Origin of the sequence: Nocardia sp. NBC_01327 (genome assembly GCF_035958815.1) — a bacterium.
In the GTDB taxonomy this organism is placed as follows: domain Bacteria; phylum Actinomycetota; class Actinomycetes; order Mycobacteriales; family Mycobacteriaceae; genus Nocardia.
The window spans coordinates 1785804-2016489 of the sequence record NZ_CP108383.1; the positions used below are offsets into that span (position 1 = coordinate 1785804).

Here is a 230686-nt window from a genome sequence, read left to right on the forward strand (position 1 = left end):
GAGTTCGGTATTGCGCCAGATGGTTTCGGCATCGTGCTCGACCCAGCCCGGCTGCGGGAAGATCTGCTCGTGCTCACGCTGCGCGACCCCGGCGATGAGGCCGTGGTGATCGAAGACGATGCACCGGCTGGAGGTCGTACCGGAATCGATGGCAGCCACATATCGACGCATTCGAGCAGGCTACTCGCCGCGAATGCGCGCATGCCGCCATGACGCGCGCTGCCACGCACACCACACGGCGGGGTCGCACGGTGAGCCATTAGTGTGGACTACGGTTGCTCCCGAGTAGCTGAGCTTCGACCAGAGCGTCATCGATACGAGCGCCGCATCGTCGATACCGCGGCGGGCCGGAGGAGTCGAGCATGACGAAGAACCCGCGATCGCAGTTTCTGGGCCCCGAGCAGCGCGAGGAGGCCTGGGCGCGGCTGGGCAAGGACACCTTCGATGTGGTGGTGATCGGCGGTGGTGTGGTCGGCGCCGGCATTGCGCTCGATGCCGCCACCCGCGGCCTGGAGGTCGCACTCGTCGAGGCCCGTGACCTGGCCTCCGGCACCTCCAGCCGCTCGTCGAAGATGTTCCACGGCGGTCTGCGCTATCTGGAGATGATGGAGTTCGGGCTGGTGCGCGAGGCGCTGCACGAGCGGGAACTGTCGCTGTCCAAGCTGGCGCCGCATCTGGTGAAGCCGCTCAAGTTCCTGTACCCGCTCACCCATTACGGCTGGGAGCGCCCGTACGTGGCCGCCGGGCTGACCCTGTACGACACCATGGGCGGGTCGAAATCCGTTCCGGGACAGCATCATCTGACCAAGGCCGGGGCGCTGCGCCTGGCTCCCGGACTCAAGAGCTCGGCGCTGACCGGCGGTCTCACCTATTACGACACGGTGGTCGACGATGCGCGGCACACCATGACGCTGGCCCGCACCGCCGCCCACTACGGCGCGGTCATTCGCACGTCCACGCAGGTGGTCGGCTTCCTGCGGGAGGCGGATCGGGTGGTGGGCGTGAAGGTGCACGACAGTGAGGACGGCCGGCGGACCGAGGTGCGCGCCAGCGTCGTCATCAATGCGACCGGTGTGTGGACCGATGAACTGCAGTCTCTGGCGCATCAGCGCGGACGATTCCATGTGCGCGCGTCCAAGGGTGTGCATATTGTGGTCCCGCGCGACCGCATTGCCAGCGACACCTCGATCATTCTGCGCACCCCGACCTCGGTGCTGTTCGTCATTATGTGGGGCACCGATCACTGGCTGATCGGCACCACCGACACCGACTGGAATCTGGATCTCGCGCATCCGGCCGCCACCAAGAACGACATCGACTATCTGCTCGAACACGTCAATTCGGTGCTGGTCACGCCGCTCACGCACGCCGATATCACCGGCGTCTACGCGGGCCTGCGGCCGCTGCTGGCGGGGGAGAGCGATCAGACCTCCAAGCTGTCGCGCGAGCATGCCGTGGCCCGCATCGCGCCGGGCCTGGTCGCCATCGCGGGCGGTAAGTACACCACCTACCGCGTCATGGCCTACGACGCCGTCGATGAAGCGGCACAGGACATTCCGCGCCAGGTGCCGCCCACCATCACCGACAAGGTGCCGCTGCTCGGCGCGGACGGTTATCACGCGCTGCTGAATCAGACCCCGCACCTGGCCGAGAAGTACGGCGTCCACCCGTACCGAATCCAGCACCTGCTCAACAGGTACGGCTCGCTCATCGACGAGGTGCTCGGCCTCGCCGACGGCAAACCCGATCTGCTGCAACCGATCGAGGCGTCCCCCGGCTATCTGCAGGTCGAGGTGGTCTACGCGGCCGCCGCGGAAGCCGCCCTGCACCTGGAGGACATCCTCGCCCGCCGCACCCGCATCTCCATCGAGTACGCGCACCGCGGCGTCGACTGCGCCGACCAGGTGGCCCGTCTCGTCGCCCCGGTGCTCGGCTGGGACGAGGCCGAAACCGCCCGCGAGATAGCCACTTACGTCGCCCGCGTCACCGCCGAAATCGAATCTCAGACCCAACCCGACGACGCCTCGGCCGACGCCCTCCGCATTGCCGCCCCGGAACCGCGCCCGCAGATCCTGGAGCCGGTCCCGGTCGAAAACTAGCGCTCACCAAGACAACTGCGCGCCCTGCGATGAACTCGCCGGGCGCGCAGTTGTATTCGAGCCGAGACCTGCCGTACGCGGCGGCGCCGGCCGCGATTCCGCTAGCGGACCACCTTGTAGTTGTAGGCCATCGTGCCGAGCGGGGCCATCAGGCGAACCCAGAGGGGGAGCAGCATTTCCGTGGCGCGGGCGTTGGTGATGTCGCCGAGGTCGATGATGTCGCGCCAGCCGAATTCGCGGAGCAGTTGCAGGACGGTGGATTTGGCCTCGTCGCTATTACCGGAGACGAACATGGTGTGATCGCCGTCCGCCAGCTTCTCGGGGTATGCCATGACGTCGGCATTGACGGTATTGAGGGTCTTGACCACGTGGGCGTCCGGGAAGGCGCGCTGGATCTGCTCACCGAGCGAATCGGTATTGCAGACAGCCAGGGTGGGCGGGAAGCCGTCGGAGAAGTCGAGGGGATTGGCGATATCGATGAGCACCTTGCCCGCCAGATTCTCCGCGCCCGCACCCTGCAGCGCACTCACACTGACCTGACCGCCGGTGGCATTGATGACAACCTCCGCATGTGCGGCCGCCTCGGCCGAGGTACGCAGCGGCGCGGGGAACGGCTCCTCCGCCTTCGCCTCGGTGGCGGCCACATCGCGGGTGCCGATGACCACATCGTGTCCCAACTCCACCAGCCGCGCCGCGAGGGTGCGTCCCACCGATCCGGTGCCGACGATTCCGATCTTCATGCGGACAGAATAGGGCCGAATTCCGCAGCCCCATAGCCGGTTCCGCTACCGACGAACGGCGGAATACGGGGGTGGTGGGGCGTGGTTGGCCGCGCCCCACAGGCCTGTTCGGCCGTGCAGGTCGGATGGTGCGCGCAGGCCCGGAGCGAGGGTGTTGTGGGTCGGCCGGCGAATCCGGGAGCTGTGGTGCGGTAGGAATCAGTGGACGTCGGCGGTGGCGTCCTGCGCCGCCTGGCAGTCCGGGCACAATCCGTGCAGGGTCAGCCCCGCGTGCTCGGACAGGGCGAAGGAGCTGCCGAGGCTCGCCTGGGCCAGCGCGGTGCTCAAGCGGTCGGCGGGGACTTCGATCATGGTGGTGCACCGGGTGCAGATGGCGTGGTGGTGCGGATGGTCGGCCAAACCGTAGGTCGTGACGTGCTCGTCGAGCGTCAGCGCATGCAGCACGCCGACCTCGACCAGCGTCGATACCGTCCGGTACACCGTGGTCACGTCGACCTCGCGGCCCTGCTCGGTGAGGCGGCGATGGATCTGTCCCGCACTGAGATGCCCGATGGGCGGATCGGTATCCAGGACGCCCAGCACCGCCAATCGCGGTGTTGTACAACGTAATCCGCGCTCGCGCAGCATGGTGCGCACCCGGTCTTCGGAATGGCCGGGGGCGATGGTCCCGGATTCCGCTGCGCCGATTCGGTGGCCTGCTCCTGTCATGAGACCAGTGTTGCGCCCGATGCCGTTCACCGCCAACCGCTTGTTGCCATCGAGTTGCAACAAGAATCGGCCGAAGTTACCGTTGATTCGTTCGATTCCATCGGTTCCTGTGGGAGGGCGCACCATGACAACCACGGAGACCGGGCGGAAGCCTTCACGGCTCGAGGTCATTCGCACCGCACTGACCCGAGGGGAATGGGCGCGGGTCGCCGCCATGGTCGGGCTGATCGTCGCGCTGCATGTGATCGGCTGGGTCACCCTGGTGGCCATCGTCGCGCCGCACCATTTCAGCCTCGGCGACAAGACACTCGGCATCGGCGTCGGCCTGACCGCGTACACCCTCGGCCTGCGGCATGCCTTCGACGCCGACCACATCTCCGCGATCGACAACACCACCCGCAAACTCATGAACGACGGGCAGCGTCCGCTCTCGGTGGGATTCTTCTTCTCGCTCGGCCACTCCACCGTCGTCTTCGTGCTCGCGCTGCTGCTGTCGGTGGGGGTGAAGGCGGTGGTCGGACCGGTCCAGGACGATTCGTCCGCGCTGCACCACTACACCGGACTGATCGGCACGACCGTGTCGGGCACCTTCCTCTACATCATCGCGATCATCAATATCGTTGTCCTGGTGGGGATCCTGCGCGTCTTCCGGAATATGCGATCCGGCCGATACGACGAGGCCGAACTCGAGAAGCAGCTCGACAATCGCGGCTTCATGAACCGCTTCTTCGGCGGAGCCATGAAGTCGATCACCAAGCCCTGGCAGATGTACCCCGTAGGCATCCTTTTCGGCCTCGGCTTCGATACCGCCACCGAGGTGGCCCTGCTCGTCCTGGCCGGCACCAGCGCCGCCGCCGGCCTGCCCTGGTACGCAATCCTCTGTCTGCCGGTCCTTTTCGCCGCCGGTATGAGCCTGCTCGATACCATCGACGGCTCGTTCATGAACTTCGCCTACGGCTGGGCCTTCTCCAAACCGGTCCGCAAGGTCTACTACAACATCACCATCACCGGCCTGTCCGTCGCCGTGGCCCTCATCATCGGCACCGTCGAACTGCTGGGCCTGCTCGCCGATCAACTCGGCTGGTCCGGCGGCATCTGGGACTGGATAGGCGGCCTGAACCTCAATGTCCTCGGCTTCGTCATCGTCGGCCTGTTCGTCCTGACCTGGGTTGCCGCGCTGCTCATTTGGCGTTTCGGCCGTATCGAGGAGAAGTGGTCCGTCGCACTGGCGGATCGGGAGGCGCTGTGACGCCGACATATATGCCATTCCTGGAGGAATGTCTATATCCGCCACGGTAGTTTTTTTCACTCCTGTGGACAGAGGTCCAGTCCTATCGGCGGGGCTTCGGCACGCCTGTGGCAGGTCGTCGGAGTGTCGGTCGGACGGGTGGCGGCGATCGTGGTACCTCCAGATGCGCTGGACAAGCGACTATCTCGCGATATCGGCTGCTCACGCGCCTGTCTCGGTGACCGAGTGGCGGTCGGGTAAAGGCTCGTTCAGGGTGTCAAAAAATCTGCACTCTCGGGTATAGACAACTGACGTTCTCCGTTGTACTGTCTCTCTTGTTCGACAAACAGCAAGTAGCAAGTCAAGGGCCCGGGAGAGGTATTCCCGGAGAAGTTGGTTCGGCCGTCCCCTGCCGGTGGGAGAAGTATTCGATCGTGGCAGGACCGCAGGAGGGGACGAAGAACGCCGCGAAGAGCGCCGGGAGTCCCTCGGGATTCTCGAAGCGGGACCGTGCCGGGAATTCGGGTGCGGGGGTGCGCAATCTGCGAGCCGGGAGGTGGTCCACGAGCACATACGTACGCAATACGCGTCCCTGTCAACACGTTCGGACGCGGTGTCAATCGCCGGCCTCACCGGCCGGTAACCGAAATTGAGTCAACCCCTTCGTAAGTCAAGCCCTTCGTAAGAACCTCGGGCCCCGGCGCACTGCGCCGGGGCCCGAAGGCATTGGGATGGCGATGGAAATCCGGCGTGGACTATGTGCTGGGCGGTGCGGGCTGGCAGCGCGGGCAGAAGTAGATGCCGCGGTCGGCGCGGGGTAGAGCCGGATCATCGGCGAGCAGATGGACGAGCATGGTGGTGCCGCAGCGGCGGCAGGGGCGGCGTTGGCGGCCGTAAGCCAGTGCGCGCCAGGGTGGTTGGTGTGCGGCCTGGGTGAGTACCCGATGGGCTTCGTCGACCAGGGCGGGCAGGTCGGCGAGGTCGCCGACCGGTGTCGCGGGATGGACGCGGCCCAGGAAGCAGATTTCGCTGCGGTAGATATTGCCGATTCCCGCGAGATTTCGCTGGTCCAGCAAAGCCGAACCGATGGGCTGCTCCGGCTTTCCGGACAGTCGGCGGACTGCTTCAGCGGTATCCCAGTTCGGGCCCAGGAGATCCGGGCCGAGATGGTCGACGGCGGTGTGCTCGTCGGCGCGGCGCAGCACTTCGACCAGGCCGAGGGCGAAACCTACGGCTTCCGAGTCCGCGGTGGCGAGGATCAGGCGGGCGGTGAAACCCGGTTTGGTCCAGCGCTGTCCGGGGGTGTAGACCCGCCATACGCCCTCCATCTTCAGATGGGTGTGAATGCTGAGTCCGGGAGTGCGCACGAACAGGTGCTTGCCGTAGCTGCCCACGCTCTCCACCGGCTCGCCGCGCAGGTCGAGGGTGGCGTACTTCGGCACGCGGAAGTCGCTGCGGGTCAGTGTCTTTCCGTCCAGGGCGCGGCGCAGGCGCGCTGCCGCCAGGAAGACGGTATCGCCCTCAGGCATGGCGAAGTCGCCGGTTCACGGGCGGCTCCGCAGCCGGAAACCCTTGGGGGTGGCGGCGAAACCGGCCTGGGTGAGGAAGCCTGCGAAGGTATTGCCGTGCACGGACTCACCGTTCACCCGGTCGATGACCAGCGAATCGACACGCCGATCGTGCACCAGCCCCGCCAGGGCCGTGGCCGCCGCCGTCCGGGCCGCGGGATCCTCGGTGAAGGTCAGCAGCGTTTTGCCCCCGCGCTCCAGATACAGCGCGAGCTCGCCGTCCACCAGCACCACCAGCGCACCCGCCTTGCGGCCCGGCCGATGCCCCGCACCCTCGACCGCCGACTTCGGCCAAGGTAGCGCCGCCCCATACGAATTCGCCGGATCACAGGCCGCCAGCACCAGCGACTTCCCGGCGGAGTGGCTCCCGCCCTGGCCGGGCCGGCTCTCGCCGGGGCGAGCGTCGCCCTCGTCGGCGCTGTGCGGCCGATCGCTGTCGAACGACCGCAGCCGGTCCACCACATCCGTCGTCGAAAACTGCGCCCCACCCAGCGAATCCACGAAATACCCGCGCCGGCACCGCCCCCGGTCCTCGAACTCGGTGAGCACCCGATACATCAGCGCGAACCCGCCCCGCACACCCTCGCTCTGCACCGACCCCTTGGTCAGCACCCCGTACCGCTCCAGCAGCACATCCGCCGTGGCATGCGCCCGCACCGTATTGTCGGCCACCCGTTCCGGCAGCAGCGCCCACCGCCCCGCCACACTGGGCGGACTCGTCCGCGCCGGAATCCCCGTGCGCGGCAGATACATCCGCCCCCGCGGAGCCCGCCGCGGGGTCCGATGCGCCGTCGAAGTCCGCGCCGTCCCCGCCAGCAGCGCCCGCACCGGCGCGAACGTATCCCCGCCGATGTACCCCGCCCAGGCCAACTCCCACAGCGCGGTGACCACCGCACCCTCGTCCTCCACCCCACTGGCATCAACCAGCTGCCGGAAGAAGTACGCGCCACCCCCGGCCATATCCACCACCTGGAACCCGGACCCCGTTGCGAGCGACCCGGCCTTCCGCCGACCGGGTGCGACTCCGTCGGCATCCTGCCCTGCCTGTGGCGTAGTCGCGGAGGCGTCGGCCGGGCCGGTGATCACGGCGGGATCGGCTGCCTCGGGAGATGGGGTGCCACCGATTACGGTGGCGCCCAAGGCCATCAGGAGGCTGATGTGGATTTCGGTGAGGTCGAGGTCGTCGGGTGGGGGGAGGGTGACGGCGGCCTGGTCGGCGGGGTGCAGGGCGATCCAGCCGTCTTTGGCGGTGATCGAGCCGTGACCGGACCACAGCACCTCGCCGGTGGCCATGAGTTCGTCGAGCATGGCGGGGGAGTAGTCGCGGATGCGGGCGGGGAGAATGAGCGATTCCCAGGCCGAGGCCGGGATCGGCACGCCCGCAAGCTGTTCCACGACGGCGGCGACGCCGTCTACTCCGCGCAGTTCGCCGGTGCCGATGTGCTGCCAGGCCGGGAGGAAGCGCGCCAGGGCTGCGGTGGCGACCGGTTCCACCTCCTTGCGGGCCGCGGCCAGGGACCGGCGGCGCAGGCGGCGCAGCACCTCGCTGTCGCACCATTCGGACCCGGCGGAACCCGGCGTGAATTCGCCTTCCACCACACGCTTTTCGAGAGCCAGTCGATGCAGGCCGGTGGCGACCACCGCGGTGCCCAGCCCGAATCGGTGCGCGGCCGCGGTCAGCGTGAACGGACCGTGGGTCCGGGCATACCGGCCGATCAGATCGCCGAGCGGATCGGCGACCGGCTCGATGAAGGCGGCCGGAACACCGATGGGCAGTGGCACACCCAGTGCATCCCGCAGCCGGGCCGCATCCTCGACCGCCACCCACCACCGCGAGCCCGCGAAGGAAACCTCCAGGGCCCGATGGGCTTTCACCAGTTCGGCGAACCACGGTCGCGGATCGTCGGTGCAGCGCTCAGCGGCTTCCTCGGCGGTGAGCGGCCCGAGCAGCCGCAACAGATCGGCCAGCCCCTCCATATCCCGCGCATGCCGCTCCGGCGTCAGCCGCTGCAATTCCCGCTCGGTCTGCTCCAGGACCGCGGCATCGAGCAGTTCCCGCAGCTCCACCCGCCCCAGCAGCTCCGCCAGCAGGCTGGAGTCCAGTGACAGCGCCGCCGCCCGCCGCTCCGCGAGCGGACTGTCGCCCTCGTACATGAACTGCCCGATGTAATCGAACAGCAGCGAGTTCGCGAACGGCGACGGCGTGGCCGTCTCGACCTCCACCAGGCGCACCTGCCGGCGCGCCACCCGGCTCAGCAGATCGCGCAGCGAGGGCAGGTCGTACACATCCTGCAGGCACTCCCGCACCGTCTCCAGCAGGATCGGGAACTCCGGGAATTTCCTTGCCACATCCAGCAATTGCGCGGCCCGCTGCCGCTGCTGCCACAGCGGCGCCCGCTTGCCGGGATCCCGGCGCGGCAGCAGCAGCGCCCGCGCCGCGCACTCCCGGAATCGCGAGGCGAACAGCGCCGACCCGCCCACCTGCTCGGTCACCACATCGTCGATCTCATCGGGCTCGAACACGAACAACTCCGCCCCCGGCGGATCGTCCGTGGTGTCCGGCAGTCGCACCACGATCCCGTCATCCGAAGCCGTGGGCGCCGCATCCACCCCGAACCGCTCCCGCAGCCGCGCCCCCACCGCCAGCGCCCACGGCGCATGCACCGGCAACCCGTACGGCGAATGCAACACCACCCGCCAATCCCCGAGCTCATCGCGGAACCGCTCCACCAGCAGCGTCCGATCCGTCGGCAACTGCCCCGTGGCCACCCGCTGCTCCTGCAGCAGCGCAACCAGATTCGCCGTCGCATTCGAATCCAGCCCCGCCGCGGCAGTGACCCGCTCCAACTCGGTCTCCGGTCGAGCCACCTTCGCGTGACCTGTCGACTTGCTGCCGCCCTGCCCATTTCGCTTGCTGCGGGAGTCCTTCGTTTCTGCGCCGTGGGGGAGTTCCTGCAGAGCCGTGCCTAGTTGAACGGGATCCGCACTATTGGCCCGCACGGTGGTCGAGCGCACTGCTCCCGTGCCGTGCTGCTCCACCGCCTTACCGGCCGTGCGGACGAATTCGCCTAGGGCCGCGCCCAATTCGGCGGGGCGGCCGAGGGAGTCGCCGTGCCAGAAGGGGAGGCGGCCGGGGAGGCCGAAGGCGGGGGTGACGAGGACCCGGTCGAAGGTGATCTCCTCTATGCGCCAGCTGGTGGCGCCGAGGGCGAAGACGTCGCCTACGCGGGACTCGTAGACCATCTCCTCGTCGAGTTCGCCTACCCGGGAGGCTTTTTCGCCGACCATGAAGACCGGGAAGAGACCGCGATCGGGAATGGCGCCGCCGGAGGTGACGGCCAGGCGCTGGGCGCCGGGGCGGCCGGTGAGGGTGCCCGCGTCGCGGTCCCACACGATTCGGGGCCGGAGCTCGGCGAATTCGTCGGAGGGGTAGCGACCGGCGAGGAGATCGAGCACCGAATCGTAGGCCGAACGGGGGAGGGCGCCATAGCTTCCCGTGCTGCGCACCGTCTCGAACCAGCTCTCGGCGTCGATGGCCTCCAGTGCGCACGCCGCGACGGTTTGCTGGGCGAGGATATCGAGCGGATGCAGCGGAATCTTCAATTCCTCGATCTGCCCGGCGGTCATCCGCTGCGAGGCCACCGCGCAGTGGATGACATCGGTGCGATGCTTCGGGAAGATCACTCCGCGCGAGATCTCACCGACCTGATGCCCGGCCCGGCCCACCCGCTGCAGGCCGCTGGCAACCGAGGGCGGCGCCTCCACCTGCACCACCAATTCGACCGCGCCCATATCGATTCCGAGCTCCAGGCTGCTGGTCGCGACCACACAGCGCAGCCGCCCGCTCTTGAGATCATCCTCGATGAGCGCCCGCTGCTCCTTGCTCACCGAACCGTGATGCGCGCGCGCCAGCAGCGGCGGCGCACCGTGAATCACCTCGGTGGACGCACCCAATTGCGCGGGCGGCGCATGCTCGGTGTCCACCTCCGCGCCGATGCGCCCGGCGTACTCCTCGTTCAACCGCGCGGTCAGCCGCTCCGCCAGCCGCCGCGAATTCGCGAACACGATGGAGGATCGATACTTGAGCACCAGATCGACGATAGCCTCGTCCACATGCGGCCAGATGGAGCCCGGCTGATCCGAATCCTCCGCGCCCGCATCGGGTTCGGTCATATCCGCGACCGGCACCCGCACCGACAGATCGAAGGTCTTGGGCGCGGGCGGATTCACAATGGTGATCGGCGCGCTACCGACCAGGAACCGCCCCACCTCCGCCGGTGGCCGCACCGTCGCCGACAGCCCGATCCGCTGCGCGGGACGTTCGAACCCGGGCGAGGCGGCCCGCAGCGCATCCAGCCGGGCCAGCGAAAGCGCCAGGTGCGCACCGCGTTTGGACCCGGCGATGGCGTGCACCTCGTCCACGATCACGGTGTGCACCTCGCTCAGCGTCTCCCGCGCCGCAGAGGTGAGCATGAGGAACAGTGATTCCGGCGTGGTGATCAGAATGTCCGGCGGCGTGCGCAGCAACCCGCGCCGATCGGCCGGACTGGTATCACCGGACCGCACCCCCACGCTGATCTCCGGGGCGGGCAATTCCAGCCGTTTGGCCGTTTGCGTGATCCCCACGAGCGGCGCCCGCAGATTGCGCTCCACATCCACGGCGAGGGCCTTCAGCGGCGAGATGTACAACACCGAGGTCTTGCGCTTCTCGCCCTTGGCTTTGGGCGGCGCCGGCTCCCGGGTGGCCAGCCGGTCGATGGCCCACAGGAATGCCGACAGCGTCTTACCGGACCCGGTGGGCGCGACGACCAGGGTGTGCTCGCCCGCCGCAATGGCCTGCCAGGCCCCCAGCTGGGCGGCCGTCGGCGCCGGGAAGGCGCCGTCGAACCACTGCCGGGTGGCGGGAGAGAACCGATCCATCGCCCCAGTCTGCACCCGCCCACCGACAGTCCCGGGGATCGGCCCGTCAGGACCGGGTTCGGGCTGTCAAGGGGGCCGGATAGGCCCGCGACCGGGAGATGAGCGAAGGACGGGCAATCGAACTACGGGCGCTTTCGCCGCGCGTAAGGTTCGAACGGTGCAGAAGGTGCTCCGACTCGATCTGGTCAGTCACGGGATGACCGAGGCGATGCGCAAAGCACGATTTCCGGTCGACGAACCGCTCACCGAAGCCGGTCGCCGCGCGGTCGCCGCCTGCGGTCGCCTGCATGCCGCGAGGGTGCTCACCGCCCCCGAGCGCCGGGCGGTCGAGACGGCCACCGTCATGGGCCTGACGGGCGCGGAGGATTCGCGACTACGCGATCTGGATGCGGGCGCCTGGCGCGGCGGCGAACTCATGTCGGTCCCCAAGGAGGACCTCTACCTCTGGCTCACCGATCCGGGCTATCGCGGCCACGGCGGTGAATCGGTGGCGGATGTGGTCGAGCGAACCGGCGAATGGATGGCCGATATCGCCGTCGAGGGCGAACCCACCATTGCCATCACCCATCCCGCGATCATTCGCGCCGCCCTGCTCGTCACCCTCGACGCGCCCGCAAAATCGTTCTGGCGCATAGACGTTCCCCCGGTCAGCGTGACGCGGCTGCACTATCGCGGCGAATGGACCCTGCACTTCCGGCCGTGATCAGGCGGTGAGCGAGCTGCGCACCATGGCCCGCACCGCATCGGTGATCAGTCGCGCGGACAGGCTCGGATCGATGGCCCGCTGAATGCCGAGGCCCAGGCCCAGGCTCAAAACCGCGGTGGCCGCGTCCTCGGCGGGCAGCGGCAGCGTCAGCCCCGTGGAATCCGCGAGCACCTGCAGTTGCGCCGCGACGGTGCCGCGCACCAATCCCAGACTGGAAACCAGGGCCGCCTGCAACGCCGGATCATCGCGCGCCACAATGGCGAATTCGAATTCGAGCATCGTCCACCCGACATCGCCGAGCGTGCGCTCGGCCCAGCTCTGAAAGCGCTCCAACCGCGCCTCGAGGCTGTCGTCGCCCTCGATCAGTTCGGTGACCTCGCCGAACTTGGTCTCGTGAATGAGCCCCAGCACTTCCAGGCACAGTGCCGATTTGGTCTTGAAGTTCGAGTACACCGCGCCCTTGGAGTACCCGGCCTCCTCGGCGACCCGTTCCAGGCTGGTCTTGGCGTACCCCTCGGTGAGGAACAGATCGCGTGCTGTCACCAGCAGGTCCGTGCGGGTGCGGGCCTGGCTTTCGGACCGGGTCAGTCGTGCCATGGCGATGATTCTATGTTCCGAGAGATTCGGGATACCACCGGTATCTGAAATCTGTTAGTGTTCGAAACCATGAGTAACAGGAACGGGTCACATCGACGTGGCCTGGCCATCGGCTGCGGCGGCACCCTCGGCGCGGCGTGGATCGTGGCCGCGCTGGCCGCCGCCCGCGATGTGCTGAACTGGGATCCACGCGACGCCGACGTCATGATCGGCACCTCCGCCGGCGCCGAAATGCTGACCATGCTCGGCAGCGGCGTCGGCGTCGACGAGTTGGTCGCCATGCAGGACGGCACCTCCGCGAACCCGATCCTGACCGCGCATATGCGCTGTGAGCCCGGGCGTTTCCCGCCACTGCCCCGTGCGCGCCTCGGTGCGCCCGCCCGCGCGGTGCGCGAACTGCTCGCCCGGCCCAGCGGCCACGCGCTGCTGACCGCCGGCAGCGGCCTGCTCCCGCAGGGCAGCGGTGACGCCGCCTGGCTGCAGCGCCTCGCGGACCGGCTCAATCCGGATCGCAGCTGGGTACCGCATCCCGCCACCTGGCTGGTGTCCATGGACGCCGCCACCGGTGAACGCGTGGCCTTCGGTTCACCCTCCGCACCGGACGCGAGTCTCGGTGCGGCACTGCGGGCTTCGTGGGGCGTCCCCGGCTGGTTCCCCGCGGTGCCCATCGACGACCGCCGTTTCATCGACGGCGGCGCGGCCTCCACCGCCTCGGTGGATCTGCTGCTCCCGGCGCAGCTCGACGAGGTGGTGGTGCTCGCACCCATGGCCTCCACCGGACGACTGCCCGCCACCAGCGCGGGGCATTTCCTGGAGCGCCAGATGCGAAATCGCATGAGCGAGAAGCTCGATGCCGAGATCGCCCTGCTGCGCGCCGGCGGCACCAAGGTGCTGCGCCTGGACGCCACCGCCGAGGACCTCGCGGTCATGGGCCCCAATTTCATGGACGGCCGCCGCCGCCTCGCCACGTTCGAACACAGCCTGGTCAGCACCCGCAAGGCCATGGAACAAGGAGTCTTCGCATGAGCATCCTCGGAAAGAACTACCCCACAATCGATCTCGACGGCGCGCGGGTGCTGATCACCGGCGCGGGCCGCGGCATCGGCCAGTGCACCGCCGAGCTGTTCATCAGCAAGGGCGCCGAGGTGGCCATCGCGGATGTTGACACCACCGCCGCCCAGGCCACCGCAGCGGCCCTGGGCGCGAAGGCCTTCGAGCTGGATGTGCGCAATCGCGAGCAGTGGGACAGGGTCGTCGCCGACTTCGGCCGCATCGACATCCTGGTCAACAATGCCGGTGTCATGCCCGCCGGGGCCTTCCTCGACGAATCGGATGCGGTGGGCCACACCACCATCGACGTCAATGTCTGGGGTCTCATCCACGGTATGCGCGCCGTCGCGCCCGCCATGGTCGAGCGCGGTCAGGGTCATATCGTGAATGTCGCCTCGCTCGCCGGCAAGATCCCGATCGCGGGCCTGGCCGTCTACAACGCCAGCAAGTTCGCGGCCGTGGGCCTGTCCGCCGCAACCCGTTTGGAGTTCGCGCCGTACGGCGTCAGCGTCAGCACCATCATGCCGTCGGCCGTGCGCACCCGCCTGTCCTCCGGCCTCGCTCTCGGTGCCGGCATGCCCACCGTCGAGCCCGAGGATGTGGCCGCCGCCGTCGTCCAGACCGTGCGCACCCGCAAGGCCGAGGTCGCCGTGCCGAACTACCTCGGCCCCATCGACGCCCTCTTCGCCGCGACACCGGAACCCGCCATCCGCCTGGTCCGCCGCCTCATCAACGGCGACCGCGCCCTGCACCCCTCCGACGAGACCACCCGCGCGCAGTACGAAGCCCAGATCCGCGCCATCGCCACCGACGACCGCGACTGATCGCAAACGCAGACGGCCCGAACCGCACGGGGGGTTCGGGCCGTTGCTGTCCGTGGGCCGCCGCATTCGCTGCCGCGATCGGACCGCCTTGCGCTCAGGCACAACCGCCGGATCAGGGGTTGCAACCTGGGCCGCTACGCCGCCTACTCGAACCGAATGCCCTGTGCCAGAGGCAATTCGGTGGAGTAGTTGACCGTATTGGTGGCGCGCCGCATATAGGACTTCCAGGAGTCCGAACCGGATTCACGCCCGCCGCCGGTCTGCTTCTCGCCGCCGAACGCGCCGCCGATCTCCGCGCCCGAGGTGCCGATATTGACATTGGCGATGCCGCAGTCGGAGCCGTCCGGGGCCAGGAAGCGCTCGGCCTCCCGCTGGTTCTGCGTGAAGATCGCCGACGAAAGACCCTGCGGGACACCATTGTGCAGGTCGATGGCGGCCTCGAGATCGCGGTAGGTGAGAACGTAGAGGATCGGCGCGAAGGTCTCCTCGCGGACCACCTCGGTCTGCGCCGGCATGCGGACGATGGCGGGGCGGACGTAGTACGCCTCGTCGCCGAAGCCCTCGACTCGTTCACCGCCGCAGATCAACTCACCGCCGTCCTCCTGCGCGCGCCGCAGCGCCGCCTGCATGCCCGCATACGCCCGCCCATTGATCAGCGGCCCCACCAGCACACCGTCCTCGAGCGGATTGCCCACGTGCAGTTGGCGATACGCGGAGGCGATGCGATCCAGCAGCGGCCCGACCACATCCACGTGCACGATGAGCCGCCGCAGCGAGGTGCACCGCTGGCCCGCGGTGCCCGCCGCCGAGAACACGATGCCCCGTGCGGCCAGATCCAGATCCGCCGAAGGCGTCACCACCGCAGCGTTATTGCCGCCCAGCTCCAACAGGCAGCGGCCGAAGCGCGCGGCCACGCGCGGCGCGACGGTCCGGCCCATCCGCACCGATCCGGTCGCGCTGACCAGCGCCACGCGCGGATCGTCGACAAGCTGCTCGCCGACCTCGGCCGCGCCCTGAATGAGCTGGTGCACTTCGGGATTCGCGCCCACGTCCACCGCCGCCCGCCGCAGCAGCGTATGGCAGGCCAGCGCGGTCAGCGGTGTGGTCTCCGACGGTTTCCACACCACGGCGTCCCCGCACACCAGCGCCAGCGCGGTATTCCACGCCCACACCGCGACCGGGAAATTGAAGGCCGAGATCACGCCGACCACGCCCAGCGGATGCCAGGTCTCCATGAGCCGGTGCCCGGGCCGCTCCGACGGCATGGTCTGCCCGTACAGCTGCCGCGACAAGCCGAGGGCGAACTCGCAGATATCGATCATTTCCTGGACTTCGCCGCGCGCCTCCGCACCGATCTTCCCGGCTTCGAGAGTGACCAGTTCGCCCAGCTCAGCCTGGTGTTCGGTGAGCAATTGCGCCAGCCGTCGCACCACGGCCGCGCGCTGCGGCGCGGGCACGGTGCGCCAGCCTTCGAACGCGGCGGCGGCCCGGCCGATGGCGGCGTCCACCTCATCGGCGGTACTCGGTCGCAGGCTGGTCAGTTCGCCGCCGGTGAGAGGCGTACGAGCCGAGAGTGCGCCCGGTTCGGGTGATTCCACGCCGAGGCCGCCTAGTAGCGCCTCGGTGCGGGTGCGCAGTTCACGTGTGATGTCTACGGTCGGTGCGGGTGTCATCGACTGCTCCCTGGTCGATAGCGGCATGCGCCGGGTGATGGGTTCCGGCCACGAGTTCGGTTCGCTGCGTTAGCCTTCGCTGATGGCGGATACACCGGCGAAACCACAACTCGACGACATAGATCGTCTGCTGATTCGCGAGCTGATTGCCGATGGCCGCGCCACATTGTCGAATCTGGCCGAGAAGGCCAATCTGTCGGTGTCCGCGGTGCAGTCGCGGGTGCGGCGGCTGGAGGCTCGAGGCGTGATCCGTGGCTACACAGCCAATGTCGATCCGGAAGCCCTGGGGCAGATGCTGTCGGCATTCGTAGCCATCACTCCTCTCGACCCGTCGCAGCCCGATGACGCGCCCGCGCTGCTGCAGCACATCCCAGGTATCGAAGCCTGCCACTCGGTGGCCGGTGACGAGAGCTACATGCTGCTGGTGCGTGTCGCCTCCCCCCGGCATCTGGAGCAGCTGCTGCAGGAGATTCGCGCGACGGCCAACGTTCGGACTCGAAGCACCATCATTCTGCAGACATTCTATGACAAGTAGTTGTCTTTCGTAATTACATCGAAATTTACGGACAAAACCGTAAAGATTCCCTTACCCTGGGGGAGTGACCCTCGAATTCGATCGGCTCGGGGCGGTTGCCGAAACGCAGTTGGTCACCCCCGCCCGGGTGCATGAGATCCTGTCCGCGAGCATTCTCGCGGACGGCTTCGATATGGTTCTGGACCTGCGAAAATCACAAGGCCGCAGACTGATCGACGCCCGCGACGACACGGCATATCTGGACATGTTCGGCTTCTTCGCCTCCTCGGCGCTGGGCATGAACCATCCGGCGCTGGTCGAAGACCGTTACTTCCTGGCGAACCTCACCGCCGCGGCCCTCAACAAGCCGAGCAACTCCGACGTCTACACCGTCGAAATGGCGCGCTTCGTGGACACTTTCGCGCGTGTCCTCGGCGATCCGCGGCTACCGCACCTGTTCTTCATCGACGGCGGTGCGCTCGCGGTCGAGAACGCCCTCAAGGCCGCCTTCGACTGGAAGTCCCGGCACAATGAAATGCACGGGCGCGCACCGGAACTCGGCGCCAAGGTGCTGCATCTGACCGGAGCGTTCCACGGCCGCACCGGGTACACGCTGTCGCTGACCAATACCGATCCGGTCAAGACCGACAGGTTCCCGAAGTTCGGCTGGCCGCGCATCGACACCCCGTACGTGGGCGCCGATCATCCGGATATCGAGGCCGCCGAGCGGAACGCGCTCGACCAGGCCATCCTCGCCTTCGCCGAAAACCCGCACGACATAGCGTGTTTCATTGCCGAGCCCATTCAGGGCGAGGGCGGCGACCGGCATCTGCGCCCGCAATTCCTGCGGGTGATGCAGCAGCTCTGCCGCGACAACGACGCCCTGTTCATCCTCGACGAGGTGCAGACCGGCGTCGGCATGACCGGCAGCGTGTGGGCCTATCAGCAGCTGGGCCTGGAACCCGACATCGTGGCCTTCGGCAAGAAGACCCAGGTGTGCGGGATCATGGCCGGCGGCCGCATCGACGAGGTGCCCGGCAATGTCTTCCACGTCAGCTCGCGGCTCAACTCCACCTGGGGCGGCAGTCTCACCGATATGGTCCGTTCCCGCCGCATTCTCGAGGTGATCGAGCACGAGGGCCTCGTGGCGCGTGCCGGGCGGCTCGGGGCGCATCTGCTGGGGCGGCTGACCGAATTGGCGGATGCCCGCCTCGAGGTCACCGAGCCGCGCGGACGCGGTCTCATGTGCGCCATCACACTCGAAACGGCGCAATTGCGCGACTCGGTGGTGACCGCGCTGCGCGAGGAGGAGCACGTCCTGATCCTCGGCACGGGGGAGCGCGGTATTCGTTTCCGGCCGCCGCTCACCGTCACGGTCGCGGAGCTGGACGAGGCCGTCGACGCCCTGGACCGCGTATTGCCTTGAGCCGCACGGCAACCTACTCGAACCGCCCGGAACATTCCGGGCGGTTCGTGTTCGCTCAGACCGGACCGGGCGCCGAAATTTTTCGATGTCACCGCAGGCCCGCGAACCGCGTAATCGGGTATCTACCTGCGGATATTAACTGGCGGGTAGTCAATAACCGTACTCGCGAGTAGCCCTGCCGGGATTACCAGAGGGCACTGGCACTGGTTACACTCCGGGCATGACGAGTGTCCAGCAGCAGCCTTCGCCGGGGTCGGCGGGCGCCCCCGATATCCACACCACCGCCGGCAAGCTTGCTGACCTGCGTAACAGGCTGGAAGAGGCCAAGCACCCGATGGGTGAGGCCGCGGTCGACAAGGTCCACGCCAAGGGCAAGATGACCGCGCGCGAGCGCATCCTCGCCCTGCTGGACGAGGGCTCGTTCGTGGAACTCGACGCGCTCGCCCGGCACCGCAGTGTGAATTTCGGCCTGGAGAACCAGCGTCCGCTCGGCGACGGCGTGGTGACCGGTTACGGCACCATCGACGGCCGCGATATCTGCATCTTCTCCCAGGACGTCACCGTCTTCGGCGGCTCGCTCGGCGAGGTCTACGGCGAGAAGATCGTCAAGGTCATGGATCTGGCGCTGAAGACCGGCCGCCCGCTGGTCGGCATCAACGAGGGCGCCGGCGCACGCATCCAGGAAGGCGTTGTCTCCCTGGGTCTTTACGGTGAGATCTTCCACCGCAATATCCAGGCCTCCGGCGTGATCCCGCAGATCTCGCTGATCATGGGCCCGGCCGCCGGTGGGCACGTGTACTCCCCGGCGCTGACCGACTTCGTCGTCATGGTCGACCAGACCAGCCAGATGTTCGTCACCGGTCCCGACGTGATCAAGACCGTCACCGGTGAGGAAGTCACCATGGAGGAGCTGGGCGGCGCCCACACCCACATGGTGAAGTCCGGTGTCGCGCACTACGTCGCCTCCGGCGAGCAGGACGCCCTGGACTACGTCAAGGATCTGCTCAACTACCTGCCGAGCAACAACCGCGCCGAGGCCCCGCGCTTCCCGGCCACCGATCCGATCGTCGGCGCCATCGAGGACTCGCTCACCGCCGAGGACCTCGAGCTCGACAGCATCGTCCCGGATTCGCCGAACCAGCCGTACGACATGCACGAGGTCATCAAGCGCCTGGTGGATGACGACGAGTTCCTGGAGGTGCAGGCCGAGCGCGCGATGAACATCATCATCGGCTTCGCCCGCATCGACGGCCGCAGCGTCGGCTTCGTGGCCAACCAGCCCTCGCAGTTCGCGGGCTGCCTGGACATCGACGCCTCGGAGAAGGCCGCGCGCTTCGTGCGCACCTGCGACGCGTTCAATATCCCGATCATCACCCTGGTCGACGTTCCCGGCTTCCTGCCCGGCACCGGCCAGGAGTTCAACGGCATCATCCGCCGCGGCGCCAAGCTGCTCTATGCCTACGGTGAGGCCACTGTGGGTAAGATCACAATTATCACCCGCAAGGCATACGGCGGCGCCTATGACGTCATGGGTTCCAAGCACATGGGCGCCGATGTGAACCTCGCGTGGCCGACCGCTCAGATCGCGGTCATGGGCGCCTCGGGCGCGGTCGGATTCGTCTACCGCAAGCAGCTCAAGGATGCGGCGGCCGAAGGCGCCGATGTGGACGCGCTGCGCCTCGAGCTGCAGAACGAGTACGAGGACACCCTGGTCAACCCGTACGTGGCGGCCGAGCGCGGCTACGTCGACGCGGTCATCCCGCCCTCGCACACCCGCGGCCAGATCGTATCGGCGCTGCGTCTGCTGGAACGCAAGATGGTGACCATGCCGCCGAAGAAGCACGGCAACATTCCGCTCTGATTCGACGATAAGCGCGGTGTGAGGCGCACACTGGGGCTAGGGTCCGGCATGCTTCGTGCCGGTTTCCCGTACCGCGCAGGAACGCCTCATCCGAGTAAAGATGGTAGAGACCGGCCCTCGACGTAGAGGGTCGAAACTATTACCGTTTGCGGACTTGAACCACTATCCGTGAACAGCCGCCCCACCCGGGCGGCAATTGGACAGGAGGACTGGCGCTGTGACGACCATGGCTGACGAAGAAGTACTGAGCGCCGCCGAACTGGATCTGGCCGTCGATGGATTGACGGAAGCGGTCGAAACGGCTGTAGCCGAGACTGAACCGTCGAACATCGGCCCGGTCATCCAGGTTCTGAAGGGCAATCCGAGCGATGTCGAACTGGCCGCCCTGGTGGCTGTCTTCGCCGCCGCCTCGAGCGTCCCCGGTGGATCCGCCGACAACGGTCCCGCCGATATGTGGGGCCGCCCCACACTGCTGCACCGCGGCTCGTCGCCGTTCTCGCCGTACGCATTTCCCGCACTGTCGCACCGCGGCTGATCGAGCGGGTTCCGTCAGGGCCAGGGGGCGCCCGCGCCGCCTCCCCGCCGCTGACGTGCGTTCCCCTGTAGTACCTTCGCGCAGTGCCCGTGCCTCCGATACGTCGAAATGAGACAGCGCCTGTGACGACTTTCGTATTGGCGTCCCAATCTCCGGCCCGGCTCGGGGTACTCCGCAATGCGGGTGTCGAACCGGTGGTCCGGGTGTCGAAGGTGGACGAGGACGCCGTGGCCGCCGCGCTGCCCGCGGGCACCGCCCCCGATCGCGTGGTGATCGAGCTGGCTCGCGCCAAGGCGCGCGATGTTGCCCCCACGCTGACCGGAGAATTCCCCGATTCCATTGTGGTGGGCTGTGATTCGATGCTGCTCGTCGATGGCGTGCTGCAGGGCAAACCACTCACCGCCGAGGTCGCGCGGGCGCGCTGGTCCGATATGGCCGGGCGCAGCGCCGATCTGCTCACCGGGCACTGCGTACTGCGGCTGCGCGACGGTGAGATCGTCGCCGAGGCCGCCGATTGCAGTTCCACCACAGTGCATTTCGCCGAGCCCGGCGCCGATGAGCTGGACGCCTACATCGCCACGGGCGAGCCGCTGCAGGTGGCCGGGGCCTTCACGCTGGACGGCCGCGGCGCCTGGTTCGTCGATCGCATCGAGGGTGATCCCTCCAGCGTGATCGGTATCGGTCTACCGCTGGTTCGTCGACTGCTTGCCGAGGTGGGCGTCGGGGCTACGCAATTGTGGAGCGACGCGGCTCGTTGAGGTCGCGAGCCGGGGTTCCTCGGCATCGCCGTTCACACCGGGCACACCCTCGGCCGTGCGGGCCGTGAGCAGTTCCAGTCGCGCCACGCACAATTCGGGCTCCACGAACGGATGCAGGCGGACGGAAACGGTATCGCGGGCGCCGTTGTGATCCAGCACTTCTCGCATGAGTCCGAGATGGACGCCGCACACCACTTCGGAATGCGTGCGCGCGAGTTCGCGCAGCGGGCATGCGGTGAGCCGGATCAGCGACTGCTCATCGGTTTCGCCGGCGTGATCGCGTTCGGGCGCGAAGCCGAGTTCGGAGGCGACCGTAATGGTGAGATCGCGGGCATCGTCGAGCGTTTCGACCGGCTGGTCCACCGCTTCGAGTTTCGAACCCCAGACGCGTCCGGCCGATATGGCGGCGTCGGACCGGCGGCGCGGATCGCTACCGAGCTGGTCAGCGAGTACCTGCGCCAATTCCTGATAACCGACGGATCGCTGCACGGCGGTATAGCCGATGCGCGGGCGGCCGCGACCCCGTGGGGGCTGCTGAAATTGCCGTACCAGCGATTCGCGGGTGAGGACATCCAAATGGAAACGCACCGTAGTCACATGCTGACCGGTGACACGGGCCAGTTCCTGCGCATCGAGAGGCTCGCTTGCGCCACGTAGGATCGCGAGCAGTCGTCGTCGCGGCCAAGAATCGGACATAGCTCACCCCTCCTCTCGGGAGACTTTATCGGATGAAGCTGCGCTTAATTCGCTCAATCACCCGATTCGTGATCTGGAACGAGTTTCGTTGCCGCTACTTGCCTACGATCGGTGCTGAGATTCGAATCGCCAACACCCAACCCACCACGCGTGAAGGACCACACTGTGCCCGTTGCCCCGGATCCGCATCCCTCGTTCGGTTCCTTCGCACATCCTCACCGACTAGTAACCACAGAATGGCTGTCGGCAAACATCGGCGCGCCGGGACTCAAGATCATCGAGTCCAACGAAGACATATTGCTCTACGACATCGGGCATGTCCCGGGCGCCATCAAGATCGATTGGCGAACCGAGTTGATGGACCCGCGCAAGCGCGATGTCGTCGACGGTGAAACCTTCGCCGCGCTGATGCGTGCCAAAGGTATCGGACGCGACGACACCGTGGTCATCTACGGCGATCGGGCCAATGGCACCGCGGCCGCCGCCCTGTGGGTGTTCGACCTCTTCGGACACGAGGATGTGCGCCTGCTGGACGGTGGCCGGGATGCTTGGATCTCCGAGGCCCGCGACACCACCTTCGAGGTGCCGTATCCGGTCCACGGCGAATACCCGGTGGCCGAGCGCGACGACAAGACCGCGCGGGCGTTCCGCGCCGATGTGGTGGCGCAGCTGGGCGGCCCGCTGATCGACGCCCGCGAATTCGACGAGTACACCGGCGAACTGGTGGTGCTGGACCGTCCGGAGGAGCAGGCCCTGCGCGCCGGCCACATTCCGACGGCCGTCAGCATTCCGTGGAGTGCGTCGGTCGGTGCGGATTCTCGATTTCGCCCCCGTGCGGAGCTGGATGTCATCTACGGTGGGGTGTCCGACGGGGTGCCGCCGCTGGTGTACTCCCGTATCGGTCGCTGGGCCGCACTCACCTGGTTCGTCCTGACCTACCTCGTCGGTGTGCAGGGCGTCCGCAACTACGACGGCTCCTGGACCGAATGGGCAAATGCCGTAGGCGCACCCATAGTGGTCGGAGCCGACCCCGGCGAGTAATTTCGGGCCTACCGATCGGTAGCCCTATCCCGGTTCGGGAGTTGTTGGCACACTGCCTACACTGCCCAAGACGAAGTTATCTCCAGCACAGGAGGCTCAGTGCCCAACCATGCCAACGCGCAGATCACGAAGGTCCTCGTAGCCAACCGAGGCGAGATCGCCGTGCGCGTGATCCGGGCTGCCAAGGACGCCGGTATCGCCAGCGTCGCGGTGTATGCGGAACCGGACGCCGATGCGCCGTTCGTGAAACTTGCCGACGAGGCGTTCGCACTCGGTGGCCAGACTTCCGCCGAGTCGTACCTGGTGTTCGCCAAGATTCTCGACGCTGCCGCCAAGGCCGGCGCCGATGCCATCCACCCCGGTTACGGCTTCCTTTCGGAGAACGCCGAATTCGCGCAGGCCGTGATCGACGCCGGTCTGATCTGGATCGGCCCCTCGCCGCAGTCCATTCGCGATCTGGGTGACAAGGTCACCGCGCGCCACATCGCGCAGCGTGCGAACGCTCCGATGGCCGCGGGCACCAAGGATCCGGTGAAGAACGCCGACGAGGTCGTCGCGTTCGCCAAGGAGTACGGCGTTCCGGTGGCCATCAAGGCCGCCTTCGGTGGTGGTGGCCGCGGCATGAAGGTCGCGCAGACCATCGAGGAGATCCCGGAGCTGTTCGAGTCCGCCACCCGTGAGGCCATTGCCGCCTTCGGTCGCGGTGAATGCTTCGTGGAGCAGTACCTGGACAAGGCCCGCCACGTCGAGGCGCAGGTGCTCGCCGACAAGCACGGCAACGTGATCGTCGTCGGTACCCGTGACTGCTCGCTGCAGCGCCGTTTCCAGAAGCTGGTCGAGGAGGCCCCCGCGCCGTTCCTCTCCGACGAGGTGCGCGGCAAGATCCATGCGTCGGCCAAGGCCATCTGCAAGGAGGCCGAGTACTACGGCGCCGGCACGGTGGAGTACCTGGTGCAGGGCGAGACGGTGTCCTTCCTCGAGGTGAACACCCGCCTGCAGGTCGAGCACCCGGTCACCGAGGAGACCGCCGGCATCGATCTTGTGCGCCAGCAGTTCCGCATTGCCGAGGGCCACGAGCTCTCGCTGAAGGAGGACCCGACTCCGCGCGGGCACTCGTTCGAATTCCGCATCAACGGTGAGGACGCGGGCCGCGGCTTCATGCCCGCCCCCGGCCCGGTCGTCGTGTACAAGGAGCCCGCGGGCCCCGGTGTGCGCGTCGATTCCGGTGTGGTCGAGGGCAGCGTCATCGGCGGCCAGTTCGACTCCATGCTGGCCAAGCTGATCGTCACCGGCGAGAACCGCGAGCAGGCGCTGCAGCGTGCCGCCCGTGCGCTGGCCGAGTACCAGATCGAGGGCCTGGCAACGGTTCTGCCGTTCCACCGCCACATTGTCGAGAACCCCGCGTTCGTCGGCGACGGCACCAAGTTCGACGTCTACACCAAGTGGATCGAGAACGACTGGGAGAACACCATCGAGCCGTACACCGGTGGTGTGCCGATCGATGAGGACGAAGAGGGCCCCCGCCAGAAGGTGGTCGTCGAGGTCGGCGGCCGTCGCCTCGAGGTCTCCCTGCCCGGCCAGTTCTCGGTCGGCGCTGCCGCCGCCCCCGCCGGAAACGGTGCGGGCGTCATCCGCAAGAAGCCGAAGCCGCGCAAGCGTGGTGGCGCGGCCGGCGCCGGTGCGTCCGGTGATTCGGTGACCGCGCCCATGCAGGGCACGGTCGTCAAGGTCGCCGTCGAAGAGGGCCAGAGTGTCGAGATCGGCGATCTGGTCGTCGTGCTCGAGGCCATGAAGATGGAAAACCCCGTCACCGCGCACAAGGCCGGTGTCATCACCGGTCTGTCGGTGGAGGCGGGCGCCGCCATCACCCAGGGCACCGTCCTGGCCGAGATCAAGTGATCTCCCGCCGGATCTGACCGTCCGGCAACAGCTTTCCCGTCTGGGCCGCTCACACTGTGAGCGGCCCAGACGCATTCGCGAGGCGATTCCCCTGTCGGCGGGCGCGGGGCTCGACCGGGCGCGATAAGGTCGGTATATGGCTGAACCACCGGACATTCGCATCGGCACCGCGGAGCGGGAAGAGGCCATGAAGCGGCTATCGGACAACTTCGCCGCCGGACGGCTCAGCGTGGCCGAATTCGATGAGCGCAGTGGGGTTGTCGCGGCGGCGATGACGCGCGGTGATCTCGAGACGGTGTTCACGGATCTGCCCGCGGTGGAGAGCGACAGCGCCGCGCCCGCGAAGCGTGAGCCGCGCTTCGGGTCGAACTGGCCGGAGCGGATCATGCCGATCGTTCCGATCGTGGCGGTGATTCTGTTCTTCATCACCAGCCAGTGGTGGGTGTTCCTGTTGATTCCGGTGGCCGGTGCGCTGCTGTTCGGTGAGGGCAATCGGGAGCGGAAGAACCGGCAGCGGGAATTGCGCCGGGACCACCGCGATCGCAGGCGTGGGCGCTGATGGAACCCATGGAGATCAATGCGGGCAATTGGTATCTGCGCGCCATGCGTGCGGACGAGCGGATCGACGATCGTCCCGCCCTGGCGGACGGCGGCATCACCGATCCGGAGTATGTGGCGCGGCGAACTGCGGAATGGGCCGACGAGACCCACTTCTCATGGGCGGTCTGCGTTCCGACCACCGCCGAAATGGTCGCCGAGATCGGCGTGACACCCGGCACCGACGGCACCGCCGAGGTGACCGGCTGGGTCCGTGACGGCTATCAGACAGCACTCGACGACGGCCTGGAAGCGGTACACCGCTTCACTTCCGGATTCCTCGGATTGCAACCGCGCGCGACTCTCTGATTCACGGAGACGGCGCGTCCGGTGGTGACGGCGGGCGCGCCGGGGCGGACTTCGGTGGCGATATGTCCGGTGCTGCGCGTGGAGTAGCCTGCGGGCATGAACAGGCCAGCCTTGGATATCGCCCGGTTGCGCAGCACTCTCGCCGAGTCGCCGGAGCGGGCGTTCTTCACCGAGATCGATCTGGTGGAGTCGACCGGGTCGACGAATGCGGATCTGGTTGCCCGTGCGGCCGATTCGCATACCGATCACCTGGTATTGCTCGCCGAGGCGCAGGAGCGGGGGCGCGGGCGGCACGAGCGGACCTGGGTGAGCCCGCCGCGCGCGCAGATCGCCATGTCACTGCTGGTGCGGGCGCGCGGTATCGATCCGGCGGTGCTGGGGTGGCTGCCACTGCTGACCGGCGTGGCGGTGGTCGACGCGGTGCGCGCGGCGACCGGGGTGAAGGCAATCCTGAAGTGGCCCAATGACATTCTGGTCGACGGGCGCAAGCTGGCGGGCATTCTCGCCGAGATCGCGGCCGCGGGCAGCGATCCCGCGGTGGTGGTCGGCATCGGCCTGAACGTCAGCCTGACCGAGGCGGAACTGCCTGTCCCGCATGCCACTTCGCTGGTGCTGTCGGGAAACCCGGACCCGGATCGTACCGCCCTGGCGGCCGCCATCCTGCGCGAGTTCGCCCGCCGCTTCACCACCTGGGAAGCCACCGGCTGGGATATCGCCGATCTGTCAGCGGACTACCGCGACCGCTGCTCCACCATCGGCGCACAGGTCCGCGCTGAACTCCCCGGCGGTGAGGTGCTCACCGGAATCGCCACGGGCGTAGACGAACACGGCCGCCTGCTGATCGGCGACCGCGCCGTCGCCGCCGGCGATGTCACCCACCTGCGCGCCGAATACTGACAGCGGTGAACCCCGCCATCGTGTGATGGCGGGGACTCTTCGAATCGGTCTCAGACGCTCAGCAATTCCGCGCGTGCGGCCTCGCGGGCGAGCAGCCGGTCGCGCTGCTCCTCGAACTTCAGCACATCGCCCTCGAGCTTCTCGACATAGGCGGCGAGGGTGTCGCGATCGGCTTCGCCCTGTGCGGTGAAGTCGTTGCGCTCGAAGATGTTCCAGTTCTTGAGCACCGGCTTGATCACCTCTTCGAGGTGCTGGCGCAGATCGTAGATGCCGTGCTTGGCCATCATGGCGCCATTGCGCCGGAAGTTCGGCATGCCGTAGCCGGGCATGACGAAGTTGGTGAGCACCTTGGTGATCGCCGCCATGGCCTGATCGGGGACCAGGTCCAGCCCCGCGCCGCAGAGGGTGCGGTAGAAGATCATGTGCAGGTTCTCGTCGGTGGCGATGCGCTGCAGCATGCGGTCGGCCAGCGGGTCGTCGCAGACCCGGCCGGTATTGCGGTGCGAGACACGGGTGGCGAGCTCCTGGAAGGTCACGTAGGCCACGTTCTCCAGGAAGCCGCCCCAGTCGTCGGGGGACTGCGCGCCATTGGTCATGTGGATCATGCGCGCCTCTTCGAGCGCGACCGGATCGACGCCGCGGGTCACCACGAGGTAGTCGCGAATGACGATGCCGTGCCGGTTCTCCTCGGCCGTCCAGCGGCCGACCCAGGTGCCCCACGCGCCGTCCTGGGAGAAGTTCTCGGCGATCTCCCGGTGGTAGGACGGCAGATTGTCCTCGGTGAGCAGGTTGGTCACCATGGCGATCTTGGCGACCTCGGTGAGCGTGGACTGGGACGGATCCCAATCCTGTCCGCCCATGGCGGCGAAATTGCGGCCCTGGTCCCACGGCACGTAGTCGTGCGGGTTCCAGTCCTTCGCAATGGCCAGGTGGCGGTTCAGATTCTGTTCGGCCACGGGCTCGAGTTCCTGCAGGATCTGCAGCTGGGTCAACGATCGGGTCACACACGCCTCCTGTGTCATGCGCCGGGAATCGAAAAGATACGGCGGGGCCGGAATGGTGTTGCGCGGGACAGCTCGACGAAAGGCAGATCTGTGGTCGCCGATGCTACGCGGATGCCGCTAGATTGTGCGCCAGAGTGCTGCTCGGCGTGAGGCATTCTGACATCTCCGCGCGGTACGGTGCTCATATGGGTTATCCGGAGGAGGCACTTGCGCCGGAGGAGCAGCTGGTGCTGCATCGCCATCCGCATTGGAAGATGTTGTTCTGGCCCGCTGTAACTTTCATCCTTATCACCGCATTGGCCGGTTTCGGTGCGGGAGTCGCCTCGCGCAATACCGAGGGCTCCCTGCAGTCCGGTCTGCTGATCGCCATTCTGGTGGTGTGGCTGGCGATCGTGTTGTGGCGCAGCGTCACCCCGCTGCTGCGGTGGAAGTCGACGCATTTCATCATTACCGACCGGCGGGTTCTGATCCGGCAGGGTGTACTCACGCACACCGGTATCGACATTCCGATGAATCGCATCTCGAATGTGCAGTTCCGGCACCGGTTGTTCGATCGAATGCTGGGGACGGGCACGCTGATCATCGGGTCGGCGTCGGAGGATCCGCTGGAGTACGACGACATTCCGCATGTGCAGCAGGTGCACGCGCTGCTCTACCACCAGGTCTTCGATGTGGTGCAAAACGATCAGCGCGGCGGTGGCTATCACGGTTCGCCGCCCGCCTACCCGTAGGCTTGCCCCGTGACCGCTGTTCTCCTGGCCGAAGACGACGAGGCCATTGCCGCGCCGCTCTCGCGTGCGCTGGGACGTGAAGGCTATTCGGTGACCGTCGAGAGTTACGGTCCCGCCGTATTGGAACGTGCCCTCGAGGGCGGCCATGACCTGCTGATTCTCGATCTCGGGCTACCGGGCATGGACGGCCTCGAGGTGTGCCGTCAGGTGCGGGCGCGCGGGGCCGATCTGGCCGTGCTGATGCTCACCGCGCGCACCGACGAGGTGGATTTCGTGGTGGGCCTGGACGCCGGCGCGGACGACTATGTGGGTAAGCCGTTCCGCCTGGCCGAGCTGCTGGCCCGGGTGCGAGCGCTGTTGCGGCGCAGCGGAATCGGCGACGAGACGGTGGAGGTCGGCGGTATCCGGCTGGAGCCCGCCGCGCGCCGGGTGCTGGTGAACGGCCTCGAGGTGAATCTGGCCAACAAGGAGTACGAGCTGCTCAAGGTGCTCATCGACCGTGCGGGTCAGGTGGTTTCGCGCGAGACCATCCTGCGCGAGGTGTGGGGTGACGCCGATCTGCGCGGTTCGAAGACCCTGGATATGCATATGTCCTGGTTGCGCCGCAAGATCGGTGACGAGGGGCCGGTGGCGGAGCGCCGGATCGTGACGGTGCGCGGCGTAGGCTTCCGCTTCAACACCGACTAGCGGCCTGTGCATTCTGAGAACGACCCCGCGCCGTGGCGCGCCCGTATCGCAAGCCGAGCGAAGCGAGGCATATCTACGATGAGACGCCGGATCCTGCTGTCGATGGTGGCCGCGCTCACCCTCACCACGCTGATCCTCGGTGTGCCGCTGTCGTTCACGGCGTGGCAGTGGGTCGAGGACATCACCCGCAACGAACTGCGCAATCGGCTCGATCGGATCGCGGTGGAGGTGGTGGCGCAGGAGAAGGACGACGGTCTGGTGCACGGGGAACTCGACCTGCGCTCGGTGCGGCCGCTGATTCCGGAGGACGGGCAGCTGACGATCGTCTATCCGACGCCGCAGGACAATGCCTCCCGTGTCGACGTCGGCGCCACTGCGGTGTCGGATCCGCTGGCGGAGTCCCTCGCCATGGGCACCTCGGGTTCGCTGCGGCTGGAAACGCCTGCCGCGCCGATGCATTCGATGCAGCGGCAGGCGCTGGGCGCGGTGGCGGCGCTGGTGCTCATCTCGCTGGGCGCGGGTATCGCGGTGGCGGTGGTGACCGCGCGCCGGGTGGCCGATCCGCTGCGTGATGTGGCGGCGCGGGCGGCGCGGCTGGCCATGGGTGATTTCCGCGCCGATTCGCGCAGGCACGGGATCACCGAGCTGGATCGCGTCTCGGACGTATTGGATTCGGCGACAGTCGAAATCGCGGGTCGTCTGCAACGCGAGCACGCGCTGGTCGCGGATGTGTCGCATCAGCTGCGCAGCCGGCTGACCGCGGTGCGCCTGCGCCTGGACGAACTCTCCACGCACAGTGATCCGGCGGTGGTGCACGAGGCGGAAGAGGCTATGGCACAGGTGGATCGGCTCACCGGCGCCATCGACGAACTCGTGCGGGCTTCTCGCGACGAGGGTGCGGCCGATCGCGATCCGGTGCCGGTGGTGGCGGAATTGCGTGGCGTGGTGGCGGAATGGCGGCATCCCTTCGCCGAGGCGGGCCGCAAACTGGTGCTGCTGGGCGATCCGACCCTGCGCGCGCCGGTGACCGGTTCCCGATTGCGCGAGGCGCTCGCGGTGCTGGTCGACAATGCCCTCATGCACGGCGGCGGCACCTGCACGGTATCGGTGCGCACGGTCACCGGTGGCATCGCCGATCGCGAACCGCTGGTCTGCGTCGAGGTCGCCGACGAAGGTGACGGTGTGCGTGACGAACTCGCACCCCACATCTTCGACCGCGGTTTCTCCGCCGCCGGATCCACGGGCGTCGGACTGGCCTTGGCCCGCGCCCTCATCGAAGCCGACGGCGGCCGCATGGAACTGCAGCGCCGCCGCCCGGCCCTGTTCGCGGTCTTCCTCGGCTCCACCGGCGGCTCGGCAGCCAGCGCGGCCCGCGCCGCCACCGGCCCCATCACCGAACCGCGCTGAGTTCCGGGATTGTTTTCTATCGGTTCTCTAACCATTCGTTAGCGGGGGCTGAGAAGTCGCTGCATACCTTCGGATTCGTCAGGACAGGCAGGCGAGACGAAGGAGAAGCTATGCAGAAGTCGACAGTGCGGCGCGGAGCGATGGCCGGTGGGTTCGCGGGAGTCGCGTTGGTTGCCGCGTTGATCGTCCCCGCGGCGGCGAATGCGGCTGCGCCGGAGGCGACCTCGGGAGCCGCCCAGGCGGTGGATGCGCCCCGCGTCGTGCAGCCGGGAAACAGCATCGAGGTGGGGCCGGACCGGTACGCGCCCGGCGATCCGTCGCAAACGGTGATCGTGACCCAGGACCGCGACGGCAATGTCAGCGTGCTGCCGGGTCAGCCCGGCCAACTGCCGCCCGGAGCGGTCCTCGCCACCCCGATGCCGGGCGATCAGCCCCGCGTGACCCTGGTCCCGCGCGACGGCATTCCGGCGCTGCCGACCGCCCCGGCGCTGACCGCACCGTCCTCGGGCAGCGCGGGCTGAGTCATCCCACGGGTCGGCCCGAGCTATCGCGCGGCAGGCTGCGTCCAGGGGATCGCGACTCGAGTCATCGGCGGCGCCGGATGTCTCACCCGGGCGCGCGAGTTGACCGGTCATGCGGACCGGGTTATCAGCGATGGGGGTGGATCGATCCGTCCGGCGGGCCGGGTCATCAGGGACGCCGGCGGGTCGATCGGTCGTGCGGACGGAATCACCGGTCGCACGGTGCGATCGGTTCGCTGACGGTTGGCTCACGGGTGGCGTCCGTATCGTCGGTGCCGTGAACAGTCCGCTGATCCTGGTTGTGGATGACGATGCACGGGTGCTGGCGTCGGTGGCGCGGGGGCTGCGACTGTCCGGTTTCGAGGTCGAGACCGCGACGGACGGAGCCACCGCGCTGCAGCGCATCACCGCCGGCGCACCGCAGGCCATGGTGCTGGATCTGAATATGCCGCTGCTGGACGGGGTGCAGGTGGTGACGGCCCTGCGCTCGTTCGGCAATGACATTCCGATCTGTGTGCTCAGCGCCCGCGCGGAGGTGACCGACCGGATCGGCGCGCTCGAGGCCGGAGCCGACGACTATCTGACCAAGCCCTTCGATCTGGGTGAACTGGTGGCGCGCCTGCGCGCCATGCTGCGCCGCGCACCCGCTCCCGCGCACACCTCGGATCGAATCGTGGTGGGCCCGCTCACCATTCACCCCAGTGCCCGCCGCGCCTACGCCAACGATGTGCTGCTGGATCTGACCAAACGCGAATTCGACCTGCTGGCAGCGCTTTCCGCCGCGCCCGGCCAGGTCTTCACCCGCGCCCAGCTGCTGGATCGGGTGTGGGGCTACGACTTCGAAACCCAGACGAAAGTGGTCGACGTGTTCGTCTCCTACCTGCGCCGCAAGATCGAGTCCACCGGCTGCCCGCGCCTGGTGCACACCGTGCGCGGCGTCGGTTTCGTCCTGAGGGCGGACGCATGAGTCGCGTGTGTACCGGGCCTGTTCATCTCCCTACATCCCCCGCCACAGCTTCGTCCCGCGGACCCGTGCACGGAATCCGTTTCAGCTGGGGAGTTTCGACGTGAAGCGGCAGTTGTCCCTGCGCACGCGCGTCGCGCTGGCGAGCGCGGCCACCGCGGCGGTTGTGGTGGCGGTGATGAGCGTTGTCCTGTTCGCGGTGGCGAGCAGTGACGCACGGTCGCAGGTGGGTTCGGTGGTGGACGCCATTGCCATCAACCCGGCGCAGACCATCGTCACCACCGAAGGGCCGAATGGTTCGGGTGCTGGAACGGGAGTCCCGGCGTTGCCTACTTCGCCCGGACAGTGGCAGGAGAGCCAACAGCGTCCGCAGACGTCCGCACCGAGCCCGGCAACAACCGCACCAGGACCGGCAGCGTCCGCGCCGAGCCCGTCGGTGCCCGCGCCGGGACCGGTGGTACTCGCGCCGGGTTCGGAGTACGCGCGCACGCTGCCTGTGGACGGGCAGACCGTGGTGCTGGCTGTACCCCGCACGGTGGCAACGGATTCGGCGGCCAAGCAGCGCACCCGGATCATCGGTATCGGCCTGGCCGGGACCGCACTGGCTGCCCTGCTCGGCTGGTTCTTCGCCTCCCGCGCCGTAGCCCCGCTGCGCCGCCTGACCGCCGAGACGGCCGGGCTCGGCGACCGGCTCACGCTCGATCCGCCGCAGCATCCGGTCGCAAGCGAGACAACGGAATTGGCCGAAGCCATGAATGTCATGCTCGGCCGGATCTCCGCCGAACGCCGCCACACCAGCGAAGCCCTGGTCACCGCAAGGGATTTCGCCGCCACCGCCGCACACGAATTGCGCACACCGCTGACAGCCATGCGCACCGATCTGCAGGTGCTGCGGTCCATGCCGCTGTCGGAAGCCGAGCGCACGGAGATCCTGGACGAGGTGCTCGCCGGGCAGCAAGCAGTCGAGTCAGCGCTGTACGCCTTGGAGCGCCTGGCCGTAGGCGATCTGACCACCGAATCCGATTGGGAGGATGTCGATCTGGGCCAGCTCGTCGACCAGGTCGTGGAGGACGCCCGCCGCTCGAACCCCGGGGTGACTATCACCGCCGACGGCGTCGAGCCCATCCGCCTGCGCGGACTGGCCGCCGGCCTGCGCTCGGTGATCGAGAACGCCGTCACCAACGCCATCCGACACGGCAACGCCACCCGAATCGAAATCGCCGCCCGCCCAAGCGATGACACCATCTACCTCACCATCGACGACAACGGCTCCGGCATCCCCGAACCCGACCGCACCCGAGTCTTCGACCGCTTCCACCGCGCCAGCCCCACCCCCGGCAGCGGCTTGGGCCTAGCCCTCGTCGCCCAACAGGCCCGCCTCCACGGCGGCACAGCCACAATCACCGACAGCCCCCTGGGCGGCGCGAGCCTCACTGTCACGCTGGCACTCCGGCCCCCGAGTCCCAATGCGCCGGTGCCCGGGGAACAGAGCGAGAAATGACAAAGACAAAAGATGCCCGGACGAGAAACGAAAACGAGAAACGACATAACGGGGAGCGGCGAAAGGTAAAAGTCAGATGGTCTGAATAGCCTTATATCACAACGGAATTCGCCTTCCCGAGTCTGTTTTCCGGGAGTAGAATAAAGGCATGGAATCAGGGGGAGAATCCGCAATCGCGACCGGTGCAGCCGCACTGGCCGCCGCGGTCGAATCCCTCACCACTCTGCCGTTGATTCCTTTGCCGGACACCGACATTGTCGCGTTGATGCAGCAGATCGAGACCAGCACCCGCCGGTTGGCATCGGTACAACGGGATCTGATCGTGCAAGCCTGCGCGCGTTCCTTGCCCGCCCTCAACGGGTCCGGTAGTCCGGCGTTGTATCTGCAATCGGTGCTGCACATTTCGCACGGGGACGCGATCAACCGGTGGCGCACCGCTGAGGATCTCGCGGTGTGGCATCGGGTCGGTGACGAAGTCGACCCGGCCCCGGTCCTGCCGAACGCCGCCCAAGCCCTCGACGAGGGGGCGATCTCCCTCGATCATGTGCGGGTGATCCGGCAGGTGATGAACCGGTTGCCCGGCAAGGTCCCTGCCGAGGCTCGCGCGTATGCCGAGCAGGAGTTGGCTCGGCAGGCGCGCGCCCTGGATCCGACGCACCTGCCGAGGATCGGGGAGATGATCCTGGGCTACCTCGACCCGGACGGCAAACTCACCGAGGACGCCGACCGGCAGAACCAGCGCAGCGCGGTCCTGAGCCCGCAACGCTACGACCTGATGTCCACCCTCACTGTCGAGCTCACCCCGGATGCCCGTGCGGCTTTCGATGCCGTCATGGCGAAGCTCGCGCGCCCGGGCATGTGCAACCCTGCGGACAAGGAAAGCCCGTGGGCTGAGGATGAGGACAACCCGGTGCCCCGGGACGTGCTGGAAGCTTGCGCCGCCCGTGACGAGCGCAGCAAGGCCCAACGCCAGCATGATGCGTTGCTGGCGGTGTTGCACCCGGATTTCAACCCCGCCAAGCTCGGCTCTCATCGCGGCCTGCCGGTGTCGACGATCATGACCATCGACATCGAAGATGTCGAACGCGCCTCGGGGGTAGCGACCCTGGCCACCGGTGGGCACATCCCGGTCGAGAACGCCCTTGCGTTGATGGCCCGCGACTCCAAGACGTTCGTCCTCGTGAAGAACAAGAACGGGATGCCCCTGCATATCGGGGAAATCCGGTTGGCGAACCCGGCACAACGGTTGGCGTTGATCGCCACCGAACGCGGGTGCACCCGCCCGGGGTGCTCGGCCCCGGCGAGTATGGCTGCGGCCCATCATGTGACCGAGTTCAGCAAGGGCGGCCCCACCGATATCGAGAACCTGACCTTGGCGTGCGATCACTGCCACGCTCTGGTGAAGGATGGCCCACGCGGGTGGAAGACGATCAAGCTGGGTGAGGATTCGGACTTTCCGGGTCGTACGGCGTGGATCGCTCCGGCGCATGTGGATCCGTCCCGGACTCCGCGGGTCAATCACTTGCATCATCCGGCCGAGTTGTTGACCGAGGCTCCGCCCTCGCTGCGGCCTCGCAGGGTGTGTCATGCCTCGGGGCTGTCACCTGTTCGGTACCGGGTGCTCCGCCGGGCCATCACACCCCCACCGCGACAATAGATTTCCCGCCTCGTGTCACCGACAGGATCATCCTGTCGGTGCTAGAGGTCGTTGCCGAACATGGGTTTTCGGGTTCTTGTTCTTCGATCCCTTGTTTCGGGGCGTCCTTGTTCTTGAATCTTTGGTCTTTTCGTCTTTGTCTGTGAAACCGGACCACAGCCGGTCGACCCCGCTGGTACCGCAGGTATCTCCTTGGCCCGGAAGGTCAACCGGGTACCCCTCCCGAGGTCACCAGCACGGCCATCTCGGGCCCTGCCCGCACCCGGTGACCCAGTACCGCCTTTCGGCGCAAGCAACCCAGGTGCACCGACGGCTTCTATACCGAAACCGTCGGTGCACCTGGGTTGCTTGCCTCCCGGGCAGGGTTGATCAGCACGGGGTGCGGGCAAAGCCCGAGATGGCCGTGCTGGGCACGCTGGGAGGGGTACCCGGTTTACCTCCCGCGGTCGGGGAGCCACCTGCGGTACCAGCTCGGTCGACCGGCTGTGGTCCCGTTCTCGAGAACAAGACCAAGGACAAGAACGGGTGGGGGTCTAGCTGTGGCCGAGTTGTTCTTCGTTGATGAGGTCTTCGAACTCTTCGGTGAGTTCCTTCATTTCGTCGGGGAAGACCCAGCGGCGCATGGCGTAGAAGCGGAATGCCATCTGCAGGAGGTTGCCGATGATGAAGGCGCTGAAGAAGTCTGCGACGTTCTCTACGGTGAAACTCACATTCGGCTGGCGCAGGTCGAAGACGTAGCTGGAGATATAGAGCGGGAGGCTGGCCAGGAGTACGCCGATACCGCTCACTGCGAAGAACAGCAGTGCCTCGTGATGCTTCTCGCGGCCGCCGCGCTTGTCGAAGGTCCATTCGCGATTGAGGATGTAGGACACGATGACGGCGATGGTGCCGGACAGGATGCGGGCGATCGTCGGCTTGGTGTCCAGTACGGTCCACTTCAGCAGGTAGAAAATGCCGATATCGATAACGAAGGTCGTCGCACCGACAATGGCGAACTTGAGCAGTTCGGAATGCCGGTCTGCGAGGTCCCGCAACGGTGTGGGCAGGACGTTTATGACCTTGTCGACAAATGACACCAGACGAGTCTACGTCGCTCATCGATGCTGAGACCAACCCGCGGGGGGTGGGGGGTGGGTGCCATGACAACATTTACGAACGTGAGCGCACGTTCCTTCGATAGTTCCGCGATGCCCACCGTCACCATGATCGGTGGCGGCCAGCTCGCGCGCATGACCCATCAGGCGGCCATTGCGCTGGGCCAGCGGCTGCGAGTGCTGGCCGAGCGGCCCGACGACCCGGCCGCGCAGGTGACCCCGGATGTCGTCTACGGCAGCCACAACGATCTGGCGGCGCTGCGCAAAGCGGCCGTCGGCTCGTATGCGCTGACCTTCGACCACGAGGGCGTGCCGACCGAGCATCTCGAGGCGCTCATCGCGGAGGGCGTGAATGTGCAGCCGCCGCCGAGCGCGCTCATCTTCGCCCAGGACAAGCTGATCATGCGCCGCAAGCTGGCCGAGCTGGGTGTGCCGAGTCCGGCGTTCGCCGAGGTCTCCTCGGTCGCCGATGCGGTGGCGTTCGCCGATGCGCACGGCTGGCCGTTCGTGCTGAAGGCCGTGCGCGGCGGTTATGACGGCCGCGGCGTGTGGATGCCCGCAGATGCCGCCGAGACCGAGCGCATTGTCACCGATCAGCTGGCGCACGGTGTTTCGCTGCTCGCCGAGACCAAGGTGGATTTGAAGCGCGAGCTGTCTGCCATGGTGGCCCGGTCCCCGTTCGGTCAGGCCGCCGCCTGGCCGGTGGTGGAGACCGTGCAGCGCAATGGTCAGTGCGCGGTGGTCATCGCGCCCGCGCCCGGCCTGTCCGAGCGCAAGGCGACCGAGGCCGAGGCCCTGGCGCTGCGCCTGGCGGCCGAACTCGGCGTCACCGGAGCCATGGCCGTCGAGCTCTTCGAAACCCACTCCGGTGAGCTGCTGGTGAACGAGCTGGCCATGCGCCCACACAATTCCGGCCACTGGGGCATGGACGGCGCCTGCACCGGTCAGTTCGAGCAGCATCTGCGGGCGGTCCTGGACTATCCGCTCGGCTCGACCGCCGCGCTGGCTCCGGTCACCGTGATGTCGAACATTCTCGGCGCTGCCGAGGCCCCGGAGATGTCCATGGACGAGCGCCTGCACCACCTGGCGGCCCGCCTGCCGGAGGCGAAGGTGCACCTCTACGGCAAGGGCGAGCGCCCCGATCGCAAGATCGGCCACATCAATATTCTCGGCGACGACCTCGACAGCACTCGCGAGAAGGCGGAGCGCGCGGCGTACTGGATGTCGCACGCGATTTGGACCGACGGATGGGATCCGCATCATGACTGACACCGCGCAGGTAGGCCTGATCATGGGCAGCGACTCCGACTGGCCCACCATGGTGGCCGCGGCAGAAGCCTTGGCCGAGTTCGGAATTCGCTTCGAGGTCGGTGTCGTCTCGGCGCACCGCACCCCCCAGCGCATGCTCGACTACGCCAAAGAGGCTGCGGGCCGCGGCATTCAGGTCATCATCGCCGGCGCGGGCGGTGCCGCCCACCTCCCCGGCATGGTCGCCTCCGCCACCCCGCTCCCCGTCATCGGCGTCCCCGTCCCCCTCAAGCACCTCGACGGTATGGACTCCCTCCTGTCCATCGTCCAGATGCCCGGCGGCGTCCCGGTGGCCACCGTCTCCATCGGCGGCGCGCGCAACGCGGGCCTGCTCGCCGTCCGCATCCTCGGCGCCACCGACCCCGAATTGCGTTCCCGCATGGCCCAGTTCCAGGCCGACCTGGAAAAGATGGTCATCGAAAAAGACGCCGCCCTCCGCGCCCAGCTGCTGGGTTAGCCCGCGAAGGTCCAGCGCGCCCTGGGCCCGTACGGAGCGGTCAGCATGGCCTCGAGCTGTGCGGGCGTGACCGTGCGCCGGGCATCACTGTTCTCGACCATGAAGGTCAAGGTCGAGAACAGCGCGTTCGCGTCTTGATTCCAGGCCTTCGGCCGCAGGGTGTAGCGGCGGTCGCTCGCCTTGGAATAGGTGCTCGGGTCGTGGATGCGAAAACTGATGTAGGGCTGCTGATTTCGGTCCGCCGTTGTCCGGCCCCGCAGCACGACGACCTGCTCCCACGGAATTCGCCAGCGGTCACCCAGTGCGAGGTAGTCGGTGGTGAGCACCAGCGGCCGCTGCCTGGCGAAGCCCAGGACGCCGATCACGACGCAGACGGTGACGAGCACGGCCCCGACGACGGTCAGAGCGGGGAGGTGAGCGTCGATGCCCACCAGCGTAATTCCGGTCATCATGGCGATCACGACCGGAAGCACCACGATGCTGAAGTCGTTCCGCATCCGATATCGCAGCAGCACGCCCTGGTCGATCTGTTCGATCACGGCACTCGGCTTGCCGAATATCAGTGTGAGCGGAATGAACAGGGCGATCGGGTCGAAGAAGACCGCGAAGCCGGCCGGTATGTGCCCGGCCCAGGCGCCGAAAGTGATTTTGGCGGCTACCGCCCACAGGCACAGCACGATGAAGAAGCCGATTGTCTTCGTGCTATCGCCGGCCTCGGCGGGGGCTTCCCAGCGCAATATCCACTGATACGCGGGCGGCGTCGACGCATTGCCGGGAATCGCGGGGTATTGCGTGCTCATCGTCGCCGAGCGTAGCGGCGCGCCGGCATCCCGCAACCGGGGCGACGGCGTGCCGTGGTGGCGCTGGTGCCTGACGACCCGTCGGGCTCGCTACCGTTGACCGATGCCCACCGACCTGCCCGCCCGTGCCCGCATCGACGCGGAGTCGACTGCTCGTCGTCTGACCGTGGTGGATCAGGCGCTGCGGTTGTTCGCCGAGAAGGGTTATGAGGCAACAACTGTGGAGGAGATCGCGGAGGCGGCGGGGATTTCGCGGCGGACGTTCTTTCGGCAGTTCCGGTCCAAGGAGGATGTGGTCTTCGCCGACCACGAGTCGCAGTTGGCGCAGGCGCGGGAGTTTCTCGATGCCGCGCAGGGTGATCCGTGGGATGCGGTGATCGAGGCGGTCGTGGCGGTGTTCGAGCGGTTCACGCAGTGGCGGGAGCTGGCGGCGCGGCGGTACGGCGTGGTGCGGCAGGTGCCGACGCTGCGCGAGCGGGAGATCGTCACCGTGTTCCGCTACGAGCGGCTGTTCACCGATTATCTGCGCGGCCGGCTGCGGGGCGAATCGGATCTGCTGCTGGTGCAGTTCACGGCCGCGGTGACGGCAACGCACAACTATCTGCTGCGGCGCATGGTGCGCGGTGAGTCCGATGCGAGTCCGGCCGACCTGCGTGCGGCGCTGGCGGCGATTCCGCGTGCCGCGACCGGGCCGGATCCCGCGCTCGGTCCGGCGGGCGTCCCCGATTCCGCTGATCAGATGGTGGTGGCCGTCTTTCCGAGGGATATGCCGTCGCGGCAGGTCGCCGATCTTCTGGCCCGGCGGCTCGATACGCTGTGAGGTGTCCGGAGTGGCACAAATGACACTGCGTGCCACGCTTGTGTGACGAGATAAGCGCACGTTGCCGTGATCCAACGGCGTATGCTTGGCTTTGATTGGCACTGAGTGCCGAGTTGGTGGCGAGGCTGGGAAACCAGCGGCGATCCGATCCGAACGACGCAGGAGACGAACCCATGGCGGGCAACCCCGATTTCGATCTGTTCAAGCTCGAGGATTTCCACGACGAGCTCCGCGAGGCCATTCGCGGACTGTCCGAGAAGGAGATCGCCCCGTACGCGAAGGACGTCGACGGCAACTCCCGCTTCCCGCAGGAGGCGCTGACCGCCCTCAATGCCGCCGGCTTCAATGCCGTGCACGTGCCGGAGGCCTACGGCGGCCAGGGCGCCGACTCGGTCGCCACCTGCATCGTGATCGAAGAGGTCGCCCGCGTCTGCGGTTCCTCCTCGCTCATCCCCGCGGTCAACAAGCTCGGCACCATGGGCCTGATCCTGCAGGGCTCCGAGGAGCTCAAGCAGAAGGTGCTGGCGGATATCGTCGCCGGCGGTATGGCCTCCTACGCGCTGTCCGAGCGTGAAGCCGGTTCCGACGCCGCGAGCATGCGCACCCGGGCCCGCCAGGACGGCGAGGACTGGATCATCAACGGCTCCAAGTGCTGGATCACCAATGGCGGCAAGTCCGATTGGTACACCGTCATGGCCGTGACCGACGCCGACAAGGGCGCCAACGGCATTTCCGCGTTCATGGTCCACAAGGACGATGAGGGCTTCGTCGTCGGCCCGCTGGAGCACAAGCTGGGCATCAAGGGTTCCCCGACCGCCGAGCTGTACTTCGAGAACTGCAAGGTTCCGGGCGACCGCATCATCGGCGAGCCGGGCACCGGTTTCAAGACCGCCCTGCAGACCCTGGACCACACCCGCCCGACCATCGGCGCGCAGGCCGTCGGCCTGGCGCAGGGCGCCCTGGACGCGGCCATCGCGTACACCAAGGACCGCAAGCAGTTCGGCAAGGCCATCGCCGACTTCCAGAACACCCAGTTCATGCTGGCCGATATGGCCATGAAGGTCGAAGCGGCCCGCCTGATGGTCTACACCTCCGCGGCCCGTGCCGAGCGTGGCGAGAAGAACCTCGGTTTCATCTCCGCCGCCGCCAAGTGCTTCGCCTCGGATGTGGCCATGGAGGTCACCACCAATGCCGTGCAGCTCTTCGGCGGCGCGGGCTACACCACCGACTTCCCGGTGGAGCGCATGATGCGCGATGCCAAGATCACCCAGATCTACGAGGGCACCAACCAGATCCAGCGTCTGGTCATGTCGCGTCAGATCCTGCGCTGATTCGCGCGGGTCACGGATCGGCGTAGCCGATCGCGCAGATCCCCGGAGGCGGTTCCGAGTTCATCTCGGGACCGCCTCCGGCGCGTTATGAATCGGTGCAGTTCAGGCGGGTTCGCGGGGGAAGGTTGCGGCTCGGTTGCGATAGCTCATTGTTCGCTTAAGTAACGCTCACGGATCCCACAGCGACATCCCCTGTGACACATGGCCCGTCGGGGGGCCTGTACTTCCGCTTGTTCTTGTTCGAATGGGGATATGGGCCATGGATTTTCGTGAATTCTTCGTGCGGCAACGCGCGTTCTTCGGCAAGCACAAGATCGCCTCGGCTGCCGCGGTGCCGGCTGTCCTGGGTATAGCGACTGTGGTCGCCGTCTCATTCGCGCTGCCGTCCACCAACACTCGCAATGCCGATCCGCGCCTCACCTCCTCGGTCACGGAATGCCATGACATGGTGACGATTTCGGTGGCGGGCCGCAATGACTCGCCCAATGAGGCGACCACGAAGATGCTGGTCGACGCGAACGGCAACGCACTGCCCGCCGCGCTGTCCGGCGACTACAGCAGCGAGTGGCTCGATCCGGTGGTCAACGCCCCCAATGCCGATCCGAACTCGAACAATGCCGCGGTCTACATCGCGTACCCGGCCAACCTGAACACCGAGGCGGACGCGGTCAACACCGGCGTCGCCAATACCGAACAGGTCATGCGGGAGATCTCGGCCGCATGCCCGAACACCAAGTTCTCGATCGTCGGGTACAGCGAGGGATCCGTCGTGGTCCGTCAGGTCGCCCAGCAGGTCGGGCATCAGACCGCCGATCAGAACGGCAAGTACGGCATCGTCGATCCGAACAATGTGCTGGGTGTCGTCATTCTCGCCGACGCGGGCCGCTCGGCGGGCGAGGGTCCGTTCATCGGCGCGACGGACCCGAACCATCCGGACGGCTACGACGCGAACTTCGGCGGCAAGACCGCGGGCGGTCAGGGCGCACTGCCGGACACCGCGGGTGACTTCGGTTCGCTGAACGGCAAGATCGCCTCGTTCTGCTCCGACGGCGACGACACTTGCTCTGCGCCACAGAACATTTCGCTGCTGCAGCTGGCCATCAACGTCGGCAGGCACATCAATGTGGATGATCTGCAGAACAACGGCCTCACCCCGGCGACCGGGCAGGATGTCGCGGTCAATCTCGCCGGTATCGCCCTCGCCGCCTTCCAGGACATCGCGTCCACGCCGCACTGGCTGCAGAGCAACGAGACCTTCCTGCAGGTGCTGCTGAAGGTGTCGACCCCGGGCTACAAGCCGGGAACCCAGACGGCGGCTCCGGTCGCGGCGAGCTCGATCGCGACCAATCAGATGTCGGATCTGGCGTACCTGCCGCAGAAGGTGTTCAACGAGATCGTCGGCCTGATCGTGACGAATACGAACACCATCCCGGTCATCCTGAGCGATCCGTACAACCAGACCCTCGGCCCGGATCGCACCGGCCACCACTTCGACTACTGGCATGACGCGGATCCGGCCAATGGCAAGCCGCTGACCTCCGCCGAATACGCGGCCGCCTGGCTCACCCATCTGGCGCAGCAGGCGCAGAACGGTCAGAAGGTCGATACCACCGCCAAGCCGGAACCGGCCGATCTCGCCGCCGCGTACAAGGCCGCGCAGCCGTCGACCACCACCGCGCCGACCACCACGACCGATCCGTCGAAGACCACCACGACGACGCCGAAGTCGAGCACGACCACGGTCACGACCACACCGAACGGCGATCCGAAGGCCGTGGCGTCGACGTCTCTCGCGCCGACCACCGCGCCGACCACAACGGTCGCGCCGACCACCACCGCACCGACCACGACCACCGATGCGATGGTTCCGGCGGCGGTGCAGCCGACCACGACCGCGCCGACCACGACCGCACCCACTACTACGACAACGGATTCCGCCGCCCCGACCACCACACCGCACGCGAACTGAGGACCGCGAGTCCTCCGGCGCGCGGTGCTCCCACGCCGAATCCTGTTCAGTAGCTAGATAATTGCTCCGGCAGCCGTCCGTTGCACGTGGTGCGACGGCACGGTTCGCCGGAGCTCTGCTTTTCGTGTTCCACAGGTAAAGGCCGAGTTTCGGGATTGTTGGGTCGGCTGCGGTAGGAGCACTATGGAGCAATGGCCGGAGTCGAAATCAACGACACCTTCGTCCGGCGCACGCTGGCCAATGGGCGAGTCGAAGAGGTCGCGTGGACGGAACTGGCGGAGGTGCGCCTCATTACGACGGCGGACGGACCGTTCGCCGAAGATGTCTTCTTCGTGCTGATCGGCGCCACCGGTAAGGGCTGTGTGGTGCCGCATTCGGCGGCGGACACCGCGTTCCTGGCGCGCCTGCAGGCGCTGCCGGGCTTCGACAACGACAAGGTGGTCGAGGCGATGCTCAGCACCGCCGACCGGCAGTTCCTGGTGTGGCGGCGGGCGCAGTCGCCCGACAGCCGGAGCGGCTACCGCGCCAACTAGCCCTGCCGATCAGCCGACGAGGTCGGCGTACTCCGGGTGCTCGCCGATGTACTTCTCGACATACCAGCAGGTGGGGATGATCGAGAAGCCTTCCGCGCGTGCATTGTTCAGCGCGTACTCGACCACCTGCGCGGCCACGCCGCGGCCCCGGAACTCGGGAAAGGTGAGGGTGTGCTGGATATCGCGGACCTTCTTGTCGCCCTGGGTACGCTCCGCGTAGTCGGCGTAGCCCGCGAGCGTCTCGTCGAGATAGATCTCGTAGCGGGTGGCGTCGACATTGTGTTCCAGCCTGGTACTCATGGTCTGTGTGAACTCCCTTGTGCGGTGGATTGTTCCGATGCGACCCGTCACAGGACCGCGCCGGGATTCAGTATTCCGTGCGGATCCAGGGCCTCTTTGATACGACGGGTGAGCGCCATCACATCGGGTCCGACCTGATCAGGGAGCCAGGCCTTCTTCAACCGGCCCACCCCGTGCTCGCCGGTGATGGTGCCGCCCAGGCCGATCGCGAGCTGCATGATCTCACCGAAGGCCAGGTGCGCGCGCTCGGATTCGTCGGGGTCGTTCGGATCGTGCACGATGAGCGGGTGGGTATTGCCGTCACCCGCGTGCGCGATGACCGAGATGACCACATTGCGCTGCCGCGCGATCTCGGCGATGCCGTCGACCAGATCGCCGAGCCGGGGCAGCGGTACGCCGACATCCTCGAGCAGTAGCGGCCCTTTGCGTTCCACGGCCGGAATGGCGAATCGGCGTGCGGCGCAGAAGGCTTCACCCTCATCGGGATCATCGGTCCGGAAAGCCTCTGTGGCCCCGGCCTTTTCGCAGGCCGCCAGCATGATGTCCGCCTCGTATCCGGCGTGCTCGCCGGGTGTGTCCGAGCGTGCCACCAGCAGCCCGGCCGCCGTGCGATCCAGCCCCATGCGCAGCTCGTCCTCGACGGCATTGATGGCGATCGAGTCCATGAATTCCAGCATGGACGGCCGCAGCGTGCCGGTGATGGCGAGAATCGCCGCGGTGGCGGCACTCAGCGTGGGGAAGGTCGCGACCACGGTGGACTGCGGCGGTTGCGCCGGCAGCAGCCGCAGCGTGAGTTCGGTGATGATGCCGAGCGTGCCCTCGCTGCCCACGAAGAGTTTGGTGAGCGAGAGTCCCGCCGAATCCTTGAGCCGCGGCCCGCCGAGGCGCACCACGGTCCCGTCGGCCAGCACCACCTCCATGCCGAGCACGTAATCGGTGGTGACGCCGTATTTCACACAGCACAGCCCACCGGCATTGGTGGCCGCATTGCCGCCGATGGAGCAGATCTCGAACGATGAGGGATCCGGCGGGTACCACAGCCCGTATTCGGCGACGGCCCGCTTGACCTCGGCATTGAGCAGTCCCGGCTGCACCACGGCGGTCCGGGTGACCTGGTCCACGGTGATGTCCCGCATGCGCTCGGTGCTCAGCAGCAGGGCCCCGTTCTGTGCGGTGGCCCCGCCGGACAGTCCGGTCCCGGTGCCGCGCGGCACCACCGGAATCCGGTGTTCGGCGGCCCATTTCAGCACCGCCGCCACCTGATCGGTGCGGGTCGGCCGGATCAGTGCCAGCGCCGTGCCGGCGTCCGGATCGAAGGCCCGGTCCTGCCGATAGCCATCGAGTATGTCCCGATCCGTCACCAGCATGCCGTCGGGCAGCAGGGCGCGGAGCGAGCCGAGATCGGGAGAACTGTGCGGGTCCACAGTTGTGAAACTACGGGATCAGCGGCCGGTGGTGGGTGCCCGATTCGTCGCAACCCTTCGCATTGTTAACCGATTGTTCTCCGTGTCGCCGGCCCTGGGTGATTGCCGCGTCTTCATATTTGGGACAGCATCCGAACCCATGCTGTCCGAACGCCTGAATCCCGCCGGTGACGTTCCCGATACCGGCATTCCCGAGCGGCTCGCCGCCACCATGACCATGACCGAGCAGTACGAGTGGCATCGCTCCTATCTGCGCCGCCATCCGGTCTCGCGCCGGAATTTCTTCCGCGGCTCCGCGGCCGCCGCGGCGGTGGCGGCGGTCGGCGTCTCGCCGTTCGGTGCGCGCGCGTACGCCGACGGGGCCACATTGGGCGTGGGCGGGCAGCATGTCGGCTTCGGCACGGATGCGTCCGGGCAACTGCGCTTTTCGGCGCAGCTGTCCCGGAATCCCGGCGGCGCCAAGGTCTTTCTCGAGCACGGGCCGACGCCGGTGCTCGGCGGCAGCGTCGAGGCCGAGGTGCGCAATCTGGTCACTCAGATCCCCAGCTCCGACGGGGGAGTGCTGGCGGCGGAACAGTTCTACGTGCACGCACCGGTCGACGGACTGCCGGGTCGGCTGCCGCACTTCTACCGCTGGCGCACCTCCGACGGCTTCGTGAGTGATGTTCGCTCGGTCGCCACCGCCATGCCGACGGCGCGCGCGGCCGTGGTGCCGTTCCGGTTCACCATGATGGGCGATCAGGGCACCGACGATGTGCCGGCCCAGCCCGGCGGTCTGAAGCCCGGAGACTACGACGATCTGTACTACGCGGCCGATAACGATCCCGCGGTGCCGCATACGAAGAACGTGCTGAACCAGATCGTCGCCGCGCGCCCGGATTTCCATGTGCTGGCCGGTGATATCGCCTACGCGGATCCGTCGGGCGCGGGTAAGAAGCCGCAGTACGTCGGCTCCGGCGGCAAGGTCCCGGACGGTTTCGACAAGTTCAACCCGTACGTCTGGGACGTGTACTTCGGCGCCATCGAGGCCAGCGCCTCGACCACCCCGTGGATGTTCGCCACCGGCAACCACGATATGGAGGCCGCCTACGGCACCCACGGTTACGGCGGACACCTTGCGCGCCTGGACTTTCCGGGCAACGGCCCCGCCGGTTGCCCCTCGGTGTACTCCTTCACCTACGGCAATGTCGCGGTGCTGTCCCTGGACGCCAATGACATCTCCTACGAGATCGGCGCGAACACCGGGTATTCCGGCGGCGCCCAGAACAGCTGGGTGGAAACAACTCTCGCCGGTTACCGCGCGAACCCGGATATCGACTTCATCGTCTGCTTCTTCCACCACTGCGCCTACTCCACCACCGACTCGCACGCCAGCGACGGCGGCGTGCGCGATGCCTGGTGCGCACTCTTCGACCGCTATCAGGTGGATCTGGTGCTGCAGGGCCACAATCACGTCTTCGAGCGCACCGACCCGATTCGCGGTGGCGCACAGTCGAAGGCGGCGGGCGACAATTCGATCGTCTACCCCGAGACCGACGGCACCGTCTACTACACCGTGGGCGGCGGTGGCCGTCCGCGCTACGGCTTCCAGCCCGGCTCCCAGGAAAGCTACCGCGGGCACGAGGTCGCGGAGACGGACGTGCCGAACAGCTATGTCTGGACGCCGGGTGGAACCAAGAATCCGGAGGATGCGCCCTGGTCCCGGGTGCGGTTCCGCAACTACTCGTTCATCCGGGTCGATGTGCGCCCAGGCTTCTTCTCCAGCGAAATGGATGTGACCGCGGTCGACGAGTACGGCCGCGAATTCGACAAGGTCACCTACCGCCGCCAGGTCCGCGGATAGGGCGCAGAAACACCCATTACGACCCAAACGGACACGCGACTGTTGTCGCGTCATGTTGATCTAGATTTGGCGCGTGCTTCCGGGGACGAACGACCTGACTGCTGCGGTGCTCGTCCTGGGGCAGGCCCCGCGGGCCTGGTACTGGCCAATATCCTGCAGGCCGCGGGTGTGGAATCGATCGTCCTCGAGCGCCGCGGCCGCGTGCAGGTCGAGCAGCGCGCGCGGGCGGGATTCCTGGCCCCGGACAGTGTCGCGATCCTGCGTGAGCACGGTCTGGCCGCCGGGCTCGATGCCCGCGGCCACACCCACGACCGCTGCGAATTCCGCAGTGCGGCAGGACGAATCGACCTGCGGTACAGCGAACTCGGCGGCGGCCGGATCCATACGGTGTACCCGCAGCAGGCGCTGGTCACCGATCTGATCGCGGAGTACCTGAGCCGGGGCGGCACGGTGCATTTCGATACCGCGGTCGAGCGAATCGAGGGCGTTCACGGCGACCGGCCCGCCGTCGTGGCCCGCGACGGTGAGGGCCGTGAGCTCCGGTTCACCGGCGACTATCTGGCCGGATGCGATGGCGCCCGCGGGATCTCGCGGACCGTGGTACCGGCCCGGGTCGCGAGCTGCGACCACGGCATCACCTGGCTGGCGCTGCTGGCGCAGGCGCCGCCGGCCGCCGAATCCGTCATCTACGGCGTGCACGCCCGCGGTTTCGCCGGGCATATGCCGCGGACTGCCGAGGTGACCCGCTACTACCTGCAGTGCGATCCGTCGACGGACCCGGAACAGTGGAGCGAGCAGCAGATCTGGTCCGAGTTGGCGCGGCGGCTGGACGCACCCGGAACCCCGGCGCTGATCACCGGCCCGATCATCGAACGGGGGCTGGTGCGACTGCGCTCGCAGATTCTGGACCCGATCCAAGCCGGGCGGCTGTTCCTGGTGGGGGATGCCGTCACCTCCATCAGCCCCTCGGCCGCCAAGGGCGCCAATCTGGCGATCACCGGGGCGGAGCTGCTCGCGCACGGTCTCATCGATGCCGTGCGCCGCGGCGATGAGACTGCGCTGCAACGCTATTCGAGGCAGCATCTGCCGCGAATCCGGCGCGCCCAGGAATTCTCGCACTGGATGATCGACCTGCTGCATCCACCGGTGGGCACGGGGCCCGACAACGCCTACCGGAGTGAACTGCAACAGGCGCGGCTGCACAATCTGGCCGTCTCGACGGCCCATCAGGATGTTTTCGCAGACAACTATGTCGGAATCTGAATCCCTCAGGAGTGCGCGTGACCACCGCAGTGACCGTCTCCACCTCCCCGTCCGGATTGACCCAGGCAGACCTGCGGCAGCGGGATGCCGTTGTGGCATTTCTGCGCAATCACGACACCCGCAGCACCTTGACGGCGATGCTGCCCGAGTTGACTGCTGGAGAGCGGGACGCGATCGCCGCCAGATGCGGACTATCGCATGCCGCGCTGCTGCTGTCCCCGCGTGATCTCACCGAATTGTCGGAGGTCCTCGCCGCGCGCGGACTCACCGCCGGTCCGGCCGCGCCCAGCACGGTGGTGAGAGGGCGGCTGGCGGCCCGCTACGGGCGCCCCGCAGCCCGCCTGGATGTGCGGATCGTGCACGCCCCGCTGGTTGCCGCCGATGATTCCCCTTGCACCGTAGAGGTTTTCGTCCTACTGCCGGTCGCTGACAGCCCACTCGGCGAGATCATCGCCGCCGAGCGCGACGCCGGCCACGAACAGCATGTCGCGCTGGCCACCGACACCTCCGACGATGTGGTGCTCACCGGGTTGCGGGCCCTGCTCACCGGTGCGGGCAACCTGCACAGTGACGGCGGCGGCTACAACGAGCACGAGAATGTGACCGTGCTCTATTTCCGCAGCATGTCCCAGGTCTCCGGCGAGCGCCCGTTCCGCCGGCTGGAGCTGCGATGTACGGGTGTGCACCCCCAGTTGCTGGCCACCCATCTGGCTGAATCACAGGACGCCCCAACCAAATTGCTGCGTTTGCTGACCGGTGCGTGGGCCACCCAGGCCCTGGCGGTCACCGCCACCCTCGGCCTGGCGGATCTGCTGGCCGCGCGACCGGGTTATCCGGTCGCCGAGCTGGCACGTGACAGCGGCGCCGAACCCGATGCCCTGCACCGATTGCTGCGGTATCTGCGCGAGCTCGGCATCGTGGCGCCCTCGCCCGGCGGGGACGGATATGTGCTCACCGAGCTCGGGGCGCTGCTGCCGAAAGCCGCGAGCCGGTCACTGCATCCGCTGGCCCGGCTCTACGGCGGCCACTTCTACGAGTCGTTCGGCCGGCTGGAGCAATCGGTGCGCACCGGGCAGCCCGCCTTCGACACCCATTTCGGGCAGCATCATTTCGAGTACTTCGCGGCGGTGCCCGAACGCGCGGAACTCTTCGACGAGGCCATGGCGGCCAGCGCCTCGATCTTCGGCCGGATCGACGAATTGATCGACCTCACCGCGGCCCACACCATGATCGATGTGGCCGGCGGCAACGGCGCCCTGCTGGCCGGACTGCTGCGGGCCGCGCCACATGCGCGCGGGGTGCTGTTCGAGCGGGAGTGCACACTGCAGACGGCGCGACCGGCGCTGGACCGCGCCGGTTGCCTCCCGCGCACCACCCTGATTCCCGGCGATTTCACCCAGGAGATTCCCGGCGGCGGCGACCTCTACTTCCTGTCCCGTGTACTGCACGACTGGGAAGACCCCGACTGCCGAACCATCCTGCTCCGCTGTGCCGAGGCCATGCCCGCCCACGCCAGCCTCTACATCATCGAACGCCTACTCCCGGAGGACGATTCACCCTCCCTGGCCCCCGCCTGGGATGTCCACATGCTCTGCAACGTAGGCGGCCGCGAACGCACCCTCACCGACTTCCGCACCTTGCTCGCCACCGCAGACCTCGTCCTCCGCGATTCCCAACCCCTGGCCATGGACTTCACCCTGCTGCGCGCCACCCACTGAGAGCAGCCCTGCCGAGGCGAAAAGCGCGGCATCCCAATGGATGCCGCGCCTGCCTGTCTACGGTCGACAACCGGATTCACCATCGCCGGGTAGGGCTCGGCAATGAATGAGGTGGTCAGGAACCCGAGTTGCCGCTGCCGGTCGAGGTGCAGCTGACAGTGGATGGAGCTGGCTGTGGCGGTGGGGGCGGCGTCGTGCCGTCGGTGCGCGGGAGCACGGTGACGATGATCGTTTCGATGGTCTTCCTTACGTCCTCGGTGGCTGTGAGGGTGTGCTGGCCGGCCGTGGTCGGAGTCCAGATGTGATTGCCGCCGCCTTCGCCAATGTTGGATGGAATCTCGATCCTGCCGACGCAGCTGCCGTTGTCGGTGAATGTAATGATGGGCAAGGGGCGCCTGATCGAGCCGCCGTCGACCAGTAGATCGGTCACGAATGGGATGGTCTGGCTCCTGGCGTCCGTCACTAGTTGCAGGTCATAGGTGTCGCCGACGTAGAGGGCGCTGGGGGTGTCTGTTCCGCTGATATTCCATATGGAGAAGGAGTCGGGAGTGCTCGCCGACGCCGCCGACGCGGTCATCATGACCGTCGCTGCAATTGCTGCCAAACCTGATGCGCTCCAACCGATTCGCCGCGTCAGGGTAGTTCTTCCGGTCACTGTCCACTCCACTCGTCGTTCCGGTTGCCCGGATCGGCCGACATTAACGCGAGCGGTTGTGAAGGGTGGTTATTTCACAACTTTGGCGGTGGGACAAACTGTCCCACCGCCTGCTGTTCCGAGGGTCAGCGAGTGGTGGCCCGGGGGAGGGTGAGGGCTGCGGCGAAGACGACTGCCACGATTCCCAGGGCGGCCAGGCCCGCGATTTCCATGGCGTGTACGAAATCGCCTACACCGTGGGCGCTTCCGAGGGCGGTGAAGAAGATGGTGCCCAGAACGGTTGCGCCGACGGCGTTTCCGAACTGCTGGGCGGTGGTGAGGACGCCCGCCGCCATACCGGCCTGGTGTGCGGGGATGCCGGAGGAGAGCACCGCGCCGATGGCCGACGGGATGGTCATGCCGTTGCCGGTGCCGACCAGGATCATGCCGGGGATGAGCGCCACCGCCGAGATGGAGGAGCCGTACCAGGCCAGCACGCCGACGGTGATGAGCAGGCCGGTGAGGCTGATGCTGGTGCCCAGCACCATGACTCGATTGCCGATGCGCTCGGCGACCTTGCGGGAGAGCAGTGAGCTGGTGGCGAAGGCGACGCCCAGCGGTGCGAAGGTGAGTCCGGCGGCCAGGGGTGACATGCCGAGCCCGTTCTGCAGGAGCAGGGTCAGGCAGAGCATGAATCCGGCGAAGAAGGCCAGGTAGCCGCCGGAGATCACCATGCCCGCCGCGAACACCCGCTCGCGCACCAGTTCGGTGTCGAGCACGGGCTGCCCGCCGCGGCGGGCCAGCCGGTCCTCGTAGCGCAGGGTGAGCAGCAGCACCGGGAGCGCGGCGGCCATGGACACCCAGGTCCACACCGGCCAGCCTTCGGGGCGGCCCAGTGTCACCGGAATCAGCACCAGCGCCAGTGCGGCCGAGATGCCCAGCGCGCCAATCGGATCCAGCCGGGGCCGGTGGGTCTGCTCATGCTGCGGAAGCCAGCGGGCGGCGAGGAATGCCGCGACCAGTCCGATGGGCACATTGATGAAGAAGATTGTCCGCCAACCCCATCCGAAGAGGTCGAGGTCGAGCAGTACGCCGCCGAGCACCTGCCCGGAGACCGCGCCGAGTCCGATGGTGGCGCCGAAGGCGGACATGGCCTTGGCGCGTTCGGCCGGCGGGAACATGGTGTTGATGAGCGCCAGCATCTGCGGCACCATGGCCGCCGCGGTGGCGCCCTGCAGTACCCGGAATCCGACCAGCGCCCAGGCATTCCAGGCCAGCCCGCACAGCATTGAGGCGACGGCGAAGGCGAGCATGCCGATCACGAACATGCGCCGGTGGCCGAACAGGTCGCCGAGCCGTCCGCCGGTGATGAGGCCGCTGGCATAGGCGAATCCGTAACCGCCGATGACCAATTCGAGGGCGGCCTCACCGGCGTGCAGGTCGGTTTGCAGTGAGGAGGCCGCGACATTGATGACGAAGTAATCGAACATCGCCATGAACATGGCGGTGAGGACGACCGGCAGCACTCGCCACCGGGCGGCGTATTCGCCCGGACCTGCCACTGGGTTCGTGGAAACCACTGCGCTGGCGCGGTTGTGAAGAATAGTCACGTCGTTCTCCCGAACGGTGGAGCAGGGACTCTGGGGGACGTGCGGCGCGCCGTTGCGCCTTGTCAGCTGCATAACCAACTGGTTAGTTGAAAGTATTCCACCGTCTTCGGCCTGTCAACTACTTAGTTGGTTATGATGGCTGGCATGGCAGTCAGGGACCCCGAGGCGACGAAGGCGCGGATCTTCGCCGCCGCCACCGCCGAATTCGCCGCGCACGGCATCGCCGGCGCCCGGGTGGACCGCATCGCGCGCAATGCCCAGGCCAACAAGCAGCTCATCTACGCCTATTTCGGCGATAAAGAGGCGCTGTTCCGGCAGGTCCTGGACAAGACCATGCTCACCGTCGCCGAATCGGTCACCACCGATATCGAAGACCTCGAGGCCTGGATCGACCAGCACATCGACTACCACCGCGAGCACCCCGAGCTGCTGCGCCTGCTCATGTGGGAGGCGCTGGAGCTCGGGGCCGAGAACGCGCAGGCGGGTGAGCTGCGCTGCGGCCGCTATCTGGAGAAGCGCACCAAGGTGGAGGTCGCGCAGGGCAAAGGCCTGATGCGCACCGATATGCCGTCCGGCAATATCCTCATGCTGCTGATGAGCATGATCAACTATCCGCTCGCGGTACCGCAGGTCGCCGCGTTCACCCTCGGCCCCGACTCCGATCCGGAGAGCGCCCGTGCCTGGACCAAGGACGCTATCCGCCGCATCGTCGCTCCACCCGAAACGAGCGACTGAGCGATTGCCCGAACGGCAACGCTCCACACGGCTCAGATCGTCTTGACGGTTCCGCCATCGATGACGAAGTCCGCGCCGACGATATTGCCTGCGCGCTCGGAGGCCAGGAAGGCCACCAGCGCGGCCACCTCGTCCGCTTCGGAGATGCGGCCGGAGGCGATGCCGAACTGGGTCGGCAGGGCTTCCAGGAACTGTTCCTGCGCAACGCCGTTGGCGGCCGCGAGCTTGGCCCCGATACTGCTCGCGCCCCGCCAGAGCGAGGTGCCGACCACGCCCGGGGAGACGGTGTTCACCCGTACCCCCTGCGGTCCGAACTCCTCACTGAGCCGCTTGCTGAACGAGGTGAGCGCGGCTTTGGCCTCGCTGTAGCCGACCGGACCGGCCGCCGGGAGCTTGGCGTTGATCGAGGAGATGGTGATGATCGCGCCCCGGCGCTCGACAATGCTCGGCAGCGCCGCCCGCGTCGTGGTGATGACGCCGAACAGGTTGAGGTCGAAGGACTTTCGCACCTGCTCATCGGAGATATCGAGAACGCCGCCGAGCGTGAGCCCCTCGGCATCTCCGCCGCCGACATTATTGATCAGGATATCGATCCCGCCGAGCTCCGCGACTGCTGCCTCCACTGCGGCGAGCGCACCCGCACTGGTACTCAGATCGGCGGAAACTGCCGCTGCCGCCGCTTTTTCGAGTTCGGGTGTGATGGTGCGGGCGACGCCGACCACGCGCACACCCTCCTCGGCCAGTAATTCGGTGACGGCCAGGCCGATGCCCCGGCTGGCGCCGGTGACGAGTGCGGTCTTACCGCTGAGTCCGAGATCCATGAGAGATACCTTTCTTGAACTACAGGTCAAAAATTAGGGCAGAACAGAACGCCGCCTCCAGTGCCGAGGCGGTGTGATCGAGTGGGTTCAGAGGGTGGTCAGTGCGGTATCGATAATGCGGTGCAGGGTCGCGGCATCGGCCGTCCTGGCGGTGACGCGCAGCCCATTGATGGTGTTCACAATGAATTCGGCATAGGCCCGGGGGTCGATGCCGGTGGGGACATCGCCGTCCCGGCGTCCGCGGTCGACGCGGGCCGCCAGTGTCTCGATCATGTGGTCCTGCGCGATGCAGACGGCGCGATTGGCCTCCGCGTCGTGCCCGGCCAACTCCAGGGCGGTATTGGCGACCATGCAACCACGCCGAACCGGTTGCGCGAGATCGGAATCCACCGCGAACCGCATCCAGGCTCGCAACCGCTCCCGGGTGGTTCCCGGTTCGGCGAGGATTCCCGCGGCCAGCTCGGTGCCCGCGCGATCGTAGTACGCCAGCGCCTGGTCGAACAGCGCGCGCTTACTTCCGAAAGCGTTGTACAGACTGCCTTTTCCGATGCCGGTGGCCTCGGCGAGCTGGGCAGGTGAGGTGTTCGCGTACCCGTGGGTCCAGAACGTCTCCATCGCACGCTCCAGGACGGTGTCCGTCTCGAAGTCGCGTGGCCTGCCCATGGGTTCGACCGTAGCCGTTCTGTACCTCTAGGTCAATAACCCGTCCGAAAGCAATGGCCCGTGTCCAGGACACGGGCCATTGCTCGGCTTGTCAGCCGCGCCGGACTACAGCGCCTTCAGTTCCTCGGTGACCGCACTGACGGACTTCTTGGCATCGCCGAACAGCATGGAGGTGGTGTCGGCGTAGAACAGGGGGTTGTCGATACCGGCGAAGCCGGAGTTCATCGAGCGCTTGAGCACGATGACCGACTTGGCCTGATCTACGTTCAGCACCGGCATGCCGTAGATCGGCGAGGAGGCGTCCTCGCGCGCGGCCGGGTTGGTGACGTCATTGGCGCCGATGACGAGGGCGACATCGGTACGGCTGAATTCGCCGTTGATATCGTCCATTTCCTTCATGGCGTCATAGGAGACCTCGGCCTCGGCCAGCAGCACGTTCATATGGCCCGGCATACGACCGGCAACCGGATGGATCGCGTACTTGACCTCGACGCCCTTGGCCTCGAGCAATGCCGCCATCTCCTTGACCGCGTGCTGCGCCTGGGCGACGGCCATACCGTAGCCGGGCACCACGATGACCTGGTTGGCGTAGGCCATCTGAATGGCGGCATCCGCGGCGGAGGTGGCCTTGGCCTGCTTCTGCTCGCCGTCGCCGGACGCGCTGGGAGCCGTTCCGCCACCACCGAATCCGCCCGCCACAATGGCCGGGATGGACCGGTTCATGGCCTTGGCCATGAGGTTGGTCAGGATGGTGCCGGACGCGCCGACGATCATGCCCGCCACGATCATGGCGGTGTTGTTCAGCGCCAAACCGGCTGCGGCAGCCGACAATCCGGTGAGCGCGTTGAGCAGCGAGATGACGACCGGCATATCCGCGCCGCCGATGGGCAGCACCGTCATCAGGCCCAGAATGCCCGCGAGCACGAGCAGTCCGATCATCCACCACTGCGACACACCGGTTTTGGTGGCGCCGAGGCCGATGACCACCGCGGCGGCAATCGCACCGGCGAACAGCAGCAGATTCAGCGGCTGCTGCAACTTGCCGACGCTGATCGGCTTACCCGACAGCAGCTCCTGCAGCTTGGCGAACGCAATGCACGAGCCCCAGAAGGAGATCGAGCCGATGATGGCCGCGAACAACGAGGCGATCGCGATGTGCGCGGTCGGCTGCTCCCCGGACGGGAAGTTCGAGAAGCCCTTGGTATCAAGGAATTCCGCCCAGGCGATGAGCGCCACGGTGCCACCGCCGACGCCGTTGAACGCGGCGACGAGCTGCGGCATGGCGGTCATCTTGGTGAACCGCGCGGGCGGCACACCCAGCGCGATGCCGACCACCAGACCGGCGACGATAATGATCCAGCTACTGGTGTGGCGGATGGAGATCAGGGTCGCGACGACCGCGATCAGCATGCCGACGGCGGCGATCTGATTGCCGCGCACCGCGGTCTTCGGCCCCGTCAGGCCCATCAGGCCGTAGATGAAGAGCGCGAACGCGACGATGTAGAGAATATTGACCAGATTGTCCATGACTCAGCGGTCCGCCTTTTCGGTGTTACCAGGGCGCTCCGCGCCCGAAGCAGCGGGCTTCTTGGCCTTGAACATCCCGAGCATGCGGTCGGTCACCACGAACCCGCCGATGACGTTCAGCGTGCCGAATACGACCGCGACGAACAGGATGATCTGCATGAGCACCGACGGGTGCTCGATCTTGCCGAACACCACCAGCGCGCCGAGCACCACAATGCCGTGAATGGCATTGGTGCCGGACATCAGTGGGGTGTGCAGGGTATTGGGCACCTTGGAGATGACGGCGAAGCCCACGAACCCGGACAGCACCAGGATCGCGATATTCGCGAGAAGTTCTGTGTACATCAGGCTTCCACCTTCGGAGAGCTCGGCTCGCTTCGCTCGCGTGTCACGCAGGAGTCGGCGAGCACCTGATCGGAGAAGTCGGGTGCCAGCGCACCGTCCTTCAGCATCAGTTCCAGCAGCGCCGAGATGTTCTTGGAGTACAGCTCGGAGGCGTGCTCGGGCATGGTGGCCGGGAGGTTGAGCGGCGAGGCGATCGTGACCCCGTGCCGCACAACGGTTTTACCCGGCTCGGTCAACTCGCAGTTACCACCGGTCTCGCCGGCCATGTCCACGATCACGCTGCCGGGCTTCATGCCCGCTACCGCCTCGGCATTCACCAGGCGCGGCGCAGGGCGGCCCGGGACGAGTGCGGTCGTGATGACCACGTCGAAACCCTTGATCGCATCTTCCAAAGCCTGCTGCTGCTTGGCCTTTTCGTCCTCGGTGAGTTCACGGGCGTACCCGCCCTCACCGGCGGCGTCGATGCCCAGGTCGAGCCACTGCGCACCGACCGACCGCACCTGGTCGGCAACCTCAGGGCGAACGTCGTAACCGGTGGTCCGGCCGCCGAGGCGCTTGGCCGTGGCCAGTGCCTGCAGGCCCGCGACTCCGACGCCGAGCACCAGCACGGTCGCGGGCTTCACGGTGCCCGCGGCGGTGGTGAGCATGGGGAAGAATCTGGTGGATTCCGAGGCCGCCAGCAGCACGGCCTTATAACCGGCGACATTGGCCTGCGAGGAGAGGGCATCCAAAACCTGCGCGCGGGAAATACGCGGAATCGCTTCCACCGCAAAGGCTTGGACGCCGGCCTCCTTCAGCGCGCCGATCTTGGTATCGGCATTGCGCGGTGCGAGGAAGCCGATCAGGGTCTGCCCGCTCGAAAGCTTGGCGATCTCGGCGTCATTGGGCGGCGCCACCTTGACAACGACATCCGTGTCCCAGGGGTCACCGATGGTCGCGCCGGCTGCGGTGTAGGCCTCGTCGGGAATGAGTGCGCCCAGACCGGCTCCGGCCTCGACGATCACCTCCACGCCCTGCTTGAGCAGGGATGGAATGATCTTCGGCACCAATGCGACACGTCGTTCGTCGGGGTTCGTCTCCCGAACCACGCCGACACGTGCACCGCGGGGCGCAGCCGTCTGTGCGCTCTGCGTTGTGTCCACTTGTCAAACTTCCTTCTCGTGGTGAGCCCAGGCCACCTGAGTACTTCATGATGGGCCGTGTCACCGGTCCAACGGTGGGCCGAACTTACTTTTGGGTAAGTTCGTGAGAATTCTCGCAACTGTACCCGGTCGCCGGTGAGCGTAGCGGAGATGGGCGTCACACGGGGTGGCGACAAAATCGGACAACCCAATGTTGAGAGGGGTGTCGCGGGTCACCTTTACGCCGTAATGTCTGCAAGGTGAGCGGCTGCATCTTCTGCCGGATCGTAGGGGGCGACGCACCCGCGACCAAGATCTTCGAGGACGACACTCTGATGGCGTTCCTCGATATCCGGCCCATCACCCGGGGGCACACGCTGGTGATTCCGAAATCGCACGCGACCGATCTGGACGAGCTGAACCCCGCGCTGGGCGCGCAGCTCTTCACCTTCGGCCACCGCCTGGCAAAGGCCGTGCGGCGCAGCGACCTCGGCGCGGACGGGGCGAACCTGGTGCTCAACGACGGCAAGGCCGCATTCCAGACCGTGCATCACGTTCATCTGCACGTGGTCCCGCGTTGGAAAGGCGACACCCTAACTTTCGCGAAGGGTTTCGTCCTGCGGCGGCCGCACGATCCGGAGCGCACCGCCGCTGCGATCCGAGCCGGCCTGGTCCGGCTCGCCGACGAGGAAAAGGAAACCACCGCATGACCGACACGGTGCCGGACCGGACCGTCATCACGGCAACCCTGTCCGACCAGTGGGACACCCTCACCCGACTAGTGGACGGACTGGACGAGAGCGGCTGGCGCACCCCGTCGGCGCTCCCGGGCTGGACGGTCTTCGATGTGCTCGCGCACGTGATCGGCACCGAATCGCTGCTGGCGGGGGAGCCGGTGCCGGAGGTCGAGGTGGCGGGGGAGCACATTCACAATGAGATCGGCGCGCTCAACGAGAAGTGGATCCAGTCGCTGCGGCCGCTCCCCGGCGCTCAGCTGCTGGCGCATTTCCACGAGGTGACCACGCGGCGGTTGAAGCAGCTCGCCGAACTGAGCTCCGAGCAGTGGGCCGAGAATGTGCCGTCCCCGGTCGGTATGACGCCCTACGGCCGGTTCATGCGGATTCGCCTGTTCGACTGCTGGATGCACGGGCTCGATATCGCCGACGGTCTCGGCGTACAGCTCGACGAGGGCGGCCTGCGGGCCGAAACCGCCTTCACCGAACTGGTTTTCGGCCTCGGCCGCGCGGTGGTCAAGGGCGGTGGGGCGCAGGACGGCGCCCGCATCACCTTCGAGATCACCGGACCGGTGGTGCGAACCCTGCACATCGCGGTGGCAGGCAAGCGCGCCGAACCGGTCGAAAACCTCGACGGCCCCGCCGATGTCGTGCTCACCCTCAGCTCCGGGCTGTTCGCTCGGTTGCGCGGCGGCCGCACGACAGCCGATGCGCACCTCGGGGAATTCACCCTCGCCGGTGATATCGAGCTGGGCAATCGCCTGGTTCGCGGCCTCGCCTTCACCATCTGAGACCCCGTGCGACTGTTCCTGTCCAGCTATCGTTTCGGCGCGCACACCGACCGGCTGCTCGGCCTGGTGGGCGAGCCGGGCCGGGTCGCGGTCATCGCCAATGCCTGCGATGCCTGGCCGTCGGCATGGCAGAGTGCGGTCACCAGTGATCTTTTTCCGCTGCGCCGCTTGGGCTTCCAGCCGGAGGTGGTCGATCTGCGGGATTACATCGGCCGGACCGCAGAACTGGAGCGGACCCTGGCCGAGTATCCGATGGTGTGGGTGCGCGGCGGCAATACCTTCGTACTGCGCGCCCAATTCGCGCGCAGCGGTGCGGATGTCGTACTGACCCGGCTGCTCGCGGCAGACGCGCTGGTCTATGCCGGATACAGTGCGGGCGCCTGCGTCATGACTCCTGACCTGCACGGTTTGGAATCCACGGATGATCCGGCCGAGGTGCGCACCGCCTGCGGTATCGAACCGCGCTGGGACGGACTGGGGTTGGTGAATCGCCGCATCGTCCCGCATCTGGATTCGCCGACCGATCCGGAAGGGCACTCCCGGAAGCTGGTGCGCGACTACCTCGCCGCGGGCGTTCCGCACTGGGCGCTGACCGACGATCACGTGGTGGTCGTCGACGGCGACCGCACCGAGGTGCTGACATAGAAAGAGCCGGTCGATGGGCATCGACCGGCTCGTTTCCCATTCGAGTGTGCTCGAATTCGATTGTGCTACGGGGCTACTCGCCCCCGTGCCGCAGACCGTGCAGCACCGCGACAACCGCGGCCAGCAGGGCGGCGATGCCGAGAATGGTGAAGCTCAGCACGTACGCGTGCAGGGTCGGCACATGCGTGTGCGCGATGACCTGCGAGGTGAGGATCGAGCCGGTGACCGCACCGGCGACACTGCCGCCGGCGGTACGCACCAGCGAGTTGATCCCGGAGGCGATACCGCTCTCGCTCATCGGCACGTGCATGACGGCCAGGGTGCCGAGCGCGGCGTAGCCGATGCCGAAGCCGGTGCCCTGCAGAATATTCGTGACCACCATCTGCCAGCCGTGCTCGTGGAATCCGGCGGTCCACAGCATGGACGCGGCGGCGAACGCCGAACCGATGGCGAGGGTGTAGGCCGCGCCGATGCGGGCGGCGATCTTGCCGGTGCGGAAGGAGAACAGCGTCATCAGCAGCGCGCTGGGGATGCCGTAGAGGCCGACGGCCATCACCGAACCGGACAGGCCGTAGCCGACCTTGTCGGCCGGGGTCTGCACGAAATTGGAGACCAGCGTGAAGGATCCGAAGAGCGCGGCGCCGAGCAGCAGCGAAATCAGGTTGGCGGTCAGCGATTTCGGGCCGACCAGCAATTGCAGGCGCACCAGCGGCTGAGTCACCTTGAGCTCCACGAACACCCAGATGACGGTCAGTACGATGGCCGCGCCGAACAGGCCCAGCACGCTGGGGGAGGTCCAGTGCCAGCGCGCGCCCTCGCTGATGGCCAGCAGCAGGGTGATCAGCAGTCCGGCCAGCAGGGCCGCGCCCAGATAGTCGGGGGAGCCGCCGTGCCGCACGCCGGTGTCCTTGGCGGTGAACTGGATCAGCACCGCCGCGATCACACCGAGCGCCGCGGTGACCCAGAAGACCGGGTGCGGGTTGGTGGTGTGGTCGGCGATGACACCGGTCATGAGCATGCCGATGGTGCCGCCGACGCCCATGGTGCCGGAGACCACGCCGATGGCGGTGACCATCTTCTCCGGCGGAAAGGTATCGCGCAGAATGCCGATGGCCAGCGGGATCATGGCCGAGGCGGTGCCCTGCAGCGCGCGGCCGATGATGTAGACGCCCAGCGAGGTGGCGAACGCGCAGACCACCGAGCCGAGAATGAGCAGCCCCATGGCGATCAGCACCATGCGCTTCTTGCCGTACATATCGCCGAAGCGGGAGAGCAACGGGGTGGCGACCGCGCCGCTGAGCAGGGCGGCGGTGAACAGCCACTGGATGCCCGCGGCATCGGTGCCCAGCTGCACCATCATGTGCGGCAGCAGCGGAATGACCACGGTCTGCTGCAGTGATACGACAAGCCCGGCGGCGCTGAGCGCGAGCAGGGTGAGGGCCAGATGAGTCTTCGAATGGCCGTCGGTGGGGGTTCCGGTGACCGGATCGACAGCGGTCGTCGTCATGTTCGGCAATCCTTCAGATTACTTACCAAAATTAAGTAAATGTGTCTCGTAAGATAACCACATGCCGCCGCCGGAATCCACCTCCGTCCCCCGAGTCGACTCCGCTCATATAGTCGAACTCGAAGGCGCGCTCGCCCGCGTCGCCTACCTGCTCACCCGGGTGCGTCGCCACGATCGCGCCATGATCAAATGCGGCGTTTCCATGGATCGCGCCAGCGTGCCGCTACTGCGCGTGCTCTGCGACGACGGGGAGCCGATGCGTCTCGGGGAGCTCGCCGTGCGCCTCGATGTGGAAGCGCCACACGTGAGCAGGCAGATTCAGCGCCTCGAAAAAGCCGGGTACATCGAGCGTGTCGCCGATCCGGACGACGGCCGCGCGCAGCTCGTCCGCCCGACCGCCACCGGCCGGCAGGCCGTGGATGTCATTCGCGAGGTGCAGCGGGACTGGATGCAGGAGGCGCTGGCCGACTGGAGCACCGAGGATCTGAAGGCCCTGGCCGTGCTCAATCACCGTATGGTCGACGACTTCCTGGACCACGCCGAGACCATCGGCGACTTCGGTGCGGCCGCACGCGAACGCCGCCTAGTGCGTGGCGACAACACGAGCGCCCCAGGCGCATAGCAGCAGCGCGACCAGCGGCACCACCATGGCGGTCGTGAGCGGCACCACCGTGGTCAGCCACCCGATGATCGCCGGCCCGGCCAGCAGCCCCACATATCCGAGTCCGAACACCCGCGACATATCCGTCGCCGAATTCGCCGACCCCAGATTGCCTGCGGCCGTGAACACCTGCGGCACCGCGCCGGAGAGCCCGATCCCGCACAGCGCCCATCCCGCCAGCGTCAGCGGCAGCCACCCCGACACCGCGATCACCCCGAACCCGGCCGCCCCCAGCACCGTCCCCCACCGCACCACCGCCACCCGCCCGAACCGCCCACTCACCCGATCCGCCACCAACCGCCCCGCCGTCATGGTCGTGGAAAACGCCCCATAGGCCAGCGCCGCAGTCCCCACCTGCACCCCCAGCCGATCCCGCAGCTGCAACGCACTCCAATCCGCCGCCACCCCCTCCGCCATCAACACCGCAAACGCAATAGCCCCCAGCACCAACACCTTCCGCGAGGTTCCGGTGACAGTGCGGACCGGCCTCGAAGTGGACTCGGTATCCGAATCCTCGGGTTCGGCTTCGGGTTCGTGGGGGAGCAGGCGGGGTGTGCACAGTGCTACGAGGGTGAGGCCGAGGGCGGCGGAGAGCAGGAGGGTGGTGTGGATGTTCCAGTGGGCGCGCTGGGCGGCGGCGCCGGCGAGGGAGCCGAGCAGGCCGCCGAGGGAGAAGCAGGCGTGGAAGGCCGACATGATGGGGCGGGGGTAGGCGCGCTCGATGTGGACGGCCTGGGCGTTCATGGAGACGTCGAGCATGCCGTTGCCGAAACCGAAGGCGGCCAGGGCGATTGCCAGTGTCGCGGGCGAGGTGGCCAGGCCGGGGCCGATGAGCGCCACGGACAGGATGGTCGCGGCCGTGGCGGTCAGGGTGCGACTGCCGAGGCGGTCGGCGAGCGGCCCGGCGGCCTGCATACCGGCAATGGCGCAGCCCGCCATGAGCAGGATGAGTATGCCCAGGGCGCTGTGCGACACCCCGGCCCGCTGCGTGACGGCCGGAATGTGCACGATCCAGAGGGCCGAGAGCATCCCGTTCAGGCCGAACACCGCGAACAGTGCGATACGGGCGGTTCGGATCGGAGGAGCGGGCGTCGCAGCGACCATCGGTACGACGCTACCGGCCGAGCCGGCAGCTCCCCTTCACCCACAGCCTTCGCGGCCCCGTCGACGCTCCCGGCTGTGATCCGAAACTTCTGTACTGCAAGCTGTTTCGTACTCCAGTGTAGGCCCGGGCACCGACAGATCAGGCCTGCGCTGTGACCGACCAGACACCGGAGGCGGCCACGTCCCGGGCATATTCGGCGAAGTCCCGCGCCGGGCGGCCCAGCGCGCGGAACACCCCGTCGGAGAGCTGCGAATTACGCCCGTCCAGCACGGTGCCGAACAGATAGTCCAGCAGGCTCACCTCATCGGCGGGCACACCGTAGGAGGTCAGGGCCGCAATGAAATCCGTGCGCGACAGCGGTACGAACGCGATCTCGCGCCCGATCGCCCGCCCGATCTCGGCGGCCGCGTCGGCGAAGGTCAGCGCCCGCGGCCCGGTGAGTTCGTACACCTGTCCGCTGTGCCCGTCGCCGGTCAGCGCCGCCACCGCCACGTCGGCGATGTCCTCGGCGTCCACGAACGGTTCGGGCACATCCCCGGAGGGCAGCGCCACCTCACCCGCCAGGATGTAGTCCGCGAACGCGCCCTCGCTGAAATTCTGCGCGAAGAAGGCGCACCGCACCACGGTCCACTCCAGGCCCGAATCCCGCACGATCGCTTCGCATTCCAGCGCCTCGGGCTCCCCGCGCCCGGACAGCAGCACCAGCCGCCGCACGCCCGCCGCGGCGGCGCGGGCGCTGAAGGCCTTGATATCGGCATCGGCCCCGGGCACCGCAAGATCCGGCTGATACGCGATATAGACGGCGTCGATTCCGGCCAGCGCCGGTCCCCAGGTCGCGCGATCGGTCCAGTCGAAGGGGATTGCCGCGGTCCGCGAACCGGATCGCACCGGGACGCCGAGGGCGGTCAGACGGGCCGCCACCCGGCTGCCGGTTTTACCGGTGGCGCCGAGGACCAGGACGGTGTTTGCGCTGTTCGCGTGCTCTGTGTTCGTCATGAGACAAGTACACCGAGAAACGCTGAGCGTAAACATGGTTGAGAAGCGCGCGGGCATTTGCCATCGTCTACGTATGGATGCTCTGGCCAGTCTGCTCGAAGGACCACGCGCGCGGGCGGCGTTCGTCATCCGTTCCTCGTTCGATCCGCCCTGGTCGCTGCGTATTCGGGACGAGGCGCCGCTGACCGTGGTGGCGGTGGTCCGCGGTGAGGGCTGGATCGTGCCGGATCCCAAGGGCGGCAAGCCGATTCCGCCGCGGCAGTTGCACGCGGGCGATATCGCCCTGTTCCGCGGCCCCGATCACTACACCCTCGCAGACGACCCGGGCACCGCGCCGCAGGCCATCGTCCATCCCGGTCAGACCACCACGACTCCCGAGGGTGACGTGCTCTGCGAGGCACTGAGCCTGGGCATCCGCAATTGGGGCACCAGCGCCGATGCGCAGACGGTGCTGATCACCGGCAGTTACGAGCAGGAGTCCGCCGCCAGCCGGCGACTGCTGCGGGCGCTCCCGCCCATCGCGGTGCTCACCCGCGGTGAAATCGATTCGCGTGTGCTGGATCTGCTCGTCGACGAATCCGCCAAGGAGCTGCCCGCCCAGAGCGCCATGCTCGACCGCCTGCTCGACCTGCTGCTGATCGCCACCCTGCGCGCCTGGTTCGCCCGCGCCGACGCGCCCGCCTGGTACCACGCCTACAGCGATCCCCTGGTCGGCAAGGCGCTGCGCCTGATCCAGCACAATCCCGCGCACCCCTGGACGGTTGCCTCGCTGGCCGCCGAGGTGGGGGTCTCCCGCGCCGCCCTCGCCCGCCGCTTCACCGAACTCGTCGGCGAACCCCCGATGTCCTTCCTGACCGACTGGCGCCTGGCGCTGGCCGCCGATCTGCTGCACGAATCCGATGCCACCCTGGAGTCCATCGCGCACCGCGTCGGCTACGGCAGCGCCTTCGCCCTCAGCACCGCCTTCAAACGTCACCACGGCATCAGCCCCCGCGACCACCGCAATACCTCCGACCAGCGCTCCGCCTGAGAGAGAAGCCGACCCCCCAGAAAGGGCGTGGCGGCCATCACCTACCGTCGGCGGGGTGACGCAGGATCAGGATTACCCGGTGCTCTGGCCGGTGCCGACGCGCTGGGCGGACAACGACCACTACGGTCACGTGAACAACGTGACGTATTACAGCTATTTCGATACCGCCGTGAACGCGTGGCTCATCCACGCGACCGGCACCGATATCCGTGACCTACCCGCCATCGGCGTGGTGGCCAAGACATCCTGCACCTTCATCGGCTCGATCAGCTTTCCGGACCAGCTGCTGGTCGGCATCCGCATCGCCCGCCTCGGCAATTCCAGCATCAGCTACGACCTCGCCATCTTCCGTGACGCCGGCGACTCTCTCCAGCTCGCCGCCACCGGCACGTTCGTCCACGTCTACGTCGACGACGAAACCCGCAAACCGGTCCCCATCCCCGACGTAATCCGCGACGCCGCAGAACTTCTCGTAGGAGCCTCCGCCGTCGAACCCCGCTGAGCTCCCGTCGACCGAACAGCCCGTGCCCCTGCCGCGCAGCCTCGATGAGGGCTGTTCGGCAGGGGCACGGGCTGTTTCACCGGTCAGACGCGGCCGAGGAGGGTGAGGGGGTCCTCCAGGAGGGCGGCGATGCTGGCGAGGAAGCGGGAGCCCTGTTCGCCGTCGATGAGGCGGTGATCGAAGCTCAGGCCCAGGGTGGTGACCCAGCGGACCGCCAGTTCGTCGCGGTGCACCCAGGGGCGTTTGCGGATGGAGCCGAGGCACAGGATCGCGGCTTCGCCCGGATTCACCAGTGGCACACCGGTATCCACGCCGAAGACGCCGACATTGGTGATGGTGAAGGTGCCGCCGGTGAGTTCGGCGGGGGTGGCCCCGCCGCCGCGCGCGAGCTGCGCGATATCGCTGATCTCCTGGGACAGGGCGCGCAGGCTGTGCGAGTGCGCGTCCTTCAGATTGGGCACCATCAGCCCGCGTTCGGTGGCGACGGCGATGCCGAGATTCACATAGTGCTTGGTGACGATCTCCTGATTCGCCTCGTCCCAGGAGGCGTTCAGGTCCGGGAATTCGCTCAGCGCAACCAGTGTCGCCTTGGCGACCAGTGCCAGCGGCGTGAGCGTCAGCCCGGCGAAGGTGGGTGTCGCCCGCAGATGATCCAGCAGTTCCATGGAACCGGTGAAATCGGTGGTCACGAAGGTGCTGGCCTGCGGAATATGCTGGGCGCTCGCCACCATGGCCGCGGCCGTGCGCTTGCGGATTCCGGCGATGGGCGTGCGGGTTTCGCGCTCGGCGGGTATCGGGCGGGCCGTGCTCGCGGCCGAGCCCACGGGTGTCACCGGCGGGGCGGTGTGGATCGGAATGACATCGGCCGCACGGGCATCCGGCCGCGCGCCGTGCAGATCGTTCAGGGTGACCGCACCCTCCGGACCGCTCCCGGCGACGGTCGTCAGATCGACGCCGATCTCGCGGGCCAGCTTGCGCGCACCGGGGGTGGCGGCGGGCCGTCCCATCGAGTCGCCCACCGGTGCACCGCTTCTCGTCCCCGCGGCCGGGGCGGCGGCCGCGCGGGCGCGCCGCGATACCGGTTCGCTGTCGGGTCCGTAGCCCACCAGCACCGCCTGCCGTTCGGCCGGCGCCTCCACCGCGGTCCCGATGCGAATGAGCGGTGCGCCCACCGGCACCGTATCGCCCGCCTGCGCGAGCAGCTCCAGCACGGTCCCGGCGAATGGGCTCGGCAGTGCCACCTGAGCTTTCGCGGTCTCGACCTCGGCGATGACCTGGTTCAATTCCACCGTATCGCCGACCTGCACCTGCCACGACACCAATTCGGCATCGGCCAATCCCTCACCGAGGTCGGGCAATCGAAATTCCATGACGTGCTGCTGCTGTTCCACCGAGCTTCCTCCGAAGGCATGTGACCGTTAGGCGGCGAGCGTGCGATCGACCGCGGCGAGAATGCGGTCGGGGTCGGGCAGGTGGTGCCGTTCGAGTTTAGCCGGGGGATAGGGGATGTCGAAGCCGCCGACGCGCAGGACCGGCGCTTCCAATTGATAGAAGCAGCGTTCGGTGATGCGGGCCGCGATCTCCGCGCCGAGTCCGCCGAATACCGGCGCCTCGTGCACAATAATCAACCGACCGGTCTTCATTACCGATGTTTCGATGGTGTCGAAATCGATCGGCGAAAGACTGCGCAGATCGATCACCTCCAGCGAATGTCCTTCGCTCGCGGCAATATCGGCGGCGGTCAATGCGGTGGCGACCGTCCCGCCGTAGGCGACCACGGTGGCATCCTCGCCGCTGGTGCAGACCCGGGCCTGGTCCAGCGCGAGCCCCCCGTCCCGGTCGAGCTGCTCGAAATCGACCTCCGCCTTGTCCCAGTACCGCCGCTTGGGCTCGAAGAAGATGACCGGATCATCCAGTGCGACCGCCTGCCGGATCATGAGATACGCATCCGCTGGATTGCTCGGCGATACCACGCGCAGCCCCGCCGTATGTGCGAAATACGCTTCCGGAGATTCGGAGTGATGCTCCACCGACCCGATCCCGCCGCCGAACGGAATGCGAATGGTGATGGGCGCGACCACTTTTCCCTTGGTGCGATAGTGAATCTTCGCCACCTGGCAGACAATCTGGTCGAACGCCGGATACACGAATCCGTCGAACTGGATTTCGCATACCGGCCGCAGTCCGCGCAGCGCCATTCCGAAAGCCGTTCCGATGATTCCGGATTCGGCCAGCGGGGTGTCCATGACACGGCGGTTGCCGAAATCCTTCTGCAGCGTATCGGTGACCCGGAAGACTCCGCCGAGCCGGCCGATGTCCTCGCCCATCAGAATGACTTTGGGATCGTCCTCCAGGGCGCGCCGCATACCGAAATTGATCGCGCCCGCGAATGTCGTCTTCATGGCCGGACTCCCTCCAGATAGGCGGCGTACTCGCGGCGCTCCTGCTCGATGAGCCGGTGCGGGGTGGCGTAGACGTGCTCGAACAGTTCCGTCGGCTCCGGATCCGGCATGGTCAGCGTGGCGCTGCGCAGCCGGGCGGCGATCTCGTCGCCGCGCTGTTTCACCTGCTGCTCGAAATCGCTGTCCCACAGCCCCTCCCGCTCGAGCAGCCGGTGCAGCCGATCGATCGGGTCCCGCCGCTGCCACAGTTCCAGTTCGGCGGCGTCGCGATAGCGGGTGGGATCGTCGGCGGTGGTGTGCGGGCCCATCCGATAGGTGATGGCCTCGATGAACGACGGCCCGCCGCCGGTGCGGGCGCGAATGAGCGCCTGCCGGGTCACGGCCAGGACCGCGAGCGCGTCATTGCCGTCGACCTGGACGCCGGGAATGCCGTAGCCGATGGCCCGGCGCGCGATCGGGGTGGCGCTCTGCACCCGTGTGGGCGCGCTGATCGCCCAGCCGTTGTTCTGGCAGAAGAACACCACCGGCGCACCCCAGGAGGAGGCGAAGCCGAGCGCCTCGGAGATATCGCCCTGACTGGTCGCGCCGTCGCCGAAGTAGGCGATGGTGGCGATCTCCGCGCCCTCGAGATGGGCGGCGTAGGCGTATCCGGTCGCGTGCAGCCCCTGCGCGCCGACCACGATCGCGGGATTGGTCATCCGGTAAGCGTCTGCGTCCCAGCAGGAATGGGCGACGCCGCGCCAGAGCCGGGTCATATCCTCCGGGGGCACACCGCGGCAGTAGGCGACAGCGGCCTCGCGGTAGGAACAGAACACATAATCGTCGGCATGCAGGGCGTGGGCCGAGCCGACCTGCGCGGCCTCCTGGCCGAGCAGCGGTGGCCACAATCCCAACTGGCCCTGCCGCTGCAGTGCGGTGGCCTCGGTGTCGATCCGGCGGGCCACGACCATATCGGTGTACATGGCGCGCAGTTCGTCGCGGCCGATATCGGCCACCAGCGGGGCGTGCACACGATCGAATACGCGATGGCCGTCGGGCTGGACCAGCTGCACCGGGTAGGTGTTCTTTTCGGGCATTTGTCTCGCCTCCTCGAAACACCGGGTACACCGTTGTCGCCGTGGGATTGTGTCCCGTGGGCAACGATGTGTGTCCTGTATCACCCAGCATCCTCCGTTAAGCGATCTGCGCAAGTATCAAGGTCGAAACTGTGCAGAATGCTCGGTCAGTGCCGCGCTCGGCGTGTCATACTGCGTTTCATGTCCAGTAATGAACCCGCTTCCGGGGCGATGGACGCCACCGATGCCCGGCTGTTGCTGGAGCTGGTGGCCAACCCCCGGGCGACCGGGGTGGAATTGGCCGCGCGGCTCGGCCTCTCCCGCAATACCGTGCAGGCCAGATTGGCCAGATGGGAGGCGAACATGGTACTGGCCAGCTTCGAGCGGCGGGTGGAACCGCGGGCTCTGGGTTATCCGCTGGCAGCCTTTGTCGCCGTGGTCGTGGATCAGCACAAATTGGATGCGGTAGTGGCCGAATTGGCGCGGATTCCGGAGGTCACGGAGGTCTGCGGCATGACCGGTCCCACCGATCTGACCGCTCGTGTCGTGGCTCAGGATGCCGATGACCTCTATCGGATCGCCGGGCACATACTCAAGATTCCCGGCGTGGAACGCACCAATATGGCCCTGATCATGCGCTCGCTGGTCGGTCCGCGCACCACCCCGCTGCTCGATCGACTCGCCGGTGGGAACGGGAACCCGGGGACGAATTCGGACCAGTAGTACGAAACTCAGTCCAGTTTCGGCAGATTGGCTGGTGACCGCGAGGCCACTGGACCGGGACCATGACCCGATGAGCACTACTACCGCCGACACTCCGGCCGTCCAGACCGCGCCCGCGGCGGGGATCGGGCAGCCGATCGGGGCCGGTATCGTCACCGCGCTGGTCGGCTTCACCAGTTCCTTCGCGGTGGTGCTCGGCGGACTGACCGCCATGGGAGCGACTGCGGCACAGGCGGCTTCGGGACTACTCGCCGTCTGCGTCACCCAGGGCGTGGGCATGCTGATCCTGAGCCGGTACTACCGGATGCCGATCACGCTGGCCTGGTCCACGCCGGGCGCGGCGCTGCTGGCCAGCACCGGGGCGGTCGCGGGCGGCTGGCCGGCGGCGGTCGGCGCCTTCGTGGTGGCGGGCCTGCTGATCGTGCTCACCGGGTTCTGGCAGCGACTCGGCTCGCTGATCGCGGCGATTCCGGTCGAGATCGCGCAGGCCATGCTGGCCGGGGTGCTGCTGCCGCTGTGCCTGGCGCCCATGCACGCGCTGACCGTCAGCCCGGCCGTGGTGGTTCCGGTGATCGTCACCTGGCTGGTGCTGCAGCGGTTCGCGGCGCGCTGGGCGGTGCTCGCGGCCTTCGCGGTGGCGGCGATCGGCGCGGGCATCGATATCGCGGTGACGCACCGCCACCTGAATGTCGCCGCCATGGCGCCGCGCATCGAATGGACTGTGCCGCACTGGAGTTGGCAGGCGCTGATCGGGGTGGCGGTGCCGCTGTACATCGTCACCATGGCGGCGCAGAACATTCCGGGCACGGCGGTCATGAGCTCGCTCGGGTACAAGGTGCCCTGGCGTGCGGCCATGGCGGTCACCGGTCTCGGGACCATCCTCGGTGCACCGGCGGGCGGACATGCCATCAACCTGGCCGCCATCAGCGCGGCCCTGTCTGCCGCACCGTCCGCGCACCCGGATCCCAAGCGTCGCTGGATCGCCGCCGCCACGGCGGGCGGCATGTACCTACTGCTGGCCCTGGCCTCCGGCGCATTGGTGACGCTGGTGGCGACCGCGCCCAAAGGTGTCCTGGAAACCGTTGCGGGACTAGCCCTTATCGCCACACTGGCCGGAGCCCTCACCTCCGCGCTGACCCGGCCGGAGCACCGCTCAGCGGCCGCGCTCACCTTCCTGGTCGCCGCCTCCGGCGTCACCCTGCTGGGCATCGGCGCCGCGTTCTGGGCCCTCGTGGCCGGGCTGGTGGTCCGCTGGCTGCTGCGCCCCCGCCCCGAACAGCCGCACCCGGCGAATCCCGCCGAGCCTGGCGCGGTGAATTCGGGCCAGTAGGGCGCTGCGTAGGGTGGGGGAGTCTGTTCCGGCGTGGGGGTTCTGCGAAGAGGAGTTGGCTTGAGCGCGGTGCTGATTTCGGCCGAGGAGTTGCGGGAGTTGCTCGCCACCGGGGATTCCCGGGTCCGGGTACTGGATGTGCGGTGGGCGCTCGGCGATCCGGATGGGCCGCAGCACTATTTGGACGGGCACATTCCCGGTGCGGTGTTCGTCGATCTCGAGACCGAGCTGGCCGATCCGCCCTCGCCCGCCAAGGGCCGGCATCCCCTGCCCGAGCTCGCGCACCTGCAGAAATGCGCGCGCAGCTGGGGTCTGCGCACCGGTGACACGGTGGTCGCCTATGACGCGACCGGCGGTATGGCCGCGGCGCGCGTGTGGTGGCTGCTGCGCTGGGCCGGGGTGCCGCAGGTGCGCATCCTCGACGGCGGAATCCCGGCCTGGGAACGCGCCGGCGGCAAGGTGATCGCCGGGGAGGAGTCCGATCCCGAAGCCGGTGACGTGGTCCTGACCCCCGGCGGCATGCCGGTGATCGATGCCGATGCGGCCGCCGGTTGGCACGGTGTCCTCCTCGATGCCCGCGCCGGTGAGCGCTATCGCGGCGAGGTCGAGCCCATCGATCCGCGCGCGGGCCACATCCCGGGCGCGATCAGTGCGCCGACGGCGGAAAACCTCACCGCCACAGGAGCTTTCAAGCCCGTCGACGAATTGCGTTCGCGCTTCACCGGATTGGGCGACGGCCCGGTCGCCGTCTACTGCGGCTCCGGTGTGACGGCCGCCCACGAGGTCGCCGCACTCGCGGTGGCCGGTATCGACGCCGCCCTCTACCCGGGCTCCTGGTCGCAGTGGTCCAACGACCCGAAGCGACCGGTCGCCACGGGTGCCGAACCGGCCTGATCGCTCGCTGGTGTGGATCCCGGCCAAAGGCATGCCGGGATGACGTGGGGTAGCAACCCCGGCTCGATGATGAGGGACGGCCATCCGGGCTGGATGACGAGGGACGGCCACCCGGGCTGGATGACGCGGGTGGCTACCGGGCTGGATAGAGAGGGGCGGCTATCGGCTAGCCGGGTATGTCTGGGCTATGGGCAGGTGCGGGAGATGCGTTGCAGGGCGGTGCGATCGGCGGCGGTCAGCGGTAGGTCGTAGTGGGTGGCGACGGTGAGGTATTTGCCGGCGTAGAAGCAGCGGTTGGCGCGGGCGGGCGGTAGCCAGTCGCCGGGGGTCTGATCGCTCTTGGCCTGGTTGGCTTTTCCGTCCACGGCGAGCAGGTTGTAGTCGAGATCGTTGGCGAAACGCATGCGGCGCTCCAGGGGCCAGCTCGACGCACCAAGATCCCAGGCGGCGGCCAGCGGGAAGACATGGTCGATCTGCACGGCGCGGGCATCGGCCTTGTCGAAGGTGATGCGCTGCCCGGTATAGGGATCGTCGAGGGTGCCGCCGACCACCACGCAGTTGCGGGTGCCGGGCCGGAAGGCGGCCGCCGAAAGTTGGCGGGCCAGTACATTATTGCGGGTATCGCAGCCGTCGTGCCCGCCCGGACCGTCGTGATCGTCACTCCACGCGGGCCCGAAGACGCAGCCCTGCCCCGATTTACAGCCGCGCTCATAGCCGCCCGGCCGGGTCCGCTTGGGCACCATGCGCGCAACGGCCAGCAGCTCCTCCAGATGCGCCCGGCTGGGACTGCCCGGCGCGGGCGGAACCGACCCCGGCAGTACCGAACACCCGGAAGCGCTGAACGCCAGGAGTACGGCCCCGGCCATCGCGAGCACCGCGCACCACACCGATCGACCGCGCCGCCGGGCGGGAAGTCGATTCGGTACCGCGGGGATTCGGTGCTGCCGCACCGTCCTAGATCTACCCGATCGAGCCGGTGACAGCCCGCATCGGCGACACTTCGCACCCGCCGCGCCGTCGAATGATCGTCGGCGAGCGGGTGCGAAGGTGACCGGCTAGGACCAGGCGTGTGCGAGGAGATCGTCCGCCGAAGCCTCGGTGAGCTGCGGTGGGAAGCGCATGGCCGCGATGGATTGTGGTCGCGCGCCGTCATGGCCGATGAGCCAGGAACCGCCGCGGTCCTCGCATTCGGCGATCTTGGCGAAAGTGGTGAGCAGGAAGGTAATGGCTTCGCGTGGTTCCATGGTGCGCGCCAGTCGCTGGGATTCTCCGGGGCGGGACAGATCGAGCCACACCCCCGATTGCCCGTCCAGGCGCATCCCCACGATTTTCGTCGTGTCCACGAACGTGAATCTTCGTCGTTCCCACGGCGTTGTCGGCGTGAAGGACTGCTCTAACACTTGGAGCAGGATCGTCATCTTCACTGCCTCCCTCGGTATCGATATTGCCACGGCTCCGGATTGAGTCGCGGTGGATTTTTCAGGGTGCGCCCCGCGCGGCTGCCAAAATGCACAGCCAAGCCCGCCGTATGCGGTGACCAGGGGTTATCTCAGTATGTGCCGGATTCGGGCAGAAATAAAGACCCGGTATGTGTCGTGATTTGCCTGGTTGCGAAGGGGTAGTCGCAAAGCCTCGCCGCGGGGGCCGATCGGGCTGTCGGACCGGACTGATTGGATAGGCGGATGCTGCACGGACTGTGGTCGCCGGGATCGGGATTGGTGCTGTGGCACGACCCTGCCGGTGCCGCGGTCGATACCGATGCCCTGCCGGACCCGCTGGGGTCGATCGTGCGGGCGGCGAAGTTCCGGCACAAGGCGAAGGTGCTGGTCGCGGGGGCGTACGGGCCAGAGGAGATCCAGGTCCGGGTGCATGCGCTGGCTCCGGAGGCGGCCGCGTCGGTACTGCTGCAGGAGCTTCCGGCGCAGGCCGTGGCGGGGGATCTGCGCTATCTCGCGCATGTGGTGCGGGGTGTGGAGCGCTGGGTGCGGGCGGGACGGATAGTCCCGGAGGTGCGCCGAGACGACGGCGAATGGTGGGTGCGGTGGCGGCTGGTCGGCGGGCAGCGGCAGCGGGCCTGGCTGGCCGAGCTCGCGGTGGCCATGCCCGCCGCGCTGCAGGTCGCGGGCCGGCCGGCGGAATTGCTCGACAACCTCACGGCCGAACTCACCGACCCCATCGCCCGGCTGCGCATCATGCCGAAACTGCCCGCACTGCTGAGCACGGTCGCGCAGGTGCCGATCGGCTACTCGTCGCGCGAGGGCACCGGCGTGGCCGACGACGGCATGCTCGATTTCGGCGCTCCGGAGACCGGGTCGGACCGCGCTCGATCGCGCTCGTTGCCGACCGATACCGCCACTTCCGATGAGCCGCAGTCGCGTTCGCATCCGCTGCTGGTCGCGCTGCTGGACGCGGAGCCGCTGGATGCGGGTTCACATCGGGTGTCGGCGGTGTTGGAGGATTGGCGTACGAGCCTGACGGCCGATGAGCCGGAACTGGTGCTGCGGCTGCTGGAGCCGGACTCCGAGGATGCGGCCGAAGCGGGTGCGCTGTGGCGGCTCGAGGTGTGCCTGCGCGTGGAAGGTGAAGCGCCGCAACCGGTATTGCTGCCCGGTGATCCGCATATGGTGCGCCTCGCGGGGGAGAAGCTGGCCGCCGCCAAGCTGGCGTATCCGCGACTGCGGGATCTGCCGGGTGATGCCCGCAGTATGGATCTGTACCTGCCCACCGAAGTGGTCATGGACCTGGTCGCGCACGGCGCCGCCGTATTGCAGTCCGCCGGTGCGCGATTGCTGCTGCCGCGCGCCTGGCGGATTGCGGCGCCGAGCCTGCGCCTGAAGGTGCAGAGTCCGGCAGCCACCGAAACCGCCGTCGGGCTGGACGGTTTGGTGTCCTTCCGCTGGGAGCTGGCGCTCGGCGAGACCACGCTGACGCCCGCCGAGATGACGCGGCTGGTGCGGTCCAAATCGGATCTGGTGCAGTTGCGCGGTGAATGGGTGCAGGCCGATCACCGCACCCTCGCCGTGGCCGCCGACTACGTCTCGGGCCGCACCGACGGCACCGAGAGCAGTGTCGGCGCCCTGTTCGCGGAGCTCGCCGCACATCCGGCCATCGGCGTCCCGCTCGAGCAGATCACCGCAACCGGCTGGGCCGCAGAACTTTTCGACGGCGAACACACCACCGCCCCCGTCTCCGAGCCGATCGGCCTGAAGGCCCAGCTCCGCCCCTACCAGCTGCGCGGCCTGGCCTGGCTCGCCACCATGAGCCGCCTCGGCTGCGGCGCCATCCTCGCCGACGATATGGGCCTCGGTAAAACGGTCCAGGTCCTGGCCCTGCTGGTCCACGAGCGCGAAACCGCTTCTGCGGCAGTCGGACCGACACTTCTGGTCTGTCCCATGTCCGTGGTGGGCAACTGGCAGCGGGAGACGGAGCGGTTCGCGCCGGATCTGCGGGTGCTGGTGCATCATGGGCCGGGCCGGCGGTCGGGGGCGGAATTCGATGCGGCGGTGGGGGATTCGGATCTGGTGGTGACCACCTATGCGCTGCTGGCCCGGGATGTGGAGGAGTTGAAGCGGCAGCGGTGGCAGCGGGTGGCGCTGGACGAGGCGCAGCACATCAAGAATGCGGGGACGCGGCAGGCGCGGGCCGCGCGGCTGGTGCCGGCGCGACATCGCCTGGCGCTCACCGGAACTCCGGTGGAGAACCGGCTCGAAGAGCTGCGCTCGATCATGGATTTCGTCAATCCCACACTGCTGGGCAAGGCTTCGGAGTTCCATTCGCGATTCGCGGTGCCGATCGAGCGGGAGCGCGATGAGAATGCCGTCACCCGGCTGCGCGCCATCACCTCGCCGTTTGTGCTGCGCCGGGTCAAGACCGATCCGTCGGTGATCTCCGATCTGCCGGACAAGATCGAGATCACCATGCGCGCCAACCTGACCGTGGAGCAGGCCGCGCTCTATCAGGCGGTGCTCGACGATATGTCCGCCAAGCTCAAATCCGCACAGGGTATGGAGCGCAAGGGTGCGGTGCTGGCGGCGCTGACCAGGCTCAAACAGGTGTGCAATCACCCCGCGCACTATTTGAAGGACGGTTCGGCGGTGCTGAAGCGCGGCCATCACCGCTCGGGGAAATTGGCTCTGGTGGAAGACATTCTCGAATCGGTGATCGCCGACGGCGAGCGTGCGCTGCTGTTCACCCAGTTCGCCGAATTCGGTGATCTGGTGTCCCCGTACCTGTCCGAGCGTTTCGGCACGGAGGTGCCGTTCCTGCACGGCGGGGTGAGCAAGCAGCGCCGCGATGCCATGGTCACCGGATTCCAGGAGGACGAGAACGGCCCGCCGCTCATGCTGCTGTCGCTCAAGGCCGGAGGCACCGGGCTCAATCTCACCGCCGCCAATCATGTGGTGCACCTGGATCGCTGGTGGAATCCGGCGGTGGAGAACCAGGCCACCGACCGCGCCTTCCGCATCGGCCAGCGGCGCGATGTCCAGGTGCGAAAGCTGGTGTGCGTGGACACCATCGAGGAGCGGGTGGACGACATGCTGAACGGCAAACGCCAGCTCGCCGATCTGACCGTCGGCGCGGGCGAGAAGTGGATCACCGAACTGGGTGACGAGGAATTGCGCGAGCTGTTCGCCCTGGGCGCGGAGGCCGTCGGCGAATGAACACGTACATCGACTTCAATGAGTTCGGCGAGCGCCGCCCGGTCCAGGGTGGCGTGTCCGCGCGCAGTCGCAGCGGTGCCGCCTTCGCCAAGACCTGGTGGGGCCGTTCGTTTCTCAAGGCCGTCGAGCAGGTCGCCGATGCCGGGCGCCTCACCCGCGGCCGCTCCTATGCCCGCACCGGCCAGGTGATCAGCTATCGCATGGAGCCCGGCACGGTCGCCGCCGAGGTGCAGGGCAGCCAGCCCCGCCCCTTCATCTCGGTGCTCGCGCTGCGCCAGCTGCGCGATGACCGCCTCGACGAAGTGGTGGACCTGGTCCGCGCCACCCCCGGCATGCTCGGCGAGATCGCCGCCGGCGCCCTACCGCACGCTCTCGGCCCGCTGCTGCTCCCGAACACCGCCTCCGAACTCGATTTCTCCTGCACCTGCCCCGATCCCGGCTGGCCGTGCAAGCATGTGGCGGCGGTCTGCTACATCATTGCCGAACGCCTCGACGAGCATCCCCGGGATCTGCTCACCCTGCGCGGCATCGAATTGGACGCACTCATCGGCAGCGTCCAGAATGACAGCGCCCCAGCGGATTCCGGCGACCTCTACGGCGAGGACACGGCCCTGCCGAAGCTCCCCAAGCCCGAATTCCGCCCGGCTCCGGAAGATCTCGACGCGGTCCTGCTCCGTCAGGCCCTCCGCATGACCGCCGAGGACGAGCGCACCGCCGAAATCGGCCTCCGCCAACTCCGCTCCCTCTACCGGGTCCTCGACACCGACTGACTCCCCGCCCGGCCGGTCCGTGCACGATCATCGTTGACATTCGGCCCCGTCGCGCGCCTAATTGGTGGCAGGTGCGGCCAGTTGTGGCAGATGCCCGCAATCGACCGCTCGGGTGGCAGCGATCCGGGAGTTCTCATGCGTCTCAACCCCTTCGGCGGTTCCCGCCGCACCCAGCAGGCGGATGCCGTGGTCACCGGCGCGGGCAGCGGCATCGGCCGCGCCTTCGCGGTCGAACTCGGCCGGCGCGGCGGGCGGGTGATCTGCTCCGATATCGATGCCGAGCGGGCCCGGGAAACGGTCGAATTGGTCAGCGCCGCAGGGGGGAAAGCCTTCGACACCGGCTGCGATGTGAGCAGGATCGAGCAGGTCGAGGCGCTGGCGAATACCGCCGAGCAGTGGTTCGGCAAGCCCGCCGACCTGGTGGTGAACAATGCCGGAATCGGCCGCGGCGGCGAGGTGATCGGCGATGCCCCGCTGCGCGAATGGCATCAGGTCCTCGATATCAATCTGTGGGGCGTCATCCACGGCTGCCATGTCTTCGCACCGCGACTGCGCGCGGCCGGGCACGGCAATATCGTGAATGTCGCCTCCGCTGCCGCCTTCGGCGTCGCACCGCGCATGGCCGCCTACAACGTGAGCAAGGCGGGCGTACTCGCCCTGTCGGAGACCCTGGCCGCCGAACTGTCCGGCACCGGTGTCGGCGTCACCGTGCTCTGCCCCACCGCCGTGAAAACCAATATCCTCCAGGGCGTTTCGGTCGGCAGCGAATCGATGGACGAATGGGGCGACCGCCTGCTGCGCTGGACCGGCCGCGAACCCGCCGCCATCGCCCGCACCACCCTCGATGCCGTGGACCACGGCCGGCTGTATGTGGTCCCGCAGTTCGAGGCCAAAGTGATCTGGCAGTCCAAACGACTGCTGCCCCAGCAGTACACCCGCGCCGCCGGATTACTGGAGCGGCTGGTGCGGTAAAGCACGAAGGAGTGGAACAATGGCGTTCGCATATTCCGACATGCTCACGGTCATCAAGGACCGGCAGTGGGCCCTGGTCGATATCGACTGGGACGCACCGGGAGCCGATCTGATCACCGCCGAGCAGCGGCCGAGGCTGGCGGCCTTCATGGCCGATCTGGTGTGGATCGAACACGTCGGCGCCCGCGGTTTCGCGGCGCTGACCAAGCGGGCGCCGGAGGGTCCGCTCAAGGAGATCTACCGCTACTTCCATGCCGAGGAGCAGAAGCACGCCAATGCCGAGCTGGCCCTCATGCGGCGCTGGGACATGCTCGACGGTGATGCCATGCCGGTGCCCAACAAGAACATTCGGCTCGTCATCGAACTGCTGGACCGGCTCGGCGACGATCTGACCCTGCCGGTGCTGGGCACCGTCATCCCGTCCCTGGAGTGCGCACTCGACGGCGCACTGGTGAAATTCCTGCTCGACGAGGTGCGGGACCCGATCTGCCACGAGGTGTTCCGGCATATCAACAGCGATGAATCCCGCCATCTCGCCGTGGGTTTCCAGGTGCTGGAGCAACTCGGCGCGGGGCCGATGCGCCGCATTGCCATCGAGACGGCCGGATACGCGTTGCGGCCCAGTCTCATGCTGGGCGCGCTGCTGTACACGCCACTGCTGTCCCGCATGTCCGCGAACATCATGGCGATGGGGCTGGATGAGCAGAAGCTGTGGAATGCGGTGCAGCGCTATGAGAAAGCGGGTGAACGCAGTCCGAGCATCCGGCGCATTCCGCTCTTCCACGTGGTGCGCCTGCACGGCCGTGCGACCATCAATCGCCTCGAGCCTTTCCAGACGATCAATGACGCCCTCAACAGGGCCATCGATCGATTCCCGATCCGCGTGCTGGGCAGGCCGCCGTCCTGGTCGGAGGCCCTGACCTTCGATCCGGTGGCGAAATGACCTCCCCGATCCGGCGGCGCGGAGTACGCGGCGAGGACGAGGGAGCCGGGGTTCGCGGCGCGAAAACCTATACCGGACAGCAGATTCACTGCACCCGCTGGCCCGCTGAACGGGACCTGCGCGGTCAGCACGTGGCGGTGGTCGGCGGCGGTCCCGCCGTCGCGCGGGTGCTGCCCGCTGTCGTCGCGCGGGCGCGCAGAGTCACTGTGTTCCAGCATGATCCGGTCTGGGTGCTGCCCGCTCCGCCGGTCCCGGGAATGCGGCAACTGCTGCGCAGCCTGCCCGAGGATCTCCTCGGCCTGCTGCCCGCCGATACCGCACCGCCGCTTCCCGGCAGCGCCCCGGCCGGGGACACGGCGGTGGGCGGGGAGAACGCGGTGGGCGGAGAGAGCGCACTGCGCTCGCTGACCATGCCGCTGCGCTGGCTCACCCACGAGGTACTTCGCCGGACCGCCGCCGTGAATCTCCGTGTGCAGGTGCGCGATTCCTGGCAGCGCCGGCAACTGACGCCCGATACCGCCGCCGGAGTCCGGCTGCACAACAACTACTACCGGGCGCTGCGGCAGCCGAACTGCCTGCTCATCACCTGGCCGATCGCCCGGCTGGCGCCGCTCGGCATTCGCACCGTGGACGGTGTCGAACATCGGGTGGACTGCATCATCTACGCGGAGGACATGCCTTGAACAGCACAGTGGTTGACCACGAGATCATTATCGTCGGCGCCGGATTCTCCGGTATCGGCACCGCGATCGCCCTGCGCAAGGCGGGATTCGACGATTTCCTGATCGTCGACGACGCCGACGGGGTGGGCGGCACCTGGCACTGGAATACCTATCCCGGTATCGGCGTGGACATTCCGTCGTTCAGCTACCAGTTCTCCTTCGAGCAGCAGCACAATTGGTCGCGGGTGTACGCGCCGGGCCGGGAGTTGAAGGCGTATGCCGAACACTGTGTGAGCAAGTACGGCCTGCGCCCGCGTATTCGCTTCAGCACCACCATCACTCGCGCGGACTTCGACGACACCGTGCACGTGTGGCGACTGGAGACGGCCGATGGTGATCAGCTCACCTCCCGGTTCGTCATCGGTGCGACAGGGGTGCTGACCCGGCCCAAGACGGCGGAAATCCCTGGCGTGGAACGCTTCACCGGCATCACCATGCATACGGCGCGCTGGGATCACGACCAGGATCTGCGCGGTAAGCGCGTCGCCATCATCGGCACCGGTGCGTCCGCGGTGCAGGTGATTCCGGAGATCGCGCCGGAGGTGGAGGATCTTGTCGTCTTCCAGCGCACGCCGATCTGGTGCCTGCCGCGGCCGGATGCGGCGCTGCCCCCGGCGGTGCGGCAGCTCCTGCGGCTGCCGGGCGGACAGTTGCTCACGCGCTGGCTCAGCCAGGCGTTCGTGGAGGTCACCTTCCCGCTGGCCGCGCACTATTACAAGGTGCTGCCCATGGCGAAGCTGGGGGAGCGCTCCGGCCTGGCGCATCTGAAGCAGCAGGTGAAGGATCCGGTGGTGCGCGAGAAGCTGACGCCGAAGTACGCGGTCGGCTGCAAGCGCCCCTCCTTCTCCAATGACTATCTGAAGACGTTCAATCGCGAGAACGTGCACCTCGATACCGACCCGATCACCGAGATCACCGCAACGGGTGTGCGCACCGGAAACACTCACCACGAGGTCGATGTCCTGATCATGGCGACCGGCTTCAAGGTCATGGAATCGGGCAATATGCCGACCTTCGATTTGCACGGCAGCGACGGTGTCCGGCTGGAGGACTGGTGGGATACGCGCAGGCTGCAGGCCTATGAAGGCGTCAGTGTGCCCGGCTTCCCCAATTTCTTCACGATTATCGGCCCGTACGGCTACAACGGTTCCTCGTACTTCGCGCTCATCGAAATGCAGACCCGGCACATTCTGCGCCTGCTGGAGCAGGCCCGCCGCCGGCATGCGACCCGCGTCGAGGTCACCGAGGAGGCCAATGACGCCTACTTCCAGGAAATGCTCGATCGCCGTGGCTCACAGGTCTTCTGGCAGGACAGCTGCGCGCTGGCCAACAGCTACTACTTCGACAAGAACGGCGATGTGCCGCTGCGCCCCATGACCACTCCCGAAGGTTTCTGGCGCGCAGGCCATTTCGACCTGGACCACTACCGCTTCGACACACTCGGCACGCGGCCCGCCGCCCCGGTGGCGGCTGGGGACCGAGTGCGCGACCGCTCCTGAGCGTCAGAGATTGTCGACGTGATAGATCCGCTGGGCGTTGACGCGGAAGACCTGTTCCAGGGCTTTCTCGTCAGCGCCGTGGTCGGTGAGAGCGGTGGCGACCGCCTCGGCCGCATTGCCGATGCTCGTAATCGGTTTGTCCACGGGGAAATTGGAGCCCCAGAGCAGGCGGTCCGCGCCGAACACGTCGAGTGCGTGCTGCAGCAGCGGTGAAATGCGTTCCAGCAGAACGGGAATCGGAGTCGGTGCGCCGCGCGGCGGCACGGGATGGCCGAGAATGGGCATCATCAGCCCGCTCACCTTGGCCACCACATTGGCATGGGTGGCGAGCGCGGCGAGGTCGTCGCGCCACTGGACGAACAGCTCGCGCCGCTGCCCCGGATTGTGGCCGGTGAACTTGCCGACCGGCCCGAAAATACCTGCGGGCGTGCCGAGATGGTTCAGCACAATGGTCGCGTCCGGATAGCGCTGCGCCAGCGCGGTGACCTCGGGCAGCTGCTGCGAATACACCCAGGCCTCGAAGGAGAGCCCGCGCTCGGCGAGTGCGCCGAAGCCGTCCAGGAACTGTGGTGAGGTGAGCGCGCCCGGCGACTTGTTGTGCGCCCGCACGCCAGGATCGGGATGCGATTCGACGCGGGTGCGAATGCCCCGGAAAAGCGGTGAGGCCGACCGGTGCGCATCGAGCAGTTCGGCGAACCCCGGCGCGGCCGGATCGCCCGCGCCGATGATCGCGCCCAGGGCAGGCGTATCCACCCCGAACGGCAGGCTGGCCACCCAGCGGGTCTCCTCGGCGGCCGCCAGCGGCCCGCTGCCGGACCACTCCACCTCGATGTGCACGATCGCCTCGACCGGCACGTCACCGGCATCGGTCCGATAGTCGGCGGGCAGATACGGATGCACGAACGGTTCCGGGTCGCCGACGAATTCGCGATCCCGCCGGGGAGCCAGCCGCTTGGCCCAGTCGATGGGGACCGGCACGCGCTGGAAGAGCTTCGCCAGCCCGCTGAATTCGCGCGGCGTGGTCAGCGGATCCCACTGATGGATATGCGCATCGACGACTGTCATTCCCGCAAGGTCCATCTTGTCCCTTCCGTCCGGCTCGGCCTGATGCGGATTGTTCCACGCACGGGTGCCGCACGAGCCGGATTCGGACACCGGGCACGGAAATCCGGGGTGTCCGTGCCGGCGTGTGGGGAAGGGTGCTCAGCCGAGGGTGTACTCGAACTCGATGCGGTGGGTGCCGTCGGCGTCGACGCTGATACCGCCGGTGCCGGTGATTCCGGCCAGCTCCCCGGTCCCGCTCGCGGGAACGATGAGGAAGAATTCGGCGCTCCGGTCGGTGCCGCTGGTACTGGCCGAATGCACGAAGTTGAATGCGCCGGAGCGGCCGTTCAGCGTGCCCTCGAAGGACTCCATCGCCAGATATGTTCCGGCGCCGGCGGTCTGGTCGAAGGCGGAGGTGAACAGCGTGGCCGACCGCCCGCTGATCTCGCCCTCGAACTGCTTCTCCATCAGCGAGACGCCCACCGGGAGGGCAGTGGTGATCGCCGGGTCCGGGACCACCTCGGTGGGCGCGAACGACTTGACCTGAAAAGTTCCTTTTGCCTGCACAGATCGGACTTTATCGGCCGGGCCCGACGCGTTCTTGGACAAACGCGTCAGACATTGCGGCGGTATTGCCCGCCGACGGTGAAGAAGGTGTCGGTGACCTGCTGCAGGGTGCAGACCCGCGCCGCGTCCATGAGGGCCTCGAAGACATTGGCGTCACTGCTCGCCGCCTCCGCCAGCCGGGCCAGCGCGGCGGGCGCCTCGTCGCGATGCCGCTGCGTGAAGTCGCGGACCCGCTGCAGCTGCGATTGCTTCTCGTCCTCGGTGCCACGGGCCAATTCGAGCACCCGATGCTCCTCGGCATGCGGACTGCGGAAGGTGTTCACGCCCACGATGGGCAGGCTCCCATCATGCTTGCGCCGCTCGTACAGCATGGATTCGTCCTGGATGCGCCCGCGCTGATACCCGGTCTCCATGGCCCCGAGCACACCGCCGCGCTCGCTGATGCGGTCGAATTCGCGCAGCACCGCCTCCTCCACCAGATCGGTGAGTTCATCGATGATGAAACTGCCCTGCAGCGGATTCTCGTTCATCGCCAGCCCCCACTCGCGATTGATGATGAGCTGAATCGCCAAGGCGCGCCGCACCGATTCCTCGGTGGGCGTGGTGACGGCCTCGTCGTAGGCATTGGTGTGCAGGCTGTTGCAATTGTCGTAGACGGCGATGAGCGCCTGCAGCGTGGTGCGAATGTCGTTGAAGTTCATCTCCTGTGCGTGCAGCGACCGCCCGGAGGTCTGAATGTGGTACTTGAGCTTCTGCGACCGATCGTTCGCACCGTACTTGTCGCGCATGGCGATCGCCCAGATGCGCCGCGCCACCCGGCCGATCACCGAGTATTCGGCGTCCATGCCATTGGAGAAGAAGAAGGACAGGTTCGGCGCGAAATCGTCGATGTGCATACCGCGCGCCAGATACGACTCCACATACGTGAAGCCGTTCGACAGCGTGAATGCCAGCTGACTGATCGGATTCGCACCCGCCTCGGCAATGTGATAGCCGGAGATCGAGACCGAGTAGAAGTTGCGAACGCTGTTGCGCACGAACCACTCCTGGATATCGGCCATCATGCGCAGGCTGAATTCGGTGGAGAAGATACAGGTGTTCTGCCCCTGATCCTCCTTGAGGATGTCGGCCTGCACCGTCCCGCGCACGGTGGCCAGCGTCTGGGCGCGCAGTGCGGCCGCCTCCGCCGCGGTGGCGTCCCTGCCCTCGGCCGCCGAGAACTGTTCCAGCGCTTGGTCGATCGCGGCATTGAGGTAGAACGCCAGAATGGTGGGCGCCGGACCGTTGATGGTCATGGACACCGAGGTGCTCGGCGCGTCCAGGTCGAATCCGTCGTAGAGCGCCTTCATATCGTCCAGCGTGGCGATCGAGACGCCCGAGGTGCCGACCTTGCCGTAGATATCGGGCCGCTCGGCCGGATCGTGCCCGTACAGCGTCACCGAATCGAAGGCGGTGGAAAGTCGTTTGGCCTCAGCGTGTTCCGAGAGCACCCGGAAGCGCTTATTGGTGCGGAAGGCATCGCCCTCACCGGCGAACATGCGCGCCGGATCCTCATTGTCCCGCTTGAACGGGAACACTCCCGCCGTGAACGGGAACCGGCCCGGCAGATTCTCCGACCGCAGGAACCGCAGCAGCTCACCGTGATCGGTGTAGCGGGGGAGCGCCACCCGCGGAATCGAACTGCCGGACAGCGTCTCCCGGCGCAGGCGGGTGCGCAATTCCCGATCCCGCACCCGGACCACCTGCTCATCGCCCCGGTACGACTCGGCGACGGCGGGCCACTGCGCCAGCAGTGCGGCATTGTCCGCGGTGAGGTCCGCGCGGGCCTGCTCCAAGAGTTCGGCCACCAGGGAATACGCGGTCTCGGGTGTGCTGGCGGCGGCACCTTCGCGATCCGAAGATGCCGCCGCCGACCCGGTGCCGCCGCCCGGCAGATCGGTCAGCACCTGCTCCACACGCTGTACCCGCTGCGCCGCCGCGATCTGCCGATCGGTAGCGGCGTGGTACTCCCGCACCGTCTCGGCGATCTCGGCCAGATACCGCACCCGCGCCGGCGGAATGATCTGCGCGAAACGGGTGGAGGACCGGGTGTCCACGCGGGGCAGCACCCCGGGCGCCAGCGGCAACCCCTGCTCGGCGAGCAAACCGCTCAGATGCTGATACAGCGCTGTCACACCATCATCATTGAAAGTGGCTGCGCTGGTGCCGAATACCGGCATATCCTCGGGCAGCGCGTGAAATGCCTCGCGATTGCGCACCAGCTGCCGCGACACATCCCGCAGTGCGTCCTCGGCCCCGCGCCGCTCGAACTTGTTGATGGCCACCACATCCGCGTAATCGAGCATGTCGATCTTCTCCAGCTGCGAGGCCGCGCCGAATTCCGGCGTCATCACATACAGCGAGACGTCCACATGCTCGGCGACCTCCGCATCGCCCTGTCCGATACCCGGCGTCTCCAGGATCACCAGGTCGTATCCCGCTGCCTTGCAGGCGATCACCATGGCATCGATATTCAGCGGCAGCTCCCGTTCGCCCCGCGTGGCCAGCGACCGGAAGAACACCCGCTCCCCGTCCAGGGCGTTCATGCGAATGCGGTCGCCCAGCAGGGCGCCGCCGCCGCGCCGCCGGGTCGGATCGATCGCGAGCACAGCGACGCGGAGCTTGTCCTGCTGATCGGTGCGCAGTCGGCGCACGAGTTCGTCTGTGAGAGAGGACTTCCCGGAACCGCCGGTGCCGGTGATGCCCAGTACCGGCACCGGCCGCGCGCTCGCGGCCGCGGTGAGCTCCGCCAGATCCGCGGCGGGCAGCGCATCCTGCTGCAGGCAGGTGAGCGTGCGGGCCAGCGCCGCCCGATCCCCGCTCAGCACCGCGTCCAAGGGCGCCGGCGCGCGCGCGAGATCCTCATCGCAGTCGCTGATCAGCCGATTGATCATGCCCGGCAGGCCCAGCCGCTGCCCGTCCTCCGGCGAGAAGATGGTCACCCCGGCGGCGGCCAGCCGCTCGATCTCCTCGGCGACGATCACCCCGCCGCCACCGCCGAAGATGCGCACATGCCCGGCCCCGGCCTCCTTCAGCGCCGCCGCCAGATATTCGAAGTACTCGATATGCCCGCCCTGATACGAGCTGACCGCGATGCCCTGCACGTCCTCGCTGACCGCGGCGTCCACCACCTCGCTCACCGCCCGGTTGTGCCCGAGGTGAATGACCTCGGCCCCCTGGGCCTGCAGAATCCGCCGCATGATGTTGATGGCCGCGTCGTGGCCGTCGAACAGCGCCGCCGAGGTCACGAACCGCACCGGGTTCACGGGAACGTGCAGATCGGCCATGGGATCCTCCACCTGTGCGGCCGTACCGTTGATACCCCAATAGTAGGACGTCAAATCAAATTCGGCGTGAGATCTGCCACAGCAAACACTCTGGAAATACTTGGATGTCCGACTATATGGTGGCCTAGGACCGCGCGGTCGACGCGCGGTGCCGGCATCGAGCACCTGTGATGCGACGGCGATATCGAGACAGGACTGGCATGGTTCGCGAACTCACCCACTTCATCGGCGGACAGCACGTCCCCGGAACGTCCGGCAATTTCCGCGACGTCTTCAACCCGAGCACCGGACAGGTGCAGGCGCGGGTGCCGCTGGCCAGCAAGGACGAGGTCGAAGCGGTCATCGCCGATGCCGCCGAAGCCCAGCTCGTCTGGGCCGCCTACAACCCGCAGAAGCGGGCGCGCGTGCTCATGAAGTTCCTGACGCTGGTGCAGGAGGAGATGGATTCCCTCGCCGCACTGCTGTCCTCCGAGCACGGCAAGACCATCCCGGACGCCAAGGGCGATATCCAGCGCGGTCTCGAGGTAATCGAATTCGCCGTCGGTATTCCGCACCTGCTCAAGGGCGAATACACCGAGAGCGCCGGCACCGGCATCGATGTGTACTCCATGCGGCAACCGCTCGGCGTCGTCGCGGGCATCACGCCCTTCAACTTCCCGGCCATGATTCCGCTGTGGAAGGCCGGTCCCGCGCTGGCGTGCGGAAATGCCTTCGTACTCAAGCCCTCCGAGCGTGATCCGTCGGTACCGCTGCGGCTGGCCGAGCTCTTCCTCGAGGCCGGGCTGCCCGCGGGCGTGTTCAACGTCGTCAACGGTGACAAGGTCGCCGTCGATACGCTGCTGCACGACGAGCGCGTCAAGGCCGTCGGCTTCGTCGGCTCGACCCCGATCGCGCAGTACATCTACGAGACCGCGACCGCCAATGGCAAACGCGCACAGTGCTTCGGCGGGGCCAAGAATCACGCCATCGTCATGCCGGACGCCGATCTCGACGATGTGGCCGATCAGCTCATCGGCGCCGGGTACGGCTCGGCCGGTGAACGCTGCATGGCCATCTCGGTCGCCGTACCCGTCGGTGAGGAGACCGCGGATCGGCTGCGCGACAAGCTGATCGAGCGCGTCGCCAAGCTCAATGTCGGCCTCTCCGACGATCCGGGCGCGGACTTCGGCCCGCTGGTCGGCCGCGACGGCGTGGACCGCGTCAACGACTATGTGCAGATCGGCGTGGACGAGGGTGCGGAGCTCGTCATCGACGGCCGCGGACTGGTCGTCGAGGGCGGCGAGGGCGGATTCTTCGCGGGCGCAACGCTGTTCGACCGGGCTACCCCGGATATGCGCATCTACAAGGAAGAGATCTTCGGTCCGGTGCTCACCATCGTGCGCGCCAAGGACTACGAGGAGGCGCTGCGCCTGCCGAACGAGCACGAATACGGCAATGGCGTCAGCATTTTCACCCGCGACGGTGATACCGCCCGTGACTTCGCGGCGCGGGTGCAGGTCGGCATGGTCGGCATCAATGTGCCCATCCCGGTGCCGATCGCGTACCACACCTTCGGCGGCTGGAAGCGTTCCGGCTTCGGCGATCTCAATCAGCACGGCCCGGACTCGATCCGCTTCTACACCAAGACGAAGACCGTCACCCAGCGCTGGCCGGCAGGAGGCAAGGAGACTGTGTCCTCGGGCCGCTCCGCGGCCAATGCCTTCGTGATTCCGACCATGGACTGATCATGTTCGTACTCGACGAAGACGAAAAGGCGATCACCGCGACCGCCCGCTCCTTTGCCGACGAGCTGCTCGCGCCGAACGCACTGGAATGGGATGAGCACAAACACTTCCCGATAGACGTCCTGCGCAAGGCCGGGCAGCTCGGCCTGGGCGGCATCTACGTCCGCGAGGACGTCGGCGGCTCGGAATTGCGGCGCCTGGATGCCGTGCGCATCTTCGAGCAGCTCGCCACCGGCTGCCCGACCATTGCCGCCTACATCTCCATCCACAATATGGCGTCGTGGATGATCGACAGTTACGGCGATGCGGCGCAGCGCAATCGGTGGCTGCCCGGCCTGACCTCCATGGATCTGCTGGCCAGCTACGCACTCACCGAACCCGGCGTCGGCTCCGACGCGGCGGCCCTGGGCACCAAGGCCGTTCGCGACGGCGACGACTACTTGCTCACCGGCGTCAAGCAATTCATCTCCGGCGCCGGCAGTTCCGATGTGTACGTGATCATGGCGCGCACCGGAGACACCGGCGCACGGGGGATCTCGGCCTTCATCGTGCCCGCCGATACACCGGGACTCTCGTTCGGCGCGAACGAGCGGAAGATGGGCTGGAACGCACAGCCCACCCGGCAGGTCATTCTCGACAATGCCCGGGTGCCCGCCTCGAATCTGCTCGGGGCCGAGGGCAATGGCTTCCGGATCGCCATGAACGGGCTCAATGGCGGGCGCTTGAATATCGCGGCCTGCTCACTGGGCGGCGGGCAGTCCGCGATGGACAAGACCGTCGCCTACATGGCGCAGCGCAAGGCCTTCGGGGCCAGGCTGCTCGACAACACCGCGCTGCAATTCGACCTCGCGGATATGCGCACCTCACTGGAGGCCGCCCGCACCCTGCTGTGGCGTGCGGCCGCAGCCCTGGACGCCGATGCCGAGGACAAGGTCGAGCTCTGCGCCATGGCCAAGCGGTTCGCCACCGACGCCGGATTCGATGTGGCCAACAAGGCCCTGCAACTGCACGGTGGCTACGGTTACCTGGCCGAATACGGGATCGAGAAGATCGTCCGCGATCTGCGGGTGCATCAGATTCTGGAAGGCACGAACGAGATCATGCGGGTCGTCGTCGCCCGCTCTGTGGTAGGAGCAGCATGAGCGAAGAAGTGAGTACGGCCGAGGTTGTGATCGAGAAGCGGGACGGGCTCGGGCTCATCACGCTGAATCGGCCCCGGGCCATCAATGCGCTGAATCATCCGATGGCGCTGGCCATTCTGGACGCACTGCGCGCCTGGGCGGACGACGATGACGTGCGCACCGTGGTGCTCACCGGCGCGGGGGAGCGCGGGCTGTGCGCGGGCGGCGATATCGTCGCCATTCACACCGACGCGAAGAACGCGGTGGCGCAGGGGGATACGCCCTACATCGCGGCGGACTCGCCGAGCGGGCGCTTCTGGCGGGACGAATACATCCTCAATGCCCTCATCGGCAGTTACCCCAAGCCGTATGTGGCCGTGATGGACGGCATTGTCATGGGCGGCGGCGTCGGCCTGTCCGGGCATGCGAGCCACCGCATCGTCACCGAGCGCTCCAAGGTCGGCATGCCGGAGACCGGTATCGGCTTCATCCCCGATGTGGGCGGCACCTACCTGCTCGCCCAGGCGGCCGGTGAGATCGGCACCCATATCGCGCTGACCACCGCCCGGATGACGGCCGGTGATGCCATCGCCGCCGGATTCGCCGACTATTTCGTGCCGTCCGAGCGCATTCCGGCGCTGCTGGAGGCGCTGCGCACCGCCGACGCGGCTCTCGCCATCGCCGAGTTCGCCCAGCCCGCCCCCGTATCCGAGTTCGTGGCACAGCGGGATTGGATCGATTTCTGCTACGCCGCGGACACGGTGGAGGAGATCGTGTCGCGACTGGAGTCCGACGGCCGGCCGGAAGCGGCCACCGCGGCCGCGGAGGTGCTCTCGAAATCCCCGGTGGCACTGAAGGTCACACTGCGGTCGCTGCGCAGTGCGCGCAAGGCTTCGAGCCTCGAAGAGGTGCTGAACCAGGAGTACCGGGTGTCGACCGCCGCGCTCGACACCCACGACCTGGTGGAGGGCATTCGCGCCCAGGTCATCGACAAGGACCGCACTCCGCAGTGGTCGCCCGCCACGCTGGCGGACGTCACCGAGGCCGACGTGGACGCCTACTTCGGCGCCCTCGGCGATCGCGAATTGGGTTTGGCCGCACCGAAGGACGAGCAGTGAGCATTTCAGCAAGCGTGAACAAGAAGGTCGGATTCCTGGGTCTGGGGCATATGGGCGGACCCATGGCCGCCAATCTGGTCGAGGCCGGATACGAGGTCCTCGCCTTCGATCCCGTGCCCGCCGCACAGGAGCAGGCGCGCGCGGACGGCGCCACCGTGGTCGCGACACCCGTTGCGGCGGTGGCGGAATCGGAGATCGTCCTCACCATGCTGCCCAACGGCCGCATCGTCCTGGACCTCTACGGTGAGGTGCTGGCCGCCGCCAAGCCCGGCACGCTCTTCATCGACTGCTCCACCATCGACGTCGACGATGCCAAGTCCGCCGCGGAACTCGCTGTGGCAGCGGGACATCGGGCTCTGGACGCCCCGGTCTCCGGTGGTGTGGGCGGCGCCGTCGCGGGGACGCTCACCTTCATGGTGGGCGGCGCGGACGACGACTTCGCCGCTGCCCTCCCGATTCTGGAGGTCATGGGCGGCAAGGTGGTGCACTGCGGCGGTGCGGGTGTCGGTCAGGCCGCCAAGGTCTGCAACAACATGATTCTGGGCATCTCCATGATCGGGTTGTCGGAAGCCATTGTGCTGGGCGAGAAGCTGGGCCTGACCCACGAGAAGTTCTTCGATGTGGTCTCCACGGCCTCCGGTCAGAGCTGGGCGCTCACCTCGTACTGTCCGGTCCCCGGTCCGGTGCCGACCAGCCCGGCCAATAACGACTACAAGCCGGGTTTCGCCACGGCGCTCATGAACAAAGACCTCGGGCTGGCCGCGAACGCGTTGAAGAGCAATGGCGTCGACGGACAGATCGGTTTGCTGGCCGCCGACATCTACAACCGCTTCAACCAGGACGAAGCGGGCAAGGATTTCTCGGCTATCGTCACCGATATCCGTAAGCGATCTGGAGGAGAACAGGCGTGACCGACTTCGAGACCATTCTGCTGGAGCGCAAGGGCAGGGTCGCCCTCATCACGCTGAACCGGCCGAAGGCCCTCAATGCGCTGAACTCGCAGGTTCTCATCGATATCACGGCCGCTCTCGACGAGCTCGAGAACGATCCCGAGATCGGGGCGGTCGTGCTGACCGGCTCCGAGCGGGCCTTCGCGGCCGGTGCGGATATCAAGGAGATGCAGAGCAAGTCCTATATGGACATGTTCCTGGCCGACCACTTCGCCGGCTGGGACCGCCTGGTCGCCTTCCGCAAGCCCGTTATCGCCGCGGTCGCCGGGTACGCCCTCGGCGGCGGCTGCGAACTGGCCATGATGTGCGATCTGCTGATCGCCGCCGATACCGCCAAATTCGGCCAGCCCGAAATCAAGCTCGGCGTCATCCCCGGCATGGGCGGCTCGCAGCGCCTGACCCGCGCCGTCGGCAAGGCCAAGGCCATGGATCTCATTCTGACCGGTCGCAATATGGATGCCGAAGAAGCCGAGCGTGCGGGCCTGGTCTCGCGCATCGTCCCCGCCGCGGACCTGGTGGCCACCGCGCTCGAGGTCGCCGAAACCATCGGCGGCATGTCGCTCCCGTCGGTCATGATCGCCAAGGAAGCCGTCGACCGCGCCTTCGAAACCACCCTCACCGAGGGCCTGCGCTTCGAACGCCGCGTCTTCCACTCCCTCTTCGCCACAGACGATCAGAAGGAAGGCATGGCCGCCTTCGTCGAGAAGCGCCCGGCCGACTTCACCAACAAGTAGGCGAAACCGGTTCTGCCGCAAAAGTTCTCCCATCCTGATCGGGTGGGAGAACTTTTTTTGTGCCGCTCGTGCGCTGAGATTTCAGTTGGATAGGCCACTGGACGGATCAGCTGTGTTTCGGCGGGCCGACTACCTCTACGGTCGGTGGTTTGCCGTCGGTGTGGTCGCCGTCGTGATTGAAAGCCAGTGCGCCCGCGATGGTTCCGCCGAGAGTGACGGTGACCGCGATGGCGGCGACGAGCTTGCGGCGGGAGGGGGCGTCCGACGCGCCGGCGCGCAGGGCCGGGACCGGATTGAAACGGACACTCCGGACTCGTCGGGCGGAGGGGCGTTCGGCGGCGAGCAGTACCGCGCCGCGGGTGGAGACGAATTCCGGTTCGGGATCGTAGATCAGCGGGAGATCGAGCTGCTGTTCCAGCTCGTCCCGAATGCTCTTGTTGCGGGTGCAGCCGCCCAGCAGCGCCATGGCCGTCGGGTGCACCCCGGTCTCCTCGATCATCTGCCGGACGAACGAGACCGAATGGTGAATGCCGGCGGCCACCAGATCGGCGAAATCGCTGCGGGTGATGACGGCGCGGTGCCCGGAGATCGGATCGCAGACGGCGATCACCCGGTCGCTGGCCAGGGCCTCCTTATGACGGCGGCTGGTGGCCAGATCCACGGTCACGCCGCCGCGCACCAGCAGCCAGCGCAGCAGGGCGTCATGCCCGTCGCCGCCGAGCACGGTGCTGCGTTTGCTGGCCAGAATGGCGTCGGTGCGGCAGTCGATCTGCGTCAGCGTGAGACCGGAAGCGCCCAGGTCGTACAGCAGTACCGAACCCTCGGCCGGTAGTCGCCCGGTGAAACGCAGATAGCGCAGCTGTGCGACCTGCTCGTCGATCACGGTGAGGCGATTGCGGCCCGCCGTGGTGCGCACCGCCTCGGCATGTGCGCTGCAGCGGCAGGTGACGGCGATACCGGTAATGAATTCATCACGCCGGTCCGCGGATTTACGCATCAGGCGGATGGCCTCGAAAACGCCCTCCTCCATACCGCCGCCGCTGCGGCGCGGCACTTTGCACCGGTCGATCGGGGGGAGATGGGGCTGGTCGGAATGGGTGAGCATGGCGCGCGCACCCGCCGCGCCAGCTGACACCCCGAGGACCAGCACCATGGCCTCAATGGTGAACCTATTCGCGCCCGAAACCAAGACTATGACGCAGGAAATTGGCTGCTCGGATGCTGGATGGTTACTGTCCGGACCAGCGGGTGGGCGAGCCGCCGCTGTCGAAGTCACCGGCGGTCTGCCGGAATTCCGCCAGTAATTGCAGCAGCAGGTGGAGTCTCTCCGGTGCCAGACCGGTATCAGCGAACACCTGCCGGTTCAGCTGGGTGGTGGCCGCGGCCACCGATTCCCTTCCGGCGTCGGTTATTTCGATGAGAGTTGCTCGCCGGTCACTCGGATGTGGCACCCGCTTAACCAGCTCCGCCGCCTCCAGACGGTCCACCGTGTTGGTGACACTGGTCGGATGCACCTGCAACCGGGCGCTGGCCATCGCCATCGGCAGGGCGCCCGTTTTGCTGAAACTCAGCAGCATCAGCAGTTCGTATCGGGAAAACGTGAGGCCGGAGGGTTTCAGCGCCTCGTCGACCCGCGCCATGACGATCTGCTGCGCCCGCACCAGCGAGGTGACCGCCGCCATCCCGTCGGCGACCTCGCCCCAGCCGTGCTCGGTCCACTGGCGATGCGCCTCCTCGATCGGATCGAGCGGCAGGGGACGTGGCCGAGACATGCCACCGATCATCGCACGCCCCCGACCCGACTTCCGCCGCGCCGAGCCCTTTTTCGGTGTCGTACTCTTGCCGCTATTAGGAGGCAGTACGTGACCAACCCGCTCGGCCCGAAATTCGACCCGGCCCCACCCTCGATACAGGGCCCGTACAGCGTGCCCTTCCCGGAACGTCTACCGCGCAAGCGCAATCGGATGCCGCTGTTCGCCGGCCTGATCGGCCTGGTGCTCACCGTCGGCACCGCGGCCGTACTGTGGCCGTGGAGCGCCGAGGGCGATTCCGCCGCGGCCACCGCTGCGGAATTCACCCCGACCGCGCACGACCACGACCCGTCCACCCGGATCGCGGGCGTGGTGCGCAAGGACTTCCCCGCCGGCGTGCACGTGCTGGCCACCCAGCGCGTCGCCTATACGCAGTCGCCGCCCTTCGGCGGCCCCCACGACGCGTCGTGGGCGCCCTGCACCGGCGTGGTCTACAAACAGGCGATTCGCTCCGAGAATGCGGTGCACTCGCTGGAGCACGGGGCGGTGTGGATCACCTACAACCCCAGCAGCCTCGACGCCGACAGCCAGGCCGTCCTGCGAAACGAGGTGGTGGGCAAGCCCTACATGCTCATTTCGCCGTATCCGGGCCTGGATACCCCGGTGTCGCTGCAATCATGGGGCCACCAGCTGAAATTGAGCGATCCCCGCGATCCCCGGGTCACCCAGTTCATCGTCGCGCTGCGGCAGAACCAGTACACCTACCCGGAGGTCGGCGCGAGCTGCGACAACCCGACCATCGACCCCAACAGCCCGCCGGCCTTCGACGCCAGCGCACCGGGGCCCGACGCCGTCCCCGAAACGCAGTCGCTCACAACGGCTCCCACGGTCGCGCCGGAACCGCCGCCGCCTCCCGCGCCGGAGCCCGCACCGCAGGACCCGCCGCCGCCCCCGCCGGACGCACCGCCGCCCCCGGACGCCGTCCCCTGAACCGATAGAAATCAGGCTGATTCGAACCCTGGTCACCCCCGCGCGCATCCGGCACTATGGATCTCGATGCGGGTGTGACCGAGGGGCTAGGTAGCGGTCTGCAAAGCCGTATACGCGGGTTCGACTCCCGCCGCTCGCTCCATCAGGCTGGGCCTCCGCGAATTTCGCGGGGGCCCAGCCGCTTTCATGCGGTCAGACCCGAGAAGTCGCGCAACACCACGTGATTGCGGTCCGCGGTGGCGCCGAGGGTGTACTCGGGGAGCAGGCCGAAGTATTCGCCGCGGGAGCGGGCGCTCCAGCGCCGGGCGCCCGGGGTGCGGGTCTTGTAGAAATTCAGCATGTAGCCGCCCTCGTAGACGCGCAGCAGGGTGTAGCCGCCGGGATATTCCTTGGCCGCGGCCACTTCCAGGAATTCGACGGGGAGGGCGACGTCGGGGCGGGTGCGGCGATTGCGGTGGGTATGGCCGGAATGGTGCAGGAAGACCCCGGGCGCGGAGCCGTAGAGGGACTGCAACTCCGCGGCGTCGGCGGTATTCAGGATGAAACCGGGGCCCGCGATATTGGACCAGCCGGATTCGGCGGTCACCGGATGGTGGCTGAACACCAGCGTGGGGCGATCCGGATCGGCGCGCAGCAGCTCGCGCAGCCGATCGAACTGCGGGCGGTCGATGCTGCCGCCGGAGGCGTCGAGTTCGGTGGTGTCCAGGGCGAGCAGGCGCAGCTCGCCCACCTCGTACTCCGCCAATTGCTGCCGGGGAGTGAAGGATTCGCCCCAGCAGTCGTAGTGGTCGAGAAACGGCGTACAGCCGGTGTACTCGCCGCCCAGGTGCGGGCGGTCGTGATTACCGCGGCAGGCGAACCAGTCCCGGCCCGGCGCGCCCCAGGCGGACAGATGCGAGTGGACGCCGTCGACCTGGGCGGGCGTGGCCTCGGCGGTCAGATCACCGGCGAGGATCAGATGGTCGGCGGCGCGGTCGGGCCGGTGCAGATCCTCCAGCACCGCCGTCAGCATGACCTCGGGATACGGTGGCAGACCGGGATCTTGGCGCACACCGGGCGGCAGGCCCGCGGTGATGAGCCCGCTGACCTCCTCACCGTAGTGAATGTCGTTGGACAGGGCGATGGTTCGCAGCAGGCGGCCGGGCGGCGGGACCAGCGTGCCGAATTCGCCGGTCGCCTCCGGCGTATTCGGTAGTCGCGTAGCCACATTCAGCGCCGGGGCGGCCGGGACGCCGAGCGAGCGGGCTTCGAAGCGGTAGCGCCGCCCGGGTTCCAGGCCGGTGACCTCCGCGTAGTGGTAGGCGGTCGGCTCCGGCTCGGCGAAGACCTGGCGCAGCACCGAGCCGTCCGCGGGGCCCAGCCAGACCTCGCCGTCGGTCTCGACGGGCACCGGCATGCCGTTCGAATCCGGGCCCATGGTCGTCCAGGTGAGCACCGCCGAACGATCGGTGACGGTCACGACCTCGAGATCGGTCGGCAGCACCGAACCGGGTTGCGCGCGAGCCGAACTCGGCCGCGCCAGCGGGAGCAGCGCGGCTGCCGCGAGGGCCCCGAGCGCCTGTCGGCGGGTGGGTCCGCAGCAGCTCATCGCCGGACTACTTGCCGTCGGTCGAGCAGACCTTCCATGAGCCGTCTTCCTTGCGGAGGTGTTCGGTGGCGGTGGTCGTCTTGTCCTGGGCGCCGGGCATGGTCATGGCCCCGGCCAGATTCGCGGTGGCACGATCGCCGGTGACGGCGATGTGATCCACGCTGAGAATACGAATACTGATCTTGCCCTCGTCGGAGGCGCTCTTCTGGGCGTCCGGGAGCGCGTCGTACTGCGCACGGTCCGCGGCGCAGGCCTTGGTCACCGCGACGGACGGTCCCTTGTCGGAGAGCGTGCCGTAGAAATCCCGGACGGTCGACTCGATGCGCTGGTCGTCGGTGGGAGTTGTCTTGCCGGTCAAGGAGACTGCGGCGGCGATGCCACCGCCGACCAGGACGACGGCCGCCACGATGAGCCCGATGATCAGGGATTTGCGTTTGCCAGAGGATTGCTGAACGTCCGGTGCGGGGCTGTACGGTTGTCCGCCGGGCGGGAGGGTCATCGAGATCCTGTCGATCGGGTTCACCACTGAATGTCCGCAGACTACGGCAAAACGGTTGCGATTCGGCGGGGTGCCGGATCTGTCCGCCCCCGGAACCGGTAGGTTGGTTAGCCAAACCTCATTGGTGAGGATTGGCAGGTCGAAAGGACAGTCATGGCAGCGTTTGGATGGAAAGTGGTAACCGGCGCGATCGCGGCAATCACCCTGCTCGCGGCGACCGGATGCTCGTCCTCGTCCAAGGACGACAACAACATTCTCATCTACAACGCCCAGCACGAGGACCTGACCAAGGAGTGGACGGACGCGTTCACCAAGGAGACCGGCATCAAGGTGACGGTCCGGCAGGGTGGTGACACCGACCTCGGCAATCAGATCATCGCCGAGGGCAAGAACTCGCCCGCCGACGTCTTCCTCACCGAGAACTCGCCCGCCATGGCACTGGTCGAGAACGCCGGACTGTTCTCCGACGTCGACAAGGACACTCTCGCGCTGGTGCCCGAGCAGTTCCGCCCGTCCACCGGCAAGTGGGTCGGAATCGCCGCCCGCTCAACCGTTTTCGTCTACAACACGGGCAAGCTGCCCGCCGATCAGCTGCCGCACTCGCTGCTGGACCTGCAGCAGCCGCAGTGGAAGGGCCGCTGGAGCGCGGGCGCGTCCGGCGCCGACTTCCAGGCCATCGTGGCCGCCCTGCTGGCGCAGAAGGGTGAGGACGTCACCAAGGCCTGGCTCAAGGGCATGAAGGACAATGCGATCATCTCGCAGAACAACACCGCGGTCATGAAGGGCGCGAACACCGGCCAGTTCGACGGCGGCGTGATCTACCACTACTACTGGTTCCGCGATCAGGCGCTCACCAAGGAGAACAGCAACAACACCAAGCTGCTGTTCTTCAAGAACCAGGACCCGGGCGCCTTCGTCTCCACTTCCGGTGGCGGCGTGCTGAAGTCGAGTAGCAAGCAGGAGAACGCGCAGAAGTTCCTGGCCTTCATCGCCTCGCAGAAGGGCCAGGAGGTGCTGCGCGACGGTGACTCCATGGAGTACCCGGTCGCCGCGAACGTCGCCGCCAATCCCGCACTGCCGCCGCTGGCTTCGCTGGACGCGCCCAAGATCGACCCGAGCAAGCTCGACGCCAAGAAGGTCACGCAGCTCATGACCGAGGCGGGCCTGCTCTGATCGTGGCCGTGCGGACCGCTGTCGCCGCCCGGGCCGATCGGTCCGGGCTCCTCCTCACGATCGTCGCGCTACTGCTGGTCGCCGCGACCTTCGTGCCGCTGGGCTACATCGTGTCCACCCTGCTCTCCAATGGAATCCACGACACCGCACAGCTGATCTTCCGGCCCCGGGTCGGCGAATTGCTGCGCAATACCGTGGATCTGGTGGTGCTCACCGTTCCCGTCTGCCTGGTGCTGGGCATCGGGCTGGCCTGGATCGTGGAACGCACCGATGTACCGGGCACCGGCTGGTGGGGGCCGATCTTCGTCGCCCCCCTGGCCGTGCCCGCCTTCGTCAACAGTTACGGGTGGGTGAGCGCCGTTCCGTCCCTGCACGGATTGTGGGCGGGCGTGCTCATCGCCACCGTGTCGTACTTCCCGCTGGTGTACCTGCCCGCCGCCGCCACGCTGCGGCGCCTGGATCCGGCGGTGGAGGAATCGGCGCGGGCGCTGGGCTCCGGGCCGCTGACGGTCTTCGTGCGAATTGTGCTGCCGCAGTTGCGATTGGCCATTCTCGGCGGCGGACTGCTCATCGCACTGCATCTGCTCGCCGAGTACGGCGCGTTCGCCATGGTGCGGTTCGACACCTTCACGACCGCCATTTTCGAGCAGTACCAGTCGAGCTTCGCCGGAGCGGCGGGCAATGCCCTCGCCGGTGTGCTGGTGGCGCTGTGCCTGGTGCTGCTGGCGGGGGAGGCGGCCGCGCGCGGCAATGCCCGGTACGCCCGCATCGGCAGCGGTGTACCCCGGGCCGCGACCCGGGTTCGGCTGGGCTTCAACAAGATTCCGGTATTCCTGCTGCTCGCCGCCGCACTGGCGGGCACGCTCGGGGTACCGCTGTGGTGCATCGTGCGCTGGCTGCGCATCGGTGGTTCGAAGGTGTGGGATATGGCCGATATCGGCCAATCCCTCGGGCAGACCATCGGATTGGCCGCCGTCGCCGCCGTCATCACCACGGTGTGCGCCTTCCCGGTGGCCTGGGTCGCGGTGCGCTCGACCTCGCGATTCGCGCGAATCATCGAGGGCGCCAACTACATCACCAGTTCGCTGCCCGGCATCGTCATCGCGCTGGCGCTGGTGACCGTGAGCATTCGCTGGCTCCCCGCGCTCTATCAGACGGCCGCCACCGTGCTGGCCGCCTACACGCTCATGTTCCTGCCGCGCGCCCTGGTCGGTGTGCGGGCCGGGCTGGCGCAGGTGCCCGTCGGCCTGGAGGAGATGTCGCAGGCGCTCGGAAAGTCCGGTCCCGTCACCTTCTTTCGCATCACACTGCGGCTGACCGCGCCCGCCGCGGCCTCGGCGGCGGCCATGGTGTTCGTGGCGGTGGCCACCGAACTGACCGCCACCCTGCTGCTGGCCCCCAATGGCACGCGCACCCTGGCCATGCGCTTCTGGTCGCTGTCCGGCGAACTGGACTACGCGGCGGCCGCGCCGTACGCCCTGATCATGATCATCGCCTCGGTGCCGGTCACCTATCTGCTGTTCACTCAATCCAGGAAGGCGGCCGGAGTATGAGTCGTCTTGTCGTCGACAATGTTTCGAAGACCTTCGGGCCGACCCGGGTGCTGGACGGCATCCGGCTGGAGGTGCCGGACGGCAGCTCCACGGCCGTGGTCGGCTCCTCCGGCTGCGGTAAGACCACGCTGCTGCGGGTCATCGCCGGGTTCGAGAACCCGAATGCCGGATCGGTCACCGTCGGATCGGAAGTTGTCACCCGGGAAGGGTTCTCGCTGCCCGCGCACCGGCGCAGGATCGGCTATGTGGCGCAGGACGGCGCGCTGTTCCCGCATCTCACCGTCGGGCAGAACATCGCCTACGGCCTCGACGGCGGGATGGCCGGACGCCGCCGGCGCCAGGAGCAGGTGCGTGAACTGCTCGAGATGGTCTCGCTGGATCCCTCCTACGCCGCGCGCCGCCCGCACCAGCTCTCCGGCGGTCAGCAGCAGCGTGTCGCACTGGCCCGCGCCATGGCCCGCAAACCCGATCTCATGCTGCTGGACGAGCCCTTCAGCGCCCTCGATACCGGATTGCGCGCGGCCACCCGGCAAGCCGTCGCCGATGCCCTGCGCCGCGCGGGTATGACCAGCATTCTGGTGACCCACGATCAGGAGGAGGCGCTGTCCTTCGCCGATCAGGTGGCCGTCATGTGCACCGGTCGCTTCACCCAGGTCGGCACGCCCGAACAGGTGTACGCCGCGCCCGCCGATCTCTTCACCGCCGGATTCCTCGGCGATACCGTGCTGCTCGACGCCACCCTGCGCGGCGCCTTCGCCGAGACCGCACTGGGCCGCATTCCGGTGCAGGCCGATGCCCCCGCAGGGGCCGCGACGGTCATGATGCGGCCGGAACAGCTTGTCGCACAGGTGGTCTCGCAGGGCGACCCGGGTTGCGCGACCGTGCGCGGCGTCGAATTCCGGGGCGCGGACGTCATGCTCACCCTGGACCTGGACGGCCGCGCCGAACCCATCCAGGTGCGCCGCGTCAGCGTGGCCGCACCGGCCGTCGGCGATCGGGTGGATCTCGAAGTGCTCGGGGCGGCAGTGGCATTCACCGATGCGCAGTGCGCGACGGTCGCCGAGCTCAACGGCGCCGCCGCCCGCGTGCTGCCCGCGTGGGATGCGCTCTCGGCCGTGTGAGGGACCGCCCGGGTGGCAGGAATGTGACAGCGCCCGAGTGTGCTGAGTCCGATACCGGGTGCGAGCACCTATATTGGCCCGGAGGCGAATTCGCCTCGGCTCGACCCGAAGGAGTCCCGTGCGTCGCTTGCTGTTCGTCACGTCCGTCATGGGCGCCGCCCTCGCCGTCTCCCCGCTCGCGGCCGCACAGCCGCCGGCCGGTGACTCCGCGGTGAAGGTGCAGGCCGTCTACGGTCCGGAACAGTTCGCCCTCGCCGGCGTCAAGACCGATATCACCCCCTGCGCGGGCGGTACGGCCCTGCCGAGCGTCACCACCGGCAATGACGGCACCGTCACCGCCGCCGTTCCGAGCGGCTGCTACCAGATCCAGATCGCCACCCCCACCGGTTGCGCCCTCGACGGTGACGCCTCACAGCAGGTGAACACCGTCCCCGGCCCGGCCCCGCTCGCCACCTTCCGCTTCCGCTGCGCCTGACGCTCGGCTCGAACCTCACCCGCACCGCCCGCCGCACCGGCTGAAACCGCTGGTCGGACAGGGTGGCGTAAATCACTGGCCCTGATCGGTATGCCTACTTGCTGTTAACCTCGGAAAGAGTTAGCTGCTCGTACTGCTGTAACGCGTGAGCGTCGCATCACCGGTGAAAGGGTGAGACGAGATGGGCGCGAGATTCGCGTTGGTGCCGCCGATAGGCGTGAGCTCGATGCCTGATGTCCGGCGGTTCGACCGGGTAATCCAGCCCACATCCGCCTTTCTCGGCGCGGTAGTCGCCGGATTGTTGCTGATGGCTCCCCTCGATCTCGGCTGGTCGAACGAAGGTCCCCTCGAACTCGATCTGCTGGTGCTGAATATGCCGCGCGCCGCGGCCGCCGGCGCCATGTTCGCGGTGATCGCGGCCGCGCTGGCGGTGGCGCTGGGTCGCCGCACCGCCTGGATCGTCTCCTTCGGCAGTGCCGCCGTACTGGTGGCGGACCATCTCTGGAATCTGAACAACGCGCTGACCGGAACACTGATCACGGTCAATTACATCGACTCGATCTTCGGCGGCATTCTGCTCGGCGCGCTCGCGGTCGCCGTCTTCGGTAAACCGCTGGCGACGGCCGCCTATCTCATCGGCGCGCTCTCCAGCATCATGATCGGCGATCTCACCTCGCTGCCCGGACAGGGCCAACAGAGCCGCACCCTCATCGAATGGGCCTCCACCGGTACGCCGCCGATCTGGCTCATCCTGGTCACCGCCGTGGCACTGGGCGCGGCGGTCATCACACAGCGCGCCGAACCGGTCCTCGACGATGCCGAGGACGAGAGTGCCGATCTGCCGATCGGCCCGATCCTGGCGGCCCTGCTGCTGGTGATGGCCACCGCGGTCTCCACCGAATGGTTCGTCCGGCATGCCGGAACGCCGTGGCAGGCGGCGATCGCGATATCGATCACCGTGGGCGCGGCCGTGATCGCGGCGCTGCTGCTGCCGGGACGAGACGGGGCGGTCGTGCTGCTGGTGGTCGCGGTGACCAATGCGGGCAGTGCGATCATCGCCGTTCCCCGGCCGGACTGGAGTGCACCCATCCCGTTCCTCGCCGTCGCGGTCGGCTACCTCGCCGGACGGCGCTGGTCCGTCCCGTGGGCCGGATTCGCCGGTACCGCAGCGCTTTCCGTATTCGCGGCACTCACCGAGAGCACCGGGCGCACCGATTGGCTCATTCCGATAGCCGGCATCGTCGGGCTCGGGCTGCTCATGGGCTACAGCTTTGCCGGTCCTCGTGCGCAGGGGGCGCCGAGTACGGTGGTCGCGCTGGCGGTACTGGTGGTGCCGTGTCTGGTAGTCGCTTTGCGCGGCAGCAGTTTCGGCCGGGTGGCCTATTCACCGCGCTGGTACCGCGACCCGACCAGCGTGACCTCGTCCGGCCCCGGCTGGGCGGCGCTCGCGGTCACCCTGTGCTGCGCGGCGGGAGTGCTACTGCTGTACCGGATGCGGCCCGCGGCGGACTCGGCTCACCTGCCGAATCGCGAATTGACCCAGCTGAGCGCATCCGCATAGGACGCCGCCAGTACGCCACGATGATCGACGCCCGGATAGGTGCGGTACTCCACCGGCTGATTCGCGGCCCGCTGCTGCACCACCATGGCATCGGTGGCCATCGGCGGCACGGTGGTATCGGCGCGGCCCTGCAGCACCAGTAGCGGCGGCCCGAAAGACAGTGTGCTGGGGTCGTTTTCATTGAGCACACGGGTGAGCGCGGAGATGTCGCCGGTGGGGGAGAAGACCTCGTCCGGCTTCAGATCGCCCCACTGACCCGGCTCCCGCAATTGGCCGATGCAGCCGACATCGGCCAGCGTCAGCAGGGAAGCCGTTGCGGGCGTGAGGAATCGGGCCGGATCCACATCGGCGACCGTCTGCGCGCCGCGAATGAGCAACGGCAGGAACGAGGTCGCGCCGCCGGTGAGCGGCGCCAGCGCCTTCGCCGCACCGGCCGTCGTCGCCAGCTGGGAGGCCTGCAATCCCACACCCTGATGCGAGGCCGGCGCGAGTGCCACCGCGCCCAGCAATTGCAGTTCCGGCGCCCACTGCTGGGCCTGCGCATCGGTGAAAATGGCGGCCTGGCCGCCCTGGGAATGCCCCATCGCCACCCATCGGGTGCCGATATCCGGCTCGATTTCCCTTGCCGCCCTGGCCATATCGGTGACCGCGCGCTGTTCGGCGGCGCCGATCAGATAGCCGTGCGGGCCGGGCGTGCCCAGACCCTGATAGTCGGTCTGCGCCACCGCGTATCCGGCCGCTATCCACTGCGCCTGCACGTCCCGGACCAGGGAGGTGTAATCGTGCGCGGGAAACTCGGCCGAGGTGTCGCGGGAGGGTGCGCAGCCGTCGGCCACACCGGTGGTGCCGTGCGCCCACGAGATGAGCGGCCAGCCGCCGGGCGGCGGTGTGCCCTGGGGGACGGCCACCGTGCCGGAGACCGCGACCGGCGCGCCCTGCATATCGATGGATCGGTACAGGACCAGGTAGTTCCGCGCACCCGCCAGGCCGGGATCGCCGATGAGGGGCCGCAGCTGGATCACCGAACCGTGCGGACCGGGGACCCGATCATCGGGCGGGGTGTAGAAGGTGATGTCGGTGTCGGCGACCGGGGTGACCGGGGTGGCGTGACGCGTGGTGACCGGGGTGGCGTGACTCGGTGCGACGGCGACGACCGTGCTCGCAAGACTCGCGAAGGCAGCGGCGGCGATCAGTCCGGGCCGCCGCCCCGGTAGTCGTGCACGCGTCGCCTCGATGTCCGACATGCCCAAAACGTACCGTTTCATGGCCGCATCGACCGGGAAGGCAACGCCCACTGTCCAGAACCAGCCCTGTCGAGGGTCAGCTTTCCCGGCCGTCGTACTCCGCACGCGCAGCGATGATTTCGCCGATGTTCTGGTACGACCAGGCGCGCAGACCCGCGATCGCGGTGGCCAGACTGCGGCCCAGCGGGGTCAGCGTGTACTCGACGGTCACCGGAACCGTCGGGAAGACGCGGCGCTCGACCACACCGTCCCGCTCCAGCGCCCGCAGCGTCTGGGTGAGCATTTTCTGGGTGATGCCCTGAATCCGCCTGCGCAGCTCCGAGAACCGCTGGGTGCCCGGCTCCAGCGCGAGCAGCACCAGCCCCGTCCAGCGCTCGCCGACACGGTCGAACACCTGGCGGGTGGGGCAGTTGATATTGAAGACATCCCATTCGGGCGTGCCCTCTACCTCGATGGTTTCCACCAGGTACCTATACCACTCTTTACTGCCTTCTTCCGAACGGATACCAGCCTTCCTAATGTCGGTGACAGCACACAGGAGGAAGACATGAAGGCACTGACCGCCACCGCAGACGACCGGCTGATCACCCTCGCCGAGATCACCGATCCCGCACCCGCCGCCGGCGAAGCCGTTATCGCCGTCGAGGCGTTCTCGGTCAATCGCGGCGACTACTTCGCCCTCACCGGCGTGTATGGGACCGAGGTCGCCGCAGGCCATGTGCCCGGCCAGGATGTGGCGGGCCGGATCATCACGGCCGCCGCGGACGGCACCGGCCCCGCCGTCGGCGCCCGCGTGGTCGCACATGCGGCGGGCGGCGGCTGGGCCGAGCAGGTCGCCGTCGCCACCGACGCCATCACCGCACTGCCGCAGCAGCTTCCGGCCACCATCGCCGCCACGCTCCCGCTGGCGGGACTCACCACCCTGCGCCTGCTGCGCCGCGCAGGCCAGGTGGAGGGGATGCGGCTGCTGGTCACCGGCGCTTCGGGCGGGGTCGGTCACCTGGTGGTGGAACTCGCCATCGCCGCCGGAGCCACCGTGACCGCGGTCGCGGCCACCCGGGAGCGCGGGCAGCGCCTGGCCGACTACGGCGCCGAGGTGCTCACCGATATCGACGCCGCCACAGCCCGATTCGACATCGTCCTGGAATCGGTCGGTGGTGACACCTTCGCCGCGGCACTGCGGCACCTGGCCCCCGGCGGCACCGTGGTCTGGTTCGGGCAGGCCGGTCGGCAACCCGTCCAGCTCGACTTCTTCGACCTCTTCGGCGCGACACCCTTCACGCTGCACCACTTTCCGCACTGGGTCGCCGATACCACCGATGCCGAGGACCTCGCCGAATTGGTCCGGCTGGCCGCCGCGGGCATCATTCACCCCGAGGTGGGCCGCACCGCCGACTGGACCGAAACCGCCACCGTCCTCACCGATCTGGTGCACCGCCGCATCCGCGGCAATGCCGTCCTCACCCTCGCCTGATCAGACCTGATAGGGAATTCACCATGAGCACCGAAGTCACCCGCACCGTCATCACCGACTACATCGCCGCCCTCGCCGCCGGTCAGGCCGCCGACCGCCGCGCCGAATTCTTCACCGAGGACGCCACCTGGACCCTGCACGGCGACCTCCCGGTCTCCCGCACCTGGAAGGGCCGCGACGAGATCTTCACCGGCTTCCTCACCCAGATGCTCGCCCGCTTCGACCTCACCGCGCCGGTCAGCCAGGACGTGCACAATGTCCTCGCCGACGGCGATCACGCGGTCGCCGAATGGACCACGCACGCCACCACCATCGACGGCGCCCCGTTCACCAACCACGTGACCATCGTCTTCCGAATCACCAACGGCCGCATAGCCGAAGCTCGCGAATACTTCGACACCGCCTACGTGGGCCGCCTGCTCTTCGGCCGCGAGTGATACCCGGAGTGCGACGAAAAGAAAAGGCCCCGACCATATTTCATGGTCGGGGCCTTATCGCTGTGCCCTCGGCAGGAATCGAACCTGCGGCCTTCTGCTCCGGAGGCAGACGCTCTATCCCCTGAGCTACGAGGGCGGGGGTGGACCCGCTCGGACTTCTCGACTTTCCGAGTGGGCTGGGAAAGCGTATCGCATCGGGTCCGCTCCGCCAAAAACTGAGGTGTACCGGGTGTTTTGCCCGGTACGGGTCCGTCAGTTCAGGGGAAGTTGGGCTGCGCCCCGGTCTTTGAGCATCTGCGCCATGAGTTGCGCTTCGCTCGTCTGGGTCTTGACCATGCTGTCCGCGAGGGAGCGGACGGCATCGGTATCTGCGTGCTGTGCGGCGTACTGGATCATCGGCATGCCGCCCTGATGGTGGCGGAGCATCAGCTGCAGGAACAGGGTGTCGAGTGCGGGGCCGGTGGCGGTGCGGAGGGTCGAGAGTTCCTGCTCGGTCGCCATACCGGGCATGGTCTGCACCGGACCGGTGTGCTGTGCGGTGGCGCCGTGCTGCATGCCTGACATACCGGGCATATCCGACATGTCGGACATCCATCCCATGTACCCGTCGGGACCGACAAACGGCTTGCCCCACAGTTGCAGCCAGCCCTGCATGCGGCCCGCCTGATTCGCCTGCGTGGTGAGAATGTCGTAGGCGAGCCGGCGTACCTCGGTATCACTCGCACCGGCCAGCGCGATGCCGGACATCTGCACCGCCTGCGCGTGATGCACCGACATGTCCTGGCTGAAGCCGACATCCACCGTGCCGGGCGTCTCCTGCGTCTGCCGCAGCGGGTTGCCGACCAGAATTCCGGCCGCGAAACCGAGCAGCAGCACACCGATCACACCGAGCACCAGCAGTGCGGGGCGCTGACTGCGCCGCGTCTGCTGCACCGGCTCGGCCGGTTCGGTGTCGTCGCTGAAGTCCTTCGCCTCGTCGGAGAGCAAGGGCGGCGTCATTACTGCGTCGGAGCCGGCTGATCCGGCACCGTCGGGGCATCGGTCGGCGCCGGAATGCTCGGCACGCCACCCGGCAGGCCGGACAGGCCACCGGGGAGACCGGACAGGCCGCCCGGGAGACCCGGAATGCCGCCGCTGGGCATGGTCGGGGCACCGCCGCCGGCGCCGGAGAGCTCGCTCGAATCCTGCTGCAGGCCCTTACCGTCCATCGGCACCGCGTCCGGACCCACCGGAGACGGATCGAACGGCGGCGGATTGTCGGTGCTGAAGGTCGGGTTCGCGCAGTCCGCGCCGACCTCCGGGTAGGTGTTCTGGTTCAGGCGCAGCGCGGTGATGAATTCGTTCACGCGCTTGTCGTCGGCCGAGTTCAGCTTCAGCTGATGGCCCCACGACTGCAGCGAAATCGGTGAATCCAGACCGGGATACGGCGACATCAGCGAGTACGGCTTGCCCTGCACCTTGGACTTCAGCAGGTCGATGCCGGCCTTGTCGACCTTGTCGGGGTTGTACGCGATCCAGATCGCGCCGTGCTCCAGCGAATGCACGGCATTCTCGGTGCGAATCGCCTTGGAGTACACGATGCCCGTGCACGCCGCCCACGAACCGTCGTGCGGCCCGCCGAAGGGCGGCGCCTGGTCGTACGCCACGCGCTGCGTCGCGGCCACGTGCAGACCGGCCGGGTAGTCCTTCTTGACCACACCCGAGATCTGATCCGACGGATCCTTCTTCTGGGCGCTCGGCGTGTACTTGTCCGCCTCCTGCTTGTCCTGGATCTTCGGGACCAGGAACGCGGCGATCCCGCCGATCAGCGCGAGCACACACACCACCGCGGCGATCGTCATCCAGGGAATCTGGCGCTTGGTGGGAAGTCTGCCTCCGGTGCCGCCTCTGCGGAACCCACCGGAAGATTTGCCTGCGGCCTTGATGGCCTTGGCCGACTTGGCACTCGTCCTACTCGGCATAGCTCGTTGTGCTCTCTTCGACGTATCGGACAATCAAACGATGCGGCCGCATCGTTTGCTGGGCGCCTGCCCGGTAGGTGCCCGCTCGCGGCGTACACCTGCTCAGACCATAGGATAGTTACTCGTGACTCCAGCTGACCTTGCAGATCTCCTTCGCGCAACCGCTGCGAAGGTACTTGTCGAACGCGGATCCGACCCTGCGGTCCTGCCCGACGAGGTCAAGGTGGAGCGTCCCCGTAACCCCGAGCACGGTGACTATGCCACGAATGTGGCCATGCAGGTAGGTAAGCGGGCTGGAATGAACCCGCGCGATTTCGCGAATCTGCTCGCCGCGGCGCTGGGTCAGGCCGAGGGCATCGACGTCGCCGAAGTCGCGGGTCCGGGCTTCCTGAACATCCGCCTGGCCAAGGCCGCGCAGGGTGCGATCATCGAGAACATCCTGGCCGCGGGGGAGAAGTACGGCACCGCGGACGTGCTGCACGGTCAGAAGATCAACCTGGAGTTCGTCTCCGCCAACCCGACCGGGCCGATCCACCTGGGCGGCACCCGCTGGGCCGCCGTCGGCGACGCGCTCGGCCGGATTCTGTCCACGCAGGGCGCCGAGGTCACCCGCGAGTACTACTTCAACGATCACGGCGCGCAGATCGACCGCTTCGCCAGGTCCCTGGTCGCCGCGGCCACCGGGCAGCCGACGCCGGAGGACGGCTACGCGGGCGCGTACATCACCGAGATCGCCGATACGATCGTCGCCGCGCACCCGGACGCGCTGAGCCTGCCCGCCTCCGAGCAGCACGAACTGTTCCGCCGCGAAGGCGTCGAGCTCATGTTCGCGCAGATCAGGCAGAACCTGCACGAGTTCGGCGTCGACTTCGACGTGTACTTCAACGAGAGCTCGCTGTTCGCCTCCGGTGCGGTCGAGAAGGCCATCGAGGAGCTCAAGGACTCGGGCAAGCTGTACGAAAAAGACGGCGCCTGGTGGATCGCCAGTACCGAGTACGGCGATGACAAGGACCGCGTCGTCATCAAGAGCGACGGCAATTCGGCGTACATCGGCGGCGATATCGCCTACTTCCACAACAAGCGCGCGCGGGGCTTCGACCTGTGCATCTACATGCTGGGCGCGGACCACCACGGCTACATCGGCCGGCTCAAGGCCGCCGCGGCCGCCTTCGGCGACGATCCGAACACCGTCGAGGTGCTCATCGGCCAGATGGTGAACCTGGTCAAAGACGGTGCCGCCGTGAAGATGTCGAAGCGTGCGGGCACCGTGATCACCCTCGACGATCTGGTCGAGGCCATCGGCGTGGACGCCGCGCGGTACTCGCTGGTGCGGTCCTCGGTGAACTCGAGCATCGATATCGATCTGGGGCTGTGGACCAAGCAGGACACCGAAAACCCGATCTACTACGTGCAATACGCGCATGCGCGCACCTGCAACATCATGAAGAACGCGGAGGCGTTCGATTTCGCCTCGGTACCGGTGGATCTGAGTCTGCTGACCGCCGACCGCGAGGGTGCGCTCATCCGCACGCTCGGTGAATACCCGCGCGTGGTGGCCACCGCCGCAGAAATGCGTGAGCCGCACCGCGTAGTCCGCTACCTGGAGGAGCTGGCCGGGGTGTACCACCCCTTCCAGTCCGACAGGGAAATGCGGGTACTCCCCATGGGAGACGAACCCGTCACACCCCGAAACGCCGCTCGTCTCGAGCTGGTCAAAGCCACCCGTCAGGTTCTCGCCAACGGCCTCGCGCTGCTAGGCGTCTCTGCTCCGGAGCGTATGTAAATGAGTGCACATCCCGCTGGTCCCCGTCACGCGGACATCCCGCCCACGCAGAATCTGCCTGAGCGCCCGGAGAATTCGCGGCAGATGATCGATCTGCCCGCGAATGTGTGGCCGCGCAACGCCTCTCGCGATGCCGACGGCGTCGTACATCTCGCGGGCGTGCCGGTGCATGAGCTCGCCGCCGAATTCGGCACCCCGCTGTTCGTCATCGACGAGGACGACTTCCGTTCGCGCTGCCGCGATATGGTCCGCGCCTTCGGTGAGGGATCGCGAGTTCACTACGCCTCCAAGGCTTTCCTGTCCGGCGAGATCGCCCGCTGGATCCGCGACGAGGGCCTGCACCTGGACGTCTGCTCCGGCGGCGAGCTCGCGGTGGCGCTGCACGCCGGCTTCCCGGCCGAGCGAATCGCGCTGCACGGCAACAATAAATCCGTGCCCGAGCTGGAAATGGCCGTCGCGGCCGGGGTCGGCCACGTGGTGCTCGACTCGCTCATCGAGATCGAACGCCTGGAAGCCATCGCCAAGAGCGCGGGCCAGGTCGTCGATGTGCTGGTCCGGGTCACGGTCGGCGTGGAAGCGCACACCCACGAGTACATCTCGACCGCGCACGAGGATCAGAAATTCGGTTTCTCCATCGCCAGCGGCGATGCCATGCAGGCCATTGCCCGGGTCTTCGAATCCGACAATCTCAAGATGGTCGGGCTGCACTCGCACATCGGATCGCAGATCTTCGAGATCGACGGCTTCGAAATCTCCACCCGCCGCATGCTCGGCCTGCTGCGCGAAGCCGTGGACAAGTTCGGCGTCGAGCGCGCCGCGCAGATCAATGTGCTGGATCTCGGTGGCGGCCTGGGTATTTCGTACCTGCCGCACGAGGATCCGCCGTCGCTGGACGAGTTCGCGTCCAGCCTGCGCCGCATCGTGGCCGAAGAGGCGGCCCGCGCGGGCCTGCCGGTGCCGACCATCGCGGTCGAGCCGGGCCGCGCCATCGCCGGACCGGGCACGGTCACCCTGTACGAGGTCGGCACCACCAAGGATGTGGTGCTCGACGCGGGCGCTCGTCGTCGCTACGTCAGCGTCGACGGCGGGATGAGCGACAATATCCGGCCCGCGCTGTACCAGGCCGAATACGACTGCCGACTGGTGTCGCGTTCCAGCGATGCCGCGCCCGTCGTCGCTCGGGTGGTCGGAAAGCATTGCGAGAGTGGGGATATCGTCATTCGCGATACCTGGCTCCCGGCCGATGTCGGCCCGGGTGACCTGGTGGCGGTGGCGGCAACCGGCGCGTACTGCTACTCGATGTCCAGCCGTTACAACCTGCTCACCCGGCCCGCCGTGGTCGCGGTGCGAGACGGCAAGGCGCGCTTGATTCTTCGCCGCGAAACGGTGGAGGACCTACTCAGCTTGGAGGTGAATGCATGACCGAGGTAGTAGCCAGCACCAAGAACGGCGTGTGGGGATCGGATCACCCGATCGGAATCGCGGTCCTGGGCATGGGCACGGTCGGCACCGAGGTGGTCCGCATCATTCGCGAGAACGCCGACGACCTCTGCAATCGCGTCGGCGCCCCCGTGGTGCTGCGCGGTGTCGCGGTCCGCGATCTCACCAAGGACCGCGGTCTGGCGCCCGAGCTGCTCACCACCGATGCCGAAAGCCTCGTCCTGCGTGACGATGTGGACATCGTGGTCGAGGTCATGGGTGGCATTGATCCGGCCCGGAAGCTGATCAAGACCGCACTCGATGCCGGCAAGTCCGTGGTCAGCGCGAACAAGGCGCTGCTCGCCGATCACACCGGCGAATTGGCCGGCGCCGCCGAATCGCACCGTGCCGATCTGTACTTCGAGGCCGCGGTCGCCGGCGCCATCCCCGTGCTGCGCCCGCTGATCCAGTCGCTGTCCGGGGACCGGGTGAACCGGGTGGTCGGCATTGTCAACGGCACCACCAACTTCATTCTGTCGGCCATGTCCGAGACCGGCGCCGACTACGACGATGTGCTCGCCGAGGCCACCCGCCTGGGCTACGCCGAGGCCGACCCGACCGCCGACGTGGAGGGCTTCGACGCCGCCGCCAAGGCCGCGATTCTCGCATCGGTCGCCTTCCACACCCGCGTGACCTCGGCTGATGTCTACCGCGAGGGCATTTCCAAGATCACCTCCGAGGATCTGGAGACCGCCGCCGCCGTCGGCTGCACCGTGAAGCTGCTGGCCATGGCCGAGCGCGTCCGCGGCGAGGACGGCAAGGAGAGCGTCTCCGTGCGCGTCTACCCGGCCCTCATCCCGCGCAAGCACCCGCTCGCCTCGGTCAGCGGCGCCTTCAATGCCGTGGTCGTGGAAGCGGAGAACGCCGGGCGCCTGATGTTCTACGGGCAGGGCGCCGGCGGCGCGCCGACCGCATCGGCGGTCATGGGCGATGTGGTGATGGCAGCGCGCAACAAGTTCTACGGTGGCCGTGCCCCCGGTGAGTCGGTTTATGCTGAGCTGCCGATCGCCGCGGTCGGTGACACCCCCACCCGCTACCACGTGAACATGCAGGTCGCAGACCGTGCAGGCGTACTGGAAACGGTCGCGGGCGAATTCGCCAAGCATGGGGTCAGCATCTCGACGGTCCGCCAGGAAGGCCACGACGCGGGCGCACGCCTCGTTGTGGTGACCCACCACGCGCTGGAATCGGCCCTGGCCGATACCGTGGCCGCGTTGGCCGAACTGGACTCCGTCACATCCGTGACCAGTGTTCTGAGATTGGAAGGCACCGAGGAATGAGTACGACAGCGCCTGCGGCGAGCACCGCCACCCCGTGGCCGGGCCTGATCGCCGCGTATCGGGATCGGCTGCCGCTCGGCGCCGACTGGGAGCCCGTCACGCTGTTCGAGGGCGGCACCCCGCTGGTGGCCGCGACCCACCTGTCGGAGCTGACCGGGTGCGAGGTGTACCTCAAGGTCGAGGGCGCCAATCCGACCGGTTCCTTCAAGGACCGCGGTATGACCATGGCCATGACCGAGGCCAAGGCCAGCGGTAAGAAGGCCGTGCTCTGCGCGTCCACCGGCAATACCTCGGCGTCGGCCGCGGCCTACGCCACCCGCGCGGGCCTGTCCTGCGCGGTGCTGATCCCGCAGGGCAAGATCTCCATGGGCAAGCTGGCCCAGGCGGTCATGCTGGGCGCCAAGATCATTCAGGTCGAGGGCAATTTCGACGACTGCCTGGAACTGGCGCGCAAGGTCACCGCGGAATTCCCCGAGGTCGGGCTGGTGAACTCGGTCAATCCGTTCCGCATCGAGGGCCAGAAGACCGCCGCCTTCGAAATCGTGGATGTGCTCGGCCGGGCCCCGGATGTGCACGTGCTTCCGGTCGGCAATGCCGGAAACATCACCGCGTACTGGAAGGGCTACAGCGAGTACTTCGCCGACGGCCTCATCGGCGCGCGTCCGCGCATGCTGGGTGTGCAGGCGGCCGGGGCGGCTCCGCTGGTGCACGGCGCGCCGGTGAAGGATCCCGAAACCATCGCCACCGCAATCCGAATCGGTGCGCCCGCGTCCTGGAATCAGGCGATGGCGGCCAAGGAGGAGTCCGGCGGCGCGTTCCGGGCGGCCACCGACGAGAAGATTCTCGAGGCGTACCGCCTGGTCGCGGCCACCGAGGGCGTGTTCGTCGAACCCGCTTCCGCGGCATCAGTCGCCGGTCTGCTGGCCGCCCGCGCGGAGGGCTGGCTGGAGCCGGGCCTGACCGTGGTCTGCACCGTGACCGGCAACGGTCTCAAGGATCCGGACAACGCGCTCGCGGGCATGCCCGAGATCAAGCCCATCCAGGTCGACCCGATCGCCGTGGCGCACGCACTCGAGCTGGCCTGAGTTGAATTCGCGCGACGCCCAGCAGGTCATCAGCCGGACCCTGCCCGCAGGACTCACCGTCACCGTGCGGGTTCCGGCTTCCAGCGCGAATCTGGGACCGGGTTTCGACTCTCTCGGAATCGCTTTGGGGCTCTACGACGAGATCACGGTGTCCACCACGGACTCCGGGCTCACCATCCGGGTGGAGGGTGAGGGCGCCGACGACGTGCCCTGGGGCCCTTCACATCTGGTGGTCCGGGCCATCGAACGTGGTCTGCAGGCCGCGGGCGTCTGGGCGGACGGCCTGGACGTGGTGTGCCGCAACGTGATTCCCCATTCGCGAGGTATGGGCTCTTCGGCCTCGGCAGTGGTCGGCGGCCTCGCCGCCGGCCGCGGCCTGGCCGCGAAATTCGATGCGGGACTGGCCTACGGCGATGACGTCATGGTGCAGCTCTCCTCGGAATTCGAAGGTCATCCCGACAATGCCTCCGCCAGTGTGCTGGGCGGAATCGTGGTGTCCTGGACCGAAACCGACCATCCGGCCGTCGTGAACGGCGCGACCGACCACAACCCGCGTGTGTACCGCGCGGTCCGTGTCGTACCGCATCCGTCGCTGCGCCCGGTGGTGCTCATTCCGGAAGAGCATTCCTCCACCGCGCACACCCGCGGACTGCTGCCCGCGACGGTGCCGCACGTCGACGCCGCGTTCAATGCGAGCCGGGCCGCGCTGGCCGTCATCGCCCTGACGCAGCGCCCTGACCTGCTGCTCCCCGCCACCGCGGACCGGCTACACCAGGGCTACCGGGCCTCGGCGCTACCGCTCACCACCAAGTGGATCGACCGGCTGCGCGAAGCCGGAATCGCCGCAACGGTATCCGGCGCCGGACCCACCGTATTGGCCCTCGGGACCAGCGAATTCCCTGCGGAACTGCACGAACTCGCACTCGCCGACGGCCTGCGCGTGCTGGAGCCGGGCATTGCCGAAGGCGTATCGGTCGATTGACAGCGCGCCTGCCTTGCCGATGTAAAGGGTGGGAGCTATCCTGAGCGAGTCCGTACATCGTGCGCGTCAGACGCCGGTGCTTCATCAGGGCAAATCGCTCCAGAGGCTCCTTGCTCAGGCTCGAGGCTTGAGGCTCGAAACTTGGGGGTAGCCAGTTCACTGGAATGATCTCTCCCACCTTTTCACTCGGTGGCGAAGCCCACGCGCTGGTACACCCATCGCCCCGGCGCGCCGCGCGGTACGGCATCCGAGTCCGGCATACGACCGGACTGCAGGAGGAACCCTCGAACAGGCACACGGCAGTCGAGGGAAGGAAAGGATTTCCGTGACAGATACGGACCTGCTCGCGACACCCGGGGTGGAAAGTGATTCAACCTCCTCGGATCGCGAAAGTGACTCCGGACAGATTTCGAAGATGAGCGAACACACTGACGTCGCACGATCGGGGCTGACTGGAATGTTGTTGCCGCAATTGCGTGCGCTTGCGGGAGAACTCGGTATTCGAGGGACTTCCGGGATGCGTAAGGGTGATCTCATCGCCGCCATCAAGGAGAATCAATCCGGCGGCGCCAAGGCTGTCGCAGTGGTCGGCAAGGCCACCACCGCGCGAAATGCCAAGGGCAAGGGCGAAACCGGCGGGGAGTCCGAGTCGGCTGCTGCCGCTCCGGCGAAGGCCGAGAATTCTTCCGCGAAGGCCGATAACGCCTCCGCGAAGGTGGAGAAGGCTGAGAGCTCTGCCACCAAGGCCGAGGATGTCCGGGTGAAGGCCGAGGTTCCGGCGTACAACGCCGCGCCCACCCGGGAGGACTCCGCCGAAAAGTCCGCTGAGCCGCGTGAGGCCAAGCGGGACGAGAACGACGGCGCTCGCGCCGAGGGCGGCGACGACAGCCGGGACGGTGGCCAGCGCGGCCGCGGTCGCCAGCGTCGGGGCCGCGAGCAGCGGGTCGCCAACGGCAGCAATGCCAATGCGAACGCCAATGCCAATGCCGAGGCCACTTCCACTCCCGCGGAGACCTCCGCCGGCGAGTCGAAGCCGGAGCAAGAGGGTGGTGAGCGTCGCCGCGAGCGCAATAACAATCAGCAGTCGGGCGGCCAGAACCAGCAGAACAACCAGAACGGCACCGCTCGCGGCGGCAATAACAACGACCGCGACCGTAACCGCGCCGCCGCTGCCGATGACGACGAGGAAGGCGGCCGCGGCCGCCGGGGTCGTCGCTTCCGGGAGCGTCGTCGTGGGCGTGACCGCGATGGCGTGCCGGGTGCGGGTGAAGCCATCAGCAGCCGGGAGACCCGGGAACTGGAGATCCGCGAGGACGATGTCCTGCAGCCGGTCGCCGGAATTCTCGACGTGCTCGACAATTACGCCTTCGTTCGCACTTCCGGCTATCTGGCCGGCCCGAACGATGTGTACGTGTCGATGAACCTGGTCCGCAAGAACGGCCTGCGCCGCGGTGACGCCATCACCGGCGCGGTGCGTGCTCCGCGCGACGGTGATCAGAGCAATCAGCGGCAGAAGTTCGATCCGCTGGTGCGCCTGGACACGATCAACGGTTCGGACATCGAATCCGCGAAGCGCCGTCCGGAATTCCAGAAGCTCACCCCGCTGTACCCGAATCAGCGACTGCGCCTGGAAACTCAGCCGAACAAGCTGACCACGCGCATCATCGACCTGATCATGCCGATCGGTAAGGGTCAGCGTGCGCTGATCGTGTCCCCGCCCAAGGCGGGTAAGACCACGATCATGCAGGACATCGCCAATGCGATCGCCGTCAACAACCCCGAGTGCTACCTCATGGTTGTGCTGGTGGACGAGCGTCCCGAGGAAGTGACCGATATGCAGCGCTCCGTGCGCGGCGAGGTCATCGCCTCCACGTTCGACCGCCCGCCGGGCGATCACACCTCCGTCGCCGAGCTCGCCATCGAGCGCGCCAAGCGACTGGTGGAGATGGGCCAGGACGTCGTCGTACTGCTCGACTCGATCACTCGACTGGGCCGTGCGTACAACAACTCGTCCCCGGCGTCGGGCCGAATCCTTTCCGGTGGTGTGGATTCCACCGCGCTGTACCCGCCCAAGCGGTTCCTCGGCGCGGCCCGCAATATCGAGAACGGTGGCTCGCTCACCATTATCGCCACCGCGATGGTCGAGACCGGTTCCACCGGTGACACGGTGATCTTCGAGGAGTTCAAGGGCACGGGTAATGCCGAGCTCAAGCTCGATCGCAAGATTGCCGAGCGCCGCGTGTTCCCGGCGGTCGACGTCAATCCGTCCGGTACCCGCCGCGACGATCTGCTGATGTCACCCGACGAAGCCGGTGTGCTGCACAAGCTTCGGCGCGTGCTGTCGGGTCTGGACTCGCATCAGGCCATCGACCTGCTCGTCGATCGACTCAAGAAGACGAAGAGCAATGCCGAATTCCTGATGACGGTCTCCAAGACCGCACCGAACGCCATCGACGAATAAGTCTCTGGCGCAGGAGTATCGACAACAGCCCCGCTTCGGCGGGGCTGTTGTCGTATCCGCACCGGGCGCGGGCTGTAGAAGAACAATCCGATCAGGGCCGCGCCGATGATCATGAAAGCCAGAATGGTTGCTGTTACAGCGCCGGCCGGGATATCGGAGATATTGACCGCGGTGTAGGTCAGCGTGCCATCGCCCGCGGGTGGGGTGGTGGCCGATGTCTGGCCCCCCACCGCGGCGGCGGATGCCCCCGGAACCGTGTACCAGCCCGCGACAACGATCAAGGCCAGCAGTCCCAGCACCGCCCCCGCAGTGGCTTCTTTCCTGTTCACAGCTGTCCTTCCCGTAGTCGCGGGTTCTCACCTCGCACTACTCTATGAACAACGGTGTTCGCATTCCCGAGTAGCGAACTACTCGTCTTCAGCCTGGCTCGAGGACTGTGAACGTGCGTGCCCATAATTTCTTGGGGGGTAACTCCGGGGCGCCCAACTAACCATAAGCCCGCTTCGCTGTGTCCCAGCTGGGAGTTCGGATGCGGATCCCTGAGAGCCAGCCGTGAGAACAATTGCCCCGTGAAGGATTTTTCACAGCCCCTACTTATTGGGTCTGCCCCGGTCCGGGCGTCCTTCATAACCTTCTGAAAAGCTGTTACTTCAGTTGGGGAGATGCATCATGCGCAGTCCACTCAAATCCGCGATCGTCACCGCGACGGTCGCTGCCGCCCTGGTCGGCGGCTCGGCCCTCGCATCTGCCGAGATTCCGCTGACCACGCCCGAGTCGGTATCCGCGCCCACGGTGGTCGCCGGCACCGGATCATCGACCGGCAGCATGAACGTCATGGGCGGCCTGTCCCACTGGATGGCGAATACCGGTTCCAGTGGTCTGGATGCGATCTTCAACTACAACCTGATCCCGCTGCTGACAGGCAGCGGGATCTTGCCACCGCCGCCCGTATTGGGGCCGTGCGGATTGGATGGCTGCTGAACTGCCATTTCCTCGGTCACCGGTGGGCCGGTCGGGGAGGCCTGGAATAAGCGCGGCTTCCTCGACGTCTATAGTGGTCAGTCGGCAACCATGCCTAGTCGGTTCCGGTTCACGTCTTCATGAAGGCGACCCGGGACTATTCGAAAGGACACCATGAAGGCAGGAATTCACCCCACGTACGTCGATACGACGGTCGTGTGCGGCTGCGGCAACACCTTCCAGACCAAGAGCACCAAGGAGTCGGGCCAGATCACGGTCGAGGTCTGCTCCCAGTGCCACCCGTTCTACACGGGCAAGCAGAAGATTCTGGACACCGGTGGCCGCGTGGCTCGCTTCGAGGCGCGCTACGGCAAGCGTGCGTCGAAGGCCCCCGAGGCCAGCGAAGCCAACTAGCTACCCTGTCGACGCCCGTCCTGCACTCAGCAGGCCGGGCGTCGCGGTGTTTCCAGGGTCGGGCCGCAAGCAGAGGCGGAATGACCCGCAAACTATCTGTGCCGAGCCCAAACCTGAGGAGCAACCGCGATGGCTGACAAAACAGCCCCCAACGCGATCGACGACATTCTGGCCGAATACAGCGGCCTCGAACTGCAGCTGTCCGATCCCGCGCTGCACAATGACCCGGGTGCGGCCCGGCGGGTGGGCAAGCGCTTCGCCGAACTCGCCCCGATCATGTCGGCCCATAAGAAGCTGACCTCCACCAGGGACGATCTCGCCGCCGCCGAGGAGTTCGCCGCCGACGATTCGTCGTTCGCGGCCGAGGTGCCCGGACTGCGCGCGCAGGTGGAGGAGCTGGAGAAGACGCTCACCGATCTGCTCGCCCCCCGCGATCCGCACGACGCCGATGATGTTGTGCTGGAAGTGAAGTCGGGTGAGGGCGGTGAGGAGTCGGCGCTGTTCGCCTCCGATCTGGCCCGCATGTACATCCGCTATGCGGAGCGGCACGGGTGGAAGGTCGAGGTGCTCGACGCCAATATCACCGATATGGGCGGCTACAAGGAAGCCACCATTTCGATCAAGGCCAAGGAGCCGTCCCTGGACGGTGTGTGGTCGAAGCTGAAGTTCGAGGGCGGTGTGCACCGCGTGCAGCGCGTGCCCGTCACCGAATCGCAGGGACGCATCCACACCTCGGCGGCGGGTGTGCTGGTCTACCCGGAACCGGACGAGGTCGAAGAGGTGCAGATCGACGACAAGGATCTGCGCATCGACGTCTACCGCTCCTCCGGTAAGGGCGGCCAGGGCGTCAATACCACCGACTCCGCGGTCCGCATCACCCATCTGCCCACCGGCATCGTGGTGACCTGCCAGAACGAGCGCTCGCAGCTGCAGAACAAGATGCGCGCCATGCTGGTGCTCAGCGCACGGCTGCAGGCGCTCGCCGAGGAGCAGGCCGATCAGGAGGCCGCCGCCGGCCGCGCCACCCAGATCCGCACGGTCGACCGCTCCGAGCGCATCCGCACCTACAACTTCCCGGAGAACCGCATCGCCGATCACCGCATCGGTTTCAAGGCGCACAATCTGGATTCGGTACTCGACGGCAACCTCGACGACCTCTTCACCGCCCTCGGCGAAGCCGACCGCGCCGCCCGCCTCGCCGCAGAGTAAGGCTGTACCGCCTCCCCGAACCTTTGGCGCGCGGCTGAGAGCCGTCGACCTCGAGAACGCGTGGTGCGGTCCGAAACCGCACCGATTTCGGGGGTACCCGGGGAGTTACCCATATCCTCACGAAATCAGTTGTCCCGTCCCGAATCAGGGTTGCTCGTCCCCCGGATCTGGGAAACTCCGGGGGACGCCCAGAGATCTCGTGTGGCACCCCATCGAGGTCCGCAATGAAAGAATTGAGGCACCCAAGTGGTCGGCAGAAGTCCAGGGGCGGCGGTGCCGAGCCGCGCGCCGTTGCGTCCAGTGATTCTCGAGGCCGTCGGGATCCTGCGAGAGGCCGGGGTGCACAGCCCCGGGGCTGATGCGGAATACCTTGCGGCGCATGTGCTCGGCGTCGATCGCATGCGTCTCGCCCTGGTTCCCATGGTGACCGCCGACCAGCTCGAGGAGTTTCGGAAGCTGGTTGCTCGCCGCGCGGAACGTGTTCCGCTGCAACATCTCACGGGTACGGCAGCCATGGGTGAGATCGATTTGGCCGTGGGCCCCGGTGTTTTCATTCCGCGCCCGGAAACCGAACTGATCTTCGCCTGGGCGCTGGGGCAACTCGAAGCCCTCGGCCACGAGCATCAGCCCGTCGTGGTGGATCTGTGCACCGGTTCGGGCGCCCTGGCTCTGGCCATTGCGCACGCCCGCCCCGATGCCCAGGTGTACGCCGTGGAGCTGGATCCCGAGGCGCTGGCCTGGGCCCGCCGCAATGCCCTGCAGTTGGCGGACGAGGGCGACACCCCCATCGATCTGCAATCCGGCGATGTCACAGATCCCGCGCTCCTGGAAGAACTCGACGGCCGCGTGGACGTCATCGTCTCCAATCCGCCCTACATCCCGGAATCCGCGCAGCTGGATCCCGAAGTGGCAGACCACGACCCGCACCGCGCCCTCTTCGGCGGCCCCGACGGCCTGGACGTCATCCGCCCGATGATCCCCACTATCGCCCGCCTGCTGCGCCCCGGCGGCGTGGTGGCCATCGAACACGACGACTCCAACGGCGCAGGCGTGGCAGCACTCCTAGCCGCGCAAGGCGCCTTCACCGCAGTGGTCGAACACCCCGACCTGGCAGGCAAACCCCGATTCGTAGTCGCCCGCCGCACCCCCTGATCTCCGCGGCCCGCACAATTCTGCGCACCTACTCGAAGACGAAATCGCGCGCGCCGAACCGATTCGCGCACGTCGACATCCCGTCCCGCGCGCAGGTCGCAAAACCCCCGCGCATCCTTGTGCGAGATGCGCATGGAATTGACGGCGAATTCGTGCCCAGCGCACCGATCGCTGCGTGACAGCCGATCTGCGCTGCGCGTCGGCGGGGGAGGTAAGCCCTGCGGGTGAAGCTCTTCGGTGTCTCGCTCCTGGCTTTTATCCAGGCGTCACTGTCATTTTGTGCTTGTTCCTCTGGTTTAGGCCGCCGCGGCGGTGGACGGCCGGAGGTTCCGTGCCAAGATGTTGCGCGTGAGTACCGTCTATGACTGTGCCGATTCCGATTCTCGAGCCGCCGGAGTGATCGCGGCGCGGAGTGCGCTGAAATCGGGGCGGCTGGCTGTGATTCCGACCGATACCGTGTACGGCCTGGCCGCTGACGCGTTCGACAGCCAGGCTGTGAGCGCGCTGCTGGCCGCCAAGCGGCGCGGGCGGGATATGCCGGTTCCGGTGCTGGTGGGTTCGTGGACCACCATCGACGGATTGGTGTTCTCGGTGCGCCCGCAGGCGCGCGACCTGATCCGCGCGTTCTGGCCCGGTGGCCTGAGTCTTGTTGTGCAGCAGGCGCCTTCGCTGGCCTGGGATCTGGGCGATGCGCGCGGGACGGTCATGCTGCGCATGCCGCTGCACCCGGTCGCGCTGGAGTTGTTGCGCGAGGTCGGCCCGCTGGCGGTCTCCAGCGCCAATGTGTCCGGGCAGCCGGCGGCGACCACCGCCGCGGAGGCGCGCGCGCAGCTGGGCGATCTGGTCGGCGTGTATCTCGATGGGGGACCGGCCGAGCACGGTCTCGCCTCCACCATCGTCGATCTGACTTCCGATGCCCCGCGCATTCTGCGCGAGGGCGCCGTGCCCACGGACAAGCTCGCGGAGGTCCTCGGTATGTCGCCGGAGGAACTGCTGTCCCAGAGCACGCGGTGACGGCCCGATAGATGCTGTCGAGTCAGGGCGTATTCAGCCAGGGCGCGGTCGTCCCGCTGCGGGAGCTGCTGCTGGTGCTGTTCGTCGCGACGGTGGTGACCTACCTGTGCACCGGTGGAATCCGGGTGGCGGCCATCGCCTTCGGTGCGGTGGCGGTGCCGCGCGAGCGCGATGTGCATGTGAAGCCGATTCCGCGCATGGGCGGTGTGGGCATCTATCTGGGTCTGGTGATCGCCGTCCTGTTCGCGCATCAGCTGCCCGCACTGCGCCGCGGATTCGACTACCCCAAGGACATTCCCGCGGTCCTGGCCGCGGGCACGCTGATCGTGCTGGTCGGCATTATCGACGACCGCTGGGGTCTGGACTGGCTGACCAAACTCGTCGGCCAGGTGACGGCCGCGGGTGTGATGGCGGTGATGGGCCTGAGCTGGGTCGCCATCTACAACCCCTTCACCAATGAGACGGTGGTGCTCGATCCGCTGCAGGGCGGTCTGGTGACCGTGGGCATCACCGTCGTCATGATCAATGCGATGAATTTCGTGGACGGCCTGGACGGTTTGGCCGCGGGGCTGGGTTTCATCGCCTCGATCGCGGTGTTCGTGTTCACCGCGGGCCTGCTCTACGAAGTGGGCGGCGCGACCGACACCTATCCGCCCGCCCTGCTGGCCGCGGCGCTCGCGGGCGGCTGTCTCGGATTTCTTCCGCACAATTTCCAGCCCGCGCGAATTTTCATGGGCGACTCCGGTTCCATGATGATCGGATTGATGCTGGCGGCCATCTCCACCGGCGCTTCCGGCCGAATTCCGCTGCAGGGTTACGGCCCGCGCGACATCGTGGGTCTGTTGTCACCGCTGTTGCTGGTGGGCGCCGTGATGTTCATTCCGGTACTTGATCTTGTTCTTGCCATCGTGCGCCGCGTGCGCGCCGGTGTGAGTTTCTCCACTCCCGATAAAATGCATCTGCACCACCGGCTGTTGCAGATCGGCCATTCGCACCGCCGCGTCGTGCTGCTCATCTACTTGTGGGTGAGCGTGCTGGCATTCGGCGCCGTCGGCACCTCGCTGATGGATCGCACCGTCGTGGTGCTGTTGTTCGCGGCGGGCCTGGTTTTCGCCCTGATCGTCACCGCGGTGCCGTCCTGGCGGGAGCTCACCGACCGGGCCGCGCGCAAACCGCCGCGGGGCCCGGATGTCGCGGCCCGGTAGAGTCCACAGACGTGAGCACGCCTTCTACCCCCGATCATGACGCCCCGCTGCGGGCGGCTCTGCGCTACGGCCTGATGGGTTTGGCTGTGCTGGTGGTGGTTTCGGCCATCCTGTCGTCGATCATCGCCGGTATGCCCGGCCTGTGGGGCGCCCTGCTGGGCGCGGCCCTCGGCGGCGGCTTCATTCTGACCACCGCCGCCTCGGTGCTCTTCAGTGCGCGGCTCGAGTCCGGTCTGCAGGGCATCGTCCTGCTCGGCAGCTGGGTCGGCAAGCTGCTGCTGGCGGTCGTGGTGATCGCCGTGCTGAAGAAATTCGACTTCTACAGCTCCGGTGCGCTCTTCTTCACGGTGGTGGGAGCCCTGCTCATCGTGCTGGGTGCGGAGACGTACGGCCTTCTGCGGCAACGGGTTCCGACCGTCGAGGTGGAACGCGAGCTCTAGCTCGCGACACCGTTCACGAACTGTTTGGGCCACCCCCTACACGTTGTCGTAGATAACTTGATAAACTCTTTACTTGTAGCCGACCGAAGCACAAGGGGGGGTCACCTGAGACCCGCCTGAGAGCAGGTTATGCTTACTGCCGTACCAGACCCTTAGGGTTTTGGTTCTGCACCGTCGACGATGTCGCCGACGCGCGTACAGACGCCCGGGCGAAAGCCCCTCAGCTGCTGACGAACTTCGAGCCGACCTGAGTCGACCACCAGATCGTCAATGTCCGATCGAACCGCAGGGAAAGAATTCCCTGCGGCCCGACCACGGGAGAGAACGCTGAGCGTCACCATTTTGGCGGGCGAGTTCCACGCGCCGTCGCTTAACGACTTCTTCCCTCCAGCAGTGCTGTTCGAGGGGACGCCTTTCGAGCTCGACCGTTTGATGCTCATTCGCATCGTGATGGCGGCCGTTCTCTTGATCGTGATGTTCGCGGCATTCCGGCGGCCGCAGCTGGTTCCGCGCGGTCTGCAGAATGTCGCGGAAACCGGTCTGGTCTTCGTCAAGGAACAGATCTGTGACGAGGTTCTGGGCAAGGAAACCGGTAAGAAGTTCCTGCCGCTCATCTCCTCGATCTTCTTCGCCGTGCTGTTCCTGAACTTCTCCAGCATCATTCCGGGGTTGAACATCTCGTCGAACGCGCGCATCGGTATGCCGCTGGTGCTGGCCGTCGTCGCCTACCTGACGTTCAACTACGTCGGTATCAAGAAGTACGGCTTCCTGAAATACATGCGCTCGAGCATCGTGGTGCCGAATGTGCCTCCGGCACTGCACCTGCTGCTGATTCCGATCGAGTTCATCTCGACCTTCGTGCTCCGCCCCTTCACCATGACCGTCCGACTCATGGCGAACATGCTGGCCGGCCACATCATGCTGGTGCTGTTCTTCAGCGCCACTCAGTTCTTCCTGTTCGATGCCGTCCCCTGGATGAAGGTGTTCTCGCCGTTCTCGCTGCTCGCGGGTCTGGGCTTCACACTCTTCGAACTCCTGGTGATCTTCCTGCAGGCGTACGTGTTCGCGCTGCTGACCGCTGTGTACATCGGTCTCGCGCAGCACGCCGACTCACACTGACCGACCGGTACAACACAAAACCTGCCTTACACGCCGCCCGGCGGGTGGGCGACAGAAAGGGAATGAGACACACATGAGCACCTTCGCGACCCTGGCTGCAGACGCTGCTCCTACGGTTAAGGGCTACGGCGCCATCGGCTACGGCCTGGCCGCGATCGGCCCCGGCATCGGTGTAGGCATCGTGGTCGGTAAGGCCATCGAGGGCATCGCCCGTCAGCCCGAGCTGCAGGGCACCATCCGGACCACCATGTTCCTGGGTATCGCGTTCACCGAGGCCCTGGCACTGATCGGTCTCGTCGCCGGCTTCATTTTCTGATTCCGGCATAAGACTAGGAATCAACGATGAACAGCATGTATTTGCTCGCGGCCGAGGAGGATATCAATCCTCTCGTCCCGAAGACGTATGACATTTTCTGGTCTGCTGTCGTCTTCATCGTTATCGCTTTCGTCTTCGCCAAGTACGTGATTCCGCGCCTGACCAAGGTGCTGGACGAGCGCACGGAGAAGATCGAGGGCGGTATCGCCAAGGCGGAGGCCGTGCAGGCCGAGGCCCAGGCCACCCTGCAGCAGTACCAGGAGCAGCTGGCCGAGGCTCGCCTCGAGGCTGCGCGCATCCGTGAGGAGGCCCGCACGCAGGGCCAGACCATCCTCGCGCAGCTGCGTTCGGACGCACAGGCCGAGGCCGACCGCATTGTCGCCGCGGGTCACCATCAGCTGGAGGCACAGCGCCAGCAGATCGTGACCGAGCTGCGGTCCGAGCTCGGCCGTACCGCTGTCGATCTGGCCGAGAAGATCATCGGTCAGTCGGTGGCCGACGAGGCCAAGCAGTCGGCGTCGATCGACCGGTTCCTCTCGGAACTGGATTCGACCGCCGGCATCGGGGTCGGAAGGTAACGAACCGAAAGTGGGAAGCATGTACGCAGCGAGCCGCGAGGCGAGTTCCCGTGCGCGGGAAGCTCTTCGGTCCGCTCTGACCGGAAGCGACACAGTCGCGGCCACGACGGGCTCCGAACTGTTCGCCGTTGTCGCCGTCCTCGACGACCAGCGCTCGCTGCGTGTGGCGCTCGCGGATAAGTCGGTGTCCAGCTCCGCCCGTGCCGAGCTAGCCGAACGCCTCTTCAGCGGCAAGATCAGTGCGGCCACGCAGGCGGTGCTGATCACCGCGGTGGCCCAGGACTGGTCCCGTGCCCGCGATCTGGTCAACAGCCTGGTGCTGCTCGGCCGCGAAGCGCTGCTGCGCGCCGCGGAGGATCGCGGCCGCCTCGGCGCCGTCGAGGACGAGCTGTTCCGGCTGGGCCGGATCGTCGACGACAACCCCGATCTCGAGCAGGCACTCACCGATCACGGAAAGCCGGTCGCGGCCAAGCGTGAACTGGTGCAGCGACTGCTCACGGGCAAGGTCGAGGACATCACCCTGGAGCTGGTCCAGCAGGCCGTCGCTCGCAGCAAGAAGGGCGATATCGGCGAGGCTTTCGACCATCTGTCCGACCTGGCCGCATCGCTCCGGGACGAGATCGTGGCGCATGTTCGCTCCGCGTCGGCCCTGACGACGCAGCAGCGTGAGCAGCTCGCTGCTTCGCTGCAGCGAATCTACGACAAGCCCGTCACGGTGCACGTGCAGGAAGACCCGAGCCTGCTGGCCGGTGTCGTCGTGCGCGTGGGCGACGACGTGATCGACGGCAGCGCCGTCGGCCGACTGCAGCGCCTGCGCCAGTCCCTGGCCTGACAGCGCCATCAACACACCGACATTCGAGACCACAGCGAGAGCAGGAAGAACATGGCGGAGCTGACGATCTCCCCCGATGAGATCCGTAGCGCGATCGAGAGCTACACCCAGAGCTACACCCCGGAGACCTCCATCGAGGAAGTGGGTGTGGTCACCGACACCGGCGACGGTATCGCCCACATCAGCGGCCTCCCGTCCGCGATGTCCAATGAGCTGCTGGAATTCCCCGGCGGCAAGCTGGGCGTCGCGTTGAACCTGGAGGACACCGCGATCGGTGCCGTCATCCTGGGTGAGTTCGACACCATCGAGGAAGGCCAGCAGGTCCGCCGTACCGGCGACGTGCTCTCGGTCCCCGTGGGCGACAAGTTCCTCGGTCGCGTCATCAACCCGCTGGGCGCCCCCATCGACGGCCTCGGCGATATCGAAGCCGAAGAGCGTCGCGTGCTCGAGCTGCAGGCCGCCACCGTGCTGGAGCGCCAGCCCGTCGGCGAGCCGCTGGCCACCGGCATCACCGCGATCGACGCGCTGACCGCCATCGGCCGCGGCCAGCGTCAGCTCGTGATCGGCGACCGCAAGACCGGTAAGACCGCGGTCTGCATCGACGCCATCATCAACCAGAAGGCCAACTGGGCCACCGGCGATCCGACCAAGCAGGTGCGTTGCATCTACGTCGCGATCGGTCAGAAGGGTTCCACCATCGCGGGCGTCAAGGCTGCCCTCGAGGCGCACGGCGCGATGGAGTACACCACCATCGTCGCGGCCCCCGCGTCGGACTCCGCCGGCTTCAAATGGCTTGCGCCGTACACCGGTTCGGCCCTCGGCCAGCACTGGATGTACCAGGGCAAGCACGTTCTGATCGTATTCGACGACCTGTCGAAGCAGGCCGAGGCCTACCGCGCGATCTCGCTGCTGCTGCGCCGCCCGCCGGGCCGCGAGGCGTACCCGGGTGACGTCTTCTACCTGCACTCGCGTCTGCTGGAGCGTTGCGCCAAGCTGTCCGACGAGCTGGGCGCCGGTTCCATGACCGCGCTCCCGATCATCGAGACCAAGGCCAACGACGTGTCGGCGTTCATCCCGACCAACGTCATCTCCATCACCGATGGTCAGGTTTTCCTCGAGTCGGACCTGTTCAACAAGGGTGTGCGACCGGCTATCAACGTCGGTATCTCCGTCTCCCGTGTCGGTGGCGCCGCGCAGACCAAGGCCATGAAGCAGGTCGCCGGTTCGCTGCGTCTGGAGCTGGCCTCCTACCGCGAGCTGGAGGCGTTCTCCGCCTTCGCCTCCGATCTGGATGCGGCCTCGCTGGCGCAGCTGGAGCGCGGTGGCCGCTGGGTCGAGCTGCTCAAGCAGGACCAGTACGCCCCGGTCGCCGTCGAGGACCAGATCGTTTCGCTGTTCCTGGTCGACGCCGGCTACTACGACTCGGTGCCGGTGGGCGATATCCGCCGCTTCAACGGCGAGCTGCTCGAGTACCTGCACGGCTCCGTGCAGTCTTCCTTCGACGCCCTCCAGGGCGGCGCGAAGAAGATCGAGGGCGACGCCGCGGACGCGATCAAGGCCGCGACCGACAAGTTCAAGCAGGGCTACCTCGCTTCCGATGGCAGCCGTGTCGTGAACGAGGCCGAGGCCGGCAAGCTCGATCACGAAGAGGTCGAGTCGCTGTCCGTCACTCGTAAGCACGTCGAGAAGTAATCGGGCGAGCCAATGCGACTGTCTGACTTGACGAATGAAGGGAGTGTGAACCGCTAATGCCAAGCGTGCGCGAATTGCGCTCCCGCATTCGAAGTGTGAGTTCGATCAAAAAGATCACCAAGGCGCAGGAACTGATCGCGACCTCGCGAATCAGCAAGGCGCAGGCCCGGGTCGCGGCTGCCAAGCCGTACGCGGAGGAGATCACCAAGGTGCTCGCCGAATTGGCAAGCGCCAGTGGCAATCTCACGCATCCGCTGCTCACCGAGCGGCCGAACGCGCGTCGTGCCGCAGTCCTGGTGATCACCAGTGACCGCGGTATGTGCGGTGGTTACAACTCCAATGTGCTCAAGCGCACCGAAGAGTTGCTGACCCTGCTGCGCTCCGAGGGCAAAGAGCCCGTCCTGTACGTGATGGGCGCGAAGGGGCTGACCTTCTACACCTTCCGTCGCCGCGAGGTGAACGGTTCGTGGACCGGGTTCTCCCAGTCGCCCAATTACGTGGACGCGTCCTCCGCGTGCAACCACCTGGTCGAGGCGTTCATGGCGGGCGCCGACGGCGAGGTGCCGGCCCCGAATGGCGCAGGCACCATGGCCGGAGTCGACGAACTGCACATCGTCTACACGCGTTTCGTGTCGATGCTGTCGCAGGTCCCGGAGGTGCGCCGGTTGGCGCCCATCCAGGTGAGCTTCGTGGACGAGAACTACGAGCTGGGCGAAGACAGCTTCACGGATGGAAATTCGGATCCGGTCGCACAGTACGAGTTCGAGCCGGATGCAGATGTCCTGCTGGGCGCGCTGCTGCCGAAGTACATCAACACCCGGATTTATTCGTCGCTGCTCGATGCAGCGGCATCGGAGTCGGCTGCGCGCCGCACCGCGATGAAGGCGGCCACCGATAACGCTACGGATCTGGTGAATTCACTGACCCGTACCGCGAACTCGTTGCGCCAGGCCGGAATCACGCAGGAAATCACGGAAATCGTCGGCGGCGCAAACGCGCTCGCGGCGAACTCGGACCGCGACTAGAGCCGTAGGAAGAGAAGCAATGACCGCAGCTGTCACCAATGAAACACGGGTCGGCGCCGGCACTGGCCGCGTCTCCCGCGTGATCGGCCCCGTCGTGGACGTCGAGTTCCCGCGCGGGTCCATCCCCGAGCTTTACAACGCGCTGAACGTGGAGATCACCCTCCCGTCCGTCGCGAAGACCCTGACCCTCGAGGTCGCGCAGCACCTGGGCGACGGCATCGTGCGCACCATCTCGATGCAGCCGACCGACGGCCTGGTCCGTGGCGTCACCGTCACCGATACGGGCAAGCCGATCTCGGTTCCCGTCGGTGACGTCGTCAAGGGCCACGTGTTCAACGCCCTCGGCGATTGCCTGGACACCCCGGGCCTCGGCCGCGACGGCGAGCAGTGGGGCATCCACCGCCAGCCGCCCGCCTTCGACCAGCTCGAGGGTAAGACCGAGATCCTGGAAACGGGCGTCAAGGTCATCGACCTGCTCACCCCGTACGTCAAGGGTGGAAAGATCGGCCTGTTCGGTGGCGCCGGCGTCGGCAAGACCGTGCTGATCCAGGAGATGATCACCCGTATCGCTCGCGAGTTCTCCGGCACCTCGGTGTTCGCGGGCGTCGGCGAGCGTACTCGTGAGGGCACCGACCTCCACCTGGAAATGGAAGAGATGGGCGTCCTTCAGGACACCGCCCTCGTCTTCGGCCAGATGGACGAGCCGCCGGGCACGCGTATGCGCGTCGCCCTGTCGGCCCTGACCATGGCGGAGTACTTCCGCGATGTGCAGAACCAGGACGTGTTGCTCTTCATCGACAACATCTTCCGGTTCACCCAGGCCGGCTCCGAGGTCTCGACCCTGTTGGGCCGCATGCCTTCTGCCGTCGGTTACCAGCCGACCCTGGCGGACGAGATGGGTCAGCTCCAGGAGCGGATCACCTCGACCCGTGGCCGTTCGATCACCTCGATGCAGGCGATCTACGTCCCCGCCGACGACTACACCGACCCGGCGCCGGCGACCACCTTCGCCCACCTGGATGCGACGACCGAGCTTTCGCGCCCGATCTCGCAGAAGGGCATCTACCCGGCCGTCGACCCGCTGACCTCGACCTCTCGTATTCTCGAGGCGTCGATCGTCGGCGATCGGCACTTCTTCGTGGCCAACGAGGTCAAGCGGATCCTGCAGAAGTACAAGGAACTGCAGGACATCATCGCCATCCTCGGTATGGACGAGCTCTCCGAAGGCGACAAGGTCCTCGTGGGCCGTGCCCGTCGTCTGGAGAAGTTCCTGGGTCAGAACTTCATCGTCGCCGAGAAGTTCACCGGCCAGGAAGGTTCGGTCGTTCCGCTGGAGCAGACCATCGACGACTTCGACCGCGTCTGCAAGGGCGAGTTCGATCACCTGCCCGAGCAGGCGTTCAACTCTTGCGGTGGCCTGGATGACGTCGAGGCCGCTGCGAAGAAGATCGCCGGGAAGTAGTCACCCATGGCAGATATGTCAGTTGATCTGGTCGCTGTCGAGCGATCGCTGTGGTCGGGGCGGGCGAGTTTCGTCTCCGCGCAGACCACGGAGGGTGAGATCGGCATCCTGGCCGGCCACGAACCGCTGCTCGGCCAGCTGGTCGAGGGCGGCACGGTGACCATCGTGTCCGACAACGACGAGCGCATCGTCGCGGCCGTGCACGGCGGATTCTTCTCGGTCACCGCCACTTCGGTGCGCGTGCTCGCCGAATCCGCCGAGTTCGCAGGCGATATCGACGAGGCGGCCGCCAAGGCCGTGCTCGCCGACGCCGATGCGGACCCGGCCGCGCGGGCCATCGCCGAGGGTCAGGTTCGTGCACTGCAAAAGGCCGCCGAGGCCTGAGTTTTCATTCGGCAAATGAGCGGCGGCTCTGGGAAATATCCCAGGGCCGCCGTTCTTTTCGTTTATACTCACACCGGGTTTACACTCACAGCGGCTGCGGATTGTGATCTGAACCATTCCGCGATGTTTCGGCTATTTCAGCACTTTCAGCTTTACCTCAATGAGTTGGCGCAGCGCGGTCTCGCCCGGGTAGAAGCGGGTGTGGCCTCGCCACGATGAGCGAGGGGTGAATGAACGGGCTTCGGATAAGCAGATGGATGGTCGCCGCGGTGGCAGTCGTGGTGGGCATCGGATTCTTTTCACCGGGGGCGGCGATGGCCGACACCATCGTTCCGCTGCCGGACGGTCATATCGAGGGACCGGGTGTGAAAATCACGAGTGTCGGTGAGCGAGCGATCATTTCGCCGTCGCTGGCCTCGAACGGAGCCGGCCGCTCGGCCTGGCTCAGCGGCACCGTGACCGCCGAAGTGGTGACGCCGGACGGAGTCGTCGGCCCGAACAACGGCCCTCAGAATTTTCCCGGTACGAACGACTCGAGCACGCACAACACGTCCAACCTCACGGTGGGGTACGTCGTGGGATGTCAGGTGTCGCTCGGCGCGCTGAGCGCCAACTCGTCCTTCACGATCAGCGCGACACCGAGTTTGTCCGGCGGATTCAGCTTTCCGCTGTCACCCGGTCAGGTGAAGTGGGTGCTGATCAACTACCTCGAATTGATCAAGAGCGACACCTATCAGATGCAGTACCAGGACATTCCGATGGATATCCAGGGCTGCGGCGGATATGCGCAGGCGCGCCAGTTCTCGGTGGTCGAGATCATCGGTGCGGACTACGCCAAGGTGACGCTCTACGGCCAGCCGTTCAGTCTCGGCTGACGTCTCGACAGGGCTTTTTCAGGACTCCGACGCGAAGGGATCGCATGTTCGGCACGAATGGGAATCTGTGGGGCGGAAGGCTTTTCGGGGCAGCGCTGGTTTCGCTGGCGATTTCCGGCATCCACGCACCGGCAACGGCCGCGGCGGACACGTTCATTCCGCTGCCCGGCGGCGTGATCTCGCGGACACTGCCGGACGGTACCGTCGTCACGCTCCGCATCGACGGGGAATCTGCGAAGATCAACCCGTCGATGGGGGACACACCGCTGCATCGCAATGTGTGGGTGACCGGGCGCGGGAGCGTGGACCTCGACGGCCCGAGCGCCGCGACCGCGACGATCAAGATTTCGCCCGGCTATGTGGTGGGTTGCCAGGTGGACATCTCCTCGTTCGCCGAGAGCGGGAACGCGAGTGAATCGGCGACGGTGGGCAATTCGGGTATCGCCCCGCAGGCGCCCTCGGAGGGGCTGGGCGGCGGCATCACGCTGGCGCCCGGGCAGGCGGTCGGGCAGTTCATGCTGGACCTGGAGAAGCCGGACGACTACGGCCAGGAATCGCATAAGCGCTACAACAAGACGCTCGGCCCGCATGCCAGCGTCACCTGGATCGACGAGACCTTCGCGATCAACGGTTGCGGCGGTTACGCACAGGCACGATCCTTCGTCCTCGCCGAAATCGACACCACAACCTTCATGGGGAACATGGCCCTCTGGGGTGAGCCCTTCACCATGGGCTGAACAGGGCATACGTCACATTAGGTGGATGGCCGGACTCCGCGTTCTCGCGGTCGCTAGTATCGACCGAACACGGGGTCCGGCCGCTGGCCGATTCGTGAAAGACACCCGAGGCTGATGTGAAGGGATGGAGCAGCATTGCGAACCGGAATGGTGGTGCTGATCATTCTGGTGCTGTTGCTTGTCGGTTTGGCTCTGGCCTCGACATATCGCCTTGTCATGCTGCGTCGCGGTGGTACCGCCGCACTCCTGCGCACCCTGCCGGTCCGCGGGCACGGCGCGGGCTGGCGGCACGGCCTGATCCGCTACGGCGAGGACAACCTCGTCTTCTACAAACTCTCCAGCCTCAAGCTGGGTCCGGACTGCACGATCAGCCGCCTGGGCATCGAGGTGGCCAGCGGTCGCCGCGCCCCCGAGGGCGATGAGTTCGACATCATGAACGACGAGGCCATCATCAATGTCTCCGACGGCGAGGGCAGCTATGAGCTGGCGCTCGACCGCGGCGCCCTGGCCGCCTTCCTCTCCTGGGTGGAATCGCGCCCGTCGGAGCGCATCCGCCGCCGGCGGTGAGTAAGACGAGCGTTGCCGATCGACTCCGGTGACCCGCGGATAGTGTGGACCCCGTGAGCGTTCACCTGACGAGGATTTACACGCGGACCGGCGATGACGGAACCACGGGACTCAGCGATTTCTCGCGGGTGTCGAAGACCGATCCGCGACTGATGGCCTACGCCGACTGTGACGAGGCCAATGCGGCGCTCGGTGTCGCGATCGCACTCGGGTCTCCCGGCGATCGCATTCTGCGCGTGCTGCGCACCATCCAGAACGACCTCTTCGACGCGGGCGCGGATCTGTCGACCCCCGTTGTCGCGGAACCGAAGTACGCGCCGCTGCGGATCACGCAGCCGTACATCGATCGCCTCGAGAAATGGTGCGATGAGTTCAATGAGCCTCTGGCGCCGTTGAATTCGTTCATTCTGCCCGGCGGCACACCGCTCGCCGCGCTGTTGCACACGGCGCGCACCGTGGCGCGACGCGCCGAGCGATCGGCGTGGGCCGCCGTCGACGCGCATCCCGAGGACACCAGCGCGCTGCCGGCGAAATACCTGAACCGACTCTCCGACCTGCTGTTCATCCTCGGCCGGGTCGCCAACCCCGACGGCGACATCCTTTGGCGCCCGGGCGGAGAGGCCACGAGCGAGGGTGCGGACCACTAGGCTGACCCCCGTGAGTGAACGGTTTCTGGTGACCGGGGGCAGCAGGCTCGTCGGTGAGGTCGCGGTAGGCGGCGCGAAGAACAGCGTCCTCAAGCTGATGGCCGCCGCGCTGCTGGCCGAGGGTACGACCACCATCACCAACTGCCCGGACATCCTGGATGTGCCGTTGATGGCGGAGGTGCTGCGCGGTCTCGGCTGCGATGTCACGGTGGACACCGGGACGGTGACGATCGTGACGCCGGCAGAACCCAAGTACCACGCGGACTTTCCGGCGGTCACCCAGTTCCGCGCCTCGGTCTGCGTGCTCGGTCCGCTGATGGCGCGCTGCAAGCGCGCGGTGGTGGCGCTGCCCGGTGGTGATGCCATCGGTTCGCGGCCGCTCGATATGCATCAGCAGGGACTGCGCCTGCTCGGCGCGACCAGCGAGATCGAGCACGGCTGCCTGGTGGCCCGTGCCGATCAGCTGCAGGGCGCGCGGATTCGTCTCGATTTCCCGTCGGTGGGCGCGACCGAGAACATCCTGATGGCGGCGGTGCTCGCCGAGGGTGAGACGGTCATCGACAATGCCGCGCGGGAACCGGAGATCGTCGATCTCTGCACCATGCTGGCGCGCATGGGCGCGATCATCTCCGGTGCGGGCACCTCGGTCCTGACCATCGACGGTGTGGACAAGCTCTCGCCCACCACACACCGTGTGATCGGCGATCGCATCGTCGCCGCGACCTGGGGTATCGCCGCGGCCATGACCCAGGGTGATGTGCGGGTCACGGGTATCAACCCCAAGCACCTCTCACTGGTGCTGGACAAGCTGCGTTCCGCCGGCGCGCGAATCTCGTTCGAACCGGACGGTTTCCGCGTCGTGCAGTCGGAGAGACCGCGTGCGGTGAACTTCTCGACCCTGCCGTTCCCGGGTTTCCCGACCGACCTGCAGCCCATGGCCATCGGCCTGGCCGCGATCGCGGACGGCACCTCGATGATCACCGAGAACATTTTCGAAGCGCGCTTCCGCTTCGTGGAAGAGATGATCCGGCTGGGTTCCGATGCCCGCACCGATGGGCATCACGCTGTGGTGCGCGGCATTCCGCGGTTGTCGAGCGCGCCGGTCTGGTCTTCGGACATTCGCGCCGGCGCGGGTTTGGTGCTCGCGGGTCTGGTCGCCGACGGGGTGACCGAAGTGCACGATGTCTTCCACATCGACCGGGGCTACCCGGAATTCGTGGAGAACCTGCGCTCGCTCGGGGCCGAGATCGAGCGCGTCGGCTCCGATTGACGGTTCACGATGATGGTTGACGGGGGTGAGTCCGCGGCCAACACAGGGTGAACTCGAGCCGGCATTCGCGAAAAACGCTCCTGAACAGCCGATTTGACATGCGAATGACCAACACGTAACTTTATTCGAGTCAGAGCGACACGGACACCAACCCGGACCGAAAGGTCAGGGACACGAGGTTGGACGGCGAGCGCCTGATGCTCACACGGTTCTCCTGATCAGCGGATTTGGTTCTGCTGTGCTGGGCGAGCTAAGCTTTGAAAGCAGCCGCAGAGATCAACCGGGACAAAGAGCCCGTGAGATTCTGCGTGCGTGTGTTCTTTGAGAACTCAATAGTGTGTCGATGAATGTCAGTGCCAATATTATTATTGGTTCCGGCTTCTCATACCCCCCGGTTGAGAGGTCGGACATTTAGTCAGCAAATACTTTTTTGCTGGCGTTTTGTTTTGCCATGGTTTTCGGACTCTGGTTAATTCTTCCGATTGCATCCGTAAGGATGGAGTTGAGAGTCTTCAACGGAGAGTTTGATCCTGGCTCAGGACGAACGCTAGCGGCGTGCTTAACACATGCAAGTCGAGCGGTAAGGCCCTTCGGGGTACACGAGCGGCGAACGGGTGAGTAACACGTGGGTGATCTGCCTCGCACTCTGGGATAAGCCTGGGAAACTGGGTCTAATACCGGATATGACTTTCGGATGCATGTTCGAAGGTGGAAAGATTTATCGGTGCGAGATGGGCCCGCGGCCTATCAGCTTGTTGGTGGGGTAACGGCCCACCAAGGCGACGACGGGTAGCCGACCTGAGAGGGTGACCGGCCACACTGGGACTGAGACACGGCCCAGACTCCTACGGGAGGCAGCAGTGGGGAATATTGCACAATGGGCGAAAGCCTGATGCAGCGACGCCGCGTGGGGGATGACGGCCTTCGGGTTGTAAACCCCTTTTGACAGGGACGAAGCGCAAGTGACGGTACCTGTAGAAGAAGCACCGGCCAACTACGTGCCAGCAGCCGCGGTAATACGTAGGGTGCGAGCGTTGTCCGGAATTACTGGGCGTAAAGAGCTTGTAGGCGGTCTGTCACGTCTTCTGTGAAAACTTGGGGCTCAACCTTAAGCTTGCAGGGGATACGGGCAGACTAGAGTACTTCAGGGGAGACTGGAATTCCTGGTGTAGCGGTGAAATGCGCAGATATCAGGAGGAACACCGGTGGCGAAGGCGGGTCTCTGGGAAGTAACTGACGCTGAGAAGCGAAAGCATGGGTAGCAAACAGGATTAGATACCCTGGTAGTCCATGCCGTAAACGGTGGGTACTAGGTGTGGGTTTCCTTCCACGGGATCCGTGCCGTAGCTAACGCATTAAGTACCCCGCCTGGGGAGTACGGCCGCAAGGCTAAAACTCAAAGGAATTGACGGGGGCCCGCACAAGCGGCGGAGCATGTGGATTAATTCGATGCAACGCGAAGAACCTTACCTGGGTTTGACATACACCGGAAAGCCGTAGAGATACGGCCCCCCTTGTGGTCGGTGTACAGGTGGTGCATGGCTGTCGTCAGCTCGTGTCGTGAGATGTTGGGTTAAGTCCCGCAACGAGCGCAACCCTTATCTTATGTTGCCAGCGCGTAATGGCGGGGACTCGTGAGAGACTGCCGGGGTCAACTCGGAGGAAGGTGGGGACGACGTCAAGTCATCATGCCCCTTATGTCCAGGGCTTCACACATGCTACAATGGCCGGTACAGAGGGCTGCGATACCGCGAGGTGGAGCGAATCCCTTAAAGCCGGTCTCAGTTCGGATCGGGGTCTGCAACTCGACCCCGTGAAGTTGGAGTCGCTAGTAATCGCAGATCAGCAACGCTGCGGTGAATACGTTCCCGGGCCTTGTACACACCGCCCGTCACGTCATGAAAGTCGGTAACACCCGAAGCCGGTGGCCTAACCCTTGTGGAGGGAGCCGTCGAAGGTGGGATTGGCGATTGGGACGAAGTCGTAACAAGGTAGCCGTACCGGAAGGTGCGGCTGGATCACCTCCTTTCTAAGGAGCACATCTACGCAACGCTCTCCGAAAAGTCGGACGAGAATGCGTCAGAGACCGTTTAGTCCCCATATGTGGGACTGCGGACGCTCATGGGTGGAACACTGACAAGCTTCATCGCACATGGTTTCGGCTCAGTCCGAAATCGTGGTGAATATATCGACACACTGTTGGGTCCTGAAAGAATAGACGCGAGTCTTTCTTTCCAGGCAAGATAACGACGAGATTGACCCTTCGGTCATACCGCGGAACTCACAAGGTTTCGGTCTGGTGCCGAGTACAGGTTGTCTTTCTCGTGTGTTGTTTGAGAACTGCACAGTGGACGCGAGCATCTTTGTTAGTAAGTGTGTAAGAGCGTACGGTGGATGCCTTGGCACCAGGAGCCGATGAAGGACGTAGGAGGCTGCGATAAGCCTCGGGGAGCTGTCAACCGAGCTGAGATCCGAGGATGTCCGAATGGGGAAACCCAGCACGAGTGATGTCGTGTTACCCGCGCCTGAATATATAGGGCGTGTGGAGGGAACGTGGGGAAGTGAAACATCTCAGTACCCACAGGAAGAGAAAACAACAGTGATTCCGTGAGTAGTGGCGAGCGAAAGCGGAAGAGGCTAAACCAGGAGCGTGTGATAGCCGGCAGGCGTTGCGTTCTTGGGGTTGTGGGACCTACTTTCTCATCACTGCCGTGATGGGCAACAGTCAGAAAAGAATGCGTTAGTCGAATTGGTCTGGGACGGCCAACCGTAGACGGTGAGAGTCCGGTAGACGAAAACGTGTTCTCTGTTGTAGTAGGCACCCGAGTAGCAGCGGGCCCGTGAAATCTGCTGTGAATCTGTCGGGACCACCCGATAAGCCTGAATACTACCTGGTGACCGATAGCGGACTAGTACCGTGAGGGAAAGGTGAAAAGTACCCCGGGAGGGGAGTGAAATAGTACCTGAAACCGTGCGCTTACAATCCGTCAGAGCCTTCGAACTTGTTCGTGGGGTGATGGCGTGCCTTTTGAAGAATGAGCCTGCGAGTCATCGGTGTGTGGCGAGGTTAACCCGTGTGGGGTAGCCGTAGCGAAAGCGAGTCCGAATAGGGCGAACTCTAGTCGCACACTATGGACCCGAAGCGGAGTGATCTACCCATGGCCAGGGTGAAGCGACGGTAAGACGTCGTGGAGGCCCGAACCCACTTAGGTTGAAAACTGAGGGGATGAGTTGTGGGTAGGGGTGAAAGGCCAATCAAACTCCGTGATAGCTGGTTCTCCCCGAAATGCATTTAGGTGCAGCGTCACGTGTTTCACACCGGAGGTAGAGCTACTGGATGGCCTAGGGGGCCCACAAGCTTACCGAAGTCAGCCAAACTCCGAATGCCGGTGTGTGAGAGCGTGGCAGTGAGACTGCGGGGGATAAGCTTCGTAGTCGAGAGGGAAACAGCCCAGATCGCCGGCTAAGGCCCCTAAGCGTGTACTAAGTGGAAAAGGATGTGGGGTCGCGAAGACAACCAGGAGGTTGGCTTAGAAGCAGCCACCCTTGAAAGAGTGCGTAATAGCTCACTGGTCAAGTGATCCTGCGCCGACAATGTAGCGGGGCTCAAGTACACCGCCGAAGCCGCGGCATTCAGACATTATCCCGCCTTCGGGCCAGGAGTCTGGATGGGTAGGGGAGCGTCGTATGGCCAGGGAAGCGGCGGAGTGATCCAGCCGTGGAGGCCATGCGAGTGAGAATGCAGGCATGAGTAGCGAAAGACGAGTGAGAAACTCGTCCGCCGAATGACCAAGGGTTCCTGGGCCAGGTTAATCCGCCCAGGGTGAGTCGGGACCTAAGGCGAGGCCGACAGGCGTAGTCGATGGACAACGGGTTGATATTCCCGTACCCGTGTATCCGCGCCCAATGGCGAATCTAGTGTGCTAACTGTCCAAAAGTTTCCTTATCTCACCTTCGGGTGCGAGGGGGAATGGCTGCACAGGACCCTGCTGGTAGTAGTCAAGCGATGGGGTGACGCAGGAAGGTAGCTGGGCCCGGTAATGGTTGTCCGGGTGTAAGCCTGTAGGGCGTTGTGTAGGCAAATCCGCACAACATATAGCCTGAGAGGTGATGCGTAGCCGATTGAGGCGAATTCAGTGATCCTATGCTGCCGAGAAAAGCCTCTAGCGAGCTGGTACATGGCCCGTACCCCAAACCGACACAGGTGGTCAGGTAGAGAATACTAAGGCGATCGAGATAACTGTGGTTAAGGAACTCGGCAAAATACCTCCGTAACTTCGGGAGAAGGAGGGCCTTGTCTGGTGAACGGACTTGCTCCGGGAGCTGGGTGAGGTCGCAGAGACCAGTGAGAAGCGACTGTTTACTAAAAACACAGGTCCGTGCGAAGTCGTAAGACGATGTATACGGACTGACGCCTGCCCGGTGCCGGAAGGTTAAGAGGACCGGTTAGCCCTTTGGGGCGAAGCTGAGAATTTAAGCCCCGGTAAACGGCGGTGGTAACTATAACCATCCTAAGGTAGCGAAATTCCTTGTCGGGTAAGTTCCGACCTGCACGAATGGCGTAACGACTTCTCAGCTGTCTCAACCACAGACTCGGCGAAATTGCATTACGAGTAAAGATGCTCGTTACGCGCGGCAGGACGAAAAGACCCCGGGACCTTCACTATAGCTTGGTATTGGTGTTCGGTACGGTTTGTGTAGGATAGGTGGGAGACTGTGAAGCGGGCACGCCAGTGTTCGTGGAGTCATCGTTGAAATACCACTCTGATCGTATTGGACTTCTAACCTCGGACCATGATCTGGTTCAGGGACAGTGCCTGGTGGGTAGTTTAACTGGGGCGGTTGCCTCCCAAAATGTAACGGAGGCGCCCAAAGGTTCCCTCAGCCTGGTTGGCAATCAGGTGTCGAGTGCAAGTGCACAAGGGAGCTTGACTGTGAGACCGACAGGTCGAGCAGGGACGAAAGTCGGGACTAGTGATCCGGCACCGGCAAGTGGAAGCGGTGTCGCTCAACGGATAAAAGGTACCCCGGGGATAACAGGCTGATCTTCCCCAAGAGTCCATATCGACGGGATGGTTTGGCACCTCGATGTCGGCTCGTCGCATCCTGGGGCTGGAGTAGGTCCCAAGGGTTGGGCTGTTCGCCCATTAAAGCGGCACGCGAGCTGGGTTTAGAACGTCGTGAGACAGTTCGGTCTCTATCCGCCGCGCGCGTCAGAAACTTGAGGAAGGCTGTCCCTAGTACGAGAGGACCGGGACGGACGAACCTCTGGTGTGCCAGTTGTCCTGCCAAGGGCACGGCTGGTTTGCTACGTTCGGAAGGGATAACCGCTGAAAGCATCTAAGCGGGAAGCCTGTTCCAAGATGAGGTTTCTCACCTACTTGATAGGTTAAGGCCCCCAACAGACCATTGGGTTGATAGGCAGGAACTGGAAGCCCGGTAACGGGTGCAGGTGACCTGTACTAATAGGCCGAGGACTTACCAACAAAGAAGCTACGCGTCCACTGTGCGGTATCTGAAACAACACACAGATCACCGTTCCCAAGGAAGACTTGGGTGCTCGAGGGATTCGCCCTCGAACTCCTCTTCTTCCCGCGGAACGCGGGATCGGTGACAGTTTCATAGAGTTACGGCGGCTATAGCGGTGGGGAAACGCCCGGTCCCATTCCGAACCCGGAAGCTAAGGCCACCTGCGCCGATGGTACTGCACTCGACAGGGTGTGGGAGAGTAGGACACCGCCGGAACATCATTCGCGAAACCCCCTGACTTCGGTCAGGGGGTTTTGTCGTTTCTGTACCCTTGCGCCCCTTCGGCATTCGCTGGAGGGGTTTTGTCATATCTGCCTGTTTGAACTGCCCGGATCGGGGCATTCGGCGTTTATCCGGTCCTGTTCACAGAATCTTCTCGAGCAACTGCTAGGCAGCGCAGAGGGGTTCCGTGGATCATGGAGTGGAGTCGTAAGGAAGGTAGACGCATGGTGCTGATGTCCGCTCCGGACGCTGAGCTGTCGCTCGATTCGGTCGAGCTACCGCGTTCGCGCTGGCGTCGCCTGTTCCTACCGGTGACTTACAGCTATGCGGCCGTACTGGTTTCGGTGACGATCATGCTCTCCGTACTCAGTGAGGCGACGCAGAACCGGGTGGTGCTGCATGCCAGCACGAATCTGCACAATCTGTGGCGCGGCCGGTTCGGGACCCTGCTGTCCAGTGCGCTGGTGATCGGCGACGGCTGGAATGCCGCGGTGGTCATCATCCCGCTACTGATCTGTCTGCTGGTGCTCGCCGAGAAGCGCTTCGGTGCGGTCCGGCTGCTGTGGATCTTCTTCGCCGGCCATATCGGTGCGACGCTTCTGGTGGCCGCGGGCCTGTGGGTGGCGGTCGCGGCGAACTGGCTGCCCTTCGATATCACCCAGGTCGCGGATGTCGGTGTCAGCTACGGCGCCATCGCGTTGATCGGATCCTTCATCGCCGTGGTGCCGGCGCGCTGGGTGCCGACGTGGGCGATCGTCTGGCTGATGGTCGCGGTGACCGGTGTGATCATGGGCCGCACTTTCACGAATGTCGGTCACCTGGTGGCGGTGTCGATCGGTCTGGCGGCCGGGTACTGGCTGGTGCGTTCTGGCCGATCCGAGCTGCGCCGGCTGCACGGGTGGGAGGCGGGTTTGCTCGTTGCTGCCTCGGTGCTCGGCTATGTCGTGCTTGTCGGTTGATCTCTACTGTTCGCTGCAGCTCACAGCGATTTAACGAAACCAGAACACAGCGCTGGGACCATTAGCCCCGAAGATGGAAGCCGCGGAGCGTAAGCCGCGGTTTCGGATTGAGGGAGATGCTCATGGTCGAGATTTATATGGCCGAACGAGCATCACGCCGTTGGCTGCCGGTGACTGTCGGATATGTCTTCCTGCTTGTTGTCATCACCATGGTGCTGGCCGCAGACAACGAGTCCGATGCGGAGCGGGTGATCGCACAGTCCAGTACCAATCTGCACAATCTGCTGAACGGCCATGTGGGAACGCTGTTCTCCAGCGCCTTCGTCATAGGCGATACGGATTCGGCGTTGACGAGCGTCCCGCTGTTCGCCTGCCTGCTGGCACTGGTGGAATTGCGCCTGGGCGCACTGCATACCGTGCGCATCTTCCTGACCGGCCATATCGGCGCGACTTTGGTGGTGGCCGTTGGTCTTTGGGTCGCGGTGTCACAGCACTGGCTGCCGGCGAGCGTCGATTTCGCGGAGGATGTCGGCATCAGCTACGGCGCCATGGCGCTCTTCGGCTCGCTGGTCGCGCTTGTCCCGGAGAAGTTCCAGGTCGTGTGGGCCACGGTGTGGCTGGCGATCGCGGTGGAAGGCGTGGTCGGTGGCGAGACCTTCACGAATGTGGGGCATCTGGTGTCGTACTGCATCGGTCTGGCGATCGGTGTGGTGATGATCAATCGCGGTGTATCGATGCGGCACCGGCCGACGGCGCTGGACCTGGTCCTGCTGTCCTGCGCGGGTTTGCTTGCGGGCACCTTCATGTCGGCGTGACCCGGGGCGTCCCCTAGAGTGCTTGGGTGCGCCTTGTGATTGCTCGATGCCAGGTCGATTACGTTGGCCGTCTGACCGCCCACCTCCCGATGGCTCGCCGCCTGCTCCTGATGAAGGCGGACGGCTCGGTGCTGGTGCACTCCGACGGCGGTTCCTACAAACCGCTGAACTGGATGAGCCCGCCCTGCTGGATGGAGGAGCGCGTCTCGGAAACGGATGCGGCGCAGCAGCTTTGGGTGGTGACCAATAAGGCCGGCGAAGAGCTGCGCATCACCGTCGAGGATATCGAGCTCGATTCCAAGCATGAGCTCGGCGTGGATCCGGGACTGATCAAGGACGGCGTCGAGGCGCATCTGCAGGAGTTGCTGGCCGAACACATTCACACCCTCGGCGCCGGATACTCGCTCATTCGCCGCGAGTACATGACCGCCATCGGCCCGGTGGACATCCTGTGCCGCGATGCCGACGGTTCGACGGTCGCGGTGGAGATCAAGCGCCGCGGTGATATCGACGGCGTCGAGCAGCTGACCCGGTATCTGGAACTGCTGAACCGTGATCCGCTGCTCGCCCCGGTCGCCGGCGTCTTCGCGGCCCAGCAGATCAAGCCGCAAGCCAAGACGCTCGCCAACGACCGTGGGATCCGGTGTCTGACACTGGACTACAACGCGCTACGCGGCACCGAGAGCGACGAATTCCGGCTGTTCTAGGGTTGAAGCATGCCCCGCCGGAAACCCCGCCCCAAGGATTCCCAGGCGCGGTCCCACGGGGACCGGCGTCCCCTGGGTGATGTCTTCGGCCGCACGGAGGACGGTCCCGCCGGCGACGAGACCTATATGGTCCGCACCATCCCCGGCAATCGGGCCACCAAGATCTACCGCTGCCCCGGCTGCGACCACGAAATCCCGCCCGGCGTAGCCCATATCGTCGCGTGGCCCGCCTACGGCGGCGAGGACGACCGCCGGCACTGGCACACCGGTTGCTGGAAGGGCCGCCACACCCGGGGCATCACCCGCCGCTGGTCCTGACGGCCCGGGAGCGGTCCGGACCCGGAATTCGGTACGTGGACAACGCTTCCGGCGGTGTACGGGCCGATGAGGGCATTAGGAAGGCCGCCCCCAGTCGGGAGCGGCCTTCAGGTTTACGGGTGTCGCCCGGTATGGGTATTAGCCGGAGATGTCGGCGTTCTCGCGCTCTTCGTCGACGATGTCGTCTTCACGGGAGTCGGAGATGGCCTTGCGGCTGCCCTTGTTCAGCGAGCGCTGCTCGGGGGCGCCGTCGAGCAGTTCGCTCTCACGGTTGACGGCGGCGAGCATGGCCGGGACGGAGTCGAGCTGGCCGCGAATGCCGAGCAGCTGCGCGAGGACACGACCACGCAGGACGCGCATCTCCTCGGCAAGTTCCTTGGCGTGCGCGATCTTCCGATCGGCGGTGTTGGTCGCCGAGGAGATGAGGCGGTTGGCCTCGTCCGTGGCGTCCTTGATGCGCTGGGCGGCCTCGGCGCGCGAGGTGGCCTCGAGCTCCTCCATGGCGCGGGTGAGCTTGGTGCGGCGCTCGGCCATGGTGACCTCGAAGTCCTGCTGCGCGGCCTTGCGCTTGGCCTCGGACTCCTTGGTGAGGCGATCGGCTTCGGCGTTGGCGGCCTCGACGATCTTGTTGGCTTCGGAGCGGGCGTTGGCGAGGGTCTGCTCGAACTCGATCTCGAGCGCCTCGCGCTTCTCCTTGGTCTCGGAGAGGAGCGATTCGTACTTACCGCGCATCTCGGTCGCCTGCTGCTCGGCGATCGAGATCATCTCGGCGGCCTCGGCCTGGGCCTGCGCGCGCACCTCGGAAGCCTCGTCGGAAGCCAGGCGCAGCATGCGAGAGATACGGTCCGACATGCCTTCCGCGGTGGTCGGCGGCACGGAGAGGCGGTCGACCTCCTTACGGAGCTCGTCGATCTCGTCGCGGGCGTCCTCCAGCTGGGCCGCCAGGTTGCGGGCCTGAGCAGCGGCGGCATCGCGGTCGGTTGCGGTGACCCTTAGCTCGGCGTCGAAACGGTCGAAGTAGTTACGCACCTCGTCACGGTCATAGCCCTTCCGCACGACGGTAAAGGGCAGTGCAACGAAGCGATTACGATCGGGCTCAGTGGACGACATGGCACACAAACTACAGCCTGTCGACCACTGATGGTGACCCGACCGCGAATGTTGTTACAGCCTCTTTAGGGTCGCTGATCTCGGTACTAGTGGGTAGTTTTCGCTGCCGGTTCGACGAGTTCGACCAGCACACCGCCAGCATCCTTCGGGTGGATGAAGTTGATGCGGGAATTGGCTGTGCCAGGGCGCGGAGCCTCGTACAGCAAACGCAAGCCCCGTGAACGCAGATACGTGGAGACAGCCTCGATATCGGTGACTCGGTAGGCGAGCTGCTGCAGGCCAGGACCGTTTCGGTCGATGAACTTGGCGATCGTGGAGTCCTCGTTGAGCGGTGCCAGCAACTGCAGGGCAACGGATCCCGCGGGCGCGGCCGCGTAGGACAGCATCGCCTCGTGCACACCCTGGGCGGCATTGATCTCGCGATGTGTCTCCACCATCCCGAGATTCTCCCGATACCAGGCGACGGCCGTATCGAGATCCGGAACCGCGATGCCGACGTGATCGACGGCGGTGATGTATTCGGCGGGGAGGAATTCGGTGTTCTCGGTGCTACTCACACCTCGAACGGTAGCGCGCACCTGGGGAAGGCCGCCCGGGTCGGTCGGGTTACCTTTGAGTAGGGCTCCGATGGTTGGCGGAGCCACGACATCCGACGTAAGCGAGGCACATCGTGACCACCACCGTCATCGTCTCCGGCGCGCGCACCCCGATGGGGAAGCTGCTCGGTTCGCTGAAGGATTTCAGCGGCTCCGATCTCGGCGGTATCGCCATCAAGGCCGCCCTGGAGAAGGGTGGGGTCGCCCCTGAGCAGGTCGATTACGTGATCATGGGCCAGGTTCTGACCGCGGGCGCCGGTCAGATCCCGGCCCGGCAGGCCGCAGCGGCCGCCGGGATTCCGATGGATGTCCCGGCGCTGACCGTCAACAAGGTGTGCCTGTCCGGCATCAATGCGATCGCCCTGGCGGATCAGCTGATTCGCGCCGGTGAGTACGAGATCGTGGTGGCCGGCGGCCAGGAATCCATGACCCGCGCGCCGCACATGCTGGAGAAGAGCCGCGAGGGCTTCAAGTACGGCGATGTCACCCTGCGCGACCATATGGCCTACGACGGCCTGCACGACGTTTTCACCGACCAGGCCATGGGCCTGCTCACCGAGCAGCAGAACGACACCGAAACCGTCACCCGGGCAGAGCAGGACGCCTTCGCGGCCGCTTCGCACCAGCGTGCCGCCGCCGCGTGGAAGAACGGCCTCTTCGACGACGAGGTCGTGCCGGTCGCCATCCCGCAGCGCAAGGGCGATCCGATCCAGTTCGCCACCGATGAGGGCATTCGCGCCGACACCACCGTGGAGTCGCTGAGCAAGCTGCGCCCGGCCTTCCGCAAGGACGGCACCATCACCGCCGGTTCCGCCTCGCCCATCTCCGACGGCGCGGCCGCCGTGGTCGTCATGAGCAAGGAGAAGGCCGAGTCGCTGGGTCTGTCCTGGATCGCCGAGATCGGCGCGGCCGGCGTGGTCGCCGGACCGGACTCCACCCTGCAGGACCAACCCGCCAACGCGATCGCGAAGGCCTGTGCGCGCGAAGGCATTTCGCCGACCGACCTGGACCTCGTCGAAATCAACGAGGCCTTCGCCGCCGTCGGCGTCGCCTCCACCCGCAAGCTCGGCCTGGACCCGGAAAAGGTCAATGTCAACGGCGGCGCCATCGCCATCGGCCACCCCCTCGGCATGTCCGGCGCCCGCATCGTCCTGCACCTGGCTCTGGAACTGAAGCGCCGCGGCGGCGGCATCGGCGCAGCCGCCCTCTGCGGCGGCGGCGGTCAGGGCGACGCGCTGATCATCCGCGTGCCCTGAGCACCGGCTGTTCCTAAGCGGTCGCGGAAGGGTGTGCGGCTCCTAAGCGGTCGGGGAAGGGTGTGCGGCTTCCCTGCACCCCTACTTCGGGGGAGCCTTCCCTCGCTCGCCCCTTGACTTGGGGGTCTGCGGGGGGAACCCCCCGCAATCTCCCCTCACGCCCGGAGGGTGTGTGACCCATCTCCACTACGGGCGGTCGTAGTCATCCTGCACAATGGGTGCCGTGGATATCTTCGATCTGAGCACCCTCGCGAAGCGGGTTCGATTCCTCGGCATTCTGGAAGCCTTCACCTGGGTCCTGCTGCTGACCGGTTCGGTCCTGAAGCGTCTGCCGGAGCCGATCACCTGGCCCGTGATGGTTTTCGGCATGCTGCACGGCATCGTGTTCATCCTGTACGCCATTCACTGCCTGCTCGCCTCGCGTGAGTTCGAGTGGGCGGGCAAGACCACGGGTCTGGCGCTGCTGTCCGCGGTGGTTCCGTTCTCCAGCTACTTCTTCGAGCGGTGGGCCATCCGCACCGGTCAACTCGGCGAATTGAGTGAGGCTGCGGCACCTGCCGCGGCCCGTTCGTGACAGACTGGATGTCGTGACTCGACCCGCACGACGCCCCTCTGCCGCCGCTGCCGCAATGTCCGGCGCGGTGGACCTGTCCAGCCTGAAGCAGCCGCCGGTGACCGACGCGCCCGCAGGCGGCCATGCTGTTTCCGAGGCCGATTTCGAGGCCAAGGTACTGCGCCGCTCCGCTGAGGTTCCGGTGGTGGTGGCACTGTATTCGCAGCGCAGCCCGGGCAGTATCGAATTGGTGAGCCTGCTGGAGCAGTTGGTCGGCGAGTCCGGCGACTGGGAGCTGGCCACCATCGAGGCCGAGGCGAATATGCGTATCGCACAGGCCTTCGGCGTACAGGGCATTCCGACGGTGATCGCGGTGGCGGCCGGTCAGCCGCTCGCCGATTTCACCGGTAATCAGCCCGAGGCGCAGGTCCGGCAGTGGCTGGCGGCGGTTCTGGACGCGGTGCGCGGCAAGCTCCCGGGCGTCGGCGAGGGCGAAGGCGAGCCCGAGGTGCCCGAGGATCCGCGTTTCGTGGCGGCCGAAGAAGCTTTGGAGCGCGGCGATTTCGATACCGCCGAGGCCGCGTACAAGGCGATTCTCAATGCCGAGCCGGCCAATGGCGAGGCCAAGGCCGCGCTGCGCCAGGTCCAGTTCATCTCCCGGGTGCAGAATCTCGATCCGGCGGGCATCGCCAAGGCGGACGCCGATCCGAGCGATCTGGACGCCGCCCTCGCGGCCGCCGATCTGGAAATGTTCAATCAGGAGCCGCAGGCCGCGTTCGACCGCCTCATCGGCCAGGTCAAGCGCACCGCGGGCGATGACCGCACGCGGGTCCGCACCCATCTGCTGGAGCTGTTCGAACTCTTCGATCCGGCCGAGCCGATCGTGATGGCCGCGCGCCGCAAGCTGGCCGCAGCCCTGTACTGAGATCGCCGCACATATCCACCGACAACTGCGCCCCTTCCGCAATGCGGAAGGGGCGCAGTCGTTTTCGAACAGCGCAGGCTCCCCGCAGTCGGAGTGCGGGGAACCGCCGCGCTACTTCGCGGGTGCGGTGGTGCCCGCGCTACCGCTGGTCAGCAGCTTCACCAGATCGGTGAGGGCCGAGGACGAGCCGGTGCCGGACGGATCCGGCTCGCCGACCGCGACGACGGGCTGAGCGGAGACGTGGTCGTCAGCGGTGGCCAGACCCGCTCCGGCGCCGATGACACCGGCGACGGCGGCGCTGACGAACAGGGCGATACCGAGCTTCTTCATGCAGATCCATTCCTATTCACAGAGATACTTGTGCGATGCGGCCGCCCCTCGAGTCGACTACAGCGCAACAACTTTCGGCAGACGGAAGTGTTCGGGGCCGAGGCATTGGGGGCCCGGATTTCTGTAACGAATGCCCCTGGCGGAGCCGATACAAAATTAGTAAGCTCGTGCGTATGATCTCATCAACATACACCGAACTTCTCGCAGCGGGACCCGAACTGGTGTCCCTCGACGCACGCGCGGTGCGCACCAGCATCGACGTGGTGTCCCGGCTGACCGCCGCGGACCTGGACGCTCCGACCCCCTGCGCCGGCTGGGCGCTGCGGGATCTGCTGGAGCACATGATCGTTCAGCATTACGGCTTCGCCGCCGCAGCGCGCGGCGAGGACGATATCGCGCTGTGGAAGCCGCAGCCCCTGGGTGATGATCCGATCGCCGAGTATCGTGCCGCGGCCGAACAGGTGCTGGACGCTTTCGCCGCCGACGGGGTGCTGGAGCAGGGCTTTCCGCTTCCGGAGGTGCGGGACGGCACGGTGCTGCCCGCACCCCTGTCGATCAGCTTCCACTTCGTCGACTACGTCGTGCACTCCTGGGATGTCGCCCGCGCGCTGGATCTGCCGGTCGAGTTCGACGAGGACGTGCTGGCGGCGGCTCTCGTAGTGGCGCAGGGGGTTCCGGACGGCGATATCCGGCTCGCGCCGAATTCGCCGTTCGCGCCGATCGTCCCGTTCGAGGGTTCAGGGCTCGAGCAGGTGCTCGCGCTCCTGGGCCGTTCGCCGCACTGGCCGCACTGATTCGGCGGGCTTGTCCGCGGGGACGAGCCACAGCGCGCTGCTCGGCGGCAGCGTGACCAGCGCGGAGGCCGGGCGGCCGTGCCACGGTTCGGCGGTCGCGGCGACCGCGCCCAGATTGCCTATTCCATTGCCGCCGTAGGCGATCGCATCGGTATTGAGCACCTCCAGCCACCGTCCGGCGGCCGGCAGCCCGACGCGATAGTCGCGGTGTTCGGCGCCGGAGAAGTTGTAGACGCAGGCCAGCATCGCGCCGTCCGCGCCGTAGCGCAGGAACGACAGCACATTATTGTCGCGGTCATCGGCGTCGAGCCAGGAGTAACCGCCGGGCGAGGTGTCCTGGCTCCAGAGCGCGGGCGTCGCGCGATACAGTGTGTTGAGATCGCGGACCAGTGTGTGAATGCCCTGGTGCAGTGGGTTTTCCAGCTCGTGCCAGTCCAGCCCGCGATCGTGGTTCCATTCGCGGAACTGCCCGAATTCCTGTCCCATGAACAGCAGCTGCTTGCCCGGATGCGCCCACATGTAGGACAGCAGCGCCCGCACCCCACTGGCCTTGGTGAAGTCGTCGCCGGGCATGCGCGTCCACAGCGTGCCCTTGCCGTGCACGACCTCGTCATGGCTGATGGGCAGCACATAGTTCTCGCTCCACGCGTAGGTGAGCGAGAAGGTGATCTCATTGTGGTGCCAGGTGCGGTGCACCGGATCGTGCTGCAGATAGCCGAGGGTGTCGTGCATCCACCCCATATTCCACTTCATGGTGAAGCCGAGTCCGCCGACCTCGGTGGGGCGGGTGACGCCGGGCCAGGTGGTGGACTCCTCGGCAATGGTGACCACGCCCGGATGATGTTTGTGCACAGTGGCATTCATTTCCTGAAGGAACGCCACCGCTTCCAGGTTCTCGCGACCGCCGTGGATATTCGGCTCCCAGTCCGGGCGCGAATAGTCGAGGTAGAGCATGGAGGCCACGGCGTCGACCCGCAGCCCGTCGATATGGAATTCCTCGATCCAGTACCGGGCATTGGCGACCAGGAAATTGCGGACCTCGTGCCGCCCGAAGTCGAAAACGTAGGTGCCCCAGTCGAGTTGCTCACCGCGGCGCGGGTCGGCGTGCTCGTAGAGGGCGGTGCCGTCGAAACGCGCGAGCGCCCATTCGTCGCGCGGGAAGTGCGCGGGCACCCAGTCGAGCAGGACGCCGATGCCCTTGCGGTGCAGATGATCGGTGAACCAGCGGAAGTCGTCGGGAGTGCCGAATCGCGCGGTGGGCGCGTAGTACGAGGTGACCTGATAACCCCAGGACCCGCCGAAGGGGTGTTCGGCGATCGGCAGCAGCTCGATATGCGTGAACCCCTGGGCGGCAACATATTCGGCGAGCTGCTGTGCCAGTTCGCGATAGCCGAGTCCGGGCCGCCAGGAACCCAGGTGCACCTCGTAGATGCTCATGGGCTTACGGGTCGGATCGTCGGTGTCGCGGGCGCGCAGCCACTGCTCGTCGCCCCAGCTGTAGTGGCTCTCGGTCACGACGGACGCGGTGGCAGGCGGTAATTCGGTCGCGAAAGCGAAGGGATCGGCGTGATCGACGGTGCGCCCGTCCGATCCGTGCACCCGGTACTTGTACTTGGTCCCCGCCCCGATGCCCGGCAGGAACACCTCCCACACCCCGGACCCGCCGAGCCGGCGCATGGGCGCGGTATTGCCGCTCCACCCGTCGAAATCGCCGATCACGGCCACACCCCGGGCATTCGGCGCCCACACCGCGAACGAGGTGCCGGTCACCTCCCCGTCGAGGGTGGGATAGCGCCGCGGATGCGCGCCGAGCACATCCCACAGCCGCTCGTGGCGGCCTTCCCCGAGCAGATGCAGGTCGAGTTCCCCGAGCGTGGGCAGGAATCGGTAGCCGTCGGCATCGATGACGGTGCGCCCGCCCGGATACGAGGTGACGATCCGGTAGTCCCACAGCTCGTGCAGCGGCGCCACGCCTTCGAAAACCCCGTGCCCGATATGTTCCAGCGGCTGATCGAGCTCGCCGATGCGCGCGAGCACCGTTTCGGCATGCGGCCGCAGCACCCGCAGGATGGTGCCGTCAGGATGCGGGTGCGCACCGAGCACGGTGTGCGGATCGGGGTGCGTGCCCGCGGCGAGCAGCAGCAGATCGCGCCGGTGCATCAGAAGGATCTTCGATAGGAGAGTCCGGCGCGCGCCGCGGCGGGCACCGGCGGCAGCACCAGAATGTGCGCGACCGCCCGCGCGGGGTCCAGTCGCACGTAATTGCTCTGACCCCAGTGGTATTCCTCGCCGCTGATCTCGTCGAACACCACCGGCTGCTCATGCCATTCGCGGCCGATGGCGGGCAGATCCAGCGAGACGTGACCCTGCTCGGGGCCGAACGGGTTGAGGTTCACCACGATCAGCACCGCATCACCGGTGGTGGGGTCGAATTTCGAGAAGGCCAGCAGCGATTCGCTGTCGGTGTGGTGGAAGTGGATGCAGCGCAACTGCTGCAGTGCCGGATGCGCGCGCCGGATCTCGTTGAGCCGGGTGATCAACGGCTCCAAGGATTCTCCGCGCGCGGCGGCCGCGGTGAAGTGGCGCGGGCGCAGCTCGTACTTCTCGGAGTTCAGGTACTCCTCGCTGCCGGGCTGCACGGCCTGATGCTCGTAGAGCTCGAATCCGGAGTACACGCCCCAGGTCGGGCCCAGCGTCGCCGCCAGCACGGCGCGAATGGCGAACATGCCGGGCCCGCCGTGCTGCAGGCTCTCGTGCAGGATGTCCGGCGTATTCACGAACAGATTGGGGCGGGCCTCATCGGCCTTGGCCGCCAATTCCAGGCCGAATTCGGCGATCTCGTGCTTGTGCGTGCGCCAGGTGAAATACGTGTAGGACTGCGTGAAGCCGCGGCGGGCCAGGCCGTACAGCCGTGCGGGCCGGGTGAACGCCTCGGACAGGAAGATGATGTCCGGATGCTTCCGGCGCACCTGCGCGATCAGCCACTCCCAGAAGTCGGCGGGCTTGGTGTGCGGATTGTCGACGCGGAATATGGTGACGCCCAACCCGATCCAGTGCCGCACCACCCGCAGCACCTCGGCGTACAGCCCGTCCGGATCATTGTCGAAGTTGACCGGATAGATGTCCTGGTACTTCTTGGGCGGGTTCTCGGCGAAGGCGATGGTGCCGTCCGGCAGGGTGGTGAACCATTCCGGATGCGCGGCCACCCAGGGATGGTCGGGCGCGCACTGCAGCGCCAGATCGATCGCCACCTCCAGGCCCAATTCCCGCGCGGATTCGACGAATTCGACGAAGTCCGCCGTGCTGCCGAGCGCCGGATGAATGGCATCGTGGCCGCCCTCGGCGGATCCGATGGCCCACGGTGAGCCCACATCCTCGGGCCCGGCGGTCAGAGAGTTGTTGGGCCCCTTGCGATTCACCCTGCCGATCGGATGGATCGGCGGCAGGTACACCACGTCGAACCCCATGGCGGCAATGCGCGGCAGATCCTCGGCGGCGGTGGCGAAGGTGCCGTGCACGGGCTTGCCCGCGGCATCCCAGCCGCCGGTCGAACGCGGAAAGAACTCGTACCAGGCGCCGTACAGCGAACGCTGCCGATCCACCTGCACGGAATACTGCCGCCCCTGCGTAACCAGTTCGCGCAGTGGGGTTTCGCGCAGGATCTCGCTCACCTCACCGCTGAAGGCGGGCGCGACCCGGGTGGGCAATTGCGCCTCACTGCGCAGCGCGGCGGCCGCGGCGCGCAGGGTCTCCCACTGCTTGCGGGGGACCTGCTGTGCGGCCCGATCCAGCAGTCGCGCACCGATTTCCAGATCATTGGCCAGATCGATCGCGCTCTGCCCGACCGCGAGTTTCGCCTCCACCGCGGCCCGCCAGCTCGCGAGCGGATCACTCCAGCCCTCGATGCGATAGGTCCACAGTCCGGGCTTGCCCGGGGTGAAGGTGGCATTGAACACATCGGGCTGATATTCCGGCGCCATGCGAATGCGCTGGGGTCGGGTGGACCCCGGCGCCCGCACCACGAGCGTGGCCGCCACGGCGTCATGCCCTTCGCGCCACACCACCGCCCGGACCGGGAACACCTCACCGACGACGGCCTTGGCCGGCCGGCCGCCGGGTATCGCGGGGGCGGTGTCATCGATGGCGATGCGGCCGGTCACCCGGTCGAACTTACCGGGTGCGGCCCCGCCTCGACGCCGCGACCTGCTACTGCTGGCCCGGTTTCAGCATGAGGAACAGGCCGTGCGCCTCGGCGCAGAGCCGATCACCGTCGTGCAGGGTGGCGCGGACGAAGACCTTGCGGCCCTCCACGCGCTCCACCCAGCCGTGCCACTGCAGCTCGGTGTTGAGCGGCGTGATGGACCGGTAGTCGACGTGCAGGAAGGCGGTACGGGTGACCGCGCGCGTGTTCACGGCCGCGGTCATACCCAGCAGATCGTCGAAGCCGAGCGCCACATGCCCGCCGTGGGCCGCGCCATTGCCACCGAGATGGAAGGTGCGGAAGGTGATTCGCGCGCGCACGCCGTCGCGGCTGACCTCGTCCACCAGATACGGGGGCAGCGTGATGTTGCCGCGCGAGGGCAGGTCGGTGCGGTGCCAGCTGGGCGCCGACCACTCGTCACCCATGACCGCGTCGAGCCGCTGATTGAGATCCTTCAGCTCCGCGATGGCCGCGAGCGCGATCTCATCGGTCGGATCGGCCAGCCGCACCCGGTCCATCAGCCCGCGCACCTGCTCGATGAACTCGCCGTAGTGCGGCCCACCCTTGGTGTTGTCGCGGCCAAGTTCCGCGATCGGCCGGAACCCACCCTCGTGATGCTCCTGGGAGGGAAGTGCCTCGACCTGCTGCTCGCTCATACAAGCACGTTAACGGTTGCCGCCCGGATGCTCCGGCCGGGGCTGTGTATAACGCACATTCCCACGCACCCGACCCCCACCCCACCTCGCCTCGCACCACCCGAACCCCACCCCAAGTTCGCGGCCCGTCTCGGCTCTGGACTGAGTGGAGCGGGGGAGCGAAGCGGAGGAGCGGAGGGAGGGAAGAACGAGACAAAGGGGGCCGCGAACCCGCCGGAGCGCAGCGGAGGCAAAATAGACACAGTGAAGGCACTGCGTCGTTTCACCGTCCGCGCTCATCTGCCCGAGCGGTTGTCGGCTCTGACCGAGCTGGCGACAAATCTGCGCTGGTCCTGGGATGCGCCGACCCAGGATGTGTTCGCGGAGCTGGACCATGCGCTGTGGGTCGAGGTCGGGCGGGATCCGGTGCGGATGCTGGGGGAGGTGCCGGCCGAGCGGCTGGACGAGCTGGCCGGGGATGAGGCGTACACCCGGCGGGTTGATGCCGCCGCCGCTGATCTGCGTGACTATCTGGCCCGCCCGCGCTGGTTCCAGAAGCAGGAGCAGGGGCCGAAGGGGATCGCGTACTTCTCCATGGAGTTCGGCGTCACCGAGGTGCTGCCGAACTATTCGGGCGGGCTCGGGATTCTGGCGGGTGACCATCTCAAGGCCGCCTCCGATCTCGGGCTGCCGCTCATCGGTGTCGGATTGCTGTATCGCTCAGGCTATTTCCGGCAGTCGCTGACCGCCGACGGCTGGCAGGCCGAGCACTATCCGGCGCTCGATCCGCAGGGACTGCCCTTGCGGCTGCTGACCGACGGCGGGGTGCCGGTGCTACTGCACGTGGCCATGCCCGAGGGGCGGGTGCTGCGGGCGCGGGTCTGGATCGCGCAGGTGGGCCGGATTCCGCTGCTGCTCTTGGATTCCGATATCGCCGAGAACGATCCGGAGCTGCGCGCGGTCACCGACCGGCTGTACGGCGGGGATCAGGATCACCGCATCAAACAGGAGATCCTCGCCGGCATCGGCGGTGTGCGGGCGGTGCGCGCCTACACCCGCGCGCACGGCCTCCCCGATCCCGACGTGTTCCATATGAACGAGGGCCACGCGGGCTTCCTCGGTATCGAGCGCATTCGCGAATTCATGGTCACCGGAATGGATTTCGACGCCGCGCTGACCGCGGTGCGCGCCGGGACCGTCTTCACCACGCACACCCCCGTTCCGGCGGGCATCGACCGCTTCGCGAGCGCCCTGGTGCGCCGCTACTTCGGCGGCGCCCACGGCGAACGGGAATCGCCTGTGCTGCCGGGTGTTTCGGTGGATCGCATCCTCGCCATGGGCCGTGAGGCCGACCCCTCGGTGTTCAATATGGCGCACCTGGGCCTGCGACTCGCCCAGCGCGCCAACGGCGTATCCAAACTGCACGGTGAGGTCAGCCGCGCCATGTTCGCGCCGCTGTGGCCCGGCTTCGACACCTCGGAGGTGCCGATCGGCTCGGTGACCAACGGTGTGCACGCTCCCACCTGGGCCGCGCGCGAATGGATCGAGAAGGGCCGCGAGCTCATCGGCGACGAGCTGGTGGAGGAGGCGCGCGGCTGGGAGCGGCTCAGCGATGTGGATCTGCGCGAACTGTGGTCCACCCGAAACGATTTGCGCGGCATCCTCGTCGACGAGGTGCGCCGCCGCGTGCACGCCTCCTGGCTGGAGCGCGGTGCGGCCCCGGCCGAACTCGGCTGGATAGACCAGGTTTTCGATCCGAAGGTGCTGACGGTCGGCTTCGCCCGCCGCGTGCCCACGTACAAGCGGCTGACCCTGATGCTGCGCGATCCGGAAAGACTGCGCGCGCTGCTGCTGGATCCGGAGCGCCCGGTGCAATTGGTGGTCGCGGGCAAATCCCATCCGGCCGACGACGGCGGCAAGGCGCTCATCCAGCAGGTGGTGCGGTTCGCCGACGATCCGGAGGTGCGCCATCGCATCGTCTTCCTGCCCAACTACGACATGTCCATGGCCCGCTACCTGTACTGGGGTTGCGATGTGTGGCTGAACAATCCGCTGCGGCCGCTCGAGGCCTGCGGTACCTCCGGTATGAAGTCCGCTCTCAACGGCGGCCTCAATCTCTCCATCCGGGACGGCTGGTGGGATGAGATGTACGACGGCGAGAACGGCTGGGCCATTCCCACCGCCGACGGGGTGCGCGACGATCACCGCCGCGACGATTTGGAAGCCTCCGCACTGTACGAACTGCTGGAACGTGCTGTGCTGCCGCGCTTCTACGATCGCGATCACGATGATCTGCCCGTGCGCTGGATGGAGATGGTCCGCCACACCCTGCAGACCCTCGGCCCCCAGGTGCTGGCCTCCCGCATGGTCCGCGATTACGCCGTCGGCTACTACGCGCCCGCCGCCGCGGCGTACGCGGCGGCAGCGCAGGACGACTTCAAGGGTGCACGCGAGCTTGCCGAATACCGCCGCCGGATCGAATCCGCCTGGCCGACAGTCAGAGTCGTGCAGGTGGACAGCTCGGGGCTGCCCGATATCCCGGTCATCGGCGCGAATCTCGCGCTGCGCGCCCGCATCGATCTGGGCGGCCTGACCCCGTCGGACGTCACCGTCCAGGCGGTCCTGGGACGGGTCTCACCGACCGACGACCTCACCGATATCCACAACATCCCCATGACCTACGCCGGAACGGACTCCGGCGCAGAACTTTTCACCGTCGAGGCCCCTGTTCCGCTCTCCGGCGCGGTCGGCTACACCATCCGCGTCCTGCCCAGCCACCCGCTGCTGGCCTCCGAGGCGGAGTTCGGCCTGGTGGCCACGCCGAGCCCCTAGAGCGCCTGTCCCAGTGTGCGTTTCAGGATCTTGCCCGTGGCATTGCGGGGCAGCGCGTCCAGGAATGTCACATCGCGGGGCACGGAGAACCGGCTCACCCGGTGCCGGATGTAATTGCGGATCATCTCCGAATCCAATCCGGAACCGGGCCGCTTGACCACGAAAGCCGCCAGGCGCTGGCCGAATTCGCGATCGGGCACCCCGACCACGGCGACCTCGCTCACCTGCGGCAGATGCGAGAGCGCCTCCTCGACCGACCGCGGGAAGACGTTCTCGCCGCCGGAGATGATCATCTCGTCGTCCCGGCCCGCCAGGAACAGCTTCCCGGAGGCGTCGAGGTAGCCGATATCGCCGGTGTCGAGCATGCCGTTCGACTCCTCCGGCGGGGTGGCATCGGTGTACCCGTCGAAGAGCATGTGATTGCCGACGAAGACCCGCCCGGTGGCGCCGACCGGCAGAATGCTTCGATCCTGGCTTAGCACAGCGATTTTGGTGCCCAGCGGCGGACGGCCCGCGGTGGTGGGGGACAGGCGCAGATCCGCCGGATCGGCAATGCTGGCCCAGGACACCTCGGTGGATCCGTACACGTTGTAGAGGATGTCGCCGAAGGTGTCCAGGAACTGCAGTACGGTCGCCCCGGCCAGCGGCGCACCGCAGCTGGCGACGATCTTCAGGCTGGACAGGTCGTAGCGCGCCCGCACGTGCTCGGGCAGGTCGAGAATGCGGTTCACCATCACGGGCACCACGATCAGCGCGGTCACCCTGTGCTCGGCGATCCGCCGCAGACAGTCCTCGGCATCGAATCGATCGTTGAGCACGATGGTCGCGCGAATCGCGGTGGAGATCTGCAGCGCCGCCAGCCCCCAGGTGTGGAACAGCGGCGACGGGATCAGCAGGGTTTCGTTGACGCCGAACGGGATTCGCGACAGCAGCGCCGCCACCGTACCGAAGCCCTTGGGATGCGGGCGCCGCGCACCCTTGGGGGTGCCGCTGGTCCCGGAGGTGAGCACGATCAGATGTCCGGGCCGCGAGGGTTTCTTCGCGGCGATCTCGCGCATGGCGATGAGATCCTCGATGGTGGTGCGCCCGGGTTCCGGCGGCCGCTCATCGGTGCTGAAGCGCGGCAGATCGGCAGGCAGATACCGCACCAGATCCTCGAATTCGCTGTCCACGAACAGCGCCGACAACCCGTGCCGCTGCACGATCTCCTCGATCTGCCGTGCGGGCAGACCGGTATTGAGCAGCACCGCGTCCGTGCCCGCCTTACCGGCGGCCACCATGCATTCGACCATGCCGGTGTGATTGCGGCAGAGCAGTCCGATCGAGGCCCGGTTGCCGAATCCGAGCATGGTCATGGCCCCGGCCAATGCGTTACTGCGCGAGTGCAATTGGTCGAAGGTGGTGGAGTAGCGGTCGTCGATGACGGCCGCTCGCTGCGGCGAGTGCGCGGCCGCCGCCGCATATCCGCCGGCCAGGCTGAATCCCCATTTGGCCAGGCTGCCAAGCTGTTTCAGTCCCACATCGGGCCGATAGGTGCGCACCACGCCGGAGGCGACCATCTGCCGGGCGACGCTCGCCTGCAGCTTCATGGGTGAGTCTTCGCCATTGATGATCGTCGCGGTCGGCGCGCCCGCCACCAGTTCGGCGACCCGTTTGAGCCCGGCCTGCGTCCAGGCCGCGGCCGCCGAATTGGGCAGCTGCGCCACCAGCGGATGTATCAGTGCGGCTTTGAAATACGTGACCGACACCCGGGTGTTCGCGCCGACCTCGCGCAGCCGCACCGCGGCGAAGCTGCCGGAGTCCGGGCAGTGCAGTTCGAGGTTCTCGTATTCGCGGCCGATGCGCACCTGCACCAGCAGGGTGCGGATATCGATTCCGGCGCCGCCCACCCGCAGTGTCAGGGTGGGGTTGGCATCGGCGGCATCACGTTGTTCGCACGCACCGATACCGCGAAAGAGCCGAGGGTAGGACTGTGGCTCCACGAGCACATCCCAGATCGCTGTGCGACTGATCGCGAACTCCGCGATCACATCGATGACATCGGTAACCACACGTTTGCAATTCTCATCTGCCGGTACTTGCCGTCCGCCCCCGGATGACGTATTTGTAACGTCTGAGACAGTAAACCGCAAGGTTTTCGAAATACCGGTGGGTAATAAGTTTATTTGCCCAGCAATTGCGCTGGTAGGGCTGGAAAAACAAGCATGAGGCAGGTGCGATTGCTCACGATTCGCCGGGGCGGGTGAAGTTCCGGCGAACGGGACAAGTACGGTCCTCGGGGCACCCTTCTGACCTCCTGGCCGACTGGAGACATGACACCCATGAGCACCGTCCTCACGCGCACCAAGGGGCGCGTCGACGAGTACTTCGGCATCAGCAATCACGGGTCGACCGTCAAGCGCGAGCTCATGGCCGGAACGATCACGTTCCTCGCCATGTCCTATGTACTGGCCGTCAATCCGACGATTCTCGGCGACCACGGCGATCTCGGCGCCAAGGGCATGCCGACGCAGGCGGTGTTCACCGCGACCGCCGTCGCAGCTGTGGTCGGCACGCTCGTGATGGGCATCTGGGCCAAGTATCCGGTGGCGCTGGCGCCAGGTATGGGCCTCAATGCCTTCTTCGCGTACACGGTCATCCTGACCATGGGAATCCCGTGGCAGGAAGCGCTTTCGGGCACCCTGCTCTCCGGTCTCATCTTCTTCGTTCTGGCCATCACCAAGGTGCGCGAGAAGATCATCGACGCCATCCCCATGCAGATGAAACTGGCGGTCGGCGCCGGCATCGGCATGTTCGTGGCTTTCCTCGGCCTCAAGAGCGCGGGCATCGTGGTCGCCAACCCCAAGACCTTCGTGCACCTGGGCAACTTCCATTCCGGCACTACGCTGCTGGCGTTGTTCGGCCTGGTGGTCACGGTGGTCTTCCTGGTGCTCGGCTGGCACGGCGCGGTGCTGTACGGCATCCTCTCCACCACCGTTCTCGGCATTGTCACCGGGCTGGTGCGGCTGCCGGACTCGGTCGCCCAGCTGCCGCACGGACTCGACAAGACCTTCGGCCAGGCCATTATTCATCTGCCCGACGCGTTCACCGGGCAGATGATCATCGTGGTGCTCACCATGCTGTTCGTCGACTTCTTCGATGCCTCCGGCACTTTGATCGGGGTGGCCCATCAGGCGGGGCTGCTCACCGAGGAGGGCAAACTCGAGCGTGCCGGACAGGCCCTTGCCGCCGATTCGGTCGGCACCGCCGCGGGCGCGATCATCGGCACCTCCACCACCACCGCGTACGTCGAATCCACGGCCGGTGTTTCGGCGGGCGGGCGCACCGGTCTGACCGCGGTCTCCACGGCCGGCTGGTTCCTGCTGGCCATGTTCTTCTTCCCGCTCTTCGCGGTGGTCGCGGATGTGCCCGCGGTGACGGCCCCGGCGCTCATCGTGGTCGGCGTGCTCATGTCCCGCGCCCTCGGCGATATCGACTGGAGCCGTTTGGAATACGCGGTCCCGGCCTTCATCACCGTGATCATGATGCCGCTGACCTACTCCATCGCCAACGGCATCGCCATGGGCCTGCTGTTCTATCCGATCGTCATGGTCGCCAAGCGCCGCGGCCGCGAAGTGCACCCGGTGATGTGGGTCCTGATGATCGTCTTCGTCTCCTACTTCTGGTTCCTCGCGAAGTAGTCCGGGTCACATGGTCCGCATAGCCTGCTGACGCCGCTGGCCTTCACCGGGCCGGGGCGGTTCGCGCTGGATGCCGGACGGCCTTGGGCGCGTAAGGGATTCACCCGGGCCTCGGATGCGGTGCTGCTGGGCGTGGTGGCCGCGCTCATCACACTGATCGCGAAGTAAAACGCGAAGTACGCACTGTAATAAGAAGTTTATGGTCCCCGCGCCGCGTGCAGGGCTTGGCGCGGGGACACCGATACTTCCGATGTGGGAATTGGGGGTACACCGGGGTATCGCAGGCCAATTTACTTCTATTCGGAAGTACAGACCACTCGTGTGATCGTTTTCACACGGGTGTTTTGTTTAGCTCAGGAGATTTGGTAAGTCGCTCCAAAGCCTTTGTCACCACTTGCGGATCGGACGTTTCCCAATACGGCGGCAACGACGCTCGAAGATATCCGCCATAGCGGGCGGTCGCGAGACGTGAATCCAGAATAGCGATTACGCCGCGATCGTCCACACTGCGCAGCAGGCGGCCGGTGCCCTGCGCCAGTAGCAATGCCGCATGATTGGCCGCGATCGACAGAAAACCGTTGCCGCCCCGCGATTCCACCGCGCGCTGCCGCGCCACCAGCAGCGGATCGTCCGGGCGCGGGAACGGAATCCGGTCCAGGATAACCAGACTCAGCGAAGGGCCCGGCACGTCCACGCCCTGCCACAGCGAGAGTGTGCCGAAGAGTGAGGTTTCCGGGTCCTCGGCGAATTTCTTGACCAGTGCGCCGGTGGCGTCGTCGCCCTGGCACAGCACCGGGGTGTCCAGCCGCTCGCGCAGAATCTCGGTGGCGGCCTTGGCCGCTCGCATGGAGGAGAACAGGCCGAGGGTGCGGCCGCCGGCTGCGGTGATGAGGCGCTCGATCTCGTCCAGGTACGCGGTCGGCAGCCCGTCGCGACCCGGCGCGGGAAGATGCTTGGCCACGTACAGGATTCCCGATTTGGCATGATCGAACGGGGAGCCCACATCGACCGAATTCCAGTGCAGCGCAGCGGCATCGGAGGGAGCCTCGACACCGCTGGCCAGCGCCGGATCCACCTTGGCCGCGGACTTGGGCGGCAGGCCCCAGGTGACGGCCAGATTGTCGAAGGAGCCGCCGATCTGCAGCGTGGCCGAGGTGAGAACGACTGTGGCGGTACCGAACAGGCGACTGCGCAGCAGACCGCCCACCGAGAGCGGGGCCATGTGCAGGGTGCGGCGCGGGACGCCGCGCACCTCATCGCTGGCCAGCCAGATGACATCGCGATGCGCGGACGGATCCGGCTCCTCGTAGGTGGTGAGCACGCGCACCGCGGCGTCGTGGATCTCCTCGATGGCGGCGAGGGCCTGATTGCGGGCGGCCGCGGATTCGGGATCGGCCTGCGGATTGGTGGAACCCGTCGGCGCGAGCGCGGTACGGGCGTTCCAGGCGGCGTCGCGAATGAGCGCCAGCACCGAGGCGGCGCCGTCGGGCATGCGATCCCAGCGACCGGGATTGAGCTCGTCCAGGAGGGTGTGCCAGGCCTCGGCCGCACCCTCGAGGCGATCCACCTCCTGCTCGTCGATGAGTTTGGTGCAGCGTTTGGCGGCCGCGCTGATGGATCCGGTGGACAGCTCCGCGGTGGCGACCCCGGTCACCCGGTCGACCAGTTCGTGCGCCTCGTCGATCACCACCACATCGTGTTCGGGCAGCACCTGGATGCCGCTGATGGCATCGATGGCCAGCAGCGCGTGATTGGTGACGATGACATCGGCCGCACCCGATTCCGCGCGCGCCTTCTCGGCAAAGCAGTCCTGCCCGAACTGGCACCGCGACTTGCCCAGGCACTCACGCGAACTCACGCTCACCTGCCGCCAGGCCCGATCGGTCACGCCCGGCGTGAGCTCGTCCCGATCCCCGGTCTCGGTATCGGACACCCATTCGTGCAGCCGCTGCACCTCGCGCCCGAGCCGCGAGATGGCGAAGGCATCGAACAGCTCGGCCTCACCGGGCTCGTCCGGAATCGCACTATTGATCTTGTTCAAGCACAGATAGTTATTGCGCCCCTTGAGAATCGCGAACTGCGCCACCCGCCCCAGCTGCTCGGCCAGCGCCCCGCTCAACCGCGGCAGATCCCGATCCACCAGCTGCCGCTGCAACGCAATGGTCGCCGTCGACACCACAACGGTCCGCCCCGTCCGCACCGCATGCCGCAGACTCGGCACCAGATAGGCCAGCGACTTCCCCGTCCCGGTCCCCGCCTGCACCGCCAGATGCTCCCCGGTATCAATGGCATGCGCCACCGCCGCAGCCATGGTCTGCTGCCCCTTGCGCTCCTTACCCCCCAGCGCCTGCACCGCAGTGGCCAACAGATTGGGTACAGGAGGAATTTCAGGCACGACGGCCAGGTTACTGCGCCCGGCCGACAACCCGCGAGCAACCGTCGGTGCGGTGTCCTGACGGCGTTGCCGAAGTGATCAGCTTTCGACTGTCCCCGCGAGTTCGACACCTGCGGCGCGCAGTTTGTCGAGGGCGGTTTGCAAGGTGGCGGGGGAGACCGGGGCGGTCAGGCCGAGGAGGATGCGGGTGGTGAAGCCCTCGGCGCGGGCATCGAGGGCTGTGGCGCGGACGCAGTGATCCGTGGCGATGCCGCAGACGTCGACGGCGTCGATGGAACGGTCGCGGAGCCAGTCCGAGAGGGTGGTCGAGCCGTCGGAGGCGGTGCCCTCGAAGCCGGAGTAGGCGGCGGTGTACGCGCCCTTGGAGAAGATCTCCTCGACGGGAGCGGTATCGAGCGCCGGGTGGAAGTCCGCGCCGGGCGTGCCGACCCGGCAGTGCGGCGGCCAGGAATCGACGTAATCGGGCCGGTCGGAGAAGTGCGCGCCCGGATCGATGTGGAAGTCCCGGGTGGCCACCACCGCGGTGTAATCGGAGACGCCGAGGTATTCGGTAATGCGCTCGGCCACCGCCGCGCCGCCCGCGACGGCCAGCGACCCGCCCTCGCAGAAATCGTTCTGCACGTCCACGACGATCAGTGCTCGGCTCATAGCGACCTCCCGGGGGCCTGGGCGAACGGTTCCTTATCCGTGCATTGTGCCGCGCCCCGGGACCGCTCGGCTATGTGAGGAAGGTCGTCGGAATCGCCGGTTCCCCGGCCGAGAGCTTCAGGCCCTCCCACGGCAGGCTGATCAGCCCCCGCGCCACCAGTTCGCGGCTGTCGTGCAGACTCGGCAGATCCGGGACCACCTCGCCCTTGCGGACCAGCGGCGTCTGCAGATCGCGGACCTCGTACCCATTGGGTTCGGGCCGCTGCCCGGAATCGGGGTAGACGATCTCCTCGACCAGCGTCCCGGTGCGCCGCACCAGCCGCACCGCCCGCTTGGTGCCGCCGCGAGATTCCTTGTGCGAGCTGCGTTTCGCGACCGGAACGCCGTCGACCTCGACCAGTTTGTAGACCATGCCCGCGGTGGGCGCACCGGATCCGGTGACCAGCGCGGTCCCGACGCCGTACACATCCACCGGTTCGGCGCGCAGCGCGGCGATGGCGTATTCGTCCAGATCCCCGGACACCACGATCTTGGTGCGCACCGCGCCGAGCGCGTCCAACTGCTCGCGCACCTGGCGCGCCATCACCCCGAGATCGCCGGAATCGATGCGCACACCGCCCAATTCGGGCCCCGCGACCTCGATGGCGGTGCTCACGCCGCGCGCGATATCGAAGGTGTCCACCAGCAGGGTGGTGCCGATGCCGAGCGTCGCGATCTGGCTGCGGAAAGCTTCGGCCTCGTGCTCACCGTCGGATCCGCTGTGCAGCAGCGTGAACGCGTGCGCGCTGGTGCCCGATCCCGGGACGCCGAAGCTGCGCACCGCCTCCAGATTCGAGGTGGCGTCGAGCCCGGCCAGGTAGGCCGCCCGCGAGGCGGCCGGGGCCGCCAGCTCATGCGTTCGGCGCGAACCCATTTCGATCATGCGGCGGCCGCCGGCGGCGCTCACCATGCGGGCGGCGGCCGCGGCGATGGCGCTGTCGTGGTTGTAGATCGACAGGGCCAGCGTCTCCAGCAGCACGCATTCGGCGAACGTGCCGCGCACGGTGAGGATGGGGGAGCCCGGGAAGTAGAGCTCGCCCTCGCGATAACCGTCGATATCGCCGCTGAAGCGATAGTCGCGCAGCCACTCCACCGCGGCCGGATCCAGGAATTTCGCCACGATCGCGAGTTCCGGCTCGCCGAAACGGAATTCGGCCAGCGCCGCCAGCAGGCGCCCGGTGCCCGCGACCACGCCGTACCGCCGGCCGTGCGGCAGCCGCCGCGCGAACACCTCGAACGTGCAGCGCCGGTGCGCGGATCCGTCGGCCAGTGCCGCGGCGAGCATGGTCAGCTCGTACTGGTCGGTCAGCAGGGCGGTGCTGGTACTGCCGTCGGCGATCGTCACGACCACCACTGTAGGCACAGACCGACCGGTCATCCCGTTGCCGCCCGTTCTCCGACACGTCGGCCGAGCTGATGTCCGCGCTGGGCGTGTCGTGTGGGCTGTTGTTTCTCCGCCGTCGAGTCGTACCCTGGACGTTATGGGTCTGTGCACAGAAGACGCTGTCCGGATTGCCGCCGGTCCGGCAGGCGCGAACAGGGCAGTGTCGGCGGCACCGGTGACTGCGCCGGCGGCGCACGTGATCGCCGGAGCCTCGCAGGCAATGCCCGAGGCGGTCGAATACACCGAAATCCTGGAGGCCGAGGACCGGCCCTGGGTCACCGTGGTCTGGGACGATCCGGTCAACCTCATGCACTACGTGGCCTACATCTTCCAGAAGCTGTTCGGCTACAGCAAAGGCAAGGCAAACGAGCTCATGCTCCAGGTGCACAACGAGGGCAAGGCGGCGGTCTCCTCGGGCTCGCGCGACAAGATGGAGCATGACGTGCAGCGCCTGCACGCGGCCGGACTATGGGCCACCATGCAGCGTGACCAGTGACCCGGGCAGCTACGGTAGCCCGGTGCGGAAGTGGAGCAGGAAGAACTCCCTGAGCGGGTTGAAACTCCGTTCGGAAATGGACGCCCACGAGGCGGAGGTACTGCGCTCGCTGGTGGGCGCGGTGACCGGTCTGCTGACCGACCGAGCCCAGTCGGCCCCCGAGGACGAACTGGCCGCCCTCACCGGGTTACAGCTGGGCAACACCACCCCGCCGGACGATCCGCGATTGGCCCGGCTGCTGCCCGATTTCCATCGCAGTGAACCGGGTTCGCCCGATGCCGAGCGCGCCGGTCTCAATTCCGCGCTGCGCAGCCTGCACGAACCGGACATCATCGAAACCAAGGTCGCCGCCGGGCTGGTGATCCTGGAAACCCTCCCGCCGCAGGGCGGCAAGATCATCCTCACCCCCGAGCAGGCCGACTGCTGGCTCAATGCGCTCAATGACGTCCGCCTGGCGCTGGGCACCGCGCTCGATATCGACGCCGACACACCCGAACATCTGGACCAGGACGATCCGCGCGCCCCCAGCCTCGACGTCTACCACTGGCTGACCTGGATGCAGGACTCGCTGCTGCAAGCGCTCATGCCCTAGCCGTCCGGCTCGGGATACCGTCGGCTCGGAGGTGAAGTCCGTGAACAGTGCTGCGGGACCACAGAATTCGATCACCGACGTGCCGGGCGTGCTGGTGGGACACCAGCACTCGATCGACCCGGACGCGACCCTCGGATCCGGCGCGGCCACCGGCTGCACGGTGCTGCGCGTACCGGGCGGCGCGACCGCCTCGGTGGATGTGCGCGGCGGCGGACCGGGTACCCGCGAAACCGATCTGCTCGACCCCGGCAATACGGTGCGCCAGGTGAATGCGGTGCTGCTTACCGGCGGCAGCGCCTACGGCCTGGCCGCTGCCGACGGCGTCATGCGCTGGCTGGAGGAGCACGGCGAAGGCATTCCGATGGATCCCGCCGATCCGTCCCGGGTGGTGCCCATCGTGCCGGGCGCGGTGATCTTCGATCTTCCGGTGGGGGACTGGCATATTCGGCCCGGCGCCGACTTCGGATTCCTGGCGGCGGACGCCGCGAACACGGAATTCGCGCGCGGTTCGGTCGGCGCGGGCGCGGGTGCGCGGGCCGGATCCCTCAAGGGCGGGGTGGGTACCGCGAGTGTGCGCTTCACCGACGGACCGGCCGCCGGGATCACGGTGGGCGCGCTGGTCGTCGCCAATCCGGTCGGCTCGGCCTTCGATCCGCGCACCGGATTGCCCTGGGGCACAGGCACGGACGGTCCCGAGCACTTCGGCCTGCGGCCCGTCGCCGCCGACCGCCTGGCCGCCGCGAACGCGCTCCCGGTGAAGGGCACCGTGCTCAATACCACCATCGGCGTGGTCGCCACCGATGCGGCGCTGGACCCCTCGGCCTGCCGCCGAATGGCGACCACCGCGCACGACGGCCTGGCCCGCGCCATCCGCCCGGCGCATTCGCCGCTCGACGGTGACACGCTCTTCGCCCTGGCCACCGGCACCGCCGCGCTCGGCCCGGCCTTCCCCCTGCCGCCGGCCTTTCCCACGGACCTGCTGATCCTCGATCAGCTGTGCACCGCCGCCGCGGTGTGTGTGGAGCGCGCCATAGTCGACGCCATTCTCTCCGCGACTTCGGTCGCCGGAATTCCTTCCTACACAGACCTGTTCGGCGCGTAAGGCCCGGCGCCGCGGCGCGGCCGGCCACCTCAGCTGCGGCAATCGGGTTCCGCTGCTCGATCGTGCCGGGGGCATGCCACGCGGAGAAGCCGCCGGAGCTTCGGGGGGTGTGACCCGAGCCGCCGGGAATAGCCGAATATTCTGACTGGTTGACGACAGCGATTCGCCTGCCTGCGGGCGGGCGTCCGTCGGGTGGTGAGTGGAAGGATTCGACAGTGCTGGTGATCAGGGCCGAGCTCGTGGAGGCAATGGTCGCGCACGCGCGCGCCGATCACCCCGACGAGGCGTGTGGCGTCATCGCCGGTCCCGAAGGCTCCGACCGCCCCGAGCGCTTCGTGCCCATGGTCAATGCCGAGCGCTCGCCCACCTTCTACCGCTTCGATTCCGGTGAACAGCTGAAAGTCTGGCGCGCCATGGACGATGCCGACGAGGAAGCCGTGGTCGTCTACCACTCGCACACCGCGACCGAGGCGTACCCGAGCCGCACCGATATCTCCTACGCGTCCGAGCCGAACGCCCACTACGTGCTGATCTCCACCCGCGATCCCGAGCAGCACGAGCTGCGCAGCTACCGCATCCTCGACGGCGTCGTCACCGAGGAGCCGGTCGAGATCACCACCGCCTGAACACTTTCCGCCGGATACAGCTAAGGAGCCCACAATGCCGGTCATCGTCTCCATCCCGACCATCATGCGCACCCTCACCGGAGGTGAGAAGCGTGTGCAGGCCGAAGGCGCGACCCTCGCCGCCCTCATCGACAACCTCGAGACCAATCACACCGGCCTCAAGGATCGACTCCTCAAGGACGGCAAGCTCAACCGCTACGTGAACATCTACGTCGACGACGAGGATGTGCGTTTCGCGGGCGGCCTGGAGGCCGAGGTTCCCGAGGGCGGCACCGTCACCATCCTCCCGGCGGTCGCCGGCGGCGCGCGCTAACCGTGGCCCGCTACGAGTCGCTGATCGCGACGCTCGGCAATACCCCGCTGGTCGGGTTGCGCAACCTGTCCCCGCAATGGGACGGCGACAACCATGTGCGGTTGTGGGCCAAACTCGAGGACCGCAATCCCACCGGGTCGATCAAGGACCGCCCGGCCCTGCGGATGATCGAGCAGGCCGAGGCCGACGGGCTGCTGACCCCGGGCTGCACCATCCTGGAACCGACCAGCGGCAATACCGGCATCTCCCTGGCCATGGCCGCCAAGCTCAAGGGCTACAGCCTGGTCTGCGTCATGCCCGAGAACACCTCGATCGAGCGCCGCCAGCTGCTGACCATGTTCGGCGCCCGCATCATCGACTCGCCCGCCGCCGGCGGCTCCAATCAGGCTGTCGCCCTGGCCAAGCAGATCGCCGCGGAAAATCCGGACTGGGTGATGCTCTACCAGTACGGCAATCCGGCCAACGCGCTCGCCCACTACGAGACCACCGGCCCGGAAATCCTCGCCGACCTCCCCGAGATCACCCACTTCGTCGCGGGCCTGGGCACCACCGGCACCCTGATGGGCACCGGCCGCTTCCTGCGCGAGAAGGTCCCCGGCATCGACATAGTCGCCGCCGAACCCCGCTACGGCGAACTCGTCTACGGCCTGCGCAATATCGACGAGGGCTTCATCCCCGAGCTCTACGACGAATCCGTCCTGACCTCCCGCTTCTCGGTGGGCCCCTACGACGCCGTCCGCCGCACCCGCGAATTGGTCCTGGAAGAAGGCATTTTCGCCGGCATCTCCACCGGCGCCATCCTGCACGCGGCCCTGGGCGTAGCGAAAAAAGTCGAGAAGGCAGGCAAATCCGCCGACATCGCCTTCATAGTCGCCGACGGCGGCTGGAAATACCTCTCCACCGGCGCCTACGACGGCACCCTCGAAGAAGCCGAAGACCGCCTCGAAGGCCAACTCTGGGCCTGACCCCCTGCCGCACCCGACCCGGGCTCCCCACTCACGGCGTACCCCTCCACCCCCGACGTCGCGCCTGGCCCCACTCACGATGCAGTCATCGAGAGGGCTCTCATAGTGGGCGTTTACGGCGTGTCGCCTCCGTGAGAGCCCTCTCGATGAAGTGCTCTGCCGGTCGGTGGGCGGGAGCGGCTGGCGGGGCGGGGCGGGGGGCTTGGGTCGCCGGTACGCTCGGGGCAGAGGGTGGTCTAGGAGGTACTGGCGATGACCGGTGGTGTCGGAGCGTCGTTCGATCCGGAGCGGATCGGGCGGATGCAGAGGCAGTTGACCGATTCGGGGTCGGAGCCGCGTTCGGCGGGGGCGTTGAAGCTGCTGTGGCAGCGGGCTATTGCGATCACGCTGGGATTCACCGCACTGCTGTACGGGATCGAAGGTGTGGACGCGGCCACGGGGCAGGAATTCGATCAGGCCGGGGTCAAGCCGCGCACGGCGGACGGGCTCGAGGGCATTGTCTTCGGCCCTGTGCTGCATGCCAATTGGGAACATCTGATCGGCAATACCGTCCCGGTGCTGGTGCTGGGTCTGCTCACCCTGCTCACCGGTATCGGCCGGGGGCTGGCCGCGACCGCCATCGTCTGGGTGATCGGCGAAGGCGGCACCTGGTTGATCGGGCCGTCGAATACCGTCCACATCGGCGCCTCGGTCCTCGTATTCGGCTGGCTCACATATTTGATTTCGCGCGGCATCTTCGCGCGCAATGTGGTGCAGATCGCCATCGGCCTGGTAGTGGGGTTGCTGTACGGCTCGATTCTGTGGGGTGTGCTGCCCGGAGACCCCGGAATCTCTTGGCAAGGACATCTTTTCGGGGCGGTGGGTGGACTGGTTGCCGGATGGGTACTCTCATCGGATGAACGTCGTCATCGTCGCGGGCCTAACGCCGGCCGTATCGCGTCGTCGGGGTGACGGTGGACCCGGCCGGCGATTTGGGGGATCCCTCCTTGAGTGAGACAGCAGCGTGGCAGCATGGGGGAATGCGCCTCACCGTGATCGGGTGCTCGGGCAGCGTGTCCGGCCCGGATTCCCCGGCATCGGGATACCTGCTCACCGGCCCGGATATGACTCCGACCGTCATCGATTTCGGCCCGGGCGTATTGGGTGCGCTGCAGCGTTACCTCGATCCCGGTGAAGTCGATATCTTCCTGACTCATCTGCATGCCGACCACTGCCTGGATCTGCCGGGCCTGCTGGTGTGGCGGCGCTACCATCCGAATCCGCCGACGGGGAAGGCCATCGTCTACGGTCCCTCCGACACGTCGCTGCGTATCGGCAATGCGTCCGCGGAGATCGGCGGCGATACCGACGACTGGTCCGATGTGATCGATATGCGGCAGTGGTCGGTCGACGCGCCGATCCCGTTCGGCAACGGCCATACGGTCGAGGCCCGCCGCATGTTCCATCCGCCGGAGTCCTACGGTCTGCGCATCAAGACCGCTCCCGACCGCACCTTCGTCTACACCGGCGATACGGCGCTGTGCCCGGAGGTCGTGGAGCTGGCGCGCGGCGCGGATGTGCTGCTCGCCGAGGCCTCCTGGACCCATGACCCGGCGAATCGCCCGCCCGGCATTCACCTTTCGGGCCATGAGGCGGGCGTGGTCGCCGCCGAGGCCGGTGTCGGTGAACTGCTGCTCACCCATATTCCGCCGTGGACCTCCCGCGAGGACGTCATCGCCGAGGCGAAGGCGGTCTTCAGCGGTCCGGTACACGCGGTTTCTCCCGGCGAAGTCTTCGAAATCTGACCGTCTAGGCTGTGGCTCGTGTCTACACGAGCCGATGGCAGGGCGGATGACGAACTCCGCGAGGTAAAGATCACCCGGGGCTTCACCGCGCATCCGGCGGGTTCGGTGCTGGTGGAGTTCGGTGGAACGCGGGTCATGTGCACCGCGAGCGTCACCGATGGGGTGCCGCCGTGGCGTCGCGATTCCGGATTGGGCTGGCTCACGGCCGAATACGCCATGCTGCCCGCCGCCACCCACACCCGTTCCGGCCGCGAGTCGGTGAAGGGCCGGGTCGGCGGTCGCACCCAGGAGATCTCCCGGCTCATCGGCCGTTCGCTGCGCGCCTGCATCGATCTGGCCGCCATCGGCGAGAACACCATCGCCCTCGACTGCGATGTGCTGCAGGCCGACGGTGGCACCCGCACCGCCGCCATCACCGGCGCGTACGTGGCGCTCTCGGATGCCGTCACCTATCTGGCCGCCGCCGGCAAGCTGAACGACCCGCAGCCCATCTCCTGCGGTATCGCCGCCGTGAGCGTCGGCGTGGTCGACGGCCGGGTGCGCCTGGACCTTCCGTACGAGGAGGATTCGCGCGCCGAGGTCGATATGAATGTGGTGGCCACCGATACCGGCACCCTGGTCGAGATCCAGGGCACCGGCGAGGGCGCCACCTTCCCGCGCTCCACCCTGGACAAGCTGCTCGATTCCGCGCTCGCCGGGTGTGAGCAGTTGTTCGTGGTGCAGAAGGAAGCGCTCGCGCTGCCGTATCCGGGCGTGCTCCCCGAGCCGTCCGAGGCGAAGAAGAAGTCCTGATGTCGCGCCGGGTGCTGGTCGCCAGCCGTAATGCCAAGAAGCTGAACGAATTGCGCCGCATTCTCGACGAGGCCGGTATCGCGGGCATCGAGATCGTCGGCCTGAACGATGTGCCGCCGTACGACGAGGCTCCCGAAACCGGTGCGACCTTCGAGGAGAATGCGCTCGCGAAGGCGCGCGACGGTTTCGCCGCCACCGGAATGCCCTGTGTCGCAGATGATTCCGGTATTGCGGTGGATGCTCTCAACGGTATGCCCGGGGTGCTGTCGGCCCGCTGGTCCGGCACGCACGGCAATGACGAGGCCAACAACACGCTGCTGCTGGCCCAGCTCGGCGATGTCCCCGACGAGCGGCGCGGCGCGGGTTTCGTCTCCGCCTGCGCCCTGGTCGCCGACGGTGTCGAAGAGGTCGTGCGCGGCGAGTGGCCCGGCGTCATCGCCCGGAAACCGGTGGGCGACGGCGGTTTCGGTTACGACCCGCTGTTCGTTCCCGAGGGCGGCACTGTCTCCGCGGCCCAGCTCAGCCCGGCCGAGAAGGACGCCGCCTCGCACCGCGGCCGCGCCCTGCGACAGCTGCTTCCGGCGCTGCAGGCCTTGGCGGCCAACTGATCTCAGAGCCCGAAGGCGGCCTTCACTTCCTTGGTCCGCATGTGCTCGAACACGAAGGACAGGAACGGAATCGTGCCGGCCAGGCAGGTCAGCGCCGTGGTGACCGGCTTCCAGCGCGCCTTGATGCCCAGGTCGATGGTGAAGACCAGGTAGAGCATGTAGAAGATGCCGTGGATCTGGCCGACATAGAACAGCCAGTGCGGCGCGGTGTGGCTGTCGGCCAGAATCAGGTACTTGTAGACGACCTCGCCGGTGAGCACCAGCAGCCAGATACCGGTGATCCAGGCCAGCGTGCGGTAGCGCAGGAGCGCGCCGCGGATCTTCTCGGGCGCGGCTGCGCCGAGCGGGCGGGGCGCGAGGGTGGTTTCACCGGTCGCGACGGGGGCCTCGGAGTTGTCGCGCGCGGTCACCCGGCGCTCCTTTCGGGATGGTTGCGCAGCCCGGCGTCCGTGATCTGCTGATCGAGGTCGCTGGCGTGCAGTTCGGCCAGGTATTTGTTGTATTCGGCGACCTGGGGATCGTCATTGGTCGCCGACTTCGGTCGCTCCGGCAGCAATCCGGCCGGAATCTCGCGCGCCACAACCGGTTTCGGCTTTCTGATGCGCGGCGCGACCACGGTCCCGGCGGTGCTCGCAGCGGAATCGCCGGGCGCCGGTGCGGAATCGGCCGCAGCCTCCGGCGCGCCGTCCTCCCGGGCCTCCTGCTCGAGTCGCACGAACCGGAAGTACGCCCACACCACGAACCCCGCGAAAAGTGGCCACTGCAGCGCATAGCCCAGGTTCTGCCCCGTGCCGCTACCGGATTCGAAGCGCCCCCACTGCCACCACCCCAGACCGAGGCAGGCCACGAACGCCACGATCACGAAGATGATCAGAGCCGGGCGGCGGTGGGGAGCGGACACGACCTCCACGGTACCTCGCTACTACGCAAGCCGTAGTAGGAGGTCCGTCGCATTCCCACTCAGAACTTGTAGGTGACTCCGGTCAGGCGCTCGGACTCTTCCCACAGCCGGCGCCAGAGGTCCTGGTTCTGGGACAGCTTGCTGGAGGGGGCCGCTTCGACCGGGCCCTTGGTGCCGCCCAGGCGGGCAGGGCCCCAGTAGACGGTGGGGTCGGCGTCGGGGACGGTCGCGGCGAAGAGGGAGGAGTACGCGGCGTGCTGGGGGGATTGGCCGATGAGCCGGACGAAGGGCTTGGAGATCTTGTCCAGTGGGGTTTCGGTGCGGGCGAACAGATCGGTGGCCGAGACGCCGGGGTGCACGGTGTAGGACCGCTTGGCCGAATCGGCCGCGGTCAGTCGCCGCTGCAGTTCCCGCCCGAACATCAGGTTCGACAGCTTGGACTGCGCGTAGGCGAGATTGCGCTGATAGCGCCGGTGCTCGTAATTGAGGTCGTCGACCCACAGCTTCGGGGTCTGCCGGTGCGCGATGGAGGCGATGGAGACGACCCGGTCGTGAATCTTGTCCAGCAGCAGCCCGGTCAGCGCGTAGTGGCCGAGATGATTGACGCCCCACTGGGTTTCGAACCCGTCCTCGGTGCGCGAGAACGGCACGTTCATCAGGCCGGCATTATTGATGAGCACATCGAATTCGCCTGTGCTGTCCGCGAATTCGCGAATCGAGGCGAGGCTGGCGAGATCCAGCGGCGCGACCTTCACATCGCCCTCGATGCGGTCGGCCACCTCCTGCGCCTTGGCGGCGTTGCGGCAGGCCATGATGACGGTCGCGCCCTTGCTCGCGAGCACCCTGGTGGTCTGCTCGCCGATCCCGCCATTGGCGCCGGTGATGACGAAGGTGCGCCCGGACTGATCCGAGATTTCGCTGGGCTTCCATGCCATGGCTGTTGACCTCACGGGTTCGGCGTTCGGCGTGCGGCGGTGCACGCGTCGATGAAATTCCTCTGACCTTACTCCAGAGTAAGTTCAGACGGTAGACCGACTCGATCCGCCACGCCCCGACCCGCCGCCGCTCAGCCCAGCATCCCCTCGAGCGCCAGCGTGCGCGCCGGTTGCCGCAGCTTCTGCATGGCCTTGGCCTCGATCTGCCGGATCCGCTCCCGGGACACCCCGAAGATCCGCCCGACCTCCTCCAGTGTTCGCGGTTCGCAGCCGTCCAGCCCGTAGCGCAGCGCGATCACCTGCGCCTCCCGCTCGGGCAGCCCGGACAGCGCCACCCCCAGCTGCCCGCGCAGCGCACCGTCGGTGACCGTCACCGACGGGTCTGGGCCGTTATCGGCAATGAGCGCACCGAGCTCGGCATTGTCGCTGTCGCCGATCGGGGTGTGCAGCGAAATCGGTTCGCGCGCATGGCTCAGCACCTCCCGGACCTGCAGGACGGACATATCGAGCTCCTCGGCCAGCTCCTCGGTGCTGATATCGCGGCCCATCCGCTGCGAGAGCGTCCGCTCGGTGCGGATGACCCGGTTCATCACATCGGCCACATGCGCCGGCAGCCGGATGGTGCGGCCCTGATCGGTCAGTGCCCGCCCGATGGATTGCCGGATCCACCAGGTGGCATAGGTCGAAAGTTTCAGTCCGCGGCGATGATCGAATTTGTCCACCGCGCGCATGAGCCCCAGTGTGCCCTCCTGCACCAGGTCCAGCAGTGACATGCCGGTCGGGGTGGGGTAGCGCTTGGCGATGGACACGACCAGGCGCAGATTGGCGCGCACCATATGGTCTTTGGCCCGCAGCCCGTCCGCCACCGTGCGCTGCAGCGCACGTCGTTCCGCGGCGGTGAATTCGATTGCCGCGCCGTCCGACTCGTCGAGGCGCTGCCGGGCGAGCACTCCGGCCGCAATGCGCTCGCCGAGCTCGAACTCGTGCGCACCGGTGAGTAGCGGAGTCCCGCCGATTTGGCGCAGATAGTCCTTGATGGCGTCTTCGCTGACGGTGAGCGTCATGGAGGTGCTCCCTTCCGGCGGGTGGTGCTGGTGCCATGGCGATGCGGGTCATGCGGGGAGTCCCCTTCATTTGTACTCGCCGGTCTCGACCGTGGGGACAAATATAGGAAAGACCTAAAAATATGTCGGAAATGAATTTAGGACGGAATCGGCTATGCTGACGGCATGAGCGCGCAGACCGCCGAAGCCGGTAGCCGTCCCCTGGGTCTTCGGGAGCGGAAGAAGCTGCAGACCAGGCAGAACATCTCCAACACCGCCACGCTGCTGTTCCTCGAGCACGGCTTCGACACGGTGACCATCGCCGATATCGCCGCTGCGGCCGATGTCGCCAAAATGACCGTGACCAATTACTTCCCGCGCAAGGAAGACCTGGTCCTGGACGTGCACGATGAGTTCGTGGCGAGTCTCGCGCGCACGGTTCGAGATCGGGAGCCGGGTGAATCGGCCTTGGCCGCGCTGCGCCGGGACTATCTCGCCGCGGCGGCCGCGCAGGCCGCGCTCATCGGGTTCTCCGGCCCGGATTTCGCGCGGCTCATCACCGGCAGCCCGGCGCTGGTCGCGCGCTTGCGCGAATTCCACGAGGAGCGCGAGCGGCTGCTCGGCCTGGCGCTGGCCGAGGAGACCGGGTCGGCGCCAGCGGATTTCACCCCGAATATCGCTGCGGCCCTGCTCGGCGGCGTGCACCGCGCCCTCTTCGAGGAGACCGTCCGCCGCACCGTGGACGGTGCGTCCAACGATGCCATCGCGGCTGCCCTGATCGGCTATATCGGCAGCGCTTTCGACATGCTCGAGCCGTCCCTCGGCGGTTATGCGGTCCGAGCAAACTGATCGCCCTGTTTGCCGTGTCGTTGCTGTGTACTCGCTGGTGAGCGCCACATACTGAGCCGATGACCGGTGCCAGCGCGGCCGTTGCCCCCTCCGTGCCCCAGCCTTTGAGCCGGGCCCGAATCAACATCATCTTCGCGACCGTGGTGCTCGGGATGCTCATGGCGGCACTCGATTCCACCATTGTCGCCACGGCGCTGCCGACCATCGTCGCCGATCTCGGCGGCGCGGGGCATATGGCGTGGGTGGTCACCGCCTACCTGGTGGCCGAGGCGATCGCCACCGCGCTGGCCGGTAAATTCGGCGACCTCTTCGGCCGCAAACTGGTCTTCCAGCTCAGTGGCTTCATCTTCATTCTGGGTTCGGTCATCGCCGGCATGGCGCACGGTATGGACCTGCTGATCGCGGCCCGGGCGGTGCAGGGCCTGGGCGCGGGCGGGCTCATGGTCACCTCGATGGCCCTGATCGCCGATGTGATTCCGCTGCGCGAGCGCGGCCAGTACCAGGGTGCGCTGGGCGCGGTCTTCGGCGTGACCACGGTGATCGGCCCGACGCTGGGCGGCCTGTTCACCGACCACCTGAGCTGGCGCTGGTGCTTCTACGTGAACGTGCCCATCGCGATCATCATGATTGTTGTTGCGGCCCGGACGATTCCGGTTGTGCGCAATGCGATCAAGCCGATCGTCGACTACCTCGGCATCGCCCTCATCTCGATCGGCGTCACCTGCCTGATCCTCGGATTGGAGTGGGGCGGACAGGAATACGCCTGGGGCTCGGCGACGATCCTCGGCCTGTTCGCGGCCTCGGCGATCGCGCTGGCCGCGTTCGTCGCGGTGGAACTGCGGGCCGCGGAGCCCATGCTGCCGATGCGCCTGTTCCGCAGCAATGTCTTCACCGTCTGCTCGATCCTCAGCTTCATCGTCGGCTTCGCCATGCTCGGCGCGATGACGTACCTGCCCGCCTTCCTGCAGTACGTGAAGGGGGTGTCGGCGACCGCCTCCGGACTGCAGACGCTGCCGCTGGTGGTCGGCCTGTTCACCACCTCGATCATCTCCGGCACCATTGTCGGCCGGACCGGGCGCTACAAGCTCTTTCCCATCGCGGGCACGGCGATCATGGCGCTCGGCCTGTTCCTCATGTCCACCATGAACGCGAGCACCGGCTTCTGGCTGCAGTCGCTGTACATGCTGGTGCTGGGTCTGGGCATCGGCCTGGCCATGCAGGTGCTGACCATCGCGGTGCAGAACAGCGTGCCCTACTCTGATCTGGGCACCGCCACCTCCGGGGTGACCTTCTTCCGCACCATCGGCAGTGCGTTCGGCACCACCATCTTCGGCACGCTGTACGCGAACAAGATCGGCCCGAATCTCGCTGCCGCTCTGATGGAAGCGAAGGTGCCGCCGGAGGTCGCCCAGAATCCGCAGGCACTGCGCGATCTGCCGCGACCGCAGGCGCTGCCGATCATCGACGCGTACGCCACCTCCATCGACTACGTCTTCCGCTGGGTGGTGCCGGTCGCACTGCTCGGCTTCGCGATCGCGTGGTTCCTGAAGGAGGTGCCGCTGCGCGACAGTTCCCGCGGCGTCGCCTCCGATGTGGGAGAGGGATTCTCGGTCCCGGATTCCGGCGACCGCGTGGTGCAGCTGGAGCGGGCCATCGCCCCGGTCCTGCGCAAGCTTCGCGACAATGCGGTGCCGGATTCGGGAATCCTTGCGGCAGCGGGTAGTTCGCTGACCCGGGACGAGGCGTGGGCGCTCGGCCAGGTCCGCATGTACCAGCGGCTGCGCGGTTCGGCGACCGTCGGTGTCATTGCCCGAACCCATTGGGTGCCTGAGGAAATCATCGAACCGACCTACGCCAAGGCGCAGCAGGACGGCCTGCTGCGGCGTGACGGCGATGTGCTGACCCTCACCGATCGCGGCGTGCAGGAGATCGACCGGGTGCAGATCGCCTGGAAGCGCTGGATCGAAAGTCAGTTGGACGACTGGGATCTCACCGATCCGAAGGACCGCGCGCTGATGGATCAGGCCATCGACAATATCGCCACCAAACTGCTCGACGAGGCCGACCGCCCGGAGACCGCGGCCCGCTGAGTCGCCGGACGAACAGTGCCCCGCTGCGGACAACCGCAGCGGGGCACTGTGTTTCACAGCGTCAGGCGTGGACGCGGACCGGCTGCACCGGCGCCTCCCAATCGATCCGGAAGCGCTGCTCATGGCCCATCGTCTTCTCCGGGTTCATGCGCTTGAGCGCCATCGGCATGACCACACCCATGACGGCGCGGGTGACCGGGCCCGCGGCCTTGGTGTGGTTCATGCGCTTGACCCGATTGGCGACGCCCTCCACCCGCGGCCGCCGCAGCGCCTCGTAGGTGGCGAAAGCCGCTGTCGGATCATCGATATCGCGCAGGCAGCGCGCCAGCTCGATGGCGCTCTCGATGGCCATGGAGCCACCCTGCCCCGAGGTATTGCTCGGCGCGTGCACGGCATCGCCGGTGAGCACCATGCGCCCGCGGTACCAGTGCGGCACCGGCGGCATGATCTGCAGCGCACCCACCACGACCAGATCCTCGGGCTTGGTGGCGCGAGCCAGTTCGGCGCCCGGGATGTCGTCGGCGTAGACCTCGCGCAGGATGCGCAGCCACTCCCCATTGGAGACGGTGCGGGCCTCGCTCAGCGAAAGGTACTGCTCGTGCGGCAGATTCGCGCCCCATGCGATGCGGCCGTCGGGCATGGTCCAGTACAGGTAGTAGGCACGCTTGCCGAAGGCGAAGATCATATTCCCCGGCGCGAGGTCGAGCGAGCCCCCCTCGATATACGCACCGAAGCCCAGCATCCGCAGATACTGCGGCCCCGGCGCATTCGGGTCGATGAGCGTGCGCACGGTGGAGCGGATGCCGTCCGCGCCGATCAGCACATCGCCCGTGGCGCTGGTGCCGTCGGCGAAGTGCGCGGTAATGCCGTCGGCATGCTCCTCGACATCGATCAGGCGCTTGCTGTACTCGAACTGCACGCCGGCGGCGACCGCGACATCGTGCAGTGCGATGTGCAGATCGGGCCGGTCGACCAGTTGCAGCGGCTCCACCCCGGACATGCCGGGCAGCCGCAGATGCTTGTTGTTGACGGCCATCGATTGCGAGGTGATCGGCGCGGCAATGGCGCGGATCGCATCGCCGGCGCCGATGACATCCAGGGCGGCCATCCCATTGGGCGCCAGTGCGAGGTTGGAGCCGACGCCGTAGGCGGGGCCGGGGTAGGCCTCGAAGACCCGGGCTTCGATGCCCGCCTTGTGCAGTGCGGTCGCGGTGACGGGTCCGGAGATGCCGCCGCCGATGACGAGGGCGGTGCGGATGGCCGAGCGTGTTTCAGACATGGGTTGTCTCCCTTGAGACTTCGAAAGAGCAGGGTGAGATAACCCCGAATCGGAGCGCGTGCGGAGAACCCAGTTATCCTGTAGTTGCCAAACTCGGTACGAGTTCGCCTGCACGGGCGCGGATCGGGAAGGTGTTCCCGGGTCTCGGCGGTGGTGTTGCAGCACCTTCGCCGGGGCTCGGTTCTTGATCGTCCGGTATTCAGTCCGGTGGCGGCTGCGCGCCGGGCATTCCCCCCTTCACCTGTTCGACCGCTTCCGCGGGCGTGATCCCGTCGCGGTGGTAGGACCGCCACAGTTCGACCTCGGGGAAGCTGCCGTCGACGAGCGAATCGCGCAGGGCTCGCGCCCAGGCGGTCTCGGCCTCCAGCATGGTCAGCTCATAGTCTTCTTCGACCAGGAAAAGGTGCGGCACTGCACCTTTCAGAGCGGCCAGCTGCGTACGGCCGGCGGTGGACCTGGCCTCCAGCTTGGAGATACGTGCGGTGAGCAGTTCGATCACATCATCGGGCGGGAGCACCGAGACCACGGACAGCCCGGCCATGAACGGCCGCTGCTCGGGTTCCGGATCGGAGATGAGTTCTCTTGTCCAGTCGGCCAATTCGGCACGCCCGGCATCGGTGATCCGGTAGATGGTGCGTTCGGGGCGGGCGCCGTCGCGTTCACTGCCGGTGATCTCGAGAAAGCCGTGCTTGGTGAGGTTGTCCACCACGGTGTACAGCGAGCCCCACTTGACGCCCATATCGTGGTCTTTGCCGAACTCCCGCAACTTTCCGGCGATCTCGTAGCGATGCATCGGCTGGATGGCGAGCACCGACAGCACCGCCAATGCCATCAGATTCCCTACCTTGCGCTTGCGAGCCATTCTGCCCACCTCCTCTGTACTCGTCTACGAATATACGTCCACGAGTATTCGTCGACAAGTACTTGGCGCAAAGAAAAACGCACCCCGGCCGCGGGTGCGGCGGGGTGAGCATGGGAGGAGGCGGTCAGGTGGTCGCGAAGCGGGACCGCAGATAGTCGGAGGTGGGCTGATCGGCCGGGAGGAAGGCCTCCAGATGCAGCTCGGCCAGGGTGATGTCGGTGGCCGTGGCGAACGAGGTGATGGTGGTGATCAACCCCAGCTCACCGTCCTCGCTGCGCAAGCGCAGGGGTACCGCGAAGCCCAGATGGTTCGGGCCCGGATCGACCGGCGGCAGATAGCTCTCCAGCTCGGTGATGAGCGCACTGAGATCCGGATCCGGGCTGCGGGCCGCGCGATTGCGCAGGCTGTCGGTGACATGACGACCCCATTCGGGCAGATTCACCACCCGCCGTGCCAAACCGTCGGGATGCAGGGCCAGTCGCAGCACATTGAGGGGCGCCCGCAGCAGCTCCGGCGCCGCTCCCTCGGCGAGCACCTCGAAGGCCGCATTGGCCGCCACCAGCACGCCGAACGGGCGCGTCACCACCGCCGGATAGGGGAGATGGCCGTGCAGGATGGTGTCCAGCGCATGCCGCACCGCACCGAGTTCCGGTGCATCCAAAGCAGATTCGGGGAAAGCGGGCGCGTATCCGGCGGCCAGCAGCAGCCCGTTGCGCTCGCGCAGCGACAGTCCCAGCGACTCCGCCAGCCGGACCACCATGGTCCGCCCCGGATGTGAGCGCCCCTGCTCCAGGAAGCTCAGATAGCGCTGGCTGGTCTCCGCGCTGATCGCGAGATCGAGCTGGCTGATCCGCCGCCGGGTGCGCCAGTGCCGCAACTGCTGCGCGAACGGGGTCGCCGTCGTCGCCACCGCCATGATCGTCATTCCTCTACTGTGTGCGCCCCGGCGCTGCCGGGCGATTCCCTGCAGGGAATGACAAGCGCGGCCGCATGATCATTCCCTGCAGGGAATCGCGCCGCTCGCCGTCGCCGAACAGACTCTGTGGCATGAGCAATCGAGTCGACAACAACAGCCTGGCCACCCTCACCGAGCAGTACATCGCCGTCTGGAACGAGGCCGATCAGCAGGCCCGGGTCAAGCGCATCGCCGAACTGTGGACCACCGAGGGCACCCACGTGCTGGTCGATCCGCCGCAGGTCATCCGGGAAACCGCTGCCGCCCTGAACTTCCCGACCCCGTACATGTCGGTGCGCGGCCACCGTGAACTGGATGCGCGGATCACCCGGGCCTACGAAATGTTCGTCGGCTCCGGCACATTCGTCTTCCGTAGCCGTGGCGTGGCGCAGCGGCTGGCGGAGGGTGTGGTCGGCATCGGCTGGGACATGGTCGCCGCCGACGGTTCGGTGGGCGGCGCGGGCTACGACGTGCTCGCCCTGGACGAGGACGGCCGGATTCACGCCGACCACCAGTACATCGGCCCCGCATAACAGACGACGTCGCTACGACCGCCACGGCTATTTTCAGGAGAACATCATGAATGCCATTGCCTACCACCTCGATCCACTGCACGGGCTCGACGGGCTCACCACTCGCGCACAGTCGATCCCGGAGGCCGGACCGCATCAGGTCGTGGTGCGGGTGCGGGCCACCTCGCTCAATCGCCGCGACACCATGCTGATGGACGGCACCTACCCGGTGCCCTTCACGCCCGATACGGTGCCGCTGGTGGACGGCGTCGGTGAGGTGATCGCCCTGGGCGACGGCGTGACTCGCGCCGCGCTCGGCGATCGGGTCATGGGAACCTACTTCGTCGCCTGGAACGGCGGCCGGCAGACCCAGGCGCTGACCTCCCAGCAGTACGGCGCCAACCACAATGGCTGGCTCGCCAACTATGTGGTGCTGGAGGAGGATTCGGTCATGCAGGTGCCCGAGCACCTGACCGACGAGGAGGCCGCCGCGCTCACCTGCGCGGGACTGGTCGCCTGGGCGGCGCTGAGCAAGCCGGTTCCGGCCGGACCGGGGGAGACCGTGCTGACGGTCGGCACCGGCCCCGTGGGTCTGTTCGCGGTGCAGCACGCCAAAATGCTGGGCGCGCGGGTCATTTCGATCACCTCCTCACCGGACAAGGCGGAGCGGCTGCGCAAGCTCGGCGCCGACGAGGTCATCGACCGCAGGGTGACTCCGGATTGGGAGCACGCGGTGAACGATCTCACCGGTGGTGACGGTGTGGAGCATGTGGTCGAGGCGGTCGGCAAGGTCACGCTGCCCAAATCCCTTGCGGCAGCGGGTTACAACGCGAATGTCACGCTCATCGGCGCGTACCCGGCCCCGGCGGGGCAGCAGCAGGGTGATCCGCTGGGCGGCAAGTACCTGACCCTGCGCCGCATTGCGGTCGGCAGCCGGGCCGATTTCGAGGGTATGAACCGCGCCATTGCCGAGCACCGCATGCGGCCGGTCATCGACCGGATATTCCCGTTCGATCAGGCGGTCGAGGCCTACCGGTACTTCAATGAGGGCGACCCTTTCGGCAAGGTGGTCATCACGATCGCTTAATGTCGGAAATATGCGGATATTTCTGGCGGGCGCCAGCGGCGTCCTCGGCTCTCGGCTGGTCCCGCTGCTCATTGCGGCGGGACACGATGTGGCGGGTATGACCCGCTCTCCGGAGAAAGCGCAGCGGCTGGCCGCCGCCGGCGCGGAACCGGTGGTGTGCGATGTCTTCGATGCGGCGGCCCTGACCACCGCCGTCACCGAATATGCCCCCGAGTTGGTCATGCACCAGCTCACCGATCTGCCGGACGATCCGGCGCGACTGGCCGAGGGCCGCGCGGCCAATGCCCGCATTCGCCGGGAGGGCACCGCGAATCTGCTGGCCGCGGCCGAGGCGGTCGGCGTCACCCGGATCATCGCCCAGAGCGTGGCCTGGGAGATGACCGGCGAGGGTCAGGTCTCCAAGGAGTTCCTGGAGAAGTCGGTGCGCGCGGCCGGCGGTGTGGTGCTGCGCTACGGCCAGTTCTACGGCCCGGGCACGTACTACCCGGACGCCCCGCCCGAGCCGCCCCGCATCCACCTCGACGAGGCCGCCGCGCGCACCGCCCGCGCTCTCGATCTGGCGTCCGGACTGTACGAACTCACCGATGCCGAGGGACCGGAGTTCCTGCCGATCACCTAGCCCGGTTCCGCCGCAACTGTTGCGGCACGGACGAATTCGCGAATACGAACGCTGTTGTCGGCGGTCCGCCAGTGCAGTGCCCATCGCACCGGCGGGGCGTCGCGCAGCGGCAGATACGCCACATCGGGGCGCGGGTGATAGCGCCGGGCATGCGCGCCGATCGGCAGCACGCCCTGTCCCGCGCCGACGAGCGTGAGCTGTTCGGTGGCGGTGGCCGGGCCCTGCAGCACCGTGGTGTGCTCCAGGTCGGCGAATGTGACCGAACGGCGATGCGCCAAAGGATGATTCGCGGGCACCGCGACTATCCGGGCTTCCGAGACCAGTACCGGTCCGGCGGTGATGTCCGGTTCGGCCGACGTGACCGTATCCAGTGCGATATCGATATCGCCCGCCCGCAGCCACGGAAGCACCTGCGCGGGTTGGGCTTCCCGAATCCGCACGGCGCAGTCGGGTAGTTGCTCCTGGAACAGTTCCTTTGCGCGGCTGAGCAATTGGCTCGTCGCGGCGTCCACGAAAGCGACCTCCAGCGTCCCGCCGCGACCCCGCCCGGTATCGATGGTGTGCTGTACCGCAGCACCGATGCGATCCCACGCCGGGCGCAGTTCCGCATACAGCTCACGGCCCGCCGGTGTCGCCGTCACCCGCCTGCTGCTGCGATCGAAGAGCGGAACACCCAGTCGCCGTTCGAGTTTCGCGACCGTCTGGCTGACCCGGGCGGTCGAGAGGCGCAGCCGTTCGGCCGTCCGGCCGAAGTGCAGTTCCTCCACGAGGGTGAGGAAGACCTCGATTTCGTACCGCTCCAGCATGTGCTGCCTCCGCCGGGATCGTTAAGTAGTGCTTGACGATCGTTGCACATATTCGTATTGATGCCGCCGGTGCGCGGGCAGAAGGTGAAGTGGTCCGCACAACCTCAGGAGTCACCGTGTTCGTCACCGAGCCCTACGCCTTGTCCGCCCCCGCCGCCGAGACCGCCGAGGTGGTGCGGGAGCTGCGCGATCGCGCCGAGATCAGCGATGCCCTGTACCGCTTCGCGCTGGGTCAGGACCTGCGGGACAAGGAGCTGTTCGCCTCGTCCTTCACCGCCGACGCCGAACTCGATTTCCAGCCGACGGCCGTGAAGTGGGGTGGCGTCGCCCCGCTCATGACCGGCCGCGACTTCATTGTCGACACCATCCTCGGTGGCTTCGCCGGGCGTGTCGACACCACGCATCAGGTGACCAACACCCGCATCGCGATTACCGGCGATACCGCGCGACTCACCGCGCTCGTGGAGGCGCAGCATCTGCTCACCGCCGACCACGGCACCTTCGCCCTGCTGAAGAACCGATACGACGTCGAGCTGGTGCGCGAGGGTGCGCGGTGGCTCATGAGCCGGGTGCGCATCGAGAACGCATGGTTCACCGGCGATCCCACAGCGATCTTTTAGCTATCGAAAGAAATAGATACTGAGCTGCAATATTACGGTGTCATGTAGCCGGTTAATGTTCATGGCAAATCTGTGTAGCGTCCTGGAAGACGAGCTTTTCGGATCAGCAGGTCATCTGCTCGGTAATCGAAGGAGCTTCCCGTGGCGCCCGGCGCCGTCCGTGAGAGACCCGTAGCGAGAGACAACGACGGCACACCCGGTGTGGTGGAGACCGGCGAGATGTCCGCGCGCACACTGATATTGATGCTCGTACTGTCGCTCGGCCTGGTATTTCTCCTGGTAGGCGGCAGTCTGCGCGCCGGGTTCGACGGTAGCGGCGACGGCGCCGACAGTCCGGCCGCCCCCGGCTCCAGCTCGAAACAGCACCCCGCGAGCGCCGGGCCGCCGCCCCCGCCCGCACCTGCACCCGCCCCTGCCCCGGCGCCCGCGGCCGCGCCGCCGCCGCCCGCTCCGGAACCGCAGGCGCCCGCGCCCGCGCCGCAGCAGCAGGCGCCGCAGGCTCCCATCGCGCCGGTCGAGGTCGCTCCCGAGCCCGATCCGCCCGCCCCTGCCGCGCCGCCCCCACCGCCTCCGCCGCCGATCATCCCGGACATTCTGGCGCCGATCCTGCCGTTCCTGCTGCCACCGCCCCCGCCACCCCCGCCGCCGGCCCCGTAGCGGAGGTCACGGCCGGAATCCGAAGGAGGACAGCCATGCTCGACAGCGCACGCGAACCGCAGGAGGCGCACGAAGGCGATATCAACCCGCGTGCACTCGCGGTGGTCGCGGTCGTCTCGGGACTCATGGCGCTGGCCATCGGAGCCGGCATGCTGCTCACCGGTTCCGATGACAGCACAACCGCGGAGGTGCAGCCGGTGCACCGCGCGCCCGTGCAACACCACCCCCCGAAGCCCCACCTTCCCTCCGCACCGGCCGCCGCCGCGCCACCCGCCGGCGCGATCCCACCCGCCGCCGTAGCGCCGCCCGCCGCCCCAGCAGAGGCCGTGCTCCCCCCGGGAGCCCCGCATCCGGTCCAAGCCCCCGTCCTCGTGGCCCCAGAATTGTTCTCGCCGTACATGACTCGCGTCCCACCCCCACCCGCACCCGCACCGCCCGTGGCAGCCGCCACCCCCGCAGCGGTCCCGCCACCCGCACCCGCCCCTCCGCCCCCGCCCGCACCGTGAGCGCCCCCTACACCTGACCGCCACCTATGCGCAGACCGCAACCTGCGCGTAGTTCGGAGTCCGCGCCCCGACCGGAGCCCGCGTCGTGACTGGAGCCCGCGCTTTGTCCGGAGCCCGTGCCCTGACCGTGCGGGCTATAGCCCCGAAACGCCTGCGATCTGGCCGATTCCGTACGTGATCGCCATGGCCAGCGCGCCACCGATCACCACTCGCAGCACCGCGCGCGCCGCATTGCCGCCGCCGAGTCGTGCGCTCAAAGAGCCCGTGAGGGCGAGCGCCACCAGTACCGCCGCGAAGGTGACCGGGATTCGCCAGGAGGTGGGCGGCAGCAGAATCGCGAGCAGTGGCAGTAGCGCACCGACGGTGAAGGCGACGGCGGAGGACAGCGCCGCATGCCATGGATTGGTGAGTTCGCCGGGGTCCAAGCCCAATTCGACCTCGGCGTGCGCCTGGAACGCATCGTGTGCGGTGAGTTCCTCCGCCACGGTGCGCGCGGTCTCCGCGGACAGGCCCTTGCCCTCATAGATCTGGGTGAGTTCGGCGAGTTCGTACTCCGGCTCCTCGGCGAGCTCGCGCCTCTCCTTGGCCAGCAGCGCCTTCTCGGAATCGCGCTGCGTACTCACCGACACGTACTCACCCACGGCCATGGAGATCGCACCCGCGGTCAGCCCCGCGATACCGGCCGTGAGAATCGCGGACGATTCGGTGGTGGCCGCCGCGACGCCCACCACCAGCCCGGCGGTCGACACGATCCCGTCATTGGCCCCGAGCACCCCCGCCCGCAACCAGTTCAGCCGCGACGCGAGCCCCTCGGCATGCGGTTCGTGCGGATGCGGTTGCCCGTCCCCGGGGGCGGCGACGCTCGTATCGTCCACGAAAACCAGCCTAGGCCACGTGTTTCTGCCATAGGTCCGCCTCGCCGAGCGAGGCATGGCTCTCGTTTTGCGGCGTATGCGAACAATTTGCTGCAACGATGAGGGTCATGGTCCGTCTTGTCATTCGCCACTGGTCCGTCGTCATACCGCTCGTCGCCGCCCTGGTGCTGGCTGTTTCCTGGGGTCGCGATCTGGGTCCGATAGTGGTGACGCTGGTATCGGTGGCGCTGGTCGGAGCGGTGTTGTCGGCGGTGCAGCATGCGGAGGTGGTGGCGCACCGGGTCGGTGAGCCCTTCGGATCGCTCATCCTCGCGGTCGCGGTGACCATTATCGAGGTCGGCCTGATCGTCACGCTCATGATCTCGAGCGGTGACAAGGCGGCCTCGCTGGCGCGGGACACCGTATTCGCGGCGGTCATGATCACCTGCAACGGCATTCTGGGCCTGTCGCTGCTGGTGGCCGCGGCCCGGCGGCGGCTCGCGGTCTTCAATGCCGAGGGCACGGGCGGCGCGCTGGCCACGGTCGCGACCCTGGCCACGCTGAGTCTGGTGCTGCCGACCTTCACCACCAGCGAACCGGGCCCGGTGTTCTCGGGCGCGCAATTGATCTTCGCGGCGGTCGCCTCGCTGGTGCTCTACGGCGTTTTCGTCATGGTGCAGACGGTCCGGCACCCGGGTGACTTCCTCCCCGTGGAGGGCGGCGGCGAATCGGCCGAGGACGAGCACGACGAACTGCCCACCAAACGTCAGGCCCTGCGCAGCCTCGGCCTGCTGCTGGTGGCTCTCATCGGCGTGGTCGGCCTGGCCAAACTGGTCTCGCCGTCCATCGAATCCGGTATCGCCGCAGCCGGATTGCCCGCCTCGGCGGTGGGTGTGGTGATCGCCCTGCTGGTGCTGCTGCCGGAAACCATTGCGGCCGTGCGGGCGGCGCGGCGTGAGCGCGTGCAGATCAGCCTGAATCTGGCGCTGGGCTCGGCCATGGCGAGCATCGGCCTGACGATTCCGGCGATCGCGGTGGCCTCGATCTGGATCGAGGGGCCGCTCATGCTCGGGCTCGGGGCGACGCAGATGGTCCTGCTGGCGCTGACGGTCGTGGTCGGCGCGCTCACGGTGGTGCCCGGGCGCGCGACTCTGCTCCAGGGCTGTGTGCACCTGGTGTTGTTCTCGGCCTTCGTCTTTCTGGCGGTCAGTCCCTAGCCGGTCACGCGGTCCAGCGGTAGATCTGTCCGTCGCGCAGTTCGTAGCTGTCGGCGGGTTTGACGCCGCTGTGCCCGGAGAGCAGGGCCATGACCCGGGTGCGTCCGCGCGTGGTGACGCCGTCCTCGGTCCAATGCACGTAGGGATGTACCAGTTTGGCGAACGCAGTCCAGTCGTCGGCCTCGACGGCACACAGGACTGCCGACACGGTGTTGTCCACGGGCACAGTGAACACTCCGGCCGACCACAACACATCAGTACGGCGTAAAACCGCGCATCCCGGACCTTAAAAAACCGGACATTTCGTGTAGCTGCTAGTTCACTCGATTCACGTTTCGGTATGGCCGAACCCCGTACGGGCCATGCGCCAGAGGTTCGCCACGGGCGTGTCGCACGTCATATTGATAGCCGATCCGCTCTGATAACACGTTCTAGAACCGCAGGTCACATGCCAAATAATCCCGCTGAGCAGGATGGGAGGCGCATGTACCGATCGGTAACTTAGCGGCCTGGATCACACCTCGAACCGATTTGGTGTTACTCGAGGTAACCATTAGCTTTGAGGGCAGGCAGTGTTGCCGATCACGGAGAAGAAGATTTGAACCTCGTCCCCCGCCGTCGGCTTCGGCGTTTCGAAGAAGTAGTGCCGCAATGACCCGGACCATCCCGCGTACCTCTGCTGTCCGCACCAATGTCCGCATCGTTCGCGACAACTTCTCCGGCACCGCGGTGGCCTCGCTGCGCACCTTCGGCCGCGCGGCCGGCATTGCCCAGGAATCGGTAGCTGGCATCTTCACCGGCATCGCCCGCGGCACCTTCCAGTGGAAGGAAGCCATCCTGCAGGCGTGGCGGCTGATCACGGTCACCGCGATTCCCGCGATCCTGATGGCCATTCCGTTCGGTGTCATCGTCTCGGTGCAGGTCGGCAATCTCATTCACACGCTCGGAGCGGATTCGCTGCTCGGCGCCACCGGTGGACTCGGCGTGATCAAACAGGGCGCGCCCCTGGCCACCGGCTTCCTGCTGGGCGGCGCGGGCGCGGCGGCGCTGGCCGCCGATCTCGGCGCACGCACCATTCGCGAGGAGATCGACGCGCTGAACACCATGGGCATCAGCCCGATTCACCGCCTGGTGATCCCGCGCATGGTGGCCATGCTGGTGGTGGCCCCGCTGCTGAACGTGCTCATCATCTTCGTGGGCGTGCTCGCGGGCTATATGGTCGCCATCGGCGGTCAGGGCGTCACGCCGGGCAGTTACTGGGCCACCTTCGGTTCCTTCACCACCACCGCCGATGTGTGGGTCTCGCTGCTCAAGGCCGTGATCTTCGGCTTCATCGTCGTGGTCATCGCCTGCCAGCGCGGTCTGGAGGCCAAGGGCGGTCCGCGCGGTGTGGCCGATGCCGTGAATGCCGCGGTGGTGCTGTCGGTGGTCTCGATCGTGGTCGTGAACCTGATCGCCACCCAGATCACCGCTATGTTCCTGCCGACGAGGCTCGCCTGATGTCCGCCACGTACGTCCCGAAGGGGCTGGGCTGGGCCGCGCGCTTCTATCACCGCCGCGGCCTGCTGCTGCGCCGCGTCGAGGGCCTGGGCTTCGTGCTCGCCTTCGTCTGGCAGGTGCTGTCGTCGATTCCCTTGACGCTCAAGCGCTATCGCGACGAGACCATGCGCGCCATCACCGATATGACCTGGGGTCGCGGCTCCATCATCGTGGGCGGCGGGACCGTGCCGATGATGATCGTGCTCGGTCTGGTCATGGGCGCGTCGGTGGCCGTGGAGTCCTTCGAGACCCTCGACATGCTGGGCATGGGCCCGGTCACCGGTCTGGTCTCGGCGTACGCCACGACCCGGGAACTCGCGCCGATCGCCGCGGCCATCGGTTTCGCCGCGCAGGCGGGCTGCCGCATGACCGCCGAAATCGGTTCCATGCGCATCTCGGAGGAGATCGACGCGATCGAATCCCTGGGCCTGCGTTCGGTTCCCTTCGTGGTGACCACCCGCGTGCTGGCCGGTGTGGTCGCGATCGTGCCGACCTTCCTGATCGCGCTGATCATGTCGTACATGTCCTGCCGCGGACTGATCACGCTGGTGCACGGTTCGTCCGCGGGCGTGTACGACCACTACTTCTTCCAATTCGTCTCCGGCTTCGATGTGATCGCGGCGGTGATCAAGGTGGCCATCTTCGCGGTGGTCGTCATCCTGATCCACTGCTACTACGGCTTTTTCGCGACCGGCGGTCCCGAGGGCGTGGGTATCGCCTCGGGCAAGGCCGTGCGGGCCAGTTCGGTGGCGATCATCGCCCTGGACATGGTGCTGTCGCTCGGGCTGTGGGGCTTCAACTCGGCGATTACGTTCACGGGGTAGGGGATGCCGAACTACGGAATGCCGGGTGTTGCCGTGGACCGGAAGCGGTCCATGGCGGTCGGCGCGATCGCGCTGGCGCTGATCATCGCGGTGGCGGCCGGATGGACGCTGTACTCGTCCGCGAAATCCGAAGACGGACTGCCGATTTCGCTGCGCACCGAGCAGATCGGTGACGGCGTGCTGGTCGGCACCGACGTGCGGGTGAACGGTGTTGTGGTCGGCAAGGTCACCGACATCACGCCGGATCAGCACGGTACGCAGCGCATCGGCCTGCGGCTGGACGATTCCCGGTTGTTCGGGATCGACGACAGCGTGCTGGTGGATTACGCGCCCGCGAACCTGTTCGGCATCAGCGAGATCGATCTGCGGCGCGGGCCCGGCGGTACGCCGCTGCGCGCGGGCGCGGTCATCGATCTGACCGGACCCAGGGCCTCGGCCGTCTACGACGCCACCATGGGTTCGATTCTGCGCAGTGCCTCACAGGTCGGCGGTTCGGTGCTGACACCGCAGATGGCCTCGGTCATCGCGCAGGCGGCGGCCGACACCGAGGCGTTCACGCCGCTGGCGCAGGCGCTCATCACGGCCACGCGCACGGTCGCGGACAACCAGAAGATGCCGCTGTCGGAGCTGATGGGTCAGCTCGGCCCGGCCTTCGACGGCGGCGGTAAGTTCGCCGGCGCGACGGTGCAGGTCATCGACATGATCCGCAGTATTCAACGGCTGCAAGGTAATCGGGCCGACTACGACTCGAACCTGGCGCTGATCACCGGGAAACTGCTTCCGCAACTGGCGAATACGCTGGGCACGGCCGGAACTCAGCTCTCCGGCCTCACCGACATGCTGGCTCCGCTGCTGAACATGCTGGCGCAGATGGTGCCGCAGCCGCAGCAGTCCGCGGCCGAATTGCGCACGCTCATCGAGCGTGTGCGCAGCGCCATGCCGGATAACGGTCAGGGCCCGGTCCTCAATGCCGAGATCGATCTGCGCGGTGTGCCAGCCCTCGCGGTGCCGCTGCTGGGAGGTGCGCGATGACCGTCAAGGGCGCAGCCTGGCGGCTGGCACTGTTCACCTCGGTGATCGCGGTGGTGCTGGTACTGGTGATCTCCGCGATCGAGCGGCCGGTCTCCGGCAGTACCGAAACCCACGACGCCATGTTCACCGACGCCAACGGCCTCAAGGTCGGCGACGATCTGCGCATGTACGGCGTGCAGGTCGGCAAGATCAAGAAGATCTCCCTGGACGGCGCGCAGGCGCGAGTCCAGTTGTCGGTCAAGACCGATGCGCCGATCTACGACAACAGCAAGCTGGCCATTCGCTATCAGAACCTCACGGGGCAGCGGTACATCGATCTGCAGCAGCAGCAGCAGCCCGGTCAGCGCATCGCCTCGGGTGCGCGCATCGGTACCGATCACACGGTGCCGTCGTTCGATGTGACCAGCCTGTTCAATGGCCTGAAGCCGGTGCTGGCCACCGTTTCTCCGGAGGCCATCAATCAATTCAGCGCCAGCATGGTCGCTTTGATCGAGGGTGACGGCAGCGGTGTCGGCCCGGCCATGGACGCGATCGGGAAACTCGCGTCCTATGTGGACAATCGGCAGCAGGTGATCGGCACGCTCATCCGCAATATGTCGGATCTGGATGATCGGCTGAGCGGCCGGGTGCACTATCTGGTTCCGCTGCTGGCCCGGCTCAGCGATATTTTCGAGGCGCTGCAGTCGAATATCGGTGGCCTGGCGCAATTCGCCATGACCGCGCCGTCGGTGCTCGGGCCCATCGACAGCCTGATGCGCACGCTGGGCATCGATAGCGGCAGCGATGTGGATGCGCTGATCCGCAAGATCTTCCCGGATGCCAAGGAGGCGGTGGACGTCTTCGGCCGCCTGCCCGCCGTGCTCGCCGCCGCCGACGCCGCGCTGCCCGCCGATGCGAGCGGCTGGAAGCCGGTGTGCAGCAAGGGCACTGCGGATGTCCCGCCCGTGGTGCGGATGCTGATCTCGGGACAGCAGGTGTCGATATGCAAGGGATAAAGCCTCCCCGCTTCTTGAAGAGAATCCGTTTGGTTCGCGACGATCGGGTCGTCGACGACGGCACGCGGAAGAAGCGCGAACTGCGCCTCGGCCTCATCGGCGCACTGCTGGTCGCCCTGGGCCTGCTGGCCGCCGGCGTGCTGTTCGTGGTGCCGTTCGGCAAGCACACCTACACCGCGGAACTGTCCGAGGCGCAATCGGTGAAAACCGGTGACGACGTGCGCATTGCGGGCATCTCCGTGGGCGAGGTGAAATCCCTGGAACTGAAGCCGGACCGCGTGGTCATGCGCTTCACGGTGAATTCCGATGTGTTCCTGGGTGATCAGACCTCCCTCGACATTCGCATGCTGACCATTGTCGGCGGTCACTATGTCGCGGTGTTCCCGGCGGGCGATAAAGCGCTGGGCGACAAGGCGATTCCGGCCGATCGAGTGCGCCTGCCCTACAGTCTGGTCGAGACGTTCCAGGATGCGGCCGCGCCGCTGTCGAAGATCGACGGCAGCACGCTGAACCGCAATCTGGCCGCGCTGGGCAATTCCCTCGACGGCGCACCGGACAGCCTGCGCACCACCCTGCAGACCGTGAACACCTATGTGGACGCCCTGGATCGGCAGCGCACCCAGGTCTCCAATGCCGTGGCGGTGGCGGACGAGTACGTGACCATGTACGACGGCGCGAAGACCGATCTGGGCCGGCTGATGGACAATGCGAACCTGCTGGTGACGGTGCTCGAGGACAAGCACACCGAGATGGCGCAGGCCATTCGGCTGCTCAGCGATGTGGTCGGCCGGCTGGGCGGTGCGCAGCCGCAGTGGGATGCCTCGCTCAAGCCGAAACTGCTCGATGCCATCACCCAGTTGGAGCAGCTCGGAACAAAATTCACGCCGACCCTGGACGCCGCGCACGGTCTGCAGCAGAAGCTGTCGTCCCTGGTGATCCCGGACGGCGGCGTGAGCATCGACCAGTCCCAGCAGACGGTGCCGGTCTGCGTGCCGCTGCCCGGAAAGGACTGCTGATGCTCAGGCGCATGCTCGGCTCGCAGGCGTTCATGTCGGTCGCCGGTGCGGTGGTGGTCGTGGCGCTGGCGGTGGTCGGCTACTTCCTCTACTTCGATCCGATGAAGAAGACCGAATCCTATTGCGCGGTCATGCCGGATTCGGTCGGCCTGTACGTCGGCAACAAGGTGACCATGCGGGGTATCCCGGTGGGCACGGTGACCTCCGTCGATTCCGACGGCGCCAAGGTCAAGGTGGGCTTCTCCGTCGATGCGAAGTATCCGGTGTACGCCGATGCCGCCGCCACCACGGTCGCCGATTCCATTGTGGCGGACCGGAATCTGGCGGTGCTGTCGGACGGTAAGCATCCGGCGCACTGGGATTCGTCGCAGTGCATCACCAAAGCCCTGACACCCAAGAGCATTACCGAGACCCTGACCGCGCTCGCGGACCTGTCCTCGCAGCTGCAGCAGGCGCAGGCTCCGGATGCCCTGGCGCACGGGCTGTCCGCGCTGGACTCCGCGACCACCGGTGCGGGACCGCAGATCAATGAGATCGTCAAGAAGCTCGGTACGGCGCTGTCCGCGCCCGATGCCGATATCGGCCATCTCGCGGGCATTTTCGATGCCTTCGCCTCGGTGGGCGAGAAGGTGGAACAGCATTGGGGCGATCTGCGCTCCATGCTGCTGCGCCTGGGTCCCGCCCTGGAGAACGGCAGCAATGAATTGCTGGGCCCCGGTGCGGAATTGATCGATCGACTCGGCCAGGCGCTGCCCATGCTCAATGATCTGGTCACCATTGCCGGCGATCCGATCATGAAGGCCCTGGACGACACCCTGCCGCTGGTGCGCCTGCTGCGCGCGAATGTCGGCTCGCTGTCGGAGATCATGCTCAAGCTCCCGGTCCTGACGAATGCCGCCCAGTCCGTCCTGGGCTCCGGCATCACCTACGGCTCCCCGCGCGCCGCCGTTCCGATGCCCCAGGCCGACCAGGTGTGTGCCGCGCTGAATGCCACCGCACCGGGCAAATGCACCACCTCCGCCGACGGCATGATCAACGTCCCCCTCGTTCCCCTGGTGCTCGGAATGGCAGGTGCGCGATGAGAATCGGACACTGGGAAATCACGCTCGACACGGCCGGTCGCCGCGCCGCGCCGCGCGCCGTAACGGTTTGCCGCCAGGTAGCGACACACCTCCCGCAAGCAGGGGCTGCGCTCGCCGCACACGCTGCCGGGCATGCGGAGCCTGCGATGAGGGCAGGTTCCGCACGGCGGGCGGCAACCCCCGGGCGTGCAGGTTCCGTGCCGCGGGCAGGCGGCCGGAGCCGCACCACCACCTCGGCCGCCCGCCATTCGGGCACGAGCACCCTCCGTAGTCCCGCCGCAGGCACTCCCCGTCCCGGCGCGAACACTCTTCGTCGTCCCGGCGTGTTTGTGGCCGGGATCTTCACCAGCCGAGTCGATTCCGGCCACAAGCGCGCCGGAAGGACGGGCCGAGGCTTCCGGCAGGCGCTCGGCTCCGTGTTGCTCGCCGCGGGTCTCGTGGCCGGGGTCGGCGGCTGCGCGTTCGATCCGTCCTCGGTGCCGATTCCCGGGACCACGGTGTCGGGCGCGACCTATCGCATTCACATCGAATTCGGCAATGTGCTGAACCTGCCCGCGCGCGCCAAGGTCATTGCCAATGGTGCGCAGGTGGGCTCGGTCGCCGGTGTGCGCGTGGTGGATTCGCTGCACGCCCCCGCCGGTCACGGCGGCTACGTGGTGGTCGACGCCGATATCTCGACCAAGGTGCAGCTGCCCGCCACCACCATTGCCGAACTGCGCCAGAACACCGTGCTCGGCGATATCCACCTGGCGCTGACCACTCCGACGGACGGCTTCGGAACGCTGCTGCGTGACGGCGGCACCATTCCGCAGGAGCGCACGCATCCGCCGGTGCAGCTGGAAGACACCATGGCCGCCCTGGCCGCCTTCACCCAGGGCGGGGCGGTGAATCAGTTGCAGGACATCATCAATCGCTTCAATGCGGTGCTGCCCGCCGATCCGAACGAGACCAAGCGGATCGCGCAGAACGCCGCGGGCAATGCGGTCGATCTGGCCGCCAATCTGGATCAGGTGGATTCGCTGCTCAACGGGCTGGGCACCAATGCGCAGGTGCTGCACGACCGCGCGGATTTCCTGGATCACCAGCTCAGTCAGGAGTCGGTGGACGCCATGACCGGCATTACCGACTCCATTCGCGGTGTGACCCAGATCTTCGCGGCGCTCGGTCAGCTGGGTCCCTCGCTGACGTGGCTGACCCCGGTGGTCACCTCGGCCGATGCGGCGGCGAAAGCCTTTGTCCCGCTGGCTCTCTCGAGTAGGCCGCTGGATCTGTCGGTGCCCTCGAACCTGTCGATGCTGGTCGATCTGCTGCGGGACAAGCTGATTCCTTTCGTGGAGCGCGGCCCGAAGGTGAATATCACCGGCGTCACGACGGATTCGGTCTCGCGTGACGATCAGGTGAGCGGGATTCTGTCGACCCTGCGCATGATCGGAGCTGTGCGATGAAGACCGGATCGCTGGTCTCGCTCGGCGGTATCGCCGCCGTCACGCTGGTGAGCGCGAGCTATCTGACCTTCGGTGTGGTGCGGGCGGATCCGTTCGCCGAGTACACCCACGCCTCCATGGTGCTGGCCGATTCCGGTGGGCTGAGCGTCGGTTCGCCGATCCTGCTGACCGGTATGAAGATCGGCAAGATCACCTCGGTGGACAGCACCACCGGCGGTGTCGAGGTGGGCTTCCGCATCGACGCCGACCGCAAGGTCTCCACCGACAGTGTGATCAGCATCGAGCAGCTCTCGGCGCTCGGCGAACCGTATGTGGAGATCCGGCCCAAGACCGGCGGAGCGCCCTACCTCAAGGAGGGGCAGCGACTCGACACCGCCGCGGTCAAGTCGCCACTCTCCATCCCGGCCGTGTCGCGCCTGGTCAACAAGGTCATGAACCAGCTCGATCCGAATGTCGCGGCCTCGCTGGCGAGCACCCTGGGTACCGCGTTCCACGACACCGACTCAGCCATGCCGTCGCTGACCCGTGCCGGTGATCTGCTGGCGGCGGCAATCTCCAGCCGCGAGCCCAAGATTGCTCAGCTACTGAACAGTTTCCAGGCCGCAGCCTCGAATATGGATGGCATCGGTGCGGCCACTGCCGCCGCTGCCCCGGCGTTCTTGCAGTTCGAGCAGTCGCTGAGTGACCTCGTCGAGGCGGTCGGTAGACTCGTCGACAGAGCCCCCGGACCGCAGGCATATGTCAGCGGCAATGGTCTGGCACCCTTCCTGGCGAAGCTGACCGACTGGTTACAGCAGGCCGGACCCGAACTGAAAACCCTCGCGCCCCAGCTGCAGCCGCTCGCGGATGCCGCACGCACCACCGGGCCGCAGATAGATATCAGCAGCCTGATCTCGCAGGCGCTCGCCAGCACCGGCGACGGTGCCGTGCGCGTGCAGGTCAACGTCAAGTAATACGAAGAAGGAGAAGCGGATGTCCGAGGACACCCAGCCGAAGCGGGCAGTCGACGCGGAGGACTCCGCCGTCTCCGCGCCCGAGACGACCACCGCCCCTGCCGTCGCGGCCCCCGAAGCCGCGGCTACCGGGACGACCCCCGAGACCGAGCCCACCGGAACGTCCCTCACCGGGACCGCAGTTCCCGTGGCAGCGACTCCCGCGGCCGAGACGACGAAGGCCGCCGCCCCCGCCGCCCCGGCGAAGACGGTGTCGCTCAAGCTCTCCACCCTCGGCCTGGCCGCAGCGGCCGTTGTACTCATCGGCGCGCTCGTCACGGTGAGCGCCCTGTGGCTCTCGGCCCGCGGCGATCTGAGTGACCGCGATGCCAAGGCCGCCGCCGAGCAGCACGCCGAGCAGGTGGCCACCGACTACTCCGTCGGCGCCTCCAATATCAACTTCAGCGACCTGAATTCCTGGACCGGCCGCCTCAAGGCCAATACCACTCCGGCCCTGGGCAATAAGTTCGACGCCACCGCCCCGAAGCTGCAGGAGATCCTGGTCCCCCTGAAGTGGACCTCGAGCGCGACCCCGGTCGCCGCGAAGGTCGTCGGCCGCGACAACGGCCTCTACCAGGTCGACGTCTTCCTGAACGTCACCTCGACCAACGCGCAGAACCCCGACGGCGCCCAGACCACGGTCACCTACAACGTGACGGTCGACCCGAACAACGGCTGGAAGGTCTCCGACGTCGGCGGCACCGCCCTCGCCCTCCCGAAGCAGTAGCGCCCCGTAGCGCCACCACCCGGCCCAAAGCCGCAGCACCCTGTCCTCGGCGGCAGCCCTGCCCTCGCGTGGTCGCATCGGAACCCTGTCCTCGGCGGCAGCCCCTGCCCTCGCGTGGTCGCATCGGAACCCTGTCCTCGGCGGCAGCCCCTGGCCTCGGGTGGTGGCATCGGAACCCTGTCCTCGGCGGTAGCTCCTGGTCTCGGGTGGTGGCATCGGAGCCTTGTCCTCGGCGGTAGCTCCTGGTCTCGGGTGGTGGCATCGGAGCCTTGTCCTCGGCGGTAGCTCCTGGTCTCGGGTGGTGGCATCGGAGCCTTGTCCTCGGCGGTAGCTCCTGGTCTCGGGTGGTGGCATCGGAGCCTTGTCCTCGGCGGTAGCTCCTGGTCTCGGGTGGTGGCATCGGAGCCCTGTCCTCGGCGGCAGCACCCTGGTCATCCCCGCGTGCTTTTGGCCGGGATCTCGCACAGCGCAGTGGATTCCGGCCAAAAGCGCGCCGGAATGACGGGGGGTGTCTTCCCGCATGGGCGCTCAGCGGCGGAGCAGGTCTGCGAGGCGTACTGCCAGCGCCACGATCGTCAGTGTCGGGTTGGCGTGACCGTTGGCGGGGAAGACCGAGCTGCCCGCGAGGTAGAGGTTGCCGATGCCGTGTACCCGGCAGTCGGCATCCACCACGCCGGTGCGGGGGTCGGCGGACATGCGGGTCGCTCCGCTCGGGTGCGCCCAGTCGGTGAGTTGTGCTGGGAGACAGCTGTTCTCCTGTGTCCACTCGGCGAGCGCCGGCGGGGTGAAGCCGAGGCGGGTGAACTCGGCGGCGACCAGCGCGGCCGCCCGGCGGACGGTGCTGTCCTCCTGGTCGTGCACCTTCCAGTCGATGCGCGGCAGCGGCGTTCCGAGGCGATCCACCTTGTCGCCGAGCGTGATTCGGCTGTCCGGATGCGGCGCCTGCTCCACCATGCAGCGCAGCTCCACGTGTTCGAGCTTGTGCGGCAGCCCGGTGTGGTCGATGAGGCGGCGTTTCGCACCGGCGAGCATGAGCCCGGGATTGCTCGCGACCGTGCGGGCATCGTGCAGATTCACCTGTCCGCGCAGTAGTTTCTTCACCGATTCCCACGGGTCGTCCTCGGCGGGCACCTCCTGAATCCACATGCCGCAGTTGAGAAGTCCCTCGGCGGACTGGATTTCGGGCGACAGCGCCATGCCGTGCAGGAAAGTGTGTTTTCCGGTCTGCGTTCTGACGACGTATTTGCCGAACCGATCGCGCGCCGCCGCCGAGGTGTGCGGATCGAGCGCGCCGATCACGCCGCAGCGGTGATCGAGCAGATACCGGCCGACCACATCGTGCCGATTGCCGAGTCCGCCCGGCACTATTCGATCGGAGGCCAGCAGTAGTCGCGCATTCTCGATTCCGCCGGTGGCCAGCACAATTCGTGCGGCCCGCACCGTGCGCGATGTCCCGTCCGCATCGGCGATCCGTAAGGCCAGCACCCGGGTGCCACCGGGATCGGTATCGATATGGGTGACGGTCGCGCGCACCACGATGCGTACATTCGAGGCCGCGATATTCGGCAATTGCGCGCCGAATCGCATGCTGTCGAAGGGATCCGCGGGGTCCCGGCTGATCTGCCAGAAGTACGGCCGCAGTCGCCTGCGGTCCAGATCTCGCTGCGGTGGTGTGCGATCGGCGAGTTCCCAGAACCGGTCGCCGGTGAAACCGGTCCCGTATCCGAGCCCGAGGTGCGCGGCCGCGCGGTCGAGATACGGTGCCAGTTCGGTGAATTCGAACGGCCAGCCGGAATGCGGCACCCAGGGCCGCGCCGCGAAATCCAATGCGTCCAAAGGCGCGCACCGTCCGCTCCAGGTATGTGAACTGCCGCCGAGAATTCGATTGCGCGCGTTGCGATACGGCTCGGCTCGCGCCGCACCGACATTCTCGAGGTCATTGAGTTCCTCGGTTTCCGGTGCTGTCTCGAGGCCGCCGCTCTCCAGCACCAGCACTCTCAGCGCACTGCCCGCCAGTTCGGCGGCAATGGTCGCCCCCGCCGGCCCCGATCCGATGACGGCGATATCCGCCGCGAGATCGGTATCCCGCACGGCCCGTAGATCGTCGATACGCACCGGAATTCCTCCCGCACCCGCATCCACCCCCGGCGACAGACGCGTTTCCCATGGCCGCGCTCATCGTAACCGTTCAATTGTCGGTACGCGGAGCAACTTTCATTCAGCAACCGCGCTGCAGAAAGGCTCGCACATATCCTGCGGACTGCCGCACATACATCCACGCCCAGAAGGTCACGCCCGAATCACTGGGGCTCGCCACCATGGTTATCTGCCCGGAAAAGCAGCGCTCCACGATGTACCGCGCCCGCGATACATGCGGCGTATAGGTCACCACAATGATGTGCTTCCAGCCCTGCGCCTGCGCCCGCCGCCGAATCTCCCTGGCCTCACCCTGTGTGGTCCACGGATCGGGCACAAAACATGACACCGTGAAGGTGTAGTGACCATTGCAGTAGCGATCCATCTGACGGTCGTTCACCCCGGTTGACCGCGATATCAGCAATTCCGGCGCGAGTCCCTGCTTCGCCAGTGCCACACCCATATCGAAGCGGGCATAGGCCGTTCCGCCGAGCACCACGATCGCATCGGCCGGGCGCAGCGGATCTACCTGCGGATGTATGTACACCGGCACTCCGGCGAACCCGATCCCGGCCAGCAGCGCCAGCGCCGTGATCACTGCGGCGGCGAGTCGTCGGTAGCTGGACACGTATTCGACGATACGCGTTGCGCGAGAGTGTATTTCGAGGTCGAGTGTCCAGGTCGGCACGGTGGCACGCGACATATTCGACGGCTGATTGCGATCCAGGTCACTTTCGTGGGATAGTTTCCCGAATCTTGTGAGACGAAGCGGTCTCACATTGACCGGAGGGTAGTCGTGTGAGCAAGGGGAAGACGCGCAGTATTTCTTCCGACAGGGTGCGGCGCATTGCCGTGGCACTGGCGGTAATTCTCGCCTCGGCGGTGGTGGTGGCGACGGGCTCGGCCGCCGCGGATCCGGTGGCGGTGGCACCCGCCGCCCCGATTCCGCTTCCGCCCGAACTGGATCCGGGCTTCTACCATCCGGCCCCGGACCTGGTGGCGGGCAAGGCCCCGGGCGAGATCATCGCGGCCCGGCAGATCAATGCCTCGAATTTCGGGGTGATTCCGCTCAATGTGGATGCCTGGCAGCTCTCGTACCGCTCGAACGACAGCCGGGACCAGCCCATCGCGGCGGTCGCGACCGTTCTGAAGCCGCGCGGCTCGGCCCCGGACAAACTGGTGTCGATGCAGATCGCCGAGGATTCGCTCGCCGGATACTGCGCACCGTCCTACTCATTGCAGCAGTGGTCGCTCGGCGCGGTCGGCGGTCAGATCGTGGTGCCCGCCGAGTTCGTCATCTCGCAGGGCGCACTGCAGCAGGGCTGGGGTGTGGTGATCCCGGATCACCAGGGCCCCAACGAGGCCTACGCGGCCGGACCGCTGGCCGGTCGCATCACCCTGGACGGTATTCGCGCGGCCCGCAATTTCGAGCCCATGCGGCTGGATCCGAACGTCCGCGTCGGCATGTACGGCTACTCGGGCGGTGCGATCGCGACCGGTCATGCGGCCGAGCTGAAGCAGGCCTACGCACCCGAACTCAATATCGTCGGCGCGGCCGAGGGCGGTGTGCCCGCCGATCTGGGCATGACGCTGAATGTGGCCAACGGCCAGGCCACCTCGGGCCTGATCTTCGCCGCGGTCCTCGGATTGACCCGCGAGTACCCCGATTTCGCCGATTTCGTGAACGGCCATCTCGATCCGCTGGGCCAGACACTGTCCGCGGTGAAGAACAACCTCTGTGTGCAGTACACCTCGGCGCTGCTGCCGTTCCTGAATCTGAAGGGCATGCTGCACACCGCCGGTGACCCCATGCGGGAACCGGCCGTGGCCGATGTGCTGGACAAGACCCGCATGGGCAAGTCCGTGCCCGCCATGCCCATGTACATCTGGCAGGCCAATCCGGACGAGATCATTCCGGTCGCTCAGGTCAATACGCTGGTGGACACCTACTGCCAGGATCCGTCGGCCTCGGTCGAATACACCCGCGAGCATTTCGGTGAGCATGTCGCGACCGAGATCTCCGGTGGCGGTCTGGCCATGCTGTGGCTGAAGGACCGGCTCGACGGTATCGCGGCGCCCGCGGGTTGCTCCATCTCCGATGCCGGTTGGCTGGCGCTGGACCCGGGCGGCCGGGCCGTGCTGGCGTCCACCTTCGGCGAGACCTTCGCCTCGTTCTTCGGAAAACCGTTGGGCGCCAAGTAGTTCGGTTGGCCCTTTCGCGAGGGCCGATCCGGCAGAATATGGCCATGGAACTCGGCCTGCACTACTGGAACTTCACCACGCCCGCCGCGCCGGAGTCGATCACTCCGACGCTCACCCGGACCGCGCAGCTCGCCGAACAGGCGGGCTTCGCGGAGTTCACGGTCATGGACCACTACTTCCAGATGGAGGCCCGCGCCGGCGCGGACGAGCCCATGCTCGAGGGCTACACCACGCTGGGCTATCTGGCCGCGGTGACCGAGCGAATGCGCCTGGGGCTCTTGGTCACCGGTGTCATGTACCGGCATCCGGGACTGCTGGCCAAGATCGTCACCACCCTGGACGTGCTCTCCGGCGGCCGGGCTCAGCTGGGCATCGGCGCCTCCTGGTACGAGCGTGAGCAGCGTGGCCTGGGCGTCCCGGTGGTGCCGGTGGCCGAGCGTTTCGAGCGGCTCGAGGAGACCCTGCAGATCTGCCTGCAGATGTGGGGTCCCGATAACGGCCCGTACAAGGGTGAGCACTACCAGCTGGCCGAAACGCTGTGTGTGCCCGCGCCGTTGAGCAGGCCCCGGCCGCCGATCCTCATCGGTGGCGGCGGCGAGCGCAAGACGCTGCTGCTGGTGGCCCGCTATGCCGACGCCTGCAATCTGTTCGCCGTCAGCGTCGAGGATGTGGCCCGCAAGCTCGATATCCTGCGCGCGCACTGCGAGGCCGAGGGCCGCGATTACGACGCCATCAGGAAGACCGCGTGCTATGTCGCGCCCGTGGTGCAGGCGCCGGATCAGTTCGTCCGCGACCTCGAGCAGTACGCGGCGCTGGGCATCACCCTGATCAACCTCATGCCGGACGGCGACCCGGTCGCCTTCACCGAAACGGTCGCCGAACAGCTGGTTCCGCGGGTGCGGGACCTGTAGTCGGGTTCGTTCCCGAGACGGCAAACCGGGGCGGCCGGTATCATCGCGCGCGCTGCTCATCATTTGGAGGACACGTGCCCGCAACTCCCACTGCCGCCGAACTACTGGCGACCGTCGAAGCCTCTCCGCAGGCGGTAGGGGCGCACGATCGCGCTGCCTGGGTCGGCCTGTTCGCCGACGACGGCAGTGTGGAGGATCCGGTCGGATCGCGGCCGCATATCGGCAAGGCCGCGATCGAACGGTTCTACGACACCTTCATCGGCCCCAACGGCATTGCCTTCGATATCGCCAATGACGTGGTGTGCGGTATGACGGTCTTCCGGGATCTGACCATCGCCACCACCATGTCGACGGGCGTCACCCTGCACGTGCCCATGCATCTGCGCTACGACCTGGCCGATATCGACGGCGTACTGAAAATCCGTGCGCTGCGGGCGCATTGGGAACTGCCCGGAATGATCGGCCAGCTCCTGGGTTCGGGCGTGCAGGGTCTGCTGGCCGGCGCGAAGCTGGGCCCACAGTTGATCGCCAATCAGGGCGTCGGCGGTGCGCTCGCCTTCATGAAGGGCATGCGCAGTGTCGGCGCGCCGGGTAAACAGGCGGCGGGTCTGCTGCTGGATGCGGTGGGCCGCGGTGAGACCGCCGGCGCCCAGCGCGTGCTGGCCCCGGTGCCGCGCCTGGCCTGGGCGGGCGATGATCGAATGTCACTGGCGGACTTCACGGTTCGCGCGAAGGGGCTGCGCTGGAGCAAGGCCATCGCGGCGGGGCGCACGGTGACCGTCTCGGTGGAGACCCGCGACGGCCGCGGCATCGCGGAACTCGATTTCACCGATCGTGGCGCACGCATCGAAGCCGTGCGGGTCTGCGTACCGGCACGCTGATTCGCACTGAACCACACTGCGGCAGCGCGTGATTCGGCTGTCGCGTCGCCCGGTTCGGCTGGCACGGTGCCACGTTCGGCCGGCGCCGTGCCGAATCAGGTTGCCGCGGTGCTAGTCCAGCAGTCCGGCGATCTCGGCCACCGGGCTGTTGCGGCTGAAATTGCTGCCACCGGCGGCGCCGACGACTTTGCCGTGCACAGCGATCATCCACTGTCCGCACACGCATCGTAGGTACTGCACCGACCGGTGGGAGGACACGGGGGCGGGGGAGGGCCAAGCGCAGGAAGGGCATTCGGCTATCACCACCTCATCCTGCGCGGATGTGCCGCGGCGTGCTCGGACCGACACGCGTAAACCCGCAAACTAATTGCGACAATTGCCTGGTTCACTTTGCGCGATTCGCCCTGTGCGTGATTCGCCAATGGATACAGGCGAACTCACCTCGGCAGGGATACCGGCGAACGCCTCAGCTGGGCGTGGACCGCGCACGGCGGACGGCCGTAGGCGTTGTGCCCCACCAGCGCTGGCAGCATCGCGTGAAAGTGGACTGTTCAGACAATCCGACCAGGGACGCCACCTGGCTCATCGGCATATCCGTGGTGGTGAGATAGCGCCGTGCCTCACCGCGCCGCACCTCGTCCAGCAGCGTCGCGAACGTGGTCCCCTCGGCGGTCAGCCGCCGCTGCAGGGTGCGGGGATGAACGGTGAGCAGCCGTGCCACAGCGCCGATTTCGGGCGCCGCGGTGCCGAGCAGCTTCTGCAGCGTGATGCGCACCTGCGGCGTGATCGCCGTGGACGCGTCCCCGGACTGCTGCGCGAGGAAGGCCATGGCGAGCCGGTGCAGGTTCTCATCACCCCCGGAGAGCGGGCGGCCCGCCAGGCTGCTGGGCACGCGCAGTAGTGCGGCCGGCCGCTCGATTCGCACTGGGGCGCCGAAGAATTCCTCGTACACGTGAATGGGCGCCGCCGGCCGGTAGGGCAGCTCCACCGACCGCAATCCGTACCGATCCTCGACCAGTCGCTGAATGGTGCGGTGTACGAACGCCAGTCCCACATCGGTGCCCTGCACCGGCGTCGGCAGCCCGGCCATGGTCACGCCGTACCGCAGCGCGATCACGCTGCGGTCCCCGTACGGGTCCGGCTCCATGGTCAGGCTGAGCGACCGGGCGTGCACGAACAGGTATCGGGAGGTGCACTCCAGTACATCGGCGAGCGTCGGCGAATTCCGGATGGCCAGGGTGAGCGGCCCGAGCATGTCCAGGTCCTGCCATCGCGACATGCGCAGTCCGAGATCGGGGCAGTTCAGCTGCTGCGCCGCGAGCTCCATGGCCGCGGCCACCGCATGGTCCGGAATGAGCAGATCGTCGGTGTCCAGGGCCTCGATGGGCAGTCCGCAGGCGGTGGCGAACTCCTCGGCATTGCCGCCGAGTTCACCCACCGTCAGGCGGAATCCGCGCAGTCCCGCGGATCTGATGACCGACATGTCGTCCAGAATCAAATACTTGTCGTGCAAAGTCAAGAAACGCCCGTTCGCCGCACACAGACTGGAGATCATGAGCGACGCGACTTCCGTCACAGCCGAGCACCTCGACGTAGTCATCGTCGGCGCCGGACTCTCCGGCATCGGCGCGGCCTACCGATTGCAGGCCGAGCATCCCGGCCGCAGCTACGCGATTCTCGAATCGCGCGCGGCGCTCGGCGGTACCTGGGACCTGTTCCGCTATCCGGGCGTGCGCTCGGACTCGGACATGTTCACCCTCGGCTACCCGTTCAAGCCGTGGCGGGACGCCAAGTCCATTGCCGACGGGCCGTCCATCCTGCGCTACATCGAGGACACGGCGGCCGAGAACGGCATCGACCGCCACATTCGCTTCGATACCAAAGTCACTGCGGCACACTGGGACAGCGCCGCCTCGCGCTGGACGCTGACGCTGGCGGTGCGCACCGCCGACGGGGTCGAGGAGCGCACGCTCACCTGTGGATTCCTGTACTCGTGCGCCGGTTACTACAACTACGAGCACGGCCACGAACCCGTTTTCCCGGGTATCGAGGACTTCGCCGGGCAGGTTGTGCATCCCCAATTCTGGCCGGAGAACCTGGATTACACCGGCAAGAAGGTGGTGGTCATCGGCAGCGGCGCGACCGCCGTCACGCTGGTGCCCGCCATGGCCGGGCAGGCCGCGCAGGTGACCATGCTGCAGCGCAGCCCCACCTGGATCTCCGCCGTCCCGGGCCGGGACAAGATCGCGGACCGGCTGCGCGAACTGCTGCCGCCGGAGCTGGCGCACCGCGTCATCCGCACCAAGAACATTCTCTTCAATCTCGGCTTCTACCAGTACTGCCGGCGCCGCCCCGAATCCGCGCGCAAGATGCTGACCGGGCTCACCACGCGAATCCTGAAGGACGAGAGCCTGGTTGCCGAGCACTTCACGCCGACCTACAACCCGTGGGATCAGCGGCTGTGCGCGGTGCCGGACGCCGACTTCTTCAAGGCCATGCGCAAGGGCAAGGCCGAGGTGGTCACCGATCACATCGATACCTTTGTGCCGGAGGGCATTCGGCTGAAGTCGGGCCGGGTGCTGGAGGCCGATATCGTCATCACCGCCACCGGACTGCAGCTGCTGGCCTTCGGCGGCATCGGCCTCACCGTGGACGGCGCGCCCGTCGATCTGTCCGAGCAGTTCGTCTGGCAGGGCACCATGATGACCGGCGTGCCCAACTTCGCGGTCTGCATCGGTTACACCAATGCCTCCTGGACGCTGCGCGCCGACCTCACCTCACGGCTGGTCTGCAAAGTTCTGGCATACATGGATCGCGAAGGTTATTCGGCGGTGGTCCCGCAGCCCGAGCGTGTGCTCGGCGAGCGCCCGCTGCTGGATCTGGCGTCCGGATACGTACAGCGCTCGATCGCCGAATTCCCCCGGCAGGGCGACCGGCATCCGTGGCAGGTGCGGCAGAACTACCTGCTGGACTCGGCCACCACCATGCGCACCGATCTGCGCAAGACCCTGCGCCCCGTGGTCGCGGACAAGACTCCCGCGCGCGTGTGAGCCGCGACCGCGGGCGGCAAATCCCTTCACCCGGCACGCGGGTGGGGTGAGGTCCGGGCACCGGCGGATGGGATGGATAGCATCGGGGCCATGAGCTCCAAGCGTGCGGTGGCGGCGGCAGCGGCGGTGGCGGTACTCGGATCGGTGGCCTGGCTGGTCCCGGTGACCGCATCCGCGGCGCCGCCCGCCGCGGTCGATCTCTGGACGGTCCCCACCGCACCCGCCGGCACCGCGACGCTGATCGTCGCCTACAGCTTCGGCAATCGCCTTCCGGCGGGCGTGGATTCGACACGCACCATCGGTGATCCGGGACCGGTCAACGAGGCGCTGGCCGCCGCCGTGGTGGCCGCGCGCGGTGATCGCGACATTCCGGTCTACGCGCAGACCGAGATCGCCGAAGTCCTGAAGTCCCGCTACGGCATGACCGATGTGGTCGCCATCGATCCGGACCGGGCCGCCGACGGGACGCTCGTGTACCTCTCCACCGACGGTGTGGCCGCCAAGGTCGCACAGTTGCGCGGTACGGCCGTAGCGACCGATACGGCGGCCGTTGTGGCCTTCCGGGATCATCTGTGGCGGGCCACCCGCACTACGGCCAAGCGGGGTTTCGACGCCTTCGCGCCGGCCGGGGTCGCCATGCCGGATCAGTACGATCCGCAGTCCGGTCAGCTCTGGACCACCAGTCCGATCCTGTATCTGCCCACCGATTTCGCGGGCCGGCTGGCGCTGCTGAAATAGGCGCGGACACCCGACACTCCGGGACCGGGTGCGCGAGCTTCGATTTCGGGTTCACCGCAGCTCACACGCCTGCGAGGCTGGTGGCACTGCCCGTTCGGCAGTGTGCCGCGGCAAGGGGGAGCGCAGATGGTCTTCGAGGGTGGATTCGTGCGGCCCGCACCGCAGTTGGAGCCGTCACCGCTGCGCCGACCGACGGTCCCGTCGCCGCTGCGCCAACAGCCCTGTCGCAATCACGCCTTCCGGAATGCGCCGTCACGGCGGTCCGGAACCGTTGCCCTACAACGGGTATTACGAGCTTCGCACGCTGCGAAATCCGACGTCTGCGACGAATCCGACGTGGTCGCCCGGCAATTCGCCGCCGCGGCGCTGCGGGTGGCGTTGGAGGTGCTCGACGGCCGCCGCTCTCCGCTACAACTGCGCCCGCTCGCCGACGCCGGGGTTATCGCCGCATTGCGCACGGTGGCCGAGCGCGGTCAGGTCCCGGGGCGCGGTCTGGGAGCCGCGACCCTCACCAGGGTGGATGTGATCATGGCCGGGTCGCGGGCGGCGGAAGTCTGTGCGGGATACGACCGCGGAACTCGGCATTTCGCGCTCGCCGCCCGCATTGTCCGCGGTCGTTCCGGGTGGCGCTTGACCGCATTCCGGGTGTTCTGAAGACCTTCGGGTCACCGCGGTAATAGCAGAATAGTCTGAGCTCACGGAATTCGATTCGCGCCTGGTTTGAAACCTCCCTCCCGCGGCATTAGCATTTCGGCGAATAGCGGCACCTCTACGTGGAAGGGCAGTCCATGGCGAAGAAAGTCACCGTAACTCTGGTTGACGACTACGACGGCGAATCGAAGGCCGACGAGACAGTCTTTTTCTCGATCGACGGTTCGGATTACGAGATCGATCTGTCGATCAAGAACGCCGGCAAGCTGCGGGAGTCTCTCGAGCCGTGGGCCGAGAAGGCCCGCAAGGTCGGTCGTTCCAAGCAGCGCAAGGTGGGGGCTGTCACCGGCCGCACCCGCCCCGCTGTGGATCGTGAAGAGAGCACCGCGATCCGGGAATGGGCTCGGGCTCAAGGGCACCAGGTCTCCTCGCGCGGCCGTATCCCGGCCGAGATCGTCGAGGCGTACCAGCGGGCGAAGTAATAACGGGCGATGAGTCCCGCCCGTAGGGAAATTCGGGAGGAGCCGGTGACCATGGTCACCGGCTCCTCCCTTTTTGTCCGTTCTTATGCCACTCGAAGTAGCGAATCTCCAGTTACTGGCAGTTCGGTGCGGATTCGTTCCAGGAGTAGCCGCGCGCGTTCGCGATGTTCCGCCGCGGCCGTGCGGTCGCCGAGGGCCTCCGCCAGCTCGGCCAGCACGGTATCCATCGGCCCGAAAGCGGTCGAGCCGGTTTCGATGCCGATGACCGTGCCGGTGTGCGGCGCCAGATATTCGAAGAGTGCGCGAATATCGGCGGTCTCGCCCAGCGCGATCGCGGTGCGCGCCCGCTGCGCCGACATGAGCAGCGGATACATCTCCTCCCGCACCCGGTCCGTCGCGGTATAGACGGTCCGGGCGATCGCGGGTTTCCCGGCGTGCACCAGTGCGAGCGCGTAGGCCTGCCCGAAAATGCTCGGCAGCTCGGTGTACATCTCCGCGAGGCGTTCGACGAGCCCCGACAGATCACCCCGCGCCCAGCCGATTGCCGTGGCGCAGAACAGTTCCACCTCGGCGACGTTCGTTGCCCCGGACCGCGCGATGCGCTGCACGAATTGCCGGTAGAGCTGCTCCGACAGATCGATATCCCCGCGCAGTAATTCCATGGTGGCCGCGAGGCAGCTCACCATATCCAGCAGCGGCTGCAGCTGCCCCTCGTCCGCGTACTCCACCGCATCGAGGGCTCGCCGCGCCGCTTCGCGCAGGTCGGCATGGGCGACCGCCGCCCGATACCCCAGATGCTGTGCCAGGGCCTGATACTCCGCGAGCCCCGCATCCGCGGCCACCTGCTCCAATTCGGCTGCCAGCGTGGCGAATTCGGGCCCGTAGTCGAACTCCAGATAGGTCGCCGCATTGATTGCCGCGCAGCGCAATTCGGGATCGCCGAGACTTCGGGCCAGCCGCACCGCCTGTAGCGCCAGGCGCTGCCCGCCCGCGTACTCGTCCAGCCCGGCCTCGAAGGTCGCCGCGATCAGCAGCAGGATCAGCGACTCCGGTGACCGGCCCGCGCCCACCCCGTAGGTGTCACCCGGTAACCACACCAGCTCGCTCGTCGAAAGCGGTTGTCCAGCTGCGTTTTCCGCCGGTGCGAGGGTGGTGCGCGACCCGCCCGGGCCCTCCTCCCGGCCGATGCCGAGCGCAGCGGCCGGGGCCCGATCGGCTGCGGCGGGCAGTCGATACGGGGCCAGCGCACGGGCCAGGGCCTGGCGGATGCGGTGATCCGGGGTGCCCCATTCCCGGGCGGCCCAGATCGCCGGGGCGCGCCAGCAGGTGAGCGCCCGGATGCGAAGATCGTCGCCGCCCAGATCTTCGGCGAGCGTGAGGGCGCGTGCGCGCTCGGCGCGGGCCGCGCGATGCTGATTGTCGTAGGCGAGTGCGGTGACCAGGGCGCAGCGGGTGTCCAGCAGCGCCGTCCGGTCCGCGCGCTCGGCATGGTCGGCGGCATCGCCCGCGAGTTCGTGCAGTTCGACGGCCGCGCGCAGCAGTCGCGCGGTTTCGCTGCGCATGCGGCGGTCCATCCGGCGGCGAGCGGCGGCGCGCACCAATTCGATGGCGGTCCTGGCGGTTTCGGCGCTCGCCCCCAGGATGGCGTGCCGGGCCAGTACCTCCGGATCACGGGCCAGGGCCGGGTAGGCGTCGGCGTGCGCCTCCAGCAGTTCCAGTGCGGCCCAGTGCATTCGACCGCGCCGCAGCGCCGGAATGCCGAGGTACACCGCATCGCGGATGAGCGCGTGTTCGAAGGTGATACTGCCGGTGGGCCCGGTGCCGACCAGCCCGGCCGCCTCGGCGGCGGCGATCAGATCGATGAGCCGGTCCTCGGGCAGCCCCACCGCCAGGCTCAGTATGCCGAGCTCACTGCCCGCGCCCCAGATCGAAATATGCTGCAGCACTTCGGTGACACCGGCGGGCAACTGTGCGACGCGATTGTCGATCAGGTCGCGGATGGATTCCGGCACCTGTTCCAGACTGCCGTGCGCGGCCAGCAGTTTGGCCAGTTCCCGGACGAAGAGCGGATTCCCGCCGGTGCGCGCATGCAGTTGGGAGAGCAGGTCCTCGCTCAGTGCGGTGAGTCCGGCAGCCTGCGCCGTCCGCCGTGTTCCGGCCAGGTCCAGGCCGTTCAATTCCAAGGCCGCGGCGGTGTACTGGGCGAGCGCGGCCGCCGTATTGTGCACCACCGCACCGGCTTCCGACCGCCGCATGGTGACCAGCACCAGGACCGGTTCCTCACGCAGCCAGTTCACCACCTGTCGCAGCACCTGCAGCGTGGCGGTATCGGCGCGGTGCACATCCTCCAGCAGCAGCGCCACCGGTCCGGAAGCGGCTGCGTTCCTACATGATTGGGCGAGTTTGCGCGAGAGCGTGAAAGCGTCGTCGGCGCCGGTGTCGGGCCCCGGCGCGGCCGCCAGCGGTGCCGCGGCGGCCTCGAGTCCGCTGTGGATCTCCGACCAGGCCCAGGCCGGGGGTGCGCCGTCGATCTCCGGGCAGTTGCCGGTCGCTACCGTCCATCCGGTGTTCGTCAGTGCGGCGAGCGCGGTTTCGGCGAGCGTGGTCTTGCCGATGCCGGCCTCACCGGACACCCAGACGAGCCGGAGGCCGCCGCCGCGCGCCGCCGCGGCCAGGGTGAGCAGTTCCGAGAGTTCGGCGGCATAGCCCGTGGCGGCCGGGGTCTCGGCCGCCGTGGTGCTGCCGCCGCCGTGCAGCAGCACCGGCCGATCATCGGCGTCGGCCGCCGGGACGAGCGGCGCCAGATCCGCGGAGTGGGTGAGGATCGCGGTCTCGAGGTGACGCAGGGCCGGTCCCGGATCGACGCCGAATTCCTCGCCCAGGAATTCGCGGGAGCGCCGAATCGTGTTGAGCGCCTCCAATTGCTGGCCGAGTTGATATTGCGCGATGGCGAGCAGCCGGACGAGCTCCTCCCGCCCCGGATGCGCGCAGAACAGCCCCCGCAGCCCGATGACCACCTCGCCCCAGCGGCCCAGTTCGAGTTTGGTCTGGGCATCGAGTTCGAGGGCGGTCAGATGGAGATCGCTGAGCCGCTGCGCTTCCGGTGCGGCCCATTCGATGTCGGCGAATGCCTCCAGCGCCGGCCCGCGCCATTGTGTGAGCGCCGATTCCAGCAGGGTGTTGCGCCGCAGGGGAGTCGGCCGGGTTTCGGGATTGCTGATCAGTTCCTGGTAACTGCGCAGTTGTTCTTCGAAGTGCCATGCGTCTACGGCATTTTCGGCGATTCGCAGTGCATAACCGGACGATTCGGACACAATATGCCGAGCGGGCGCGCGCCGCGGCCGATCCGGTTCGAACAATCGCCGCAGATTGTGGATATGCACCTGCAGGACCGAGGCGGCTTTGGAGGGTGGTTGTCCGGCCCATAGGTCTTCGATCAGGCGTTCCGTGCTCACGGCCTGGCCGTGCGCGACGATCAGACGACCCAGGACCGCGCGCTGCATGGGAGTTCCCAGCGGAACTTCCCGGCCGTCGACAGACAGGTGCAGGGGGCCGAGCACTCTGATCTCCGGCCCTGCCATCCCGACCCCTCCTCGTAATGAAAGCAAACTGGACGTTTGCCATAAGAAGAGCACTATCCCTCAAAAAGTCGAAGATGCCAAAAGTTTGCACGATAGTTGTCGAATGGTTACGGATGCGGTCGTAAGTAAGCCCGCTCACGTGCTAAGGCCAATTGTTCGAATTGCTAACAGTATTCCGGTGCGACCCAACCCGGTCGGAAGTGAATCGGAAGAGCTCTAGCGGATGCTTTCGGGTGGAAACAGGCCTAGGAAGGGTGGTTTGCATGCTGCACCGATGCGATGTCCCGAATGGGTTCGGCAACACCGGAATCGAACCCGAGAACGCTGGACTGTATATCGATCGCGATGGCGATATCTGGGAGAAGCGGGACGACGGCTGGCGCCTGCTCCTGCAGGGCGGCGTGGCGGTCGATCCCCTGTCCCTCTGGGATTGGACCGAAGGGCACGTCCGCGACTACGCGCCGTTCGCACCCGTCGCCGGAGTGAACTGACCCTTCAGAGGTAGAGCTGCGCCACCAGCCCGGCCAGGGCGCCGCCGACCAGCGGTCCCAGGACCGGAACCCAGGCGTAGGCCCAGTCGGCGTTCTTGTGCTGCGATCCCCGGTGTGCGGGCAGCTGCTCGGGGATGCGCTCCGCGGATCCGCCGCCGAGATCGGCCGGAATGCGTTCCGGCAGTACGTTCGCGGCCCGTCCGGTCGGCAGCAGCGCATAGGCGATGCGGGGTCCCAGATCGCGTGCGGGGTTGATCGCGTACCCGGTCGGCCCGCCCAGTGAGGCGCCGATGCCGACGACCAGCAGCGCCGCGGCCAGCGGTCCCAATCCGCTCGGGGTGTGCCCGAAGGCCAGAATCACGAAGACCAGTGCGAACGTGGCGATCACCTCGGTGAGGAAGTTCCACCGGTAGGAGCGGATCGCGGGCCCGGTGGCGAAGACCGCCAGCTTCTTGGCCTCGTCGGTCTCCTCGTCGAAGTGCCGCTTGTAGGCCGCGAAGGCCGCGCACGCACCGAGGAATGCGCCGAGCAGCTGTCCGGTGAGATAGGCGACGGTATTGGTGAAGTTCACCGGCACCCCGGGTGCGTACTCGTCCGCGCCGGAGAACAGATTGCCTATGGTGACAGCCGGATTCAGGTGCCCGCCGGTCTTGTAGGCGACATAGACACCGGCGAAGACGCCCAGACCCCAGCCGAAGCTGATGAGCAGCCAGCCGCCGTCGAACCCCTTCGACTTTGCCAGCAATACATTGGCAACGACACCGGCGCCGAGCAGGATGAGCACACCCGTGCCCAGTGCCTCGCTGATGAAAATCGTGCTGAAGCCCATTGATGCGCCTCCCGATCGGCGTCGCGACAGTGCGGACGAAGGTGGGTAGAAGCTGAAACGGACCTTACGGTCTTTCGTCCAGCAAATCTTTAGACACACGCTACGACGACCGGGACGCCCCACACAAGCCGCTCATTTCCGATCGACTCCGGAGGCGGGCACGCGGCAGCGCCACGCCGGAAATGCTTCCGGCGCGGCGCTATTCGGTACGGGAATTCGGTCCGGGACGACTCAGCTGACCGCGAGCAGGCGAGCCGCATTGGCCGCCTCGTCGTCATCGGCCGCATTGGCCGCGAGTTCGGCATGCACGCGATCGAAATACTGATTGATCTCGGCATTGGTCCGCTCGGCATCCCAGCCCAGATGCGGGGCGATGAGCCGCGCGATCTCGGGAGCCGCCCGCAGGCCACGGTCCGGCACCTCGATGGAGATGCGGGTGCGGCGGGTGAGGACATCGTCGAGGTGCAGCGCGCCCTCGTGCGTGACGGCGTACACGGCCTCGGCGGCAATGTAGTCCTCGGCGCCCGAAATCGGCTGGCGCAGTGCGGGAACCGCGGCGATCAGATCGAACAGGCTCTCGGTGAGCGAACCGTACCGGCCGAGCAGGTGCTCGACGGTTTCGATCGGCAGCCCGGCGCGCAGTGCGACGCCCCGCACATCGTCGAGCATGTCCTGATAGCCGACCGCACCCAGCAGCGGCAAGCTCTCGGTCACCGATGACGGTGCGTCACTGCCCAGTCGTGCGGCGGCAGCGTCGACCACATCGGCGGCCATCACCCGGTAGGTGGTGTACTTGCCGCCCGCGATGACGAACAGGCCGGGGGCCGGTTCGGCGACCGCGTGCTCACGCGAGAGCTTCGAGGTCTCCTTCGACGCGCCGGTCATGAGCGGCCGCAGCCCCGCATAGGTACCGACGATATCGGCGCGCGTAATCGGTTCGCGCAGCAGTGAATTGATGTGATCGAGGATGTACTGCACATCCGCGGCGCTGGCGGTCGGGTGGTTCTTGTCCAGCGACCATTCGGTATCGGTGGTGCCGATGATCCAGTGCTCGGCCCACGGAATCACGAACAGCACGGACTTCTCGGTGCGCATGATCAGTCCGGTGCTCATGTTCAGCCGCTCGCGCGGCACCATGATGTGCACGCCCTTGGACATGCGCACGTGGAACGGGAATTCCACGCCGGTCATCTTGATCATGTCATCGGTCCACACGCCGGTGGCGCTGATGACGGTGCGGGCCCGAATGGTGTGCTCCAGACCGGTTTCCAGATCCAGCACCTTGGCGCCGACCACCTGCTCGCCCTCGCGCAGCAGCCCGGTCACCCTGGTCCGGGTGAGCACGGTCGCGCCGTGCTGGGCGGCGGTGCGGGCCAGCATCATGGTGTGGCGGGCGTCGTCGACCTGCGCGTCGTAGTAGCGGATGGCGCCGGTCATGGCGTCCTCCTTGAGCGCGGGAGCCAATTCCAGTGCGCTGGTACGGGTCAGGTGCCGGTGCATGGGCACCGCACGGGCGCCGCCGAGCGTGTCGTACAGCGCCACGCCCGCGCCGATGTACGCGCGCTCCCACACCCGGTGCTGCAGCGGGAACAGGAAGGACACCGGATGCACCAGGTGCGGGGCGATCTTGTTCAGCAGCAGCCCGCGCTCCTTCAAAGCCTCACGGACCAGGGCGAAGTCGAGCTGCTCCAGGTAGCGCAGGCCACCGTGGATGAGTTTGGACGAGCGGCTGGAGGTACCGGCCGCGAAGTCGCGGGCCTCGACCAGGGTGACGGACAGGCCGCGTGCGGCGGCATCGAGGGCGGCGCCGGCGCCGGTCACGCCGCCGCCGATGACCAGGACGTCGATCTCGGTGTCGCCGAGTGCATCGATCGCCCGGGTGCGGTAGGCAGGATCCAATTGTGCGGACACGCAATGCTCCTTGTTATCGGTGCTCACTTCACAGGGCTCTGTTGAGTCATGTGGCGCGTCAGTCCTCGTCGTCATCGTCGATATCGACCCAGTCGAGGGTGCGCGAGACAGCTTTCAGCCAGCGGGCGTAGCCGCGTTGCCGCTGCTTCTCGCTCCAGGTGGGCTGCCAGTTCTTGTCCTCGTGCCAGTTGGCGACGAGTTCGTCTGTGTTGTTCCAGAATCCGGTGGCCAGACCGGCGGCATAGGCCGCGCCCAGCGCGGTGGTCTCCGGGACCATCGGCCGCGAGACCGGCACGCCGAGGAAATCGGCCTGGATCTGCATGGCCAGTTCATTGGCGGTGACACCGCCGTCCACCCGCAGGGTCTCCAGCTTCACCCCGGAGTCCTGCTGCATGGCCTCGACCACATCGCGGGTCTGGTAGCAGATGGATTCCAGTGTGGCCCTGGCCAAGTGGGCATTATTGCTGTAGCGGGACAGGCCGAGTACGGCCCCGCGCGCATCGGGCCGCCAGTACGGCGCGAAGAGTCCCGAGAAGGCGGGCACGAAGTACACGCCGCCGGTATCGCTGACCTGACTGGCCAGTCGCTCGATTTGCGAAGCGCCGGAGATGATTCCGAGCTGATCGCGCAGCCACTGCACGGCCGATCCGGTGACGGCGATGGAACCCTCGAGCGCGTACACCGGCTTCTCGTCGCCGAACTGGTAGGCGACGGTGGTCAACAGCCCGTGCTTGGAGCGCACAATCTCTGTACCGGTATTCAGCATCAGGAAATTCCCTGTGCCGTAAGTGTTCTTGGCCTCACCCGGCCGGAAGCACACCTGCCCGACGGTGGCGGCCTGCTGATCGCCGAGCACGCCGGTGATGCGCACGGAGCCCTTGAACGGGCCGTCCGGATTGGTGGTGCCGAATCCCGCCGGATTGGACGACGGCGCGATGGCGGGCAGCATGGCCCGCGGAATTCCGAAGACCGACAGCAATTCCTCGTCCCAGTCCAGGGTTTCGAGATCCATGAGCATGGTCCGCGAGGCATTGGTCGGATCGGTGATGTGCACCCCGTCGCGCGCACCGCCGGTGAGATTCCAGATCAACCAGGAGTCCGGGGTGCCGAACAGCGCATCGCCGCGCTCGGCGTCTTCCCTTACGCCGGGGACGTTTTCGAGAATCCACTTCAGTTTGCCGCCGGAGAAGTACGGTGCGGGCGGCAGACCGGCCTTGCGGCGGATCAGATCACCGTGCCCGGCCTTGTTCAGGTCCGAGATGATGCGATCGGTGCGGGTGTCCTGCCAGACGATGGCGTTGTAATAGGGGCGTCCGGTGCGGCGGTTCCACACGATGGTGGTCTCGCGCTGATTGGTGACGCCGACGGCGGTGAGATCACTCGCCGTGAGTTTGGCGCCCGCCAGTGCGCTCTTGATCACGGTCCGGGTGCGTTCCCAGATCTCGTCCGGATTGTGTTCCACCCAGCCGGCCTGCGGCATGATCTGCTCATGTTCGAGCTGATGGCGGGCAACCACATTGCCGCCGTGATCGAACACCATGAATCGCGTGGAAGTCGTGCCCTGGTCGATGGCTCCGACGTACTGCGTCATCGCGGTCCTTTCCGGAAACTCGTCTTTGAGTCCGTTTGCGCTGGTGAGCACGGTCGCCGCCGGGCCCGACGTCAACGCTACGAACTGTGGGCGTTCCTTGACAGGTCAGCCGTTCGACAATGCCGAACGGTTTGCTGATAGGTTACGGACATGCCGGGTCCGATTCAGTCGATCGAGCGTGCGGCGGCCATATTGCGCCTCCTCGCGCGCGGCTCCGGGCGGATGGGCGTGGGGGAGATCGCGGCGGCGCTGGGCCTGGCCAAACCGACCGCGCACGGCATCCTCAAGACCCTCCAGGGCGTGGGTTTCGTCGATCAGGACCCGATCACCGGCAAGTACCAGTTGGGTTCGGCGCTGGGGTCATTGGGCGCGGGCTATATCGATACCAATGAACTGCGCTCCCGTGCCATCAACCGGGCCGACGCCCTCGCCGCGCGCAGCGGGGAATCGGTGCGCATCGCCGCACCGGTGCACGGCGCGGTGACGGTGATCCACCATGTCTTCCGCCCCGACAACACCGCGCAGGCGCTGGATGTGGGAGAGGTACTGCCGCCGTACGCGACCGCGCTCGGCAAGGTGCTGCTCGCCTATGACGCGGAACTCGCGACGACCGTCAAGGACGGCGACCTTCCCGCCCTCACGCACCGCACCATTGTCGGCAGAGCAGCGCTCGGCCGCGCATTGACCGAGGTCCGCCGCACCGGCTGGGGCGGCGAGGTAGGGGAGTACCGCTCGGGCGAAGCCGGTATCGCCGCGCCGATCCGGGCTCGCGGCGGCCTGGTGGTGGGCGCGCTCGGCATCACCGGTCCCATCGAGCATCTCTGTGACGGCCAACTGCGTCTCCGCCCGGCGCTGGTCGGCCAGGTGCGCGATGCTGCACAGGCAGTGTCACGGGATCTCGGTGTCGCGCAATGACATCTCGGTATTCGCAGTGACTCAGGACGGGAGCGGACGCGGATGACGCAACGGTATGTGCTGGCGATCGATCAGGGCACCACCTCCACCCGCTGCATCCTGTTCGATCAGCGCGCGCGCCTGGTCGGAGTGGCGCAGCGCGAACACCGCCAGCACTATCCGCACCCCGGCTGGGTGGAGCAGGACGCACTGGAGATCTGGCGCACCGTCGAGAGGATCGTCCCTGCGGCACTGCGTGATTCGGCCATCACCATCGATCAGGTGGCGGCGGTCGGCATTGCCAATCAGCGTGAGACCACCGTGGTGTGGGACGGCCGCACCGGTACGCCCATCGGCCGCGCCATCGTCTGGCAGGACGTGCGCACCGAGGAACTGGTCGAGCGGCTGCGGGAATCCCCGGGCGCGGAACGCATTCGGGAACTCTGCGGTCTCCCGCTGGCCACCTACTTCGCCGCGCCGCGGCTGCGCTGGCTGCTGGACTCCGTCCCCGGCCTGCGCGAGCGCGCCGAACGCGGCGAGGTCCTGTTCGGCACCATGGAGACCTGGCTCATCTGGAATCTCACCGGCGGCGCGGATCACGGCGAGCACGTCACCGATGTGACCAATGCCGGTCGCACCCTGCTGATGAATCTGGCCACCCTGGCCTGGGACGATGAACTGCTGCGCTTCTTCGATATTCCGAAGGCCATGCTCCCGCGCATCGAACCCTCGACCGGTGAATTCGGCCTCGCGCGCCGGGTGGTCCCCGGCGTGCGCATTGCCGCCGCTCTCGGCGATCAGCACGCGGCGTTGTTCGGCCAGACCTGCTTCGCACCCGGTGAGACCGAATGCACCTATGGCACAGGCGGTTTCCTGCTGATGAACACCGGCCGGGAACTGGTCCGCTCCCAGCACGGCCTGCTCACCACCATCGGCTACCAGGTCGGCCCCGACCCGGTGTACGCCCTCGAAGGGCCGATCGCCGTGACCGGATCACTGGTGCAGTGGCTGCGCGACAATATCGGCCTGATCGCCAGTGCTCCGGAGATCGAAACCCTCGCGGGCACAGTCGAAGACAATGGCGGCTGCTACCTCGTCCCCGCCTTCTCCGGGCTGTACGCCCCGCACTGGCGCAGTGATGCCCGCGGTCTGCTGATCGGCCTCACCTCGTATATCACCAAGGGGCACATAGCCCGCGCCGTGCTGGAGGCCACCGCCTGGCAGACCCGCGATGTGCTCGAGGCCATGAACGCCGATGCCGGACTGCGCGCGGATGCGCTGCGCGTCGCCGGCGGTATGACCTCCGACAATCTGCTCATGCAGATCGTCGCCGATGTGCTCGACATTCCGGTCATGCGGCCGATCGTCGCCGAAACCGTCTCGCTCGGCGCGGCCTACGCGGCAGGCCTGGCGGTCGGTTATTGGCCGGATCTCGAAGGCCTGCGCCACAACTGGCGGGTGGCGGCCCAGTGGGTGCCGCGCATGGATCCCGTCCTGCGGGACGAGGAATACGACAACTGGAAGCGCGCGGTCGAGCTTACCTTCGGTTGGCTGCGGCCGAAGAAGCCCTTGACCTAACGTGGGAGATATGCGGTTGTACGTGGGATGCGCAATGTGGACTCACCCGGAGTGGCAGGAGCGCCCATTGCCCCCGGCAAAACGCCTGCGCACCTACTCCTCCTGGTGCAATGCGGTGGAGGGCAATACGACCTTCTACGCCACACCGCAGCGCCGCACCGTGGAATCCTGGGCCCGCCAGACCGATCCGGACTTCCGCTTCGTAATGAAGCTGCCCCGCACCGTCACTCACGATCGCCGACTCACCGGCGTCGACAATGAGATGAACGCCTTCCTCGATGCCGTCGAACCGCTCGGCCGCCGCCTGCACGCGCTGTGGATCCAACTCCCCGGTACCTTCACCGACCTCGCCGCGCTCGCGAATCTGCTGGAGGCCCTCCCGCCGCACTACCGGGCGGCGGTCGAGGTGCGGCATCCGGCCTTCTTCGAAAACCCCCGAGCCATAGCCCAATTGGAGGCCGTGCTGGAGAACGCGGGCGCCGAATGGATACCCTTCGACACCACCGTCCTGTTCTCCGCTCCGGCGGTCAGCGCCGCCGAACGCGAAGCCCAAGCCAAGAAGCCCCGCCTCCCGCGTCGCCTGCGCGCACTCACCGAATACCCGATCGTCCGCTACCACGGCCCGGACGACGGCGACCGCACCGTCGCAGGCTGGGCGCCCTGGGTGGAGCAGACCGTCGAATGGCTCCGAGAAGGCCGCTCTCCCACCGTCTTCCTCCACACCCCGGACAATGCCGCGGCCCGCACCCTGGCCCGCCGCTTCCACGCCGAAGTCCGCACCCGTCTCCCCGAGCTGGAGCCCCTCCCGGACCCCATCCCCACCGACCCGATGACGCTGTTCTGACGAACCAGCCGTGTCAGAGCCGAGTCTGCCGCGTCAGAGCGCGATCTGAACCAGAGTGGTGATTTCGGCCGCGCTTCGAATGTCCTCGGCCTTCGGCCGCCCATCGGCGTCCCGGCCCACGCCGTAGTACTTCGAGTCCCCGGGCGTGGCCTCGAGGAACGAGGTCAGGCTCGCCGTCACGAGCGCGAGATCCTTTACCACCGTGGCTGTTCCGGAGACCGTCCTGCCGCCGATCAGCAGCTCGACCGGCGCCCCGCCCCGGAGATTGATCCACCACTTAGAATCGGTATAGCAGCTGACGAGATCTCCTTCGCGCACATATCTGACCACCGCGGTGTACTGCTTGCCGGTCTTGCGCCCGGTGAAGTACAGCAGCATGGTGTTACGACTCATCACCCGATGCAGAGGTGATCGCAATATGCGCTTGACCACCCAGTTCACGTAGCCCGGGACGGTAGGCGGTGTCGATGTCGTGGTCATTGGATCCCCCTGGATCGTGTTGTGGCACAGCCCTTCGCGGCTACCGCACGATGTCGAAACTACCGAAATGCGGGCGCGGGCGAATCCGGGAGAACCCTGAAACAGGAGTGCACCGCACCGGATCCAATTCCGGTGCGGTGCACTCCTTTCATACGCGTCAGCCGATCAGTGCACCGGCCCGCTCGGCGCGTACGGCATCGCGGGCGAGCGATCGGTCTCGCTGCTCCTCGAACTTGCGCACATCCTCGTGCAACTTGTCGAGAAATACTCCGAGCTCATTGCGCAGCTGATCGCCGCGCGGCCCGAAGTCATTGCGTTCGAAGATATTCCACTTCTTGAGTACCGGCAGCACCACTTCTTCCAGATGCTGCCGCAGATCGTAGATGCCGTGTTTGGCCATGAGCACGCCATTGCGCCGGAAGTTGGGCATCCCGGCCCCGGGCATCTGGAATTCCCGGATGATGTGCGTGATGGCTTCCATCGCCTGGTCGGGGGACAGGTCCAGGGCCGCCGCGCACATATTGCGGTAGAAGATCATGTGCAGGTTCTCGTCTGCGGCGATGCGCTGCAGCATCCTGTCTGCTATGGGGTCATTGCACACTTTGCCGGTATTGCGATGCGAAACGCGCGTCGCTAATTCCTGAAATGTGACGTATGCGACAGAGAACATAAATCCGGCGGCCGAGGGGATCGCATTGGTGCCGATGCGCTTGCGCGCGAGTTGAGTCGCGTTGTAACCATTGGTCATATGGATCATCCGGGCCTGTTCCAGGGCCTCCGGATCGACCCCTCGGGTCACCACCAGATAGTCCCGCAGCACGATGCCGTGCCGGTTCTCCTCGGCCGTCCAGCGACCCACCCAGGTGCCCCACGGACCGTCCTGGGAGAAGTTGTCGGAGATCTCCCGATGGTAGCTGGGGAGGTTGTCCTCGGTCAGCAAATTGGTGATCATTGCGGCCTTGGCGACCTCGCTGAGCTGGGACTGAGCGGGATCCCAGTCCGCACCGCCCATTGCTGCAAAGTTGCGACCGGCATCCCACGGTACGTAGTCGTGAGGATGCCAGGCTTTGGCCATGGATAGATGCCTATTAACATTCGCTTCGGCAATCGGCTCCAGCTCGATGAGCAACTCGAGCTGCGTCAGATTCCTGGCCACGATCGTGTGCCTCCCTCAAAATGGCTCGGCGCTGCGGAATGATGCAGTGGAAAGCGCTTGAGATCCGGCGATAGCCGCCGCGGGGAAGGAGCCGCCGGGAAGAGATCCGGGGGTGCCCGCGTGTCGCGCAACGAGACTGGTCGGCTTCGCCTCGGCTAATCTAGCCCAGTTCGCCGGATATTGGCTTCATCCCCGCCGAAGTGTTCGCCGGCGGGGTGCGTTCTCTAGTTGCATACCAGTCCTTGACAGCCCATGCGGATCGAATCTGGTTCGCCGGAGCATTGCTACGGAGAGTGAACGATCATGCAGACGAGCCACGCCTCCCCGGCCCAGCGCCGGAAGTTCCCGAATGTCGTTGTCACCGCACTGGCGGCGACCACCTCCATCGCCGGTGATGTCGATTCGACCTGGAAGGGACTACTCAACGGCGAGAGCGGAATCGACGTCCTAGAGGACAGTTTCCTCGACGATTTCGGTCTGCCGGTGCGTATCGGCGGGCATCTGAAGGTCTGTCCGACTTCGGTTCTCGAGCGTGAAGAGATTCGGCGCACATCATACGTGGAGCAGATGGCACTGGTGCTCGGGCGCGAGGTGTGGCGCAATGCCGGCAGTCCGGAGGTGGACGGCGATCGCCTCGGCGTCGCCATCGGCACCGGTCTGGGCGGCGCGGAAATGCTGATCATCGCGCGCGACAAACTCTCCAGCGGCGGCTACCGCAAGGTGTCGCCGCTGACCGTGCAGACCATCATGCCGAACGGACCGGCGGCGGTCATCGGAGTGGAGATGGGCGCGAGGGCCGGTGTGACAACGCCTGTTTCGGCTTGTTCGTCCGGTTCCGAGGCGATTGCCAATGCCTGGCAGCGAATCGTCATGGGCGATGCCGACATGATGATCACCGGCGGCGTGGAGGGTTCCATCCAGGCCCTGCCCATTGCCGGTTTCTCCATGATGCGCGCCATGAGCACCCGCAATCACGATCCCAAGGCGGCCTCCCGCCCGTTCGACAAGGACCGGGACGGTTTCGTTTTCGGGGAGGCGGGCGCGCTCATGGTCATCGAGACCGAGGAGCACGCGCTGGCTCGCGGCGCCACCATCCACGCCCGAATCATGGGCGCGGGCATCACATCCGACGGTTTCCACCTCGTCGCCCCCGATCCCGAGGGCACCGGCGCCGCCCGCGCGATGATGCGCGCCATGGAGCATGCCGGAATCTCGAAATCCGATGTCTCCCATATCAATGCACATGCCACCGCCACGCCGATCGGCGATGCGGCGGAGGCGAACGCGATCTACCAGGCCGTCGGAAATCATGCGGCGGTCTACGCTCCCAAGTCCGCACTGGGGCATTCCATCGGTGCGGTCGGCGCGCTCGAATCGGTTCTCACCGTGCTGAGCGTGCGTGACGGAATCATCCCGCCCACTCTGAATTTGGACAATCTGGACCCTACGATCGATCTCGATGTGGTGTGCGGGCAGGCCCGTAGCGGTAGCTACGAGTACGCCCTGAACAACTCGTTCGGGTTCGGTGGGCACAACGTTGCCTTGGCCTTTGGCCGGTACTGAGTGACGAGGATCATGTCACCTGCTAGTCTTCCCCAGCCCCAGCTACTTCTCGGGCTTCGGAGTCGATTCTTGTTCGGTGTCACTGCACAGTCATAGCTGTGAGTTGAAAAAGGATAGGGAATGATCGGCGAGACCTTTGATGACTATCTGGACGAGCACGGCAATATCAAGATCCCCAGCAACCAGACCATGATCGACCTGGTCGACAAACACTCTGCGGCGCAAGGGGATGAGCTCGCCTACCGCTATGTCGACTATTCGCGGGAACGCGATGGTGAGTACTTCGAGCTGACCTGGAACGAGTTCGGCGTCCGGCTGCGTGCGGTGGCCGCACGGCTGCAGCAGGTCACGCAGCCCGGCGATCGCGTCGCTATCCTTGCGCCGCAAGGGCTCGACTACATCGTCGCCATGTATGCGGCGGTCTACGCAGGCGCCATCGCCGTACCGCTCTTCGATCCGGACGAGCAGGGTCACTCCGACCGATTGCACGCGGTGCTCGACGACTGCAAACCCGCAGCCATCCTCACGGTCGGTCCGTCCGCGCCCGGGGTGCGGGAGATCTTCCGGGGTCTGCCCGCGCCGAAGCGGCCGCGAATCATTGCGGTGGAAGCGATTCCGGACTCCGTGGGCGATACCTGGGTGCGCCCGGACATCAATATCGACAGCGTGGCCTACCTGCAGTACACGTCGGGTTCGACGCGTACGCCCGCGGGCGTGGAGATCACCCACCGGGCGGTCGGCACCAACCTGCTGCAGGTGATCAATACGATCGGTATTACCGAAAAAGCACGTGGCGTCACCTGGCTACCGCTGTTCCACGATATGGGCCTGCTGACGGTCATCCTGCCGACCATCGGCGGCAAGTTCATCACCATCATGTCGCCCAGCGCCTTCGTGCGCCGGCCCTACCGCTGGATCAAGGAGCTGGCCGCACAGGCGGACGGCGCCGAGATCTTCGCTGCCGCACCGAATTTCGCCTTCGAGCATGCGGCGGCCCGCGGTCTCCCCAAGCCGGGGGAGGAGCTCGACCTGTCCAATGTGATCGGCCTGATCAACGGCAGCGAGCCGGTGTCGGTGACGTCGATGAAGAAGTTCAACGACGCCTTCGAGCCGTACGGTCTGCCGAAGACCGCCATCAAGCCCTGCTACGGCATGGCGGAGGCGACCCTGTTCGTCTCGGCGACCCGGCGCGAGGACGAGGCCCGCGTGGTCTATGTCGACCGCAACGAACTCAATGCCGGTCGCATGACCGAGGTGAACCCGGACGCGGATAATGCTGTGTCCCAGGTGTCCTGCGGTTATGTGGCGCTCTCGCAGTGGGCGGTGATCGTCGATCCGGAGACCAATGCCGAGAAGCCCGAAGGGCAGGTCGGCGAGATCTGGCTGCACGGCAAGAATATGGGCATCGGCTACTGGGGCCGCCCCGAGGAGTCCGAGGCGACCTTCCGCAATCGGCTTGTCACCCGGCAGTCGCCGGACAGTCATGCCGAGGGCGCGGCGGACGACGCGGACTGGATGCGCACCGGGGATTTCGGCGCGTACCTGGACGGCGAGCTCTACATCACCGGCCGCGTCAAGGATCTGGTGATCGTGGACGGGCGCAATCACTATCCGCAGGATCTGGAGTTCTCCGCACAGGAGTCCAGCACCGCGCTGCGCCCGGGTTTTGTTGCGGCCTTCTCGGTTTCGGCCAATCAGCTGCCCGTCGATGTGATCAGCCAGAACGGTTCGGCGGTTGCGCCGGATCCCGGCAATACCGCCGAGCAACTGGTGATAGTGGCCGAACGCGGCACGGGCGCAGCGAAACTCGATCCGGTGCCGATCGCCGAGTCGGTGCGCGTTGCCATTGCCAAGCGGCACGGCGTGACGGTCCGCGATCTGCTGCTGGTTCCCGCGGGTTCCATTCCGCGCACCTCCAGCGGGAAGATCGCCCGCCGCGCCTGTAAGACGGCATATGTGGAGGGGACGCTGCGCGGTGGTTACCGGCAGCAGGCGTTCCCGGATGTAGCGGAATAGGTACTGCTGATCTACGGCCCGCGTGCGTGCACGCGGGCCGTTTTCTTGTCCGATTCGTTCCGACGCGCATCAAGGGGGCCTGACGGCTGGGCGCGTAATCGGTGGGGAGTCAGACCGGTCCGTACACTTTCTCGCCGTGTGGACTTCTGCCCGATTCGGGTTATTTCTTGTGACAACCACGGCCGTGCTGACACTGTCCGGAACCCCGGTCTCCGGGGCGACGGACGTGCCGTCGGCCTTCTGTGGAACGGACCTGTCCGCTGATGAGCTGACGACCATCGCCCAGCTCTCCGATACCTCCGATCTGACCGGTGATGCCCTGCAGCGGTTGGATACCGCGGTCGCGCGCAATCACCGGATCACCGAAATCCTGGTGGCGCACCGGGATCGGCGGGCGCTGTTCGGCATCGGCCTGGACGGGGTCGAAGAGGTGGCGGTCATGCCGCTGCAGCATGATCCGTCGGCCTTCCAGAACACCGATTACGCCCATGCCATCAGCCTCGAGCTACTGAGCCGCTATCTGAACAACCTGCATGCCGAATTCACCGGCGGCACAGTCGAACCGCACTGGGCGCGGTACTTCGCCCAGGCGGCGCAGTGCGAGCTGTCGGGCGCGCGGGTGGCGATGACGGGCTACGACGCGCACCTCGTGGTCGATCTCGCGTATTCGATCGCCGCCGTCGGCACGAAGCCCGAGAACGCTCCCGATTACTTCAAGATCGTCGCGGCCATCGCGGGCGCCGGCGATGTCATCATCGACCGGACGAAGCAGGTGTACAACGCCGATCTCGGCCCGCTGTGGCGGTTCTACTTCTTCGGTGAGGGCCTGGACCTGCTCGTCGGCAAGGGGGTGGCGACCAAGCCGCTGCTGGTGGCCGCCGACCTCGGGGCGAATGTGGTGATCTTCGGAAACGGCCTGGCACTGGAGGATCCGGCCCTGCACGATGCGACGGCGGTGGAGGTCAAGGCCCTCTCCGATGCCGCGGACGTCGCCTTCGAGGTACTCGCGCAGGTGCACGCGCTCTAGCCGAGGTTCCCTCGCCGCAGCGAACTACCCTGCGGCCGTATCGGTCCGGCGCCGCCGCCCCGAGGCCTTCGCCCAGTACATGCTGTAGTCCGCCGCCTGCAGCAGGTCGTCGGCGGTGGTGTGCGCCGCGTACTCCTCGGCAATGCCGACGCTGGCGGTCACCGTCAGCCGATGCCCCTGCACCTCGAAGGGCAGCGCGAAGGCGTGCCGCACGCAGCGCGCCACCTCGTCCACCTCGGCGGTGGAATTCGGTACCAGAATGACGAATTCGTCGCCGCCCATGCGGGCCACCAGCTGCCCGATGCCGGACGCGCAGTCATCGAGCCGGGCGGCCGCCTGTACCAGCAGTTCATCGCCGACCGCATGGCCGAAGGTGTCGTTCACGGCCTTGAAATGGTCGAGATCGACATAGCAGAGCCCCACCCGGCTGTCCGGATCGGTGAAGGCCGCGGTGAGCGCGTCGAAGAAACGGGAGCGATTGGCCAGCCCGGTCAGCTGATCGTGATGGGCCCGGTAGTGCAGCCGTTCGCGCAGGGCGCGCCGCTCGGAGATGTCCTCCACCAGAATGAGCGTGTACCGGGGCACGCCGCGCTCGTCCCGAATGAGCGAGACATTGATATTGGTCCACACCGTGCGCCCGTCCCGATGCGGATAGGCCTTCTCCATCTGCGCATTGTCGACATCGCCGCGCAGCACCGAGGCGTACAGCGGCCACATGCCCGGATCGTCCTCGGGATGACCGAGTTCGGTGACCTCGAGGGCGCTCATCTCCTCGGGCGTATAGCCGAGCATATTCGCGAAGGCATTGTTGACCTCGATGATCCGCCCGGTCATATCGGAGAGTCCGGTGCCGATCCCGGCCTGTGCGAAGACCGCCCGGAAGCGCGCCTCACTGGCGCGCAACTGCTCCTGCACCCGAATCCGGGCGGTGATCTCCGCGACGCGCACGCTCTCCTGCTCGGTGAGCAGCCAGCTCCGGAAGGCGCGCACATAGCCGGTGGTGAAGGCTCCCAGCAACTCTGCGGCACGCGCGCCGGGAATGTCCTTCTCCCGGGTGAAGTACGCGTCGAGAACCGAGACGCTGCGGCCGAGTACCTCATCGCCGACGAAGTGCGCGCGCGCCAGTTGCGCCCCGAGTTCGGCAACCTGTTCGGCGGATTCTCCGGTGCGGGCGGCGGCCTGCATCTGCGCGGCCAGCCGGGCGATCAGAGCGAAGGCCTCGTCCCGGCTCATGGGCACGACGTGATCGCGGGCTCCGCTGTCGAGCGCGGCTACCCACTGGTCGACCAAGTCGGCGTGCGGGCCACCCTGCTCCGGCCCACCCCCGGAATCCGACGCCATGAGGGTCGATGGTAGACCCGCCGATCGGTGCCCGCGAACCCCGCCCCAGCAGCCCATAGTGGGATACCATTGCGGCGCTTAACGATTGGCAGTGCGGGTTCGAGAGGGGTAGTGGGATCGATGACCAGACCGAGTTGGGCTCCCGAGGGTATCGATCTGGATCGGCCGAGCGCCTCCCGCGTGTACGACTATTTTGTCGGCGGCATGCACAACTTCGAGATCGATCGTGAACTCGCGCAGATGATCGAGAAGTTCACCCCCAATGTCGCGGAGACCATGCGCGCGAACCGGGATCTACTGCGCCGCGCGGTGCGCTTCCTGACCGATGCGGGCATCGATCAGTTCCTCGATCTGGGCTCGGGCATCCCCACCGTCGGCAATGTGCACGAGGTTGCGCAGGCCCGAAACCCCGAAGCGCGAGTCGTTTACGTCGATATCGACCCGGTGGCGGTGGCGCACAGTCAGGCGATTCTGGAGGGCAATCCGCTCGCGGCCGTCATTCATGGTGATGTGGCGCAACCGGATTCGATCCTGGCCGCGCCGGAAGTCACCAAACTGCTCGACTTCGAACGCCCGATCGCCGTATTGCTGCTCGGCGTACTGCATTTCGTCTCCGACGAGAGTGCGCCCGCCGCGGCCGTCGCGCGCCTGCTCGAGGTCTGCGCGCCCGGCAGCTATGTCGCCATCACGCATGCCACCTCCGACGGTCAGCCCGCGGAAGTACTGGAGGCGCAGAAGCTTTCGGGTCGCACCTCCACCGAGATCGTGCTGCGCGGCAAGGACGAGATCGCGACCTACTTCTACGACTGGACGCTGCTCGAACCGGGCCTGGTGCACCTGCCGCTGTGGCGTCCGGAGGATCCCGCCGATGTCGGCGAGCACCCGGAGAGTTCCGGCGCCTACGGCGGGCTCGCCCGCAAGGACTGAGCTCCTCGGTCCGAGCCCTCGCCGCGGCATCATCACCACCGCTACGCGTGACCTGAATCCTTCTCGCGCACATGCGCTGCGAGGGCGGGCAGTACCCCGCCCAGTTGCTCGCGTACGTCGGCATCCTCGACCAGGCCGTCCGCCCCCAGCTGCTCGCGCAGCACGGTGATTCGGCCGCAGGCGGATTCGACGATATCGGCGCTCACATATCCGAGGACCGTGCGGAGGGTTTCGACGGCCGCATCGCCGCGGCCGGTGAAGGCGACATTGATCCACGCGACCGGCTTGTCCACCAGATCGCCGGTGCCGACGGTCCATTCCAGCAGGTTCTTGAGGCTGCCCGGGATCATGCCCGCGTACTCGGGGGCGCTGATGAGGACGGCATCGGCCGCGCCGATTCGCGTGCGCAGCGCTTCGACGGCGGCGGGTGCGGCCTCGTCACCCGGAATGAAGGCGGGCAGGCCGACCAGGCCGTCGTACAGCGTCGCTTCGATACCCGCCGGGGCGAGGGCCGCCACGGTGCGGAGGGCGGCGGTATTGGTGGAACTGTCCCGGGTGCTGCCCGAGATCAGCAGAATGCGCAGCGGAGTGGTCACGCAGCGGGCAACAGGAACGGGCGGCTCGGTATTTCGCACACCGTTATTCAGCTCACCGTTCGGTCACGGCGGCGGTGAGCTGTCCCACCGAGTGGGAGCGGTTGCATCACAGCCTGTCACTTTCTCTCATTTTCGGTATCGTGGCGGGAATGCCGCGCTGTCCGGGACAGTTGTTAACACATGGATTCGATTGCGCGACAACTGCATAGAGAGTGTTTGGCGCGAGAAGGGCAGGCAAAGATGACTGCGTTCACCAACCGCTTCGACGAGGCGGCGGTCGGTGCCGGAAGGTCCACGGCGACATCCGCCGGACCTGTCCCGGGTCGACTGCTGTCCGCGGAGCCCACGACGGCATATCTACTGCCCGGCCTGCGACTTCCCGCCCGCGCCTGGCGCATCGAGTACACCTCCACCAATGGTTCCGGTGCGCCGATTCAGGTCACCGGCACGGTGCTGGTGCCGCGCGAGCCGTGGCGCGGCGAGGGTTCGCGACCGCTGATCGGCTACGCCGTGGGCACCCAGGGGCTGGCCGATAAGGTCGCCTCCGCCTCCTGGCAGCTGCGCGTCGGCCTCGAATACGAATCGGTCTTCATCACCGCCGCCCTGCGCCGCGGCTGGGCCCTCGCCATCACCGACTACCCGGGATTGGGTAATCCGGGCACGCACCCGTATGTCATGGGCCGCGCACTGGGACCGTCGGTGCTCGACAGCATGCGCGCCGCGCGCCGCCTGACCGCCGCCGGACTGGACCCGAACGGCCCGCTCGGCATCTACGGCTACTCCGAAGGCGGTTGTGCCGCAGGCTGGGCGCTGCAATTGCAGCCCGGCTACGCGCCCGATCTGCCCTTGGCCGGCGGTGTGGTCGGCTCGGCTCCCGCCGATCTGGAAGACATGATCAGCTTCCTGGACGGCAGCCCGTACGCCTTCCTGCTGTTCTACGGCGTGCTCGGCCTGGATGCCGCCTACCCGGAACTCGATGTGCTGCAGTACCTCAAGCCGCAGGGCCGGGCGCTGGCGGCGGTGTTCCGCCGGACGCACGCGATTCCCGCGGCGCTGGTCGGCATCGGCCTGGGGGCCTTCGTTCCCAAGAAGGTCTCCACGTACTGCCACCGCATGCCGTTCGAGGTGCCGGAAGTCAAAGCGCGCCTGCGTGAGAACAAGCTCGGTGCGCTGGCTCCGGCGGCCCCGGTGCTGGTCGCGGGCGGTACGGCAGAACAGATCATCCCGTATCCGCAGGCCGTGCGGCTCGCGGAGGACTGGAAGGCCCTCGGCGTGGATGTCACCATGCTGTCCATGCCGCGTCGCGAACACATCACCGGCGCACTGTCTTTCGCCGGCCCCGCCATGCGCTTCCTGGCCGAGCGCTTCGCGGACATCCAGTCGATGCAGATGCAGCGCGGCGCCT

The 230686-nt window shown here is 66.8% G+C and carries 211 protein-coding genes, 2 tRNA genes and 3 rRNA genes (2 of these 216 only partly in view); 144 read left to right on the top strand and 72 right to left on the bottom strand.

Going from position 1 to position 230686, the window contains the following annotated elements:
* Nucleotides 1–171, bottom strand: the 5' end (the start) of a protein-coding gene (gene glpK, locus OG326_RS07670) for a glycerol kinase GlpK (RefSeq protein ID WP_327143907.1). The gene continues 1326 nt to the left of window position 1, outside the view; 171 of the gene's 1497 nt are visible here — the first part of the coding sequence; its start codon is at nucleotides 169–171; the stop codon falls past the left edge of the window.
* 191 nt (nucleotides 172–362) lie between these two features.
* Here glpK (OG326_RS07670) and glpD (OG326_RS07675) point away from each other — a divergent pair, with 191 nt between their 5' ends.
* Nucleotides 363–2099 carry a glycerol-3-phosphate dehydrogenase gene (glpD, locus tag OG326_RS07675; RefSeq protein WP_327143908.1) on the top strand — a complete coding sequence of 579 codons (1737 nt, stop codon included), beginning with the start codon at nucleotides 363–365 and terminating at the stop codon, nucleotides 2097–2099.
* A gap of 101 nt (nucleotides 2100–2200) precedes the next feature.
* Here the strand turns inward: glpD (OG326_RS07675) and OG326_RS07680 are convergent, their stop codons facing one another.
* The gene (locus tag OG326_RS07680; RefSeq protein ID WP_327143909.1) at nucleotides 2201–2839 is read right to left on the bottom strand and encodes an NADPH-dependent F420 reductase; all 639 of its coding nucleotides are present in this window, start codon (nucleotides 2837–2839) and stop codon (nucleotides 2201–2203) included.
* Nucleotides 2840–3037: 198 nt separating this feature from the next.
* A complete protein-coding gene (locus OG326_RS07685; protein ID WP_327143910.1) occupies nucleotides 3038–3547 on the bottom strand; it encodes a Fur family transcriptional regulator in 510 nt (169 codons plus the stop codon).
* Nucleotides 3548–3671: 124 nt separating this feature from the next.
* Between OG326_RS07685 and OG326_RS07690 the strand changes: the two genes are divergently transcribed.
* Nucleotides 3672–4796 carry a HoxN/HupN/NixA family nickel/cobalt transporter gene (locus tag OG326_RS07690; RefSeq protein WP_327143911.1) on the top strand — a complete coding sequence of 375 codons (1125 nt, stop codon included), beginning with the start codon at nucleotides 3672–3674 and terminating at the stop codon, nucleotides 4794–4796.
* Between the two features lie 734 nt (nucleotides 4797–5530).
* Here the strand turns inward: OG326_RS07690 and OG326_RS07695 are convergent.
* Together OG326_RS07695 and OG326_RS07700 are read right to left on the bottom strand one after the other, a co-directional pair.
* The gene (locus OG326_RS07695) at nucleotides 5531–6304 is read right to left on the bottom strand and encodes a DNA-formamidopyrimidine glycosylase family protein (protein ID WP_327143912.1); all 774 of its coding nucleotides are present in this window, start codon (nucleotides 6302–6304) and stop codon (nucleotides 5531–5533) included.
* Nucleotides 6305–6319: 15 nt separating this feature from the next.
* Nucleotides 6320–11263 (bottom strand): ATP-dependent helicase, encoded by a 4944-nt coding sequence (locus OG326_RS07700; protein WP_327143913.1) that lies wholly within the window; start codon nucleotides 11261–11263, stop codon nucleotides 6320–6322.
* 157 nt (nucleotides 11264–11420) lie between these two features.
* Here OG326_RS07700 and OG326_RS07705 point away from each other — a divergent pair, with 157 nt between their 5' ends.
* Nucleotides 11421–11966, top strand: coding sequence for a histidine phosphatase family protein (locus OG326_RS07705; protein WP_327143914.1), 546 nt, complete (start codon nucleotides 11421–11423; stop codon nucleotides 11964–11966).
* Here the strand turns inward: OG326_RS07705 and OG326_RS07710 are convergent, their stop codons facing one another.
* Nucleotides 11967–12566 carry a TetR/AcrR family transcriptional regulator gene (locus tag OG326_RS07710; protein WP_327143915.1) on the bottom strand — a complete coding sequence of 200 codons (600 nt, stop codon included), beginning with the start codon at nucleotides 12564–12566 and terminating at the stop codon, nucleotides 11967–11969. It abuts the gene before it with no gap.
* 69 nt (nucleotides 12567–12635) lie between these two features.
* Here OG326_RS07710 and OG326_RS07715 point away from each other — a divergent pair, with 69 nt between their 5' ends.
* A complete protein-coding gene (locus OG326_RS07715; protein ID WP_327143916.1) occupies nucleotides 12636–13592 on the top strand; it encodes a patatin-like phospholipase family protein in 957 nt (318 codons plus the stop codon).
* A complete protein-coding gene (locus OG326_RS07720; RefSeq protein ID WP_327143917.1) occupies nucleotides 13589–14440 on the top strand; it encodes an SDR family oxidoreductase in 852 nt (283 codons plus the stop codon). The genes OG326_RS07715 and OG326_RS07720 overlap by 4 nt, the downstream gene beginning before the upstream one ends.
* 143 nt (nucleotides 14441–14583) lie before the next feature.
* Here the strand turns inward: OG326_RS07720 and amaB are convergent, their stop codons facing one another.
* Nucleotides 14584–16113 carry an L-piperidine-6-carboxylate dehydrogenase gene (amaB, locus tag OG326_RS07725; protein WP_327143918.1) on the bottom strand — a complete coding sequence of 510 codons (1530 nt, stop codon included), beginning with the start codon at nucleotides 16111–16113 and terminating at the stop codon, nucleotides 14584–14586.
* Between the two features lie 82 nt (nucleotides 16114–16195).
* Between amaB and OG326_RS07730 the strand changes: the two genes are divergently transcribed.
* The 5 genes from OG326_RS07730 (at nucleotide 16196) to OG326_RS07750 (ending at nucleotide 21207) form a co-directional block, all read left to right on the top strand.
* Nucleotides 16196–16648, top strand: coding sequence for an Lrp/AsnC family transcriptional regulator (locus OG326_RS07730; RefSeq protein ID WP_067562135.1), 453 nt, complete (start codon nucleotides 16196–16198; stop codon nucleotides 16646–16648).
* Nucleotides 16649–16757: 109 nt separating this feature from the next.
* A complete protein-coding gene (lat, locus tag OG326_RS07735; RefSeq protein ID WP_442791014.1) occupies nucleotides 16758–18053 on the top strand; it encodes an L-lysine 6-transaminase in 1296 nt (431 codons plus the stop codon).
* Between the two features lie 220 nt (nucleotides 18054–18273).
* On the top strand, nucleotides 18274–19914 hold the full coding sequence (locus tag OG326_RS07740; RefSeq protein ID WP_327143920.1) for an acyl-CoA carboxylase subunit beta: 1641 nt from the start codon (nucleotides 18274–18276) through the stop codon (nucleotides 19912–19914).
* 226 nt (nucleotides 19915–20140) lie between these two features.
* Nucleotides 20141–20449: an acyl-CoA carboxylase subunit epsilon gene (locus OG326_RS07745; RefSeq protein WP_327146406.1), complete on the top strand. Its 309-nt coding sequence runs from the start codon at nucleotides 20141–20143 to the stop codon at nucleotides 20447–20449.
* A 122-nt stretch (nucleotides 20450–20571) separates the two neighbouring features.
* Nucleotides 20572–21207: a Maf family protein gene (locus tag OG326_RS07750; protein ID WP_327143921.1), complete on the top strand. Its 636-nt coding sequence runs from the start codon at nucleotides 20572–20574 to the stop codon at nucleotides 21205–21207.
* Here OG326_RS07750 and OG326_RS07755 read toward each other — a convergent pair.
* Nucleotides 21133–21903, bottom strand: a complete 771-nt coding sequence (locus OG326_RS07755) for a helix-turn-helix transcriptional regulator (RefSeq protein ID WP_327143922.1) — start codon at nucleotides 21901–21903, stop codon at nucleotides 21133–21135. The two genes, OG326_RS07750 and OG326_RS07755, sit on opposite strands and share 75 nt — an antisense overlap.
* A 165-nt stretch (nucleotides 21904–22068) precedes the next feature.
* Here OG326_RS07755 and OG326_RS07760 point away from each other — a divergent pair, with 165 nt between their 5' ends.
* From OG326_RS07760 to OG326_RS07780, 5 genes are all read left to right on the top strand, one after another.
* A complete protein-coding gene (locus tag OG326_RS07760) occupies nucleotides 22069–22944 on the top strand; it encodes a sulfurtransferase (protein ID WP_327143923.1) in 876 nt (291 codons plus the stop codon).
* Between the two features lie 99 nt (nucleotides 22945–23043).
* Entirely contained in the window at nucleotides 23044–24843 is a 1800-nt protein-coding gene (locus tag OG326_RS07765; protein ID WP_327143924.1) for an ATP-binding protein, read from the top strand.
* A 136-nt stretch (nucleotides 24844–24979) separates the two neighbouring features.
* Nucleotides 24980–25402: a DUF1707 SHOCT-like domain-containing protein gene (locus OG326_RS07770; RefSeq protein WP_327143925.1), complete on the top strand. Its 423-nt coding sequence runs from the start codon at nucleotides 24980–24982 to the stop codon at nucleotides 25400–25402.
* On the top strand, nucleotides 25402–25749 hold the full coding sequence (locus OG326_RS07775; protein ID WP_327143926.1) for a hypothetical protein: 348 nt from the start codon (nucleotides 25402–25404) through the stop codon (nucleotides 25747–25749). The genes OG326_RS07770 and OG326_RS07775 overlap by 1 nt, the downstream gene beginning before the upstream one ends.
* A gap of 96 nt (nucleotides 25750–25845) precedes the next feature.
* Nucleotides 25846–26646: a biotin--[acetyl-CoA-carboxylase] ligase gene (locus tag OG326_RS07780; RefSeq protein WP_327143927.1), complete on the top strand. Its 801-nt coding sequence runs from the start codon at nucleotides 25846–25848 to the stop codon at nucleotides 26644–26646.
* Nucleotides 26647–26696: 50 nt separating this feature from the next.
* On the opposite strand, the gene OG326_RS07785 is transcribed toward OG326_RS07780, so the two are convergent.
* Nucleotides 26697–27650 carry an acyl-ACP desaturase gene (locus tag OG326_RS07785; RefSeq protein WP_327143928.1) on the bottom strand — a complete coding sequence of 318 codons (954 nt, stop codon included), beginning with the start codon at nucleotides 27648–27650 and terminating at the stop codon, nucleotides 26697–26699.
* A gap of 185 nt (nucleotides 27651–27835) precedes the next feature.
* Here OG326_RS07785 and OG326_RS07790 point away from each other — a divergent pair, with 185 nt between their 5' ends.
* From OG326_RS07790 to OG326_RS07820, 7 genes are all read left to right on the top strand, one after another.
* Nucleotides 27836–28381: a PH domain-containing protein gene (locus OG326_RS07790; RefSeq protein ID WP_327143929.1), complete on the top strand. Its 546-nt coding sequence runs from the start codon at nucleotides 27836–27838 to the stop codon at nucleotides 28379–28381.
* Between the two features lie 9 nt (nucleotides 28382–28390).
* A complete protein-coding gene (locus tag OG326_RS07795; protein ID WP_297614539.1) occupies nucleotides 28391–29068 on the top strand; it encodes a response regulator transcription factor in 678 nt (225 codons plus the stop codon).
* A 78-nt stretch (nucleotides 29069–29146) separates the two neighbouring features.
* Nucleotides 29147–30475: a sensor histidine kinase gene (locus OG326_RS07800; RefSeq protein ID WP_327143930.1), complete on the top strand. Its 1329-nt coding sequence runs from the start codon at nucleotides 29147–29149 to the stop codon at nucleotides 30473–30475.
* A 110-nt stretch (nucleotides 30476–30585) separates the two neighbouring features.
* The gene (locus OG326_RS07805; RefSeq protein ID WP_327143931.1) at nucleotides 30586–30996 is read left to right on the top strand and encodes a hypothetical protein; all 411 of its coding nucleotides are present in this window, start codon (nucleotides 30586–30588) and stop codon (nucleotides 30994–30996) included.
* A gap of 265 nt (nucleotides 30997–31261) precedes the next feature.
* Nucleotides 31262–31963, top strand: a complete 702-nt coding sequence (locus OG326_RS07810; RefSeq protein WP_327146407.1) for a response regulator transcription factor — start codon at nucleotides 31262–31264, stop codon at nucleotides 31961–31963.
* Between the two features lie 100 nt (nucleotides 31964–32063).
* Nucleotides 32064–33461 carry an ATP-binding protein gene (locus tag OG326_RS07815; protein WP_327143932.1) on the top strand — a complete coding sequence of 466 codons (1398 nt, stop codon included), beginning with the start codon at nucleotides 32064–32066 and terminating at the stop codon, nucleotides 33459–33461.
* Nucleotides 33462–33609: 148 nt separating this feature from the next.
* Nucleotides 33610–35118 carry an HNH endonuclease signature motif containing protein gene (locus OG326_RS07820; RefSeq protein WP_327143933.1) on the top strand — a complete coding sequence of 503 codons (1509 nt, stop codon included), beginning with the start codon at nucleotides 33610–33612 and terminating at the stop codon, nucleotides 35116–35118.
* Nucleotides 35119–35651: 533 nt separating this feature from the next.
* Here OG326_RS07820 and OG326_RS07825 read toward each other — a convergent pair.
* Entirely contained in the window at nucleotides 35652–36194 is a 543-nt protein-coding gene (locus tag OG326_RS07825; RefSeq protein ID WP_327143934.1) for a GtrA family protein, read from the bottom strand.
* A gap of 81 nt (nucleotides 36195–36275) precedes the next feature.
* On the opposite strand from OG326_RS07825, the gene OG326_RS07830 reads away from it, so the two are divergent.
* Both OG326_RS07830 and purE read left to right on the top strand, forming a co-directional pair.
* Nucleotides 36276–37481 carry a 5-(carboxyamino)imidazole ribonucleotide synthase gene (locus OG326_RS07830; protein ID WP_442790927.1) on the top strand — a complete coding sequence of 402 codons (1206 nt, stop codon included), beginning with the start codon at nucleotides 36276–36278 and terminating at the stop codon, nucleotides 37479–37481.
* Nucleotides 37474–37977 carry a 5-(carboxyamino)imidazole ribonucleotide mutase gene (purE, locus tag OG326_RS07835; RefSeq protein WP_327143935.1) on the top strand — a complete coding sequence of 168 codons (504 nt, stop codon included), beginning with the start codon at nucleotides 37474–37476 and terminating at the stop codon, nucleotides 37975–37977. The genes OG326_RS07830 and purE overlap by 8 nt, the downstream gene beginning before the upstream one ends.
* Here the strand turns inward: purE and OG326_RS07840 are convergent.
* Nucleotides 37974–38777, bottom strand: a complete 804-nt coding sequence (locus OG326_RS07840) for a hypothetical protein (protein WP_327143936.1) — start codon at nucleotides 38775–38777, stop codon at nucleotides 37974–37976. The genes purE and OG326_RS07840 overlap by 4 nt on opposite strands.
* 103 nt (nucleotides 38778–38880) lie before the next feature.
* Between OG326_RS07840 and OG326_RS07845 the strand changes: the two genes are divergently transcribed.
* From OG326_RS07845 to OG326_RS07860, 4 genes are all read left to right on the top strand, one after another.
* A complete protein-coding gene (locus OG326_RS07845) occupies nucleotides 38881–39597 on the top strand; it encodes a TetR family transcriptional regulator (protein WP_327143937.1) in 717 nt (238 codons plus the stop codon).
* Between the two features lie 173 nt (nucleotides 39598–39770).
* A complete protein-coding gene (locus OG326_RS07850; protein ID WP_327143938.1) occupies nucleotides 39771–40928 on the top strand; it encodes an acyl-CoA dehydrogenase in 1158 nt (385 codons plus the stop codon).
* Nucleotides 40929–41187: 259 nt separating this feature from the next.
* On the top strand, nucleotides 41188–42897 hold the full coding sequence (locus OG326_RS07855) for a cutinase family protein (RefSeq protein ID WP_327143939.1): 1710 nt from the start codon (nucleotides 41188–41190) through the stop codon (nucleotides 42895–42897).
* Between the two features lie 191 nt (nucleotides 42898–43088).
* Nucleotides 43089–43430 carry a hypothetical protein gene (locus OG326_RS07860; RefSeq protein ID WP_327143940.1) on the top strand — a complete coding sequence of 114 codons (342 nt, stop codon included), beginning with the start codon at nucleotides 43089–43091 and terminating at the stop codon, nucleotides 43428–43430.
* A 9-nt stretch (nucleotides 43431–43439) separates the two neighbouring features.
* On the opposite strand, the gene OG326_RS07865 is transcribed toward OG326_RS07860, so the two are convergent.
* A complete protein-coding gene (locus OG326_RS07865) occupies nucleotides 43440–43730 on the bottom strand; it encodes a GNAT family N-acetyltransferase (RefSeq protein WP_327143941.1) in 291 nt (96 codons plus the stop codon).
* 47 nt (nucleotides 43731–43777) lie between these two features.
* Nucleotides 43778–45097, bottom strand: a complete 1320-nt coding sequence (locus OG326_RS07870) for an FAD-binding oxidoreductase (RefSeq protein WP_327146409.1) — start codon at nucleotides 45095–45097, stop codon at nucleotides 43778–43780.
* Nucleotides 45098–45293: 196 nt separating this feature from the next.
* Here OG326_RS07870 and OG326_RS07875 point away from each other — a divergent pair, with 196 nt between their 5' ends.
* The 3 genes from OG326_RS07875 (at nucleotide 45294) to OG326_RS07885 (ending at nucleotide 49978) form a co-directional block, all read left to right on the top strand.
* The gene (locus OG326_RS07875; RefSeq protein ID WP_327143942.1) at nucleotides 45294–46997 is read left to right on the top strand and encodes a metallophosphoesterase; all 1704 of its coding nucleotides are present in this window, start codon (nucleotides 45294–45296) and stop codon (nucleotides 46995–46997) included.
* Between the two features lie 66 nt (nucleotides 46998–47063).
* Nucleotides 47064–48260 (top strand): 4-hydroxybenzoate 3-monooxygenase, encoded by a 1197-nt coding sequence (locus tag OG326_RS07880; protein ID WP_327143943.1) that lies wholly within the window; start codon nucleotides 47064–47066, stop codon nucleotides 48258–48260.
* A gap of 17 nt (nucleotides 48261–48277) precedes the next feature.
* On the top strand, nucleotides 48278–49978 hold the full coding sequence (locus OG326_RS07885; protein WP_327143944.1) for a methyltransferase: 1701 nt from the start codon (nucleotides 48278–48280) through the stop codon (nucleotides 49976–49978).
* A gap of 115 nt (nucleotides 49979–50093) precedes the next feature.
* Here OG326_RS07885 and OG326_RS07890 read toward each other — a convergent pair whose 3' ends face one another.
* Nucleotides 50094–50633 carry a hypothetical protein gene (locus OG326_RS07890; RefSeq protein ID WP_327143945.1) on the bottom strand — a complete coding sequence of 180 codons (540 nt, stop codon included), beginning with the start codon at nucleotides 50631–50633 and terminating at the stop codon, nucleotides 50094–50096.
* Nucleotides 50634–50758: 125 nt separating this feature from the next.
* A complete protein-coding gene (locus OG326_RS07895) occupies nucleotides 50759–52222 on the bottom strand; it encodes an MFS transporter (RefSeq protein ID WP_327143946.1) in 1464 nt (487 codons plus the stop codon).
* 144 nt (nucleotides 52223–52366) lie between these two features.
* Between OG326_RS07895 and OG326_RS07900 the strand changes: the two genes are divergently transcribed.
* On the top strand, nucleotides 52367–52957 hold the full coding sequence (locus OG326_RS07900) for a TetR/AcrR family transcriptional regulator (RefSeq protein WP_327143947.1): 591 nt from the start codon (nucleotides 52367–52369) through the stop codon (nucleotides 52955–52957).
* A gap of 32 nt (nucleotides 52958–52989) precedes the next feature.
* Here the strand turns inward: OG326_RS07900 and OG326_RS07905 are convergent, their stop codons facing one another.
* The 5 genes from OG326_RS07905 to OG326_RS07925 form a co-directional block, all read right to left on the bottom strand.
* Nucleotides 52990–53778 carry an SDR family oxidoreductase gene (locus OG326_RS07905; protein ID WP_327143948.1) on the bottom strand — a complete coding sequence of 263 codons (789 nt, stop codon included), beginning with the start codon at nucleotides 53776–53778 and terminating at the stop codon, nucleotides 52990–52992.
* An 87-nt stretch (nucleotides 53779–53865) separates the two neighbouring features.
* Nucleotides 53866–54441: a TetR/AcrR family transcriptional regulator gene (locus tag OG326_RS07910; RefSeq protein ID WP_327143949.1), complete on the bottom strand. Its 576-nt coding sequence runs from the start codon at nucleotides 54439–54441 to the stop codon at nucleotides 53866–53868.
* 105 nt (nucleotides 54442–54546) lie between these two features.
* Nucleotides 54547–55968, bottom strand: coding sequence for an NAD(P)(+) transhydrogenase (Re/Si-specific) subunit beta (locus OG326_RS07915; RefSeq protein ID WP_327143950.1), 1422 nt, complete (start codon nucleotides 55966–55968; stop codon nucleotides 54547–54549).
* A 3-nt stretch (nucleotides 55969–55971) separates the two neighbouring features.
* Entirely contained in the window at nucleotides 55972–56313 is a 342-nt protein-coding gene (locus tag OG326_RS07920; RefSeq protein ID WP_327143951.1) for an NAD(P) transhydrogenase subunit alpha, read from the bottom strand.
* Nucleotides 56313–57455 carry a Re/Si-specific NAD(P)(+) transhydrogenase subunit alpha gene (locus OG326_RS07925; protein ID WP_327143952.1) on the bottom strand — a complete coding sequence of 381 codons (1143 nt, stop codon included), beginning with the start codon at nucleotides 57453–57455 and terminating at the stop codon, nucleotides 56313–56315. The genes OG326_RS07920 and OG326_RS07925 overlap by 1 nt, the downstream gene beginning before the upstream one ends.
* 239 nt (nucleotides 57456–57694) lie before the next feature.
* On the opposite strand from OG326_RS07925, the gene OG326_RS07930 reads away from it, so the two are divergent.
* The 3 genes from OG326_RS07930 to OG326_RS07940 are packed head-to-tail and all read left to right on the top strand — an operon-like array spanning nucleotide 57695 to nucleotide 59604.
* Nucleotides 57695–58144: an HIT family protein gene (locus tag OG326_RS07930; RefSeq protein WP_327143953.1), complete on the top strand. Its 450-nt coding sequence runs from the start codon at nucleotides 57695–57697 to the stop codon at nucleotides 58142–58144.
* Nucleotides 58141–58959, top strand: a complete 819-nt coding sequence (locus OG326_RS07935) for a maleylpyruvate isomerase N-terminal domain-containing protein (protein WP_327143954.1) — start codon at nucleotides 58141–58143, stop codon at nucleotides 58957–58959. The genes OG326_RS07930 and OG326_RS07935 overlap by 4 nt, the downstream gene beginning before the upstream one ends.
* A gap of 6 nt (nucleotides 58960–58965) precedes the next feature.
* A complete protein-coding gene (locus OG326_RS07940; RefSeq protein ID WP_327143955.1) occupies nucleotides 58966–59604 on the top strand; it encodes a Type 1 glutamine amidotransferase-like domain-containing protein in 639 nt (212 codons plus the stop codon).
* A 73-nt stretch (nucleotides 59605–59677) separates the two neighbouring features.
* Here OG326_RS07940 and OG326_RS07945 read toward each other — a convergent pair whose 3' ends face one another.
* Entirely contained in the window at nucleotides 59678–61111 is a 1434-nt protein-coding gene (locus OG326_RS07945) for an MFS transporter (protein WP_327143956.1), read from the bottom strand.
* A 61-nt stretch (nucleotides 61112–61172) separates the two neighbouring features.
* On the opposite strand from OG326_RS07945, the gene OG326_RS07950 reads away from it, so the two are divergent.
* Entirely contained in the window at nucleotides 61173–61733 is a 561-nt protein-coding gene (locus tag OG326_RS07950; protein ID WP_327143957.1) for a MarR family winged helix-turn-helix transcriptional regulator, read from the top strand.
* Here the strand turns inward: OG326_RS07950 and OG326_RS07955 are convergent.
* Together OG326_RS07955 and OG326_RS07960 are read right to left on the bottom strand one after the other, a co-directional pair.
* Nucleotides 61695–62876 (bottom strand): MFS transporter, encoded by a 1182-nt coding sequence (locus tag OG326_RS07955; protein ID WP_327143958.1) that lies wholly within the window; start codon nucleotides 62874–62876, stop codon nucleotides 61695–61697. The genes OG326_RS07950 and OG326_RS07955 overlap by 39 nt on opposite strands.
* A gap of 139 nt (nucleotides 62877–63015) precedes the next feature.
* Nucleotides 63016–63873 (bottom strand): NAD(P)H-binding protein, encoded by an 858-nt coding sequence (locus tag OG326_RS07960; RefSeq protein WP_327143959.1) that lies wholly within the window; start codon nucleotides 63871–63873, stop codon nucleotides 63016–63018.
* Between the two features lie 73 nt (nucleotides 63874–63946).
* Here OG326_RS07960 and OG326_RS07965 point away from each other — a divergent pair, with 73 nt between their 5' ends.
* Both OG326_RS07965 and OG326_RS07970 read left to right on the top strand, forming a co-directional pair.
* Nucleotides 63947–64903 carry an AraC family transcriptional regulator gene (locus OG326_RS07965; RefSeq protein ID WP_327143960.1) on the top strand — a complete coding sequence of 319 codons (957 nt, stop codon included), beginning with the start codon at nucleotides 63947–63949 and terminating at the stop codon, nucleotides 64901–64903.
* A gap of 55 nt (nucleotides 64904–64958) precedes the next feature.
* The gene (locus OG326_RS07970; protein WP_327143961.1) at nucleotides 64959–65405 is read left to right on the top strand and encodes an acyl-CoA thioesterase; all 447 of its coding nucleotides are present in this window, start codon (nucleotides 64959–64961) and stop codon (nucleotides 65403–65405) included.
* Between the two features lie 83 nt (nucleotides 65406–65488).
* On the opposite strand, the gene OG326_RS07975 is transcribed toward OG326_RS07970, so the two are convergent.
* Genes OG326_RS07975 through pdhA form a run of 3 tightly spaced genes read right to left on the bottom strand, consistent with a single transcriptional unit; the run spans nucleotide 65489 to nucleotide 68883 of the window.
* Nucleotides 65489–66775: a dihydrolipoamide acetyltransferase family protein gene (locus OG326_RS07975; protein WP_327146410.1), complete on the bottom strand. Its 1287-nt coding sequence runs from the start codon at nucleotides 66773–66775 to the stop codon at nucleotides 65489–65491.
* Nucleotides 66776–66823: 48 nt separating this feature from the next.
* Nucleotides 66824–67807 carry an alpha-ketoacid dehydrogenase subunit beta gene (locus tag OG326_RS07980; protein ID WP_327143962.1) on the bottom strand — a complete coding sequence of 328 codons (984 nt, stop codon included), beginning with the start codon at nucleotides 67805–67807 and terminating at the stop codon, nucleotides 66824–66826.
* Nucleotides 67804–68883 (bottom strand): pyruvate dehydrogenase (acetyl-transferring) E1 component subunit alpha, encoded by a 1080-nt coding sequence (pdhA, locus tag OG326_RS07985; protein WP_327143963.1) that lies wholly within the window; start codon nucleotides 68881–68883, stop codon nucleotides 67804–67806. Before pdhA ends, OG326_RS07980 begins: the two co-directional genes overlap by 4 nt.
* Before the next feature lie 180 nt (nucleotides 68884–69063).
* Between pdhA and OG326_RS07990 the strand changes: the two genes are divergently transcribed.
* From OG326_RS07990 to OG326_RS08000, 3 genes are all read left to right on the top strand, one after another.
* Entirely contained in the window at nucleotides 69064–69585 is a 522-nt protein-coding gene (locus OG326_RS07990) for an Lrp/AsnC family transcriptional regulator (RefSeq protein ID WP_327143964.1), read from the top strand.
* A 70-nt stretch (nucleotides 69586–69655) separates the two neighbouring features.
* Nucleotides 69656–70915: a benzoate/H(+) symporter BenE family transporter gene (locus tag OG326_RS07995; protein WP_327143965.1), complete on the top strand. Its 1260-nt coding sequence runs from the start codon at nucleotides 69656–69658 to the stop codon at nucleotides 70913–70915.
* 60 nt (nucleotides 70916–70975) lie between these two features.
* Nucleotides 70976–71809: a sulfurtransferase gene (locus tag OG326_RS08000; protein ID WP_327143966.1), complete on the top strand. Its 834-nt coding sequence runs from the start codon at nucleotides 70976–70978 to the stop codon at nucleotides 71807–71809.
* A gap of 185 nt (nucleotides 71810–71994) precedes the next feature.
* Here the strand turns inward: OG326_RS08000 and OG326_RS08005 are convergent, their stop codons facing one another.
* Together OG326_RS08005 and OG326_RS08010 are read right to left on the bottom strand one after the other, a co-directional pair.
* Nucleotides 71995–72675 (bottom strand): HNH endonuclease family protein, encoded by a 681-nt coding sequence (locus OG326_RS08005; protein WP_327143967.1) that lies wholly within the window; start codon nucleotides 72673–72675, stop codon nucleotides 71995–71997.
* A gap of 189 nt (nucleotides 72676–72864) precedes the next feature.
* Complete coding sequence (locus tag OG326_RS08010) at nucleotides 72865–73227, bottom strand: hypothetical protein (protein WP_327143968.1); 363 nt, start codon at nucleotides 73225–73227, stop codon at nucleotides 72865–72867.
* 264 nt (nucleotides 73228–73491) lie between these two features.
* Here OG326_RS08010 and OG326_RS08015 point away from each other — a divergent pair, with 264 nt between their 5' ends.
* From OG326_RS08015 to OG326_RS08040, 6 genes are all read left to right on the top strand, one after another.
* The gene (locus OG326_RS08015; RefSeq protein ID WP_327143969.1) at nucleotides 73492–76470 is read left to right on the top strand and encodes a DEAD/DEAH box helicase; all 2979 of its coding nucleotides are present in this window, start codon (nucleotides 73492–73494) and stop codon (nucleotides 76468–76470) included.
* Nucleotides 76467–77240: an SWIM zinc finger family protein gene (locus tag OG326_RS08020; RefSeq protein WP_327143970.1), complete on the top strand. Its 774-nt coding sequence runs from the start codon at nucleotides 76467–76469 to the stop codon at nucleotides 77238–77240. The genes OG326_RS08015 and OG326_RS08020 overlap by 4 nt, the downstream gene beginning before the upstream one ends.
* Nucleotides 77241–77375: 135 nt before the next feature.
* Complete coding sequence (locus OG326_RS08025; protein WP_327146411.1) at nucleotides 77376–78212, top strand: SDR family NAD(P)-dependent oxidoreductase; 837 nt, start codon at nucleotides 77376–77378, stop codon at nucleotides 78210–78212.
* A 19-nt stretch (nucleotides 78213–78231) separates the two neighbouring features.
* Complete coding sequence (locus OG326_RS08030) at nucleotides 78232–79155, top strand: ferritin-like domain-containing protein (RefSeq protein ID WP_327143971.1); 924 nt, start codon at nucleotides 78232–78234, stop codon at nucleotides 79153–79155.
* Entirely contained in the window at nucleotides 79152–79838 is a 687-nt protein-coding gene (locus OG326_RS08035) for a hypothetical protein (protein ID WP_327143972.1), read from the top strand. The genes OG326_RS08030 and OG326_RS08035 overlap by 4 nt, the downstream gene beginning before the upstream one ends.
* 8 nt (nucleotides 79839–79846) lie before the next feature.
* On the top strand, nucleotides 79847–81376 hold the full coding sequence (locus OG326_RS08040) for a flavin-containing monooxygenase (RefSeq protein WP_327146412.1): 1530 nt from the start codon (nucleotides 79847–79849) through the stop codon (nucleotides 81374–81376).
* A 3-nt stretch (nucleotides 81377–81379) separates the two neighbouring features.
* Here OG326_RS08040 and OG326_RS08045 read toward each other — a convergent pair whose 3' ends face one another.
* From OG326_RS08045 to icmF, 3 genes are all read right to left on the bottom strand, one after another.
* Nucleotides 81380–82441: an amidohydrolase family protein gene (locus OG326_RS08045; protein WP_327143973.1), complete on the bottom strand. Its 1062-nt coding sequence runs from the start codon at nucleotides 82439–82441 to the stop codon at nucleotides 81380–81382.
* 138 nt (nucleotides 82442–82579) lie between these two features.
* The gene (locus OG326_RS08050) at nucleotides 82580–82987 is read right to left on the bottom strand and encodes a DUF3224 domain-containing protein (protein WP_327143974.1); all 408 of its coding nucleotides are present in this window, start codon (nucleotides 82985–82987) and stop codon (nucleotides 82580–82582) included.
* Between the two features lie 47 nt (nucleotides 82988–83034).
* Nucleotides 83035–86313 carry a fused isobutyryl-CoA mutase/GTPase IcmF gene (gene icmF, locus OG326_RS08055; RefSeq protein ID WP_327146413.1) on the bottom strand — a complete coding sequence of 1093 codons (3279 nt, stop codon included), beginning with the start codon at nucleotides 86311–86313 and terminating at the stop codon, nucleotides 83035–83037.
* Nucleotides 86314–86513: 200 nt separating this feature from the next.
* Between icmF and OG326_RS08060 the strand changes: the two genes are divergently transcribed.
* From OG326_RS08060 to OG326_RS08080, 5 genes are read left to right on the top strand one after another with little or no spacing between them, the layout of a single operon-like run.
* The gene (locus OG326_RS08060; protein WP_327143975.1) at nucleotides 86514–88037 is read left to right on the top strand and encodes a CoA-acylating methylmalonate-semialdehyde dehydrogenase; all 1524 of its coding nucleotides are present in this window, start codon (nucleotides 86514–86516) and stop codon (nucleotides 88035–88037) included.
* Between the two features lie 2 nt (nucleotides 88038–88039).
* The gene (locus OG326_RS08065) at nucleotides 88040–89179 is read left to right on the top strand and encodes an acyl-CoA dehydrogenase family protein (RefSeq protein WP_327143976.1); all 1140 of its coding nucleotides are present in this window, start codon (nucleotides 88040–88042) and stop codon (nucleotides 89177–89179) included.
* Nucleotides 89176–90276, top strand: a complete 1101-nt coding sequence (locus OG326_RS08070; RefSeq protein WP_327143977.1) for an enoyl-CoA hydratase/isomerase family protein — start codon at nucleotides 89176–89178, stop codon at nucleotides 90274–90276. The genes OG326_RS08065 and OG326_RS08070 overlap by 4 nt, the downstream gene beginning before the upstream one ends.
* A gap of 14 nt (nucleotides 90277–90290) precedes the next feature.
* Nucleotides 90291–91187 carry a 3-hydroxyisobutyrate dehydrogenase gene (gene mmsB / locus OG326_RS08075; protein ID WP_327146414.1) on the top strand — a complete coding sequence of 299 codons (897 nt, stop codon included), beginning with the start codon at nucleotides 90291–90293 and terminating at the stop codon, nucleotides 91185–91187.
* Nucleotides 91184–91960, top strand: a complete 777-nt coding sequence (locus OG326_RS08080; RefSeq protein ID WP_327143978.1) for an enoyl-CoA hydratase — start codon at nucleotides 91184–91186, stop codon at nucleotides 91958–91960. Before mmsB ends, OG326_RS08080 begins: the two co-directional genes overlap by 4 nt.
* 106 nt (nucleotides 91961–92066) lie before the next feature.
* Here OG326_RS08080 and OG326_RS08085 read toward each other — a convergent pair whose 3' ends face one another.
* Together OG326_RS08085 and OG326_RS08090 are read right to left on the bottom strand one after the other, a co-directional pair.
* Nucleotides 92067–93113: a hypothetical protein gene (locus OG326_RS08085; protein WP_327143979.1), complete on the bottom strand. Its 1047-nt coding sequence runs from the start codon at nucleotides 93111–93113 to the stop codon at nucleotides 92067–92069.
* A 76-nt stretch (nucleotides 93114–93189) separates the two neighbouring features.
* Complete coding sequence (locus tag OG326_RS08090; RefSeq protein ID WP_327143980.1) at nucleotides 93190–93732, bottom strand: MarR family winged helix-turn-helix transcriptional regulator; 543 nt, start codon at nucleotides 93730–93732, stop codon at nucleotides 93190–93192.
* Nucleotides 93733–93822: 90 nt separating this feature from the next.
* Between OG326_RS08090 and OG326_RS08095 the strand changes: the two genes are divergently transcribed.
* Together OG326_RS08095 and OG326_RS08100 are read left to right on the top strand one after the other, a co-directional pair.
* Complete coding sequence (locus OG326_RS08095; RefSeq protein WP_327143981.1) at nucleotides 93823–94701, top strand: DUF3105 domain-containing protein; 879 nt, start codon at nucleotides 93823–93825, stop codon at nucleotides 94699–94701.
* Nucleotides 94702–94769: 68 nt separating this feature from the next.
* Nucleotides 94770–94843, top strand: a tRNA-Cys gene (locus OG326_RS08100).
* A 42-nt stretch (nucleotides 94844–94885) separates the two neighbouring features.
* Here the strand turns inward: OG326_RS08100 and OG326_RS08105 are convergent.
* Together OG326_RS08105 and OG326_RS08110 are read right to left on the bottom strand one after the other, a co-directional pair.
* On the bottom strand, nucleotides 94886–96289 hold the full coding sequence (locus OG326_RS08105; protein ID WP_327143982.1) for a metallophosphoesterase: 1404 nt from the start codon (nucleotides 96287–96289) through the stop codon (nucleotides 94886–94888).
* A 7-nt stretch (nucleotides 96290–96296) separates the two neighbouring features.
* The gene (locus OG326_RS08110; protein ID WP_327143983.1) at nucleotides 96297–96788 is read right to left on the bottom strand and encodes an Rv0361 family membrane protein; all 492 of its coding nucleotides are present in this window, start codon (nucleotides 96786–96788) and stop codon (nucleotides 96297–96299) included.
* A gap of 153 nt (nucleotides 96789–96941) precedes the next feature.
* On the opposite strand from OG326_RS08110, the gene OG326_RS08115 reads away from it, so the two are divergent.
* The 5 genes from OG326_RS08115 (at nucleotide 96942) to OG326_RS08135 (ending at nucleotide 102671) form a co-directional block, all read left to right on the top strand.
* Nucleotides 96942–97961 (top strand): iron ABC transporter substrate-binding protein, encoded by a 1020-nt coding sequence (locus OG326_RS08115; protein WP_327143984.1) that lies wholly within the window; start codon nucleotides 96942–96944, stop codon nucleotides 97959–97961.
* Nucleotides 97962–97969: 8 nt separating this feature from the next.
* Nucleotides 97970–99514: an ABC transporter permease gene (locus OG326_RS08120; protein WP_327143985.1), complete on the top strand. Its 1545-nt coding sequence runs from the start codon at nucleotides 97970–97972 to the stop codon at nucleotides 99512–99514.
* A complete protein-coding gene (locus OG326_RS08125) occupies nucleotides 99511–100635 on the top strand; it encodes an ABC transporter ATP-binding protein (protein WP_327143986.1) in 1125 nt (374 codons plus the stop codon). The genes OG326_RS08120 and OG326_RS08125 overlap by 4 nt, the downstream gene beginning before the upstream one ends.
* A gap of 118 nt (nucleotides 100636–100753) precedes the next feature.
* A complete protein-coding gene (locus OG326_RS08130; protein ID WP_327143987.1) occupies nucleotides 100754–101110 on the top strand; it encodes a hypothetical protein in 357 nt (118 codons plus the stop codon).
* A gap of 226 nt (nucleotides 101111–101336) precedes the next feature.
* On the top strand, nucleotides 101337–102671 hold the full coding sequence (locus OG326_RS08135) for a hypothetical protein (RefSeq protein ID WP_327143988.1): 1335 nt from the start codon (nucleotides 101337–101339) through the stop codon (nucleotides 102669–102671).
* Here the strand turns inward: OG326_RS08135 and OG326_RS08140 are convergent.
* Together OG326_RS08140 and OG326_RS08145 are read right to left on the bottom strand one after the other, a co-directional pair.
* Nucleotides 102626–103915, bottom strand: a complete 1290-nt coding sequence (locus OG326_RS08140; RefSeq protein ID WP_327143989.1) for an alpha/beta hydrolase family protein — start codon at nucleotides 103913–103915, stop codon at nucleotides 102626–102628. The genes OG326_RS08135 and OG326_RS08140 overlap by 46 nt on opposite strands.
* A 76-nt stretch (nucleotides 103916–103991) precedes the next feature.
* Nucleotides 103992–104378, bottom strand: a complete 387-nt coding sequence (locus tag OG326_RS08145) for a winged helix-turn-helix transcriptional regulator (protein WP_327143990.1) — start codon at nucleotides 104376–104378, stop codon at nucleotides 103992–103994.
* An 84-nt stretch (nucleotides 104379–104462) separates the two neighbouring features.
* Here OG326_RS08145 and OG326_RS08150 point away from each other — a divergent pair, with 84 nt between their 5' ends.
* Both OG326_RS08150 and OG326_RS08155 read left to right on the top strand, forming a co-directional pair.
* On the top strand, nucleotides 104463–105389 hold the full coding sequence (locus OG326_RS08150; RefSeq protein WP_327143991.1) for a zinc-binding dehydrogenase: 927 nt from the start codon (nucleotides 104463–104465) through the stop codon (nucleotides 105387–105389).
* A gap of 23 nt (nucleotides 105390–105412) precedes the next feature.
* The gene (locus OG326_RS08155) at nucleotides 105413–105826 is read left to right on the top strand and encodes a nuclear transport factor 2 family protein (RefSeq protein ID WP_327143992.1); all 414 of its coding nucleotides are present in this window, start codon (nucleotides 105413–105415) and stop codon (nucleotides 105824–105826) included.
* A gap of 63 nt (nucleotides 105827–105889) precedes the next feature.
* Here OG326_RS08155 and OG326_RS08160 read toward each other — a convergent pair.
* The 3 genes from OG326_RS08160 to OG326_RS08170 form a co-directional block, all read right to left on the bottom strand.
* Nucleotides 105890–105962, bottom strand: a tRNA-Arg gene (locus tag OG326_RS08160).
* A 116-nt stretch (nucleotides 105963–106078) separates the two neighbouring features.
* Complete coding sequence (locus OG326_RS08165; RefSeq protein WP_327143993.1) at nucleotides 106079–106825, bottom strand: DUF305 domain-containing protein; 747 nt, start codon at nucleotides 106823–106825, stop codon at nucleotides 106079–106081.
* Nucleotides 106825–107787 carry a DUF3105 domain-containing protein gene (locus OG326_RS08170; RefSeq protein ID WP_327143994.1) on the bottom strand — a complete coding sequence of 321 codons (963 nt, stop codon included), beginning with the start codon at nucleotides 107785–107787 and terminating at the stop codon, nucleotides 106825–106827. The genes OG326_RS08165 and OG326_RS08170 overlap by 1 nt, the downstream gene beginning before the upstream one ends.
* Before the next feature lie 124 nt (nucleotides 107788–107911).
* Here OG326_RS08170 and argS point away from each other — a divergent pair, with 124 nt between their 5' ends.
* The 6 genes from argS (at nucleotide 107912) to rho (ending at nucleotide 116857) form a co-directional block, all read left to right on the top strand.
* Nucleotides 107912–109570 (top strand): arginine--tRNA ligase, encoded by a 1659-nt coding sequence (gene argS, locus OG326_RS08175; RefSeq protein ID WP_327143995.1) that lies wholly within the window; start codon nucleotides 107912–107914, stop codon nucleotides 109568–109570.
* Nucleotides 109571–110992, top strand: coding sequence for a diaminopimelate decarboxylase (gene lysA, locus OG326_RS08180; RefSeq protein WP_327143996.1), 1422 nt, complete (start codon nucleotides 109571–109573; stop codon nucleotides 110990–110992).
* Nucleotides 110989–112329, top strand: coding sequence for a homoserine dehydrogenase (locus OG326_RS08185; protein WP_327143997.1), 1341 nt, complete (start codon nucleotides 110989–110991; stop codon nucleotides 112327–112329). The genes lysA and OG326_RS08185 overlap by 4 nt, the downstream gene beginning before the upstream one ends.
* The gene (gene thrC, locus OG326_RS08190; RefSeq protein ID WP_327143998.1) at nucleotides 112326–113414 is read left to right on the top strand and encodes a threonine synthase; all 1089 of its coding nucleotides are present in this window, start codon (nucleotides 112326–112328) and stop codon (nucleotides 113412–113414) included. The genes OG326_RS08185 and thrC overlap by 4 nt, the downstream gene beginning before the upstream one ends.
* 28 nt (nucleotides 113415–113442) lie before the next feature.
* Complete coding sequence (gene thrB, locus OG326_RS08195; RefSeq protein WP_327146415.1) at nucleotides 113443–114396, top strand: homoserine kinase; 954 nt, start codon at nucleotides 113443–113445, stop codon at nucleotides 114394–114396.
* Between the two features lie 325 nt (nucleotides 114397–114721).
* A complete protein-coding gene (rho, locus tag OG326_RS08200; RefSeq protein WP_327143999.1) occupies nucleotides 114722–116857 on the top strand; it encodes a transcription termination factor Rho in 2136 nt (711 codons plus the stop codon).
* Here rho and OG326_RS08205 read toward each other — a convergent pair.
* Nucleotides 116755–117186, bottom strand: a complete 432-nt coding sequence (locus tag OG326_RS08205) for a hypothetical protein (protein ID WP_327144000.1) — start codon at nucleotides 117184–117186, stop codon at nucleotides 116755–116757. The two genes, rho and OG326_RS08205, sit on opposite strands and share 103 nt — an antisense overlap.
* A gap of 340 nt (nucleotides 117187–117526) precedes the next feature.
* Between OG326_RS08205 and OG326_RS08210 the strand changes: the two genes are divergently transcribed.
* The 27 genes from OG326_RS08210 to OG326_RS08340 all read left to right on the top strand — a co-directional run bounded on the left by OG326_RS08210 (nucleotide 117527) and on the right by OG326_RS08340 (nucleotide 143305).
* Nucleotides 117527–117838, top strand: coding sequence for a hypothetical protein (locus OG326_RS08210; RefSeq protein ID WP_327144001.1), 312 nt, complete (start codon nucleotides 117527–117529; stop codon nucleotides 117836–117838).
* 153 nt (nucleotides 117839–117991) lie between these two features.
* Nucleotides 117992–118231: a 50S ribosomal protein L31 gene (gene rpmE, locus OG326_RS08215; RefSeq protein WP_297618589.1), complete on the top strand. Its 240-nt coding sequence runs from the start codon at nucleotides 117992–117994 to the stop codon at nucleotides 118229–118231.
* A gap of 129 nt (nucleotides 118232–118360) precedes the next feature.
* Nucleotides 118361–119440: a peptide chain release factor 1 gene (prfA, locus tag OG326_RS08220; RefSeq protein ID WP_327144003.1), complete on the top strand. Its 1080-nt coding sequence runs from the start codon at nucleotides 118361–118363 to the stop codon at nucleotides 119438–119440.
* A gap of 273 nt (nucleotides 119441–119713) precedes the next feature.
* On the top strand, nucleotides 119714–120592 hold the full coding sequence (gene prmC / locus OG326_RS08225) for a peptide chain release factor N(5)-glutamine methyltransferase (RefSeq protein ID WP_327144004.1): 879 nt from the start codon (nucleotides 119714–119716) through the stop codon (nucleotides 120590–120592).
* A gap of 348 nt (nucleotides 120593–120940) precedes the next feature.
* A complete protein-coding gene (locus OG326_RS08230) occupies nucleotides 120941–121606 on the top strand; it encodes an L-threonylcarbamoyladenylate synthase (RefSeq protein ID WP_327144005.1) in 666 nt (221 codons plus the stop codon).
* Nucleotides 121607–121617: 11 nt separating this feature from the next.
* On the top strand, nucleotides 121618–122811 hold the full coding sequence (locus OG326_RS08235) for a glycosyltransferase family 4 protein (protein ID WP_327144006.1): 1194 nt from the start codon (nucleotides 121618–121620) through the stop codon (nucleotides 122809–122811).
* Nucleotides 122812–122822: 11 nt separating this feature from the next.
* On the top strand, nucleotides 122823–123251 hold the full coding sequence (locus tag OG326_RS08240) for a hypothetical protein (RefSeq protein WP_327144007.1): 429 nt from the start codon (nucleotides 122823–122825) through the stop codon (nucleotides 123249–123251).
* 270 nt (nucleotides 123252–123521) lie between these two features.
* On the top strand, nucleotides 123522–124370 hold the full coding sequence (gene atpB / locus OG326_RS08245) for a F0F1 ATP synthase subunit A (RefSeq protein WP_297618571.1): 849 nt from the start codon (nucleotides 123522–123524) through the stop codon (nucleotides 124368–124370).
* A gap of 73 nt (nucleotides 124371–124443) precedes the next feature.
* Entirely contained in the window at nucleotides 124444–124686 is a 243-nt protein-coding gene (locus OG326_RS08250) for an ATP synthase F0 subunit C (RefSeq protein WP_297618568.1), read from the top strand.
* Nucleotides 124687–124712: 26 nt separating this feature from the next.
* Nucleotides 124713–125264: a F0F1 ATP synthase subunit B gene (locus tag OG326_RS08255; RefSeq protein ID WP_327144008.1), complete on the top strand. Its 552-nt coding sequence runs from the start codon at nucleotides 124713–124715 to the stop codon at nucleotides 125262–125264.
* Between the two features lie 19 nt (nucleotides 125265–125283).
* Complete coding sequence (locus OG326_RS08260) at nucleotides 125284–126096, top strand: F0F1 ATP synthase subunit delta (protein WP_327144009.1); 813 nt, start codon at nucleotides 125284–125286, stop codon at nucleotides 126094–126096.
* A 51-nt stretch (nucleotides 126097–126147) separates the two neighbouring features.
* On the top strand, nucleotides 126148–127788 hold the full coding sequence (atpA, locus tag OG326_RS08265; protein ID WP_327144010.1) for a F0F1 ATP synthase subunit alpha: 1641 nt from the start codon (nucleotides 126148–126150) through the stop codon (nucleotides 127786–127788).
* 56 nt (nucleotides 127789–127844) lie between these two features.
* Nucleotides 127845–128813: a F0F1 ATP synthase subunit gamma gene (locus OG326_RS08270; protein ID WP_327144011.1), complete on the top strand. Its 969-nt coding sequence runs from the start codon at nucleotides 127845–127847 to the stop codon at nucleotides 128811–128813.
* A 19-nt stretch (nucleotides 128814–128832) separates the two neighbouring features.
* The gene (atpD, locus tag OG326_RS08275) at nucleotides 128833–130275 is read left to right on the top strand and encodes a F0F1 ATP synthase subunit beta (RefSeq protein WP_327144012.1); all 1443 of its coding nucleotides are present in this window, start codon (nucleotides 128833–128835) and stop codon (nucleotides 130273–130275) included.
* Nucleotides 130276–130281: 6 nt separating this feature from the next.
* The gene (locus OG326_RS08280) at nucleotides 130282–130659 is read left to right on the top strand and encodes a F0F1 ATP synthase subunit epsilon (protein WP_327144013.1); all 378 of its coding nucleotides are present in this window, start codon (nucleotides 130282–130284) and stop codon (nucleotides 130657–130659) included.
* Nucleotides 130660–130928: 269 nt separating this feature from the next.
* Nucleotides 130929–131534, top strand: a complete 606-nt coding sequence (locus tag OG326_RS08285) for an MspA family porin (RefSeq protein WP_327144014.1) — start codon at nucleotides 130929–130931, stop codon at nucleotides 131532–131534.
* A 44-nt stretch (nucleotides 131535–131578) separates the two neighbouring features.
* Complete coding sequence (locus tag OG326_RS08290; protein ID WP_327144015.1) at nucleotides 131579–132271, top strand: MspA family porin; 693 nt, start codon at nucleotides 131579–131581, stop codon at nucleotides 132269–132271.
* A gap of 135 nt (nucleotides 132272–132406) precedes the next feature.
* Nucleotides 132407–132838: a DUF2550 domain-containing protein gene (locus tag OG326_RS08295; protein WP_297618543.1), complete on the top strand. Its 432-nt coding sequence runs from the start codon at nucleotides 132407–132409 to the stop codon at nucleotides 132836–132838.
* A gap of 53 nt (nucleotides 132839–132891) precedes the next feature.
* Nucleotides 132892–133485, top strand: coding sequence for a cob(I)yrinic acid a,c-diamide adenosyltransferase (locus OG326_RS08300; protein ID WP_327144017.1), 594 nt, complete (start codon nucleotides 132892–132894; stop codon nucleotides 133483–133485).
* A gap of 10 nt (nucleotides 133486–133495) precedes the next feature.
* Entirely contained in the window at nucleotides 133496–134755 is a 1260-nt protein-coding gene (gene murA / locus OG326_RS08305; RefSeq protein WP_327144018.1) for a UDP-N-acetylglucosamine 1-carboxyvinyltransferase, read from the top strand.
* Nucleotides 134756–135267: 512 nt separating this feature from the next.
* Nucleotides 135268–136784 (top strand): 16S ribosomal RNA (locus OG326_RS08310).
* Between the two features lie 338 nt (nucleotides 136785–137122).
* Nucleotides 137123–140241, top strand: a 23S ribosomal RNA gene (locus OG326_RS08315).
* Nucleotides 140242–140383: 142 nt separating this feature from the next.
* Nucleotides 140384–140500 (top strand): 5S ribosomal RNA (gene rrf / locus OG326_RS08320).
* The 16S, 23S and 5S rRNA genes sit together here, the layout of an rRNA operon.
* Nucleotides 140501–140730: 230 nt before the next feature.
* Nucleotides 140731–141465, top strand: coding sequence for a rhomboid-like protein (locus OG326_RS08325; protein ID WP_327144019.1), 735 nt, complete (start codon nucleotides 140731–140733; stop codon nucleotides 141463–141465).
* A 122-nt stretch (nucleotides 141466–141587) separates the two neighbouring features.
* On the top strand, nucleotides 141588–142280 hold the full coding sequence (locus OG326_RS08330) for a rhomboid-like protein (protein WP_327144020.1): 693 nt from the start codon (nucleotides 141588–141590) through the stop codon (nucleotides 142278–142280).
* Nucleotides 142281–142306: 26 nt separating this feature from the next.
* A complete protein-coding gene (gene nucS / locus OG326_RS08335; RefSeq protein ID WP_327144021.1) occupies nucleotides 142307–142987 on the top strand; it encodes an endonuclease NucS in 681 nt (226 codons plus the stop codon).
* 9 nt (nucleotides 142988–142996) lie between these two features.
* Nucleotides 142997–143305: an ATP/GTP-binding protein gene (locus tag OG326_RS08340; RefSeq protein ID WP_327144022.1), complete on the top strand. Its 309-nt coding sequence runs from the start codon at nucleotides 142997–142999 to the stop codon at nucleotides 143303–143305.
* 138 nt (nucleotides 143306–143443) lie between these two features.
* Here the strand turns inward: OG326_RS08340 and OG326_RS08345 are convergent, their stop codons facing one another.
* Nucleotides 143444–144415: a hypothetical protein gene (locus tag OG326_RS08345; protein WP_327144023.1), complete on the bottom strand. Its 972-nt coding sequence runs from the start codon at nucleotides 144413–144415 to the stop codon at nucleotides 143444–143446.
* A gap of 86 nt (nucleotides 144416–144501) precedes the next feature.
* Entirely contained in the window at nucleotides 144502–144972 is a 471-nt protein-coding gene (gene mce / locus OG326_RS08350) for a methylmalonyl-CoA epimerase (RefSeq protein ID WP_327144024.1), read from the bottom strand.
* Between the two features lie 113 nt (nucleotides 144973–145085).
* On the opposite strand from mce, the gene OG326_RS08355 reads away from it, so the two are divergent.
* The 3 genes from OG326_RS08355 (at nucleotide 145086) to OG326_RS08365 (ending at nucleotide 147745) form a co-directional block, all read left to right on the top strand.
* Entirely contained in the window at nucleotides 145086–146267 is a 1182-nt protein-coding gene (locus OG326_RS08355) for an acetyl-CoA C-acetyltransferase (protein ID WP_327144025.1), read from the top strand.
* Nucleotides 146268–146481: 214 nt separating this feature from the next.
* On the top strand, nucleotides 146482–146841 hold the full coding sequence (locus tag OG326_RS08360; RefSeq protein ID WP_327144026.1) for a DUF3817 domain-containing protein: 360 nt from the start codon (nucleotides 146482–146484) through the stop codon (nucleotides 146839–146841).
* Nucleotides 146842–146896: 55 nt separating this feature from the next.
* Nucleotides 146897–147745: a tetratricopeptide repeat protein gene (locus OG326_RS08365; RefSeq protein WP_327146416.1), complete on the top strand. Its 849-nt coding sequence runs from the start codon at nucleotides 146897–146899 to the stop codon at nucleotides 147743–147745.
* 111 nt (nucleotides 147746–147856) lie between these two features.
* Here OG326_RS08365 and OG326_RS08370 read toward each other — a convergent pair whose 3' ends face one another.
* Nucleotides 147857–148075: a hypothetical protein gene (locus tag OG326_RS08370; protein ID WP_327144027.1), complete on the bottom strand. Its 219-nt coding sequence runs from the start codon at nucleotides 148073–148075 to the stop codon at nucleotides 147857–147859.
* A gap of 173 nt (nucleotides 148076–148248) precedes the next feature.
* Between OG326_RS08370 and OG326_RS08375 the strand changes: the two genes are divergently transcribed.
* Nucleotides 148249–148869, top strand: coding sequence for a TIGR03086 family metal-binding protein (locus tag OG326_RS08375; RefSeq protein WP_327144028.1), 621 nt, complete (start codon nucleotides 148249–148251; stop codon nucleotides 148867–148869).
* Here OG326_RS08375 and glgB read toward each other — a convergent pair.
* The 3 genes from glgB to OG326_RS08390 are packed head-to-tail and all read right to left on the bottom strand — an operon-like array spanning nucleotide 148813 to nucleotide 153726.
* Nucleotides 148813–151029, bottom strand: coding sequence for a 1,4-alpha-glucan branching protein GlgB (gene glgB / locus OG326_RS08380; RefSeq protein WP_327144029.1), 2217 nt, complete (start codon nucleotides 151027–151029; stop codon nucleotides 148813–148815). The two genes, OG326_RS08375 and glgB, sit on opposite strands and share 57 nt — an antisense overlap.
* Nucleotides 151029–153029, bottom strand: a complete 2001-nt coding sequence (locus OG326_RS08385) for an alpha-1,4-glucan--maltose-1-phosphate maltosyltransferase (protein ID WP_327144030.1) — start codon at nucleotides 153027–153029, stop codon at nucleotides 151029–151031. Before OG326_RS08385 ends, glgB begins: the two co-directional genes overlap by 1 nt.
* Nucleotides 153030–153075: 46 nt before the next feature.
* Nucleotides 153076–153726, bottom strand: coding sequence for a PaaI family thioesterase (locus OG326_RS08390; RefSeq protein WP_327144031.1), 651 nt, complete (start codon nucleotides 153724–153726; stop codon nucleotides 153076–153078).
* A gap of 243 nt (nucleotides 153727–153969) precedes the next feature.
* Between OG326_RS08390 and glgP the strand changes: the two genes are divergently transcribed.
* Nucleotides 153970–156537 carry an alpha-glucan family phosphorylase gene (gene glgP, locus OG326_RS08395; protein ID WP_327144032.1) on the top strand — a complete coding sequence of 856 codons (2568 nt, stop codon included), beginning with the start codon at nucleotides 153970–153972 and terminating at the stop codon, nucleotides 156535–156537.
* Here glgP and OG326_RS08400 read toward each other — a convergent pair.
* The gene (locus OG326_RS08400; protein WP_327144033.1) at nucleotides 156534–158588 is read right to left on the bottom strand and encodes an AMP-binding protein; all 2055 of its coding nucleotides are present in this window, start codon (nucleotides 158586–158588) and stop codon (nucleotides 156534–156536) included. The genes glgP and OG326_RS08400 overlap by 4 nt on opposite strands.
* A gap of 270 nt (nucleotides 158589–158858) precedes the next feature.
* Between OG326_RS08400 and OG326_RS08405 the strand changes: the two genes are divergently transcribed.
* Nucleotides 158859–160217, top strand: coding sequence for an NCS2 family permease (locus OG326_RS08405; RefSeq protein WP_327144034.1), 1359 nt, complete (start codon nucleotides 158859–158861; stop codon nucleotides 160215–160217).
* 331 nt (nucleotides 160218–160548) lie between these two features.
* Here OG326_RS08405 and OG326_RS08410 read toward each other — a convergent pair whose 3' ends face one another.
* The 3 genes from OG326_RS08410 to OG326_RS08420 all read right to left on the bottom strand — a co-directional run bounded on the left by OG326_RS08410 (nucleotide 160549) and on the right by OG326_RS08420 (nucleotide 164677).
* Nucleotides 160549–162612, bottom strand: coding sequence for an ATP-dependent DNA helicase (locus OG326_RS08410; RefSeq protein WP_327144035.1), 2064 nt, complete (start codon nucleotides 162610–162612; stop codon nucleotides 160549–160551).
* Nucleotides 162613–162690: 78 nt separating this feature from the next.
* Complete coding sequence (locus OG326_RS08415) at nucleotides 162691–163260, bottom strand: isochorismatase family protein (RefSeq protein WP_327144036.1); 570 nt, start codon at nucleotides 163258–163260, stop codon at nucleotides 162691–162693.
* Nucleotides 163261–163330: 70 nt separating this feature from the next.
* Nucleotides 163331–164677, bottom strand: coding sequence for a nicotinate phosphoribosyltransferase (locus OG326_RS08420; protein WP_442790928.1), 1347 nt, complete (start codon nucleotides 164675–164677; stop codon nucleotides 163331–163333).
* A gap of 226 nt (nucleotides 164678–164903) precedes the next feature.
* On the opposite strand from OG326_RS08420, the gene clpS reads away from it, so the two are divergent.
* The 10 genes from clpS (at nucleotide 164904) to OG326_RS08470 (ending at nucleotide 171961) form a co-directional block, all read left to right on the top strand.
* Nucleotides 164904–165179, top strand: coding sequence for an ATP-dependent Clp protease adapter ClpS (gene clpS / locus OG326_RS08425; protein WP_297623599.1), 276 nt, complete (start codon nucleotides 164904–164906; stop codon nucleotides 165177–165179).
* A 22-nt stretch (nucleotides 165180–165201) separates the two neighbouring features.
* Nucleotides 165202–165771, top strand: a complete 570-nt coding sequence (gene aosR / locus OG326_RS08430; RefSeq protein ID WP_327144038.1) for an oxidative stress transcriptional regulator AosR — start codon at nucleotides 165202–165204, stop codon at nucleotides 165769–165771.
* A 40-nt stretch (nucleotides 165772–165811) separates the two neighbouring features.
* Nucleotides 165812–166873 carry a P1 family peptidase gene (locus OG326_RS08435; protein ID WP_327144039.1) on the top strand — a complete coding sequence of 354 codons (1062 nt, stop codon included), beginning with the start codon at nucleotides 165812–165814 and terminating at the stop codon, nucleotides 166871–166873.
* A gap of 215 nt (nucleotides 166874–167088) precedes the next feature.
* Nucleotides 167089–167499 (top strand): M67 family metallopeptidase, encoded by a 411-nt coding sequence (locus OG326_RS08440; RefSeq protein WP_327146417.1) that lies wholly within the window; start codon nucleotides 167089–167091, stop codon nucleotides 167497–167499.
* Nucleotides 167500–167533: 34 nt separating this feature from the next.
* On the top strand, nucleotides 167534–167812 hold the full coding sequence (locus OG326_RS08445; protein ID WP_327144040.1) for a MoaD/ThiS family protein: 279 nt from the start codon (nucleotides 167534–167536) through the stop codon (nucleotides 167810–167812).
* Nucleotides 167813–167814: 2 nt separating this feature from the next.
* Complete coding sequence (locus OG326_RS08450) at nucleotides 167815–168777, top strand: PLP-dependent cysteine synthase family protein (protein WP_327144041.1); 963 nt, start codon at nucleotides 167815–167817, stop codon at nucleotides 168775–168777.
* 252 nt (nucleotides 168778–169029) lie between these two features.
* Nucleotides 169030–169728: a rhomboid family intramembrane serine protease gene (locus OG326_RS08455; protein ID WP_442790929.1), complete on the top strand. Its 699-nt coding sequence runs from the start codon at nucleotides 169030–169032 to the stop codon at nucleotides 169726–169728.
* A 68-nt stretch (nucleotides 169729–169796) separates the two neighbouring features.
* The gene (locus OG326_RS08460; RefSeq protein ID WP_327146419.1) at nucleotides 169797–170561 is read left to right on the top strand and encodes a cyclic nucleotide-degrading phosphodiesterase; all 765 of its coding nucleotides are present in this window, start codon (nucleotides 169797–169799) and stop codon (nucleotides 170559–170561) included.
* Nucleotides 170562–170579: 18 nt separating this feature from the next.
* Nucleotides 170580–171353: a ribonuclease PH gene (rph, locus tag OG326_RS08465; protein WP_327144042.1), complete on the top strand. Its 774-nt coding sequence runs from the start codon at nucleotides 170580–170582 to the stop codon at nucleotides 171351–171353.
* Nucleotides 171353–171961: a non-canonical purine NTP pyrophosphatase gene (locus OG326_RS08470; protein ID WP_327144043.1), complete on the top strand. Its 609-nt coding sequence runs from the start codon at nucleotides 171353–171355 to the stop codon at nucleotides 171959–171961. Before rph ends, OG326_RS08470 begins: the two co-directional genes overlap by 1 nt.
* Before the next feature lie 2 nt (nucleotides 171962–171963).
* Here the strand turns inward: OG326_RS08470 and OG326_RS08475 are convergent, their stop codons facing one another.
* The 4 genes from OG326_RS08475 to OG326_RS08490 all read right to left on the bottom strand — a co-directional run bounded on the left by OG326_RS08475 (nucleotide 171964) and on the right by OG326_RS08490 (nucleotide 174861).
* Nucleotides 171964–172371 (bottom strand): DUF3817 domain-containing protein, encoded by a 408-nt coding sequence (locus tag OG326_RS08475; protein WP_327144044.1) that lies wholly within the window; start codon nucleotides 172369–172371, stop codon nucleotides 171964–171966.
* On the bottom strand, nucleotides 172368–172862 hold the full coding sequence (locus tag OG326_RS08480; RefSeq protein ID WP_327144045.1) for a transcriptional regulator: 495 nt from the start codon (nucleotides 172860–172862) through the stop codon (nucleotides 172368–172370). Before OG326_RS08480 ends, OG326_RS08475 begins: the two co-directional genes overlap by 4 nt.
* A 59-nt stretch (nucleotides 172863–172921) precedes the next feature.
* A complete protein-coding gene (locus OG326_RS08485; protein WP_327144046.1) occupies nucleotides 172922–173797 on the bottom strand; it encodes an oxidoreductase in 876 nt (291 codons plus the stop codon).
* Nucleotides 173798–173928: 131 nt separating this feature from the next.
* A complete protein-coding gene (locus OG326_RS08490; RefSeq protein ID WP_327144047.1) occupies nucleotides 173929–174861 on the bottom strand; it encodes a sigma-70 family RNA polymerase sigma factor in 933 nt (310 codons plus the stop codon).
* Between the two features lie 165 nt (nucleotides 174862–175026).
* Here OG326_RS08490 and OG326_RS08495 point away from each other — a divergent pair, with 165 nt between their 5' ends.
* The gene (locus OG326_RS08495; protein WP_327144048.1) at nucleotides 175027–175689 is read left to right on the top strand and encodes a TetR/AcrR family transcriptional regulator; all 663 of its coding nucleotides are present in this window, start codon (nucleotides 175027–175029) and stop codon (nucleotides 175687–175689) included.
* 59 nt (nucleotides 175690–175748) lie between these two features.
* Entirely contained in the window at nucleotides 175749–177779 is a 2031-nt protein-coding gene (locus OG326_RS08500) for an MDR family MFS transporter (protein WP_327144049.1), read from the top strand.
* Between the two features lie 61 nt (nucleotides 177780–177840).
* Here the strand turns inward: OG326_RS08500 and OG326_RS08505 are convergent, their stop codons facing one another.
* The 3 genes from OG326_RS08505 to OG326_RS08515 all read right to left on the bottom strand — a co-directional run bounded on the left by OG326_RS08505 (nucleotide 177841) and on the right by OG326_RS08515 (nucleotide 180845).
* Nucleotides 177841–179058: an FAD-dependent monooxygenase gene (locus OG326_RS08505; RefSeq protein WP_327144050.1), complete on the bottom strand. Its 1218-nt coding sequence runs from the start codon at nucleotides 179056–179058 to the stop codon at nucleotides 177841–177843.
* Between the two features lie 199 nt (nucleotides 179059–179257).
* Complete coding sequence (locus tag OG326_RS08510; protein WP_327144051.1) at nucleotides 179258–179920, bottom strand: PadR family transcriptional regulator; 663 nt, start codon at nucleotides 179918–179920, stop codon at nucleotides 179258–179260.
* Nucleotides 179921–180044: 124 nt separating this feature from the next.
* Nucleotides 180045–180845 (bottom strand): helix-turn-helix domain-containing protein, encoded by an 801-nt coding sequence (locus OG326_RS08515; RefSeq protein ID WP_327144052.1) that lies wholly within the window; start codon nucleotides 180843–180845, stop codon nucleotides 180045–180047.
* A gap of 122 nt (nucleotides 180846–180967) precedes the next feature.
* Here OG326_RS08515 and OG326_RS08520 point away from each other — a divergent pair, with 122 nt between their 5' ends.
* Genes OG326_RS08520 through OG326_RS08530 form a run of 3 tightly spaced genes read left to right on the top strand, consistent with a single transcriptional unit; the run spans nucleotide 180968 to nucleotide 183093 of the window.
* Nucleotides 180968–181408, top strand: coding sequence for a hypothetical protein (locus tag OG326_RS08520; protein WP_327144053.1), 441 nt, complete (start codon nucleotides 180968–180970; stop codon nucleotides 181406–181408).
* Nucleotides 181409–181454: 46 nt separating this feature from the next.
* On the top strand, nucleotides 181455–182474 hold the full coding sequence (locus tag OG326_RS08525; RefSeq protein WP_327144054.1) for a zinc-dependent alcohol dehydrogenase family protein: 1020 nt from the start codon (nucleotides 181455–181457) through the stop codon (nucleotides 182472–182474).
* A 10-nt stretch (nucleotides 182475–182484) separates the two neighbouring features.
* Entirely contained in the window at nucleotides 182485–183093 is a 609-nt protein-coding gene (locus tag OG326_RS08530) for an NAD-dependent epimerase/dehydratase family protein (RefSeq protein WP_327144055.1), read from the top strand.
* Here OG326_RS08530 and OG326_RS08535 read toward each other — a convergent pair.
* The gene (locus OG326_RS08535) at nucleotides 183090–183899 is read right to left on the bottom strand and encodes a LysR family transcriptional regulator (RefSeq protein WP_327144056.1); all 810 of its coding nucleotides are present in this window, start codon (nucleotides 183897–183899) and stop codon (nucleotides 183090–183092) included. The genes OG326_RS08530 and OG326_RS08535 overlap by 4 nt on opposite strands.
* A gap of 116 nt (nucleotides 183900–184015) precedes the next feature.
* On the opposite strand from OG326_RS08535, the gene OG326_RS08540 reads away from it, so the two are divergent.
* The 3 genes from OG326_RS08540 (at nucleotide 184016) to OG326_RS08550 (ending at nucleotide 185682) form a co-directional block, all read left to right on the top strand.
* Nucleotides 184016–184519, top strand: coding sequence for a nuclear transport factor 2 family protein (locus OG326_RS08540; RefSeq protein ID WP_327144057.1), 504 nt, complete (start codon nucleotides 184016–184018; stop codon nucleotides 184517–184519).
* A 141-nt stretch (nucleotides 184520–184660) separates the two neighbouring features.
* Nucleotides 184661–185176: a hypothetical protein gene (locus tag OG326_RS08545; RefSeq protein ID WP_327144058.1), complete on the top strand. Its 516-nt coding sequence runs from the start codon at nucleotides 184661–184663 to the stop codon at nucleotides 185174–185176.
* Between the two features lie 35 nt (nucleotides 185177–185211).
* The gene (locus OG326_RS08550) at nucleotides 185212–185682 is read left to right on the top strand and encodes a hypothetical protein (RefSeq protein WP_327144059.1); all 471 of its coding nucleotides are present in this window, start codon (nucleotides 185212–185214) and stop codon (nucleotides 185680–185682) included.
* A gap of 134 nt (nucleotides 185683–185816) precedes the next feature.
* On the opposite strand, the gene OG326_RS08555 is transcribed toward OG326_RS08550, so the two are convergent.
* On the bottom strand, nucleotides 185817–186557 hold the full coding sequence (locus tag OG326_RS08555; protein WP_327144060.1) for a VIT1/CCC1 transporter family protein: 741 nt from the start codon (nucleotides 186555–186557) through the stop codon (nucleotides 185817–185819).
* Between the two features lie 107 nt (nucleotides 186558–186664).
* On the opposite strand from OG326_RS08555, the gene OG326_RS08560 reads away from it, so the two are divergent.
* Nucleotides 186665–187753, top strand: coding sequence for a calcium:proton antiporter (locus OG326_RS08560; RefSeq protein ID WP_327144061.1), 1089 nt, complete (start codon nucleotides 186665–186667; stop codon nucleotides 187751–187753).
* A gap of 4 nt (nucleotides 187754–187757) precedes the next feature.
* Here the strand turns inward: OG326_RS08560 and OG326_RS08565 are convergent, their stop codons facing one another.
* Nucleotides 187758–187973, bottom strand: coding sequence for a nuclear transport factor 2 family protein (locus tag OG326_RS08565; protein WP_327144062.1), 216 nt, complete (start codon nucleotides 187971–187973; stop codon nucleotides 187758–187760).
* Between the two features lie 431 nt (nucleotides 187974–188404).
* Here OG326_RS08565 and OG326_RS08570 point away from each other — a divergent pair, with 431 nt between their 5' ends.
* The 9 genes from OG326_RS08570 to OG326_RS08610 all read left to right on the top strand — a co-directional run bounded on the left by OG326_RS08570 (nucleotide 188405) and on the right by OG326_RS08610 (nucleotide 197405).
* A complete protein-coding gene (locus OG326_RS08570) occupies nucleotides 188405–189253 on the top strand; it encodes an MlaE family ABC transporter permease (RefSeq protein WP_327144063.1) in 849 nt (282 codons plus the stop codon).
* Nucleotides 189253–190116: an ABC transporter permease gene (locus OG326_RS08575; protein WP_405133234.1), complete on the top strand. Its 864-nt coding sequence runs from the start codon at nucleotides 189253–189255 to the stop codon at nucleotides 190114–190116. Before OG326_RS08570 ends, OG326_RS08575 begins: the two co-directional genes overlap by 1 nt.
* 3 nt (nucleotides 190117–190119) lie before the next feature.
* Nucleotides 190120–191148 carry an MlaD family protein gene (locus tag OG326_RS08580; RefSeq protein WP_327144064.1) on the top strand — a complete coding sequence of 343 codons (1029 nt, stop codon included), beginning with the start codon at nucleotides 190120–190122 and terminating at the stop codon, nucleotides 191146–191148.
* Nucleotides 191145–192143: an MlaD family protein gene (locus tag OG326_RS08585; protein ID WP_327144065.1), complete on the top strand. Its 999-nt coding sequence runs from the start codon at nucleotides 191145–191147 to the stop codon at nucleotides 192141–192143. The genes OG326_RS08580 and OG326_RS08585 overlap by 4 nt, the downstream gene beginning before the upstream one ends.
* A gap of 29 nt (nucleotides 192144–192172) precedes the next feature.
* On the top strand, nucleotides 192173–193159 hold the full coding sequence (locus tag OG326_RS08590) for an MlaD family protein (protein ID WP_327144066.1): 987 nt from the start codon (nucleotides 192173–192175) through the stop codon (nucleotides 193157–193159).
* Entirely contained in the window at nucleotides 193159–194241 is a 1083-nt protein-coding gene (locus OG326_RS08595; RefSeq protein WP_327144067.1) for an MlaD family protein, read from the top strand. Before OG326_RS08590 ends, OG326_RS08595 begins: the two co-directional genes overlap by 1 nt.
* Nucleotides 194242–194570: 329 nt before the next feature.
* Complete coding sequence (locus OG326_RS08600; protein ID WP_327144068.1) at nucleotides 194571–195686, top strand: MlaD family protein; 1116 nt, start codon at nucleotides 194571–194573, stop codon at nucleotides 195684–195686.
* A complete protein-coding gene (locus tag OG326_RS08605) occupies nucleotides 195683–196639 on the top strand; it encodes an MlaD family protein (RefSeq protein WP_327144069.1) in 957 nt (318 codons plus the stop codon). Before OG326_RS08600 ends, OG326_RS08605 begins: the two co-directional genes overlap by 4 nt.
* 19 nt (nucleotides 196640–196658) lie before the next feature.
* A complete protein-coding gene (locus OG326_RS08610; protein WP_327144070.1) occupies nucleotides 196659–197405 on the top strand; it encodes a hypothetical protein in 747 nt (248 codons plus the stop codon).
* Nucleotides 197406–197933: 528 nt separating this feature from the next.
* Here the strand turns inward: OG326_RS08610 and OG326_RS08615 are convergent.
* Together OG326_RS08615 and OG326_RS08620 are read right to left on the bottom strand one after the other, a co-directional pair.
* A complete protein-coding gene (locus tag OG326_RS08615; RefSeq protein WP_327144071.1) occupies nucleotides 197934–199520 on the bottom strand; it encodes a GMC family oxidoreductase in 1587 nt (528 codons plus the stop codon).
* Between the two features lie 103 nt (nucleotides 199521–199623).
* Nucleotides 199624–200169 carry a YdcF family protein gene (locus OG326_RS08620; RefSeq protein ID WP_327144072.1) on the bottom strand — a complete coding sequence of 182 codons (546 nt, stop codon included), beginning with the start codon at nucleotides 200167–200169 and terminating at the stop codon, nucleotides 199624–199626.
* A gap of 170 nt (nucleotides 200170–200339) precedes the next feature.
* On the opposite strand from OG326_RS08620, the gene OG326_RS08625 reads away from it, so the two are divergent.
* From OG326_RS08625 to OG326_RS08635, 3 genes are all read left to right on the top strand, one after another.
* Nucleotides 200340–201743: a lipase family protein gene (locus tag OG326_RS08625; protein ID WP_327144073.1), complete on the top strand. Its 1404-nt coding sequence runs from the start codon at nucleotides 200340–200342 to the stop codon at nucleotides 201741–201743.
* A gap of 44 nt (nucleotides 201744–201787) precedes the next feature.
* Nucleotides 201788–202654, top strand: a complete 867-nt coding sequence (locus tag OG326_RS08630) for an LLM class F420-dependent oxidoreductase (protein WP_327144074.1) — start codon at nucleotides 201788–201790, stop codon at nucleotides 202652–202654.
* Nucleotides 202655–202728: 74 nt separating this feature from the next.
* Nucleotides 202729–203535 (top strand): nuclear transport factor 2 family protein, encoded by an 807-nt coding sequence (locus OG326_RS08635; RefSeq protein WP_327144075.1) that lies wholly within the window; start codon nucleotides 202729–202731, stop codon nucleotides 203533–203535.
* A 466-nt stretch (nucleotides 203536–204001) separates the two neighbouring features.
* Here OG326_RS08635 and OG326_RS08640 read toward each other — a convergent pair whose 3' ends face one another.
* Entirely contained in the window at nucleotides 204002–205111 is a 1110-nt protein-coding gene (locus OG326_RS08640) for an AraC family transcriptional regulator (protein WP_327144076.1), read from the bottom strand.
* Between OG326_RS08640 and OG326_RS08645 the strand changes: the two genes are divergently transcribed.
* The 4 genes from OG326_RS08645 (at nucleotide 205089) to OG326_RS08660 (ending at nucleotide 208456) form a co-directional block, all read left to right on the top strand.
* Nucleotides 205089–206585 carry a flavin-containing monooxygenase gene (locus tag OG326_RS08645; protein WP_327144077.1) on the top strand — a complete coding sequence of 499 codons (1497 nt, stop codon included), beginning with the start codon at nucleotides 205089–205091 and terminating at the stop codon, nucleotides 206583–206585. The genes OG326_RS08640 and OG326_RS08645 overlap by 23 nt on opposite strands.
* Nucleotides 206586–206675: 90 nt before the next feature.
* Nucleotides 206676–207323 carry a hypothetical protein gene (locus tag OG326_RS08650; protein WP_327144078.1) on the top strand — a complete coding sequence of 216 codons (648 nt, stop codon included), beginning with the start codon at nucleotides 206676–206678 and terminating at the stop codon, nucleotides 207321–207323.
* 126 nt (nucleotides 207324–207449) lie between these two features.
* Nucleotides 207450–207977 carry an Rv3235 family protein gene (locus tag OG326_RS08655; RefSeq protein WP_327144079.1) on the top strand — a complete coding sequence of 176 codons (528 nt, stop codon included), beginning with the start codon at nucleotides 207450–207452 and terminating at the stop codon, nucleotides 207975–207977.
* Nucleotides 207978–208111: 134 nt separating this feature from the next.
* Nucleotides 208112–208456 (top strand): histone-like nucleoid-structuring protein Lsr2, encoded by a 345-nt coding sequence (locus OG326_RS08660; protein ID WP_297614709.1) that lies wholly within the window; start codon nucleotides 208112–208114, stop codon nucleotides 208454–208456.
* 83 nt (nucleotides 208457–208539) lie between these two features.
* Here OG326_RS08660 and OG326_RS08665 read toward each other — a convergent pair whose 3' ends face one another.
* Nucleotides 208540–212037 (bottom strand): BTAD domain-containing putative transcriptional regulator, encoded by a 3498-nt coding sequence (locus OG326_RS08665; protein WP_327144080.1) that lies wholly within the window; start codon nucleotides 212035–212037, stop codon nucleotides 208540–208542.
* A 263-nt stretch (nucleotides 212038–212300) separates the two neighbouring features.
* On the opposite strand from OG326_RS08665, the gene OG326_RS08670 reads away from it, so the two are divergent.
* Nucleotides 212301–212528 carry a hypothetical protein gene (locus tag OG326_RS08670; protein ID WP_327144081.1) on the top strand — a complete coding sequence of 76 codons (228 nt, stop codon included), beginning with the start codon at nucleotides 212301–212303 and terminating at the stop codon, nucleotides 212526–212528.
* A 4-nt stretch (nucleotides 212529–212532) separates the two neighbouring features.
* Here the strand turns inward: OG326_RS08670 and OG326_RS08675 are convergent, their stop codons facing one another.
* The 3 genes from OG326_RS08675 to glpK (OG326_RS08685) form a co-directional block, all read right to left on the bottom strand.
* Nucleotides 212533–213357 (bottom strand): MIP/aquaporin family protein, encoded by an 825-nt coding sequence (locus tag OG326_RS08675; RefSeq protein WP_327144082.1) that lies wholly within the window; start codon nucleotides 213355–213357, stop codon nucleotides 212533–212535.
* 231 nt (nucleotides 213358–213588) lie between these two features.
* The gene (gene glpD / locus OG326_RS08680; RefSeq protein ID WP_327144083.1) at nucleotides 213589–215268 is read right to left on the bottom strand and encodes a glycerol-3-phosphate dehydrogenase; all 1680 of its coding nucleotides are present in this window, start codon (nucleotides 215266–215268) and stop codon (nucleotides 213589–213591) included.
* Between the two features lie 58 nt (nucleotides 215269–215326).
* Entirely contained in the window at nucleotides 215327–216859 is a 1533-nt protein-coding gene (glpK, locus tag OG326_RS08685) for a glycerol kinase GlpK (RefSeq protein ID WP_327144084.1), read from the bottom strand.
* Between the two features lie 150 nt (nucleotides 216860–217009).
* On the opposite strand from glpK (OG326_RS08685), the gene OG326_RS08690 reads away from it, so the two are divergent.
* The 3 genes from OG326_RS08690 to OG326_RS08700 are packed head-to-tail and all read left to right on the top strand — an operon-like array spanning nucleotide 217010 to nucleotide 220175.
* A complete protein-coding gene (locus tag OG326_RS08690) occupies nucleotides 217010–217774 on the top strand; it encodes an IclR family transcriptional regulator (protein ID WP_327144085.1) in 765 nt (254 codons plus the stop codon).
* A 42-nt stretch (nucleotides 217775–217816) separates the two neighbouring features.
* On the top strand, nucleotides 217817–219331 hold the full coding sequence (gene glpK, locus OG326_RS08695) for a glycerol kinase GlpK (protein ID WP_327144086.1): 1515 nt from the start codon (nucleotides 217817–217819) through the stop codon (nucleotides 219329–219331).
* A 10-nt stretch (nucleotides 219332–219341) separates the two neighbouring features.
* Nucleotides 219342–220175: a DUF72 domain-containing protein gene (locus tag OG326_RS08700; protein ID WP_327144087.1), complete on the top strand. Its 834-nt coding sequence runs from the start codon at nucleotides 219342–219344 to the stop codon at nucleotides 220173–220175.
* A 33-nt stretch (nucleotides 220176–220208) separates the two neighbouring features.
* Here OG326_RS08700 and OG326_RS08705 read toward each other — a convergent pair whose 3' ends face one another.
* Both OG326_RS08705 and OG326_RS08710 read right to left on the bottom strand, forming a co-directional pair.
* On the bottom strand, nucleotides 220209–220655 hold the full coding sequence (locus OG326_RS08705; RefSeq protein ID WP_327144088.1) for a nitroreductase/quinone reductase family protein: 447 nt from the start codon (nucleotides 220653–220655) through the stop codon (nucleotides 220209–220211).
* A 157-nt stretch (nucleotides 220656–220812) separates the two neighbouring features.
* Nucleotides 220813–221811: an acyl-ACP desaturase gene (locus OG326_RS08710; protein WP_327144089.1), complete on the bottom strand. Its 999-nt coding sequence runs from the start codon at nucleotides 221809–221811 to the stop codon at nucleotides 220813–220815.
* Nucleotides 221812–222114: 303 nt separating this feature from the next.
* Here OG326_RS08710 and OG326_RS08715 point away from each other — a divergent pair, with 303 nt between their 5' ends.
* The 3 genes from OG326_RS08715 to OG326_RS08725 all read left to right on the top strand — a co-directional run bounded on the left by OG326_RS08715 (nucleotide 222115) and on the right by OG326_RS08725 (nucleotide 226417).
* A complete protein-coding gene (locus OG326_RS08715; RefSeq protein ID WP_327144090.1) occupies nucleotides 222115–223374 on the top strand; it encodes a KasA/KasB family beta-ketoacyl-ACP synthase in 1260 nt (419 codons plus the stop codon).
* Nucleotides 223375–223497: 123 nt separating this feature from the next.
* The gene (fadD32, locus tag OG326_RS08720; RefSeq protein ID WP_327146421.1) at nucleotides 223498–225390 is read left to right on the top strand and encodes a long-chain-fatty-acid--AMP ligase FadD32; all 1893 of its coding nucleotides are present in this window, start codon (nucleotides 223498–223500) and stop codon (nucleotides 225388–225390) included.
* A 169-nt stretch (nucleotides 225391–225559) separates the two neighbouring features.
* A complete protein-coding gene (locus OG326_RS08725) occupies nucleotides 225560–226417 on the top strand; it encodes a DUF5995 family protein (protein WP_327144091.1) in 858 nt (285 codons plus the stop codon).
* A 24-nt stretch (nucleotides 226418–226441) separates the two neighbouring features.
* Here the strand turns inward: OG326_RS08725 and OG326_RS08730 are convergent, their stop codons facing one another.
* Entirely contained in the window at nucleotides 226442–227758 is a 1317-nt protein-coding gene (locus OG326_RS08730) for a diguanylate cyclase domain-containing protein (RefSeq protein ID WP_327144093.1), read from the bottom strand.
* Between the two features lie 120 nt (nucleotides 227759–227878).
* Here OG326_RS08730 and OG326_RS08735 point away from each other — a divergent pair, with 120 nt between their 5' ends.
* A complete protein-coding gene (locus OG326_RS08735) occupies nucleotides 227879–228685 on the top strand; it encodes an SAM-dependent methyltransferase (RefSeq protein WP_327144094.1) in 807 nt (268 codons plus the stop codon).
* A gap of 41 nt (nucleotides 228686–228726) precedes the next feature.
* Here OG326_RS08735 and OG326_RS08740 read toward each other — a convergent pair whose 3' ends face one another.
* Nucleotides 228727–229281, bottom strand: a complete 555-nt coding sequence (locus OG326_RS08740) for an NADPH-dependent FMN reductase (RefSeq protein WP_327144095.1) — start codon at nucleotides 229279–229281, stop codon at nucleotides 228727–228729.
* A gap of 240 nt (nucleotides 229282–229521) precedes the next feature.
* On the opposite strand from OG326_RS08740, the gene OG326_RS08745 reads away from it, so the two are divergent.
* A protein-coding gene (locus OG326_RS08745; RefSeq protein ID WP_327144096.1) for a lipase family protein crosses the window boundary here: on the top strand, nucleotides 229522–230686 show its 5' portion. The gene runs 2 nt beyond the window's last position; 1165 of the gene's 1167 nt are visible here — the first part of the coding sequence; it begins with the start codon at nucleotides 229522–229524; its stop codon straddles the right edge of the window (only 1 of its three bases is visible, at nucleotide 230686).

Excerpts from the sequence above, each read along its gene's own strand:
- OG326_RS08535 (WP_327144056.1), bottom strand. The coding sequence starts at position 183,899 with ATGCTGGAGCGGTACGAAATCGAGGTCTTCCTCACCCTCGTGGAGGAA.
- OG326_RS08485 (WP_327144046.1), bottom strand. The coding sequence starts at position 173,797 with ATGGCATGGAAGCCCAGCGAAATCTCGGATCAGTCCGGGCGCACCTTC.
- OG326_RS08470 (WP_327144043.1), top strand. The coding sequence starts at position 171,353 with ATGTCGCGCCGGGTGCTGGTCGCCAGCCGTAATGCCAAGAAGCTGAAC.
- OG326_RS07695 (WP_327143912.1), bottom strand. The coding sequence starts at position 6,304 with ATGCCTGAGGGCGATACCGTCTTCCTGGCGGCAGCGCGCCTGCGCCGC.
- purE (WP_327143935.1), top strand. The coding sequence starts at position 37,474 with ATGACTGACACCGCGCAGGTAGGCCTGATCATGGGCAGCGACTCCGAC.
- OG326_RS08085 (WP_327143979.1), bottom strand. The coding sequence starts at position 93,113 with ATGGTGCTGGTCCTCGGGGTGTCAGCTGGCGCGGCGGGTGCGCGCGCC.
- OG326_RS08415 (WP_327144036.1), bottom strand. The coding sequence starts at position 163,260 with ATGAGCCGAGCACTGATCGTCGTGGACGTGCAGAACGATTTCTGCGAG.
- OG326_RS08665 (WP_327144080.1), bottom strand. The coding sequence starts at position 212,037 with ATGGCAGGGCCGGAGATCAGAGTGCTCGGCCCCCTGCACCTGTCTGTC.
- OG326_RS07690 (WP_327143911.1), top strand. The coding sequence starts at position 3,672 with ATGACAACCACGGAGACCGGGCGGAAGCCTTCACGGCTCGAGGTCATT.
- OG326_RS08650 (WP_327144078.1), top strand. The coding sequence starts at position 206,676 with ATGAGCTCCAAGCGTGCGGTGGCGGCGGCAGCGGCGGTGGCGGTACTC.
- OG326_RS08060 (WP_327143975.1), top strand. The coding sequence starts at position 86,514 with ATGGTTCGCGAACTCACCCACTTCATCGGCGGACAGCACGTCCCCGGA.
- OG326_RS08735 (WP_327144094.1), top strand. The coding sequence starts at position 227,879 with ATGACCAGACCGAGTTGGGCTCCCGAGGGTATCGATCTGGATCGGCCG.
- OG326_RS07840 (WP_327143936.1), bottom strand. The coding sequence starts at position 38,777 with ATGAGCACGCAATACCCCGCGATTCCCGGCAATGCGTCGACGCCGCCC.
- clpS (WP_297623599.1), top strand. The coding sequence starts at position 164,904 with ATGCCCGAGGCGGTCGAATACACCGAAATCCTGGAGGCCGAGGACCGG.
- OG326_RS08460 (WP_327146419.1), top strand. The coding sequence starts at position 169,797 with ATGCGCCTCACCGTGATCGGGTGCTCGGGCAGCGTGTCCGGCCCGGAT.
- OG326_RS08325 (WP_327144019.1), top strand. The coding sequence starts at position 140,731 with ATGGTGCTGATGTCCGCTCCGGACGCTGAGCTGTCGCTCGATTCGGTC.
- atpD (WP_327144012.1), top strand. The coding sequence starts at position 128,833 with ATGACCGCAGCTGTCACCAATGAAACACGGGTCGGCGCCGGCACTGGC.
- pdhA (WP_327143963.1), bottom strand. The coding sequence starts at position 68,883 with ATGCCCGAAAAGAACACCTACCCGGTGCAGCTGGTCCAGCCCGACGGC.
- lysA (WP_327143996.1), top strand. The coding sequence starts at position 109,571 with ATGAGTGCACATCCCGCTGGTCCCCGTCACGCGGACATCCCGCCCACG.
- amaB (WP_327143918.1), bottom strand. The coding sequence starts at position 16,113 with ATGACACCCGCACCGACCGTAGACATCACACGTGAACTGCGCACCCGC.
- OG326_RS08585 (WP_327144065.1), top strand. The coding sequence starts at position 191,145 with ATGACCGTCAAGGGCGCAGCCTGGCGGCTGGCACTGTTCACCTCGGTG.
- OG326_RS07700 (WP_327143913.1), bottom strand. The coding sequence starts at position 11,263 with ATGGATCGGTTCTCTCCCGCCACCCGGCAGTGGTTCGACGGCGCCTTC.
- OG326_RS08520 (WP_327144053.1), top strand. The coding sequence starts at position 180,968 with ATGAGCAATCGAGTCGACAACAACAGCCTGGCCACCCTCACCGAGCAG.
- OG326_RS08065 (WP_327143976.1), top strand. The coding sequence starts at position 88,040 with ATGTTCGTACTCGACGAAGACGAAAAGGCGATCACCGCGACCGCCCGC.
- glpK (WP_327144084.1), bottom strand. The coding sequence starts at position 216,859 with ATGACGCAGTACGTCGGAGCCATCGACCAGGGCACGACTTCCACGCGA.
- OG326_RS07770 (WP_327143925.1), top strand. The coding sequence starts at position 24,980 with ATGGCTGAACCACCGGACATTCGCATCGGCACCGCGGAGCGGGAAGAG.
- OG326_RS08375 (WP_327144028.1), top strand. The coding sequence starts at position 148,249 with ATGATCTCATCAACATACACCGAACTTCTCGCAGCGGGACCCGAACTG.
- OG326_RS07775 (WP_327143926.1), top strand. The coding sequence starts at position 25,402 with ATGGAACCCATGGAGATCAATGCGGGCAATTGGTATCTGCGCGCCATG.
- OG326_RS08550 (WP_327144059.1), top strand. The coding sequence starts at position 185,212 with ATGCTCGACAGCGCACGCGAACCGCAGGAGGCGCACGAAGGCGATATC.
- OG326_RS07845 (WP_327143937.1), top strand. The coding sequence starts at position 38,881 with ATGCCCACCGACCTGCCCGCCCGTGCCCGCATCGACGCGGAGTCGACT.
- OG326_RS08730 (WP_327144093.1), bottom strand. The coding sequence starts at position 227,758 with ATGGCGTCGGATTCCGGGGGTGGGCCGGAGCAGGGTGGCCCGCACGCC.
- OG326_RS07875 (WP_327143942.1), top strand. The coding sequence starts at position 45,294 with ATGCTGTCCGAACGCCTGAATCCCGCCGGTGACGTTCCCGATACCGGC.
- OG326_RS08165 (WP_327143993.1), bottom strand. The coding sequence starts at position 106,825 with ATGACGCCGCCCTTGCTCTCCGACGAGGCGAAGGACTTCAGCGACGAC.
- OG326_RS08490 (WP_327144047.1), bottom strand. The coding sequence starts at position 174,861 with ATGACGCTCACCGTCAGCGAAGACGCCATCAAGGACTATCTGCGCCAA.
- OG326_RS07945 (WP_327143956.1), bottom strand. The coding sequence starts at position 61,111 with ATGACGACGACCGCTGTCGATCCGGTCACCGGAACCCCCACCGACGGC.
- OG326_RS08135 (WP_327143988.1), top strand. The coding sequence starts at position 101,337 with ATGCCTGATGTCCGGCGGTTCGACCGGGTAATCCAGCCCACATCCGCC.
- OG326_RS08420 (WP_442790928.1), bottom strand. The coding sequence starts at position 164,677 with ATGACCGGTCGGTCTGTGCCTACAGTGGTGGTCGTGACGATCGCCGAC.
- OG326_RS07995 (WP_327143965.1), top strand. The coding sequence starts at position 69,656 with ATGAGCACTACTACCGCCGACACTCCGGCCGTCCAGACCGCGCCCGCG.
- OG326_RS07975 (WP_327146410.1), bottom strand. The coding sequence starts at position 66,775 with ATGGAATTTCGATTGCCCGACCTCGGTGAGGGATTGGCCGATGCCGAA.
- OG326_RS07755 (WP_327143922.1), bottom strand. The coding sequence starts at position 21,903 with ATGTCCGATTCTTGGCCGCGACGACGACTGCTCGCGATCCTACGTGGC.
- OG326_RS08705 (WP_327144088.1), bottom strand. The coding sequence starts at position 220,655 with ATGACCACGACATCGACACCGCCTACCGTCCCGGGCTACGTGAACTGG.
- prfA (WP_327144003.1), top strand. The coding sequence starts at position 118,361 with ATGGCTGACAAAACAGCCCCCAACGCGATCGACGACATTCTGGCCGAA.
- icmF (WP_327146413.1), bottom strand. The coding sequence starts at position 86,313 with ATGGCCGATCTGCACGTTCCCGTGAACCCGGTGCGGTTCGTGACCTCG.
- OG326_RS08030 (WP_327143971.1), top strand. The coding sequence starts at position 78,232 with ATGGCGTTCGCATATTCCGACATGCTCACGGTCATCAAGGACCGGCAG.
- OG326_RS08140 (WP_327143989.1), bottom strand. The coding sequence starts at position 103,915 with ATGTCGGACATCGAGGCGACGCGTGCACGACTACCGGGGCGGCGGCCC.
- glpD (WP_327143908.1), top strand. The coding sequence starts at position 363 with ATGACGAAGAACCCGCGATCGCAGTTTCTGGGCCCCGAGCAGCGCGAG.
- OG326_RS08530 (WP_327144055.1), top strand. The coding sequence starts at position 182,485 with ATGCGGATATTTCTGGCGGGCGCCAGCGGCGTCCTCGGCTCTCGGCTG.
- OG326_RS08700 (WP_327144087.1), top strand. The coding sequence starts at position 219,342 with ATGCGGTTGTACGTGGGATGCGCAATGTGGACTCACCCGGAGTGGCAG.
- OG326_RS08345 (WP_327144023.1), bottom strand. The coding sequence starts at position 144,415 with ATGTCGTCCACTGAGCCCGATCGTAATCGCTTCGTTGCACTGCCCTTT.
- OG326_RS07730 (WP_067562135.1), top strand. The coding sequence starts at position 16,196 with ATGGCGGATACACCGGCGAAACCACAACTCGACGACATAGATCGTCTG.
- OG326_RS07780 (WP_327143927.1), top strand. The coding sequence starts at position 25,846 with ATGAACAGGCCAGCCTTGGATATCGCCCGGTTGCGCAGCACTCTCGCC.
- OG326_RS07950 (WP_327143957.1), top strand. The coding sequence starts at position 61,173 with ATGCCGCCGCCGGAATCCACCTCCGTCCCCCGAGTCGACTCCGCTCAT.
- OG326_RS08290 (WP_327144015.1), top strand. The coding sequence starts at position 131,579 with ATGTTCGGCACGAATGGGAATCTGTGGGGCGGAAGGCTTTTCGGGGCA.
- OG326_RS08235 (WP_327144006.1), top strand. The coding sequence starts at position 121,618 with ATGCTGTCGAGTCAGGGCGTATTCAGCCAGGGCGCGGTCGTCCCGCTG.
- OG326_RS07680 (WP_327143909.1), bottom strand. The coding sequence starts at position 2,839 with ATGAAGATCGGAATCGTCGGCACCGGATCGGTGGGACGCACCCTCGCG.
- OG326_RS08390 (WP_327144031.1), bottom strand. The coding sequence starts at position 153,726 with ATGAGCGAGCAGCAGGTCGAGGCACTTCCCTCCCAGGAGCATCACGAG.
- OG326_RS08495 (WP_327144048.1), top strand. The coding sequence starts at position 175,027 with ATGAGCGCGCAGACCGCCGAAGCCGGTAGCCGTCCCCTGGGTCTTCGG.
- OG326_RS08110 (WP_327143983.1), bottom strand. The coding sequence starts at position 96,788 with ATGACCCTCCCGCCCGGCGGACAACCGTACAGCCCCGCACCGGACGTT.
- OG326_RS07740 (WP_327143920.1), top strand. The coding sequence starts at position 18,274 with ATGACGAGTGTCCAGCAGCAGCCTTCGCCGGGGTCGGCGGGCGCCCCC.
- OG326_RS07860 (WP_327143940.1), top strand. The coding sequence starts at position 43,089 with ATGGCCGGAGTCGAAATCAACGACACCTTCGTCCGGCGCACGCTGGCC.
- OG326_RS08715 (WP_327144090.1), top strand. The coding sequence starts at position 222,115 with ATGCAGACGAGCCACGCCTCCCCGGCCCAGCGCCGGAAGTTCCCGAAT.
- OG326_RS07905 (WP_327143948.1), bottom strand. The coding sequence starts at position 53,778 with ATGGATCTCGGACTCAGCGGTAAGACCGCACTCGTCACCGGCGCCAGC.
- OG326_RS07745 (WP_327146406.1), top strand. The coding sequence starts at position 20,141 with ATGGCTGACGAAGAAGTACTGAGCGCCGCCGAACTGGATCTGGCCGTC.
- OG326_RS07850 (WP_327143938.1), top strand. The coding sequence starts at position 39,771 with ATGGCGGGCAACCCCGATTTCGATCTGTTCAAGCTCGAGGATTTCCAC.
- OG326_RS07820 (WP_327143933.1), top strand. The coding sequence starts at position 33,610 with ATGGAATCAGGGGGAGAATCCGCAATCGCGACCGGTGCAGCCGCACTG.
- OG326_RS07865 (WP_327143941.1), bottom strand. The coding sequence starts at position 43,730 with ATGAGTACCAGGCTGGAACACAATGTCGACGCCACCCGCTACGAGATC.
- OG326_RS08655 (WP_327144079.1), top strand. The coding sequence starts at position 207,450 with ATGGTCTTCGAGGGTGGATTCGTGCGGCCCGCACCGCAGTTGGAGCCG.
- OG326_RS08690 (WP_327144085.1), top strand. The coding sequence starts at position 217,010 with ATGCCGGGTCCGATTCAGTCGATCGAGCGTGCGGCGGCCATATTGCGC.
- OG326_RS08630 (WP_327144074.1), top strand. The coding sequence starts at position 201,788 with ATGGAACTCGGCCTGCACTACTGGAACTTCACCACGCCCGCCGCGCCG.
- OG326_RS08150 (WP_327143991.1), top strand. The coding sequence starts at position 104,463 with ATGAAGGCACTGACCGCCACCGCAGACGACCGGCTGATCACCCTCGCC.
- OG326_RS07790 (WP_327143929.1), top strand. The coding sequence starts at position 27,836 with ATGGGTTATCCGGAGGAGGCACTTGCGCCGGAGGAGCAGCTGGTGCTG.
- OG326_RS08155 (WP_327143992.1), top strand. The coding sequence starts at position 105,413 with ATGAGCACCGAAGTCACCCGCACCGTCATCACCGACTACATCGCCGCC.
- OG326_RS08045 (WP_327143973.1), bottom strand. The coding sequence starts at position 82,441 with ATGACAGTCGTCGATGCGCATATCCATCAGTGGGATCCGCTGACCACG.
- OG326_RS07870 (WP_327146409.1), bottom strand. The coding sequence starts at position 45,097 with ATGCTGGTGACGGATCGGGACATACTCGATGGCTATCGGCAGGACCGG.
- OG326_RS07715 (WP_327143916.1), top strand. The coding sequence starts at position 12,636 with ATGAGTAACAGGAACGGGTCACATCGACGTGGCCTGGCCATCGGCTGC.
- OG326_RS08365 (WP_327146416.1), top strand. The coding sequence starts at position 146,897 with ATGTCCGGCGCGGTGGACCTGTCCAGCCTGAAGCAGCCGCCGGTGACC.
- OG326_RS08340 (WP_327144022.1), top strand. The coding sequence starts at position 142,997 with ATGCCCCGCCGGAAACCCCGCCCCAAGGATTCCCAGGCGCGGTCCCAC.
- OG326_RS08455 (WP_442790929.1), top strand. The coding sequence starts at position 169,030 with ATGACCGGTGGTGTCGGAGCGTCGTTCGATCCGGAGCGGATCGGGCGG.
- OG326_RS08645 (WP_327144077.1), top strand. The coding sequence starts at position 205,089 with ATGAGCGACGCGACTTCCGTCACAGCCGAGCACCTCGACGTAGTCATC.
- OG326_RS08170 (WP_327143994.1), bottom strand. The coding sequence starts at position 107,787 with ATGCCGAGTAGGACGAGTGCCAAGTCGGCCAAGGCCATCAAGGCCGCA.
- OG326_RS07955 (WP_327143958.1), bottom strand. The coding sequence starts at position 62,876 with ATGGTCGCTGCGACGCCCGCTCCTCCGATCCGAACCGCCCGTATCGCA.
- OG326_RS08020 (WP_327143970.1), top strand. The coding sequence starts at position 76,467 with ATGAACACGTACATCGACTTCAATGAGTTCGGCGAGCGCCGCCCGGTC.
- OG326_RS08370 (WP_327144027.1), bottom strand. The coding sequence starts at position 148,075 with ATGAAGAAGCTCGGTATCGCCCTGTTCGTCAGCGCCGCCGTCGCCGGT.
- OG326_RS07935 (WP_327143954.1), top strand. The coding sequence starts at position 58,141 with ATGACCGACACGGTGCCGGACCGGACCGTCATCACGGCAACCCTGTCC.
- OG326_RS07800 (WP_327143930.1), top strand. The coding sequence starts at position 29,147 with ATGAGACGCCGGATCCTGCTGTCGATGGTGGCCGCGCTCACCCTCACC.
- OG326_RS07805 (WP_327143931.1), top strand. The coding sequence starts at position 30,586 with ATGCAGAAGTCGACAGTGCGGCGCGGAGCGATGGCCGGTGGGTTCGCG.
- OG326_RS08580 (WP_327144064.1), top strand. The coding sequence starts at position 190,120 with ATGCCGAACTACGGAATGCCGGGTGTTGCCGTGGACCGGAAGCGGTCC.
- OG326_RS08510 (WP_327144051.1), bottom strand. The coding sequence starts at position 179,920 with ATGGCTCGCAAGCGCAAGGTAGGGAATCTGATGGCATTGGCGGTGCTG.
- rpmE (WP_297618589.1), top strand. The coding sequence starts at position 117,992 with ATGAAGGCAGGAATTCACCCCACGTACGTCGATACGACGGTCGTGTGC.
- OG326_RS07965 (WP_327143960.1), top strand. The coding sequence starts at position 63,947 with ATGGATGCTCTGGCCAGTCTGCTCGAAGGACCACGCGCGCGGGCGGCG.
- OG326_RS08260 (WP_327144009.1), top strand. The coding sequence starts at position 125,284 with ATGTACGCAGCGAGCCGCGAGGCGAGTTCCCGTGCGCGGGAAGCTCTT.
- OG326_RS07720 (WP_327143917.1), top strand. The coding sequence starts at position 13,589 with ATGAGCATCCTCGGAAAGAACTACCCCACAATCGATCTCGACGGCGCG.
- OG326_RS07900 (WP_327143947.1), top strand. The coding sequence starts at position 52,367 with ATGGCAGTCAGGGACCCCGAGGCGACGAAGGCGCGGATCTTCGCCGCC.
- OG326_RS08090 (WP_327143980.1), bottom strand. The coding sequence starts at position 93,732 with ATGTCTCGGCCACGTCCCCTGCCGCTCGATCCGATCGAGGAGGCGCAT.
- OG326_RS08035 (WP_327143972.1), top strand. The coding sequence starts at position 79,152 with ATGACCTCCCCGATCCGGCGGCGCGGAGTACGCGGCGAGGACGAGGGA.
- OG326_RS08610 (WP_327144070.1), top strand. The coding sequence starts at position 196,659 with ATGTCCGAGGACACCCAGCCGAAGCGGGCAGTCGACGCGGAGGACTCC.
- OG326_RS08270 (WP_327144011.1), top strand. The coding sequence starts at position 127,845 with ATGCCAAGCGTGCGCGAATTGCGCTCCCGCATTCGAAGTGTGAGTTCG.
- OG326_RS08360 (WP_327144026.1), top strand. The coding sequence starts at position 146,482 with ATGGGTGCCGTGGATATCTTCGATCTGAGCACCCTCGCGAAGCGGGTT.
- OG326_RS07915 (WP_327143950.1), bottom strand. The coding sequence starts at position 55,968 with ATGGACAATCTGGTCAATATTCTCTACATCGTCGCGTTCGCGCTCTTC.
- OG326_RS08010 (WP_327143968.1), bottom strand. The coding sequence starts at position 73,227 with ATGACGATCCTGCTCCAAGTGTTAGAGCAGTCCTTCACGCCGACAACG.
- OG326_RS08255 (WP_327144008.1), top strand. The coding sequence starts at position 124,713 with ATGAACAGCATGTATTTGCTCGCGGCCGAGGAGGATATCAATCCTCTC.
- thrC (WP_327143998.1), top strand. The coding sequence starts at position 112,326 with ATGAGTACGACAGCGCCTGCGGCGAGCACCGCCACCCCGTGGCCGGGC.
- OG326_RS08105 (WP_327143982.1), bottom strand. The coding sequence starts at position 96,289 with ATGAGCTGCTGCGGACCCACCCGCCGACAGGCGCTCGGGGCCCTCGCG.
- OG326_RS08515 (WP_327144052.1), bottom strand. The coding sequence starts at position 180,845 with ATGACGATCATGGCGGTGGCGACGACGGCGACCCCGTTCGCGCAGCAG.
- OG326_RS08525 (WP_327144054.1), top strand. The coding sequence starts at position 181,455 with ATGAATGCCATTGCCTACCACCTCGATCCACTGCACGGGCTCGACGGG.
- atpB (WP_297618571.1), top strand. The coding sequence starts at position 123,522 with ATGTCCGATCGAACCGCAGGGAAAGAATTCCCTGCGGCCCGACCACGG.
- OG326_RS08015 (WP_327143969.1), top strand. The coding sequence starts at position 73,492 with ATGCTGCACGGACTGTGGTCGCCGGGATCGGGATTGGTGCTGTGGCAC.
- OG326_RS07710 (WP_327143915.1), bottom strand. The coding sequence starts at position 12,566 with ATGGCACGACTGACCCGGTCCGAAAGCCAGGCCCGCACCCGCACGGAC.
- OG326_RS08670 (WP_327144081.1), top strand. The coding sequence starts at position 212,301 with ATGCTGCACCGATGCGATGTCCCGAATGGGTTCGGCAACACCGGAATC.
- OG326_RS08070 (WP_327143977.1), top strand. The coding sequence starts at position 89,176 with ATGAGCGAAGAAGTGAGTACGGCCGAGGTTGTGATCGAGAAGCGGGAC.
- OG326_RS07980 (WP_327143962.1), bottom strand. The coding sequence starts at position 67,807 with ATGAAGACGACATTCGCGGGCGCGATCAATTTCGGTATGCGGCGCGCC.
- glpK (WP_327144086.1), top strand. The coding sequence starts at position 217,817 with ATGACGCAACGGTATGTGCTGGCGATCGATCAGGGCACCACCTCCACC.
- OG326_RS08660 (WP_297614709.1), top strand. The coding sequence starts at position 208,112 with ATGGCGAAGAAAGTCACCGTAACTCTGGTTGACGACTACGACGGCGAA.
- OG326_RS07990 (WP_327143964.1), top strand. The coding sequence starts at position 69,064 with ATGTCCAGTAATGAACCCGCTTCCGGGGCGATGGACGCCACCGATGCC.
- OG326_RS08500 (WP_327144049.1), top strand. The coding sequence starts at position 175,749 with ATGACCGGTGCCAGCGCGGCCGTTGCCCCCTCCGTGCCCCAGCCTTTG.
- atpA (WP_327144010.1), top strand. The coding sequence starts at position 126,148 with ATGGCGGAGCTGACGATCTCCCCCGATGAGATCCGTAGCGCGATCGAG.
- glgB (WP_327144029.1), bottom strand. The coding sequence starts at position 151,029 with ATGCACCGGCGCGATCTGCTGCTGCTCGCCGCGGGCACGCACCCCGAT.
- OG326_RS08025 (WP_327146411.1), top strand. The coding sequence starts at position 77,376 with ATGCGTCTCAACCCCTTCGGCGGTTCCCGCCGCACCCAGCAGGCGGAT.
- OG326_RS08185 (WP_327143997.1), top strand. The coding sequence starts at position 110,989 with ATGACCGAGGTAGTAGCCAGCACCAAGAACGGCGTGTGGGGATCGGAT.
- OG326_RS08675 (WP_327144082.1), bottom strand. The coding sequence starts at position 213,357 with ATGGGCTTCAGCACGATTTTCATCAGCGAGGCACTGGGCACGGGTGTG.
- OG326_RS08605 (WP_327144069.1), top strand. The coding sequence starts at position 195,683 with ATGAAGACCGGATCGCTGGTCTCGCTCGGCGGTATCGCCGCCGTCACG.
- OG326_RS08445 (WP_327144040.1), top strand. The coding sequence starts at position 167,534 with ATGCCGGTCATCGTCTCCATCCCGACCATCATGCGCACCCTCACCGGA.
- OG326_RS07855 (WP_327143939.1), top strand. The coding sequence starts at position 41,188 with ATGGATTTTCGTGAATTCTTCGTGCGGCAACGCGCGTTCTTCGGCAAG.
- OG326_RS07960 (WP_327143959.1), bottom strand. The coding sequence starts at position 63,873 with ATGACGAACACAGAGCACGCGAACAGCGCAAACACCGTCCTGGTCCTC.
- OG326_RS08115 (WP_327143984.1), top strand. The coding sequence starts at position 96,942 with ATGGCAGCGTTTGGATGGAAAGTGGTAACCGGCGCGATCGCGGCAATC.
- OG326_RS08595 (WP_327144067.1), top strand. The coding sequence starts at position 193,159 with ATGCTCAGGCGCATGCTCGGCTCGCAGGCGTTCATGTCGGTCGCCGGT.
- OG326_RS08330 (WP_327144020.1), top strand. The coding sequence starts at position 141,588 with ATGGTCGAGATTTATATGGCCGAACGAGCATCACGCCGTTGGCTGCCG.
- OG326_RS08250 (WP_297618568.1), top strand. The coding sequence starts at position 124,444 with ATGAGCACCTTCGCGACCCTGGCTGCAGACGCTGCTCCTACGGTTAAG.
- OG326_RS08505 (WP_327144050.1), bottom strand. The coding sequence starts at position 179,058 with ATGTCTGAAACACGCTCGGCCATCCGCACCGCCCTCGTCATCGGCGGC.
- OG326_RS08560 (WP_327144061.1), top strand. The coding sequence starts at position 186,665 with ATGGTCCGTCTTGTCATTCGCCACTGGTCCGTCGTCATACCGCTCGTC.
- OG326_RS08280 (WP_327144013.1), top strand. The coding sequence starts at position 130,282 with ATGGCAGATATGTCAGTTGATCTGGTCGCTGTCGAGCGATCGCTGTGG.
- OG326_RS08405 (WP_327144034.1), top strand. The coding sequence starts at position 158,859 with ATGAGCACCGTCCTCACGCGCACCAAGGGGCGCGTCGACGAGTACTTC.
- OG326_RS07920 (WP_327143951.1), bottom strand. The coding sequence starts at position 56,313 with ATGTACACAGAACTTCTCGCGAATATCGCGATCCTGGTGCTGTCCGGG.
- OG326_RS08125 (WP_327143986.1), top strand. The coding sequence starts at position 99,511 with ATGAGTCGTCTTGTCGTCGACAATGTTTCGAAGACCTTCGGGCCGACC.
- OG326_RS08005 (WP_327143967.1), bottom strand. The coding sequence starts at position 72,675 with ATGGCCGGGGCCGTACTCCTGGCGTTCAGCGCTTCCGGGTGTTCGGTA.
- OG326_RS08575 (WP_405133234.1), top strand. The coding sequence starts at position 189,253 with ATGTCCGCCACGTACGTCCCGAAGGGGCTGGGCTGGGCCGCGCGCTTC.
- OG326_RS07910 (WP_327143949.1), bottom strand. The coding sequence starts at position 54,441 with ATGGGCAGGCCACGCGACTTCGAGACGGACACCGTCCTGGAGCGTGCG.
- OG326_RS08570 (WP_327144063.1), top strand. The coding sequence starts at position 188,405 with ATGACCCGGACCATCCCGCGTACCTCTGCTGTCCGCACCAATGTCCGC.
- OG326_RS07685 (WP_327143910.1), bottom strand. The coding sequence starts at position 3,547 with ATGACAGGAGCAGGCCACCGAATCGGCGCAGCGGAATCCGGGACCATC.
- OG326_RS08210 (WP_327144001.1), top strand. The coding sequence starts at position 117,527 with ATGCGCAGTCCACTCAAATCCGCGATCGTCACCGCGACGGTCGCTGCC.